This window comes from Roseomonas haemaphysalidis (genome assembly GCF_017355405.1).
Taxonomy (GTDB): Bacteria; Pseudomonadota; Alphaproteobacteria; order Acetobacterales; family Acetobacteraceae; genus Pseudoroseomonas; species Pseudoroseomonas haemaphysalidis.
Genome location: NZ_CP061177.1, coordinates 2,517,086 through 2,742,273 on the forward strand (window position 1 = coordinate 2,517,086; position 225,188 = coordinate 2,742,273).

General features: G+C 69.3%; 212 protein-coding genes, 8 tRNA genes, 1 pseudogene and 1 riboswitch (2 of these 222 running past the window's edge). Of the genes and pseudogenes, 125 read left to right on the plus strand and 96 right to left on the minus strand.

Annotation, left to right across the window (positions count from 1 at the left end; translation table 11 throughout):
* Positions 1-489, minus strand: partial view of a tyrosine--tRNA ligase gene (gene tyrS / locus IAI59_RS11610; RefSeq protein ID WP_207417215.1) — the start only. 738 nt of this gene lie to the left of the window's left edge; only the first 489 of its 1,227 coding nucleotides appear in the window; it begins with the start codon at positions 487-489; its stop codon lies off the left edge, out of view.
* 72 nt (positions 490-561) lie between these two features.
* On the opposite strand from tyrS, the gene IAI59_RS11615 reads away from it, so the two are divergent.
* The gene (locus IAI59_RS11615) at positions 562-1,668 is read left to right on the plus strand and encodes an anhydro-N-acetylmuramic acid kinase (RefSeq protein ID WP_207417429.1); all 1,107 of its coding nucleotides are present in this window, start codon (positions 562-564) and stop codon (positions 1,666-1,668) included.
* 74 nt (positions 1,669-1,742) lie between these two features.
* Here the strand turns inward: IAI59_RS11615 and IAI59_RS11620 are convergent, their stop codons facing one another.
* A complete protein-coding gene (locus IAI59_RS11620; protein WP_207417428.1) occupies positions 1,743-2,411 on the minus strand; it encodes an alpha/beta hydrolase in 669 nt (222 codons plus the stop codon).
* 360 nt (positions 2,412-2,771) lie between these two features.
* On the opposite strand from IAI59_RS11620, the gene IAI59_RS11625 reads away from it, so the two are divergent.
* The 7 genes from IAI59_RS11625 (at position 2,772) to IAI59_RS11655 (ending at position 7,842) form a co-directional block, all read left to right on the plus strand.
* On the plus strand, positions 2,772-3,275 hold the full coding sequence (locus tag IAI59_RS11625; RefSeq protein ID WP_207417213.1) for an Rrf2 family transcriptional regulator: 504 nt from the start codon (positions 2,772-2,774) through the stop codon (positions 3,273-3,275).
* Positions 3,272-4,360: a cysteine desulfurase family protein gene (locus IAI59_RS11630; protein ID WP_207417212.1), complete on the plus strand. Its 1,089-nt coding sequence runs from the start codon at positions 3,272-3,274 to the stop codon at positions 4,358-4,360. Before IAI59_RS11625 ends, IAI59_RS11630 begins: the two co-directional genes overlap by 4 nt.
* A 30-nt stretch (positions 4,361-4,390) precedes the next feature.
* Positions 4,391-5,584 carry a cysteine desulfurase family protein gene (locus tag IAI59_RS11635; protein ID WP_408887612.1) on the plus strand — a complete coding sequence of 398 codons (1,194 nt, stop codon included), beginning with the start codon at positions 4,391-4,393 and terminating at the stop codon, positions 5,582-5,584.
* A gap of 10 nt (positions 5,585-5,594) precedes the next feature.
* The gene (locus tag IAI59_RS11640) at positions 5,595-5,918 is read left to right on the plus strand and encodes a ferredoxin family 2Fe-2S iron-sulfur cluster binding protein (RefSeq protein WP_207417210.1); all 324 of its coding nucleotides are present in this window, start codon (positions 5,595-5,597) and stop codon (positions 5,916-5,918) included.
* 2 nt (positions 5,919-5,920) lie between these two features.
* Positions 5,921-6,616, plus strand: a complete 696-nt coding sequence (locus IAI59_RS11645) for a TenA family protein (RefSeq protein WP_207417209.1) — start codon at positions 5,921-5,923, stop codon at positions 6,614-6,616.
* Entirely contained in the window at positions 6,613-7,719 is a 1,107-nt protein-coding gene (gene mnmA / locus IAI59_RS11650) for a tRNA 2-thiouridine(34) synthase MnmA (RefSeq protein ID WP_207417208.1), read from the plus strand. The genes IAI59_RS11645 and mnmA overlap by 4 nt, the downstream gene beginning before the upstream one ends.
* A gap of 46 nt (positions 7,720-7,765) precedes the next feature.
* Positions 7,766-7,842 (plus strand) — tRNA-Met (locus tag IAI59_RS11655).
* A gap of 17 nt (positions 7,843-7,859) precedes the next feature.
* Here the strand turns inward: IAI59_RS11655 and IAI59_RS11660 are convergent.
* From IAI59_RS11660 to def, 4 genes are read right to left on the minus strand one after another with little or no spacing between them, the layout of a single operon-like run.
* Complete coding sequence (locus tag IAI59_RS11660) at positions 7,860-8,411, minus strand: NUDIX hydrolase (RefSeq protein ID WP_207417207.1); 552 nt, start codon at positions 8,409-8,411, stop codon at positions 7,860-7,862.
* Positions 8,412-8,450: 39 nt separating this feature from the next.
* The gene (gene truA, locus IAI59_RS11665; protein ID WP_207417206.1) at positions 8,451-9,212 is read right to left on the minus strand and encodes a tRNA pseudouridine(38-40) synthase TruA; all 762 of its coding nucleotides are present in this window, start codon (positions 9,210-9,212) and stop codon (positions 8,451-8,453) included.
* Positions 9,213-10,124, minus strand: coding sequence for a methionyl-tRNA formyltransferase (fmt, locus tag IAI59_RS11670; RefSeq protein ID WP_207417427.1), 912 nt, complete (start codon positions 10,122-10,124; stop codon positions 9,213-9,215).
* A 5-nt stretch (positions 10,125-10,129) separates the two neighbouring features.
* Positions 10,130-10,657: a peptide deformylase gene (def, locus tag IAI59_RS11675; RefSeq protein WP_207417204.1), complete on the minus strand. Its 528-nt coding sequence runs from the start codon at positions 10,655-10,657 to the stop codon at positions 10,130-10,132.
* Positions 10,658-10,806: 149 nt separating this feature from the next.
* Here def and IAI59_RS11680 point away from each other — a divergent pair, with 149 nt between their 5' ends.
* Together IAI59_RS11680 and IAI59_RS11685 are read left to right on the plus strand one after the other, a co-directional pair.
* Positions 10,807-11,277 (plus strand): Hsp20 family protein, encoded by a 471-nt coding sequence (locus tag IAI59_RS11680; protein WP_207417201.1) that lies wholly within the window; start codon positions 10,807-10,809, stop codon positions 11,275-11,277.
* A gap of 139 nt (positions 11,278-11,416) precedes the next feature.
* Positions 11,417-11,662 (plus strand): DUF1150 family protein, encoded by a 246-nt coding sequence (locus IAI59_RS11685; protein WP_237180691.1) that lies wholly within the window; start codon positions 11,417-11,419, stop codon positions 11,660-11,662.
* A 59-nt stretch (positions 11,663-11,721) separates the two neighbouring features.
* Here IAI59_RS11685 and IAI59_RS11690 read toward each other — a convergent pair.
* Positions 11,722-11,883 (minus strand): annotated as a pseudogene (locus tag IAI59_RS11690) (hypothetical protein); the annotation flags it as partial.
* 36 nt (positions 11,884-11,919) lie between these two features.
* Complete coding sequence (locus IAI59_RS11695) at positions 11,920-12,723, minus strand: trypsin-like peptidase domain-containing protein (RefSeq protein ID WP_207417198.1); 804 nt, start codon at positions 12,721-12,723, stop codon at positions 11,920-11,922.
* A gap of 251 nt (positions 12,724-12,974) precedes the next feature.
* On the opposite strand from IAI59_RS11695, the gene IAI59_RS11700 reads away from it, so the two are divergent.
* The 6 genes from IAI59_RS11700 to IAI59_RS11725 all read left to right on the plus strand — a co-directional run bounded on the left by IAI59_RS11700 (position 12,975) and on the right by IAI59_RS11725 (position 16,763).
* Positions 12,975-13,049 (plus strand) — tRNA-Thr (locus IAI59_RS11700).
* Between the two features lie 59 nt (positions 13,050-13,108).
* Entirely contained in the window at positions 13,109-14,077 is a 969-nt protein-coding gene (locus tag IAI59_RS11705; RefSeq protein WP_207417197.1) for a polysaccharide pyruvyl transferase family protein, read from the plus strand.
* 160 nt (positions 14,078-14,237) lie between these two features.
* Positions 14,238-14,603, plus strand: a complete 366-nt coding sequence (locus tag IAI59_RS11710) for a Tat pathway signal protein (RefSeq protein ID WP_237181115.1) — start codon at positions 14,238-14,240, stop codon at positions 14,601-14,603.
* Positions 14,604-14,616: 13 nt separating this feature from the next.
* Positions 14,617-15,345, plus strand: a complete 729-nt coding sequence (locus tag IAI59_RS11715; protein ID WP_207417195.1) for a MotA/TolQ/ExbB proton channel family protein — start codon at positions 14,617-14,619, stop codon at positions 15,343-15,345.
* 6 nt (positions 15,346-15,351) lie between these two features.
* Entirely contained in the window at positions 15,352-15,810 is a 459-nt protein-coding gene (locus IAI59_RS11720) for an ExbD/TolR family protein (RefSeq protein WP_207417194.1), read from the plus strand.
* 2 nt (positions 15,811-15,812) lie between these two features.
* Positions 15,813-16,763, plus strand: a complete 951-nt coding sequence (locus tag IAI59_RS11725) for an energy transducer TonB (protein WP_207417193.1) — start codon at positions 15,813-15,815, stop codon at positions 16,761-16,763.
* A gap of 37 nt (positions 16,764-16,800) precedes the next feature.
* Here IAI59_RS11725 and uvrA read toward each other — a convergent pair whose 3' ends face one another.
* Positions 16,801-19,710: an excinuclease ABC subunit UvrA gene (uvrA, locus tag IAI59_RS11730; protein WP_207417191.1), complete on the minus strand. Its 2,910-nt coding sequence runs from the start codon at positions 19,708-19,710 to the stop codon at positions 16,801-16,803.
* A 236-nt stretch (positions 19,711-19,946) separates the two neighbouring features.
* On the opposite strand from uvrA, the gene ssb reads away from it, so the two are divergent.
* The 11 genes from ssb to msrP all read left to right on the plus strand — a co-directional run bounded on the left by ssb (position 19,947) and on the right by msrP (position 33,704).
* Positions 19,947-20,465, plus strand: coding sequence for a single-stranded DNA-binding protein (gene ssb / locus IAI59_RS11735; RefSeq protein ID WP_207417189.1), 519 nt, complete (start codon positions 19,947-19,949; stop codon positions 20,463-20,465).
* Between the two features lie 91 nt (positions 20,466-20,556).
* Positions 20,557-23,058: a phosphoenolpyruvate--protein phosphotransferase gene (ptsP, locus tag IAI59_RS11740; RefSeq protein WP_207417187.1), complete on the plus strand. Its 2,502-nt coding sequence runs from the start codon at positions 20,557-20,559 to the stop codon at positions 23,056-23,058.
* Complete coding sequence (locus tag IAI59_RS11745; RefSeq protein ID WP_207417184.1) at positions 23,048-24,004, plus strand: 1-phosphofructokinase family hexose kinase; 957 nt, start codon at positions 23,048-23,050, stop codon at positions 24,002-24,004. Before ptsP ends, IAI59_RS11745 begins: the two co-directional genes overlap by 11 nt.
* Before the next feature lie 39 nt (positions 24,005-24,043).
* On the plus strand, positions 24,044-25,792 hold the full coding sequence (locus tag IAI59_RS11750; protein WP_207417183.1) for a fructose-specific PTS transporter subunit EIIC: 1,749 nt from the start codon (positions 24,044-24,046) through the stop codon (positions 25,790-25,792).
* 153 nt (positions 25,793-25,945) lie between these two features.
* Positions 25,946-28,642: a DNA gyrase subunit A gene (gyrA, locus tag IAI59_RS11755; RefSeq protein WP_207417425.1), complete on the plus strand. Its 2,697-nt coding sequence runs from the start codon at positions 25,946-25,948 to the stop codon at positions 28,640-28,642.
* The gene (gene coaD, locus IAI59_RS11760) at positions 28,635-29,165 is read left to right on the plus strand and encodes a pantetheine-phosphate adenylyltransferase (RefSeq protein WP_207417182.1); all 531 of its coding nucleotides are present in this window, start codon (positions 28,635-28,637) and stop codon (positions 29,163-29,165) included. The genes gyrA and coaD overlap by 8 nt, the downstream gene beginning before the upstream one ends.
* A gap of 55 nt (positions 29,166-29,220) precedes the next feature.
* Positions 29,221-29,745, plus strand: coding sequence for a peptidylprolyl isomerase (locus tag IAI59_RS11765; protein WP_419556592.1), 525 nt, complete (start codon positions 29,221-29,223; stop codon positions 29,743-29,745).
* 53 nt (positions 29,746-29,798) lie between these two features.
* Positions 29,799-29,871 (plus strand) — tRNA-Lys (locus IAI59_RS11770).
* 295 nt (positions 29,872-30,166) lie between these two features.
* The gene (locus tag IAI59_RS11775) at positions 30,167-31,252 is read left to right on the plus strand and encodes a glycosyltransferase (protein WP_207417180.1); all 1,086 of its coding nucleotides are present in this window, start codon (positions 30,167-30,169) and stop codon (positions 31,250-31,252) included.
* On the plus strand, positions 31,249-32,691 hold the full coding sequence (locus tag IAI59_RS11780; protein ID WP_237181116.1) for a glycosyltransferase family 39 protein: 1,443 nt from the start codon (positions 31,249-31,251) through the stop codon (positions 32,689-32,691). The genes IAI59_RS11775 and IAI59_RS11780 overlap by 4 nt, the downstream gene beginning before the upstream one ends.
* Positions 32,692-32,759: 68 nt before the next feature.
* Positions 32,760-33,704: a protein-methionine-sulfoxide reductase catalytic subunit MsrP gene (gene msrP / locus IAI59_RS11785; RefSeq protein WP_207417178.1), complete on the plus strand. Its 945-nt coding sequence runs from the start codon at positions 32,760-32,762 to the stop codon at positions 33,702-33,704.
* On the opposite strand, the gene IAI59_RS11790 is transcribed toward msrP, so the two are convergent.
* From IAI59_RS11790 to IAI59_RS11815, 6 genes are all read right to left on the minus strand, one after another.
* The gene (locus tag IAI59_RS11790) at positions 33,695-34,147 is read right to left on the minus strand and encodes an NUDIX hydrolase (protein WP_207417177.1); all 453 of its coding nucleotides are present in this window, start codon (positions 34,145-34,147) and stop codon (positions 33,695-33,697) included. The genes msrP and IAI59_RS11790 overlap by 10 nt on opposite strands.
* The gene (locus IAI59_RS11795) at positions 34,144-35,151 is read right to left on the minus strand and encodes a DUF4340 domain-containing protein (protein ID WP_207417176.1); all 1,008 of its coding nucleotides are present in this window, start codon (positions 35,149-35,151) and stop codon (positions 34,144-34,146) included. The genes IAI59_RS11790 and IAI59_RS11795 overlap by 4 nt, the downstream gene beginning before the upstream one ends.
* A 13-nt stretch (positions 35,152-35,164) precedes the next feature.
* Complete coding sequence (locus tag IAI59_RS11800) at positions 35,165-37,117, minus strand: GldG family protein (RefSeq protein WP_207417175.1); 1,953 nt, start codon at positions 37,115-37,117, stop codon at positions 35,165-35,167.
* Positions 37,118-37,119: 2 nt separating this feature from the next.
* Positions 37,120-37,851, minus strand: coding sequence for an ABC transporter permease subunit (locus IAI59_RS11805; RefSeq protein WP_207417174.1), 732 nt, complete (start codon positions 37,849-37,851; stop codon positions 37,120-37,122).
* A complete protein-coding gene (locus IAI59_RS11810; protein WP_207417173.1) occupies positions 37,851-38,579 on the minus strand; it encodes an ABC transporter ATP-binding protein in 729 nt (242 codons plus the stop codon). Before IAI59_RS11810 ends, IAI59_RS11805 begins: the two co-directional genes overlap by 1 nt.
* 79 nt (positions 38,580-38,658) lie before the next feature.
* The gene (locus IAI59_RS11815) at positions 38,659-40,737 is read right to left on the minus strand and encodes an ATP-dependent DNA helicase RecG (RefSeq protein ID WP_207417172.1); all 2,079 of its coding nucleotides are present in this window, start codon (positions 40,735-40,737) and stop codon (positions 38,659-38,661) included.
* Between the two features lie 34 nt (positions 40,738-40,771).
* On the opposite strand from IAI59_RS11815, the gene IAI59_RS11820 reads away from it, so the two are divergent.
* Both IAI59_RS11820 and mfd read left to right on the plus strand, forming a co-directional pair.
* Positions 40,772-41,086, plus strand: coding sequence for a succinate dehydrogenase assembly factor 2 (locus tag IAI59_RS11820; protein ID WP_237180688.1), 315 nt, complete (start codon positions 40,772-40,774; stop codon positions 41,084-41,086).
* Positions 41,083-44,553 carry a transcription-repair coupling factor gene (mfd, locus tag IAI59_RS11825; protein ID WP_207417170.1) on the plus strand — a complete coding sequence of 1,157 codons (3,471 nt, stop codon included), beginning with the start codon at positions 41,083-41,085 and terminating at the stop codon, positions 44,551-44,553. Before IAI59_RS11820 ends, mfd begins: the two co-directional genes overlap by 4 nt.
* Here the strand turns inward: mfd and IAI59_RS11830 are convergent.
* Entirely contained in the window at positions 44,550-45,239 is a 690-nt protein-coding gene (locus IAI59_RS11830; protein WP_237181117.1) for a DsbA family oxidoreductase, read from the minus strand. The genes mfd and IAI59_RS11830 overlap by 4 nt on opposite strands.
* 137 nt (positions 45,240-45,376) lie before the next feature.
* Between IAI59_RS11830 and IAI59_RS11835 the strand changes: the two genes are divergently transcribed.
* On the plus strand, positions 45,377-45,994 hold the full coding sequence (locus IAI59_RS11835; RefSeq protein WP_207417168.1) for a metal-dependent hydrolase: 618 nt from the start codon (positions 45,377-45,379) through the stop codon (positions 45,992-45,994).
* A 6-nt stretch (positions 45,995-46,000) separates the two neighbouring features.
* Here IAI59_RS11835 and IAI59_RS11840 read toward each other — a convergent pair.
* A tRNA-Ser gene (locus tag IAI59_RS11840) sits at positions 46,001-46,090 on the minus strand.
* Positions 46,091-46,188: 98 nt separating this feature from the next.
* On the opposite strand from IAI59_RS11840, the gene IAI59_RS11845 reads away from it, so the two are divergent.
* The 10 genes from IAI59_RS11845 (at position 46,189) to mazG (ending at position 56,008) form a co-directional block, all read left to right on the plus strand.
* On the plus strand, positions 46,189-47,238 hold the full coding sequence (locus tag IAI59_RS11845) for a lipid A deacylase LpxR family protein (protein ID WP_207417166.1): 1,050 nt from the start codon (positions 46,189-46,191) through the stop codon (positions 47,236-47,238).
* Between the two features lie 67 nt (positions 47,239-47,305).
* Positions 47,306-48,277 carry a lytic murein transglycosylase gene (locus IAI59_RS11850; protein ID WP_207417164.1) on the plus strand — a complete coding sequence of 324 codons (972 nt, stop codon included), beginning with the start codon at positions 47,306-47,308 and terminating at the stop codon, positions 48,275-48,277.
* The gene (locus tag IAI59_RS11855; protein ID WP_207417162.1) at positions 48,274-49,179 is read left to right on the plus strand and encodes a septal ring lytic transglycosylase RlpA family protein; all 906 of its coding nucleotides are present in this window, start codon (positions 48,274-48,276) and stop codon (positions 49,177-49,179) included. The genes IAI59_RS11850 and IAI59_RS11855 overlap by 4 nt, the downstream gene beginning before the upstream one ends.
* A gap of 20 nt (positions 49,180-49,199) precedes the next feature.
* A complete protein-coding gene (locus tag IAI59_RS11860) occupies positions 49,200-50,411 on the plus strand; it encodes a D-alanyl-D-alanine carboxypeptidase family protein (protein WP_207417161.1) in 1,212 nt (403 codons plus the stop codon).
* A gap of 4 nt (positions 50,412-50,415) precedes the next feature.
* Positions 50,416-51,042, plus strand: a complete 627-nt coding sequence (gene tmk, locus IAI59_RS11865) for a dTMP kinase (protein WP_207417160.1) — start codon at positions 50,416-50,418, stop codon at positions 51,040-51,042.
* On the plus strand, positions 51,039-52,046 hold the full coding sequence (locus IAI59_RS11870; protein WP_207417159.1) for a DNA polymerase III subunit delta': 1,008 nt from the start codon (positions 51,039-51,041) through the stop codon (positions 52,044-52,046). Before tmk ends, IAI59_RS11870 begins: the two co-directional genes overlap by 4 nt.
* Before the next feature lie 13 nt (positions 52,047-52,059).
* Positions 52,060-53,598, plus strand: coding sequence for a methionine--tRNA ligase (gene metG / locus IAI59_RS11875; protein WP_207417422.1), 1,539 nt, complete (start codon positions 52,060-52,062; stop codon positions 53,596-53,598).
* The gene (locus tag IAI59_RS11880) at positions 53,598-54,371 is read left to right on the plus strand and encodes a TatD family hydrolase (protein WP_207417158.1); all 774 of its coding nucleotides are present in this window, start codon (positions 53,598-53,600) and stop codon (positions 54,369-54,371) included. Before metG ends, IAI59_RS11880 begins: the two co-directional genes overlap by 1 nt.
* A 55-nt stretch (positions 54,372-54,426) precedes the next feature.
* Complete coding sequence (locus IAI59_RS11885) at positions 54,427-55,173, plus strand: MBL fold metallo-hydrolase (RefSeq protein WP_207417157.1); 747 nt, start codon at positions 54,427-54,429, stop codon at positions 55,171-55,173.
* 43 nt (positions 55,174-55,216) lie between these two features.
* Positions 55,217-56,008: a nucleoside triphosphate pyrophosphohydrolase gene (mazG, locus tag IAI59_RS11890; protein ID WP_207417156.1), complete on the plus strand. Its 792-nt coding sequence runs from the start codon at positions 55,217-55,219 to the stop codon at positions 56,006-56,008.
* 14 nt (positions 56,009-56,022) lie between these two features.
* Here mazG and IAI59_RS11895 read toward each other — a convergent pair whose 3' ends face one another.
* From IAI59_RS11895 to dusB, 10 genes are all read right to left on the minus strand, one after another.
* The gene (locus tag IAI59_RS11895) at positions 56,023-56,850 is read right to left on the minus strand and encodes an inositol monophosphatase family protein (protein WP_207417154.1); all 828 of its coding nucleotides are present in this window, start codon (positions 56,848-56,850) and stop codon (positions 56,023-56,025) included.
* A gap of 13 nt (positions 56,851-56,863) precedes the next feature.
* Positions 56,864-58,222 (minus strand): GTPase HflX, encoded by a 1,359-nt coding sequence (gene hflX / locus IAI59_RS11900; protein WP_408887611.1) that lies wholly within the window; start codon positions 58,220-58,222, stop codon positions 56,864-56,866.
* Complete coding sequence (hfq, locus tag IAI59_RS11905; RefSeq protein WP_207417153.1) at positions 58,191-58,532, minus strand: RNA chaperone Hfq; 342 nt, start codon at positions 58,530-58,532, stop codon at positions 58,191-58,193. The genes hflX and hfq overlap by 32 nt, the downstream gene beginning before the upstream one ends.
* Before the next feature lie 120 nt (positions 58,533-58,652).
* Complete coding sequence (locus IAI59_RS11910) at positions 58,653-59,318, minus strand: HAD family hydrolase (protein ID WP_207417152.1); 666 nt, start codon at positions 59,316-59,318, stop codon at positions 58,653-58,655.
* On the minus strand, positions 59,318-60,190 hold the full coding sequence (locus IAI59_RS11915; RefSeq protein WP_207417151.1) for a D-amino-acid transaminase: 873 nt from the start codon (positions 60,188-60,190) through the stop codon (positions 59,318-59,320). The genes IAI59_RS11910 and IAI59_RS11915 overlap by 1 nt, the downstream gene beginning before the upstream one ends.
* Before the next feature lie 81 nt (positions 60,191-60,271).
* Positions 60,272-61,672, minus strand: coding sequence for a nitrogen assimilation response regulator NtrX (ntrX, locus tag IAI59_RS11920; RefSeq protein WP_207417150.1), 1,401 nt, complete (start codon positions 61,670-61,672; stop codon positions 60,272-60,274).
* A complete protein-coding gene (locus IAI59_RS11925; RefSeq protein WP_207417149.1) occupies positions 61,662-63,938 on the minus strand; it encodes a sensor histidine kinase NtrY-like in 2,277 nt (758 codons plus the stop codon). The genes ntrX and IAI59_RS11925 overlap by 11 nt, the downstream gene beginning before the upstream one ends.
* Before the next feature lie 10 nt (positions 63,939-63,948).
* The gene (gene ntrC, locus IAI59_RS11930) at positions 63,949-65,388 is read right to left on the minus strand and encodes a nitrogen regulation protein NR(I) (protein ID WP_207417147.1); all 1,440 of its coding nucleotides are present in this window, start codon (positions 65,386-65,388) and stop codon (positions 63,949-63,951) included.
* Positions 65,385-66,524 carry a two-component system sensor histidine kinase NtrB gene (locus tag IAI59_RS11935; RefSeq protein ID WP_207417146.1) on the minus strand — a complete coding sequence of 380 codons (1,140 nt, stop codon included), beginning with the start codon at positions 66,522-66,524 and terminating at the stop codon, positions 65,385-65,387. Before IAI59_RS11935 ends, ntrC begins: the two co-directional genes overlap by 4 nt.
* Complete coding sequence (dusB, locus tag IAI59_RS11940; RefSeq protein ID WP_237180706.1) at positions 66,521-67,579, minus strand: tRNA dihydrouridine synthase DusB; 1,059 nt, start codon at positions 67,577-67,579, stop codon at positions 66,521-66,523. The genes IAI59_RS11935 and dusB overlap by 4 nt, the downstream gene beginning before the upstream one ends.
* Positions 67,580-67,738: 159 nt before the next feature.
* Between dusB and IAI59_RS11945 the strand changes: the two genes are divergently transcribed.
* A complete protein-coding gene (locus IAI59_RS11945; RefSeq protein ID WP_207417144.1) occupies positions 67,739-68,884 on the plus strand; it encodes a bifunctional 2-C-methyl-D-erythritol 4-phosphate cytidylyltransferase/2-C-methyl-D-erythritol 2,4-cyclodiphosphate synthase in 1,146 nt (381 codons plus the stop codon).
* On the opposite strand, the gene IAI59_RS11950 is transcribed toward IAI59_RS11945, so the two are convergent.
* Both IAI59_RS11950 and trpS read right to left on the minus strand, forming a co-directional pair.
* Positions 68,870-70,633, minus strand: a complete 1,764-nt coding sequence (locus tag IAI59_RS11950) for a sensor domain-containing phosphodiesterase (RefSeq protein ID WP_207417143.1) — start codon at positions 70,631-70,633, stop codon at positions 68,870-68,872. The genes IAI59_RS11945 and IAI59_RS11950 overlap by 15 nt on opposite strands.
* Before the next feature lie 126 nt (positions 70,634-70,759).
* Positions 70,760-71,761, minus strand: coding sequence for a tryptophan--tRNA ligase (trpS, locus tag IAI59_RS11955; protein WP_207417142.1), 1,002 nt, complete (start codon positions 71,759-71,761; stop codon positions 70,760-70,762).
* 249 nt (positions 71,762-72,010) lie between these two features.
* Between trpS and IAI59_RS11960 the strand changes: the two genes are divergently transcribed.
* The 3 genes from IAI59_RS11960 to ilvD (IAI59_RS11970) all read left to right on the plus strand — a co-directional run bounded on the left by IAI59_RS11960 (position 72,011) and on the right by ilvD (IAI59_RS11970) (position 76,807).
* On the plus strand, positions 72,011-74,155 hold the full coding sequence (locus IAI59_RS11960; protein ID WP_237181118.1) for a VTT domain-containing protein: 2,145 nt from the start codon (positions 72,011-72,013) through the stop codon (positions 74,153-74,155).
* A gap of 11 nt (positions 74,156-74,166) precedes the next feature.
* Positions 74,167-74,850 (plus strand): endonuclease/exonuclease/phosphatase family protein, encoded by a 684-nt coding sequence (locus tag IAI59_RS11965; protein ID WP_237180687.1) that lies wholly within the window; start codon positions 74,167-74,169, stop codon positions 74,848-74,850.
* A 103-nt stretch (positions 74,851-74,953) separates the two neighbouring features.
* Entirely contained in the window at positions 74,954-76,807 is a 1,854-nt protein-coding gene (ilvD, locus tag IAI59_RS11970) for a dihydroxy-acid dehydratase (protein WP_207417137.1), read from the plus strand.
* Positions 76,808-76,862: 55 nt separating this feature from the next.
* Here ilvD (IAI59_RS11970) and IAI59_RS11975 read toward each other — a convergent pair.
* From IAI59_RS11975 to IAI59_RS12035, 13 genes are all read right to left on the minus strand, one after another.
* Positions 76,863-76,939 (minus strand) — tRNA-Arg (locus IAI59_RS11975).
* 21 nt (positions 76,940-76,960) lie between these two features.
* Positions 76,961-77,287, minus strand: a complete 327-nt coding sequence (locus tag IAI59_RS11980; RefSeq protein ID WP_207417135.1) for an NADH dehydrogenase ubiquinone Fe-S protein 4 — start codon at positions 77,285-77,287, stop codon at positions 76,961-76,963.
* Between the two features lie 22 nt (positions 77,288-77,309).
* A tRNA-Pro gene (locus IAI59_RS11985) sits at positions 77,310-77,386 on the minus strand.
* A gap of 49 nt (positions 77,387-77,435) precedes the next feature.
* A complete protein-coding gene (gene serS, locus IAI59_RS11990) occupies positions 77,436-78,704 on the minus strand; it encodes a serine--tRNA ligase (RefSeq protein ID WP_207417133.1) in 1,269 nt (422 codons plus the stop codon).
* Positions 78,705-78,710: 6 nt separating this feature from the next.
* Positions 78,711-79,463 carry a twin-arginine translocase subunit TatC gene (gene tatC / locus IAI59_RS11995; RefSeq protein WP_207417420.1) on the minus strand — a complete coding sequence of 251 codons (753 nt, stop codon included), beginning with the start codon at positions 79,461-79,463 and terminating at the stop codon, positions 78,711-78,713.
* A 53-nt stretch (positions 79,464-79,516) separates the two neighbouring features.
* Positions 79,517-80,071, minus strand: coding sequence for a Sec-independent protein translocase protein TatB (tatB, locus tag IAI59_RS12000; protein WP_207417130.1), 555 nt, complete (start codon positions 80,069-80,071; stop codon positions 79,517-79,519).
* Between the two features lie 155 nt (positions 80,072-80,226).
* Complete coding sequence (scpB, locus tag IAI59_RS12005) at positions 80,227-80,811, minus strand: SMC-Scp complex subunit ScpB (RefSeq protein ID WP_237180686.1); 585 nt, start codon at positions 80,809-80,811, stop codon at positions 80,227-80,229.
* Positions 80,801-81,556 carry a segregation and condensation protein A gene (locus IAI59_RS12010; RefSeq protein ID WP_207417129.1) on the minus strand — a complete coding sequence of 252 codons (756 nt, stop codon included), beginning with the start codon at positions 81,554-81,556 and terminating at the stop codon, positions 80,801-80,803. Before IAI59_RS12010 ends, scpB begins: the two co-directional genes overlap by 11 nt.
* A complete protein-coding gene (locus IAI59_RS12015) occupies positions 81,553-82,254 on the minus strand; it encodes a site-2 protease family protein (RefSeq protein WP_207417128.1) in 702 nt (233 codons plus the stop codon). The genes IAI59_RS12010 and IAI59_RS12015 overlap by 4 nt, the downstream gene beginning before the upstream one ends.
* 10 nt (positions 82,255-82,264) lie before the next feature.
* Positions 82,265-83,278, minus strand: coding sequence for a beta-N-acetylhexosaminidase (gene nagZ / locus IAI59_RS12020; RefSeq protein ID WP_237181119.1), 1,014 nt, complete (start codon positions 83,276-83,278; stop codon positions 82,265-82,267).
* Entirely contained in the window at positions 83,271-83,981 is a 711-nt protein-coding gene (locus IAI59_RS23040) for an SPOR domain-containing protein (RefSeq protein WP_237180685.1), read from the minus strand. The genes nagZ and IAI59_RS23040 overlap by 8 nt, the downstream gene beginning before the upstream one ends.
* Before the next feature lie 62 nt (positions 83,982-84,043).
* Entirely contained in the window at positions 84,044-85,822 is a 1,779-nt protein-coding gene (gene argS / locus IAI59_RS12030; RefSeq protein WP_207417127.1) for an arginine--tRNA ligase, read from the minus strand.
* 12 nt (positions 85,823-85,834) lie between these two features.
* Positions 85,835-86,986, minus strand: a complete 1,152-nt coding sequence (locus IAI59_RS12035; RefSeq protein WP_207417126.1) for a deoxyguanosinetriphosphate triphosphohydrolase — start codon at positions 86,984-86,986, stop codon at positions 85,835-85,837.
* 122 nt (positions 86,987-87,108) lie between these two features.
* Between IAI59_RS12035 and IAI59_RS12040 the strand changes: the two genes are divergently transcribed.
* On the plus strand, positions 87,109-87,459 hold the full coding sequence (locus IAI59_RS12040) for a HesB/IscA family protein (RefSeq protein WP_207417125.1): 351 nt from the start codon (positions 87,109-87,111) through the stop codon (positions 87,457-87,459).
* Positions 87,460-87,465: 6 nt separating this feature from the next.
* On the plus strand, positions 87,466-88,233 hold the full coding sequence (gene xth, locus IAI59_RS12045) for an exodeoxyribonuclease III (protein ID WP_207417124.1): 768 nt from the start codon (positions 87,466-87,468) through the stop codon (positions 88,231-88,233).
* Positions 88,234-88,242: 9 nt separating this feature from the next.
* On the opposite strand, the gene IAI59_RS12050 is transcribed toward xth, so the two are convergent.
* From IAI59_RS12050 to IAI59_RS12085, 9 genes are all read right to left on the minus strand, one after another.
* A complete protein-coding gene (locus IAI59_RS12050; protein WP_207417122.1) occupies positions 88,243-88,404 on the minus strand; it encodes a hypothetical protein in 162 nt (53 codons plus the stop codon).
* A 116-nt stretch (positions 88,405-88,520) separates the two neighbouring features.
* Entirely contained in the window at positions 88,521-88,877 is a 357-nt protein-coding gene (locus IAI59_RS23460; protein ID WP_419556594.1) for a hypothetical protein, read from the minus strand.
* 87 nt (positions 88,878-88,964) lie between these two features.
* Positions 88,965-90,689 carry a dihydroxy-acid dehydratase gene (gene ilvD / locus IAI59_RS12060; protein WP_207417117.1) on the minus strand — a complete coding sequence of 575 codons (1,725 nt, stop codon included), beginning with the start codon at positions 90,687-90,689 and terminating at the stop codon, positions 88,965-88,967.
* A gap of 69 nt (positions 90,690-90,758) precedes the next feature.
* Entirely contained in the window at positions 90,759-92,084 is a 1,326-nt protein-coding gene (locus IAI59_RS12065) for an MFS family transporter (protein WP_207417114.1), read from the minus strand.
* 70 nt (positions 92,085-92,154) lie between these two features.
* Complete coding sequence (locus IAI59_RS12070) at positions 92,155-94,848, minus strand: valine--tRNA ligase (protein ID WP_207417113.1); 2,694 nt, start codon at positions 94,846-94,848, stop codon at positions 92,155-92,157.
* A 59-nt stretch (positions 94,849-94,907) separates the two neighbouring features.
* A complete protein-coding gene (locus IAI59_RS12075; RefSeq protein WP_207417110.1) occupies positions 94,908-95,306 on the minus strand; it encodes a DUF2497 domain-containing protein in 399 nt (132 codons plus the stop codon).
* A gap of 1 nt (position 95,307) precedes the next feature.
* Complete coding sequence (locus tag IAI59_RS23045) at positions 95,308-95,967, minus strand: TolC family protein (protein WP_237181120.1); 660 nt, start codon at positions 95,965-95,967, stop codon at positions 95,308-95,310.
* Positions 95,933-96,688 carry a TolC family protein gene (locus IAI59_RS23050; protein WP_237181121.1) on the minus strand — a complete coding sequence of 252 codons (756 nt, stop codon included), beginning with the start codon at positions 96,686-96,688 and terminating at the stop codon, positions 95,933-95,935. Before IAI59_RS23050 ends, IAI59_RS23045 begins: the two co-directional genes overlap by 35 nt.
* Before the next feature lie 104 nt (positions 96,689-96,792).
* Positions 96,793-97,452 (minus strand): protein-L-isoaspartate O-methyltransferase family protein, encoded by a 660-nt coding sequence (locus IAI59_RS12085; protein ID WP_207419961.1) that lies wholly within the window; start codon positions 97,450-97,452, stop codon positions 96,793-96,795.
* Between the two features lie 147 nt (positions 97,453-97,599).
* On the opposite strand from IAI59_RS12085, the gene IAI59_RS12090 reads away from it, so the two are divergent.
* A tRNA-Cys gene (locus tag IAI59_RS12090) sits at positions 97,600-97,673 on the plus strand.
* 89 nt (positions 97,674-97,762) lie between these two features.
* Positions 97,763-97,838, plus strand: a tRNA-Asn gene (locus IAI59_RS12095).
* Between the two features lie 58 nt (positions 97,839-97,896).
* Here the strand turns inward: IAI59_RS12095 and IAI59_RS12100 are convergent.
* A complete protein-coding gene (locus IAI59_RS12100; RefSeq protein WP_207419960.1) occupies positions 97,897-99,036 on the minus strand; it encodes an alpha-D-ribose 1-methylphosphonate 5-triphosphate diphosphatase in 1,140 nt (379 codons plus the stop codon).
* Positions 99,033-99,782, minus strand: coding sequence for a phosphonate metabolism transcriptional regulator PhnF (phnF, locus tag IAI59_RS12105; RefSeq protein ID WP_207419959.1), 750 nt, complete (start codon positions 99,780-99,782; stop codon positions 99,033-99,035). The genes IAI59_RS12100 and phnF overlap by 4 nt, the downstream gene beginning before the upstream one ends.
* A 104-nt stretch (positions 99,783-99,886) precedes the next feature.
* Between phnF and phnG the strand changes: the two genes are divergently transcribed.
* The 8 genes from phnG to IAI59_RS12145 are packed head-to-tail and all read left to right on the plus strand — an operon-like array spanning position 99,887 to position 106,107.
* Positions 99,887-100,333 carry a phosphonate C-P lyase system protein PhnG gene (phnG, locus tag IAI59_RS12110; protein WP_408887636.1) on the plus strand — a complete coding sequence of 149 codons (447 nt, stop codon included), beginning with the start codon at positions 99,887-99,889 and terminating at the stop codon, positions 100,331-100,333.
* Positions 100,330-100,896, plus strand: a complete 567-nt coding sequence (phnH, locus tag IAI59_RS12115; RefSeq protein WP_207419958.1) for a phosphonate C-P lyase system protein PhnH — start codon at positions 100,330-100,332, stop codon at positions 100,894-100,896. The genes phnG and phnH overlap by 4 nt, the downstream gene beginning before the upstream one ends.
* A 2-nt stretch (positions 100,897-100,898) precedes the next feature.
* The gene (locus tag IAI59_RS12120; protein WP_207419957.1) at positions 100,899-101,981 is read left to right on the plus strand and encodes a carbon-phosphorus lyase complex subunit; all 1,083 of its coding nucleotides are present in this window, start codon (positions 100,899-100,901) and stop codon (positions 101,979-101,981) included.
* Positions 101,978-102,835 (plus strand): alpha-D-ribose 1-methylphosphonate 5-phosphate C-P-lyase PhnJ, encoded by an 858-nt coding sequence (locus tag IAI59_RS12125; protein WP_207419956.1) that lies wholly within the window; start codon positions 101,978-101,980, stop codon positions 102,833-102,835. Before IAI59_RS12120 ends, IAI59_RS12125 begins: the two co-directional genes overlap by 4 nt.
* Complete coding sequence (gene phnK, locus IAI59_RS12130; protein ID WP_207419955.1) at positions 102,832-103,605, plus strand: phosphonate C-P lyase system protein PhnK; 774 nt, start codon at positions 102,832-102,834, stop codon at positions 103,603-103,605. Before IAI59_RS12125 ends, phnK begins: the two co-directional genes overlap by 4 nt.
* On the plus strand, positions 103,602-104,300 hold the full coding sequence (gene phnL / locus IAI59_RS12135; protein WP_207419954.1) for a phosphonate C-P lyase system protein PhnL: 699 nt from the start codon (positions 103,602-103,604) through the stop codon (positions 104,298-104,300). The genes phnK and phnL overlap by 4 nt, the downstream gene beginning before the upstream one ends.
* Complete coding sequence (locus IAI59_RS12140; protein WP_207419953.1) at positions 104,297-105,433, plus strand: alpha-D-ribose 1-methylphosphonate 5-triphosphate diphosphatase; 1,137 nt, start codon at positions 104,297-104,299, stop codon at positions 105,431-105,433. The genes phnL and IAI59_RS12140 overlap by 4 nt, the downstream gene beginning before the upstream one ends.
* A 2-nt stretch (positions 105,434-105,435) precedes the next feature.
* On the plus strand, positions 105,436-106,107 hold the full coding sequence (locus IAI59_RS12145) for a DUF1045 domain-containing protein (RefSeq protein WP_207419965.1): 672 nt from the start codon (positions 105,436-105,438) through the stop codon (positions 106,105-106,107).
* A 10-nt stretch (positions 106,108-106,117) separates the two neighbouring features.
* Here IAI59_RS12145 and phnN read toward each other — a convergent pair whose 3' ends face one another.
* The gene (gene phnN / locus IAI59_RS12150) at positions 106,118-106,675 is read right to left on the minus strand and encodes a phosphonate metabolism protein/1,5-bisphosphokinase (PRPP-forming) PhnN (protein ID WP_207419952.1); all 558 of its coding nucleotides are present in this window, start codon (positions 106,673-106,675) and stop codon (positions 106,118-106,120) included.
* A 97-nt stretch (positions 106,676-106,772) separates the two neighbouring features.
* On the opposite strand from phnN, the gene IAI59_RS12155 reads away from it, so the two are divergent.
* Entirely contained in the window at positions 106,773-108,557 is a 1,785-nt protein-coding gene (locus IAI59_RS12155) for a gamma-glutamyltransferase family protein (RefSeq protein WP_207419951.1), read from the plus strand.
* Here IAI59_RS12155 and IAI59_RS12160 read toward each other — a convergent pair.
* Entirely contained in the window at positions 108,554-109,627 is a 1,074-nt protein-coding gene (locus IAI59_RS12160) for an AI-2E family transporter (protein WP_207419950.1), read from the minus strand. The two genes, IAI59_RS12155 and IAI59_RS12160, sit on opposite strands and share 4 nt — an antisense overlap.
* A 130-nt stretch (positions 109,628-109,757) precedes the next feature.
* Here IAI59_RS12160 and otnI point away from each other — a divergent pair, with 130 nt between their 5' ends.
* The 3 genes from otnI to IAI59_RS12175 all read left to right on the plus strand — a co-directional run bounded on the left by otnI (position 109,758) and on the right by IAI59_RS12175 (position 112,475).
* On the plus strand, positions 109,758-110,537 hold the full coding sequence (gene otnI, locus IAI59_RS12165; protein WP_207419949.1) for a 2-oxo-tetronate isomerase: 780 nt from the start codon (positions 109,758-109,760) through the stop codon (positions 110,535-110,537).
* Between the two features lie 23 nt (positions 110,538-110,560).
* Positions 110,561-111,445, plus strand: coding sequence for a 2-hydroxy-3-oxopropionate reductase (locus IAI59_RS12170; RefSeq protein WP_207419948.1), 885 nt, complete (start codon positions 110,561-110,563; stop codon positions 111,443-111,445).
* A gap of 157 nt (positions 111,446-111,602) precedes the next feature.
* Positions 111,603-112,475, plus strand: a complete 873-nt coding sequence (locus tag IAI59_RS12175) for a helix-turn-helix domain-containing protein (RefSeq protein WP_207419947.1) — start codon at positions 111,603-111,605, stop codon at positions 112,473-112,475.
* On the opposite strand, the gene IAI59_RS12180 is transcribed toward IAI59_RS12175, so the two are convergent.
* The 13 genes from IAI59_RS12180 to IAI59_RS12240 all read right to left on the minus strand — a co-directional run bounded on the left by IAI59_RS12180 (position 112,472) and on the right by IAI59_RS12240 (position 127,329).
* The gene (locus IAI59_RS12180; protein WP_207419946.1) at positions 112,472-115,141 is read right to left on the minus strand and encodes a bifunctional acetate--CoA ligase family protein/GNAT family N-acetyltransferase; all 2,670 of its coding nucleotides are present in this window, start codon (positions 115,139-115,141) and stop codon (positions 112,472-112,474) included. The two genes, IAI59_RS12175 and IAI59_RS12180, sit on opposite strands and share 4 nt — an antisense overlap.
* A 48-nt stretch (positions 115,142-115,189) precedes the next feature.
* Entirely contained in the window at positions 115,190-116,170 is a 981-nt protein-coding gene (locus IAI59_RS12185) for an ATP-grasp domain-containing protein (RefSeq protein ID WP_207419945.1), read from the minus strand.
* Between the two features lie 83 nt (positions 116,171-116,253).
* Positions 116,254-116,778 (minus strand): cysteine dioxygenase family protein, encoded by a 525-nt coding sequence (locus IAI59_RS12190; protein ID WP_237181073.1) that lies wholly within the window; start codon positions 116,776-116,778, stop codon positions 116,254-116,256.
* A gap of 4 nt (positions 116,779-116,782) precedes the next feature.
* On the minus strand, positions 116,783-117,562 hold the full coding sequence (locus IAI59_RS12195; RefSeq protein ID WP_237181072.1) for a GntR family transcriptional regulator: 780 nt from the start codon (positions 117,560-117,562) through the stop codon (positions 116,783-116,785).
* 22 nt (positions 117,563-117,584) lie between these two features.
* Positions 117,585-118,409, minus strand: a complete 825-nt coding sequence (locus tag IAI59_RS12200; RefSeq protein WP_237181122.1) for a cold-shock protein — start codon at positions 118,407-118,409, stop codon at positions 117,585-117,587.
* Positions 118,410-118,547: 138 nt separating this feature from the next.
* Complete coding sequence (locus IAI59_RS12205) at positions 118,548-119,342, minus strand: FAD binding domain-containing protein (protein ID WP_207419943.1); 795 nt, start codon at positions 119,340-119,342, stop codon at positions 118,548-118,550.
* A gap of 12 nt (positions 119,343-119,354) precedes the next feature.
* On the minus strand, positions 119,355-119,858 hold the full coding sequence (locus tag IAI59_RS12210) for a (2Fe-2S)-binding protein (RefSeq protein ID WP_207419942.1): 504 nt from the start codon (positions 119,856-119,858) through the stop codon (positions 119,355-119,357).
* Between the two features lie 215 nt (positions 119,859-120,073).
* Positions 120,074-121,126: an ABC transporter ATP-binding protein gene (locus IAI59_RS12215; protein ID WP_207419941.1), complete on the minus strand. Its 1,053-nt coding sequence runs from the start codon at positions 121,124-121,126 to the stop codon at positions 120,074-120,076.
* Positions 121,123-122,112 (minus strand): ABC transporter ATP-binding protein, encoded by a 990-nt coding sequence (locus IAI59_RS12220; protein WP_207419940.1) that lies wholly within the window; start codon positions 122,110-122,112, stop codon positions 121,123-121,125. Before IAI59_RS12220 ends, IAI59_RS12215 begins: the two co-directional genes overlap by 4 nt.
* Positions 122,113-122,116: 4 nt before the next feature.
* Positions 122,117-123,046 carry an ABC transporter permease gene (locus IAI59_RS12225; protein WP_408887635.1) on the minus strand — a complete coding sequence of 310 codons (930 nt, stop codon included), beginning with the start codon at positions 123,044-123,046 and terminating at the stop codon, positions 122,117-122,119.
* A complete protein-coding gene (locus IAI59_RS12230) occupies positions 123,043-123,984 on the minus strand; it encodes an ABC transporter permease (protein WP_207419939.1) in 942 nt (313 codons plus the stop codon). Before IAI59_RS12230 ends, IAI59_RS12225 begins: the two co-directional genes overlap by 4 nt.
* A gap of 10 nt (positions 123,985-123,994) precedes the next feature.
* A complete protein-coding gene (locus tag IAI59_RS12235; protein ID WP_207419938.1) occupies positions 123,995-125,596 on the minus strand; it encodes an ABC transporter substrate-binding protein in 1,602 nt (533 codons plus the stop codon).
* A 140-nt stretch (positions 125,597-125,736) separates the two neighbouring features.
* Positions 125,737-127,329 (minus strand): ABC transporter substrate-binding protein, encoded by a 1,593-nt coding sequence (locus tag IAI59_RS12240; protein ID WP_207419937.1) that lies wholly within the window; start codon positions 127,327-127,329, stop codon positions 125,737-125,739.
* Between the two features lie 125 nt (positions 127,330-127,454).
* Between IAI59_RS12240 and IAI59_RS12245 the strand changes: the two genes are divergently transcribed.
* From IAI59_RS12245 to IAI59_RS12260, 4 genes are all read left to right on the plus strand, one after another.
* Positions 127,455-127,892: a GtrA family protein gene (locus IAI59_RS12245; RefSeq protein WP_207419936.1), complete on the plus strand. Its 438-nt coding sequence runs from the start codon at positions 127,455-127,457 to the stop codon at positions 127,890-127,892.
* A gap of 211 nt (positions 127,893-128,103) precedes the next feature.
* Complete coding sequence (locus tag IAI59_RS12250) at positions 128,104-129,891, plus strand: type I secretion system permease/ATPase (protein WP_207443803.1); 1,788 nt, start codon at positions 128,104-128,106, stop codon at positions 129,889-129,891.
* A complete protein-coding gene (locus tag IAI59_RS12255; protein ID WP_207443805.1) occupies positions 129,888-131,252 on the plus strand; it encodes an HlyD family type I secretion periplasmic adaptor subunit in 1,365 nt (454 codons plus the stop codon). Before IAI59_RS12250 ends, IAI59_RS12255 begins: the two co-directional genes overlap by 4 nt.
* 14 nt (positions 131,253-131,266) lie before the next feature.
* The gene (locus IAI59_RS12260) at positions 131,267-131,554 is read left to right on the plus strand and encodes a hypothetical protein (RefSeq protein WP_207418429.1); all 288 of its coding nucleotides are present in this window, start codon (positions 131,267-131,269) and stop codon (positions 131,552-131,554) included.
* 26 nt (positions 131,555-131,580) lie between these two features.
* On the opposite strand, the gene IAI59_RS12265 is transcribed toward IAI59_RS12260, so the two are convergent.
* On the minus strand, positions 131,581-132,390 hold the full coding sequence (locus IAI59_RS12265; protein ID WP_237180841.1) for a glycerophosphodiester phosphodiesterase: 810 nt from the start codon (positions 132,388-132,390) through the stop codon (positions 131,581-131,583).
* A 116-nt stretch (positions 132,391-132,506) separates the two neighbouring features.
* Between IAI59_RS12265 and IAI59_RS12270 the strand changes: the two genes are divergently transcribed.
* The gene (locus IAI59_RS12270; protein WP_237180840.1) at positions 132,507-133,526 is read left to right on the plus strand and encodes a TRAP transporter substrate-binding protein; all 1,020 of its coding nucleotides are present in this window, start codon (positions 132,507-132,509) and stop codon (positions 133,524-133,526) included.
* 1 nt (position 133,527) lies between these two features.
* A complete protein-coding gene (locus tag IAI59_RS12275; RefSeq protein ID WP_207418425.1) occupies positions 133,528-136,437 on the plus strand; it encodes an ATP-binding protein in 2,910 nt (969 codons plus the stop codon).
* 15 nt (positions 136,438-136,452) lie between these two features.
* On the opposite strand, the gene IAI59_RS12280 is transcribed toward IAI59_RS12275, so the two are convergent.
* Both IAI59_RS12280 and IAI59_RS12285 read right to left on the minus strand, forming a co-directional pair.
* Complete coding sequence (locus tag IAI59_RS12280) at positions 136,453-137,379, minus strand: nucleoside hydrolase (RefSeq protein WP_207418424.1); 927 nt, start codon at positions 137,377-137,379, stop codon at positions 136,453-136,455.
* Positions 137,376-138,638: an amidohydrolase gene (locus IAI59_RS12285; protein ID WP_336512478.1), complete on the minus strand. Its 1,263-nt coding sequence runs from the start codon at positions 138,636-138,638 to the stop codon at positions 137,376-137,378. The genes IAI59_RS12280 and IAI59_RS12285 overlap by 4 nt, the downstream gene beginning before the upstream one ends.
* A gap of 34 nt (positions 138,639-138,672) precedes the next feature.
* Here IAI59_RS12285 and IAI59_RS12290 point away from each other — a divergent pair, with 34 nt between their 5' ends.
* Positions 138,673-140,259, plus strand: coding sequence for an ABC transporter substrate-binding protein (locus IAI59_RS12290; RefSeq protein ID WP_207418423.1), 1,587 nt, complete (start codon positions 138,673-138,675; stop codon positions 140,257-140,259).
* 76 nt (positions 140,260-140,335) lie between these two features.
* On the plus strand, positions 140,336-141,109 hold the full coding sequence (locus IAI59_RS12295; RefSeq protein ID WP_207418422.1) for a FadR/GntR family transcriptional regulator: 774 nt from the start codon (positions 140,336-140,338) through the stop codon (positions 141,107-141,109).
* Here the strand turns inward: IAI59_RS12295 and IAI59_RS12300 are convergent.
* Both IAI59_RS12300 and IAI59_RS12305 read right to left on the minus strand, forming a co-directional pair.
* Positions 141,103-142,458 carry a M20/M25/M40 family metallo-hydrolase gene (locus tag IAI59_RS12300; protein WP_207418420.1) on the minus strand — a complete coding sequence of 452 codons (1,356 nt, stop codon included), beginning with the start codon at positions 142,456-142,458 and terminating at the stop codon, positions 141,103-141,105. The two genes, IAI59_RS12295 and IAI59_RS12300, sit on opposite strands and share 7 nt — an antisense overlap.
* A 50-nt stretch (positions 142,459-142,508) precedes the next feature.
* Complete coding sequence (locus tag IAI59_RS12305; RefSeq protein WP_207418419.1) at positions 142,509-144,149, minus strand: DEAD/DEAH box helicase; 1,641 nt, start codon at positions 144,147-144,149, stop codon at positions 142,509-142,511.
* 434 nt (positions 144,150-144,583) lie between these two features.
* On the opposite strand from IAI59_RS12305, the gene IAI59_RS12310 reads away from it, so the two are divergent.
* From IAI59_RS12310 to IAI59_RS12325, 4 genes are read left to right on the plus strand one after another with little or no spacing between them, the layout of a single operon-like run.
* On the plus strand, positions 144,584-145,663 hold the full coding sequence (locus tag IAI59_RS12310; RefSeq protein WP_207418418.1) for a methionine ABC transporter ATP-binding protein: 1,080 nt from the start codon (positions 144,584-144,586) through the stop codon (positions 145,661-145,663).
* 1 nt (position 145,664) lies between these two features.
* Positions 145,665-146,330 (plus strand): methionine ABC transporter permease, encoded by a 666-nt coding sequence (locus tag IAI59_RS12315; protein WP_207418416.1) that lies wholly within the window; start codon positions 145,665-145,667, stop codon positions 146,328-146,330.
* A gap of 28 nt (positions 146,331-146,358) precedes the next feature.
* Complete coding sequence (locus IAI59_RS12320) at positions 146,359-147,171, plus strand: MetQ/NlpA family ABC transporter substrate-binding protein (RefSeq protein ID WP_207418414.1); 813 nt, start codon at positions 146,359-146,361, stop codon at positions 147,169-147,171.
* A gap of 12 nt (positions 147,172-147,183) precedes the next feature.
* Positions 147,184-147,999, plus strand: a complete 816-nt coding sequence (locus IAI59_RS12325; RefSeq protein ID WP_207418412.1) for a MetQ/NlpA family ABC transporter substrate-binding protein — start codon at positions 147,184-147,186, stop codon at positions 147,997-147,999.
* Here the strand turns inward: IAI59_RS12325 and IAI59_RS12330 are convergent, their stop codons facing one another.
* Positions 148,000-149,253, minus strand: a complete 1,254-nt coding sequence (locus IAI59_RS12330) for a D-amino acid dehydrogenase (RefSeq protein WP_207418410.1) — start codon at positions 149,251-149,253, stop codon at positions 148,000-148,002.
* A 131-nt stretch (positions 149,254-149,384) separates the two neighbouring features.
* On the opposite strand from IAI59_RS12330, the gene IAI59_RS12335 reads away from it, so the two are divergent.
* A complete protein-coding gene (locus tag IAI59_RS12335) occupies positions 149,385-149,873 on the plus strand; it encodes an Lrp/AsnC family transcriptional regulator (RefSeq protein WP_207418408.1) in 489 nt (162 codons plus the stop codon).
* Positions 149,874-149,930: 57 nt separating this feature from the next.
* On the plus strand, positions 149,931-150,290 hold the full coding sequence (locus IAI59_RS12340; RefSeq protein WP_207418406.1) for a DUF805 domain-containing protein: 360 nt from the start codon (positions 149,931-149,933) through the stop codon (positions 150,288-150,290).
* On the opposite strand, the gene IAI59_RS12345 is transcribed toward IAI59_RS12340, so the two are convergent.
* Positions 150,287-151,126, minus strand: coding sequence for a phytoene/squalene synthase family protein (locus IAI59_RS12345; protein ID WP_207418404.1), 840 nt, complete (start codon positions 151,124-151,126; stop codon positions 150,287-150,289). The genes IAI59_RS12340 and IAI59_RS12345 overlap by 4 nt on opposite strands.
* A gap of 147 nt (positions 151,127-151,273) precedes the next feature.
* On the opposite strand from IAI59_RS12345, the gene IAI59_RS12350 reads away from it, so the two are divergent.
* Positions 151,274-151,912 (plus strand): superoxide dismutase, encoded by a 639-nt coding sequence (locus tag IAI59_RS12350; protein ID WP_207418402.1) that lies wholly within the window; start codon positions 151,274-151,276, stop codon positions 151,910-151,912.
* A 72-nt stretch (positions 151,913-151,984) separates the two neighbouring features.
* On the opposite strand, the gene yajC is transcribed toward IAI59_RS12350, so the two are convergent.
* Positions 151,985-152,323: a preprotein translocase subunit YajC gene (gene yajC, locus IAI59_RS12355; RefSeq protein ID WP_207418401.1), complete on the minus strand. Its 339-nt coding sequence runs from the start codon at positions 152,321-152,323 to the stop codon at positions 151,985-151,987.
* Positions 152,324-152,429: 106 nt separating this feature from the next.
* Here yajC and IAI59_RS12360 point away from each other — a divergent pair, with 106 nt between their 5' ends.
* Both IAI59_RS12360 and IAI59_RS12365 read left to right on the plus strand, forming a co-directional pair.
* The gene (locus tag IAI59_RS12360) at positions 152,430-153,317 is read left to right on the plus strand and encodes an ATP-binding protein (RefSeq protein WP_207418397.1); all 888 of its coding nucleotides are present in this window, start codon (positions 152,430-152,432) and stop codon (positions 153,315-153,317) included.
* The gene (locus IAI59_RS12365) at positions 153,314-154,324 is read left to right on the plus strand and encodes an MBL fold metallo-hydrolase (RefSeq protein ID WP_207418396.1); all 1,011 of its coding nucleotides are present in this window, start codon (positions 153,314-153,316) and stop codon (positions 154,322-154,324) included. The genes IAI59_RS12360 and IAI59_RS12365 overlap by 4 nt, the downstream gene beginning before the upstream one ends.
* Here IAI59_RS12365 and IAI59_RS12370 read toward each other — a convergent pair.
* A complete protein-coding gene (locus tag IAI59_RS12370; RefSeq protein WP_207418395.1) occupies positions 154,321-154,794 on the minus strand; it encodes a DUF192 domain-containing protein in 474 nt (157 codons plus the stop codon). The genes IAI59_RS12365 and IAI59_RS12370 overlap by 4 nt on opposite strands.
* Before the next feature lie 8 nt (positions 154,795-154,802).
* A complete protein-coding gene (locus IAI59_RS12375) occupies positions 154,803-156,002 on the minus strand; it encodes an acetoin utilization protein AcuC (RefSeq protein ID WP_207418394.1) in 1,200 nt (399 codons plus the stop codon).
* A gap of 24 nt (positions 156,003-156,026) precedes the next feature.
* A riboswitch (TPP riboswitch) is annotated at positions 156,027-156,136 on the plus strand.
* Between IAI59_RS12375 and IAI59_RS12380 the strand changes: the two genes are divergently transcribed.
* From IAI59_RS12380 to IAI59_RS12390, 3 genes are all read left to right on the plus strand, one after another.
* Positions 156,132-156,875 (plus strand): ABC transporter ATP-binding protein, encoded by a 744-nt coding sequence (locus IAI59_RS12380; RefSeq protein WP_207418393.1) that lies wholly within the window; start codon positions 156,132-156,134, stop codon positions 156,873-156,875. (Overlaps the previous riboswitch by 5 nt.)
* Positions 156,872-157,624 carry an ABC transporter permease gene (locus IAI59_RS12385; protein WP_207418390.1) on the plus strand — a complete coding sequence of 251 codons (753 nt, stop codon included), beginning with the start codon at positions 156,872-156,874 and terminating at the stop codon, positions 157,622-157,624. The genes IAI59_RS12380 and IAI59_RS12385 overlap by 4 nt, the downstream gene beginning before the upstream one ends.
* Complete coding sequence (locus IAI59_RS12390) at positions 157,621-158,601, plus strand: ABC transporter substrate-binding protein (RefSeq protein ID WP_207418389.1); 981 nt, start codon at positions 157,621-157,623, stop codon at positions 158,599-158,601. The genes IAI59_RS12385 and IAI59_RS12390 overlap by 4 nt, the downstream gene beginning before the upstream one ends.
* A 4-nt stretch (positions 158,602-158,605) precedes the next feature.
* On the opposite strand, the gene prpB is transcribed toward IAI59_RS12390, so the two are convergent.
* A complete protein-coding gene (gene prpB / locus IAI59_RS12395) occupies positions 158,606-159,529 on the minus strand; it encodes a methylisocitrate lyase (protein WP_207418387.1) in 924 nt (307 codons plus the stop codon).
* A 163-nt stretch (positions 159,530-159,692) separates the two neighbouring features.
* Between prpB and IAI59_RS12400 the strand changes: the two genes are divergently transcribed.
* The 10 genes from IAI59_RS12400 (at position 159,693) to acpS (ending at position 168,954) form a co-directional block, all read left to right on the plus strand.
* Complete coding sequence (locus IAI59_RS12400) at positions 159,693-160,520, plus strand: SRPBCC family protein (protein WP_207418386.1); 828 nt, start codon at positions 159,693-159,695, stop codon at positions 160,518-160,520.
* The gene (locus tag IAI59_RS12405; RefSeq protein ID WP_207418384.1) at positions 160,520-161,434 is read left to right on the plus strand and encodes an AAA family ATPase; all 915 of its coding nucleotides are present in this window, start codon (positions 160,520-160,522) and stop codon (positions 161,432-161,434) included. The genes IAI59_RS12400 and IAI59_RS12405 overlap by 1 nt, the downstream gene beginning before the upstream one ends.
* A gap of 2 nt (positions 161,435-161,436) precedes the next feature.
* The gene (locus IAI59_RS12410) at positions 161,437-162,606 is read left to right on the plus strand and encodes a vWA domain-containing protein (protein ID WP_207418383.1); all 1,170 of its coding nucleotides are present in this window, start codon (positions 161,437-161,439) and stop codon (positions 162,604-162,606) included.
* Positions 162,603-162,938 (plus strand): XdhC family protein, encoded by a 336-nt coding sequence (locus IAI59_RS12415; protein WP_207418382.1) that lies wholly within the window; start codon positions 162,603-162,605, stop codon positions 162,936-162,938. The genes IAI59_RS12410 and IAI59_RS12415 overlap by 4 nt, the downstream gene beginning before the upstream one ends.
* 50 nt (positions 162,939-162,988) lie before the next feature.
* A complete protein-coding gene (locus IAI59_RS12420; RefSeq protein WP_419556472.1) occupies positions 162,989-163,633 on the plus strand; it encodes an XdhC family protein in 645 nt (214 codons plus the stop codon).
* Positions 163,630-165,276 (plus strand): NTP transferase domain-containing protein, encoded by a 1,647-nt coding sequence (locus tag IAI59_RS12425; RefSeq protein ID WP_207418379.1) that lies wholly within the window; start codon positions 163,630-163,632, stop codon positions 165,274-165,276. The genes IAI59_RS12420 and IAI59_RS12425 overlap by 4 nt, the downstream gene beginning before the upstream one ends.
* Complete coding sequence (folK, locus tag IAI59_RS12430; RefSeq protein ID WP_207418377.1) at positions 165,273-165,764, plus strand: 2-amino-4-hydroxy-6-hydroxymethyldihydropteridine diphosphokinase; 492 nt, start codon at positions 165,273-165,275, stop codon at positions 165,762-165,764. Before IAI59_RS12425 ends, folK begins: the two co-directional genes overlap by 4 nt.
* Before the next feature lie 69 nt (positions 165,765-165,833).
* On the plus strand, positions 165,834-166,226 hold the full coding sequence (rpoZ, locus tag IAI59_RS12435) for a DNA-directed RNA polymerase subunit omega (protein WP_207418375.1): 393 nt from the start codon (positions 165,834-165,836) through the stop codon (positions 166,224-166,226).
* Positions 166,153-168,528, plus strand: a complete 2,376-nt coding sequence (locus IAI59_RS12440; RefSeq protein WP_237180839.1) for a RelA/SpoT family protein — start codon at positions 166,153-166,155, stop codon at positions 168,526-168,528. The genes rpoZ and IAI59_RS12440 overlap by 74 nt, the downstream gene beginning before the upstream one ends.
* Positions 168,529-168,543: 15 nt before the next feature.
* Positions 168,544-168,954 carry a holo-ACP synthase gene (acpS, locus tag IAI59_RS12445; RefSeq protein ID WP_207418373.1) on the plus strand — a complete coding sequence of 137 codons (411 nt, stop codon included), beginning with the start codon at positions 168,544-168,546 and terminating at the stop codon, positions 168,952-168,954.
* Here the strand turns inward: acpS and IAI59_RS12450 are convergent.
* Positions 168,943-169,332, minus strand: a complete 390-nt coding sequence (locus IAI59_RS12450) for a YraN family protein (protein WP_237180838.1) — start codon at positions 169,330-169,332, stop codon at positions 168,943-168,945. The two genes, acpS and IAI59_RS12450, sit on opposite strands and share 12 nt — an antisense overlap.
* 10 nt (positions 169,333-169,342) lie before the next feature.
* Between IAI59_RS12450 and IAI59_RS12455 the strand changes: the two genes are divergently transcribed.
* Together IAI59_RS12455 and IAI59_RS12460 are read left to right on the plus strand one after the other, a co-directional pair.
* Positions 169,343-171,796: a penicillin acylase family protein gene (locus IAI59_RS12455; RefSeq protein WP_237180837.1), complete on the plus strand. Its 2,454-nt coding sequence runs from the start codon at positions 169,343-169,345 to the stop codon at positions 171,794-171,796.
* A gap of 66 nt (positions 171,797-171,862) precedes the next feature.
* Positions 171,863-172,609, plus strand: coding sequence for an arginyltransferase (locus tag IAI59_RS12460; RefSeq protein ID WP_207418372.1), 747 nt, complete (start codon positions 171,863-171,865; stop codon positions 172,607-172,609).
* Here the strand turns inward: IAI59_RS12460 and epmA are convergent.
* Positions 172,594-173,655, minus strand: a complete 1,062-nt coding sequence (gene epmA / locus IAI59_RS12465; RefSeq protein ID WP_207418370.1) for an EF-P lysine aminoacylase EpmA — start codon at positions 173,653-173,655, stop codon at positions 172,594-172,596. The two genes, IAI59_RS12460 and epmA, sit on opposite strands and share 16 nt — an antisense overlap.
* A gap of 38 nt (positions 173,656-173,693) precedes the next feature.
* On the opposite strand from epmA, the gene IAI59_RS12470 reads away from it, so the two are divergent.
* The 7 genes from IAI59_RS12470 to IAI59_RS12500 all read left to right on the plus strand — a co-directional run bounded on the left by IAI59_RS12470 (position 173,694) and on the right by IAI59_RS12500 (position 179,545).
* Entirely contained in the window at positions 173,694-174,752 is a 1,059-nt protein-coding gene (locus IAI59_RS12470) for a lysine-2,3-aminomutase-like protein (protein WP_207418368.1), read from the plus strand.
* A 66-nt stretch (positions 174,753-174,818) separates the two neighbouring features.
* Positions 174,819-175,835, plus strand: coding sequence for an LLM class flavin-dependent oxidoreductase (locus tag IAI59_RS12475; protein WP_237180836.1), 1,017 nt, complete (start codon positions 174,819-174,821; stop codon positions 175,833-175,835).
* Positions 175,836-175,925: 90 nt separating this feature from the next.
* A complete protein-coding gene (lepB, locus tag IAI59_RS12480; RefSeq protein WP_207418364.1) occupies positions 175,926-176,681 on the plus strand; it encodes a signal peptidase I in 756 nt (251 codons plus the stop codon).
* Positions 176,678-177,343 (plus strand): ribonuclease III, encoded by a 666-nt coding sequence (gene rnc, locus IAI59_RS12485; RefSeq protein WP_207418363.1) that lies wholly within the window; start codon positions 176,678-176,680, stop codon positions 177,341-177,343. The genes lepB and rnc overlap by 4 nt, the downstream gene beginning before the upstream one ends.
* A 9-nt stretch (positions 177,344-177,352) precedes the next feature.
* Entirely contained in the window at positions 177,353-178,291 is a 939-nt protein-coding gene (gene era / locus IAI59_RS12490) for a GTPase Era (protein WP_207418362.1), read from the plus strand.
* Positions 178,292-178,301: 10 nt separating this feature from the next.
* Positions 178,302-179,033 (plus strand): DNA repair protein RecO, encoded by a 732-nt coding sequence (gene recO / locus IAI59_RS12495; RefSeq protein ID WP_207418361.1) that lies wholly within the window; start codon positions 178,302-178,304, stop codon positions 179,031-179,033.
* Positions 179,030-179,545 carry a mismatch-specific DNA-glycosylase gene (locus IAI59_RS12500; RefSeq protein WP_237181123.1) on the plus strand — a complete coding sequence of 172 codons (516 nt, stop codon included), beginning with the start codon at positions 179,030-179,032 and terminating at the stop codon, positions 179,543-179,545. Before recO ends, IAI59_RS12500 begins: the two co-directional genes overlap by 4 nt.
* Here IAI59_RS12500 and IAI59_RS12505 read toward each other — a convergent pair.
* Positions 179,542-179,997, minus strand: coding sequence for a DUF3597 domain-containing protein (locus IAI59_RS12505; RefSeq protein ID WP_207418358.1), 456 nt, complete (start codon positions 179,995-179,997; stop codon positions 179,542-179,544). The genes IAI59_RS12500 and IAI59_RS12505 overlap by 4 nt on opposite strands.
* 185 nt (positions 179,998-180,182) lie before the next feature.
* Between IAI59_RS12505 and parC the strand changes: the two genes are divergently transcribed.
* Entirely contained in the window at positions 180,183-182,417 is a 2,235-nt protein-coding gene (gene parC, locus IAI59_RS12510) for a DNA topoisomerase IV subunit A (RefSeq protein WP_207418356.1), read from the plus strand.
* 4 nt (positions 182,418-182,421) lie between these two features.
* Here parC and IAI59_RS12515 read toward each other — a convergent pair whose 3' ends face one another.
* The 3 genes from IAI59_RS12515 to IAI59_RS12525 form a co-directional block, all read right to left on the minus strand.
* Positions 182,422-183,666 (minus strand): MFS transporter, encoded by a 1,245-nt coding sequence (locus IAI59_RS12515; protein WP_207418354.1) that lies wholly within the window; start codon positions 183,664-183,666, stop codon positions 182,422-182,424.
* 75 nt (positions 183,667-183,741) lie between these two features.
* Entirely contained in the window at positions 183,742-184,260 is a 519-nt protein-coding gene (locus tag IAI59_RS12520) for a glutathione peroxidase (protein ID WP_207418352.1), read from the minus strand.
* Positions 184,253-184,909, minus strand: coding sequence for a sulfite oxidase-like oxidoreductase (locus tag IAI59_RS12525; RefSeq protein WP_207418348.1), 657 nt, complete (start codon positions 184,907-184,909; stop codon positions 184,253-184,255). The genes IAI59_RS12520 and IAI59_RS12525 overlap by 8 nt, the downstream gene beginning before the upstream one ends.
* 85 nt (positions 184,910-184,994) lie before the next feature.
* Between IAI59_RS12525 and ggt the strand changes: the two genes are divergently transcribed.
* Complete coding sequence (gene ggt, locus IAI59_RS12530; RefSeq protein ID WP_207418347.1) at positions 184,995-186,707, plus strand: gamma-glutamyltransferase; 1,713 nt, start codon at positions 184,995-184,997, stop codon at positions 186,705-186,707.
* Positions 186,708-186,722: 15 nt separating this feature from the next.
* Here ggt and IAI59_RS12535 read toward each other — a convergent pair whose 3' ends face one another.
* The gene (locus IAI59_RS12535; protein ID WP_207418342.1) at positions 186,723-188,417 is read right to left on the minus strand and encodes a thiamine pyrophosphate-dependent enzyme; all 1,695 of its coding nucleotides are present in this window, start codon (positions 188,415-188,417) and stop codon (positions 186,723-186,725) included.
* A gap of 120 nt (positions 188,418-188,537) precedes the next feature.
* Here IAI59_RS12535 and IAI59_RS12540 point away from each other — a divergent pair, with 120 nt between their 5' ends.
* Both IAI59_RS12540 and IAI59_RS12545 read left to right on the plus strand, forming a co-directional pair.
* Positions 188,538-188,792 carry an Lrp/AsnC ligand binding domain-containing protein gene (locus tag IAI59_RS12540; RefSeq protein WP_207418340.1) on the plus strand — a complete coding sequence of 85 codons (255 nt, stop codon included), beginning with the start codon at positions 188,538-188,540 and terminating at the stop codon, positions 188,790-188,792.
* Positions 188,793-188,893: 101 nt separating this feature from the next.
* Positions 188,894-189,163, plus strand: coding sequence for a hypothetical protein (locus IAI59_RS12545; protein ID WP_207418338.1), 270 nt, complete (start codon positions 188,894-188,896; stop codon positions 189,161-189,163).
* Between the two features lie 3 nt (positions 189,164-189,166).
* Here IAI59_RS12545 and IAI59_RS12550 read toward each other — a convergent pair whose 3' ends face one another.
* Positions 189,167-190,894, minus strand: coding sequence for an ABC transporter ATP-binding protein (locus IAI59_RS12550; protein WP_207418336.1), 1,728 nt, complete (start codon positions 190,892-190,894; stop codon positions 189,167-189,169).
* A 156-nt stretch (positions 190,895-191,050) separates the two neighbouring features.
* On the opposite strand from IAI59_RS12550, the gene IAI59_RS12555 reads away from it, so the two are divergent.
* From IAI59_RS12555 to IAI59_RS12575, 5 genes are all read left to right on the plus strand, one after another.
* Complete coding sequence (locus tag IAI59_RS12555) at positions 191,051-192,262, plus strand: NADP-dependent isocitrate dehydrogenase (RefSeq protein ID WP_207418334.1); 1,212 nt, start codon at positions 191,051-191,053, stop codon at positions 192,260-192,262.
* A gap of 171 nt (positions 192,263-192,433) precedes the next feature.
* Positions 192,434-193,402, plus strand: coding sequence for a Bug family tripartite tricarboxylate transporter substrate binding protein (locus IAI59_RS12560; RefSeq protein ID WP_207418331.1), 969 nt, complete (start codon positions 192,434-192,436; stop codon positions 193,400-193,402).
* Positions 193,403-193,441: 39 nt separating this feature from the next.
* Positions 193,442-194,137 (plus strand): DUF599 domain-containing protein, encoded by a 696-nt coding sequence (locus tag IAI59_RS12565; protein ID WP_207418330.1) that lies wholly within the window; start codon positions 193,442-193,444, stop codon positions 194,135-194,137.
* A gap of 130 nt (positions 194,138-194,267) precedes the next feature.
* A complete protein-coding gene (locus tag IAI59_RS12570; protein WP_207418329.1) occupies positions 194,268-195,284 on the plus strand; it encodes an ABC transporter substrate-binding protein in 1,017 nt (338 codons plus the stop codon).
* A 64-nt stretch (positions 195,285-195,348) separates the two neighbouring features.
* A complete protein-coding gene (locus IAI59_RS12575) occupies positions 195,349-195,891 on the plus strand; it encodes a hypothetical protein (RefSeq protein WP_207418328.1) in 543 nt (180 codons plus the stop codon).
* Between the two features lie 28 nt (positions 195,892-195,919).
* Here IAI59_RS12575 and IAI59_RS12580 read toward each other — a convergent pair whose 3' ends face one another.
* A complete protein-coding gene (locus IAI59_RS12580) occupies positions 195,920-197,398 on the minus strand; it encodes a helicase HerA domain-containing protein (protein WP_207418327.1) in 1,479 nt (492 codons plus the stop codon).
* Positions 197,399-197,488: 90 nt separating this feature from the next.
* Between IAI59_RS12580 and IAI59_RS12585 the strand changes: the two genes are divergently transcribed.
* Complete coding sequence (locus IAI59_RS12585) at positions 197,489-198,967, plus strand: amidohydrolase family protein (RefSeq protein WP_237180835.1); 1,479 nt, start codon at positions 197,489-197,491, stop codon at positions 198,965-198,967.
* A gap of 89 nt (positions 198,968-199,056) precedes the next feature.
* On the opposite strand, the gene fusA is transcribed toward IAI59_RS12585, so the two are convergent.
* Positions 199,057-201,189 (minus strand): elongation factor G, encoded by a 2,133-nt coding sequence (gene fusA / locus IAI59_RS12590; protein WP_237180834.1) that lies wholly within the window; start codon positions 201,187-201,189, stop codon positions 199,057-199,059.
* Positions 201,190-201,538: 349 nt separating this feature from the next.
* Between fusA and IAI59_RS12595 the strand changes: the two genes are divergently transcribed.
* Together IAI59_RS12595 and IAI59_RS12600 are read left to right on the plus strand one after the other, a co-directional pair.
* Positions 201,539-202,849 carry a DUF1800 domain-containing protein gene (locus IAI59_RS12595; protein ID WP_207418323.1) on the plus strand — a complete coding sequence of 437 codons (1,311 nt, stop codon included), beginning with the start codon at positions 201,539-201,541 and terminating at the stop codon, positions 202,847-202,849.
* Entirely contained in the window at positions 202,846-204,063 is a 1,218-nt protein-coding gene (locus tag IAI59_RS12600) for a DUF1501 domain-containing protein (protein ID WP_207418322.1), read from the plus strand. Before IAI59_RS12595 ends, IAI59_RS12600 begins: the two co-directional genes overlap by 4 nt.
* Before the next feature lie 12 nt (positions 204,064-204,075).
* On the opposite strand, the gene dksA is transcribed toward IAI59_RS12600, so the two are convergent.
* The 6 genes from dksA to msrA form a co-directional block, all read right to left on the minus strand.
* A complete protein-coding gene (dksA, locus tag IAI59_RS12605) occupies positions 204,076-204,489 on the minus strand; it encodes an RNA polymerase-binding protein DksA (protein WP_207418451.1) in 414 nt (137 codons plus the stop codon).
* Between the two features lie 205 nt (positions 204,490-204,694).
* On the minus strand, positions 204,695-205,663 hold the full coding sequence (locus IAI59_RS12610; protein WP_207418321.1) for a beta-ketoacyl-ACP synthase III: 969 nt from the start codon (positions 205,661-205,663) through the stop codon (positions 204,695-204,697).
* Between the two features lie 56 nt (positions 205,664-205,719).
* Entirely contained in the window at positions 205,720-206,748 is a 1,029-nt protein-coding gene (gene plsX / locus IAI59_RS12615) for a phosphate acyltransferase PlsX (RefSeq protein WP_272874659.1), read from the minus strand.
* Positions 206,749-206,854: 106 nt separating this feature from the next.
* The gene (gene rpmF / locus IAI59_RS12620) at positions 206,855-207,058 is read right to left on the minus strand and encodes a 50S ribosomal protein L32 (protein ID WP_207418318.1); all 204 of its coding nucleotides are present in this window, start codon (positions 207,056-207,058) and stop codon (positions 206,855-206,857) included.
* Positions 207,059-207,167: 109 nt separating this feature from the next.
* On the minus strand, positions 207,168-207,905 hold the full coding sequence (locus IAI59_RS12625; protein ID WP_207418317.1) for a GntR family transcriptional regulator: 738 nt from the start codon (positions 207,903-207,905) through the stop codon (positions 207,168-207,170).
* Positions 207,906-208,197: 292 nt separating this feature from the next.
* A complete protein-coding gene (msrA, locus tag IAI59_RS12630; RefSeq protein WP_207418316.1) occupies positions 208,198-208,755 on the minus strand; it encodes a peptide-methionine (S)-S-oxide reductase MsrA in 558 nt (185 codons plus the stop codon).
* 75 nt (positions 208,756-208,830) lie between these two features.
* Here msrA and IAI59_RS12635 point away from each other — a divergent pair, with 75 nt between their 5' ends.
* Positions 208,831-209,937: a serine hydrolase domain-containing protein gene (locus IAI59_RS12635; protein ID WP_237180832.1), complete on the plus strand. Its 1,107-nt coding sequence runs from the start codon at positions 208,831-208,833 to the stop codon at positions 209,935-209,937.
* 23 nt (positions 209,938-209,960) lie between these two features.
* A complete protein-coding gene (locus tag IAI59_RS12640) occupies positions 209,961-210,971 on the plus strand; it encodes a dipeptidase (protein WP_207418315.1) in 1,011 nt (336 codons plus the stop codon).
* Here IAI59_RS12640 and IAI59_RS12645 read toward each other — a convergent pair.
* The gene (locus IAI59_RS12645) at positions 210,968-212,347 is read right to left on the minus strand and encodes a formimidoylglutamate deiminase (RefSeq protein WP_207418313.1); all 1,380 of its coding nucleotides are present in this window, start codon (positions 212,345-212,347) and stop codon (positions 210,968-210,970) included. The genes IAI59_RS12640 and IAI59_RS12645 overlap by 4 nt on opposite strands.
* 76 nt (positions 212,348-212,423) lie before the next feature.
* Here IAI59_RS12645 and hutC point away from each other — a divergent pair, with 76 nt between their 5' ends.
* The 12 genes from hutC to IAI59_RS12705 form a co-directional block, all read left to right on the plus strand.
* Entirely contained in the window at positions 212,424-213,137 is a 714-nt protein-coding gene (gene hutC, locus IAI59_RS12650; RefSeq protein ID WP_207418311.1) for a histidine utilization repressor, read from the plus strand.
* A 13-nt stretch (positions 213,138-213,150) separates the two neighbouring features.
* Complete coding sequence (gene hutU / locus IAI59_RS12655; protein WP_207418309.1) at positions 213,151-214,827, plus strand: urocanate hydratase; 1,677 nt, start codon at positions 213,151-213,153, stop codon at positions 214,825-214,827.
* A complete protein-coding gene (gene hutH, locus IAI59_RS12660; RefSeq protein WP_207418307.1) occupies positions 214,824-216,332 on the plus strand; it encodes a histidine ammonia-lyase in 1,509 nt (502 codons plus the stop codon). Before hutU ends, hutH begins: the two co-directional genes overlap by 4 nt.
* On the plus strand, positions 216,325-217,524 hold the full coding sequence (gene hutI, locus IAI59_RS12665) for an imidazolonepropionase (RefSeq protein WP_207418306.1): 1,200 nt from the start codon (positions 216,325-216,327) through the stop codon (positions 217,522-217,524). The genes hutH and hutI overlap by 8 nt, the downstream gene beginning before the upstream one ends.
* 257 nt (positions 217,525-217,781) lie before the next feature.
* Complete coding sequence (pdhA, locus tag IAI59_RS12670; RefSeq protein WP_207418305.1) at positions 217,782-218,825, plus strand: pyruvate dehydrogenase (acetyl-transferring) E1 component subunit alpha; 1,044 nt, start codon at positions 217,782-217,784, stop codon at positions 218,823-218,825.
* A 1-nt stretch (position 218,826) separates the two neighbouring features.
* On the plus strand, positions 218,827-220,239 hold the full coding sequence (locus IAI59_RS12675; protein ID WP_207418304.1) for a pyruvate dehydrogenase complex E1 component subunit beta: 1,413 nt from the start codon (positions 218,827-218,829) through the stop codon (positions 220,237-220,239).
* A 14-nt stretch (positions 220,240-220,253) separates the two neighbouring features.
* Complete coding sequence (locus IAI59_RS12680; protein WP_207418303.1) at positions 220,254-221,540, plus strand: pyruvate dehydrogenase complex dihydrolipoamide acetyltransferase; 1,287 nt, start codon at positions 220,254-220,256, stop codon at positions 221,538-221,540.
* The gene (locus tag IAI59_RS12685) at positions 221,537-222,025 is read left to right on the plus strand and encodes a GNAT family N-acetyltransferase (protein ID WP_207418301.1); all 489 of its coding nucleotides are present in this window, start codon (positions 221,537-221,539) and stop codon (positions 222,023-222,025) included. Before IAI59_RS12680 ends, IAI59_RS12685 begins: the two co-directional genes overlap by 4 nt.
* A 16-nt stretch (positions 222,026-222,041) precedes the next feature.
* Positions 222,042-223,436 (plus strand): dihydrolipoyl dehydrogenase, encoded by a 1,395-nt coding sequence (gene lpdA, locus IAI59_RS12690; RefSeq protein ID WP_207418300.1) that lies wholly within the window; start codon positions 222,042-222,044, stop codon positions 223,434-223,436.
* 89 nt (positions 223,437-223,525) lie between these two features.
* Complete coding sequence (gene lipA, locus IAI59_RS12695; RefSeq protein WP_207418299.1) at positions 223,526-224,539, plus strand: lipoyl synthase; 1,014 nt, start codon at positions 223,526-223,528, stop codon at positions 224,537-224,539.
* Entirely contained in the window at positions 224,539-225,006 is a 468-nt protein-coding gene (locus IAI59_RS12700; protein ID WP_207418298.1) for a type II toxin-antitoxin system RatA family toxin, read from the plus strand. Before lipA ends, IAI59_RS12700 begins: the two co-directional genes overlap by 1 nt.
* Before the next feature lie 52 nt (positions 225,007-225,058).
* A protein-coding gene (locus IAI59_RS12705; RefSeq protein WP_207418297.1) for a hypothetical protein crosses the window boundary here: on the plus strand, positions 225,059-225,188 show its 5' portion. 86 nt of this gene lie beyond the right edge of the window; 130 of the gene's 216 nt are visible here — the first part of the coding sequence; its start codon is at positions 225,059-225,061; its stop codon lies off the right edge, out of view.

Here is a 225,188-nt window from a genome sequence, read left to right on the forward strand (position 1 = left end):
CTGCTCGCGCTCCAGGCGGATGCGCACGCTGTCCAGCGTCAGCATGCGGTTGACGCTGAAGTGGCGGCCGACATCACGCAGGAACGGGATGTATTCCAGCCGATCCAGCCATGCGGCGTTGTCCAGCATCACCGCGTCGGTCGCGCCGTCGCCGAACTTCAGGAAGGGCGTGAAGACCTTGCGGATGCCGGCCTTGTTTTCCTCGATCCGCTCGTCGGTCAGCAGCGGGCGCGCGTCATCACGGAAGGACGGGTCGCCGATGCGCGTGGTGCCACCGCCCATCAGCACGACCGGCTTGTGCCCGGTCTTCTGCATCCAGCGCAGCAGCATGATCTGCATCAGGCTGCCGACATGCAGGCTGTCCGCCGTGCAATCGAAGCCGATATAGCCGGGAAGGGGACCCTGCTTCAGCCGGGCGGTGAGGGCCGCCTCATCCGTCACCTGGTGAATGAAACCGCGCTGGCGCACGGTCTGCAGGAAGTCGTCCATAACCGGTCTGACCCATTCTTTACCCCCGGGGCCCTTCCGCCGGGGCTGCGGCCCTAGCACAGTGTAGCCATGCTGCGAACCATCGGCCTGATGAGTGGCACCTCGCTGGATGGCGTGGATGCCGCATGGGTGGAAACGGACGGAACGCGGATCGCGCGTTTCGGTCCGAGTCTCACCCTGCCTTATGACCCCGCGCTGCGGCGCGACCTGCGGAAGCTGCTGGACCTGGCCGGCAACATTCCGGGAGATGATCCCTTTCTGCTCGACTGCGAGCAGCGACTGACCGAACGCCATGCCGAGGCCGTGGAGGAACTGGGCCTGGAAGCCGACCTGATCGGCTTCCATGGCCAGACCATCCTGCACCGGCCCCGCGCCGGGCAGCCCGGCGCCGGCCGCACGTGGCAGATCGGCGATGCCGCGGCCCTGGCCCGGCGCGCCCGCATCCCTGTGGCCCATGATTTCCGCAGCGCGGATGTCGCCGCCGGTGGCCAGGGCGCGCCTCTGGTGCCGGTGTTCCACGCGGCCCTCGCCGCCACTCTGCCGAAGCCGCTGGCGATCCTGAACCTTGGTGGTGTTGGCAATGTCACTTGGCTGGGCGAGGACGGCGCGCTGGTGGCCTTCGACACCGGGCCGGCCAACGGACCACTGGATGACTGGGCCCGCCGCTCGACCGGCGAGGATTATGACCGGGACGGCCGTCTGGCCCTCGCCGGCCTTCCGGACGGCGCGGTGCTGGGCCAGTTGCTGGCGCATCCGTACTTGGCAGCGCCCCCGCCGAAATCGCTGGACCGCCTGGATTTCGACCGGGCCCTGCGCGACGCGGGGGCGGGCGAGCTGCCACCGGCCGACGGTGCCGCGACGCTCGCAACCTTCTGTGCTTGCGCTGTGGCTGCCGCCGCCCGGCATTTTCCTGCACCACCCTTGCAATGGCTGGTCGCGGGCGGCGGGCGCCGCAATCCGGCGCTGATGCGCGCGCTGGCCGGGGCCCTGCCGGAGCCGGTCCACCCGGTCGAGGTCGTGGGGTGGGATGGCGACGCGCTGGAAGCGCAGGCTTTTGGGGTCCTGGCGGCACGGGTGTGGCGGGGCTTGCCGCTGACGTTCCCGGGCACCACCGGCGCCCCGGGGCCCACGGTGGGCGGCCAGTTGACCGGCGTCAGCGGGCCGCTGGTCCCCGCCTGAATGAAAAGGGCCTGAACGAAAAAGGCCGGATGGCGTGATGCCTCCGGCCCCTTCAACCCAACGGGTGTCGTCGGTCAGTCGGCAGCCATCGCCATGCGGGTGCGGTTGAGCATCAGCTTCACATGCTCTTCCGTCGCATCGGCCACCTTCTCCGTTTGCGGCGGCGTGAAGACGTGCCCGGCGCTTTCCATCACGCGGTAGTCGATCTTGATTCCGCGCTGCGTGTTCAGCTTGTCCACCAGCTTGCGCACCGACGGTTCGGGGACGAGCTCGTCCTCCTGCCCGTGCAGGATCAGGCCAGAGCAGGGGCAGGGCGCGAGAAAGCCGAAGTCATAGTGGCTGGCGGGCGCGGAGATGGACACGAAGCCGCCCATCTCGGGCCGCCGCATCAGCAGCTGCATGCCCACATAGGCACCAAAGGAGTAGCCGGCCACCCACAGCATTGAGGCATTGGGGTTGACCGCCTGGATGAAGTCGAGCGCAGAAGCCGCGTCCGAGATTTCACCGATACCACCGTCGTAACGGCCCTGACTGCGCCCGACGCCACGGAAGTTGAAGCGCAGCACGGAAAAGCCCATGTCCTGGAATCGGCCGTACAAGGCATGCACGACCCGGTTGTTCATGGTGCCGCCGTGCAGCGGGTGCGGATGAAGCACCAGGGCCACGGGCGCGTTGGGCTGCTTGGAATGGTGGTAACGACCCTCTAACCGGCCATCCGGCCCGGCGAACATCACTTCAGGCATCGTTCCCTTGCATCCACTCGGTGGGCGCGGCAGCGCCCGTTTGGGAGGCCATGCCGGCGCATGCCACAGCAGCGGCACTCGCCGGGTTCATTGTCATGCCCAGGATCCCCCGTCGCACGCGGCATGCCCGGAAGCACCGTCGATATGCGCAGGGCGGGGGCGGCGGCCAGAAGAAGCCGTTTGTCCGCAGCCCGGGACAGGAAACACGACACTGAAGTCCGGAGCAGGCTTCCTCCTCCCCGGAACCATGCCAATATAGGCAAGGCGCCGCCGGATTCATAACAGATTTACAACACGGGCCTTGGTTTTGCGGGCAGCGGCTCCCGCGTATCACCTTTGGCTTCGGAAAGAGCATCGGCCATGCGGTTGTCTACACGCGGGCGATACGCCGTCATGGCGCTGGTCGAACTGGCGGCCCGCACCGGTTCAGGCGATGAACGCGATACCAGCCATGCGTTGAGCGAGGGGCTGCCCGATTGCGCGCCGGTCAGCCTGGTTGAGATCGCGGCGGCGCAGGAGTTGTCCGTGGCCTATCTGGAACAGATCTTTGGCCGGCTACGCCGGGCCGGGCTGATCGCCTCGGCACGGGGCGCGGGCGGCGGGTACCGGCTGGCGCGGCGCCCCTGCGACATCCCGATCGGCGAGATCATCGATGCGGTGGACGAGCCGATCTGCGCCACCCGCTGCGCCAGCGCCGCCGCCGGGTGCATGGGCGGCGGGCGTTGCCGCACCCACGACCTTTGGGACGAGTTGGGCGAGCAGATCCGGCTGTTCCTGCTGCACACGTCGTTGGCCGACGTGCTGGCTGGCGAGGTGCGCGGGCGTGCACGTCCACCGGCCCAGCCGCAGGAGGCCCTGCGGTGAGGACGCTGTACCTGGACGCCAACGCGTCCGAACCCCTGCGGCCCGAGGCACGGGCCGCCGTCGTCGCGGCGCTCGACGTCGTCGGCAATCCCTCCTCGGTGCATGGCGAGGGCCGGGCGGCGCGCCGCATTCTGGAGCACGCCCGGGCGCAGGTCGCCGGCCGCTTCGGGTGCCGGCCCCGCGACGTGGTGTTCACCGCCGGGGCGACGGAGGCGAATGCCCTGGCCATCCACGGCCTTTCGGCGGGACGGCGCATTCTGGCCGGGGCCACCGAGCACCCCGCCGTGCTGCGCGCCGCCCCCGGCGTGCTCACCGTGCCGGTGCTGCAGGACGGCCGGATCGATCTGGCGGCGCTGGAGGCCCTTCTCGCCGATGGGCCGCCGGCGCTGGTCTGCGTCATGGCGGCCAACAACGAGACCGGCGTCCTGCACCCGCTGGAAGACGTGATGCTGCTGTGCCAGCGCCATGGCGCCCTGCTGCACATCGATGCGGTGCAGGTGGCGGGCCGGATGCCCTTGTCGCTGGCGGCCAGCGGCGCGGATTCCATGGCGCTGTCCGCGCACAAGATGGGGGGACCCAAGGGCGCCGGGGCGCTGCTGCTGCGCCCCGGCCTCGACCTCGTCACGCTGCTGCCGGGTGGCGGGCAGGAGCGCGGCCGCCGCGGCGGCACCGAGGCGCTGCCTGCCATCGCCGGCTTCGGGGCCGCGGCCGAGGCCGCTGATCCGGCCGCCGCCGCCCGTCTGCTCCGGCTGCGCGACGGGATCGAGGCCGGCGCGGGCGTGCCCGTGCCGGGGCAGATGGCGCCCCGTCTGCCCAACACCGCGTGCCTGCTGCTGCCGGGCATGCCGGCGGAAACCCAGGTCATCGCGCTGGATATCGCGGGCCTGCGGGTTTCGGCCGGGTCCGCCTGCTCGTCTGGCAAGGTGGCGGCCAGCCATGTGCTGCTGGCCATGGGCCTGTCGCCGGCGGAAGCGGGCTCGGCCATCCGGGTTTCGCTGCCCTGGAACGCCCCGGACGATGCGGTGGAGCAGTTCCTGGCCGGCTATGCCGCCATGCGCCAGCGGATGGCCCGACGCGCTGCCTGAGGCTTTGAATGCGGCGCCGGCGCCGCCAATATGCGGTGCATGCGCAGCCGCCCGGTCTACCTCGACAATCATGCCACCACGCCGGTCGACCCACGGGTGCTGGCGGCCATGCGGCCCTGGTGGGAAGAGAACTTCGCCAATCCGCACAGCATCGAGCACGTGCTCGGCCGCGATGCCGAGGCGGCTGTGGAGCAGGCGCGCGCGGAGGTGGCGGCGCTGATCGGTGCCGAGGCGCGGGAACTCGTCTTCACCTCCGGTGCGACGGAAGCCAACAACCTGGCCATCAAGGGCGCCGCGCGCTTTGCCGCCGCCCAGGGCGACCCGCGCCGCCGCATCGTGACGCTGGAAACCGAGCATAGCTGCGTGCTGGCCAGCGTGCGGGACCTGGCGCAGGAGGGCTTCGAGCCGTTGGTGCTGCCGGTCGGCCCCGACGGGCGCGCTGTGCCGGAAGCCCTTCGGGAAGCCCTGCGGGTGCCGACCCTGCTGGTATCCATCATGGCCGTGAACAACGAGATCGGTGTGGTGCAGGACCTGCACGCCCTGGCGAGGATCGTGAAAGACGCGGGGGCATTGTTCCATGTGGACGCGGCCCAGGGCGCCGGCCGCATCCCGCTCAGCATGGCCAGCCTCGCCGCCGACCTTCTGTCGCTGTCCGGGCACAAGATCTACGGGCCCAAGGGGGTTGGGGCACTGTATGTGAGGCGCAGGCCCCGGGTGCGGCTCGCCCCGCTGTTTTCCGGTGGGGGGCAGGAGCGAGGCCTCCGGTCCGGTACGCTGCCCGCGCCCTTGCTGGTGGGCTTTGGTGTGGCCGCACGGATCGCCCGTCAGGAACTGGTGCAGGACGCTGCCCGCATGGAAGCGCTGCGCGACCGTTTCTGGGCGGCGTTGCGGGCGGAGGTGCCCGGCATTGTGCTGAATGGCAGCATGGACCACCGGGCCGCGGGCAATCTCAACATCGCCTTTCCCGGCGGGGTGACGGCCCAGGCGGTGATGGCGGGCTGCGCCGATGATGTCTGCGTTTCCACCGGCTCGGCCTGTTCATCTGCTGATATCGAGCCCTCCGGGGTGCTGCGCGCCATTGGCGTGCCGGCGGCGCTGGCACGGTCTAGCTTGCGGATCGGCATCGGACGCTTTACCTCGCCGGCCGACGTGGACCTTGCCGCCGCGGCCCTGGGCCGTGCCTGGCGTCAGGCCCTTTCCGAAACACGAGACGCGGCGGAGTAGAAAGACGGCGATGCCGAAGATGACCTTCATCGAACGTGATGGCACCCGGCGCGAGGTCGAGGCCCCGCTTGGCCTGTCCGTGCTGGAAATCGCGCACCGCCACGGCGTGGACATCGAGGGAGCCTGCGAGGGCAGCCTCGCCTGCTCCACCTGCCACGTGATCGTGGACTCCTCCTGGTTTCCCAAGCTGACCGGGCCGACCGAGGACGAGGAGGACATGCTCGACCTCGCCTTCGACCTGCAGGAAACCTCGCGCCTCGGTTGCCAGCTGATCATGACCGATGCGCTGGACGGGCTGGTCGTGAAGCTGCCGGCCGGCAGCCGGCACGCCTGAGCATGACGGGCTTCCGCTCGCCCTACGGCGCGCCCGGGGGGCTGACCCGGAAGCTTCACGAGGCCTGCGCCGCGCGGTGGGATGCCTATTGCTGGCATCCCTTCGTCCAGGGGCTGGCGGACGGCACCCTGCCGCTGCCCGCCTTCCAGCGCTACCTGGTGCAGGACTGGCTGTTCCTGATCCAGTTCGCCCGCGCCAAGGCGCTGGCCACCTTCAAGGCGGAAAGCCTGCCGGCGCTGCGCAGCAAGGCATCCTCGCTGAATGCGCTGCTGTCCGAGATGCAGATGCATCTGGGCTACTGCGCCGAATGGGGACTGTCGGAAGCGGACGTCCTCGCGGAAACCGAAGCGGCCGAGACGGTGGCCTATACCCGCTGGGTGCTGGACCGGGGCATGGCGGGCGATATCCTGGACCTCGAGGTCGCCTTGGCACCCTGCACCATCGGCTATGGTGAGATCGCGCTGCGCATCAATGCCGCGCCCGGCCGGCGGCGTGACGGCAATCCCTACGAGACCTGGATCGAGACCTATTCGTCGCCGGGCTATCAGGCGCTCGCCAGCGGTGCCGCGGACCGGCTGGACGCGCTGGGCGCCAGCCATGGTGGTGACGCGCGCTTCGCCAGCCTGTCCGCCACCTTTGGCGAGGCCGCCCGGCTGGAAGCCGCCTTCTGGCAGATGGGGTTGAACGCCGCGTCATGAGAATCCTGGTCGCCATGTCGGGCGGCGTAGACTCCTCCGTCGTCGCCGGATTGCTCAAGGAAGCGGGGCACGAGGTCATCGGCGCCACGCTGCAGCTCTACGACCACGGCGAGGCGGTGCAGAAGAAGGGCGCCTGCTGCGCCGGCCAGGACATCCACGACGCCCGCAACGTCGCCGACCGGCTGGACATCCCCCACTACGTCCTGGATCGCGAAAGCCGCTTCCGCAAGGCGGTGATCGAGGACTTCGCGGACGCCTATGCCCGTGGCGAAACGCCGGTTCCCTGCATCCGCTGCAACCAGACCGTGAAGTTCACCGATCTGGTGGACCTGGCCAAAGACCTGGGCGCCGAGGCCCTGGCGACTGGCCATTACGTCCGGCGCGTCGATGGCCCCGATGGCCCCGAGCTGCGGCAGGCAGTGGACCCGGCGCGGGACCAGTCCTACTTCCTGTTCGCCACCACGCCGGAGCAGCTGGCCTTCAGCCAGTTTCCGCTGGGTGGCTTTGCGTCCAAGGCAGAGGTGCGGGCGGAAGCCGCGCGGCTTGGCCTCGACGTCGCCGCGAAGGCGGACAGCCAGGACATCTGCTTCGTGCCGCGCGGCAACTACCACGAGGTCGTCGCCGGCATCCGTCCGGAGGCGGCTGAGCCGGGCAGCATCGAGCACGTGGATGGCCGCGTGCTGGGCACGCACCAGGGCATCGCACGCTTCACCGTGGGGCAGGGGCGCGGGCTGGGGCAGGCGTCGCGCGATGGCGATGAGCCTCTCTACGTCGCCGCCCTGGATGCGCCGCGCCGCCGCATCGTGGTCGGACCCCGCGCGGCGCTGGCGGTGGCGGAGGTGATGGTGGGCGAGGTGAACTGGCTGATCGCTCCACCCGGCGCGCCATTGGACTGCCAGGTGAAGCTGCGGGCGCGGGAAACGCCCCAGCCGGCGACGGTGACCTGGGACGCACCTTCCGCCACCCTGCGCGTGGCGTTGCGGGAGCCGGCGATCGCCGCACCGGGCCAGGGCTGCGTGTTGTATGCGGGTGACCGGGTGCTGGGTGGCGGCTTTATCCGCAGCGCGGCCAGGGCGGTTGACAGCAGCGGCAAGGCGGCCTAATTCGCCGCCCACCCGAGACGCCGCGGCGGCCGGGCAACGATGGTTTGGCGGTGTAGCTCAGCTGGTTAGAGCACGGCACTCATAATGCCGGGGTCGGCGGTTCAAGTCCGCCCGCCGCTACCATTCCTCCCTTTCCCAGGTCAGATCGCACTGCCTTCCAGCGGCGTCGTTCCGCGCGCATCCTCCGGCGGATTGGTGGCAGGCGCGCTCAATGGCTGGCCGCGCGTCGCATGCCAATGGCGCAGCGCCCAGCGCACGGAGGGAAAGGCCAGTTCGTCCCAGGGAATGTCCGTCCAGGCGAAGGGGCGCACCTCCAGGCTTTCCGGTCCGGCACCCCAGCCGGGCTCGGCCAGGCGGGCACGGAACAGCACCTGCACCTGGCCGATCCGGGCGATGGAATACAAGGCCAGCACGCCATCCAGCGCGATCCGCACGCGGGCTTCCTCCCAGGCTTCGCGTCGGGCCGCTTCCTCCACCGTTTCGCCGAGTTCCATGTAGCCGGCAGGCAGGGTCCAGAAGCCCGAGCGCGGCTCGATGGCCCTGCGGCACAGCAGCACGCCGCCCTCGGCCTCGACCACGGCGCCGGCGATGATCTTCGGGTTTTCATAGGCGATGAAACCGCATCGGGTGCAGGTCAGCCGTTCATGCTCGTCGCCATCGGGCTGGATGCGCTGGAAGCTTTGCTCGTCCATGCCGGAAGCCTGCGGCCACCCGCCGCCGCCGGCAAGCCCTCAGCACCAGTCCAGCGGGTCCGGGTACTCGGCGCGAAGAAAGGTGAGGCCGTCCGGCGGCGCGGTTTGTCCCGCCTTGGTGCGGTCGCGGCCATCCAGCACGGCGCGGGGCCAGGACACCGGCCGGCGCCCCAGGCCTACCTCGGCCAGCGTGCCGACCAGGTTGCGGACCTGATGATGCAGAAAGCTGCGCGCGGCGGTCCAGACCACCACCAGCTCCCCGTCCCGCACGACATCCAGCGTGTCCAGCGTGCGCAGGGCATCCTTGGCTTGGCAGGACGCGGCGCGAAAGGCCGAGAAGTCGTGACGACCCAGGAGGCGCTGCGCCGCCTCGTGCATCGCCGCCGCGTCCAGCGGTTGCGGCACATGCCACACGCGGCCGATCTCCAGCGCCGGGCGGGGCCGGCGATTGAGGATACGATAGCGATAGGCTCGCCCACGGGCGGAAAACCGTGCCGACCAGTCCTCCGGTGCACGGGCGACGCTCAGCACGGACACCGGGTGCGGCCGGCTGCGGGTGTTCAGCGCCTCGCGCAGCCGTTCCGGGGGGAGGTCCAGCGACAGATCCACCTGCACCACCTGGCCTTCGGCATGCACGCCCGCATCCGTGCGGCCGGACGCCACCGTTTGCGGGGTGACGCCGCCGTTCAGGGGAGCGGCCGCCTCTTCCAGCACCTGCTGCACGGACAGGCCGTTGACCTGTCGTTGCCAGCCGACAAAGGGGGCGCCGTCATAGGCCACCAGCAGCGCGTAGCGCGGCATTCAGCCCAGCACGGCGCCAGGGGGCAGCATGTAGCCGCGCAAGAATTCCCCGGCCGGCAGGGCGCCGCGCCCGGCCCGCTGCAGCCGTTCCAACCTCAGCACGCTTTCGCCGCAGGCGATGCGCGGCACGCTGTCCAGCACCGTTCCCGGCGCGGCGGCGGCGGTGGCGGGCTCGCTGCCGGCGGCCAGAAGGCGCAGCGTGTCCTCGCCATGCCGGAAAAAGGTGCCGGGCCAGGGGTTCAGCGCCCGCACCCGGCGCGCCAGGGCATCGGCAGGCTGCGTCCAGTCCAGCCGCCCGTCTTCCTTGCCGAGCTTGGGGGCATAGGTCACGCCGTCCTCCGGCTGCGGCACCGGCGCCGGCTGTTCCTCCAGCGCGCGCAGCGCCAGCGGGCCGCCCAGGGCTGCCAGGGCATCGTGCAGCTCGGGCGTGGTGGTCCGATCCGTCAGCGGTACGGCGGCGCGCAGCAGCATGGGGCCGGTATCCAGGCCCGCATCCATGCGCATGATGGTGATGCCGCTTTCGCTGTCCCCCGCCAGGATCGCCGCCTGGATCGGGCCGGCACCGCGCCAGCGCGGCAGCAGCGAGGCATGGATGTTGATGCAGCCGCGCCGGGGTGCCTCCAGCATCGCCGGAGGCAGGATCAGCCCGTAGGCGGCGACGATCGCGGCATCCAGGTCCAGCGCGGCGAAGGCGGCGTGCTCCGTGGCGTCCTTGCGGACGCGGGCCGGGGTGCGGACCGGCAGGCCCAGTTCCAGCGCCGCGCGGTGCACGGGGCAGGGGGTTTCCTTCTGTCCCCGCCCGGCCGGCCTGGGCGGCTGGCAATACACCATGACGATCTCATGGCCCGCCGCGTGCAGCGCCCGCAGCGCGGGTACGGAGAACTCCGGGCTGCCCATGAAGGCCAGGCGCAGCGGGGTCATTCCCGCTCCTGCGCCTTCAGCTCCTTGGCCAGCTTGCGCAGCAGCATGTTGCGCTTCAACGCGGAGATGTGGTCGACGAACAGCACGCCGTCCAGGTGGTCCAGCTCGTGCTGGATGCAGGTGGCCAGCAGGTCGTCGGCCTCCATCTCCTGCCTGCTGCCATCCAGCGCCAGCCAGCGCAGCTTGATGCGCGCGGGGCGCGTCACGTCGGCGTACTGGTTGGGCAAGGACAGGCAGCCCTCTTCCCGGGTCGCCTGCTCGCTGCTTTCGGCGACGATCTCGGGGTTGATCAGCACCAGGGGGTCGCGCTTGTCATCCTTCTGGATGTCGACCACCGCCATGCGCAGCATCACGCCGACCTGCGGCGCGGCCAGCCCGATGCCGGGCGCCTTGTACATGGTCGCCAGCATGCGGGGCGCGAGCTCGCGCACGGTGTCGAGGTCGGCGTCGCCCACGGCGCGCGTCTTGGAACGCAGGCGCTTGTCGGGGACCAGCAGGATGGGCAGCAGGGATTCGTCGGGCATGGAAGCGGTGCTGTAGCCGCCCGGCGCCCCGCGCTGCAACACCGTCCTCCCCTTGCAATGACACGTCGCGCGAACAAGATTTGCTGCTGCGGCGGGGTGCTTCGGGCCCCGCCTTCGTCTCGCTCTCGCATGAGGAGGCCTTGCCCGCCATGTCTCGCTCTTCGCTGTTCGGCTCGCCCTTGTTTCTCGGCTTCGACCATCTGGAACAGATGCTCGACCGCGTTGCGAAGAATTCCGATGGCTATCCGCCCTACAACATCGAGCAGACCGGCGAGAACCGCCTGCGGATCACGCTGGCTGTGGCAGGCTTCAGCATGGACGACCTGCAGCTCACGCAGGAAGACAACCAGCTCGTGGTCCGTGGCAAGCAGAAGGAGGACGGCGAGGGCCGCATCTTTCTGCACCGTGGCATCGCCGCCCGGCAGTTTCAGAGAGCCTTCGTGCTGGCGGAAGGCATCGACGTCGAGGGCGCGTGGCTGGACAACGGCCTGCTGCACATCGACCTCAAGCGCCCCCAGCCGGAAGTCCGGGTCAAGGCCATCCGCATCGGCATGCGGGGCCAGCAGGGCGGGCGGCCCCTCGTGCACAGCACGGCGGCCGATGACGTTTCCGGCACCTGACCGGGGGCCGGCCTTCTGCAAACCTTTTGGTTCTGCGGCGTTGGCTCCTGGTAGCGACGCCTGACAGAGCTTCACCGCGATGCGGCCTTTGGCCGGTCGCACGCCGCGCCCTTCCGGGGCGGCAACAGGAGTCACCGAGATGATCAACAAGGACCAGCCCACCCGCGAGTTCGACGCCGCCGACGCCCTGCGCCAGCTGGCACCCGCCGATTGGGCCCGCTTCGGTGCCGAACAGATGGCTTATATCCGCCCGGTGGTGGTGGATGGCGCGCATATCGTGGCGATCCATTCGGCCGACGGCACGCAGATCGGTGCCGCGCCCGATACCTCGCTCGCCGCGGCGGCCATTCTGCAGCATGAGATGGTGCCGCTGCTCGTTCACTGAGCCACCGGGACGGCTTGAAGAAAGGCCCCGGCCAGATATGGCCGGGGCCTTTTGCTTGTTCAGCTTTCGCGTGGCATGTCGCCGAGCGTCACCTGCATGTCCAGCACCGCCTTGTTGCGCTGCACGGCCAGCTTCAGGTCCGGGCCGGGCGCATGTTCCGCCACGCGGCGGGCCAGGGTGCGTCCGTCTGGCACGCTGCCACCATCGGCCTCAGTGACTAGGTCCCCGTGCCGCCGGGCTTTACCGCTGCACCGCCATCACCCGGGCGCCGGTTTGGCCGGACTGGTCGTCGGCCCCAGTTCCACGCCCATCCAGCCCCGCTGCACGCTGCCATGCTCCTTCAACTCCGCCACCACCTTGGAAGCAAGGTCGGACGGAATGGCGAAGCCGATCCCCACCGAGCCACCGGAAGGCGAGACGATCGCGGTGTTGACGCCGATCACGCGGCCATCTGTGCCGAACAGCGGGCCGCCGGAATTACCAGGATGGATGGCGGCGTCCGCTTGCAGGAAGTCGTCATAGGGCCCGGCGCCCAGGTCGCGACCCCGCGCGGAAACGATACCGGCGGTAACATTGGCCCCCAGTCCGAAGGGATTGCCGACAGCGAGGACCACATCACCCATGTGCGGCGGGGTGCCGGAACTCTTGAAGGCCACGATGGGCAGGGGGTGGGACGCCTCCACCTTGAACAAGGCCAGATCGGTGCGCTGGTCGGCGCCCACCAGCCTGGCGGGCAGTTCGGTGCCGTCCGGAAGTGTCACCTTCAGCTGCAACGCGCGCCCGGCGACATGGAAGTTGATGACCACGTAGCCGGCGGGGTCGATGACGAAGCCCGATCCCTCGCCCATGCGGCGGGGCTGGCTGCCGCTGCTGTCACCGTCCCGGCCGGGGGCAAGCCGTTCCAGCGGCGTGTCGCGCAGGGACTTGGGCATGCCGGTGTCGGCTTCGACGGTGCTGATGCGCAGCACGGTGGGGCTGACTTGGTCCACCAGATTGGCGAGGCCTGCCTGATTCCCGGCGGCCACGGCACGGGCAAGCGCCTGGGCGTGCGGCGCGAGCATCGTCGCACCGCCGTGCCGGCCAGCAATGCGCCGGCGAGCGACGGTGGGAAGGGCGGTTCGGGCGCTTCATGCAATCCTCTCGCAGCGATGCGGGCGTGATCCGCGCCGCATGGCTGGGCCTGGACAGCGCGCTTGATCCGTATCCATCACGAATCACGGGCGGGAAACATGGCGCTGTTACAATTCCCCCGGCGGGAAGCGCGCAAGGTGGTTGCCCTCCGGCTCGGGGGCAGCTAGATAGCGCGCCGCCAGCCGACGTAGCTCAGCGGTAGAGCAACTGATTCGTAATCAGTAGGTCCCCGGTTCAATCCCGGGCGTCGGCACCATCCTCCTTTCGATCACCGCGCCCGTTCTGGCAGCCGGCTCCGCGCAGATGGAAGCCCGCATGCGACTCAACTGGATGCGCGGTACCCAGGTCGGCCACATGGGGGTCGGCAACATGGGCGACCTGTTCGCGCCCATCCTGCTGGCGGCATTCACCGGCCAGCCTGTCCGTTACACATCGAGCAAGTCCTGGCACCGGCGCCTCATCACCATTGGCACGATCGGCCAGAAGCAGCGATTCGGCCAGGTGGATATCTGGGGCGCCGGCTTCGGCAGCCCGGAACAATCGGCCTTCCATGTCCAGACCGGCTTTCGCCATCCGCCGCTGACCCGCTTCGTGCCGCATGCCCTGCGCGGCCCGTTCTCGGCTGCGTTGCTAAGGCGGGCCGGGTACGTGGTCCCGCAAGTCTATGGCGACCCGGCCTGGCTGCTGCCGCGCCTTTGGCCCGGCGAGGCGGTCCAGAAGCGTTGGGACCTCGGCGTCATCGTGCACCTCAGCGAAACGGACCGGATGGACCCCGCCGCGGGCGCCAGCGCCGAATTCCAGCGCTACGCGGTGCCGCAGGACCTGCGCGGCCACGTCCGGGTGTTCAGCACGCTGGTGGAACAGGATGTCGGGCAGGTGAGGGCGCGGGTGGAGGACATTCTCGCCTGCCGCCGCGTGCTGACCACCAGCCTGCACGCCCTGGCGGTGGCGGAAGCCTATGGCGTTCCCTGCGCGGCCTTTGACTTCCATGCCGGCACGTCCGGCCGCGTCGCGGTGGATGATGACGGTGTGCCGGTGGATCATCGCATGCGCGACTTCTACGCCGGAAGCGGCGCGAGGGACGTGCTGGTGTATCGGACCGAACGCCACCTGCCGACCGACTGGCAGGTCGCCATGGCCTTCATCGACCGCCACTGGGCACCGTTGCGCTACGACCCGTCGCCGCTGCTGGAGGCCTTTCCCGCACGGTTGCAGACGCTGAGCGAAAGGCCGGATGCGGCGGTTATGGCGCGACTGGCGACACTCGCCGCGCTGCGCGACTGACGCACGCTCAGGGCTGACATCGCATAATATTGCGAGTCATTCTCATTGCACATAATTCGCAGTAGCGGCATAAGCCGTCGCATCGCCGCCAACAGCCCCGGGAATTTCGATGCGCCGCCTGCTGTCTGCTTTGTTTGTGCTCGGTGCATCACTGCCCGCCATGGCCCAGGATGCCCCGCCGATCGGCATCGAGCTGAACCGGCTGGAAGCCCAGGGCGCCAACTGTCGGGTGTGGATGGTGGCCCGCAACCCGGCCGCCGACGCGGTGGACCCCTTGCGGCTGGACCTGATCCTGTTCGGCAAGGATGGCATCATCGTCCGCCGGCTGGCGCTGGACATCGGTCCGCTGCCGGCCCGCAAAACCCAGGCACGCATCTTCGACCTCGCGGGCCAGAACTGCGATGGCCTGGGATCGATCCTGCTGAATGACGTGCTGGCCTGCGGGCCGACGGCCGAGACCAAGGCGGCCTGCCTGCCGCGCCTGGCGCTGACGTCCCGCGCCGACGGCGTCTCGTTCGACCAGTAACCGGAGATCGCTGATGAACCCGACCGAGACAGTCACCGCCCTGGAGCCCGCGCTGCACGCCGGCCCGGATCTTTCCATGCTGGGGCTGTTCCTGCAGGCCGACTGGGTGGTGAAGGGGGTGATGATCGCCCTCGCGCTAGCATCGGTGATCTGTTGGGCGATCGTGATCGAGAAGGCGGTGCTGTTCGCGCGGCTGTCCGGGCAGGTGCGGCAGTTGCAGGCCGCCGCGTCGCCGGGCGCCGCAACGGCCGCCGGCAGCATGCCGCAGGGAGAAACGCTGGCGGCCCGCGCGCTGCGCGCCGGCACCAAGGAATGGCGCGAAGGCCGCGACCCGGATGAAAGCCGTGCGGAATTCCGCTACCGGATCGAGCATGCCATGCGCGGCGCCATGGCCTCGGTGTTTCGCCGGGCCGAGCCTGGCCTGCCGTTCCTGGCCACCACCGGCGCGGTGGGCCCCTTCGTGGGCCTGTTCGGCACGGTCTGGGGCATCATGAACAGCTTTGCCGGCATCGCCCGCAGCAACGACACCAGCCTTGCCGTGGTCGCCCCTGGCATTGCCGAGGCGTTGTTCGCCACGGCCATCGGCCTGGTGGCCGCCATTCCGGCCGTGATCGCCTATAACCGCCTGACCGTGCGGCTGAACCGGCTACGCCAGGAAGGCAACAGCGCCGCGGCCGAGCTGGCGGCGGGCTTGTCGCGCCGGGCGCCGCCGCAGGCGCGGACCCACGCGGCGGCCGAGTAACGCGGCATGGCATTCTCCGGCCCCAGCCTCGGCGGCAGCCACGACGACGACGACGGCCCGATGCCGATGGCCGACATGAACGTGACGCCGCTGGTCGACGTCATGCTCGTGTTGCTGATCATCTTCATGGTCGCGGCGCCCATGATGATGGTGGGCGTGCCCGTGGAACTCCCCAAGACCGCGGCCCCCCGCGCCGCCGCGCCGCGGCCACCGGTGGTGCTCACCGTTTCGGCCGATGGCCGCGTCTTCATTGCCAAGGACGAGATTCCGGCCGCCGAGCTGGCAGCCCGCCTGGTGGAACTGCACAAGGCAGACCCGGAAGCACCGGTTTATGTGCGCGGCGACCGCACCGCCCCTTACGGCGACGTGCTGCGCGTGATGGGGCGGGTGACCCAGGCCGGCATCACCCGGGTATCACTGATCGCCGAGGTCGAGCCCGGCACCGCCGCCGTCCAGGCGCGCTGACGGTGTCCGCGACCACCTTGGCCGACGAACCGCGCGGCGGGCCGTCGGCCTACCGCATCCTGGGCTGGACCGCCTCGGCGGTGCTGCACGGCGGGGCGCTGGCCTTCCTGCTGTATGGCGTGCCGGCGCACGAGGCCCCGCCCGCGCCGGACGTCATCCCGCTGGAGATGCTGGCCGAGCCGGCCGCGCCCGCGGCCGAGGAAACGCCATCGGAGCCGGTCATGGAGCCGGTGCAGGCCGTGGCGCCGGAAGCCACCAGCGCTTCCGCCATGCCACCCCCGCCCGTCACCACGGCGACCACCGAGCCGGTAGCCGAGCCGCCGCCGCCAGAGACCGTCACGGCCACCACGCCGCCGGATGTGGCACCCGCGCCACCGGCGGAAACGCTGCGCGCCGTGGAACCGGAACCGCAGCAGGCCGTCGAGCCGGATACAGTGCCGCTGGAAGCTGTAGACATCCCGCCGCCGCCGCCCGCGCCACCCCCGCCGCCGGTGCAGGCCCGCGCGCCGTCCCCGCCGCCGCCACGTCCCACACCCCGCCGCGAAGCGCCACCGGTCGCCACGCCGCCCGTCGCGGCGCCTCCGAGCGAGGCGCCGCCGGCGCAAACCACAGCCGCACCAGCCGCCTCGGCTCCTGCGGCTACACCACGGCGAGTGCCTGCAGCCCCTCCCGCTGCTTACTCGCAACGTATCTTCGGCGCTTTGGTGAGGGCTCAGCGATACCCCACCCGGGCGCGCTTGGCACGTATTGAGGGCACTCCATACGTCACCTTCAGCTTCAGGCGCGATGGAACTGTGGTGGGTGCCCGTCTCGAACGGAGCAGTGGCAATGCTGACCTTGACAAGGAGGTCGTCGATCTCGTGCTGAGGGCTTCTCCCCTCCCACGCCCGCCAGATGATTATCCTGGCGAGGTCATTTCCATGACCGCGCCGGTCAACTTCACCATACGATAGGAAAGGGCGCTTCCGAACTGGAAGCGCCCCATCAATTTCAGCCCGCCTTGCGCACCCGCTTCGGAGCCGGCTTCGCGTCACGCACCGGCAGCAGCGGTGCGAGGAACCGGCCGGTGTGGCTGCCCGCCACTTTGGCAACCTCCTCCGGCGTACCTTCCGCCACGATCCGCCCTCCGCCATCGCCGCCCTCCGGACCAAGGTCGAGGATCCAGTCGGCGGTCTTGATAACCTCCAGGTTGTGCTCGATCACCACCACGGTGTTGCCGGTCGCCACCAGCTGGTGCAGCACTTCCAGCAGCTTCTTCACGTCCTCGAAGTGCAGGCCGGTGGTCGGCTCATCAAGGATGTAGAGGGTGCGGCCCGTGGCCCGTCGCGACAACTCCTTGGAAAGCTTGATGCGCTGCGCCTCGCCGCCCGAAAGCGTGGTCGCCTGCTGGCCAAGGTGGATGTAGCCGAGGCCCACCTCCGTCAGCACCCGCAGCTTCTCGCGGATCGCCGGAACGGCGGAAAAGAATTCCAGCCCTTCCTCCACCGTCATCTCCAGCACGTCGGAAATGGACTTGCCGCGGAACTTCACTTCCAGCGTTTCGCGGTTGTATCGCTTGCCCTTGCAGGTGTCGCAGGTGACGTAGACGTCGGGCAGGAAGTGCATCTCGATCTTCAGCACGCCATCGCCCTGGCAGGCCTCGCACCGCCCGCCCTTGACGTTGAATGAGAAGCGGCCGGCCTTGTAGCCCCGCGCGCGGCTGTCCGGCAGCTCGGCGAACCAGTCGCGGATCGGGGCGAACAGGCCCGTATAGGTGGCGGGGTTGGAACGCGGGGTGCGGCCGATCGGCGACTGGTCGATGTCGATGATCTTGTCGAGGTGCTCCAGCCCCTCGATCCGCTCATGCGCGGACGGCACGGTGCCGGCGCCCATCAAGCGCCGGGCGGCCGCCTTGTACAGCGTCTCGATCACGAAGGTGGACTTGCCGCCGCCGGATACGCCGGTCACGCAGGTGAAGGTGCCGAGCGGGATGGAAGCCGTCAGGTCGTGCAGGTTGTTGCCGGTAGCGCCCACCACCCGCAGCATCCGCTTCTTGTCGAACGCCCGCCGTTCCTCCGGCACCACGATGCTGCGGCGGCCGGACAGATAGGCGCCGGTCACGCTGTCGGGGTTCTTTTCCACCTCGGCCGGCGTGCCCTGGGCGATCACGCGGCCGCCACCCGCGCCGGCCGCCGGGCCGATGTCGATCAGGTGGTCGGCGGTGCGGATGGCGTCCTCGTCGTGCTCCACCACCAGCACGGTGTTGCCGAGGTCCCGCAGGCGCCGCAGCGTGCCGAGCAGCCGCTCGTTGTCGCGCTGGTGCAGGCCGATGGAGGGCTCGTCCAGCACATACAGCACGCCGGTCAGGCCGGAGCCGATCTGCGATGCCAGCCGGATGCGCTGGCTTTCGCCGCCCGACAGCGTGGCCGAGCCGCGCGCCAGGGTCAGGTAGTCCAGCCCGACATCGAGCAGAAAGCGCAGCCGGTCGATGATCTCCTTCAGGATGCGCCGGGCGATCTCTGCCCGCTGCGGCGAAAGCTGCTTTTCCACGCCTTCGAACCAGGGCAGGGCCTTGCGGATCGACAGGTCGCTGGCCTGGGCGATGTTCAGGTCGGCGCAGCGGACAGACAGCGCTTCCGGCTTCAGCCTGGCACCGCGGCAGACATGGCAGGGCTGCTCCGCCTGGTACCGGGACAGGTCCTCGCGCACCCAGGGGTTGTCACTCTCGCGCAGCCGGCGGGCGAGGTTCGGCAAGACGCCCTCGAAGGCCTTCTTGACGTCGTATTTGCGCAGCCCGTCCTTGTAGCTGAGCGTCACCACCTCGTTGCCGGTGCCGTTCATCAGCGCGTCCTGCACGGCGGAAGGCAGGTCCCGCCAGGGCGTGCTCATCTTCACCTTGAAATGGCGCGCCAAGCTTTCCAGCGTCTGGTCGTAATAGGCCGCGCCGTTGCCCGCCCAGGGGGCGATGGCACCATCCGCCAGGCTGCGCGCGTCGTCGGGCACCGCCAGGTGCGGGTCAAAGAAGTTCTCGGTGCCCAGGCCATCGCACACCGGGCAGGCGCCCTGGGGGGAATTGAAGGAAAACAGCCGGGGCTCGATTTCCTCCAGCGTGAAGCCGGACACGGGGCAGGCGTAGCGGCTGCTGAACACCGTCCGCTCGCCACCATCCGCCGGGTCCGCGTAGGCGATGCCATCGGCCAGCCCGAGCGCGCTTTCAAAAGAGTCGGCCAGCCGCTGCGCCAGCCCCTCGGCACCGACCACGACGCGGTCCACCACCACCTCGATGTCGTGCTTCTTGCGCTTGTCGAGGGCAGGAGCCTCCTCGATCCGCATGATGGTGCCGTTGATCTTGACCCGCTCGAAGCCACGGCGCTGGTATTCGGCCAGTTCCTTCTTGAACTCGCCCTTCTTGCCGCGCACGGCTGGTGCCAGCAGCAACAGGCGGGTGCCTTCCGGCATGGCCAGGACGCGGTCCACCATCTGGCTGACCGTCTGCGCCTCGATCGGCAGGCCGGTGGCCGGCGAATAGGGAATGCCCGCGCGCGCCCACAGCAGGCGCATGTAGTCATGGATCTCGGTGACGGTGCCGACCGTGGAGCGCGGGTTGTGGCTGGTGGTCTTCTGCTCAATCGAAATGGCTGGTGACAGCCCCTCGATGGAGTCCACGTCGGGCTTCTGCATCAGCTGCAGGAACTGCCGGGCATAGGCCGACAGGCTTTCTACGTAGCGGCGCTGCCCTTCGGCGTAGATGGTATCAAAGGCTAGGGACGACTTTCCGGAGCCGGACAGGCCGGTGATCACCGTCAGCGTGCCCTTGGGAATGTCGATATCGACGTTCTTCAGGTTGTGCTGCCGGGCGCCGCGCACGCGGATCTCCCCGCTTTGGGAGGTGGAGGCGGGGATCGGCTTCAGCTTCGTCAAGTTCGGGCTCCTGCGCGCTTGTGTTCGCGCTGTGTTCTCTTATGTCACCGATGGCAAGTGGCGTGAAGTGGTGTGCCGCAACGGACAGGCAAGGGCTGGTCGCCCCGCAGGCTGAACGCTAGTTTGCCGCGCGTGCGCCATGTCGCACCGATTTATTTTGCTGCGGGAGCACCGCCCCGCAGTCTGGGCATCGAGGCCGTCCGCAGGGCGGCGGCAAGACCGAAGGGCAGGGCAGCATGGCCGGCAGCGTGAACAAGGTTATCCTGATCGGCAACCTGGGGAAGGATCCGGAGTCCCGGAATTTTCAGAACGGCGGCAAGGTGGTCAACCTCCGCCTGGCCACCACGGACACCTACAAGGACCGCGAAGGCAACCGCCAGGAAAAGACCGAATGGCACTCGGTCGCCATCTTCAACGAGAAGCTGGGCGAGATCGCCGAGAAGTATCTTCGCAAGGGCAGCAAGGTCTACATCGAGGGCAAGCTGGAAACCCGCAAGTGGCAGGACCAGGCCGGCCAGGACCGCTATTCCACCGAGGTGACGCTGCGCAACTTCGGTGGTGAGCTGACCCTGCTCGATGGCCGTGGTGGCGGCGAGGAGGGCGGCGGCGGCGGCTCGGGTGGTGGCTACGGCGGCGGTGGCCGTGGCGGGACCTCGGGCGGTGACCGCGCGCCGGCCCGGCAGCCCCAGCGCAGCAGCGGCTGGGACGCGCCCAAGGGCGGTGGCAGCGACCTGGATGACGACATCCCGTTCTGACCCGCCGCGCCGCCCTGATTTGCTGATATAAAGGGCCCGCCCCGGCATGCCGGGGCGGGCCTCGTTTTGAATGACAGGAAGCTCTGCCGCCGTGATCCTTTCCCCCGACCGCATCCGCCTTGGCGCCAGCCCGACGGACAAGGAGGCCGCCATCCGGCAGGCCGCGCAGCTCTTGGTGGATACCGGCTCCATCCAACCCGCCTATGCTGACAGCATGCTGCGGCGGGAAGGGGAGGCGGATACCTTTCTGGGCAATGGCATTGCCATCCCGCACGGCCAGCGTGGCGACCGCGGGATGATCGGGCAAACCGGCATCGCGGTGCTGCAGGTGCCGGCGGGCGTGCGCTGGAACGGCGACGACGTCGCGACCCTGGTGGTGGCCATCGCGGCCCAGGGCGACGAGCACATCGCCGTGCTGCGCCGCCTGACCGAGGTGCTGGGAGAGGAATCGCTGGCCCGCCAGCTCGCCACCACCCGTGACCCGCAGGATATCCTGCGCGCACTGGACCCCGACGCGCCGCTGCCGCAAGGCGCACCGGCCGCCGCCGCCATGCCCGCCGCCGGCGGCCTGTCCGCCGAGGTCGAGGCCCCGGCCGCCGCGGGCATGCATGCTCGCCCGGCCCGCGCCGTGGTGACGCTGGCCAAGAGCTTTCAATCCGCCATCACGCTGTCGCATGGCGGCAAGGTCGCGGATGCGCGCAGCATGATCGCGCTGCTACAGCTTGGCGCCGGGCCGGCTGCCAGGCTCACGCTTTCCGCCAGCGGGCCGGACGCCGCCGCCGCGCTGGAGGCGATGCAGGCCGCCTTCACCGACCAGCTTGGCGACAACGATGCCGACCCCGACGCGCCGGCGGAGGCGCCGCCGCCGCCGGCCCGCGCCGACCTGCCGATGATGCCGGGCACCGTGGCGGGCTTGCCGGCCAGTCCAGGCGTGGCGGTGGGCGTGCTGTTCCGCTTTCGCTCGGAAACCGCCGGCTTCGCGGAAACCGCTGCCGACCCGGCGGCCGAGCGCGGCGCCCTGCGCGCCGCCCTGGATGCGACGCGTGCCGAGCTGCGGGACGTCGCGGCCGAGATGACGGCGCGCATCGGCGCCAAGCACGCCGAGATCTTCGCCGCCCACGCCGAATTCCTTGATGACCCGGAGCTGGTGACGGAAGCGGAGGCGGCCATCGCGCGCGGGGCTTCCGCCCCCGCCGCCTGGCAAGGCGCCGCCGAGCGCCGCGCCGCCGCCCTGGCCGGCGTGGGCGATGCGCTGCTGGCCGCCCGGGCGATCGACCTCAAGGACGTGGCGCGGCGGGTGCTGCGCCAGCTTGTGGGTCCGGGGGCCGAGGCCGCCGCGCTGCCTGACCGCGCCATCGTCGTGGCCGAGGACCTGACGCCGTCGGAAACGGCGAATCTGGACCCCGCCAAGGTGGTGGGCATGGTGACCTCGGCCGGGGGACCGACGGCGCATACTGCCATCCTGGCCCGCGCCATGGGGATTCCGGCCGTGGTGGCGGCCGGCTCCGGCGTGCTGGAACTGCCCGATGGAACGCCAGCCGTGCTGGATGGCGACCGTGGCCACCTGCACCCGCACCCCGACGACATGGCGCTGGCTGCCGCCGAGGCCGCCATGGCCCGCGGCAAGGACCGCGCTGAGGCCGCGCGCGAAGCCGCCTTCCGCCCCGCCGTGACGCGGGACGGGCACCGGGTGGAAGTGGCCGCCAATGTCCGCCAGCCGGAGGAAGCGCTGGCCGCCGTGGCCGCGGGCGCCGAGGGCACCGGGCTGGTGCGCAGCGAATTCCTGTTCCACGACCGCGCCGATCCGCCTTCCGAGGATGAGCAGTTCGACCTGTACCGCCGCCTTGCCGAGGGGTTTGGCGGCCTGCCGGTGGTGTTGCGCACCCTGGATGCCGGCGGCGACAAGCCGTTGCGCTTTGTGCAGCACCCGGTGGAGGCCAACCCCTTTCTGGGCCTTCGCGGGCTGCGGCTGTCGCTGGCCGAGCCGGCGTTGTTCCGCACGCAGGTCCGCGCCGCCCTGCGGGCCGCCCGGCATGGCGACATCAAGCTGATGCTGCCCATGGTGGACGGGCTGGCCGATTTGCGTGCCGCCCGCGACATCATCGAGCGGGAGCGGGCGGCGCTGGAGGCCCCGGCCATCGAGGTCGGCATCATGGTGGAGGTGCCGTCCGCCGCCGTGATGGCCGACCAGCTGGCCGAGGAGGCCGATTTCTTTTCCATCGGCACCAATGACCTGACGCAGTACACCCTGGCCGTGGACCGGCTGCACCCTACCATGGGCGCGCGGTCCGACGCGCTGGACCCGGGCGTGCTGCGGCTGATCGACATGACCGTGCGGGCCGCGCATGCTCGCGGCCGCTGGGTCGGCGTGTGCGGTAACATGGCGGCCGATGCCATGGCGGCACCCATCCTGCTGGGCCTGGGCGTGGACGAGCTGTCCGTGTCCATCCCCAACGTCGCGGCCCTCAAGGCCCAGATCCGCGCCCTGAGCCGCGCCAAGGCCCGGAAGGTGGCGGCGCTGGCGTTGAACTGCGGCACGGCCGCCGAGGTGCGCGCCCTGCCAGGACTGCTGGAGCTGGCCGATGTCGCCTGAAGCCCATCCGCGCATCGCCACCGTCACGCTGAGCCCGGCGCTGGACCTCACCGTCCGGCTGCCATCGCTGCGCGTGGGCGAGGTCAATCGCGCCGGTCCGGCGGAGCTGCGACCCGCCGGCAAGGGTGTGAACGTGTCCGTCATGCTGGCGGTGCTGGGGGAGGCATCGCTGGCGTCGGGATTGCTGGGCGAGGGCGACCTCGCGGCTTTCGGGGCGTTTCTGCGCCCCTTCGGCATCACTCCGGATTTCGTATCCATTCCCGGGCGCTGCCGCATCAACGTCAAGCTGGTGGAAACCGGCGCCGGCCAGGTGACCGACATCAACCCCTCCGGCCCCGAGGCTTCCGCCGCCTCGCTGGAAGCCTTGGGCGACCGCCTCGCGCAGCATGCACCGAAGATCGCGGTGCTGGCGGGCAGCCTGCCGCCCGGGCTGCCGCCGGGTGCCTGGGCCGAGCTGATGGCCATGCTGGCGGCCGCAGGCACGCAGGTGCTGCTGGACAGCAGCGGCCCCGCCTTCGATGCCGCCCTGGCCGCCGGGCCGGCGCTGGTCAAGCCGAACCGTGCCGAGCTGGCGGCACTGCTGGGCCGCCCGCTGCCGGACCGCGATGCGCTGGTGGCCGCGGGCCAGGAATTGCGGGACCGGGGTATCGCACGCGTTGTCGTGTCCGATGGCGGGGAGGGGGCGTTGTTCGTGCTGCCCGGTGCCACGCTCTGGGCCACGCCGCCGAAGGTGGCCCTGACCACCACCGTGGGCGCGGGCGACGCCATGGTCGCGGGCCTCGCCGCTGCCATCGCGCGTGGCCTGGACGCGGAGGCGACGGCGCGCCTGGCCACCGGCTGCGCCGCCGCGGCCGTGTCCCGCGACGTCGGCGCACCGGGCGGCGGCGTGCCTTTGCTGGCGGAAATCGAGCGCTTGTCCGCCCAAAGCCGGATCGAACGCCTGTGACCCCTTTCAACTTCATGACTTCCGCGACGGATCACGCCGATGCTGTCTGACATTCCGGCCGGGGCCCAGCGGGTCCTCGGCGTCATCCGCCACCCGCACAGCGCGCCGCATGCCGCCATGGCTGCGGAGGCCTTGCGCGACGCCGCGCGGCGGGAAGGCTTTTCCCTGGTCCTCGACACGGGCGAGGGGATGCCCCCCGCCGGCCCGGCCGATGCCGTGCTCCTGGTGGGCGACGCGGAGGCGCCCGGCCCCGCCGGCGCCCCCGTCACGCGGGTGTCGGTGATCGAGGCCATTCGCAAGCCGGGCCCGGCGCTGCGCCGGGCCCTGTCGCTGCCCGAGGTCGATGCGCCGGCCGCCGCGGCGCCGGCAGCGGCCCCTGCCGTCGCCGCCCCGGCGCCGGTCGCCGCTGCCAGGAAGCTGGTTGGCATCACGGCCTGCCCCACCGGCATCGCCCATACCTTCATGGCGGCGGCGGCGCTGGAAAAAGGCGCGGCCAAGCTCGGCCATGCGATCCGGGTGGAAACCCAGGGCTCGGTCGGCGCCAAGAACACCCTGACGGCCGAGGAGATCGCCGAGGCCGATGCCGTGGTGATCGCGGCCGACACGGGCGTGGACACCGCGCGCTTTGCCGGCAAGCGCATCGTCACGGCTGGCACTGGCGACGCGCTCAAAGACGCGCCGGGCCTGATCAACCGCGCCCTGGCCGCCGAGCCGATGGCCGCCGCGGCCGCGACGGGCACGCCGGCCCCCGGCAAGGCCACCCAGGCGCCGGGCGTGTACAAGCACCTGATGACCGGCGTGTCCTACATGATCCCGCTGGTGACGGCGGGCGGGCTGTGCATCGCGCTGTCCTTTGCCTTTGGCATCAACGCCGCCAACGAGCCGGGCTCGCTGGCCGCCGCGCTGATGCAGATCGGCGGCAAGTCGGCGCTGGCGCTGATGGTGCCGGTGCTGGCCGCCTTTATCGCCTTCTCCATCGCGGACCGGCCGGGGCTGGCGCCGGGCTTCGTGGGCGGCGCGCTGGCCAACGGCGTGGGCGCGGGCTTTCTGGGTGGCATCGTGGCGGGCTTTCTGGCCGGATACGTCGCGCGCTTTCTGCGCGACCGGCTGCCGTTCCCGGACAGCCTGGAAGGGCTGAAGCCGGTGCTGGTGATCCCGCTGCTGGCCTCGCTGGTGACCGGGTTGCTGATGATCTACGTGCTGGGCACGCCCATCGCCGCCGCCTTGGCCTGGCTGACGCAGTTTTTGCAAAGCATGGGCACCTCCAACGCCGTGCTGCTCGGGCTGCTGCTCGGCGGCATGATGGCGGTGGACATGGGCGGGCCGGTCAACAAGGCGGCCTATGCCTTTGGCGTGGGTCTGTTGGGGTCGGAAACCTTTGCCCCCATGGCGGCCATCATGGCGGCGGGCATGACGCCGCCGCTGGGCATCGCCCTGGCCACGCTGATCGCCCGCCAGCGCTTCAACCAGGAGGAGCGCGACGCCGGCAAGGCTGCCGCCGTGCTGGGCCTCGCCTTCATCAGCGAGGGCGCGATCCCCTTCGCGGCCAAGGACCCGGTGCGGGTGATCCCGTCGCTGATCGCGGGTTCCGCCGTGGCGGGGGGGCTGTCCATGCTGCTGGGCTGCACGCTGCGGGCACCGCATGGCGGCATCTTCGTGGTGGGCATCCCGGGCGCGGTGGGCAACCCGCTGGGCTATCTGGTTGCCATCGTGGCCGGCACGGTGGTGACGGCGCTGTGCATCGCGGTGCTGAAGCGCCATTCGCCCGTGGCGCCCGTGCAGGGCTGATTTGTCGCGGGGCGCCTGCCAGAGTATAAGGTAGGCCGATTCCGGTGGGGTCCTGGGGCAGCCGCTCCCGGGCGCCGCCATGCTGCATAGGAAGACCGCGTGAGCGATAGTGGCCCGGTTCTGCCGGAAGACAGTGATCCCTCGCCCGACGGCATGATGCCGATCGCGATCGAGGAGGAGATGCGCAGCTCCTACCTCGCCTACGCGATGAGCGTGATCGTGTCCCGCGCGCTGCCCGATGCGCGGGACGGGCTGAAGCCGGTGCACCGCCGCATCCTGTTCTCCATGAACGAGAACGGCTTCACCAGCGACAAGCCCTACAAGAAGTCCGCCCGCGTGGTCGGCGACGTGATGGGTAAGTACCACCCGCACGGCGACAGCGCGATCTACGACGCCATGGTCCGCATGGCGCAGACCTTCTCGCTGCGCGTGCCGCTGATCGACGGCCAGGGCAACTTCGGCTCCATGGACGGCGATCCGGCGGCGGCCATGCGCTACACCGAGGCGCGGCTCGCCAAGGCCGCCACGGCGCTGCTGGAAGGCATCGACGAAGACACCATCGACTTCCAGCCCAACTACGACGAAAGCGCGGACGAGCCGCGCGTGCTGCCGGCCGCCTTTCCCAACCTGCTGGTGAACGGCGCCAACGGCATCGCCGTCGGCATGGCGACCAACATCCCGCCGCACAACCCGACGGAGGTGATCGACGCCACGCTGGCGCTGATCGCCGAGCCGGATACCTCGCTGGACGATCTGATGAAGATCATCCCGGGACCGGACTTCCCCACCGGCGCGCTGATCATCGGCCGCAGCGGCATCCGTTCCGCCTTTGAAACCGGGCGCGGCTCCATTGTGCTGCGCGCGCGGTCGGAGGTGGAGGAGATGCGCGGCGGCCGCAGCTGCATCGCGATCTCCGAGATCCCGTATCAGGTCAACAAGTCCACGCTGATCGAACGCATCGCCGACTTGGTGCGCACCAAGCAGCTGGAGGGCATCAGCGACCTGCGCGACGAGAGTGACCGCTCCGGCCTGCGCATCGTCATCGAGCTGAAGAAGGACGCGACGGCCGAGGTGGTGCTGAACCACCTGTACCGTTACACGCAGCTGCAGACCTCCGTCGCCGTCAACATGCTGGCGCTGGACGAGGGCAGGCCCGTCCAGATGGGGCTGATCTATGCCCTGAAGGCCTTTATCCGGTTCCGCGAGGAGGTGATCCTCCGCCGCTCGCGCTTCCGGCTGGGCAAGGCGCGGGACCGTGGCCACCTGCTGATCGGCCTGTCCATCGCGGTGGCCAACATCGACGAGGTGATCCGGCTGATCCGCGAAAGCGCGGATGCCGCCATCGCCCGCGCCGCGCTGATGGCGCGGGACTGGCCGGCCGCCCATGTGGCACCGCTGCTGGCCCTGGTGGACGATGCCGGCAACATCGTGGTCAACGACACGGTGAAGCTGACCGAGGCCCAGGCGCGCGGCATCCTGGAGCTGCGCCTGCAACGCCTGACCGGGCTGGAGCAGGAAAAGATCACCGCCGAGCTGGACGAGGTCGCGGGCCGCATTCAGGAGCTGCTGGAGATCCTGTCCTCCCACCCGCGCCGCATGGAGCTGATGGGGGCGGAGCTGCTGGCGGTGCGGGCGCAGATCGCCTCGTCGCGCCTGTCGGAGATCGTGGACGGCATCGCCGACCAGGACGACGAGAGCCTGATCGAGCCGGGCCTGATGGTCGTGACCCTGACGCGGGACGGTTACGTCAAGCGCACGCCGCTGGACGTGTTCCGCGCGCAGAACCGCGGCGGGCGCGGGCGCAGCGCGGCCGGCACGCGGCAGGACGACGTGGTGGTGCGGAGCTTCAACGCCCATACCCACCAGTGGGTGCTGTTCTTCACCAGCCGCGGCATCGCCTTCCGCGAGAAGGTGTGGAAGCTGCCGGAGGCCGGACCCACCGCGCGCGGGCGGTCGCTGCGCCAGCTGCTGCAGCTGCAGGACAAGGAAGGCGTCACCGCCGTGCTGCCGCTGCCGCAGGACGAGGCGATGTGGGAGAACCTGCACCTCGTTTTCGCGACAGCGCAGGGCAACGTGCGGCGCAACCGGCTGTCTGACTTCAAGAACGTCCGCTCCTCCGGCCTGATCGCCATGAAGCTGGACGAGGGCGACAGCCTGATCGGCGTGTCCACCTGCCGGGAAGGCGACGACGTGATGCTGGCCACGCGCCAGGGCCGCGCCATCCGCTTCACCGCCGATGTGGAAACGCTGCGGGTCTTCGCCGGGCGTGATTCGACCGGCGTGCGCGGCATCCGCCTGGCGGAAAAGAAGGGCGACGAGGTGATTGCCCTGTCCGTGCTGCGGCACATCGAGGCTTCGCCGGAGGAGCGTGCGGCCTACCTCAAGCTCGCCGCCCAGAAGCGCCGCAGTGGCGAGGACGGCGCCGAGGTCGAGGCCGAGGACGACACGGAAGCCACCGCCGACATCGCCCTGCCGCCCGAGAAGGCGGCGGAGATGGAGGAGGCCGAGGAGATCCTGCTGACCGTCACGGATGGCGGTTTCGGCAAGCGGAGCTCCGCCTTTGAGTACCGGGTGTCCGGCCGGGGCGGGCAGGGCATCGCCAATATCACGTTGTCCGGCCGTACGGGGCGCGAGGTGGTCACCACCTTCCCCGTGCGCGAAGGCGACGACGTGATGCTGGTGACAGACAATGGGCGGCTGATCCGCATGCCGGTGGACCAGGTGCGCATCACCGGCCGCAGCTCCATGGGCGTGACCCTGCTGCGTCTGAACGAAGGCGAGAAGGTCACTTCCTGCTTCACCGTCGTGGAGGAGCAGGGCGTGGACGAGGCGGATGCCGCCGATGCCTGAGGCCACCCGCCGGTTGCGATCCGGCGTCTACCCCGGCACCTTCGACCCGGTGACCAATGGCCACCTGGACATCATCCACCGCGCCGCGCGCATCCTGGACCGCCTGGTCATTGGCGTGGCCAAGAACATCGGCAAGAGCCCGCTGTTTCCGCTGGAAGAGCGGGTGGAGCTGGTGCAGGCGGAGGCGGAGGCCATCGCCGCCCAGACCGGAACGATCATCGAGGTCGTGCCGTTCGAAAGCCTGCTGGTGTCCTTCGCGCGCGAGGTGGATGCCGAGGTGATCGTGCGCGGCCTGCGCGCGGTGACGGATTTCGACTACGAGTTCCAGATGGCCGGCATGAACCGCCGCCTGGACCCGGAGGTCGAATTGCTCTTCCTGATGGCCAGCGAAGGCAACCACTTCATCTCCTCGCGTTTCGTCAAGGAGATCGCGCGGCTGGGGGGGGATATCTCCACCTTCGTGCCGCGTCTCACGTTGCAGCGCACGCTGGACCGCGTGCGGCAACACCCAGGGGATCAATAAGCGCATGCAGCGACGCACCCTTCTCGCCAGCACCATCGCCGCCACGGGGATTATCATGTCCGACACCAACGACGCTGCCGCCCAGGCTCCGGCCGACAAGGAAAACACCCTCTACTTCGACCTGAAGGACGGTCGCGTCACCATCCAGCTGCTGCCCGACCTGGCGCCGAAGCATGTGGAGCGCATCAAGACCCTGGTGCGCCAGGGCTTCTACGACGGCACGCCCTTCCACCGCGTGATCGAGGGCTTCATGGCCCAGGGTGGCGACCCGACCGGCACCGGCACCGGCGGCAGCCAGCTGCCCGACCTGGTGGCCGAGTTCAGCCCGCCGGCCAAGGCCCGCTACATCCGCGGCACCTGCGGCATGGCGCGCACGCAGAGCCCGAACACGGCCAACAGCCAGTTCTTCATCATGTTCGCCCCGGCGCCGAGCCTGGACGGCCAGTACACTATCTGGGGCCGCGTCACCTCCGGCATGGACGTGGTGGACAAGATCAAGCGCGGCCAGGGTGGCAGCGGCACGGTGCCCGCGCCGGCCGACAAGCTGATCAAGGCGCAGCTCGCGTCTGACGCCGGCTGACCCTTGACAGGAGGCCGGGGGCGGGGTTTGTGCCGCGCCCGGTCTCCGACCATGTGCCCGTAGCTCAGCCGGTAGAGCACGTGACTTTTAATCATGGGGTCCAGGGTTCGAGTCCCTGCGGGCACATTTCCCGGCTTCTGCGACAATCTGTCCACTGAGGCTCCGCGGCGCGGCCGGCTATCCTGATGCCCGCACAGGCAGGAGACGATCATGGACAGCACCTTTCGGCCTATCGTCCAGGGCTATGGCCCGTGACACGCCCCGCCTGGCAGCGCCTGATGCTGGTCGTCAGCCTCGTGCTCGTCGCAGTTGCCACCGTCGGCAGCGTGGTGGCGATGATCCGGGTCGTGCTGTTCAACGGCTGAGCCGAGCCCTGCGGCGACTGGCGGCGCCGGGCCAGGACGGCTAAGCACGCCGCGACATGCCTCCCGTCCTGACCGTCGTCATTCCCTGCTACAACGAAGCCGAGAACGTCGCCCCGATGGTGGCGCGGCTCGACGTGGCGCTGGCCGGCACGGACTGGGAAGCGATCTTCGTCGACGACGACAGCCCCGACGGCACCGCCGGCATCGCGCGGGCCATCGCGGCGCGGGACGCACGCATCCGTTGCATCCGTCGCATCGGCCGGCGCGGACTTGCCTCGGCCTGCATCGAGGGCATCATGGCGTCCTCCGCCCCATACGTGGCGGTGATCGACGGCGACCTGCAGCACGATGAGACCATCCTGCCGCAGATGCTTCGTGCGTTGCAGGCTGGCGAGGCGGACGTTTCCATCGGCAGCCGCCACGTGGATGGTGGGGAAGCGGCGGAAGGCTTCTCGCCGCTGCGCCAGCGGATCAGCGAAGGCGGCACGGCATTGGCCCGGACGCGGCTGCCCGTGCGGGTGGAAGACCCGATGAGCGGCTACTTCATGCTGCCCCGCCCGGTGTTCGAGGAACTGGCACCGCGGCTGACCGGGCGCGGCTTCAAGATCCTGCTGGATATCCTGCTGTCCGCCGGGCGAAAGCTGCGGGTCGCCGAAATCCCTTATGTCTTCCGCCCCCGCAATGCCGGCGAGTCCAAGCTGGACACCACGGTGCTGCTGGAGTTCCTCGCCCTGCTGCTGGACAAGAGCGTTGGCGGCATCCTGCCCCTGCGCTTCCTGTCCTTTGCGTTGGTGGGCGGGATAGGCCTGCTCGTGCATCTGGCGACGCTGGGCATCGCCATCCGGTTCATGCCGTTCGTCGCCGCGCAATGGACCGCCACTTTCGTGGCGATGACCGCGAACTTCTGGCTCAACAACCGCATCACCTACCGGGACGTGAAGCTGCGCGGCCCGGCCTTGTGGCGCGGCCTGGTGCTCTTCTACGTGGTGTGTGGCCTGGGGGCCGTTGCCAACGTCGGTGTTGCCAACCTGCTGCTGCGCGACGGCATGGCCGCCTGGCGCTGGGCCGGGGCGGCCGGGGCGCTGCTGACGGGCGTTTGGAACTATGCGGTTTCCGCCACCCTGGTGTGGCGCCGGCGGTGAGAAACCCCTGGCTGCTGGCATTGCTGGCACTGACCGCCCTGCGGCTGCTCGGCGCCGCCCTGCTGCCGGTATCACCCGACGAGGCCTACTACTGGGTGTGGGGCAGGGCGCTGGCGCCCAGCTACTACGACCACCCCCCGATGGTGGCGCTGTGGACCGCCACCGGCACCGCGCTGCTGGGTGACAATGCGCTTGGCTTGCGGCTGCTGGCGCCGGTCGGCGTCGCCATCGGCTCGGTGCTGCTCGCCCGCGCGGGGGAGGACCTGTTTCCCGGCCGAAGGGTCGGGGAATGGGGGGCGGCGTTGCTGAACGCCACCTTGCTGTTCGCCGCCGGGTCGGTGCTGATCACGCCGGACACGCCCTTGCTGGTGTTCTGGTGCGCTGCGCTGTGGGCCGCCGCGCGGCTGCACCGCACCCAGGATGGCCGCTGGTGGCTGGCCTTCGGTGTGTTTGCCGGACTGGCGCTGCTGTCCAAGTACACGGCGTTGCTGCTGGGCGGCGGGGTGGTGCTGTGGTTGCTGGCGGAGCCGCGGGTGCGGCCCTGGCTGCTGCGGTGGCAGCTTTGGGCCGGGGGCGTGCTCGCGATCGCGCTGTTCCTGCCGGTGGTGTGGTGGAACAGCCAGCATGAATGGGTCAGCTTCGCCAAGCAGGGTGGCAGGGCGGGCACGGTCGGAACCGGCTCCTCGCTCCGCTACCTGGGGGAATTGCTGGGGGGTCAGATCGCGCTGGCGACGCCGGTGGTGTTCGTGCTCTGCGTGGCCGGCACGGCGATGGCCTGCCGTGCGTGGTGGCGCGACCGTCTGCCCGCCGCCGGGCTGCTGGTGACGTTGACTGTCCCCGCCGCCGCGCTGTTCCTGTGGCAGGCGCTTGGCAGCCGCGTGCAGGGCAACTGGCCGGCGATCCTCTACCCCACGGCCTGCTTGGCGGCGGCGGCTTTCCTGGGGCCGCGCTGGCGCGGGTGGAAGCTGGCCGGCATGGGAATCGGACTGGCCGTGATGTTCGCGGCGCTGCTGCAGGCGAGCTTCGCGCCCTTGCCCTTGCCGCGCCGTTCGGACCCGACGCTGGCGCGCCTGGGTGGCTGGCCGGCCTTCGCGGCGGAGGTCGAGGCCGCGCGCCAGCAGCGGGGCGCCATCTTTGTGGCGACCGAGGAATACGGGCTGGCGGCCGAGCTGGCGCTGCACCTGCCGCCTGGCACCCCTGTCGTGGCCCTGGGCGACCGGTGGGACCTGTTCGACCTGCCGCCCCCCCCCCAGGGCCAGGCCGGCCTGCTGGTGCGCAGCGAACGGCGCGGCGACGGCCCGCCGCTTTGGCCCGGTGCCACCCCGGACGGCGGCGCGGTGCGCCAGCGCAAGGGCATCGAGGCGGAACGCTACCGGCTGTATGCGGTGCGCGTCGCCCCCGGCGACCCGCCGCTCGCGCTCTTGCCGGCACGCCGCTGAGCGGCTGCATCTGGTGGAAGGCGCCGCCGGTATTACATGCGGAGAGTCCTGCGCAAGGAGATAGGGTGATGCCGATTCATATCCGCCGTGGCTGGGAGCTGCCGGACTCCGCCGCCACCCCTGAGCATCTGGTCATCGGCCGCCGCAAGGCGGCCCTGGGGCTGGGCTCCATCCTGGCTGCCGGCGCCCTGGCACGCCCGGCCCTGGCGCAGAATGCGGCCGGCATGGCGGCGATGCGCAATCCGCGCTTCGATGCCGGGCGGGCCCTGACGCCCGAGAAGGACGCGACGACCTACAACAACTACTATGAGTTCGGCACCAGCAAGAGCGTGTCGTCCATGGCGCAGCGGCTGCCGCAGCAGCCCTGGACCGTGAAGCTGGACGGCATGGTGGAAAGCCCGCAGGAACTGGGCCTGGATGACCTGCTGAAGAAGGTGAGCCTGGAGGAGCGGGTGTTGCGGCACCGCTGCGTCGAGGCCTGGGCGATGACGGTGCCCTGGACCGGCTTCCCGATGTCGGCGCTGGTGAAGCTGGCGTCGCCGTTGTCCAGCGCGAAATACGTGGTGTTCGAGACGGCGGCCGACCGGTCCACCATGCCCGGGCTGCGGCAGAGCTGGTATCCGTGGCCCTACAAGGAGGGGTGCACCATCGCTGAGGCGGGCAACGAGCTCTGCTTCATGGCGGTGGGCCTGTACGGCAAGCCGGTGCCGGCGCAGAACGGCGGGCCGATCCGCGTGTTGTTTCCGTGGAAGTACGGCTTCAAGTCCGGCAAGGCGATCACCCGCATCACCTTCACCGACCAGCGGCCCGTGAGCTTCTGGGAGAAGCTGCAGGCATCGGAATACGGCTTCTGGGCCAACGTAAATCCGCAGGTGCCGCATCCGCGCTGGAGCCAGGCCAGCGAGCGGCTGCTGGGCAGCGACGAGCGGGTGCCGACCAAGCTGTTCAATGGCTACGCCGACTTCGTGGCGAGCATGTACACCGACGTGAAGGGCGAGAACCTCTACCTTTGAACCGGTGCGGCGGCGTCCAGCCGCCGCCGCCCTTCCGCGATCACGCGCAACGCCTCGTCCCACAAGCCGAGCGCCGGCAGGTCTTCCGGCCGGAACCAGCGGGCGTCCGTGACGTCGTCGCCCGCCACCGGTTCGCCGGACAGCCATTCTGCCGCGAAGTCCACGATCGTGTAGTGAAAGCGGGCGCGGCCATCCGGTTCGCGGTCCAGCGCGTCGACCACGGCGGCCAGCACCAGTGGGCCTGCCTCGATGCCGGCTTCCTCGCGCAGTTCCCGCCGCGCCGTCGCCTCGACCGTTTCGCCCAGTGCCTGGGCGCCGCCGGGGACCGACCATTCCCCCATGCGGGGCGGCTTGCCCCGCCGGACCAACAGCACGGCGTCTCCCTTGAAGACCACCACGCCAATGCCGATCCACGGCCGGTCGGGATATTCGCGGCTGCTCACGGAGCGGGCGGCTTCAGCAGGTCGGATATCTGCGGCAACAGCGCCTTCGCCTTGTAGGCGCTGACCTGATACGCCCAGCCACGCCAGCGCGCGTTCAGCCGGGCAGCTTCGTCATCCCCCGCGGCGGCCATGCGCAACCAGGTGGTCGGGCCATCCTGGGTACCGGACACCGTGATGGAAAGATTGTCGGTCAGCGTGAAGCGGGTCTCGCCCACAGGCTGGCCGGACAGGCCGGCGTCCTTGCGAACTTCGGTGAAGGTCAGGAATTCGAAGGTGCGGGCGATTTCGTCGGTAGCGGCCTCCTCGATCGCAGGCGGGGCCTCGGGGATGGTCACCGCCAGGCGGCCATCCGGTCCTTCCGTCCGGGTCAGGACCAGTGGAGGCGCGCCGAGCCGGGTCGCGTCCACCTTCAGGATACGTTCCCGCGCGATGTTCGCGAGGTCCCGGTCGATCCAGAGCTGCGGGTCCGCATCCAGCGGAAGCCGGCCTTCGGCCAGCCATGCCTGATTCTCGGCCGGGCGGCGGACGTACACGGTTTCCGGGGCATTGCCCTGCGTCCGCATCCGGCGGCGCCCGACCACGAGCTCGGCGATCGGCACCCCGGCCTGGTCCATCACCCGCAGCAGCGTGGCGGTGCTGCCGGGGGCGTTGGGGTCCTCCAGGCCCAGCCGGTCCAGCTGCGCGGCATCGCTGGTGCGGCGTTCGGACAGGCGCAGTTCCGTCAGGCCGACCAGCAGCTCGCGCACCTTCTCCCCATGCGCGGGGTAGTCCTGTCGGTCCGGCAGCACCCAGGTTTCCCTGTCCCGCTTCACCAGCGCGACCGACTGCGCGCCCTGTCGCAGTTCGATGCGGGCAGCACCCGCCAGCCGGGCCGCGAGATTCTGGAACATCAGCGGCGCGTCGCCGGCATCGGGCGCGGCAGGCGTGCCAGGCCCCAGCAGCACGGCCCCCGCGGCGGCGGCGACGGCGACGCCGCCAAGGACGATCAGGGAACGTCGATTCATTCTGTGGCTCCCTTCACGCCCGCGCCACGCTGCGGCGGCGCAGCCGCAAAACCGCCAGGGCCATGGCGAACAGCGTCAGCAATGCCGGAACCAGCGCGATGTTCACCACCCGCAGCGTGGTTTCCAGGCGCTCGATATCCTGCCGGAGTTCCAGCTGCACGCCGCGCAGCTGGCCGCGGGTGGCGACGATCTCCGCCCGCGCGCGGTCGATCTCGGCCCGCTGCTCCGGGGTGATGACGGTGTTCTGCGCCGTGTTGCGCTCGCCGGCCGGCGCGCTGCCCTGCCGCAGTTCGCGCAGCCGCCGCTCGGTGGCTTCCAGGCGGCGGGTCAGGTTCTGCTCCGTTTGGCGATAGCGGGCCTCGGCATTGCGCCGGATGTCCTCCACCATGCCGAAGGGCCGCAGGGATTCACCACGCGACCGCAGGCCGATCAGGGAGTCGCCGCCCGCCAGGGTATCCGCGAGGTTGGCAACCAGGGCGCCGTTGTCGCTGATGGGCGTGGCCACCTGCTGGCCAAAGAAATCCTGGACGCGAACCCAGAAGCGGTCTTCCAGCACGTCCGTATCGTTGGCCACGACCAGATTGGCCGGGCCATCGCTGCGGGCGCGGTGGGGCGGGAAGTCGGCGGGGCGGGGTGGCTGGCCCTCGGCCACCGGCGGCGGGCCGTCCGGGAAGGCGCTGTTCAGCACGCCGCGGGCGCGGGCCATCAGCACGTGCCGCTGACCGTCAGCCTTGAATCCGGCCAGGATCTGCGAGGGGTTGGGGTTCTGCCGCACGCTGGCGGCATCGATGAGCATGGACTGGTCGCTGCTGGACAGCAGCGGGGTCAGCTCGATCGCCGCCCCCTGGCGCTTCAACACCTCGCCGGCCGAGGCGAAGGTGACCTGCTGCAGGTCGGCGGTCGCGACATCGCCACGGTTCAGCGAATCGCCCGTGGCGTTGAACCAGGCGAGGTAGTCCACCGCCTGCACGCGGTCGGTCGGTGCGGCACGCACGCGCCAGGCGCCGCGCAGGTCCAGCACCACCTTGTTCGTCGGCGTCTCGATGCCCCAGGCATTGAGCAGGCGGTTGAGGTTGGAGGAGGTATCGGCCGGCGGCTGCCCGGTGGGGCCGGGGCGGCTGGCCTGCCCCTCGCTGTGCGGGTCGGTCATCACGAAGAGCTTGCCGCCGCGCATGACGAACTGGTCGACGGCATAGAGCGTCGCGTCCGACAGCCCCTGCGGCTGCGCCACCAGCAGCACCTGGATGTCCGGGTCGATCACCTGGGCATCCGGGGCGACGTCCTTGACCGTGAAGGACTGCCGCAACTGGTTGCTGATGGCGTAGGGCTGCCCGCCGCCGGGCAGGCGCATCATCATGGCGCGCGGGTCGCCGTTCAGCGGCAGGGCGGACAGGGTGCCCATCACCGGTCGCTTGGGGCTGGACAGCTCGTACACCAACCGGGTCAGGTCGTATTCCAGGAAGCGCTCGCGCTCCGGCTGGAAGAATGGCAGCACGCGCTCGTCATCCAGCAGGTTGGTGCCGGCCAGGCCGAAGTAGACCTGCTCGCCCGACTGATCCAGCGGCACGCCCTGGATGCCATAGGCCAGCGCCCGGTCCTCGGTCTCGGAGAAGGGTTCCGGGTCCAGGTATTCCAGCTTCAGCTTGCCCCCGGACACGGCGGCGTATTCCTGCAGCATTTCGCGCACGCGGTCGGCGTAGGCGCCGTAGACCGGCACCTGGCTGCCCAGGCTGCGGGTGTAGAACAGGCGCAGCGTCACCGGGTCCTTCAACCCGGCCAGCACCTGCCGGGTGCCATCCGACAGGGTGTAGAGACGCTGCTGCGTGAGGTCGAGCCGCGCGCGGGGCAGCAGCCGGTCCGCCAGGATGTTGACGGACACCGCCAGGACGGCGGCGGCCAGCAGGCCTCCGGCGGAGAACAGGACGCGGCGGGACCCGGGCCGGGCGGGGGGCAGTGTGTCGCTCATGCTCAGTCCGCCTTGCGGTGGTCGACGATCACGGTGTTGGCGAACAGCCAGAAGCCAATGAAGCTGGCAAAGAACACCAGGTCGGGCAGCGATACGATGCCGCGTGAAAAGCCGCCCAGCCGCTCGTTGATGGAAAGCCCGCGCGCCACCTCCACCATCACCGGCAGGCGGGTGGACAGAAAGGCGGTCACGACCGGGCTGCCCGCCGCGGTGAACAGGAAGCACACCGCGACCGTCAGCACGAAGGCGATCACCTGGTTCTTGGTCAGCGCCGAGATGGCCGCGCCCACCGCCAGGAATGCGCCGGCCACCAGCAGGCAGCCGGCATAACCGGCGGCGATCACGCCGTTGTCCGGACTGCCCAGGTAGTTGACCGTGACGACCAGGGGAAAGGTCAGCAGCAGCGCGATGGCGCAGAAGGCCCAGGCCGCCAGGAACTTGCCCAGCACCGCCTGCCACTGCGCCAGCGGCAGGGTCAGCAGCAGCTCGATGGTGCCGAGGCGCCGTTCCTCCGCCCACAGGCGCATGGTGATGGCCGGCACCAGAAACAGGAACAGCCAGGGCACGAAGCCGAAGAAAGGCGACAGGTCGGCGGTGCCGCGGGCAAAGAAGTTGCCCAGCGTGAAGGTCAGCGCGCCCGACATCACCAGAAAGATGACGATGAAGACGTAGGCGACGGGCGTGGCGAAGTATCCCGCCAGTTCGCGCCGCGCCACGGACAGGGTGGCGCCCATCAGGCGGGCTCCTTCGGCATGGTCAGGTCGCGGAACACGGCGTCCAGGGAAACGCCGCGGTAAGACAATTCGGCCGGCGTCGCATCCGCCAGCACCTGGCCGCGCGCGATGACGATGGCGCGGGTGCAGATGGCCGAAACCTCTTCCAGGATGTGGGTGGAGATGACGATCGCCTTTTGCGGCGCCATCTGCGCGATCAGCTTGCGGACCTCGTGCTTCTGGTTGGGGTCCAGGCCATCGGTCGGCTCGTCCAGCACCAGCACCGGCGGGTCGTGCAGCAAGGCCTGCGCCAGCCCGACGCGGCGCTTGAAGCCCTTGGACAGCGTTTCGATCGGCTGCAGCCGCACGCCCTGCAGCGTGGTCAGGCCCATGGCATGGTCCACCCTGTCCCGCAGCTCCGCGCCGCGAAAGCCGCGCAGCCGGGCGGCGAAGGCCAGAAAGCCCGCCACCGTCATCTCGGGGTAGGTGGGCGCGCCTTCCGGCAGGTACCCGAGGTGGCGCTTGGCGGCCACGGGGCTGTCCACCACATCCTCGCCGCAGATGCGCGCGGTGCCGCTGGTTGGTGTGACGAAGCCGGCCAGCATCTTCATGGTGGTCGACTTGCCGGCGCCGTTGGGTCCGAGAAAGCCCAGCACCTCGCCCTTCGCCACGTTGAAGGACACGTCGTCCACGGCGGTGAAGGCGCCGAAGCGTTTGCTGAGGCGTTGGATCTCGATCAGGTCGGGCAAGCGGCGAAACCCCTGCAGTGTCCGCCGGGTTTAAACCTGGAAGGGGGGTTTGCAACCCCCAGCCCCGTATCGAAGCGTCTCAGCCCGCCGCCAGGGGTGCCAGGGACAGGTCGTGCCCGAACAGGGACAACAGCAGCCGTGCGGCCCGCCCGCGCTCGGTAATCAGGCCCGGGTCCTTTTGCAACAGCAGCTCGGCATCCTTGTGCGCCATGCGGATCATGCCGCCATGGCGCTGCGGGTCCACCAGGCGGCGGCCGATCTGCCCGGCCTGGCGGGTGCCCAGCGCGTCGCCGCCGCCGCGGAACTCCAGGTCCGCGTCGGCGATCACGAAGCCGTCCTCGGTGTCCTTCAGCACGGCGAGCCGGCGCTGCTCGGACTCGTTCAACTCGGCCGAGGGCAGCAGCAGGCAAAAGGACTGCGCCGTGCCACGCCCCACCCGCCCGCGCAGCTGGTGCAGGGCCGCAAGGCCGAAACGCTCGGCCTGCTCGATGATCATGATGGTCGCTTCCGGCACGTCCACGCCGACCTCCACCACCGTGGTGGCAACCAACAGCTGGGCGCGGCCCGCGGCGAAGTCCTGCAACGCGGCCTCCCGCACGTCCAGCTTCTGGGCGCCGTGGGCGAGGCGGACGATGTCGCCGAACTCGGCGGCCAGGGCGGCGAAGGTGGTTTCTGCCGCCACGTTGTCGTGCCGCTCGCCTTCCTCCACGGCGCGCACCACCCAATAGGCGCGGTGGCCTTCGCGGAAGGCGGCGCGGAGGCGGGCGGTCAGCTCCTCCCGCCGGTCACGGCTGATGATGCGGGTGACGATGCTTTGCCGCCCGGCCGGGCGGCCGCTCAGCCGGCTGGTGGACATCTCACCCCACTGGGTCAGCAGCAGCGTGCGGGGAATGGGCGTCGCCGTCATCACCAGAACGTCGGTGGTCCCCTTTTCCGTCAGCGCCAGGCGCTGTGCCACGCCGAAGCGGTGCTGCTCGTCCACCACCACAAGGCCAAGGTCGTGGAACGCGACCCCTTCCTCGATCAGCGCATGGGTGCCGACCACCAGGGGGATGCTGCTATCCGCCAGCCCGGCCAACACGCGCTTGCGCTCCTTGCCCTTCACCGAGCCCGCCAGCAGCACGCATTCCACGCCCGCCGCGCCCGCCAGCTTCTGGAACGTGCGCAGGTGCTGGCGGGCCAGCAGCTCGGTGGGGGCCATCAGCGCGGCCTGCGCGCCGCCTTCCACCGCCCGCAGCATGGCCAGCAGCGCCACCAGGGTCTTGCCGGCCCCGACATCGCCCTGCAGCAGCCGCAGCATCCGGGTGTGGGACGCGAGGTCGGCGTCGATCTCGGACAAGGCACTGGTTTGCGCCTCGGTGGGGGGGAAGCCGAAGGCGGCCAGCGCCGCCTGGCGCAGCCGCCCGTCACCGCGCAGCGGGCGGCCCGGGCGGCGCATCACGGTGCGGCGGACAAGCCCGATGGCAAGCTGGCCAGCCAGGAGCTCGTCATAGGCAAGCCGGTCGCGGGGTGTGTCTTCCGGCAACTCCGCCGGTGCCTGCAACGCTCGCAGAGCGTCGTCGAAGCGCGGCCAGCGGCGGCGCTCGACCAACGGTCCGTTGTTCCATTCCGGGAGGTGGGGCAGGGCGGCCAGCGCCGCGGTCATGGCCTTGAACACGTCTTTCTGCCCGAGGCCGCGCACCAGGGGCCAGACCGGCTGGATCGGCGGGATCTCGTCGGGCGGCGCAACATAGTCCGGCGCGTCCATCTGCCAGCGGTCGCGGAACAGGCGCATCCTGCCGGAAACGCGCCGCGCCGCGCCGGGCGGAAACAGCCGTTCCAGGGAGGCGCCGAGCCATTTCTGCCGGCCGAAGTAGATCAGGTCCACGGCGCCGTCCCGCGAGTCGCAGTGCACCACCCAGGGCTGCGACGGGCCACGCGGCCCTGCCACGCGCTGCGGGTGGAGGGTCAGGGTGGCGATCTCGCCCTCACGTGGCGTGCCGGACCGGCGGTCCTGGTACCGTTCGGGCACCTGGAACAGCAGGTCGAGCAGCCGCGTGCCGCCCACCGCCTGGGCCAGGCGCTTGGCCTTTTCCTCGGGCAGCGGCAGGGTGGACAGTGGCGCGAAAAGCCCCAAGTTCCGATCTTGTTCCGCCTCTTGGGCTGACACGATTCCCATCGCCCTCTATATGCCAGCCCTGAGAGGCCCCGACATGTCCGATCACGACAACCCACCCCCCGATCTTTCGCCGCGCCGCCGGCGGTTGATGTTCCGTGCCTGGCACCGGGGCACCAAGGAAACCGACCTGATGGTCGGCGGCTTCGTGCAGCGGCACATCGCCGTCTTCACGGAGGAGGAGCTGGATGAGCTGGAAGGGGTGCTGGAATTGCTGGACGTTGACCTCGCCGACTGGCTGTCCGGCCGCCGCCCCATTCCGGCCGAGGTGATGACCCCGATGCTGGAGCGCATGGCGCGGGAATGTTCCCAGCTCGGCGCCGGCGTGCCCAAGGATGCCCGCCGCGGATGAGTGTTCTGACCGTCTATGGTGCGCCGGAAGGCTTCGATGCGCTGCTGCTGGCCCGCCGCCGGGTCGAGGTGCAGGGGCACGTTCTGCATGTCTGCCGGGACGATGCCCGCATGGCCCGCATGCAGGACGGCCTCGACTTCTTCGCGCCGAATGCCGAGGTGCTGCGCTTTCCCGCCTGGGACAGCCTGCCCTACGACCGCGTGTCCCCGAACGGCGAGATCGTGGCCGAGCGGGTGGCCACGCTGGCCAAGCTGCTGGAGCCGGGGAGCCGCCCGCGCATCGTGCTGACCACGGTGAACGCGCTGGTGCAGCGCGTGCCGCCGGCTGAAGTGTTCCAGGGCGCCACGCTGCACCTGAAGAAGGGCGGCCGGGTCGGGCCGGAAAAGCTGGCGAACTTCCTGGAAGCCAGCAGCTACGGCCGCACCGCGACCGTGATGGAGCCTGGCGAGTATTCCATCCGCGGCGGCATCGTCGATCTCTACCCGGCGGGCGAGCCGGAGCCGGTGCGGCTGGATCTGTTCGGCGACGAGATCGAGAGCCTGCGGCGCTTCTCGCCGGAAACCCAGCGCAGCGGCGCCGAGATCAAGGAGCTTTGGCTCCGCCCCGTTGGGGAGGTCTTCCTGGACGAGGACTCGATCAGCCGCTTCCGCACCGGCTATCGCGACCTGTTCGGCCCGGCCTCGGGCGACGATCCGCTCTACGTTTCCATCTCCGCCGGCCGCCGGCATCCCGGCATGGAGCATTGGGCGGGGCTGTTCCACGAGCAGATGGCGACGCTGTTGGACTACATGCCGGGCGCCTCCGTCAGCATGGACCACCAGGCCGAGGATGCGCTGGAAGCGCGCCTGGAGATGATCGACGACCACTACCAGGCCCGCAAGGGACTCGGGCGTGACGGGGAGGTGCCTTACCGCCCCGTGCCGACCAGTCGCCTGTACCTGGACCGGCGCGGCTGGGACGCCATGCTGTCCGGCGGCACGCTGCTGCGCTTCAATCCCTTCCACAAGGCCGAGGGTGCCGAGGGCATCAATGCCGGAGGCCACCCCGGGCGCCTGTATGCCGAGGTGCGCACCGCGGGGAACAACGTTTTCGCAGCCTACCGCGAGCAGGCGGAGGCGCAAAGCAAGCTGGGCCAGCGCCCCGTGGTGGCGGCCTGGACCAAGGGATCGCGCGAGCGGCTGGGTAACCTGCTGCGTGAGAACAAGATTCCGGCGCAGACGGTGGATGACTGGAACGCCGCCCGCAAGCTGCCGCCCGGCGTGGTGGCGCTGGCGGTCTACGGCGTCGAGCGCGGCTTCATCGGCCCGGCGGCCGAGGGCACGCGGGACACCATGGCCATCGCCCTGACGGGCGAGCAGGACCTGCTGGGCGAGCGCATCGCCCGCCCGCCGCGCCGCCGCAAGCGCGCCGACCAGTTCATCGCGGATGCCACCGAGATCGCCGAGGGCGACTTGGTGGTGCACCAGGACCACGGCATCGGCCGCTACGACGGGCTGTCGGCCATCGAGGTTTCCGGCGCGCCGCATGACTGCCTGCGGCTGATCTACGACGGTGGCGACAAGCTGTTCCTGCCGGTGGAGAACATCGAGCTGCTGTCCCGCTTCGGCAGCGACAGCGCGGGCGTGGCGCTGGACAAGCTCGGCGGGGCCTCCTGGCAGAACCGCAAGGCCAAGGCCAAGCAGAAGATCGCCGACATGGCGGGGCAGCTGATCCGCGTGGCCGCCGAGCGCAAGATGAAGGAAGCGCCGCTCGCCACGCCGCCGGAAGGCGCCTGGGATGAGTTCTGCACCCGCTTCCCCTTTGCCGAAACGGATGACCAGCTCCGTGCCATCGGCGACGTGCTGGAGGATCTTGCCTCAGGCCGCCCGATGGACCGGCTGATCTGTGGCGACGTAGGCTTCGGCAAGACCGAGGTGGCGCTGCGCGCTGCCTTCGTGGTGGCCATGACGGGCGTGCAGGTCGCCGTGGTGGTGCCGACCACGCTGCTGTCCCGCCAGCATTTCCGCACCTTCTCCGCCCGCTTCGCGGGGCTGCCCATCAAGGTGGCGCAATTGTCGCGCATGGTGACGGCCAAGGAGGCCTTGGCCGTCAAGGCCGGGCTGGCGGACGGTTCCATCAACATCGTGGTCGGCACCCACGCGCTGCTGGCCAAGGGCATCGAGTTCGCCGACCTCGGCATGGTGATCGTGGACGAGGAGCAGCATTTCGGCGTGTCGCACAAGGAGCGGCTGAAGTCGCTCAAGGCCGATGTGCACGTGCTGACGCTGACCGCCACGCCCATCCCGCGCACGCTGCAGCTGGCGCTGACCGGCGTGCGGGAGATGAGCGTGATCGCCACCCCGCCGGTGGACCGCCTCGCCGTCCGCACCTTCATCATGCCTTTCGATGCCGTGGTCGCGCGCGAGGCGATCCAGCGCGAGCGGTTCCGCGGCGGGCAGATCTTCTGTGTCGTTCCCCGGCTGGAGGACCTGCCGAAGATGGCGACCCGGCTGGCCGAGATTGTGCCCGAGGCCCGCACCGTGCAGGCCCACGGCCGGCTTTCCCCCACAGAACTCGAGCGGGTGATGACCGAGTTCGGCGACGGCAAGTACGACATCCTGCTGGCCACCAACATCGTGGAATCCGGCCTGGACATGCCGGCGGTGAACACGCTGATCATCTACCGCGCCGACATGTTCGGGCTGGCGCAACTCTACCAGCTGCGCGGCCGCGTCGGGCGCGGCAAGCAGCGCGGCTATGCCTATCTGACCTGGCCCGCCAGCAACCGACTGTCGGTTGCCGCCGAGAAGCGGCTGGCGGTGATGCAGACGCTGGACAACCTGGGCGCCGGCTTCACCCTGGCCAGCCACGACCTGGATATCCGCGGCGCAGGCAATCTGCTGGGCGACGAGCAATCCGGCCATGTGCGGGAAGTTGGCATCGAGCTCTACCAGCAGATGCTGGAAGAGGCGGTGGCGAACCTGAAGGCCGGGCAGGGCAAGCGCGGCGATGCCGACGACCGGGAATGGACGCCGCAGATCAACCTCGGCCTGCCCGTGCTGATCCCGGAAACCTATGTTTCCGACCTGCCGGTGCGCCTAGGCCTTTACCGCCGCATCGGCAGCTTGGCGGGCGATGCGGAGGTGGAGGCGATGGCGGCCGAGATGACCGACCGCTTCGGCCCGTTGCCGGCCGAGGTGGAGAACCTGTTGCAGGTGGTTTCCATCAAGCACTTCTGCCGCCAGGCGGGGGTGGAGAAGCTGGATGCCGGGCCCAAGGGCATTGTGCTGGCCTTCCGTCGCAACAACTTCTCCAACCCGGCAGGGCTGGTGAACTGGGTGACGGCGCAAAAGGGGCTGGTGAAGCTGCGGCCCGACCACAAGCTGGCCATGGTGCGCGAGATGGACCTGCCGGTGCGGGTGCGCACGGCGAAGGACATGCTGGCTTCCCTGTCCAAGGTGGCGCAGCAGGTACGGAAGGCGGCCTAGTCTTCGGCGCTTTCCGCCAGCGCCACGTCCATCAGCCGCTCCAGCACCTCGGGCTCCTGGGCGCCGGCGATGGCGTGGCCGCCGCCCTGGGCCCCGTGCTTGCCGGACATGACGAAGCAGGGCACGCCGTTGATGCCCAGCCGGTGGGCGCGCAGGTTCTCGGCATGCACCGCCTCGGCTTCCACCCCGCTGGCCAGGAAGCGCCATGCGGCTTCCCGTTCGAAGCCGGCGAGCACGGCCAGGCGCGTCAGGACCGAAGGGTCGGCGATGTCGTGCCCTTCGCTGAAATAGGCGGTGAAGATCAGGTCCACCAGCGTGTCCGCGCTGCCCTGCTGCGCGGCGAAGCGGACCAGCCGATGCGCATCCACCGAAGGCGGCACCCGGCGCTGCAGGTCGAAGCGGAACGTGATGCCTTCGGCCAGTCCCAGTTCCGTCAGGGTGCCGTGCAGGCGGCGGGCCCGTTCCTCGCCGCCGAACTTCCGCATCATGTAGTCGTGGCGCTGCATGCCGCTGCCGCCGATATCGGGGTTTAGCAGAAACGGGCGCCAGCGCAGTTCGGCCCTGATGTCGGACCGTCGGGCCAGCGCCCGCCGCAGGCGGCGGATGCCGAGAAAGCACCAGGGGCAGACGAGGTCGAACACCACTTCGATGTCGAGCTGTCCGGCGGGGGGCGAGATCAGGTTCACGGTTCACATCATAGATCGGATCGGTTTTCAGGCCATAGCAGAGGCATTTCCTTCATGATCCGTGAGGAATCAGTCTTGTACGCTTGAGTCCTGACTCCTAGTTTGAGCGACGACAACCAAGGTTTTGGCCGCACAGCATGATGGCGGGTTCGCATATCGCCCTGGGTGCGGCCGCATGGTTCGTCGTGGCCCCGCGCTTCGGCATGCCGGTGCTGGAGCCCGTGTCGCTCGGCCTCGCCGTGTTCGGCGCACTGTTGCCTGATATTGACCATCCCAAGTCCTGGATCGGCAAGCGCGTGTGGCCGGTATCGGCCGTATTCGCCCGCGCCTTCGGGCACCGCGGGCTTTCCCATTCGCTGCTGGCCATTGCCGCCTGCCTGGCGCTGTTGCTCAGCCCACTGCTGCCTGTGCGTTTCAGCGCGCCCCTCGTGGTGGGCTATCTGTCGCATCTGGCAGCGGACCTGCTCACCCCGGCGGGGCTTCGCCTGGCGTGGCCCCTGAAGGGGACCTGGGCGCTGCCGCTGTGCCGGACCGGCTCGCCCTTTGAGCCGCTGGTCGTGGCACTGATGCTGTCCTGGGCCTGGGGCAACACGACCGAGCGGTTCGACCTGCGGGCAGGACTGCGGGAAAGCGGAATCTGCCGCCTGTTGGGCAACGAGTTGCCTTCGCTCTGCGCACTTCCGCCGGCGGCGGCCGAGGCGCGGCGCCGCGTGGCCTCGCTGGGCGTGCAGGCGGGGGCGGAGCACGCCCCCTGAAGCCTTTGGCGGATGGGGTGGGATTCGAACCCACGGTAGGCTTGCACCTACGGCGGTTTTCAAGACCGCTGCCTTAAACCACTCGGCCACCCATCCAGGTACTGACTTTGTGCCATGGCGATTGCATAACCTGCCCGGCACGGCGCGCCGCGCTTTCTCCGTCCCTACCGCGACGCTCCGAAGAAGGAAAGTCCATGCGTCAGACACCCCCGCTGCTGCTGTCCTTGATGTTGACGGCGGGCATGGCCACCGGGGCAGTGGCCCAAGGCCTCGCGCCGGCCACCACGGCGGCCCCGCCGGTGATCGCGCCCGATCAGGCCCCGCCGCCCGATCCCTATGGCACGCTGACCTTCGCGACGGAGAATGACGTCTTCGGCGGCGGCACGGACCGCTATTATACCAACGGCCTGTTGCTGTCCTACCGCTCGCCCTCGGCCGACCTGCCGCGGCCACTGGCCTGGCTGAACGACCAGCTGGAATGGGTGCTGGGGCCCGGCACGTTGCGCTGGGGCGCGGCGGTCGGCCAGAACATCTACACTCCGCAGGATACCTACCGCAGCAATCCCGACCCGCGTGACCGGCCTTATGCCGGCTACCTGTATGGCTCCGTCAGCCTGAGCCGGATCACCGAGCTGACGTCCCGCACGGTGGAGCTTCAGCTCGGCGTCGTTGGGCCGGCGGCGCTGGGCGAGCAGGTGCAGAACAACTACCACCGCCTGCTCAACATCCGCCGGGTCGACGGGTGGGACTACCAGTTGAAGGACGAAGCGGCCGTGACCGCGATCTACGAGCAGAAGTGGCGGGTGCCGATGGGCACCGTCGCCGGCTTGCAGACCGAGGTGGTGCCGTCGGTTTCCGCATCCATCGGCAACGTGCAGACCTATGCCGCGGCCGGCGGCACCGTTCGCATCGGCCACGGGTTGGATTCAGATTTCGGCCCGCCGCGCATCCGCCCCGGCCTGTCCGGCTCGGGCTGGGTGCAGCCGCGCGAAAATTTCGAATGGTATGTCTTCGCGGGGTTGGAAGGCCGGGCCGTGGGGCGGGACATCTTTCTGGACGGCAACACCTTTCGCGACAGCCGAAGCGTCGACAAGCGCATCTTCGTGGGCGATTTCCAGACCGGCGTGGCCGCGGTGTATCGCGGCGTGCGCGTCGCTTTGACGCAGGTCTGGCGGTCGGAGGAATTCTACGGCCAGTCCGGGCGGCAGAAGTTCGGCTCGCTCAGCGTGTCCTTTCGCTTCTGACCGGATCGTCGGCGGTGCCGCATAGCCCCCGTTGTCGCCGGCCCGCCGGGCGTGGCATGGCTGCGGCATGCTGAACCGCCGCCTGCTTTTCCGAGTCGGAGCCGCCGCCCTGGTGGCGGGTGGCCCGGCGAACGCCGCGACGGCCAGCTTTCCCGAGTTCCTGGCCGATGTCGGCGCCGAGGCACGGCAAGGCGGCGTTTCGGCCGCCACCCTGCAGCGTGCCTTTGCCGGCATCCGCGCCAACGAGCGCGTGTTGCAGCTGGACCGCCGCCAAGCCGAGTTCACGCTGAGCTGGGAGCAGTACCGGGACGGCCGGATCAACCAGCAGCGCATCGACGGCGGACGCAAGGCCTTCGCGCAGAACCAGCCGATGCTGGACGCCATCGCCAGCCGCTATCCGGTCAACCCGCGCGTGGTCGTGGCGGTCTGGGGCCTGGAAACCAGCTACGGCGGCTTCACGGGCACCTTCAACACCATCGAAGCCCTGGCGACCCTGGCCTGGGACGGCCGGCGCGCCGCCTTCTTCCGGGCGGAGCTGCTGGCGGCGCTGCGCATCCTGGAGCAGGGCGATGTCACGCCCGACCGCATGCGGGGCAGCCACGCCGGCGCCATGGGGCACCCGCAATTCATGCCGACCAGCTTCGAGCGGCTGGCGGTGGATTTCGATGGCGACGGCCGGCGCGACATATGGGACAGCCGGGCCGACGCTCTGGCTTCCATCGCGAACTACCTGGCGCGCAACGGCTGGCAGGGCGATGAGCGTTGGGGGCGGGAAGTGCTGCTGCCCCCTGGCTTCGACCCCACCCTGGCCGGGCGCGACAACCGCCGGCCGCTTGCCGAATGGCTGAAGCTCGGCGTCACCGCAGCCGATGGATCGGACCTGTCATCGGGCGGCGCGATGGAGGCGGCGATCCTGCTGCCGGCCGGTGCCGGCGGGCAGGCCTTCGCCGTGTACCGCAACTTCGATGTCATCCGCCGCTACAACCCGTCCGACTTCTATGCCCTGGTGGTCGGCCTGCTTTCGGATCGCGTTGCATGACCCCTGCCAGCCGCTGTCTTGTGTTGCTGCTGCCTTTGCTGGCCGCCTGCACCCCCGCCAAGCCACCGGCCCCGGTGGAGCCGCCCCGCTACGTGGTGGGCGAGCCCTACCAGATGGGCGGCACCTGGTCCTACCCGCGGGAGGACTTCGCGCTGCGGGAAACCGGATTGGCCACCGTGGTCGCCGATGCCCGCGCCGGGCGCCTGACCGCCGATGGCGAGGTGTACGATCCCGATTGGCTGACCGCCGCGCACCGCACCCTCCAGCTTCCGGCCATCCTGGTTGTCACGAACCTGGAAAACGGGCTGGAACTGCGTGTGCGTGTCAATGACCGCGGCCCCGCCCAGGCGGGGCGGCTGCTGGCCCTGTCCCGCCGTGCGGCCGAGCTGCTGCGGGTGCAGCCCGGTGGTACCCAGGTGGCCATCTCCGTGGATGGCGATGCCTCGCGCGCCCTGGCCGCCGGGTTGCCGCAGCCCGACGCCATGCGGATCGCCATCGCCACCGCGCCGCGCGAAACGCTGCAATCGGAAAGCCTCGCGCCGCCGCCGGGATCGCGCGCCGCCGACCGCGTGCGGCAGGCGCCCGCGGCCCGCAGCTTCGTGGCACCTCTGGCCGAAGCCACCGCCGCCTCCGCCACCCCGCAGCGACTGCCCGAGGCGGTGGACCAGGGAATGGCCCGGCCGGGGCAGCTCTACGTGCAGGGAAGCACCTTCACGGCGCGCGAGGCGGCGCAGCGCCAGGCGGCCCGGATGTCGGGCGCGCGGGTCGAGGCCTTCGGCCCCGGGCGGCGGCCGGAGTATCGCGTGCGCCTCGGACCCTTCGCATCGGTGTCGCAGGCCGATCAGGGGCTTGAGATCGCCCGCCGGTCGGGCGTATCGGAAGCACGCATTCTGGTTGACTGAGTTGAGGGGGGAGTTCCGCCATGCCGCTACGCCGTGAATTACTCGGTGGCACCGCCGCCGCGCTGGCGACCGCCACGCTGGCGGGACCGGCGATGGCGCAGCGCGCGCCGGGCCGCGGCCGGGCCGCCGCTCCCGCCGCGCCGGCCAGCAGCCCGGCCAGCACGCCGCTGGGCCCGGTGGATACCCAGGCCCGGCAGGCGATCATCGTGGATGCCGACACCGGTGCCACCCTGCTGGAAAAAAGCGCGGACGAACGGATGCATCCGTCGTCCATGTCCAAGCTGATGACGATGTACGTGGTCTTCGACCTGCTGAAGCAGGGCCGGTTGAAGATGGACCAGACCTTTCCCGTCAGCGAGCGCGCGTGGCGGATGCAAGGCTCCAAGATGTTCGTGGAGCTCGGTTCGCAGATCAGCATCAACGACCTGGCGCATGGCGTGATCGTGCAATCCGGCAACGATGCCTGCATCGTGCTGGCCGAGGGCATCAGCGGCAGCGAGCAGCAGTTCGCCGAGTTGCTGAACGAGTACGGCAAGCGGATCGGCCTCAAGGACAGCACCTTCCGCAACGCGACCGGCTGGCCCGACCCCGAGCACCTGATGACCTGCCGCGACCTGTCCACCCTGGCGCGCCGGCTGATCAACGACTTCCCGGAATACTTCAACCTGTACAGCGTGCGCTCCTTCCAGTGGCACGGCATCAGCCAGGAAAACCGCAATCCGCTGCTCGGCCGCGTCGCCGGCGCCGACGGGCTGAAGACCGGCCATACCGATGAGGCCGGCTACGGCCTGACCGGCACCGTCAAGCGCGGCGACCGCCGGCTGATTCTGGTGGCCAACGGCATGACCTCCATGCGCATGCGCGGCGAGGAAACCGAGCGGCTGATCGAATGGGGCTTCCGCGAGTTCGAGAACGCCGTGCTGTTCAAGGCTTCGGATACCGTCGAGGCGGCACCGGTCTATCTGGGCGATCGCGCCACGGTGCCGCTGGTCGGCGGCCGCGACCTGGTGCTGACCCTGCCGCGGCAGTGGCGCCGCAACCTGACGGTGAAGCTGCGCTACGACGGCCCCGTGCCGGCGCCGATCGCCAAGGGGCAGGAGATCGGTCAACTGGACATTTCCGGCCAGGGCGTGCCGCCGATGGTGTTGCCGCTTTATGCCGGCGTGGACGTCGCCAAGCTGGGCGTGCTGTCGCGCATCCCGGCGGTGATCGGGCGGTGGGTGTCTGGCTGATCCGGTGCCGGCCCGCTTTATCACGCTGGAAGGCGGGGAGGGTGCTGGCAAGACCACCCTCTCGCTGCGCCTCGCCACCGCTCTTGCCGCCGCGGGCGTGCCGGTGCTGCGCACCCGCGAGCCCGGTGGTGCTCCCGGTGCCGAGGCCCTGCGCGCCCTGATGCTGCACGGCGGCGTGGCCTGGGACCCGGTGGCCGAGGCCATGCTGATGTTCGCGGCGCGGCGCGAGCACGTGGCCAAGACCATCCGGCCGGCGCTGGATGCCGGCATCTGGGTCGTGTGCGACCGCTTCGCTGATTCGACGCTCGCCTACCAGTGCCACGGGCATGGGTTGGACCGCACCGTGTGGCAGCGGCTGGCGGAGGTCGCGTTGGACGGCTTTGCCCCTGACCTGACCTTGGTGCTGGACCTGCCGCCCGATGCGGGCATGGCCCGCGCATTGTCCCGCGGGGCGCCGGACCGGTTCGAACGGATGGGGGCGGCGTTCCATGCCCGGGTGCATGCCGCGTTCCTCGCCATCGCCGAGGCCGAGCCGGAGCGCTGTGCCGTGCTGGACGCGGCCCAGCCGCCGGACGCGGTATTCGCCGCCGCTGCCTCGGCCGTGGCTGCCCGCCTGGGGATCGCGCTGTGAGCCTTCCCCCCGAACCGCGCGCCAACCCGGACCTGTTCGGTCACCAGGATGCCGCGCGCATGCTGGCGGAGGCCGCCGGGGCAGGGCGCCTGCACCATGCGTGGCTGCTGACCGGGCCACGCGGCGTCGGCAAGGCGACCCTGGCTTACCGCTTCGCCCGCTGGCTGCTGGCCGGCAGCCCGCCGGGCGAGGAGCCGTTGTTCGTCCCCCCTGGGGATCCGGCCTTTCGCCGCGTGGCGGCGGGGGCGCATGCGGACCTCAGGGCCCTGGTGCCAAATGCCGGCGACAAGGGCGTGAAGATGATGATCCGGGTCGACGAGGTGCGCACGGTGCCGCGCTTCCTCAGCCTGACGGCCGCCGAGGGCGGCTGGCGCATCATCCTGGTCGAGCAGGTCGAGGCCATGAACCCGGAAGCGCAGAACGCGCTTCTGAAGACATTGGAAGAACCGCCGCCCCGGGCGCTGCTGCTGCTGACCACCAGCGCCCCGGACCGCCTTCTGCCGACCATCCGCAGCCGTTGCCGTCGGATCGACCTGTTTCCCCTGTCCGACGCCGCCATGACCGGCGTGCTGGGCCACTGGCTCCCCGACATGGCGGAGGCGGATCGGCAGGGGCTGGCTCGCATCGCCGGTGGCGCCCCCGGCCGGGCCCTGGAACTCGCGGAAGGCGAGGGGCTGGCCATGCAGGCCGAGGTGGACGGCTTTCTCCGCACCCTGCCACGCCCCGACCCGCGAGGGCTGCACCAACTGGCCGACCGCCTGGCCGGCAAGCGCGACGGCAGTGCGTTGATTACCTTTATCGAGCTGCTGCGCGCCTCTTTGGCGCTGGCGGTGCGCGAGGCGGCGCGGGGCGGTGCCGTCGCGCCCTATCTGGCAGCGCGGCCGCTTGCCGAGTGGGCGTCGCTGTGGGACACCCTCGGCCGGCTGGCCGATGAGACCGAGACCTTGAACCTGGACCGCAAGCAGGCGGTCCTGAGTGGTTTGTCTCGCCTGGCCTCGCGCTGAGGACCTGATGAGCATGACGACCGAGCGGCGCTTCTACCTGACGACGCCCATCTATTACGTGAATGACAAGCCGCATATCGGCCACGCATACACCTCGCTGGCCGCTGATGTCCTGGCGCGCTGGAAGCGGATGTCGGGCGAGGCGGTGCACTTCCTGACCGGTACGGATGAGCACGGCCAGAAGGTCGAGAAAGCCGCCGAGGCGCGCGGGATGGATCCGCAGGCTTTCACTGATCAGGTCAGCCAGGCATTCCGCGACCTCGCGGAGCGGATGAACTTTTCCAACGACGATTTCATCCGCACCACGGAAGAGCGTCACAAGACAGCTTGCGCCGCCCTGTGGAAGCGGTTGGAGGAGCGCGGCCAGATTTATCTGGGGCATTACGAAGGCTGGTACGCGGTGCGCGACGAGGCCTTCTATGGACCCGACGAGATCACCGAGAAGGATGGCCAGAAGTTCGCCCCGACCGGCGCGCCGGTGGAGTGGGTGAGGGAGCCCTCCTACTTCTTCCGCCTGTCCGCATGGCAGGACTGGCTGCTGCAATACTACGAGGATCATCCCGACTTCATCGGCCCGCAGAGCCGGCGCAATGAGGTGATGAACTTCGTCAAATCTGGCCTGACCGACCTGTCCATTTCCCGCACGTCCTTCAAGTGGGGCGTGAAGGTGCCGGGCGACGAGGCCCATGTGATGTACGTCTGGCTCGACGCCCTGACGAACTACATCACGGCGCTTGGCTATCCCGATGAAGACACGGAGCTTTGGCGTTTCTGGCCGGCCAACGTGCACTTCGTGGGCAAGGATATCGTCCGGTTCCACGCCATCTATTGGCCGGCGTTCCTTCATGCCGCCGGTTTGCCGGTGCCGCATCGGGTGTTCGCGCATGGCTGGTGGACCAACGAAGGCCAGAAGATCTCCAAGTCGCTCGGCAACGTCATCGATCCGTTGCAGTTGATCGACGCCTACGGTCTTGATCCCGTACGCTTCTTTCTGATGCGCGAAGTTCCCTTCGGTAACGATGGAGATTTCAGCCGCAAGTCATTGATGCAGCGTTTGAACAGCGAGCTGGCCAATGATCTTGGCAATCTGGCGCAGCGGACACTTTCGCTGATCCAGCGCAATTGCGAGGCCATGTTACCGGCAGCCGCCGACATCTCCGGGGCGGATGCGGTGCTGATGACGCCGTTGGAAACCCTCGTCGCCACGGTGAATGACCAACTGGATCGCCAGGAATACCATCTGGCGCTGGAGGAGGTCTGGAAGAACATCCGGGCCGCCAATCTCTACATCACGCAGCAGCAGCCCTGGGCCCTGAAGAAAACCGATCTCCCCCGCATGAACGTTGTCCTGCGGCATCTCCACACGGCGCTCCGTGCCTACGCGACGGTGCTGCTTCCCTTCATGCCACAGACGATGAACAGCCTGCTGGACCAGCTCGCGGTGCCCGGCGATGCCCGGCTCCTGGCTTCTCTTGGAAGCCCAGTCGAGGCAGGCACGGTGCTGCCGGCTCCAACGCCTTTGTTCCAGAAAATTCAGGACGATGCTGCCTGATGTTGGTCGATAGCCACTGTCACCTGGATTATTTCTCGGATGCCGAGATCACCGACGTGCTGGACCGGGCCAAGGCGGCCGGGGTCGGGGAGATGGTTTCGATCGGCGTGCGGATGTCTCAGGCCGAAACTGTTGTATCGTTGACGGAACGATTTCCTCAGGTTTGGGGAACCGTGGGCGTGCATCCTCAAAACGTGGGCGAGGGGCCTCTGGCCGAGGTCGATGCCATCGTCGCCGCCACGCAACACGGGCGGATCATAGGCATCGGCGAAAGCGGGCTGGACTACTTCTACGACAAGGCTCCGCCCGCCATGCAGCAGGAAAGCTTCCGCCGGCATGTTCGCGCGGCACAGCTGACGTCCTTGCCCCTGGTGATCCATGCCCGGGATGCGGATGACGACATCGCCAACATCCTCCGACAGGAAACGGCTGACGGTGGAGCATTTCCGTTTCTGCTGCATTGCTTCAGTTCTGGCCGGCAACTGGCTGAAACTACGGTTGAGCTCGGGGGCTACCTATCGTTCTCCGGTATTCTGACCTTTCCGAAATCGACGGAGCTGCGTGACATCGCCCGGGACATGCCGGAGGACCGGCTGCTCGTGGAAACGGATGCGCCCTATCTGGCGCCGGTGCCATTCCGCGGCAAGCGCAACGAACCGTCCTACGTTGCTCACACGGCCCGAACGCTGGCCGAGGTGCGTGGCATGACGCCGGAAGCCCTGGCTAAATTGACGACAGAGAATTTCAGGCGCTTGTTCAAGAAGGCAGCTTAAGGCTTTGTCCTTGAATGTTAAAATTCTGGGCTGTGGTGGTTCGGCTGGGGTCCCGATGCTTGGGGGGCTGGATGGCAGTGGTGACTGGGGCATCTGCGATCCGGCGGATGCTCGCAACCGCAGGACCCGATCGTCCATCCTGATCGAAGGCGAGGATGGTCAGCGACTGCTGGTGGATGCCGGCCCTGATCTGAGAGCACAGCTCCTGGCAGCACAGATTCGTCAGGTCGATGCCTTGCTGATCACCCATGGTCATGCCGACCACATCATGGGACTGGATGAGATCCGGCCGCTGAACCGTGTGCTGGGCAAGGCGATCCCGACCTTCGCGACGGAGCAGACCCTGGGTGAGCTCCGGACGCGCTTCGACTACATCTTTCGCGACCCGACGCCGCCGGCATTCTATCGGCCTGCCGCCACACCGATGCCTGTAGAGCCAGGACAGCAGCGGGACATCGCCGGGCTGGACGTGCGGCTGTTCCGGCAGGACCACAAGGTGATGGACACGCTGGGACTGCGGATCGGCAGGTTTGCTTATTCCACGGACGTGGTGGCCATGCCGGACGAAAGCTTGGCCTTGCTGACAGGGCTGCACACCTGGGTCGTCGGTTGCTTTCAGCGCCGCCCACATCCGGTTCACGCGAACATCGACCAGGTCCTGCAATGGGTGGGGCAGCTCAAGCCGCAGCGCACGATTCTGACTCACATGGGCAATGACATGGACTGGGACTGGCTGCAGCGAAACTTGCCGCCGGGCATCGAGGCCGCGCATGACGGCCAGACGATTACTGTCCCAGACTAAGCATATTTTACATAATAAATATTATACGGCACAAGGCGAGACCATGTCTGACCTGTCTTCCGCTGCCCTTCTCCGGTTGCTGGGCATCATGGCGCGGCTCCGGGCCCCGGATGGCTGTGGCTGGGACCAGATACAAACTTTCGCGTCCATCGCACCCTATACGATCGAGGAAGGCTACGAGGTCGCGGATGCCATTCGCTCCGACAACCTGCCGGCTCTTCAGGATGAACTGGGCGACCTGTTGTTCCAGGTCGTGTACCACGCGCAGATGGCGCAGGAGGCCGGCGCCTTCGACTTCGCTGCCGTGGCGAATACGATTGCGGAGAAAATGATCCGGCGGCATCCGCACGTGTTCGGCGATGCCGCCGCGCGCGACGCGGCGGCACAGACCGCGGCGTGGGAGGTTCAGAAGCAGGCGGAGCGCAAGGCTCGTCAGGAAACCGGCACCCTCGCCGGCATCCCGACCGCCCTGCCCGCCCTGACGCGCGCCGAGAAGCTGGCGAAGCGCGCCGCCCGCGTCGGCTTCGACTGGCCACACGTCGACGCGGTTTTCGACAAGCTGGCCGAGGAAACCGCCGAGCTGAAGGCCGAGCTGGCCGCAGCCGACAAAGCCCGCCTTCAGGACGAATTCGGCGACATGCTGTTCGTGATGGTCAACCTGGCCCGCAAGCTTGACATCGACCCCGAGGAAAGCCTGCGCGGCGCCAACGCGAAGTTCGAGCGCCGTTTCAACGCTGTCGAGACGACGTTGGCAAAGCAAGGCCTGTCACCTGCTGACGCCGGCCTCGAAGCCATGGAGGCGGCCTGGCAGCACGTGAAGCGCCAGGAAAGCTAGGGCGCCGTTTGCTTTCAGGGGTCCAGCAACGCCGCCTTGATGGCGGTCCAGCTGTCTCTGTCGGGTGCGGCGATCAGCCCCCCGGCGGTGTGCCCGGGTTGATAGGCGCTGCCATCGAAGCGTGCGCTGTACCCACCCGCTTCCTGATGCAGCAGCCAGCCGGGCAGATGGTCCCAGGGCATCAGCTTATTGTAGATCACGAAATGCGCGCCGCCCGAGGCAACCAGCCGGTATTCATGCGCCGCGCACCGGAACTGCACGCCGGATGCCAGACGCGGCAACCGCGATGTCACCTGGCTCCGCAACGGCTCCTTCATCCAGGTCCAGGACACGGCGCCGGTCATCTGCTCCACCGGAACGGCGCCGGCGACGCGAAGGTCGGTGCGGCCGAATTCGGGATGCTCGATCCAGGCACCCTCGCCCCGGATCGCGATGGCGGTATCGCCACCCAGCGGGTCATGGATCCAGGCCGCCACGACCTCGCCACGCACCACCGCCGCAGCCATGCAGCCAAACAACGGCACGCCGGCCGCGAAGTTTGCCGTGCCGTCCACCGGGTCCACCACGAAGGCCAGCTCGGCGCCGGCGAGGCGGTCGAGCAGCGCGGGGTCCGCGGCGGTGGCTTCCTCGCCAACGACCACGCAGCCGGGAAACCGGGCTTGCAGGTCGCGGGTGATCTGCCGCTCCGCCGCTTCATCCGCATCGGTCACCAGGTCGGTCGGACCCGACTTGGTGCGGATGGCACCGGCGGCAAGGCGGCGGAAGCGTGGCAGGATCTCCGCCTGCGTGGCGTCGCGCAGAAGGGTCGCGACATCGGTCGCCATCCGGTGGTCGAAGCGCATGGGGGGGAACCTTTCAGCCTTGCTCGAAACGCGCCTGGTCGGCCGGGGCCAGCCGGACGGTCATGCGGATGATGTCGTCGCCATCCTCGCGGGACAGCACCTCGCCGTGCTGATACAGCCAGGCGATCCGTGCCCCGTCGGCCGGCGGCAGCGCGTATTCGACCGTTACCATCCTGGATGCCAGCCGCGCATCCAGCGCGGACCGCAGGGTATCGAGCCCCTCGCCCGTCAGGGCGGAGACGGCGATCGCCGAGCCGTCGGTCCCCGGCACGTCCGCGGCGCCGCCCAGTAGGTCGGCCTTGTTGAGCACCTCGATGGTGCGGCCTGCCCAATCGGGGTCGAGTGTCGGGTCGTCGCCGGAGGCCAGTTCCTCCAGAACCCCGAGCACGTCGGCCCGCTGGGACGACGTGTCCGGGTGCGCCACGTCCCGCACATGCAGGATGATGTCGGCCGCGGCCACCTCCTCCAGCGTCGCGCGGAAGGCCTCGATCAACTGGGTCGGGAGGTCGCTGATGAAGCCTACGGTATCGGACAGGATCACCGTCCGGCCGTTCGGCAGCTTGATCGCCCGCATGGTGGGGTCGAGCGTCGCGAAGAGCTGGTCCTGGGCATAGACCCCGGCGCCGGTCAGCGCGTTGAACAGCGTCGATTTACCGGCATTGGTATAGCCCACCAGCGCCACCACGGGGAACGGCACGCGGGTGCGCGCCGCCCGGTGCAGGCCGCGCGTGCGCCGCACCTGCTCCAGCTCCTTCTTGAGCTTGACGATCCGCTCGTCGATCAGCCGGCGGTCGATCTCGATCTGGCTTTCGCCAGGGCCGCCCAGAAAGCCGAAGCCGCCGCGCTGCCGCTCCAGGTGGGTCCAGGACCGCACCAGGCGGGTGCGCTGGTAGGACAGGTGCGCCAGTTCAACTTGCAGCGAACCTTCGCGCGTACGGGCACGCTCGCCGAAGATCTCCAGGATCAGGCCGGTGCGGTCGATGACCTTGCAGCCCCAGGCGCGTTCCAGGTTGCGCTGCTGCACGGGGCTGAGCGCCGCGTCCACCACGACCACGCCGATCTGGTGTTCCTCGATGGCCTGGTGCGCCATCTCCACCTGGCCTTCGCCAAGCAGTGTCGACGGGCGGCGCGTGCGCAGCGGAAAGGCCGCGCTGTGCACGATGGTCAGGCCGATGGAGGCGGCCAGCCCCACGGCCTCGGCCAGCCGCGCTTCGGCGGCGCGGCTGACGCTGCGTTGATCGGGAAAGGCCAGGACGCTGGCGTCGGCCCCGGCCAGCCGGACGGGGCGCTCATGCGGCAAGAGCACGGCGGCAAGCAGGGGCTTGCCGCGCGTGACGTTGTCAGTCGGAGGAGCCGACAGGGTTGACCTCACGTTGCAGTGTCATGGTGCCCTCGCGCGTCACCGTGGCGGTGCCGGTCTGGGCGGGGGTGGCGGCTGCGCCGCCGGCGGCGGCGGCATCGAACAGCATGATCGGCGCGCCCGGCATCACGGTGCTGATGGCGTGCTTGTAGACCAGCTGCGTATGCCCGTCCCGGCGCAGCAGGACGGAAAAGTTGTCGAACCAGGTGATGATACCCTGGAGCTTAACGCCATTGACCAGGAAGATGGTCACGGGCGTCTTGCTTTTGCGAACATGGTTCAGGAACACGTCCTGCACGTTCTGGGACTTCTCGGCGGCCATGAGGCTCGGTCCTTCTTCTTCTTGACGGGCCGCGTTCGTTGTCCTGAAGCCTCGGTCAGCCCGGGCCAGGATGCGCGGCATCGCCCCGGTTGCGATATGCATCCCGGTTCGCGCGCAAGATCATGCGAAGTGGGGCTGCTTGGCAAGCCCGAGCAGCCGCTCCGCGAGAGCATGGCCGTCCGCGAATGCCGCATCCGGCGCCACTGCCTGCACGCCGCCGTCATGGGCTGCATCGCCCAGCAGCACAGCGCTGCACCCGGCCGCCCGCGCGGCGCGCATGTCCACGCCCGTGTCGCCGATGAACCAGACCTCCGGGCCGGGCTGCACGCCCATGCGCGACAGGGCCAGCAGCACGGGCGCGGCCGCCGGCTTGTCCGCCTCGGCATCGCCGGCGCCGATCACGGCGGCGAAATGCCGCTCCCAGCCCAGGTGGGCGGCCTCCGCCCGCAGGATCGGCCCCTGCTTGTTGGAGACCACGCCCTGCGGCCAGCGGTCGGCGGCGGCCAATGCGGCCTCGACCCCCGGCAAGGGCGTGATCAGCTCCAGGTGCCGGGCGCGCACCTCGGCGTAGAAGATGTCCCTCGCCTTCTCCCATTTAGCGCCGAACAGCGGCGGGAAGGCTTCGCGCAGCGCCAGCCGGGCCCTGGCGCGCACCTCCTCCACGCTCCATTCGGGCATGTCGAAGGCACGCAGGGCTGCGTTCATGCCGGCCTGGACGCCGGCCCAGGCATCGACCAGCGTGTTGTCCCAGTCCCATAGGATGGCGCGGGGCGGCGGCAGCGTCATCACGCCGCGTTCCGGGCGCCGCCCTTCACGTGGCGGGCGAAGATCTCGAACAACCGGGTCGTCACCGGGCCAGGCTTGCCGTCGCCCACATCCGCGTCGTCGATCTTCAGGATCGGCTTCACGAAGGAGGTCGCGGAGGTGATGAAGGCTTCCCGCGCCTGCTTCAGCTCCTCCAGGGTGAAGGCCCGCTCGTCAAAGGCGATGCCCTGCTCCGCCAGCTCTGCCATCAGCGCGCCGCGGGTGCAGCCGGGCAGGATGGCCTGCGACAGGGCGCGGGTGCGGATGGCGCCCTCGGCATCGACGATCCAGAAGGTGGTCGCCGCGCCCTCGGTCACGGTGCCGGTGGCTTCCTCGTACAGGATGGCCTCGATGGCCCCCTGCTCGCGCGCTGCCTGGCGGGCCAGGACGTTGGGCAGGAGGTTGATGCTCTTGATGTCCCGGTGCGCCCAGCGCAGGTCCGGCAGCGTGATGGCGTTGCCGCCCCAGTTGGCGATGCTGGCCGGGTAGGGCTTGATGCGCTTGACGGTGATGACCAGGGCGGGCGGTACCGGTTCGGCCGGGAACGGGTGGTCACGGTGCGCGACGCCGCGCGTGACCTGCATGTAGAGCAGGCCCTCGGTCACGCGGTTGCGGCGCGCAACCTCCTTGAGCACGAAGGACAGGGCCGCGCGGGTCAGCGGCATCGGCAACTGGATGGCCTTGAGCGAGCGTTCCAGCCGGTTGAGGTGGAGGTCCTCGTCCACGAAGCGGTTGTCGTAGAGGTGCACCACCTCGTAGATGCCGTCGCCGAACTGGTAGCCCCGGTCCTCGATGTTCACGCTGGCCTCGTTCTGCGGAACGTAGCGGCCATTCACATAGGCGATGCGGGACATAGGCGGGGCGATCCTCGGCGTTCGGGAGCCCCCACATTCGCGCCAAGGCGGCGGCAAGGCAATGCCGCCGCCCTGTGGAATCTAGACCGTGGCGCTGCGATCCTCGGCTTGCACGCCCAGGAACTTCAGCTTGCGGTGCAGCGCGCTGCGTTCCATGCCGACGAAGTTGGCGGTGCGGCTGATGTTGCCGCCGAAGCGCAGCAGCTGGGCTTCCAGGTACTGCTTCTCGAACAGTTCGCGCGCGTCGCGCAGCGGCAGCGTCATGATCTCGCTGGACCGGTCCAGCTTCAGCGCGGCCGGTGCCGCCGAGCCGACCTCGGGCGGCAGCATCTCCGGGCGGATCGCCTCCCCCGGTCCGCCCGGCGCCATGATCAGCAGCCAGTCCACCAAATTGCGCAGCTGACGCACGTTGCCGGGCCAGTCATAGGCCTGCATGGCGGCCAGAACGTCCTCGGACAACTCGCGCGCCGGCACGCCGGAGGTTTCGGCGGAACGGCCCATGAAGTGCCGTGCCAGCACGGGCACGTCCTCCCGCCGCTCGCGCAGCGCCGGCACGCGGAGCGGCACCACCGCCAGGCGGTAGAACAAATCCTCGCGGAAGCGCCCGGCGGCGATCTCCGCTGTCAGGTCGCGGTTGGTGGTGGCGATCACCCGCACGTCCACCTTGACCCGGGTGGCGCCGCCCACCCGCTCGAACCCCTGCTCCTGCAGGGCGCGGACGATCTTGCCCTGGGTTTCCAGCGGCATGTCCGCCACCTCGTCCAGCAGCAGCGTGCCGCCATGGGCGCGTTCCAGCACGCCGGCGCGGCGGCCGCCATTGCCGGCATCGGCCCCGGCCTCGACGCCGAACAGCTCCTCCTCGAAGCGAGCGGGGTTGAGGGTGGCGCAGTTCAGCGCCACGAAGGGCTCGCCGGCGCGGCGGGACCGGGCATGGATCATCCGCGCCGCGACCTCCTTGCCGGCACCGGCTGGGCCGGAGATCAGCACGCGGGAGCCGGTGGGCGCCACGCGCTCGATGGCGTTGCGCAGCTGGCCGACGCCGGAGGACGCACCCAGCAGCTCGGTTTCCGCCCCGGCACGCAGCCGAAGCTCGCTGACCTCCCGCTTCAGCCGGGCCGCTTCCAGCGCCCGCTCCACGATCAGGATCAGCCGGTCCGACTTGAAGGGCTTCTCGATGAAGTCGTAGGCGCCCTGCTGGATGGCCTGCACCGCGGTCTCGATGGTGCCGTGGCCCGAGATCATGACGATCGGGACCTGCGGCTCCTCCCGCTGCATCGCTTCGAGGATGCCGAGGCCGTCCAGCCGCGAGTTTTGCAACCAGATGTCCAGGATCACCAGGCTCGGGCGGCGGGCCCGGAAAGCGGCCAGCGCGGTGTCCGAGTTCTGTGCGCCCCGGGTCTCGTAGCCTTCATCCGACAGGATGCCCTCGATCAGCGCGCGGATATCCGGCTCGTCGTCGACGATCAGGACCTCATGCGCCATGCTGCTGCACCTCCGTCATCTTGTTCCCGGCCATCGCCGCCTGCTGCTCGCCTTCCAGCGGGAAGACCAGCGCCGCGCGCGTGCCGGCCTTGCCGTCCTGGCGGTCCGTCAACAGCAGCCGTCCGCCGTGGTCCTCCATGATCTTCTTGACGATGGCAAGACCAAGCCCGGTCCCTTTCGGCTTGTGGGTCACATAAGGCTCCGTCAGCCGCTCCCGCTCCTCCCCATCCGGCAGGCCGTTGCCGTCGTCCTCGACCGCCATGGTCAGCCAGCCCTCGGAGGGTTCGACGCTGATGCGGATGTGCCCGATATCGGCGGGCTCGCCTGCCGCCATCAGGGCCTGGCGACGCACCATCACCGCATCGGCGGCGTTCGCCAATAGGTTGGTCATGGCCTGCCCCAGCAACCGGCGGTCGCAGCGGATGCGCGGTGGGGAGGCGGGGATATCGGTGGAAAAAACAATATCGTGATGCGCATTCTGCTGCAGCACCAATGCTTCCCGCGCCATCTGTCCCGGGTCCTCGGGGCGGATCACCGGCTGCGGCATGCGCGCGAAGGCGGAGAACTCGTCCACCATCCGGCCGATATCCTCCACCTGCCGCACGATGGTGTCGGTGCAGGCCTTGAAGGTGTCGGGGTCGGACTGGATCTCCTTCAGGTACTTGCGCTTCAGCCGCTCGGCGGAGAGCTGGATGGGCGTCAGCGGGTTCTTGATCTCATGCGCAATGCGGCGGGCGACGTCGGACCACGCGGCCTTGCGCTGCGCCGACAGCAGCTCGGTGATGTCGTCGAAGGTCAGCACGAAGCCGACCACCTGCCCGCGCTGGGTTTCCGCGCCGATCTGCGCCAGCACGGTGCGGCGGTCGGAAGGCGGGCCGATGCGGATCTCGGCGGTGCGGCTGCGCTCCGGGGCGCTCATGGCAGCCTCCAGCAGCGGGGCGAACTCCGGCACCACCTCGTCCAGCCGGACACCCAGGTCGGCATCCAGGTCGCGGGCCAGCAGCTCGCTGGCGCTGCGGTTGGGCAGGTTGATGCGGCCTTCCCCATCGAGGCCGACCACGCCGGCAGAGACGCCCGACAGCACGGTTTCCGTGAAGCGCCGCCGCTCGTCGATCTGGCGATAGGCCTCCATCAACTCGCTGCGCTGGGCCGCCAGCTGGTTGGTCATGCGGTTGAAGGCGCGGGACAGGGTGCCGACCTCGTCATCCGCCTCACCTTCCGACACCCGTACCGTGAGGTCGCCGCCGCGCACCCGGTCCGCCGCCACGATCAGCCGCGACAGCGGCCGGGCGATCTGGTTGGCGATGACGAGGCCGATGGAGACGGCGGCCAGCAGCACCATCAGCGCCGCGATGGCGAAGATCATCGCGAAGGTGATCTGCAACCAGGACCGGTTGCGGTCCAGCTGGTCGTATTGTTGAAAAGCCAGCTCCGTGCGCTGCATGTGGTCGATCACGCTGGGGTCCACCGGGCGGCCGATCAGCAGCATCAGCCCCGGCTGGATGTCCAGCGCCACCAGGGCACGCACCCTGCCCTCCTCGGATTCTCCCGGCAGCACCGCCACATCGCCGCTGCGCACCTGCTCCATGGCCCAGGCCGGCAGCGGGTCCAGCACCGTGGTGGTGGTCAGCCCGGCATGCGCCACGACCTGATTGAGCACCGGTTCGAACACCACCGAGTCGGTCAGCCCGCGCAGAGAGGTATGCGTCGCCAGCAGCCGGGCGAAGGCATACTGGTTGGTGTCCAGAAGCTGCCCGTTGCGGTTCAGGTCCGCCGCCATGGCCAGCGCGTCGGCGCGGATGGTGTTGCGGTGCTCGTCCAGATAGGCGCGGGAGGCGACGAGGCTGGCTTCCAGCGTCGAGCGCACCTGATCGCTGAACCAGGCCTGAATGCCCAGGTTGAAGAACACCGCGGCAAAGACCGCCACCAGCAGCGCGGGCGTGACGGCGGTGACGCTGAACAGCAGCACCAGACGCACGTGCAGCCGCGACCCGGCCGAGCCACGCCGCCGCTCCGCCCAAACCCGCACCAGCCGCGCGATGATGGAGCCGAGCAGCAGCAGCAGGAAAAAGGCGTTGACCAGCACCATGGCCACCACCTGCCCGGGCTTGGTGGGCCCGAAGGGGCTGCCGCCGGACAACAGGGTGAAGGTGCCCACCGCCAGCAGCAGCGCCACGGCCGCCAGCACCAGCGTGACGACCCGCCCCAGCAGCCATTCGGCCAGCCTGCGGCGCCGGGGCGCCTGGCCGGCCGTGGTTCCGCTCATCGCCCCACCCTCATGACAGCCCGCGCACCACCGGCAGGTCCAGCTCCCGGATCTTCTTGCGCAGCGTGTTGCGGTTCAGCCCGAGCATGGCGGCCGCCTTGATCTGGTTGCCACGCGTGGCGGCCAGGGCCAGCCGCAGCAGCGGCCGCTCCACCTCGGCCAGGACGCGCTCATACAGGTCGCGCACCGGTAGGCCGTCCTTCTGCGCCGCCACAAAGGTGGTCAGGTGCCGTTCCACCGCCTGTTCCAGCGTTTCGGGCGCGCGCAGCTCCATCTCGACCATCGGCTCGGCTTCCGCCAGCTCGTTGGCCACCGCGTCGGCACCGATCACCTCCTGCGGATACAGGGCGGCGAGGCGCCGCATCAGGTTTTCCAACTCGCGCACGTTGCCGGGCCAGCCATGGCGGCGCAGACGCTCGATCGCCTCCTGGTCCAGTTGCTTGCCCGGCAGGCCGGACGCCTTGGCGCGGTCCAGGAAGTGGCGGGCCAGCAGCGGAATGTCTTCGGCCCGCTCGCGCACCGGCGGCAGGCGGATGGGCACGACGTTGAGGCGGTAGAACAGGTCCTCGCGGAACAGGCCCTGGCGGATCGCCTGCCGCAGGTCGCGGTGGGTGGCGGCGACGATGCGGACATTGGCCTTGATCGGGCTGCGGCCGCCCACCGTGGTGAACTCGCCTTCCTGCAGCACGCGCAGCAGGCGGGTCTGGGCCTCGGGCGGCATGTCGCCGATCTCGTCCAGGAACAGCGTGCCGCCGGCCGCCTGCTCGAACCGCCCGACGCCGCGGGCCAGCGCCCCCGTGAAGGCGCCGCGCTCATGGCCGAACAGCTCGCTTTCGATCAACTCGCGCGGGATGGCGGCCATGTTGATGGCGACAAAGGGGCCGGTGCGGCGCCGACCGTAGTCGTGCAGTGCGCGGGCCACCAGCTCCTTGCCGGTGCCGCTCTCGCCCGTGATCATCACGGTCAGGTCCGTGGTCGTGAGGCGCGCGACGGTGCGGTAGATCTCCTGCATCGCCGGGCTGCGGCCGACCAGCGGCAGGCGCTCGCCCTCATGCTCCTCCGAAGGCGGCTGGGCGGCGGCGGGGGCCACCAGCGCACGGGCCACGACGGCCAGCAGCTCCTTCAGGTCGAAGGGCTTGGGCAGGTACTCGAAGGCGCCGCGCTGCGCCGCCTTGACCGCCGTCATGAAGGTGGATTGCGCCGACATCACCACCACGCGCAGCTCGGGCCGGACGCGCTTGATGCGGGGCACGAGGTCCAGCCCGTTCTCGTCCGGCATCACCACGTCGGTGATCACCAGGTCGCCGCTGCCTTCCTCCACCCAGCGCCACAGCGTGGCGGCGGAGGACGTGGCCCGCACGGTATAGCCCGCGCGCCCCAGCGCCTGGGACAGCACGGTGCGGATGGCCCGGTCGTCATCGGCGATCAGGATGGTTCGGCTGTCGGTCATGCGGGTTTGGTCTCGGTCGGGGCGGGCTGGTTGGCGGGCGGCATGGGCAGGGACAGGCGGAAAATCGTGCGCCCCGGGCGGCTGTCGCACTCGATCAGCGCCCCCTGGTCGGCCACCAGCTTGGCGACCATGGCGAGGCCGAGCCCCTGCCCGCCCCGCTTGGTGGTCACGAAGGGCTCCCACAGGTTGGAGCGCACCTCCTCCTCGATGCCCGGGCCGTTGTCGCGGACGCTGACCTGCAACGGCAGGTGCACCCGCTCCCGCGACCCGGGCACGGCAATGCGGACGCCGTGGTGGTAGGCGGTGGAAAGCTGGATCTCGCCGCCCTGGGGGTCCACCGCCTCGGCGGCGTTCTTCACCAGGTTCAGCAGGATCTGCACCAGAAAGTCGCGGTTGCCCCAGACCGGCGGCAGCGAGGGATCGTAGTCCTCCACGATGCGCAGGTGGCTGGCGAAGCCACGGCTGGCGATGCGCCGCACATGGTCCAGCACCTCATGGATGTTCACCACGCTGCATTCGACCGGCTGCTCCGAGAACATTTCCATCCGCTCCACCAGGGTGCGGATGCGGTCCGCCTCATCCTGGATCAGCACGCAAAGCTCACGGTCGTCCTCGTTGGCGTTCTGCTCCAGCAGCTGCGCTGCGCCGCGAATGCCGGACAGCGGGTTCTTCACCTCATGCGCCAGCATGGCAGCCATGGCGGAGGCACCGCGGGCGGCACCCCGGAAGTTCAGCTGCCGGTCCAGCTTCTGCGCCTTGCTGCCATCCTGCAGCGTCAGCACCACCGCCCCCGGCATTTCCGGCAGCGGCGCGCCATGGGCGGCGACGCCGGTGCGGTGCAGGCGGGGGCTGTCCAGCGTCAGATCATGGTCAGACACCGGCGCGTCCTGGCTACGAACCTGATCCACCATCGCGAGAAGGCGCGAATCCGGGGGTACCAGATCGGCCAGCGAGATCTGGCTGAGCGAGCCGAAGGACAGTTGAAAGAACTGCTCGGCCGCCGGGTTGGCGGAACGGAAGCGGTTGTCGCCATCCAGCACCACCACGGGCACCGGCAGGGCGGACACGATCGCCACGCTGTCCGGCACGGCGCCCTCGGACGCCGGGCGGGCGGTCCGGCGCGTGAAGATGTTCATGCGGCGATGGCGTCCTCATCCCGGCCGGCAGCGGAAAAGGCGTCCCGCACCACCGCCACGCCCTGGTCGATCAGCGGGCGGTAGAAGGCGTCCAGCACCGCCTCCGTCGCCTGCGGTGTTTCCGCGTGGTTGACGCGGACCCGGAACTCGGCCGAACCGGGCAGGCCCTTGGAATACCAGGCCAGGTGCTTGCGGGCGAGCCGCATGCCCGTGATGTCGCCGTGGTGCTCCAGCATGTAGCGCCAGTGGCGCAGCAGGATCTCGTAATGCGCCGCCAGCTCGGGTTCCGGGGTCAGCGTGCCGGTGGTCAGGTAGTCCGCCACCTGCGCCAGCAGCCAGGGGCGGCCGTAGCAACCGCGCCCGATCATCACGCCATCCGCGCCGGATTGCCGCAGTGCCTCGGCAGCGTGTTCCGGTGCCAGGATGTCGCCGTTCACGATGACTGGGATGCCTACCGCCGCCTTGACGGTGGCCACGAACCGCCAGTCCGCCGTGCCGGTGTAGAGCATCTGCCGGGTGCGTCCGTGCACGGTCACCAGCTTGATGCCGCACTCCTCGGCGATCCTCGACAGGCGGGGGGCGTTCAGGTTGCTGTGGTCCCAGCCCATGCGCATCTTCAGCGTCACCGGCACCTCGACCGCCTTGACCACGGCCTCCAGGATGCGCGCGGCGCCGATCTCGTCGCGCATCAGGGCGCTGCCCGCCTGCTGGCCGATCGCCACCTTCTTGACCGGGCACCCGAAGTTGATGTCCACGATGGCCGCGCCCTGCCCGACCGCCAGCTTGGCCGCCTCAGCCATCACGGCCGGGTCGCAGCCGGCCAGCTGCACGCTGGCGGGGCCGCCGAAGCCGTCCACCTCCGCCATCTTCAGGGTGGTGCGGTTTTCACGCACCATTGCCTGGCTGGCGATCATCTCGCTTACCACCATGGGTGCCTGCAGCTCGCGGCACAGGCGGCGGAACGGCAGGTCGGTGACACCCGACATCGGGGCCAGGATCACCGGTGCCTCGACGGTCAGCGGACCAACAAGGATCGGGCGCAGGCGCGGGACCATGCCGGTCTCGGCCGCGGTTGGCTGGGCGGCGGGTGCGTTCACGGTGGCGATGCTCATGATTTGGGCAATCTAGGCCGCAACCCGCGCCGCGTCCATCGCGATCAGCCTGTTCTCAGGGCGCTCTGGTCAGCCTGTCGGCGGCCGGATAGGTTCCGCGCCATGCGTGTGATCGCCCTTCTTATGGCTGCCGGAAGCGGAACCCGCTTCGGCGCGGCCAGCCCCAAGCAATACCTGCCCCTCCTGGGCCGCCCGGTGCTGCGCCACGCGGCGGAGGCACTGCTCGCCGACGGCCTCGTGGAAGCCATCCTGCCCGTGGTGCCCGCAGGGCAGGAAGCGCAGGTCGGGGCGATGCTCGACGGCTTGCCCTGTTTGCCACCGGTCGCGGGGGGCGACAGCCGGCAACAGAGCGTGCAGGCCGGCCTGCGGGCCCTGGCAGCGGCGGCACCCGATGCCGTTCTGGTGCACGACGCCGCCCGCCCCATTCTGCCCGCCGGCACGGTCACCGCGCTGGTGGAGGCGCTGAAGACCCACCCCGGCGCCATTCCGGCGCAACCGGTGACGGACACGTTGAAAGCCGGGTCGGGCGGCGTGATCGACCGGACCGTTCCCCGGGCCGGGCTGTTTCGCGCCCAAACGCCGCAGGCGTTCCGCTTCGCCGCGCTGCTGCAGGCGCATCGCGATGCGACATCCGAGGCGACCGACGATGCCTCGCTTCTGGAGGCCGCCGGATTGCCAGTCGCCCTGCTCCCCGGATCGGAAAGCAACATCAAAGTGACCTACCCCGAGGACTTGGTGCGCGCCGAGGCCGCCCTGCTCCCGCGCCTGCTGCCCGCCATGGGCACGGGGTTCGACGTGCACCGGCTGGTGGAAGGCCGGCCCCTGGTCCTGTGCGGCATCACGGTGCCGCATCCGTTGGGGCTGGACGGGCATTCGGACGCCGACGTCGGACTGCACGCCTTGTGCGATGCCATCTACGGTGCCCTGGCCGAGGGCGACATCGGCCGTCACTTCCCGCCCAGCGAGGCCGAATGGAAGGACGCCGACAGCGCCCGCTTTCTGCGCCATGCGACCGGCCGGGTAGCGGCGCGGGGCGGCATCATCACCCATGCCGATGTCACGCTGATCTGCGAGCGCCCCAAGATCGGGCCGCATGCCGACGCGATGCGGGTGCGGCTGTCCGAACTGATGGGCATCCCCCTCACCCGCGTGTCGGTGAAGGCCACCACGACGGAGCGGCTCGGTTTCACCGGGCGTGGCGAGGGCATCGCCGCCCAGGCGGCGGCTACACTGTTACTGCCCGCCTGACCGGGCGCGCAGCCAGTCGCGCAAAGCCGGCTCCGGCATCGGGCGGGCGATCAGATAGCCCTGTGCCTCGTCGCCGCCATGCTCTGCCAGGAAGTCCAGCGCGCCCTGGTCCTCCACGCCCTCCGCGACCACGCGGTGGCCGAGGTCGTGAGCCAGTTGGATCATGGTGGCGACCAGGCGCTGGTCGCGGGAACTGCCGGACAGGTCGCGGATAAAGGACTGGTCGAGCTTGATGATGTTGGCCGGCAGCGTTTGCACATAGGAAAAGGTGCTGTAGCCGGTGCCGAAGTCGTCGATCGCGATGTCCACGCCCAGGTCTCGCAAGTGGCGCAGCTGACGCAGGGCGGCCTCGCCGTTGCGCATCAGGGCGCTTTCGGTGAATTCCAGTTCCAATGCCTGTGGCTCCAACTGCCGCTCCGCCAGCGCTTCCAGCAGGAACTCCGTGAAATCGGGTTCAGCCAGGTTCAGCGCCGACACATTCACGGACAGTCGTATGGCGAACCCGTCGCGCCGCAGCGCCGCCAGGTGGGCCGCGGCGCGGCGGATGACCCAGCGCGTCACGGGCTGCGTCAGCGCCGTCTGCTCGACCAGGGGAATGAACTCGCCGGGGGACACGGCGGCGAGCTGCGGGTGGTTCCAGCGCAACAGGGCCTCGGCGCCGTGGCACTGTCCGCTGGCAATCTCGACGCGGGGCTGAAACACCAGACTTAGCTGGTCCTCTACGGCCAGCGCCGGCGACAGGTCCGACAAGAGGCGCAGCCGCCGCTGGCTGCGGGCCGCGCTGTCGGGGTCGTAAAGCCCGGTCCGGGTGCCGGAGCCACGGGCTTCCGCCGCTGCGCTGCCAGCGGCGGTCAGCACCTCCTCGGCGCCGCAGGACGTCTTGAAACAGACGACGCCGAAGGTGGGCGTCGCCGTCACCGGCACGGTGCCCATGGCCAGGGGCGCGGCAAAGGCTGCTTCCAGCGCCGCGACCGCAGCCTGCCAGCCGCCGGGGCGGCCGGCCTGCAGCAGGGCCAGGAACGTGCATCCGCCGGTGTGGTAGATGTTGCTTCTGCCACCCAGGCACCGGACCAGGACTTCCGCGCCGTGCCGGGTCATCGCCTCTACATAGGCCGGGCCGAGGGCGGCGATCGCCTCGCCAAGCTGGCTGGAATGCGACAGGTCCACCATCAGTGCCACGCCGTCCGCCGCCGGGCGGGCGGTGAACTCGTCGATGAACTGCAAACGGTTCGGCAAACCGCTGAGCGGGTCGATGCGCCCGAAGGCATGCTCCAGCTCCACCTGCGCCATGACCATGGCGGCGAGGTCGGTCAGCGACTGCATCTCGGCGGTGGTGATCTGCCGCGGCTCGGTGCCGAGCACGCACATGGCGCCGAGGCCCAGCCCGTCGCTCGTCAACAACGGCGCGCCGGCGTAGAAGCGGATGCCCGCCTGCACCAGCGGACTGCCGGCGAAGCGGGCGTCCTGTTGCAGATCCGGCACCACCAGCATCGCCCTGGTCGCGCTCACCACCGCGCATGGCGCCTGGTGCCGCGGGAGCTCGCGATGCGTGACGCCCACCGCGGACTTGAACCACTGGCGGTCGCTGTCGGTCAGCGACACGGCGGCCACCGGCGCGTTCAGCATGTGGCTGGCGAGCCGGGTCACGCGGTCGTAGCTCTCGCTGGGGGAGGTCTCCAGCATGTTCAGCGCCAGCAGGGCATCCAGCCTGCGGCGCTCGTCCGCCGGAGCGGGCCAGAAATGCGACATGACAGTCCTTGGACAGGAAGCGGGCTGGCCGGGCGGCATGCTCCTCGCCCGGCCTAGGCCGCAGATTGCCTGCCCAAGGATGAACACTTCATGTGTTGTCAGGCCGGTTTGGGGCCTGACGGGTGATCAGCCGCGCGGCAGAAAGCCCACCAGCTCCTCGGCCCGGGTCACGATCGGCTCGGCAATGGCGGCGGCGCGGTCGGACCCCTTGCGAAGCTCGGCATCCACCGCGCCCGGATCGGCCAGCAGCCGCGTCATTTCTGCCTGGATAGGGCTGAGATGCGACACCAGGGCCTCGGTCAGCACCTCCTTGAAGGCACCGAAGCCCTTGCCGGCATGGTCCCGCAGCACGTCCGCCGGGGTGGTGCCGGTCATCGCGGCCAGGATGCCGACGAGGTTGCGGGCCTCCGGGCGCGCGTCCAGCCCCGCCATCTCGGACGGCAGGGGTTCCGGGTCCGTCTTGGCGCGGCGGATCTTCAGGGCGATGGTATCCGCGTCGTCGGTCAGGTTGATGCGCGACTGGTCGGAGGGATCGGACTTCGACATCTTCTTGGTGCCGTCCCGCAGCGACATGACGCGGGCGGCGACCCCCTGGATCATCGGCTCGATCGTCGGAAAGAAGTCCACGCCATAGTCGTGGTTGAACTTCTGCGCGATGTCGTTGGCCAGTTCCAGGTGCTGCTTCTGGTCCTCGCCCACCGGCACGCGGGTGGCGTGGTAGGCATGGATATCGGCGGCCATCAGGTTCGGATAAACGTAGAGCCCCGCCCCGGCGTTCTCGCGGTCCTTGCCCGCCTTGTCCTTGAACTGCGTCATCCGGTTCAGCCAGCCGATGCGGGCCACGCAGTTGAAGATCCAGGCCAGACGGGCATGGGCATGCACGTGGCTTTGCACGAACAGGGTGCACTTGTCCGGCGTCACGCCACAGGCGATCAGCGCCGCCGCCATTTCCCGTGTCTGGCTGGCCAGGGTCCTGGGGTCGAAAGGCTGGGTGATGGCATGCAGGTCGACCACGCAATAGATGCAGTCGTGGTCCTGCATCATCGGCACCCAGTTGCGGATGGCGCCCAGGTAGTTGCCGAGGGTTGGAATGCCCGAAGGCTGAATCCCGGAAAACACGCGCTGCATCGCCAGCTACCTTTCGCACCAAAAGCCCCGGGGCGCCGCCCGGCGGTCTGGCGGTGATCCCGCGCAGGCCTGCCGACGTCAAGCGGAGCAGCCTGGGCCAAACGTTTTTTGCGGCACTGCACGGTGACTTTTCATGCCTTCCGGCGTTCGACACTGGCCATGCAACCTTCCCCGTCCCCGATCCTGTCGCGGCAGCCGGACGACCGCCGGTCAGTCCCGGCGTCCGCCACGGCGCCGAGCCCACCCACCATGCTGCAGCCTGGTCGGAACGTGTGGCGCGTGGCGCGGGCGGCGCGGGCCAGCGTCCTGGTGGACGCCGCCAACTACTACGGCGCGCTGCGCGAGGCGCTGTTGAAGGCGGAGGACAGCATCCTCATCGCCGGCTGGGATATCGACAGCCGCGCCCCCCTGGTCGGTCCCTCGGGCGAGCCGACGGATGGATTGCCGGCGACGCTGGGTGCCTTTCTGACAGCGCTGGTGCACCGCCGGCCGCAACTGCGGGTCAAGCTGCTGTTGTGGGACTATTCGGTGCTTTACGCGCTGGAGCGCGAGTTGCTGCCGGCGCTGATGCTGCACTGGAACACCCCGGCGCAGATCGAGCTGTGCCTGGACGACGAGGTTCCCTTGGGTGCCTCGCATCACCAGAAGATCGTCGTGGTGGATGACCGGCTGGCATTTTCCGGCGGGCTGGACCTGACCATCCGCCGGTGGGACACGTCCCACCACGCGATCAACGACCCCCATCGCATGGACCCGGGCGACCAGCCCTATGCGCCGTTCCACGACGTGCAGATGCTGGTCGACGGCGAAGCGGCCGGGGCTCTGGCCGACCTGTTCCGCGGGCGCTGGGCCCGCTCGGCCTGCGAGGACCTGCCGCCCCGGGCCGAGGTCGGGGCCGATGCCCCCGACCTCTGGCCCCGCGCCCTGGTGCCGGACCTGCGGGATGTCGCGGTCGGCATTGCCCGCACCCAGGCCGACTACGACGGCGAGCCCGCTGTCCGCGAGGTGGAAACACTGTTCGAGGACATGATCGACGGCGCCGAGCGCTGCATCTATGCCGAGAACCAGTTCTACACGAACCTCGGCCTTGCTGCCCGTCTGGGCAAGCGGATGCAGGAGCGCCCGGACCTTCAGGTGGTCCTGCTGGGGCCGCGCACGCACCACACCTGGCTGGAACACCGCACCATGCTGGCGGGACGCATCCGCTTCATGATGCTGTTGCGCCAGATGGGCGTGGCCGACCGGATCCGCATGCTCTACCCACAGATCGGGGACAAGCGTGGTCCGCATGCCGACGTGATGGTGCACGCCAAGGTCACCATCGTCGATGACCGGATCATGCGCATCGGTTCCGCCAACCTGTGCAACCGGTCCATGGCGATCGACACGGAATGCGACCTCGTGGTCGAGGGAACGGACGAGCGGACCCGCGCCGGCATCCGCATGGTGCGCGACAGGTTCCTGGCCGAGCATATTGGCGTGAAGCCCGAGCGTGTGGCGGCGATCACGCAAAGCGGCACCCTGTTCCAGGCCCTGGACCAATTGAGCAGCCGGCAGCGCCGCCTGCTGCCTATCCAGGATGGCGAGCTGGCCGAAGGAGAAGGCGTGCCGCAGATCGAGGCCGTGGCGGACCCCCGCCGCCCGATTGGCCCGGAAACCATGCTGGCGGACTTCGATGCCGACGAGGCCCCTGAGGGCAGCGGCGGCATGGCGCTCTGGCTGCGCATCGGGCTGGTGGTGGCGCCCATGGTGATCCTGGGCGTGGCGTGGCGCTATACGCCGCTGTCCGACTTCATGAACCCGAACACCTTCACCAGTTCGCTGCAGGCGGGCGGGGCGTGGGGGCCGGTGCTCGCGCTTGGGCTGTTCATGTTGCTGGGCCTGATCGCCTTTCCCGTGAACGTGCTGATCGTCGCCACGGCCGCGGCCTTCGGCCTGTGGCCGGGCCTCATGTATGCGGCGGTGGGCGCCATGGTCAGCGCGGTCCTGACCTATCTGGTCGGGCGCCGGATGGGCCCCGGGGTACTGCGCAAGATCATCGGACCACGCATCAACAAGGTGAGCCGGAGCATCGCCAAGAACGGCATCCTGGCCGTGACGCTGGTGCGCCTGATGCCGATCGCGCCCTTTACCCTGGTCAACCTGGTGGCCGGGGCCATCCGCATTCCCTTGCTAGACTACACCGTGGGCACGGCGCTGGGCCTCGCGCCGGGGCTGTTGTTGATGACGGCGCTGGGCGACCGGCTGCTGCGCATCCTGACCGATCCGTCCCTCAAGGACATCTTCGGCTTCGTGGTGGTCCTGCTGTGCTGGGGGCTGCTGTCCTTCGGGTTGCAGAGCCTCATCAAGCGGTGGCGGCGCCGCAGCGAACGCAAGCGAGACGCCGCCGCGTGATCCTGCGGATCATGACCTGGAACATCCATGGCGGCATCGGGCCTGACGGCGTGCTGGACATGGACCGGACCCTCGCGCTGATCCGGCGCCACAAGCCGGACATTCTGGCCGTTCAGGAAGTGGAAAGCCGCGGCCGCGGGCTGGACCATTGCGGCTTCTCCCTGCTGCGCGACCATATCCCTGGCCATTCTCGCCCGGCCGAGACCATCCAGGCGCATGACGGCGCCTACGGACACATGCTGCTGAGCCGGTGGCCGATCGAGCACAGCGAGCTGCACGACCTGTCGCACCCCGGCCGCGAACCGCGCATCGCCATCGAGGCGCGAATCGCGACGCCGGCCGGCGAGCTGCGGGTCGTATCCGCCCACCTGGGCCTGCGTCACCGTGAGCGGCAGCAGCAGGCGGCCAAGCTCGCGGCCCTGGTCCGCCGCGGGTCCGGACCGATGGTGGCAATGGGCGACTTCAACGAATGGAGCTGGCGTGGCCCCGTGTGGCGGGCGCTGGGGCGGCAGATGCCCGGGCACACCCGGCTGCGGACCTTTCCGGCCCGCTTTCCGGCCTTGAAGCTCGATCGCATCTTCTGCCGTCCGGCGTCGCTGCTCGGGCGCAACTGGTCGGATCGGGACGGCCGCCATGCCTCGGACCACCTGCCCATCGTGGCCGAGCTGCACATGCCCGTCAGGTCTGCCCCCTGATGCGCAGGCTGGCCCGCCCGGCCCCAAGGGAGTAAACGCCCCGGCAACCGGCTTGGCCGCCCTGTCCCGGCCAGCCCCGACCGGCAGCGGAGGAACCAGTTCAATGCCCGTATATCGTTCGCGCACCACCACGCATGGCCGCAACATGGCGGGCGCCCGTGGCCTTTGGCGGGCCACCGGCATGAAGGACGGTGACTTCGGCAAGCCGATCATCGCCATCGCCAATTCCTTCACCCAGTTCGTGCCCGGCCATGTGCACCTCAAGGACCTCGGCCAGCTGGTGGCGCGGGAGATCGAGGCGGCCGGGGGCGTGGCCAAGGAATTCAACACCATCGCGGTGGATGATGGCATCGCCATGGGCCATGGCGGCATGCTCTACAGCCTGCCCTCGCGCGAGCTGATCGCCGACAGCGTCGAATACATGGTGAACGCGCATTGCGCGGACGCGCTGGTGTGCATCTCGAACTGCGACAAGATCACCCCGGGCATGCTGATGGCGGCGATGCGCCTGAACATTCCGGTGGTGTTCGTGTCCGGCGGCCCGATGGAGGCCGGCAAGGTGGTTCACCGTGGCGTGAAGCGCGCCATCGACCTCGTGGACGCCATGGTCGCCGCCGCAGACAGCACCGTGACCGACGAGGAGGTGGCGGTGATCGAACGCTCCGCCTGCCCGACCTGCGGAAGTTGCTCGGGCATGTTCACTGCCAATTCCATGAACTGCCTGGCCGAGGCGCTGGGCCTCGCCCTGCCGGGCAACGGAACGGTCGTCGCCACCCATTCCGACCGCAAGGGGCTGTTCCTGGAGGCCGGGCGCCTGATCGTGGACCTCGCCAAGCGGTACTACGAGCAGGATGATGTTTCCGCCCTGCCCCGCTCCATCGCCAACTTCGCGGCGTTCGAGAACGCGATGACGCTGGATATCTCCATGGGTGGCTCCACCAACACGGTGCTGCACCTGCTGGCGGCGGCGCATGAGGCGGGCGTGGACTTCACTATGCGCGACATCGACCGCCTGTCCCGCCGCGTGCCTGTGCTGTGCAAGGTGGCCCCCGCCGTGCCGGATGTGCATGTGGAGGACGTGCACCGCGCCGGCGGCATCATGGGCATTCTCGGCGAGCTCGACCGCGCCGGGCTGATCCATCGCGATGTCCCCACGGTCCACGCCACCACCATGGGCGATGCGCTGGACCGGTGGGACCTGAAGCGCACCGAAAGCCGCACCGCGCACGACTTCTTCTGCGCCGCCCCCGGCGGCATCCCGACCACCGAGGCGTTCAGCCAGTCCGCCCGCTGGGAAGAGCCGGACCTGGACCGGGAGAAGGGCGTGATCCGCCGGCTGGAGCATGCCTTTTCCACCGATGGCGGCCTGGCGGTGCTGTATGGCAACCTGGCCGAGGACGGCTGCATCGTGAAGACCGCCGGCGTGGATGCCAGCATCCTGACGTTCCATGGCACCGCGCGCATCTTCGAAAGCCAGGATGACGCGGTCAGCGGCATCCTGGGCGGCAAGGTTTCGCCGGGCGACGTGGTGCTGATCCGCTACGAGGGTCCCAAGGGCGGCCCCGGCATGCAGGAGATGCTGTATCCGACCAGCTACCTGAAGTCGAAGGGCCTGGGCAAGGCCTGCGCCCTGGTCACGGACGGTCGTTTCTCGGGTGGTTCCTCGGGCCTGTCGATCGGGCACGTCTCGCCGGAAGCCGCTGAAGGCGGCTTGATCGGGCTGGTCGAGGACGGTGACAGCATCGAGATCGACATTCCCAACCGCAGCATCCGCCTGGCGGTGCCGGACGAAGTGCTGGCCGAGCGCCGGCAGGGCATGGAGCAACGGGGCGAGCAGGCCTGGCAGCCGGTCGACCGTGAGCGTGCCGTGTCCACCGCGCTGCGCGCCTATGCCGCCCTGACCACCAGCGCCGCCCGCGGCGCCGTGCGCGACCTGGACCAGCGCCGCCGCCGCTGATCGAAAACGACAACGCCGGACGCTTGGGGGCGTCCGGCGTTTGGAAGCGGCAAGCTGGCGCGCCCTGAGGGACTTGAACCCCCAACCAACCGGGTAGAAGCCGGTTGCTCTATCCAGTTGAGCTAAGGACGCAGAACCGGGCGGTGGTGGACCTTAGTGGGTCCAGTTCTCCGCGCGGCCATAGCGGAAATTATCGGCATAGACCTTGGGCTTGATCTCGGCCTTCTGCGGCGGCACCGCCTCGACCTCGTAGGCGATGCCGTTGGCACGGGCATAAGCCTCGGCAGCCTCGCGGGTGGAAAAGCTCAGCCGCACCTGCGCGCGCGTATCGCCCGAGCCGAACCAGCCGGTCAGCGGGTCCAGCTTGCGGCTTTCGGACGGCGCGAACTCCAGCAGCCAGCCTTCCGTCTTGGCGCGCCCGGATTGCATGGCGGAACGCGGCGGGGAATGGATGCGGGCAATGGCGGCGTCGCGGCTCATGCGGGGCGTTCCGTTGTTGCGGTGGTCGGGGCGAGAGGATTCGAACCTCCGGCCCTTTGGTCCCAAACCAAATGCGCTACCAGGCTGCGCCACGCCCCGACTGCGGCGCAAACTATGTCCGATCGGGGCGGCGCGCAACCGTGCAGCGTCAGCCGATGTGGCTCAGCCCCCCCATCCAGGGCGCCAGCACGGCCGGCACGGCGATCCGGCCGTCCTCCTGCTGGTGGGTTTCCAGCACCGCGATCAACGCGCGGCCCACAGCGACGCCGGAGCCGTTGAGCGTGTGCACGAAGGCCGTCCCCTTGGCGTCCCTGGGCCGGAAGCGCGCCGCCATGCGGCGGGCCTGGAAATCGAGGGTATTGGAGCAGGACGAAATCTCCCGCCATGCGCCCTGCCCCGGCAGCCAGACCTCAAGGTCATAGGTCTTGGTTGCGGAAAAGCCGGTATCGCCGGCGCACAGCACGACCCGGCGCCACACCAAGCCGAGTTCCGTCAGAACCCGCTCGGCGCACTGGGTCATGCGCTCGTGCTCCGCGTCGGAATGCTCGGGTGCGGTGACAGCCACCATTTCGACCTTGGTGAACTGGTGCTGCCGCAACATGCCGCGGGTGTCACGCCCCGCGCTGCCGGCTTCGGACCGGAAGCATGGCGACAGCGCGGCGAAGCGCAATGGCAGCGCATCCTCGGCCAGGATCTCGCCCGCCACGAGGTTGGTCAGCGGCACCTCGGCGGTCGGGATCAGCCAGCGGCCGTCCTCGGTGCGGAACAGGTCTTCCTTGAACTTCGGCAGCTGGCCGGTGCCGTACATGGTGGCGTCGTTCACCAGCAGCGGCACGGCCGTCTCGCTGAAGCCGTGCTCGTCCACGTGCAGCGTCAACATGTACTGGCCCAGCGCGCGCTCCAGCCGGGCCAACTGGCCCCTCAGCACCGTGAAGCGGGCGCCTGCCAGCTTGGAGGCGCCGGCGAAGTCCATCAGCCCCAGGGCCTCGCCGATCTCGAAATGCTGCTTCGGCGTGAACGGCATGTTGGGCGGGTTGCCGTGCTGGTGCAGCACGACGTTGTCGGCCTCGTCCCGCCCGTCGGGCACATCGTCGGCCAGGGCATTGGGCAGGGTTTCCAGCAAGGCGCCCTGCGCCTCGTCGGCCGCCTTCGCCTCGGCTTCCAAGGCCTCCATGCGGCCGCGCAGCGCGGTGGCCTCCGCCTCCAGCGCGGCTGTGTCGGCACCCTGGCGCTTGCCGATGCCGATCTCCTTGGACAGCTGGTTGCGCCGCGCCTGAAGCTCCTGCAGCGCGGTCTGCGAGGAACGGCGGATGCTGTCCTGTTCCAGGATGGCGGCGGCCACCGGCGGCAGCGCGCGGCGCGCCATGGCGGCGTCAAACGCCGCCGGATCGGCGCGGACGGTGCGGATGTCGTGCATGGCAGATCAGCTCTTGTCTTCGTCGGTCCGCACCGGGCTGACCCAGCCGGCGGCAAGAATGGAAATCTCGTAGAGAAGGATCAGCGGCACGGCGAGGCCGATCTGGCTGATGATGTCGGGCGGCGTGATCACGGCGGCGATCACGAACATGCCGACGATCGCGTAGCGGCGCCCCTTCTTCAGCCCGGCAGCGGACACGATGCCCACCTTGGCCATCAGCGTCAGCGCGATCGGCATCTGGAAGGCAGCGCCGAAGGCCAGGATCATGTGCATGACCAAGCTGAGGTATTCGCTGACTTTGGCTTCCAGCTGCACCGGAAGCTGGCCCGCGCCTGGCGGCGTCTCAAAGGAGATGAAGAACTTCCAGGCCAGCGGAAAAATGAAGTAGTAGGCCAGCGCCGCGCCCAGCAGGAACAGGATCGGCGAGGCGATCATGAACGGCAGCATGGCCCGCTTCTCGCTGCGGTACAGGCCGGGCGCGATGAAGAGCCAGAGCTGCGTGGCCCACACGGGGAAGCTGACGAAGACCGCGCCGAAGAACGCCACCTTCAGGTAGGTGAAGAAGGCCTCGTAGAGCGCGGTGAAGATCATCCGCCGCTCGCCGCCACTCTGCTGGTGCAGCACGTCGGCCAGCGGACGGGCCAGGAAGCCGTAGATCTGCGTCGAGAAGTAATAGCAGACCGCGAAGGCGATCAGGAAAGCACCGAGCGACCATAGCAGGCGTGTGCGCAATTCGAGCAGATGCTCGATCAGCGGCATCGGCTTGTCGTCGATCTGGTCTTCTTCTTCTACCCGGGGCACGGACTTAATACTCAGACTGTCGGAGTTGCGGGCGGGGTGGCGGGCTTTTCCGGCGTGCCAGCGTGGTCGGCCGGCGGCGGGGGCGCCGCTGGTGCCGGCGGATGGTCGCGTGTGGCATCGGCGGTGAAGGCCGCGACCGTCGGCGGAATAAATGCCGGTGCATCGGCGGGAGCGTCAGCGGCGGGCACCGTGGGTGGCGGCGCCAGCGTGTCGGCCGGCGGCGGCGCCTCGGTCACCACCTGCCCGCCTTCCGGCGTCGGCTTCCAGGTGTCCTTCAGCGGATTGTCGTTGAAGGTCTTCTGGATGCTGCCGTCGCTGTCCACCGCGCGGGAGATGGTGCCCTTCAGGTCGAAGTTTCGGATGTCCTGGATCTGCTGCCGGACATCCTCCAGCTTCGCTTCCTTGACCAGCTCATCGGCATGGGTCTGGAACTCGGCGGCCATGCCGCGCAGCTTCTTGACGCCCTTGGCGACGTTGCGGATGGCATCCGGCAAGTCCTTGGGGCCGATCACCACCACCGCGACGACGGCGATCAGGGCCAGCTCGGACCAGGCAAAGTCGAACATGTGCTTCCCACTCTCCCCGGAACCGGGGGCCGCTTCCGTTAGCAGGAACGGGCGGCAGCGCCAATCCGGCCGCTGCCGCCCCGCCCCCGTTCCTCATCCTATCTAGAGCGGATCAGCCGCGCCCGCATGGGGGGGGCGGCCGATTCCTGGTGCCGTCAGTGGCCGAGGCCGCTCAGGCTCGGTTCCGCCCCACCGGCCAACAGCTCGTCCCGCCTGGGCAGGTCGGTCAGCGCGCGCAGGCCGAACTGCTCCAGGAAGCGCGGCGTGCTGCCCCACAGCACCGGGCGCCCGGGCACCTCCTTGCGGCCGCGCGGGGCGATCAGGCCATGCTCCAGCAGCGTTTCCAGCGTGCTTTGCGCCAAGCTGGCCCCGCGGATCTCCTCGATTTCCGAGCGGGTGACCGGCTGGTGGTAGGCGATGATGGCAAGCGCCTCCATCGCCGCGCGGGGCAGCTTGCGCGGCACCTCCACCACCTTGGTCAACACCGGGGCCAGGTCCGGCGCGGTGCGAAACGCATAGCCACCGCCGATCTCGGCCAGTTCGACCCCCCGCCCGGCATAGCGGGCAGTCAGGAGGGTCAGCACCGCCTCGGCCCGCAGGCCGTCGGGCAGAAAGGATTGCAGGCGCTCGAGCGGCACCGGGCGCTCGGACGCGAACAGCAGCGCCTCCGCCAGCCGCAGGGCGTGCTCGATCGGCGCCATCCCGGGCTCCGCTTCCGGCATGTCCTGTTCAGGCGGCATCCAGGCAGCCCTCCGTCGCGGCGTTGCGGCGGAGCAGGATCGGCCCGAACGCGGCTTCCTGCCGCAACTCGATGCCGCCGCCCCGGGCCATCTCCAGCCCGGCGACCAGCGTGCTCGCCATGGCCGCGCGGCGTTCCACGGGGTCGAGGAGCTGCTCCGGCACGAAGGCCAGCAGCTCTCCCCAATCCGGCAGCCCGCCGACCAGGCGCGCCAGCCGTTCCAGCGCATCCTGCACGGTCCAGAGCTTGCGGGGCTTGGGCCGGTACGGGCGCTTGGCGGCCGAACGGCGCAGCGCGTCAACATAGCCACGCAGCAGCGCAGGCAACTCAGTTGACAGGCCACTGCGGTCGGACAGCGTGAAGCTTTCCGGTTGGCCGCAAGGAAACACGTCCTGCCCCAGCTGCGGGTGGCGGCCCAGCCACACCACGGCGGCCCGCATGCGCTCCAGCTCCACCAGCCGCTCGGCAAGCTGGGTGGCCAGGGCTTCGGCGTCCTCCTCCTGGCCAAGATCCTCCGGCAGCAGCAGGCGGGACTTCAGCCAGGCGAGCCATGCCGCCATCACCAGCCAGTCGGCCGCGAGCTCCAGCCGCACGCGCCGGGCACCCTCGATCACCGCCAGGTACTGGTCGACCAGGGCAACGATGGAAAGCTTGCCGACATCCACCTTCTGCGCCCGCGCGAGGTCGAGCAAAAGGTCCAATGGCCCCTCGAACCCATCCAGGCTCAGATGCAGCGCCTCCGTCATACCGGGTGCCCCGCCAGCTGCAGCACCAGCCGGAAGGCGGGCCCGGTGACGATGCCGGACAACCAGCCGATGACGTCGTATTGCGGGCCGAGGCGCGGCAGGATCAGGATCATCGCCATCACCACCAGCAGCCCGAAGCGCTCCACCCTCGCCAGCGCCCGGGACAGCGAGCGCGGCAACAGCCCGACCATGATGCGCCCGCCGTCCAGTGGCGGGATCGGCAGGAGGTTGAACAGCGCCAGCAGCAGGTTGGCCATGATCGAGAGCCGCACGAAATCGACCCCGAGCGCCACGACCTGCATCGGCACGGAGCCCGCCAAGGCCAGGACCACATGCGCCAGCAGCGCCGACAGCCAGGCCAGAAAGAAGTTCATCGCCGGCCCGGCGGCGGCCACCAGCACCATGCCGAAGCGAGGATTGCGAAGCTGCCAGGGATCGACCGGGATGGGCTTGGCCCAACCGAACATCGCCACCACGCGGCCGATCGTCAGCAACTGCGTGATCAGCAGGATGCCGGGCAGGATGACGGTGCCGACCCTGTCCACATGCCGGATCGGGTTGAGGCTCAGCCGCCCGGCGCGCTGGGCGGTGTCATCGCCCAAGGCCAGCGCGGCATAGCCGTGCGCGGCCTCATGCAGGGTGATGGCGATCACCGTGGCCAGAATGGCCACAAGGAGTTCCGGCAGCCAGTCGGTCACGCGGTGCGGCTCATGCGATGTTGCGCAACAGCGTATCACGGCGCTGCGCCAGCGCGATGGGGTCCGGACGCACCCCCCGGCTGGCGGCATCCCGCGCGGCGCGCGCGTCGGCGATGCGGCGTCGGGCACGTTCGGTCAACGGCCCGGCCGCCGAAAGCGCGGCGGCCGTGTCGTCCAGCTTTCCCGAGCATTGCAGCGCCACGTCGCAGCCGGCCGCCAGCGCCGCCGTCACCAGCTCCCCGGGCGACCCGGACAGGGCCTTCATGTCCAGGTCGTCAGACAGCAGCAGTCCGTCGAAGCCGATCTCGCCGCGAATGACATCGGCGATGACGATGGGGGACAGGGTGGCCGGGCGCCGGTCATCCAGCGCGGTGTAGAGCAGGTGCGCCGTCATGCCCCAGGCCCCCCGCCCCGCGAGGGCTGCGAAGGGGGCGATGTCGGCCGCGAGCTCGGCGCGCGGCTCTGTGACGCGCGGCAGTTCCAAGTGGCTGTCGGCGGTGGCGCGTCCGTGGCCGGGCATGTGCTTGAGCACGGGAATGCCGCCGCCCGATTGCACGCCGCGCAGCCAGCCCTCAGCCAGGCGCACCACCTCGGCCGGGTCGGCGGAAAAGCCGCGGTCGCCCACGATCTGGTGCGCGCCGGGCAGCCGCAGGTCCAGCACCGGGCCGCAGATCACGTCCATGCCCACCGCGACGCATTCCATCGACAGCAGCGTCGCGTTGGCTTCCGCGGCGGCGGGGTCGCAGCCTTCGAATACGCCGGGGGCCGGGAACGCGGGCCAGTGCGGCGGCCGCAACCGGGCGACCCGGCCGCCTTCCTGGTCCACCAGGATGGGCGCTTCTTCTCCAAGTTCCTCGCGCACAGCGGCGGTTAGAGTCGCCAGCTGGGCCGGATCCTGGATGTTGCGTGCGAACAGGATCACGCCCAGCGGACGCTGCCCGCGCAGCAGCGCCGCCTCCTCCGCCAGCAGTTCCGGCCCGGATAGTCCGACGATGACGGCCCGCGCCGCCCGCACTTCAGCCACCGATCACGGCGCAGGCGCCACCCTTGGCGCGGATGGCGGAACAGAATTCCCGGGCCGTGTCACCCGTGAAGCCACCGGTGCGCAGGCGCCACATCGTCGGTTGGTCCTGCCGTTCGAAGCGGATGACCTGGGGCGTGCGGCCCTGCAGCAGCTCCGGGGCCCGGCGCGACAGCCGCTCCCACTCCCCACGGGCGCCGGCTTCGGAGTCCAGGGCGCCGAGCTGCACCACGGCCGTGCCGGCCGCCGGGCGGGCCGGAGCGGCGGGGGCGGCGGCAGCGGCGGGGGCCGGCGCCGCCGGTGCGGCAGGAACGGGGGGCGCGGCGTCCGGGGCCATCGCCGCAGGTGGCGTGGCGGCGGCAGGCGGGGTGGTTGGCGCAGGCTGCGCCGGCGCTTCCGCCACCCGCGGCGCGGCGGCCGGCGGCGGGGCGGTCGCGGCACGCAGCGCGTCGAGGTTCGGCGCCTCGGCGGCGGGTGCCAAGCGGCCGGCGGCGTCGAACGAGCCGCCCCCTGAACGCCGCTCGAAAATGATCTCGTCCTGGTTTGCCACCCGCAGCCCGCCGCGGTCGTCCGGGCGCACCTTCACCGGTCGCGAATCGGCTTCCACCACCGGCACCGGCCGGTTGGCCGTCATGCGGGTGATGCCCCAGCCGAGCAGCGCGCCGACGCCGACGATGGCGGCAAGGCCACCGGCCACCATGACCATGCGCGCGGACGAGCCCTCACCCGCCGCGCCGCGAACCCGATAAGACGGAACAGGAGCTTCCCTCACCGCATCTCCTCAACGGGCGTCACGCCCATGACAGCAAGGCCGGAGCGGATGACGGTCGCAGTCGCGGCCACCAGCGCCAACCGCGCCCGCGTTGCTTCCGGCTGCTCGGCCTGAATGAAACGCAGTGTCGCATCCTCGCGCCCACGGTTCCACAGAATATGAAAGTCGCTGGCCAAGTCACCGAGATAAAAGGCAATCCGGTGTGGCTCCCGCGCCGCAGCAGCGGCTTCCACAACACGCGGCCAGGCCACCAGGCGGCGCAGCAGCGCCTGCTCGGCGGAATCCGTCAAAGCGTCCAGCGGCGCCTCGGCCAGAGCATCGGCCGCCGGGTCGCCGGCCTGCCGCAGCACCGAGCGGCAGCGGGCATGCGCGTACTGCACGTAGAACACCGGGTTCTCGCGCGACTGCTCGACCACCTTGGTCAGGTCGAATTCCATCTGCGCGTCGGATTTGCGGGTCAACATGGTGAAGCGCACCGCATCGCGCCCCACTTCGTCGATCAGATCGCGCAGCGTGATATAGCTGCCGGCGCGCTTGGACATGCGGACCGGCTCGCCGTCCTTCAGCACCTTCACGATCTGGCACAGCACCACGTCCAGCGGCACGGCGCCATCCGACAGCGCCTTGGTCGCGGCCTTCATGCGGGACACGTAGCCGCCGTGGTCGGCGCCCCAGACCTGCACCAACTGGCGCATGCCACGGGCGATCTTGTCGGCGTGGTTGCCGATGTCGTTGGCGAAGTATGTGTTGGAGCCATCGCTTTTGCGCAGCGGGCGGTCCACGTCGTCGCCGAATTTCGTGGAAGCGAACAGCGTCTGCGGGCGCGGCTCCCAGTCGTCCGGCAGCTTGCCCTTGGGCGGCTCCAGCACGCCCTCGTACACCAGCCCCTTGGCCGAAAGCTCGGCGATGGCGCGGTCCGCCACCCCGTCCTGGACCAGCTTGAGCTCGCTGATGAAGATGTCGTGCTCCACGCCCAGCGCCGCGAGATCCTCGCGGATCTCGGCCATCATCATGCGCACGGCGACACGCTGCACGGTGGCCAGGGTGTCTTCCGTGAAGGCCGGGCGCGCACCGGGGGCCAGGGCATCGCCGTGCTCGGCCTGCAGCGCGGCACCGACGGGGATCAGGTACTCGCCGCGATACTGCAGCCCGCCGGGCACCTGCGCGGAGTATTCCTCCTCCGTCAGCGTGGTGCCAAGCGCCTGCAGGTAGCGCCAGTAGGCGGCGTAGGCGAGCGCGCGGACCTGCGCGCCGGCATCGTTGACGTAGTATTCCTTGGTGACCGCGTAGCCTGCCTTGGACAGCAGGTTCGCCAGGGCGTCGCCCACCACGGCGCCACGGCAATGGCCCACATGCATCGGCCCGGTGGGATTGGCGGACACGTATTCCACGTTCACCGGAATGGCGGCACCCACCGCCGAGGTCCCGTAGGCTTCGCCGGCCCGCAGCAGCAGCGGCACCTGGGCGTGGATAAAGGACTCGCGCAGCCGCATGTTCACGAAGCCAGGGCCGGCGGGCGCCGCCTCCGCCACCATCGGCAACTTGGCCAGCGCCGCGGCCAGGTCGGCCGCCACCTTCTGCGGCGCCAGCCGGGCGGGCTTGGCCACCACCAGCGCCGCGTTGGTCGCCATGTCGCCATGGCTGGCATCGCGCGGCGGCTCAACCAGGACGCGGGCCAGCGCATCGTCGGGCAAGTCGGGCAGCAGGCGGCGCAGGCAGGCGACGACCTCGGCGCGCAGGGTGGCGAAGATATCGGTCGCGGGAGCGTGTGCCATGGAAGTCCGTATTCAGCCGGGAAGATGGGGGTCGGTCAGGCGCCGGTGTTCTTCCAGCGCGAAGCGGTCGGTCATGCCAGCGATGTAGTCGCAGACGGCGGCGGCGCATTGCGCGCTGCCCGTCGCACCGGCGCGCTCACGCCAGGGCGGCGGCAACATGTCTGGACCGCCGTGCAGCAGGCTGAACAGCACCTGCACCACGCGCTTGGATTTCTGTGTGGTGCGATTGACGCGCCAGTGGCGGTACATGCGACCGAACAGGAAGTCGCGGACGGTCTGGTTGGCGGCCATCATGCGTTCGCTGAAGAACACCACGGGGCGGCCGGCAGCGCGAATGTCGTCCACCGTGCGCGGCGCCAATGCGGCCAGCCGGCGTTCGGATTCCTGCACCACGTCCTGCACCATGGCGTTGATGACGCGGCGGATCGCCTCGCTGACCAGCCGGCCATCGACGACTCCCGGATGCGCGTCCCGTGCCGCCGCCACGGCGGTGCCGACCAGGGGCAGCTCGGCCGCCTCGTCCAGCGTGAAGAGCCCGGCGCGCAGGCCGTCATCGAGGTCGTGGTTGTTGTAGGCGATATCGTCCGCCAGGGCCGCCGCCTGCGCCTCGGCCGAGGCATGGCTGGCGAGCTCCAGCGGATGCCGGGCGTCGTATTCGACGAAATAGGGCGTCGGGCGGCGGATCGGGCCGTTATGCTTGGCCAGGCCTTCCAGCGTTTCCCAGGTCAGGTTCAGGCCGTCGAAGCTGGCATAGCGGTTTTCCAGCAGCGTCACGGCCTTCAGGCTCTGCGCGTTGTGGTCGAAGCCGCCATAGGGGCGCATCACGCCGTTCAGCGCCTCCTCCCCCGCGTGGCCGAACGGAGGGTGGCCCAGGTCGTGGGCCAGGGCCAGCGCTTCCGCCAGATCCTCGTCCAGCCGCAGCCGCCGGGCGAGGGAACGGGCGATCTGCGCCACCTCGATGCTGTGGGTCAGCCGGGTACGGAAGGCATCGCCCTCGTGGTAGATGAAGACCTGGGTCTTGTATTGCAGGCGGCGGAAGGCCTTGCTGTGGATGATCCGGTCACGGTCCCGCTGAAACGGCGAGCGCGCGTCGCCACCCGGCTCCGGGTACAGTCGGCCCCGCGACGTCTCCGGCCGCACGGCATAGGGTGCAAGACCATCCATGGCGCGCGGCTTACCAGCCGCCCCGGCAGCCCGCAACGGCCAGGGCCGCGGCGCGGGGGGCGGAATGGTTGGAATTGCCGTCCCCCCCGCCCTATATCCGCAGCCAGAGGAGTTTGCTGGACATGCCCGACGGCACGATGACTGCCCCCGCCTTTCACGTCACGCCCCGCGCCTTCGCGCAGGTGGCAGAGATCGCGGCCCGCGAGGGCAAACCGGGTGCCGGTCTGCGCGTGGCGGTCTTGGCCGGCGGCTGCTCCGGCTTCCAGTATTCCTTCAATCTGGAGGATACCGCGGCCGAGGACGATCTGGTGCTGGACGGCCCCGCCCCCGTGTTCGTCGACCCCGTGAGCTTGGACCTGCTGGCGGGCGCGCAGCTGGATTGGACCGACGAGCTGATCGGCGCGCATTTCGCCATCAAGAACCCGCAGGCGGTTTCGGCCTGTGGCTGCGGCACCTCCTTCTCGATCGGCTGAGCGGCCTTGCGTCTTTCCACGCTGAACGTCAACTCGATCCGCAAGCGCGCGCCGCTGGTGCGGGAATTCCTGGATCGCGCGCAGCCGGACCTGCTGTTCCTGCAGGAGCTGAAGTGCAAGACCGAGGAGTTTCCCGGCGATGCCTTCGCCGACAGCGGATACCGCTGGCACGCCGTGGGGCAGCATGGCGGCCGCAACGGCGTCGCCGTGCTGTCCAAGCTGCCGTTCGAGGTTGTCGCCGAGGTGCTGCCGGGCGAGGACGAGGATACCCACGCCCGCTATGTCGAGGTGGCGGCCGGTGGTGCGCGGCTGGCCGGCATCTACCTGCCCAACGGCAACTCCGGCGGCGCCGAGGGGTATGCCTACAAGCTGCGCTGGATGCAGCGCCTGCGCACCCTTGCCGCAGAGCGGCTGGAAGACACCACCCCCTACGCCATCCTCGGTGACTTCAACGTCTGCCCGACGGCACTGGACCTGGAGCCGGGCGCCCTGCCGCCGACTGATGCGCTGGTGCGGCCGGAAAGCCGCTCGGCCTTTCGCGCGCTCATGCATCTTGGCCTGACAGACGCCGTCCGGGCCCTGCACCCCGAGGAGCGCCTGTACACCTACTGGGACTACGGCGCCGCGTTCAACGCCAACCGGGGCCTGCGGATCGACCATGTCCTCCTGTCGGCGAGCTTGGCCGAGCGCCTGGACAAGGTTGAGATCGACATGTCCCTGCGGTCGCAGGAACAGCCTTCAGACCATACCGCCGTCACGGTCACGCTCCGCTAAGCGCGGCCGTCACCGCCAGTAGCGGTGGCCATAATAGGGTGGCGGCGGGGGTGGCGGCGCGTAGTAGCCATAGCGCGCCGGCGGGCCGTAATAGCTCGCGGGGTAGACCACGCAGCCCGCGACGCCGAAGCCGACGGCCGCCAGGGCCAGAATTCTGATCACGCCACGCATGATGCTTCTCCTGCCCCGACGCCTGCCGCCGCCTTCACGGACGGTGGCAAGGCACGGGGCTTGATGCTGCGGCTTGGTTCACGCCGGCGGGCCATCCCGCCGGCGGCGACCATGCCCTAACGCCAACCCGGCTCGATCCACACCCAACGGCCGCGGCGGTCCACCCAGCGGCCAGGTTGCCACGCGCCGCGCCGGCGCCGCTCCACCCAGCCACCGGCATTCCAGGCGTAGCCGTTGCCGGTCCAGCTCCAGGCACCGGGGCGCCAGACATAGGCGCGTCCAGGCTGCCGGCCCCGGGGCCCATCCGGGCGCGGTGGCGGAGGTGGCGGGGGCCTGCCAGGGCCATGGCGTGGCGGCGGGGCATAAGGCTGGGCTTCCGCGACGGTCGCCAGCGACGCAGTGCCCGCCAGCGCCATGACGGCACCCCTGACCAGGCTACGACGATCAAGCATCCTTCCCTCCTGTTCCGGCATATCGGCGCCGACAAACAGGATGATCCCGCCCCAGCGTGGCGAAGCTGGGGCGGAATCGTGATCATTCACGCCGTGATGATTGCGAAGCTAAATATCCGCGTAACAATGCGTCTCGGCCGCGCCACCCGGATGCGTCACCGCACCAAGATGAGCGGGACCGACGAGCTGCGCATACTTCCAAAGAGCTCCGGCATTGTAGTCGGTTCCGCGCGGTTTCCATTCCGCGCGGCGCCGGGCCATTTCCTCGTCCGACAGGTCGACGTCGATGGTGCCTTTCTCGGCGTCGATCACGATGCGGTCGCCGTTGCGCAGCAGCGCGATCGGACCGCCGACCGCTGCTTCCGGCCCCACATGACCGATGCAGAAGCCGCGCGTGGCGCCGGAGAACCGGCCGTCGGTGATCAGCGCCACGGACTCGCCCATCCCCTGCCCGTAGATGGCGGCGGTGGTGGACAGCATCTCCCGCATGCCGGGGCCGCCCTTTGGTCCCTCGTAGCGGATGACGATCACATCGCCCGCCTTGTAGGCGCGCTGGTCCACGGCGGCGAAGGCATCCTCCTCGCAGTCGAAGCACAGCGCCGTGCCCTCGAAGCGCTGGTTGTGCAGCCCCGCGACTTTCACGATGGCGCCGTCCGGCGCGACGTTGCCCTTCATGCCGACCACGCCGCCGGTCGTGGTGATGGCGCGCGACACCGGGTAGATGACGTCCTGGTCCGTCGGGAAAACCACGTCCTTGTGGTTCTCCGCCAGGGTCTTGCCGGTCACGGTCAGACAATCGCCATGCAGCAGCCCCGCATCCAGCAGCGCCTTGATGATGACCGGGATACCACCGACGTTGTGCACGTCGAGCGCCACGTACTTCCCGCCCGGCTTCAGGTCAGCGATGTAGGGCGTGCGGCGCATGATGGCGACGACGTCGTCCATGGTGAAGCGGATGCCGGCCTCGTGCGCCATGGCGGGCAGGTGGAGCCCGGCGTTGGTCGAGCCGCCGGTCGCGCCGACGACGATGGCGGCGTTCTCCAGCGCCTTCAGCGTCACGATGTCCCGCGGGCGGATGTTCTTCTTCAACAGCTCCATCACCGCCTTGCCGGACTCCACGGCCCAGCGGTCGCGATCCTCATACGGTGCCGGCGCACCGGCGGAGCCGGGCAGCGCCAGGCCGATGGCCTCCGACACCGTCGCCATGGTGTTGGCCGTGAACTGGCCACCGCAGGCACCGGCCGAGGGGCAGGCCACGCATTCCAGCGCGTGCAGGTCCTCGTCCGACATGTTGCCGGCGGCGTGCTGGCCCACGGCCTCGAACACGTCCACCACCGTTACGTCGCGGCCTTTGAAGGTGCCGGGCAGGATGGAGCCGCCATACATGAAGACGCTGGGCACGTTCAGCCGCAGCATGGCCATCATCATGCCCGGCAACGACTTGTCGCAGCCCGCCAGCGTCACCATCGCGTCGTAGGAGTGGCCGCGCATGGTCAGCTCCACCGTGTCTGCGATGGCATCGCGCGAGGCGAGCGAGGACTTCATGCCCTGGTGGCCCATCGCCAAGCCATCCGTCACCGTGATGGTGGTGAACTCGCGCGGCGTCCCCTGCCCTGCCTTGACCCCCTGCTTGACGCTCTGGGCCTGCCGGTTGAGGGCGATGTTGCAGGGCGCGGCCTCGTTCCAGCAGGTGGCGACGCCTACCAGCGGGCGGGCAATCTCCTCCTCCGTCATGCCCATGGCGTAGTAGTAGGAGCGGTGCGGGGCACGTTCCGGGCCGACGCTGACATGCCGGCTCGGCAAACGTGACTTGTCCCAAATGTGCTCGGCCATGGGTCCATCCCTTTCAACTGTTGCGCGCCGTTCCTGGTATCGCGCAACAGTGTTGCCTCGGCAACAGACCTAATCGTTCCGGGCGGGGGCGTCGGGATGGCCGAGGTGGCCATGCAGCCGCGTGTCCTTCATGGACAGCGTGGCGACCAGCGATATCAGCGCAAAGGCGGCGACGTACCAGAAGAAGGCATTCTCCGCGCCGGCGCTCTTGAGCCAGAGCGCGACATATTCCGCCGAGCCGCCGAACAGCGAGTTGGCGATGGCGTACCCCAACCCGACGCCCAGGGCGCGGATCTGCGGTGGAAACAGCTCCGCTTTCACCACGCCGCTGATCGAGGTGTAGAAGCTGACGATCAGCAGCGCCGACAGGATCAGCACGAAGGCGCCGCCGGAGGTGGTCACCCCGCCCAGGGTGCGCAGCAGCGGCACCGTCATCACCGCGGTGCCGACCGAGAAGACGATCAAACAGGCACGGCGCCCGATGCGGTCCGACAAGGCACCCAGAGCGGGCTGCAGGCACATGTAGCAGAACAGCACGGCGGCCATGGTCACGCTGGCGCGTTCGACGCTGAAGCCCGCGGTGTTGACCAGGAACTTCTGCATGTAGGTGGTGTAGGTATAGAAGGCCAAGCTGCCGCCCGCCGTCAGTCCGATGGTCTGCAGCAACGGCTTGGGGTGCCGCAGGAGCAGCGCGATGGTCCCCGCCCCCTCTGCCGAGCGCTCCCCGGCGGTGGAGGTTTCATGCAGGGCCCGGCGCAGGAACAACGCGATCACCGCCGTGCCCGCGCCAATGAAGAAGGGGATGCGCCAGGCCCAGGCCCGGATCTCCTCGGCCGAATAAACGGCCTGGAGGACCACCACCACGAGCAACGCCAGCAACTGCCCGCCGATCAGGGTGACGTACTGGAACGACGAGAAGAAGCCGCGGTGCTTGGCCAGCGCCACCTCGCTCATATAGGTCGCGCTGGTGCCGTACTCGCCGCCCACCGACAGCCCCTGGATCAACCGCGCGGTCAGCAGCAGCAGCGGCGCCGCCACGCCGATCTGCTCATAGGTCGGCAGCACCGCGATCATCAGCGAGCCGAAGCACATCATCAGCACGGAGATGACCATGGAGGTCTTGCGGCCGCTGCGGTCGGCGATGCGGCCGAACAGCCAGCCGCCGATCGGGCGCATCAGAAAGCCGACGGCGAAGATGGCCGCCGTGTTCAGCAACTGCGCGGTGCTGTCCCCGCGCGGAAAAAAGGCGGGCGCGAAATACAACGCCGTCGCGGCGTAAACGTAGAAGTCATACCATTCGACAAGATTGCCGGACGAACCGCCGACGATCGCCATCACCCGCTTGCGCGTGTCGTGCGGGTCCACCTGCTCCGGTGCCATTGCCATCGTCGTCATCCCTTCAGTGATGCGACGTTCTTTCACGCGCGCCCGGTCAGCGCGCGTGAACAATCGGCAACCCGCGCCGCTACCCGCCGATGCGCGACAGCGCGGCCTGCAGGCGGGCGACCTCGGCTTCCGCCGTCGCCAGCCGCTCGCGGTTTTCCTCCACCACTTCCGGCTTGGCACGGGACACGAAGTCCTGGTTCCCCAGCTTCGCCGCCGTCTTCTCGGCGTCCGTCCGCAGCTTGGCGATCTCCTTGCCCAGCCGCGTCCGCTCGGCGCCGAGGTCGATGACGTCGGCCAGCGGCAGCAGCACCGTGGCTTCGTCCACCACCACCTGGGCGCCCTGCGGCGGCTCGCCTTCCAGCGCCCGTACTTCCGTAGCGCGGCCCAGGCGACGGATGGCCTCGATCCAGCGATCCGCCCGCGCCAGCGTTTCCGGTTTGGCGCCGGACAGCAGCAGCGGCACCAGCACGGAGGGCGGCACGTTCATCTCGCTGCGCACCGCGCGCACCTCGGAAACCAGCCGGACCACCCAGTCCAGCTCGGCCTTGGCCTCGTCGGCCCCCGGCACCGCCACGGCGGCAGGCCAGGACTCGCCGATCAGGCTGAACTCCGGGCCGTAGCCGAAGCGGTCCCAAAGCTCCTCGGTCAGATACGGCATGACCGGGTGCAGCAGGCGCAGGATGGTGCCCAGTACGTGCTGCGCCACGCCCTTCACCTCGTCCTTCTCGGCACCATCCGGCCCGTTCAGCGCCGGCTTGGCGAATTCCAGGAACCAGTCGCAGAAACCGTTCCACACGAAGCGGTAGCAGGCCGAGGCGTAGTCATCCATGCGGTAGGCTTCGAGCGCCGCCGTCGCCTCCGCGATGGCGCCGTTGGCGGTGCCGAGGATCCAGCGCGCCAGCGGCGTCTGCACTGCGGCCGGGTCGAAGGACGCATCGGGCGCGATGCCGTTCATCTCGCAGAAGCGCGCCGCGTTCCACAGCTTGGTGCCGAAGGAGCGGAAGTCCTCCACCCGCTTGCGGCCCAGCTTCACGTCGCGCCCCGGGGTGGCCAGGGAGGCGATGGTGAAGCGCAGCGCGTCCGTGCCGAAGCTCTCGATTAGTTCCAGCGGGTCGATGACGTTGCCCTTGGACTTCGACATCTTCTGGCCCTTCTCGTCGCGGACGAGGCCATGGATGTAGACGGTCTTGAAGGGCACATCGCCCATGAAGTGATGGCCCATCATCATCATCCGGGCGACCCAGAAGAAGATGATGTCCCAGCCCGTCACCAGCACGTCACCGGGATAATACTTGTTCAGCTCCGGCGTCTTGTTCGGCCAGCCGAGCGTGCTGAACGGCCAGAGCGCCGAGCTGAACCAGGTGTCCAGCACATCCTCGTCGCGTGTCAGCGTCACATCGGCGCCGAGCTTGGCGCGGGCCTCGGCATAGGCCTCCTCCTCCGTGCGGGCCACGAAGATGCTGCCGTCCGGCGCGTACCAGGCGGGGATCTGGTGCCCCCACCAAAGCTGGCGGCTGACGCACCAGGGCTGGATGTCGCGCATCCAGGAGAAGAAGGTGTTCTCGAAGTGCTTGGGCACGAACTGCGTGCGGCCGCTTTCCACCGCCTCGATCGCCGGCTTGGCCAGGGTCGCGGCGTCGCAATACCACTGCATGGTCAGGCGCGGCTCGATCGGCACGCCGGAACGATCGCCATGCGGCACGGCGTTGCTGTGAGCCTCGATGGTCTCGATCAGCTCCAGCCGCTCCAGCTCCGCGATGATCGCCTTGCGGGCCGCGAAGCGGTCCTGGCCAGCGAGGCCGCGCACGAAATCCGGGTCTGCGATGCCGTCCACGGCGCGCAGGTCGCCCTCGATCTCCGCCAGCCAGACCGCGCCCTCGGCATCCAGGATCGACGGCATCGCCAAGCCATGGCGCTTGCCGACGGCGAAGTCGTTGAAGTCGTGCGCCGGCGTGATCTTCACCGCGCCCGAGCCCTTCTCCGGGTCGGAATACTCGTCAGCCACCACCGGAATGCGGCGGCCGGTAAGCGGCAGGATCAGATGCTTGCCGACCAAAGCGCGAAAGCGTTCGTCATCCGGGTGCACCGCCACGGCGGTGTCGGCCAGCATGGTTTCCGGCCGCGTGGTGGCGACCACCAGGAACTGCCCCGACTCGCCTTCCACCGGGTAGCGCAGGTGCCAGATGCTGCCCTTCATCTCCTTGTTCTCGACCTCGAGGTCGGAGATGGCGGTCTGGAACTTCGGGTCCCAGTTCACCAGCCGCCGGTCGCGGTAGATCAGCCCCTGCTGGTGCAGGGTCACGAAGACCTCCCGCACCGCCTCAGACAGGCCGGCATCCATTGTGAAGCGCTCGCGCGGCCAATCCAGGCTGGCGCCCAGGCGGCGGAGCTGGCGGGTGATGGTGCCGCCCGACTGGCCCTTCCACTCCCACACATGCTCCAGGAACTTCTCGCGGCCGATGCTGCGGCGGTCGACGCCCTGCCCGGCCAGCAGCCGCTCCACCACCATCTGGGTGGCGATGCCGGCGTGGTCGGTGCCCGGCTGCCACAGCGCGTCCCGCCCCTGCATGCGGCGCCAGCGGACCAGGGTGTCCTGGATCGTGAAGGTCAGCGCGTGGCCGATATGCAGGCTGCCCGTGACGTTGGGCGGCGGGATCATGATGGTGAAGGGGTCGGCCGGGCTGTCCGGCTTGGCGCCGAAGGCTCCGGAGGCCTCCCACCCCTCATAGATGCGTTGTTCGAAGCTGGCGGGGGCGAGGGTCTTGTCGAGCATGGCAGGACGCTTGATGGCGCCGGCCCGCAACGTCAAGGCCTGACCGCGAGTCCCGGTGTTCAGTCCGGCTGGCGGTCCAGCATCTTGCCGATCTCGGCCTTCACCATGCGCTCCACCATGCCCGGAAGGTGCTGGTCCAGCCACGCCTGCAGCAGCGGGCGCATTTCCTCGCGCACCACGTCCTCGATCGTGGTGCCGCCGCCGCGCGAAACCGGCGCGGTGCGGTCCGCCGCGACGGCCTGGGCCTGCGGCCCCGGGGCCACCGGAATGGCGGGGGGCGCCGGGGTCGGGTCCTGCACCGGCGTGGCAGGCGCCGGCGCGGCGGGGGGCGAAACCAGCATGGCTTCGGTCAGGTCCAGCGGATCGTCCGGCTCCGCTTTCTCATCCTCGTTCAGGATGTCGCGGATGGAGGCCAGGATCTCCGCCATGGACGGATCGGGGTTCTTGGGATCGGCCATCTTAACGCACCATGCCAGCGCTGTCGGCCTGCGAGAGGTCGCTGGTGCCGAACCATTTGTTGCGGACGGCGCGGTAGTAGGCCTCCATGTCGTAGAGGGGCACGGGCAGGGCGAGGTCCTTGGCGGTCAGCCGCCCCACGGCGCCGGCCAGCGCGTAGCTGTTGGTCACCACGTTGGCCAGCGCCTGCACCAGCGTCACCCGCGCGTTCAGCAGCTCCTGCTCCGCGTTCAGCACGTCCAGCGTCGTCCGGCTGCCCACCACCGCCTCGCGCTGCACCCCGTCCAGCGCAATCTCCGCCGCCCGGATCTGCGATCGCACGCTGTCCACCTGCGCCCGCGCCGCCACCAGCGTTTCCCACGCCTGCGTCGCCTGCTGCATCGCCGCCCGCCGCTGGTCGTCCACCACCTGCCGCAGCCGCTGCGCGTCCTGCCGCGCCTGCCGCACCGCCGCGTATTCCGCGCCACCCTGGTACAGCGGCACCGACAGCGTCGCCGTGATCTGCTCGCCCGTCGCCCGCGTGTGCGGCGACTGCGTGTTGTCCGATCGGTAGGTCTGCGCCTGCAGCGACACCTGCGGCAGCAAGGTCGCGAACTGCACGTCGATCTGCTCGCGCCCCGCCGCCTCGTCAAACAGCGTCGCCACCACCGCCGGCGCGTTCACCGACGCCAGCTCCGCCGCCTCGCGCGCGCTGCGCACCGGGGCTGCCAGCGGCTGCGGCGCCACCAGCCGCTCCGGCGCCACCCCCACCAGCCCGCGCAAACGTCGCCCGGCTGGTTTGCAGCGTGCCTTCCGCATTGGCCCGCGTCGCCCGCGCGCCCGCCAGCCGGCTTTCCGCCTGCGCCACGTCGGTGCGCGTGATCTCGCCCACCCGGAAGCGTTCGTTGGTGGCATCCAGCTGCCGCTGCAGCACCTGCACGTTGTTGACGTTCAGCCGCAGCGTTTCCTGGTCGCGGATCACCGCCACATAGGCCTGCACCGTGTCCGACAGCACCTGCTGCTCGGTGGCCAGCAGCCGCGCCCGCTGCGCCAGCACCTGGTTCTCCGCCCGCCGCGTGCCAGCCACCGTGCGGCCGCCATTGTACAGCGGCTGCGTCACCGTCGCCGTGCCGCTGCCAATCTGGCGGTCCGTGTCGCCGTAGATGCCCCGCGACCGCGCCGTGCCCTGGTTGTACCCCGCGCTGCCCGACAGCGTCACGCTCGGCCGCCACCCCGCCAGCGCCTGCGGCACGTTCTCGTCCACCACCCGCAGCTGCGCCCGCGACGTTTGCAGCGTCGGGTTGTTGGCATACGCCGCCGACAACGCATCCTGCAGCGTCTGACCCCGCGCCACACCACCCAGCATCATCACCAGCATCACCGACGCCGAGACACTCTTCATCATCGACATCTCAAGCTCCCCTGCCGCTGTCTCGCGCACCCGCCGGGCGGCGGCAGATTAGCCGACCGCCTGGCATCAGGCCAGCATCCTCGCCGCCAAGGCCAAGCTCAGAACACGAAACCGGGTTCGGCAGAAAATCCAGGCAGCGGCGCGGTGCCGCAATCAAACATCTCGGCCACGGAGAAGGTGCCGCCAGAGCGCGTGCCGAGCACGGCGGCCCCGCTGCGGCCCGGTCGCCGGCGCACGGCCACCAGGCGCCCGCCTTCCGCCAGCCGGTCGGCCACCGCTTCGGGGATAGCCGGAACCTGGCCCTCGATCATCACCACGTCGAACGGCCCGCTCGGGGCGCCGCCGACCGGCATGGCCTCGATGAACTGCACGGAGCCGGGGCTGACCACGCCTGCGGAAGCCAGGGCGCCACGGGCCAGCGCCGCCAGGGCCGGGTCCTGCTCCACCGCGGTCACGATGGCCCCCATGCGGGCCAGCAGCGCCGCGCCGTAGCCGCTGCCGGCACCGAGCACCAGGGCGGTTTCGCCCATGCGCAGCTGCGTCATCTGCACCAGGCGGGCGATCATCATCGGTTGCAGCAGCACGCGTCCCTGGCCGAGCGGCACGTCCTCGTCGGCATGCGCGCGGGCGACGCTGTTGGCCGGCACGAACAGATGGCGCGGCAGGTCCAGCATGGCGTTGATCACGCGCGGATCGGTCACCTTGTTGGGCAGCACCTGCCCGTCCACCATCCACTTGCGCGCATCGGCGAAGTTCATCGGCCGCTCATCCTCGTACACAGCGCAGATCGTCCCCGCGCAAGGCGGCGGTTATACGCGGGTGCAGCACGGCGGCCAAGCGGGAGGCACGAACCGCGCCTCTGCCTCTTGACCGTGCGGCGCTGGCACCCGATACACCCGACCGGCGGCCTGATGGCAGAATGGTGATGCAACGGACTGCAAATCCGTGAATGTGGGTTCGATTCCCGCTCAGGCCTCCAGCTTTTGACTATGGCGTTATCGCGAAACGATTGAAAAAGGGGCCTTGCGAGCCTCCGGATGCTTCGCTATATCGCCGCCCACACGCTGATCCCTGATAGCTCAGCTGGTAGAGCGCGCGACTGTTAATCGCTAGGTCGTTGGTTCGAGTCCAACTCGGGGAGCCACTCAGTAAAGCCCTCGGATGCCGCAAGCATCCGGGGGCTTTTCTTTTGCCGGTAGCAGTTAAACCAGGCGCCCGGCGGCGTGGGGAGCGATCCAGGCCAACGTGCCGGCGCAGAACGTGGCCACCGGGGCCCGCCGGGCGGCGTCCACCACCACCACATCCCCACGCATGCCCACATCAAGGCTGCCGCGGTCGCGCAGCCCGGTCGCCTGCGCCGGGTTGCGGCTGATCAGGTCCCAGGCGGCGGGCAAGGCCATGGTGCCCCGGTCGGCCATCACGAACGCCGCCTCCATCAGGGCCGGCCACACGTAGTCGGAAGCCAGCACCGTCACCAAGCCGCGTTCGGCGAGCGGCGCGGCGCTGGCCCAGCCCAGGTGGCTGCCGCCGCGCACGACGTTCGGCGCCCCCATCACCACCGCCTCGCCTTCCGCGCGGGCCACGCCGGCCACCTCCTCGGCCATGGGGAATTCACAGATCGCGGCGCCCAGGGCCCGGTAGGCTTGCCGGTCGGCCGGGGTCGCGTCGTCATGGCTCGCCATCGCGATGCCGGCGGTGCGGGCGGCGGCGGCCAGCTGCCGGCGGCCTTCCGGCACCTGGCCACGGCGTGCCATCGCGGCATCGGCCAGCGCGCGGAAGCGATCAATATCGATGCCGGCGCGCGCCGCATACTTCGCGGCCTGGGTGTCGTCAGACAGCTTGCGGGCAATACCCGGCGTGTGGTCGTTGAAGGCCAGCAGATGCACGCGGCCGGCCGCGATATCGGCTACAGCCTCGTCCAACGCATCGAGATTGTCCGCCTCGAACCGCAGGTGCACGCGGAGGTCCGCGGCCAGGTGCGGGCGCGCCTCGGCCAGCCCCGCCAGCAGGCGCCGCCACGCCGGCAGCGAGCGGAGGCCCGGCTCCCAGGACAGGGTGACGCCCAGAAACGCGGTGGTGATGCCGGCCGCCAGGATCTGCGCCTCTGAGTCCCGGATGGCCAGTGTGGTGGGAAGGTCCACGCCCGGGCGCGGCTGCAACTGGCGCTCATGGGCATCGCCGTGGATGTCGATGATGCCGGGCAACACCAGCAGGCCGGTGGCATCGAACCGCGAGCCCTGCGCGCCGGCGGCGGCGACATGCCCGCTGGCCAGATGCAGCGCATCGTTCCGCAACGCGCCTTCGCGCAGCACGCGGCCACCGTCGATCGTCCAGTCAGTCACGTCGTTTCTCCGCTTTCAATCAGGATCTGCACGCGGCCGGCGGCGTAGCAGGACAAGGTGAAGTCGATGGGCCTGCCGTCCGGGTCGCTGTTCAGGGCTTCCGCCACCATCACCGGGCGGGCCCTCGCCTGCTGCAGGATCTCCGCTTCCTGCGCCGTCGGCAGGCGTGCGGTCAGGCGGGTGGACACGCGGCGGTAGTCGGCCACCCCGCAGGCCGCCAGCCCCTGGGTGATCGAGCCGTGGCCCGCCAGCTCGGCCGGCAGGTTGGCGAAGCGCGGCAGCACGAAGTGGTGGAGGCCCAGCACCACAGGGCGGTCATCCGCCAACCCAAGCCGGTCCACGCGCAGCACCGGCTTGCCCGGGCGGATACGCAGGGCCTCGGCCACCGCGGCCTCGGCGGGCACCTCGGCGATCTGCAGGATGCGGCCAGCGGGCTCCCGGTTCTGGGCGCGGATCAGCTCCGAGAAGCGCGTGCGCGGCCCCACCGGGTAATCGACCACATCCTCGGCCACGAAGGAGCCGCGGCCCTGCTCGATGCGGATCAGGCCCCGCTGGCTCAGTGCTTCCAGCGCGCGGCGCACCGTGTGGCGATTCACCCCGTGTTGCGCCGACAACTCGGCCTCGCTCGGCAGGCGGCCGCCGGGCGGGTGCGTGCCGGCCGTGATCCCCTGCTCCAGCGCCTGGGCGATCTGCCGCCACAGCGCGATGCCCTCGCCCCGTGCCAAGCGGTCGGCGGGCGGTGTCATGAAAGCTTCAACCCGTTCGCTCCCGGCGGCTGCCACATTCGGCTTGACGATAGCCCGGCGGATATCTACTCGTCTAGACATCTCAACGGGCCAAGGAAATGATCGTGTCTCCCGACATCGAAGCCCGCCGCCGCTGGATGGGCCTGCTGGCCCGCGCCGGCCACGACGCCATCGAGGCGCAGCTATCCGCCGCGCCGCCCCTGCCCCCGCATGCCCGCCTGCGCGGGCCGGAAACCGGGCTGGTGATGCTGCGCGGCCGCGCCGGCGGCGATGGCGCGGCGTTCAACCTGTCTGAAATGACCGTCACCCGCTGCGCCGTCTCGCTCGCCGATGGCGCGGTCGGGCATGCCTATGTCGCGGGCCGCGACCAACGGCAGGCGGAGCTGGCCGCCGTGCTGGACGCCGCCTTGCAGGACCCCGCCCGCCGCCCCGCCCTGATGGCGGCGGTGATCGAGCCGCTGGCGGCCGCCGAGGCGGAGGCGCGCGCCGCGCAGTCCCGCAAGGCCGCCGCCACTCGCGTGCAATTCTTCACTATGGCGACCATGCGATGATCACGCCCGCTTTTGCCGACCCCGTGCGCGACTCGCAGCACTGCTTCCGCGCTGTGCTGGAGGCGATGAGCCGGCCGGGACGCGTTCAGCGCCTGCCGCAGGGCCTTGTCCCCCCGCCGGGTCTGGATGCCGCGACGGCCGCCGTGCTGCTGACGCTGTCGGACGCGGAAACCCCCCTGTGGCACGACGCGGGCGATGCCGCAGATGCCTGGCTGCGGTTTCATTGCGGCAGCCCGTCCTCCAACTTGGCCGACGCCGCCTTCGTGCTGGCCACCACGGCCATGCCGGCGCTGGCCGGAATGAATGCCGGCAGCGACGAGGAGCCGGAAAGCGGCACCACGCTGATCCTTCAGGTCGCGTCCCTGGAGGGCGGTGCGGGCTGGCGCCTGTCCGGGCCCGGTATTGAGCGGCATCACCACCTGTCGGTCGGCGGGCTGCCAGCGAATTTCATCGGGGACTGGCAGGCCCAGCGTGGATTGTTTCCGCGCGGCGTGGATGTGCTGCTGTGCGCGGGCCAAGACCTGGCCGCCCTGCCCCGCACGACCATGATCGAGGAGGGCTGAGCATGGCCTATGTCGCCGTCAAAGGGGGCGAGCGTGCCATCGGCAATGCCCATGCGTGGCTGGCGGAAACCCGCCGGGGCGATGCGGCGGTGCCGGAGCTGACGGTCGAGCAGATCGAGCAGCAGATGGGGCTGGCGGTGGACCGCGTGATGGCCGAGGGATCGTGCCACGACCGCGGCCTCGCCGCGCTGGCCATTAAGCAGTCCAAGGGCGACCTGATCGAGGCCGCCTTTCTGCTGCGGGCCTATCGCACCACCCTGCCCCGCTTCGGCTATGCCGCGCCACTGGACACCGGCGCCATGCGCCTGCGCCGCCGCGTTTCGGCCACCTACAAGGACCTGCCGGGCGGGCAGGTGCTGGGCCCGACCTTCGACTACACGCACCGGCTGCTGGACTTCTCCCTGGCTGCCGCCGGCCTGCCGCCCGAGCCGGCGCCGGAAGCCGAGGCGCCGCTGGCCGATGCGCCCTTCGTCACGGAGCTGCTGGCCCGCGAGGGCCTGATGCGACGCGACGTTCCCTCGGACGCCGAGCCCGCGGACCTGACGCGCCAGCCCCTGGCCTTTCCCACCAGCCGCGCCACGCGGTTGCAAAACTTGGCGCGGGGTGATGAAGGCTTTCTGCTCGGCCTCGGCTATTCCACGCAGCGGGGCTACGGCAACAGCCACCCCTTCGTGGGCGAGATCCGCCAAGGCAGCGTGACCGTGTGCCTGACCCCGCCGGAACTGGGCTTCGAGATCGAGATCGGCGAGATCGAGGTCACGGAATGCCAGATGGTGAACCAGTTCCACGGCAGCCGCACCGAGCCGCCGCAGTTCACCCGCGGCTACGGTCTGGTGCTGGGCCATGGCGAGCGCCGCGCCATGTCCATGGCGCTGGTGGACCGCGCCCTGATGGCAGGCGAGCTGGGCGAGGACCGCACGGCCCCCGCGCAGGACGAGGAATTCGTGCTGCTGCACAGCGACAATGTCGAGGCGACCGGCTTCGTGGAACACCTGAAGCTGCCGCACTACGTCGATTTCCAGAGCGAGCTGGAGGTGGTGCGCCGCATGCGCGCTTCCGTCGAGCCGGAGCAGGCCGAGCCATGAACCGCGATGCCGCCTACAACTTTGCCTACCTGGACGAGAACACCAAGCGGATGATCCGCCGCGCGCTGCTGAAGGCGGTGGCCATCCCCGGCCATCAGGTGCCCTTCGGCGCGCGGGAAATGCCGCTGCCCTATGGCTGGGGCACCGGCGGCATCCAGGTCACCGCCGCCGTGCTGGGCGAGGCCGACGTGCTGAAGGTGATCGACCAGGGCGCGGACGATACCACCAACGCCGTCTCCATCCGTCGCTTCTTCAACCGCGTCGCCGGGGTCGAGACGACCACGCACACGGACGAGGCGACGGTCATCCAGACCCGGCACCGCATTCCCGAGGCCGTGCTGACCGAGAAGCAGATCCTGGTCTACCAAGTTCCGATGCCCGAGCCGCTGTTCCGCCTGGAGCCGCGCCTGGCCGAGACGAAGCGCATGCACGCCCTGGCCGATTACGGCTTGATGCATGTGAAGCTGTACGAGGACATCGCCAAGCACGGGCACATCGCCACGTCCTACAGCTACCCGGTGATGGTGGACGAGCGCTACCTGATGTCGCCTTCGCCCATCCCGGCCTTCGACAACCCGAAGATGCACCGCATGGCCGCCCTGCAGCTGTTCGGCGCCGGGCGCGAGAAGCGCATCTACGCCGTGCCGCCCTACACGGAGGTCCGGAGCCTGGACTTCGACGACCATCCCTTCCGCCCGCATCGGGCCGATGCCGCATGCGAGCTGTGCCGTTCCCGCAGCAGCTACCTCGACGAGGTGGTGACCGACGATCGCGGCGGCCGCATGTTTGTCTGCTCCGATACCGATTACTGCGAAACCCGGCAGGCCGAGAACGCCAAGGGAGAAGCGGCATGAGCGCGCCCCTGCTGGAGGCCGCCGGCCTCCGTCTGTCGTTCGGCGCCGTCAAGGCACTGGACGACGTGGCGCTGGACATCCACCCCGGCGAGGTGGTCGCCATCGTCGGCGAATCCGGCTCCGGCAAGTCCACGCTGCTGCGCGTGCTGGCCGGGCAGATGCGCCCCGACGCCGGGCAGGTCACCTACCGTGCGCCGGACGGCACCGCCCATCCCGTGCACGACATGGGCGAGGCCGCGCTGCGCCGCCTGATGCGGACCGACTGGGGCTTCGTGCACCAGCATGCCCGCGATGGCTTGCGTATGGGCGTTTCCGCCGGCGGCAATGTGGGCGAGCGGCTGATGGCCGTGGGCGCGCGCCATTACGGCAACATCCGCGACGAGGCGGCGGAATGGCTGCAGCGCGTGGAGATCGACCCCGCGCGCATCGACCACCTGCCCCGCACCTTTTCCGGCGGCATGCAGCAGCGGCTGCAGATCGCGCGCACCTTGGTGACGCGCCCGCGCTTGGTGTTCATGGATGAGCCGACCGGCGGCCTTGACGTATCTGTCCAGGCGCGGCTGCTGGACCTGATCCGCGCGCTGGTGGCCGACCTCGGCATCGCCGTGCTCCTGGTGACGCACGACATCGCCGCCGCCCGCCTGCTGGCCCATCGCATCCTGGTGATGCGCCATGGCCAGGTGGTGGAGCATGGGCTGACCGACCGGGTGCTGGACGACCCGCAGCATCCCTATACGCAACTCCTCGTCGCATCGGTGCTGGCGGCATGACCCAGGCTCTCTGGACCACCGACCTCGGCAAAAGCTTTCGTCTGCATCTGCAGGGCGGGGTCCGCATTCCCGTCTTGGAGCACGTGGACTTCGCCGTCGCGCCGGGTGAATGCGTGGCGCTCGCCGGCCCCTCGGGCGCTGGCAAATCCACCCTGATGCGGTGCCTTTACGGCAACTACGGCGCCGAGCACGGCCGCATCCACCTGCGCCATGACGGCCGCGCGGTGGAATTGACCGCCGCCGACGCCCGGGAAATGCGCGAGATCCGCCGCAGCACGCTCGGCTACGTGTCGCAGTTCCTGCGCGTCATTCCACGCATCGGCGCCCTGGACATCGTGGCCGAGCCGCTGATCGCCCGTGGCGCCGCGCCGGACGCCGCCCGCGCCCGGGCGGAGGAGCTGCTGCTGCGCCTCAACCTGCCGGCCCGGCTGCACCACCTGCCGCCCGCGACCTTTTCGGGCGGCGAGCAGCAGCGGGTGAACCTTGCCCGTGGCTTCGCCCCCGGCTACCCCGTGCTGCTGCTGGACGAGCCGACCGCGAGCCTGGATGCCGCCAACCGCGAGGTGGTGATCGGGCTGATCGGCGAGGCCAAGGCCGCCGGCACCGCCATCATCGGCATCTTCCACGACGCGGAAGTCCGCGACCGGGTAGCCGACCGCCTTTTCGAAGTTTTGCCGATCCAGGACGCCGCATGACCGCCGAGACCATCCTTTCCAACGCCCTTCTCGTCCTGCCGGACAGCGTCCAGCCCGGCACGCTGGTGCTGCGCGGCGGCATGATCGCGGAGATCCAGCCCGGGCGCAGCAGCGTGCCCGGCGCCATCGACCTGGATGGCGACCACCTGATCCCCGGCGTGATCGACGTGCACACGGACAACCTGGAGCGCCAGGTGCAGCCCCGCGCCTCCGCCCGCTGGCCGTCCCGCTCCGCCTTTCTGTCGCACGATTCGCAAACGGCGGCAGCGGGCGTGACCACGGTGCTGGACGCGCTGTGCCTGGGTGACCTGGGCTTCGACGCCGAGCGGACGGAAACCTTCCTGAATGGTGTCCGGGATCTCGACGCGCTGTCCGCCACGGGGCTGCTGAAAAGCGAGCACTTCCTGCACCTGCGCTGCGAGCTGCCGGCCGCCGACCTCATGCCGCTGCTGGAAACCGCTGCCGACCACCCGGCGGTGCGCATGGTCAGCCTGATGGACCATTCCCCCGGCGTCGGCCAGTACGCGGATATCGAGCGCTACCGCGCCATGCGGGCCCGCGCCATGCCGCTGGCCGAGGTGGAAAAGCGCATCGACAAGCTGCTGTCGCAGCGCGAGCGGCTGCGCGGCCCGCAGCGCCGCGCCTTGCTGGAGCGCATCGCTTATCGCGACCTGCCGCTCGCGAGCCACGACGATTGGCGTGAGGACGAGATTGCCGAGAACGCCGCCGACGGCATCATGATCTCGGAGTTCCCGGTTTCCATGCTGGCGGCGGAAGCGGCGCGCCGGCACGGCATGCAGGTGATCGCCGGCGCGCCCAACCTGGTGCGCGGCGGCAGCCATTCGGGCAACGTGGCGGCTGTGGATCTGGTTCGCGCCGGGCTGGTCGATGTCTTCGCCTCCGACTACGTGCCGCCCGCGATGATCGAGGCCGTGTGGCGTGCGGCGGCGGAAACCGAAATCTCTTTGCCCGCCGCCGTCGCCACCATCACCGACGCCCCGGCGCGGATGCTGAAGATGGCCGATCGCGGCCGCATCGAGACCGGGCTGCGCGCCGACCTCGTGCGTGTGCGGCCGCTCGGCACCATGCCGGTGGTTCGCAGCGTGTGGCGTGCCGGGGAGCGCGTCGCGTGAGCATGCGACTCGCGCTGTATTTCGCGCCCGAGGTATCGGACCCGCTGCATGCGGCAGCGTCCCGCTGGCTGGGGCGCGATGCCGAGACGGGGGCCACCATTCCACAGGCCCCCGTGCCGGGCGTGGACATCGCGGCCATCACGGCGGAAGCGGCGAACTACGGCTTCCACGCCACGTTGAAGCCGCCCTTCCGCCTGTCCGGCTCCTACGCCGCCGCGCGCGCCGCGGCGGCGGATCTGGCCGGGCGCACCGCGCCCTTCGCGATGCCGCCGCTGCGGGTCACCGACCTGCGCGGCTTTCTGGCGTTGACGGAAAGCGAGCCCTGCCCCGCCTTGCAGGCCTTCGCCGACAACTGCGTCACGGCGCTGGAGCCGCACCGCGCCGCGCCGACGGAAGCCGAGATCGCCCGCCGCAACCCGGACCGCATGACGCCGCGCCAGCGCGAGCATCTGGCGGCCTGGGGCTACCCTTATGTCTTCGACGAATGGTTCTTCCACATGACCTTGTCACGCAAACTGGACGAGGTGGAGAAGGCCCGCGTGCTGCCGGCGGTGCAGAATGCGGTGGGTGCTGCCGCGGCGATGCCGCGGGTGGTGCGGGAGCTGTGCTTGTTCACCCAGGCGGCGCCGGGGGCGCCTTTCCTGATCGCCGAGCGCCTGCCGCTCGGCGGCTGACGGGCGCTCCCTAGCCCGGCAGGCTTCGCAGTGCCGCCAGAAGACGCGCGGCGCCCTCCTCGGGCGTCGTGTCGTTGGGCACCTCCACCACGTCCACGCCGGGCGGCAGCGCCACGGAGCGGGCCAGGCGCGCCGCGATGTCCTCGGCGCTTTCCCGCCCACGGCCGGCCAGCCGCGCAGCCAGGATGGCGGCGGGCGCGGTGATGCTGATGACCTTCAACGGGAAGTGCTCGTGCGCCTCCGCCAGCACGCCGCGCGACAGGTTGGCGATCACCGTCCGCCCGGCGTCCAGCTCCGACCGGATCGTGGCCGGTATGCCGTAGTGCAGGCCATGCGCGAACCAGTGCATCGCGAAGCTCCCCGCGTCACGGGCCTGCAGGAACTCCGCTTCCGTCATCGGCACATGGTCTTCCGCGCCACCCTGCCCGGCCGGCTCCGCCGGGCGCGTGATCGCGCGGCGCACGAACACGAAGCGCGCATCGTCGCGCAGCGCGTGTCGTACGCCCGCCAGCAAGGTGTCCTTGCCGGCGCCCGAAGGCCCCACCACCGTCACCAGCCAGCCCGACATCACGTCCCTCCGATTGACCCCGTGCTTTTCCGCGCGCAGAGGACAGGACGCAAGCAGCAGGGCGCGCAAAAAGGCCGCCCCACGTGGGAGCCATGAGATGTTCACAACCCGCCCCGAGATCGCCGGCACCTTCGGCGTGGTCGGCAGCACCCACTGGATCGCCAGCCAGGTGGCGATGGCGGTACTGGAGCGCGGCGGCAATGCCTTCGACGCCGCCGCCGCCGCAGGCTTCACGCTGCAGGTGGCCGAGCCGCACCTGAACGGGCCGCTGGGCGACTGCCCCATCATCATCCACGACGCGAAAGCCGGCACGCAGCACGTGATCTGCGGCCAGGGCGTGGCGCCCGCCGGCCTGACGGTCGGCAAGGTGAAGGATGAGCTGGGGCTCGACCTGATCCCCGGCACGGGGCTGCTGGCCGCCATGGTGCCCGGCGCTTTCGATGCCTGGGCGACCATGCTGCGTGACTGGGGCACCTGGGCGCTGGCCGACGTGCTGGAATTCGCCATCGGCTATGCCGAGCGCGGCATCCACTACGTGCCGCGCATCTGCGCCACCATCCAGACCGTGAAGCCACTGTTCGAGAACGAATGGAAGACCTCCGCCGCCCTGTGGCTGCGCGACGGCGGCCCCAGGCCCGGCGCGCTGTGGTCGAACCCGGCGCTGGGCGCCACCTATGCGCGCGTGCTGCGAGAGGCCGCCGCCGCCGGGGGTGACCGCGTGGCGCAGATCGATGCCGCCCGCCGCACCTGGTACGAGGGCTTCGTGGCCGAGGCGATCGACCGCTTCTGCCGGGACAACGAGGTGCTGGACGCATCCGGCCGCCGGCACAGGGGCGTGCTGACGGGCGACGACATGGCCCGCTGGCGGGCGCCTGTGGAAAAGCCGCTGTCCTTCGATTATCGCGGCACCACCATCCTGAAGTGCGGCCCCTGGAGCCAGGGCCCGGCGATGCTGCAGACCATGGCGGTGCTGGCCGGCTTTGATGTCGGCGCCATGGACACGATGGGCGAGGAGTTCGTCCACCACGTGATCGAGGCGATGAAGCTCGGTTTCGCCGACCGCGAGGCCTTCTACGGCGACCCCGACTTCGTGGACGTGCCGATGGATGTGCTGCTGTCCGAGCCATACAACGCCGAGCGGCGCAAGCTGATCGGCCGCGAGGCCTCCCTGGAGCTGCGCCCCGGCACGGTACCCGGCCGCGCGACCCCCTGGGTGGACCACGATGCCGAGCGGCGACTGTCCATGCTGGGCGCCGCCGGCGCCGGCGAGCCGACCGTGTCGCGTCTCGGCGTTTCGGGCGCCGACACCTGCCATGTCGATGTCATTGACCGCTGGGGCAACATGGTGTCCGCCACGCCATCGGGTGGCTGGCTGCAATCCTCGCCCGCCATTCCCGAGCTCGGCTTCGCGCTCGGCACCCGTGGCCAGATGTTCTGGCTGGACGAGTCGCTGCCCAACGGCCTGAAGCCCGGCAAGCGCCCGCGCACCACGCTGTCCCCCGGCATGGCGCTGCGCGATGGCAAGCCCTGGATGGCCTTCGGCACCCCCGGCGGCGAGCAGCAGGACCAGTGGCAGCCTATCATGCTGTGCCGCATGCTGGACCACGGGCTGAACATCCAGCAGGCGATCGACGCCCCCGCCTTCCACAGCGAGCACTGGCCGTCCTCCTTCTGGCCGCGCATGGCCCGGCCGGGCAAGGCGGTGCTGGAAGGCCGGCTGGGGCAGGATGTGCTCGACGCCCTGCTGGCGCGCGGCCACAAGGCGGAGCTGGGCGGCGACTGGTCGGAAGGCCGGCTTTCCGCCGCCCGGCAGGAGCCGGACGGGCAGTTCTTCGCCGGCGCCAACCCGCGCGGGATGCAGGGCTACGCGGTGGGTCGCTAGTAGCCGGCTTCCTCGTCCTCGGCCCAGTCGCGCAGCAGGGTGAAGCCCACCGCCAGCAGCACGGGGCCGAGAAACAGGCCGAGAAAGCCGAAGGCGAAGACGCCACCCAGCGCGCCCAGGATGGTCAGCAGCAGCGGCAGGTCCGCGCCGCGGCTGATCAGCCAGGGGCGGATGACGTTGTCCACGCTGCTGATGATGACGGCGCCATACACCAGCAGCACCACGCCCCAGACGGTCTGCCCGGTGGCGAAGAGGTAGATCGCCGCCGGCAGCCAGACCACTGCCGCGCCAACGGGCAGCACCGACATGGCGCCCGCCAGCACGCCGAACAGCACGGGGTGCGGCACGCCGGTCACCCACAGCCCCACCGCCGTCAGCGCACCCTGCGCCACGGCGGTACCGAGCAGCCCGTACACCACGCCGATGGTCACCGCCGCCGTCAGCTGCACTAGACGCTTGGCCTGCGGCCCGGCGATGCGCTGCGCCAGCCCTTCCATGACCCGTGCCATGGCCGGGCCATCCCGATAGAAGAAGAACGCGAGCAGGATGGCGACCACGAACTCCACCAAGCCGGACAACACCGCCAGCAGCAGCCCCAGCACGTTCTGCGCGATCATGCCGGCATAGGGCCGCAGCATGTTGGTCAGCGGCGAGATATCCAGTTGCAGCGACGCCCAGCGGTCCTGGAGAAAGGCGCCGATCATGGGGATGGCGCCGAGCTTGTCGCCCAGCCCTGGCAGGCCCTCGCCAAAGAAGCTTTCCACGGCGCGGCGCAGGCCATCCACGTCCTCCGCCTTCATCGGCGTGGCCAGCAGGATCGGCAGGCCGACCAGCAGCATCTCCGCCGCCACCATCACCAGGGCCGCGATGGTCGGGGAAAGCCCCAGCTTTTCGCGCAGCATCCGGCACAGCGGCCAGGTGCAGTACGACAGGATGGCGGCCCACAGCAGCGCCGAGATGAAGGGCCGCAGGATCAGCAGGCAGCCGACCAGCAGGGCGGCCAGGGCAACGAAGCCGAGCAGCCGGGCGGGCCGCAGGGAATGGTCGCCGGAGGAAGGAGGATGGCTCATGCGCGCAGATTGCCCGAGCAGCCACGCCTCCGCCAGCGCGGCGCCGGGGTTGCTCTTCCAGGCTGGCGTTCTAGCCTAGCCGGCAATGGCGGCCCGCGGGCCAGGTGCCGCCGAACCAAGGGAGAGCCGAATGCCGCGCTTCGCCGCGAACCTGTCCATGATGTTCCAGGAGATGCCGTTCCTGGATCGCTTCGCCGCCGCGCGGGCGGCCGGCTTCACCGCCGTCGAGTTCCTGTTCCCCTATGACTTCCCGGCCGCCGAGATCGCCAAGCGCCTGCAGGACAACGGGCTGCAACAGGTGTTGTTCAACGCGCCGCCCGGCGACTGGGCACAGGGCGAGCGCGGCACCGCCTGCCTGCCCGGCCGCCAGGAGGAATTCCGCGACAGCATCAAGAAGGCGCTGGACTACGCCGCCGCCCTGTCCTGCCCCCGGCTGCACGTGATGGCGGGGCTGGCGCCCGCCGGCGTGGCGCGGGACACGCTGACGGGCACCTATGTCGCCAACCTCGCCTGGGCGGCGGAACAGGCGGCCCCGGCCGGCGTGAAGCCGGTGATCGAGCCGATCAACCACCGGGATATCCCGGGGCTGTTCCTGAACACCATGGACCAGGGTGCCGCGATCATCGCCGCGGTGGGACCGGACAGGCTGGGCCTGCAGTTCGACCTCTACCACTGCCAGGTGACGGAGGGTGACATCGTCAAGCGTGTGGAAAAGCACCTGCCGATCATCGCCCACATGCAGGTCGCCGACGTGCCGGGCCGCAACGAGCCGGGCACCGGCGAGGTCAACTGGCCTTTCGTGTTCAGCCGCATCGACGCGCTGGGGTTCCGCGGCTGGATCGGCTGCGAATACCGCCCGGCGGGCGAAACGGTGGCCGGACTTGGCTGGTTCGCGCCCTACCGCGCCTGAATGCAAGACAAGGAAAGTACAAGATGAAGATCGGATTCATCGGCCTGGGCATCATGGGCCGCCCGATGGCACTGCACCTGCGCGCGGCCGGGCACGACCTCCTGGTGCCGGAGCGCGCCAGCCTGACGGCCGAGCTGCGCGAAGCCGCGACCACCCTGCCCGACCCCGCCGCCGTCGCCGGGGCGGCGGAGGTGGTGATCCTGATGCTGCCTGACACGCCGGACGTCGAGGCCGTGCTGTTCGGACCGCGCGGGGTGGCGGAGGGGATCGGCAGCGGCAAGCTGGTGATCGACATGTCCTCGATCAGCCCTGTGGCCACCAAGGACTTCGCGGAACGGATCAACGCCCGGGGAGCGGACTACCTGGATGCGCCCGTTTCGGGCGGCGAGGTCGGTGCCAAGCAGGCGACCCTGACCATCATGGTCGGCGGCAGCCAGGCTGCCTTCGACCGGGCACAGCCTTTGTTTGCGACCATGGGCAAGAACGTGACGCTGGTGGGCGAAAACAACGGCGCCGGCCAGACCTGCAAGGTGGCCAACCAGATCATCGTCGCCCTGACGATCGAGGCGGTGGGCGAAGCGCTCGTCTTCGCCGCCAAGGCGGGTGCCGACCCCGCGAAGGTGCGGCAGGCACTGATGGGCGGGCTAGCGACCTCGCGCATCCTGGAACTGCACGGCGACCGGATGATCAAGCGCACCTTCGATCCCGGCTTCCGTATCGCGTTGCATCAGAAGGACCTGAACCTCGCCTTGCAGACCGGGCGCGAGCTGGGGGTCGCTTTGCCGAACACGGCCATGGCCCAACAGTTATTCTCGGCCTGCGTCGCCGCCGGCGGTGGCGGCTGGGACCATTCCGGCATGGTGAAGGCATTGGAAACCTTGTCGGCGCAGAAGGTCTCGCCGGACTGAGTCGCAAAATACGTAGAGCTTGGCTAATTTACATCGGCGTGGATTTCACAGTTGCCAATCCGAGACGCCGGGCGCATTTTCCTGGCTCAGGACCGCCGCGCGAGACACGTCTCCCGTGGCGGTCCGATTGAGTTGTCTGTGATCCACAAGGGGTGTCATGCGCTTCGCCGATATCGGCCAGCAGTTGCGGGCCTACCGCCTGGAATCCGGCATGCGGGCCGAGGAGATCGCGGCGAGGCTCGGCGTCTCCCGTGCCGCGCTGTACCGGTACGAGAAGGGCGAGGTCATCAAGCTGGACACGATCCGGCGCCTGGCCGAGTTATTGAAGATCTCGCCGCTGTCGTTGCTCGGCATCGGGGTCGAGTATTTTTCCCGCCCCCTGGCATTTCAGGAGCGTCTGCGGCAGGTCGAGGAACAGGCCGATCAGGTGCTCCAGGTGGGTGGCGCCATCTGCTACCAAGCGACCACGGAAGCCTTCGACGGCGCACTGGCCGAAGCCTGGGCTGAAGCAGCGGACCAGGCCCCGGAGCGCATCGCGGCCCGGGCGGCGGCTGATCAGGCGATGGGGCTGCTGGTGGCCCGCAAGAAGCTGCACCAGTCCCGCCGCGCCAACATCATCGCCATGCTGTCGGAGTCGGCACTGCGTCGCATGCTGGTCGATGGCGTGGCCGCCGGCGGCAGCCTGTCCGACCGCACCCGTACGCGCTGCCGCCTGGCGGCCCGGGCGGAAGCGGAAAGCATCGCCGCGCAGATGGAAAGCGTGCCGATCGGATTGCAACTCGGCCTGCTGGCATCCGAGCCGGCGGGCAACTTCCTGGTGCTGCGCGGCCGTGACCGCGCGCATGTCTGCCTCAGCCCTTTCGCGCCGGAGATGACTCCGGGGGCCGGCATCGGCGTCGGGAGTATCACGGCTGCGGATGAAGCGGTGGCCGCGCACCAGCGCGTTGCCGAGGCCGCCTGGCGGGATGCGTTGAAGGGAAGCGCGGCCGCCAGCCGCGTGCGCGACCTGATCCGCGAAACCACGCGCTAGGGCGATGCCACGGGCGGGCGAAGGTTGATGTGTGCTTCCATCACCTCGTCATCCTCGGCCGAGCGCTTCACGGAAAAGCCCAGCGAGCGCACGAAGCCCAGCATCGGCTGATTATCCGCCAGAACCTGGCCGACGACGGTGCGGATGCCCTGTGCTTCTCCCCAATGCAGCAGGCGGCGGATCATGTGGCTGGCTAACTTCTGGCCTTTCCAGCCCGGCAGCGTGACCACCGCGAATTCGCCGCTGTCGCGCCCCGGGTCGCGGATCAGCCGCGCGGTGGCGGCCAGCCGGTCCGGCTGCCCCGGGCGCTGCTCCACGGCCACCAGCGCCATTTCCCGGTCGTAGTCGATCTGCGTCATCCGCACGACCTGCTCGGGCGGTAGGGCCCGGATCTGTGAGAAGAAGCGCCAGCGGACATCCTCGGGCGTGAGCTGCGTGAAAGCCTCCGCCAGGGCCGTGGCGTCTTCCGGACGGATGGGCCGGACCATCAGGCTGCGGCCATCGCGTGCCGTCCAGCCTTGAGAAAGCTCTGCTGGATAGGGCGGGATCGCCAGCACGCCCGCCGCCCCCGCCGGGCGCAACGTGAGGGAGGCGTCCAGTGCCACGACCTCCGCGCCCCGTGCCAGGAGGGGGTTCACGATGAGGTCGGCGATCTCCGGGAAATCGACCGCGATCTGCGACAAGCGCACCAGGCTATCCGCCAGGGCATCCAGGTCCACCTTCGCCAGATCCCGGAACCCAGCCAGCAGCCGCGCGCCCCGGGTGCGGCGGATCATCGCCAAAGCCAGCGTGCGGTTGAGCGGCGGCAGGTCGAAGGCGATGTCGTCTTCGAAGTCCGACGTGGTGCCGCCGCGGCTGAAGCTGATCCATGGTCCGAACATGCTGTCGTCACCAAGCCGCAAGCGCAGCTCATGCCCGCGCGGCATGCCGCCGCCCGCCATGCGCTGCACCAGCAGGCCGTGCAGCCGGATGTCGGGGTGGTGCCTGGCAGCCCGGTCCAGCATGGCCTGCGCCGCAAGCCGCACGGCCCCGGCATCCCCGAGATTCAGCGACACGCCGCCGATATCGGTTTTGCGCGGCAAGTCGGGGCTGGCGAGCTTGACGGCGACGGGGAAGCCGAGCCGGCTGGCGACCTCGGCCGCCTCCGCGGCATCGGCCGCAGCCTCGCCCGCGATCACCGGCTGACCGTAGGCGGCCAGCACGGCGAGCGCTTCCTGCTCGGTCAGGGCATGGCGCCCGCTTTGGCGCACAGCGTCGATGATGCCGCGCACGGCCGTGCGGTCGGGGACCAGCCGCAGCACATCCTGCGGCGGAAGTTCCGCCGCGGCGGCGCGGTTGCGGCGATCCATGGCGAGGTGCAGCGCGCCACGCACCGCCGCCTCCGGCGCGTTGAAGACGGCGATGCCGGCACGGCCCAGCATCTGCCGCCCCGCCTCGGCAGTGGCATGGCCGAGCCAGCCGACCAGCACCGGCGCCCCACGCGTGGCCCGGGCCGCCGCCACGATGGCGTTGGCGGCCACCATGCTGTCGGCGCCGGCCGCGGGCGCATGGATCGCCACCACCGCATCGACCTCCGGCATGGTGGCGAGGATCGCCGCCGCCTCCGCCAGGCGGTGGCTCTGGCCGGGTGGCAGGATCAACGGATTGGATGTGCTGGCCGGCGGCAACAGAACCGCCAGGGCCTGGGCAGCCGCCGTCCCCCAGGCGGCCAGGCGGCCACCGCCGGCCACCACGGCATCGGCCGCCAGCTGAGCCGGCCCCTGCCCGTTGCTGACGATCGCGATCCGGTCCCCCGCCATGGCATCCGGCCCGGTGCGGCGGGCCGGGCGCACGCGGGCCAGCGTTTCCACGGCGGACAGCATATCCTCGAAGCCCGTCGCGCGCAGCACGCCGGCGCGCCGCAACGCCGCCTCCATCACCGCATCGGCGGTCCCGGACGCATCCGACTGGCGGCCGCCCGGCCGCAACGCCACCACGGGGCGCGTCCGCGCCGTGGCCCGCAGGGCCGAGACGAACATCCGGCGGTTCTTGATGCGGCGGATATCCAGCAGCACCGCGCCGGCCTGGGCATCGCGCGCCAGCCAGTCCAGGGCCAGCGCGAAGCCGATGCCCTGGTTGGTGCCAATGCCGATGATGTGGCTGAAGCCGAGGTCCTCGCCTGTCGCCCAATCCAGCACTGCCCTGGCCATCGCCGCCGACTGGCACAGCAAGGCCAGCTTGCCCGCCTTGGGCGGCAGATGCGCGAGGCTGGCGTTCAAACCCACCGTCGGCAGGCACAAGCCGAAGCTATGGGCCCCGAAGACACGGATGCCGGTCGCCTCGCACAGGGCGACAAGGTCGGGCGCGGCCACCGGCACGACGACGGCAAAGCACCCCTTGGCCGCCAGCGCCGCCATTGCCTGGCCCTGTGCCTCCGGCGGCAAGCACAACACGGCCAGGTCGGGCGACACCGGGAGATCTTCGATGGCACCAAAACATTCGAAGCCATCTGCTGCCACGCCGACGGCGAACAACCGCCCCTGGAACCCCCCGGCGGCCAGATTGCCGAGGATGATGGCGGTTTCCGGCAGCGCCGCATCGCCCACCAGCACCACGGCGCCGGGGCGAAACAGCGCTTCCGGCCGAAAGCCGGTTTGAGCACGGGCAAGCGGGATGGGCAGGTTCATGGATATCCACCATGCGCGCGCCCTGCCCGGCCCTGCAACCGCCCCTGGTCAGGCCGCCAAGCGACGCCCCCCGGCCAATTCCGCGCCCAGGAAGCGCGCCAGGGCGCCGGGGCCAGACCGGGGCGTACCGGCAACGCCAGCGGCTTCCTCTGCACCGGCATTGTAATTGGTGTTCGTGTTGACGTCGTAGACCAGGGTGCGGCCCGCGTCGTCCTGAATGAACTCGATGCCCGCAACGTCAATGCCCGCCTGGGACAGAAACGCTTCCAGCTTCGCACGCAGGCCAGCATCGATTCCATCGGGCAGGATGCGGAACCGCGGGGCCTCGGCCACAACGGTTTCACCGACAGGGCAGGCCGCATCGCCCACGGCGCAGACCTCGGCGGGGCACAGCTCGAAACCCGCAGTCGTGTCGACTTCAACGGCATACACGAAGCGTCCGCCGACGAACTCGGCGCGGGTGATGACGGGGCGCGGCGCGCGCACATATTCCTGCAACAGCCAGATGCCGTCGACCGGCGCCTCGTCCTGCGGCAGACTGTCCAACTGCCGGGCCAATGCGTCGACGTCCGCGAACAGGCGTACGCCAAGGCCCTTGCCACCACGGTTCGGCTTCAGGATGACAGGCTGCCCGGCAAAGTACCGATGCGCCGCAGCAAGCAGGGCCGCACGGTCATCCTGAACCATCACGGTGCGGGGAACGGTCAGTCCGGCTGCCTCCAGCGCCGCATACTGCCGGACCTTGCTGATTTCCAGGTCCAGCGCCGCCGGGCCATTCACAACGCGGCGCCCGTGGCGCGACAGCCAAGCAAGAACAGCCGCGGTCAGCTCGGCGGCATAGCGATGGCCGCGCGTATGCGACGACGCGCTCATGCGGTTGTAGAACACGCCTTCCGGCGGCACGGAGGACAGATCGAAGGTACCGCTCGACAGGTCCAGCTCCTGCCAGGGCACACCGGCGGCATCGAACGCATCGGCCAGTGGCGGCAGCCAAAGCGGATTCTCATGGATGACGTGAACGACGGACATTGGTTCCACCTCGAAATTCTGTGTTTTAACGGTCAATCAGAAGATTGGTTGTTAAATCACAAAATTCCTAGGGGCAATCGCAGCTAGTACAGCAGATTCACGTCCGATCCGAACCGATCAAAATCCGCTCCATATGCGTGAATTGAGATGGCATTCGCCATGCTGAGGTTGGACAGGCGGTGGATCAGGTCGGGGTCAGCGGGCCCGGAGCTGGTGTCGCCGGAGCGGCGAAGAAGCGCGGCCGTTTGCACGGGCTGTGCGGCTTGGTCGGGCAAGGCGTAGAAGCCTTCCGTCAGGCTTCCGGTATGGACGCCTAGCGCGCACCACGTGCGATGCGCATGGACCGGACTCATCTGCCCCGGGCGCCACACCAGCGCCACGACGGCATAGCCTTGTTCCCGATCGGCATGTAGCAGGTGGCGGATATAGCCGTTCGGGCAGCTTTCGCAGGATGCCGCACTCAGCAGGTCAGGTTGCCGCAGGTGAGGCGCCATGGCGGCGGCGATACGCGCCGGACGATCCGAACCATCGGTGCCGATCACCGCCCGATGAATATCGGACAGCATGCGGGACAGGGTGAGGGAATGGCAGGAAGAGAATGCGTTCATCGGTTCAAACCGCCGTCCGGGAGTCGGGTGCCGTCAATGCCGTCAGGACCATGGTGCGGGATGCCGCGACCTGCTCGCACATGATCGCCGCCGCCTGGTCCGCATGGCCCAGGGCCAGGGCTTCAATCAGGGCATGGTGCTCATGCGCCATCTCGCCCGTCCGGTCGCGACGCCGCAGGCCCAGGGCCAGCATGCGCGTGCTTTCGTCTAGCAACCGGTCGATCTGCCGGGCCAGCCGGGCGTTGCCGGACAGGTCGGCCAGGGCGACGTGGAACGCCTTGTTGGCGTCGAGAAAGGCGTGGGTGCTCTCCTCGTCGCCCGGCTGGTAGCCGCAGGCGCAGATGGCATCCAACCTGCGCAACAGCGCGGCATCGATCTTGCCAGCGGCCAGACGCGCTGCCTCCGCTTCCAACAACAGCCGCAGCCCGAAGACCTCATGGATGTCGCGAATGGTGACCAGGGAGACGATCCATCCGCGGCGCGGCACGGCTTGTACCAGGCCTTCGTCGGCCAGACGCGCGAGCGCGGCGCGGATCGGCGCCTTGCCGAGCGAGAGATGTTGCGACAGCGCCGCCTCGCTGAGGGTCTGCCCGGGGCGAAGCCGGGTTGTCAGGATCTCTCGGCGCAAAGCCGATACGGCTTGCTCGGTCAGGGAGGCGGGTGGCTCGATCGGAAGAAGCAGCGACATTCCGGTGAACTCCGACTGACATGTCAGGACCATCATGACGCGGCGTGGAGCAGCCGACAACAAAAAAGCCCCGGTGCATCGCTGCACCGGGGCCATCGCCGCAACACCGTGGTGCTGCTTAGTCCTTCATGATCACGGCCTGCCGGCCACGCTGCCCGTCCTTGACCTCCAGCGCGACCTTCTCGCCCTGCTGGACTTCCTGCTTGCCCGCGCGCTGCAGGACGGAGGAATGCAGGAACACGTCCTGGCCCCCATCATCCGGCGTCACGAAGCCGAAGCCACGCACCTGGTCGAACCACTTGACCGTGCCGTTGACCGCATAGGTCGGGCCGCCTTCGTCGCGGCCGAAGTCACGGCGCGGCGGACGGTCACCGAAGCCACCGCGCGGAGCACCGAACCCACCGCCGCCGCCGCCGCCAAAGCGATCGCCGCCGCCGAAGCGGTCACCACCACCGAAGTCACGACGCGGCGGGCGGTCGCCAAAGCCGCCGCTGGGCGCACCGAAACCACCACCGCCGAAATCACGACGCGGGGGGCGGTCGCCAAAGCCCCCGCTGGGCGCGCCGAAGCCACCGCCGCCGCCGCCAAAATCACGGCGGGGGGGACGATCGCCGAAGTCGCGGCGCGGCGGACGGTCGTTGTAGCCACCGCCCGGGGGCGCGAAGTCGCGGCGTGGGGGACGGTCACCGCCCCCGGGGCCGAGCTTGCGCTCATGGATGCGGGTGACAAGGCGGCGGCCCTGCCGGTCGGAGCCGATTTCGCAAACCAGCTTGTCACCGGTCTCAGGGGGCTCGATCCCGGCCTCGGTCAGTGCCGAAGCGTGGAAGAACACGTCCTGGCCATCAGGGCCCAACACGAAGCCGAAGCCCTTGCGGCCATTGTACCACTTCACCTCGGCCTCAATCGGCCCGGTGCCACCCTGCGAATCGTTGTCCGGCAACACTGCGTCTCGTATCCGTAAAAAGCACACGGCCCGACGGGATGCAGGACCGGTATCGTCATCCTCGCATCACGTCGGGCCGATTGCTAGCCGAATCGGCAAGATTCCCCGCCGATGAACTCGTTTTTAAGCCGTTCCGGCTTACCCGGCATCCGCCAAAGCGCGCTTGGCCATGACGCTGACAAGGTTGGCACGATAGGCCGCGCTGCCGTGGATGTCGCTGTTCAAATCATCCGGCGACTGCTTCACGCCGGACAGGGATTCAGCCGACCAGCTGGATGCCAGGGCGGCTTCCATCTCCGTCTGCCGGAAGGCGCAGGAGCCGGCGCCGTTGACGCCCACCTTCACGCCGCCCGCACCCTTGGCAATGAACACCCCGGCCATGGAATAGCGGCTCGCGGGGTTGCGCAGCTTCGCGTAGCCGGCCTTTTCCGGGATGGGAAAGGAAACGGCGACCAACAGCTCGCCCGGCTCCAGCGCCGTGGTGAACATGCCGAGAAAGAACTCGTCGGCAGGGATGCGGCGGCTGCTGGTGACCATGGTCGCCCCCAGGGCCAGTGCCGCGGCCGGATAGTCCGCCGCCGGGTCATTGTTGGCGATGCTGCCGCCCAGGGTGCCGCGGTTGCGAACCTGGGTATCGCCCACCGTGGAGGCCATGCGCGCCAGGGCCGGGATCGCGGCCTTCAGGGTCGGGTCCGTGGCGACCTCGTAGTGCTTCGTCATGGCGCCGACGACGATGGCATCCCCTTCCCGCCGGATGCCCCGCAGCTCCGCGATACCACCCAGGTCCACCAGCGAGGTCGGGCGGTTCAGCCGGTGCTTCAACGCCGGCAGCAGCGTCATGCCGCCGGAGATCGGCTTGGCATCCGGATCAGCCGACAGGATCTTCACCGCATCGGCCACGGTGGTCGGGGTGTGGTATTCGAAATCGTACATCTGCCGCGCTCCTCAGCCGATCGCCGGCGCCAGCTCGGCGCGCTTGCCGTGCATCACGTCCGCCGCCGCCGCAATCGCCTTGACGATGTTGTGGTAGCCGGTGCAACGGCAGATGTTGCCGTCCAGGCCTTCGCGGATGTCGTGCTCGGTCAGCCCCTGCGGGTTCTTCTTCACCAGGTCGATGGCGCTCATCACCATGCCCGGGGTGCAGAAGCCGCACTGCAGTGCATGATACTCGCGAAATGCTTCCTGCATCGGATGCAGCGTGCCGTCGGCGGCAGCCAGCCCCTCGATGGTCGTGATCTGCGCGTTCTGGGCCTGCACGGCCAGGATGGTACAGGCCTTGACGCTGTCCTCACCGATATGCACGACGCAGGCGCCGCACTGGCTGGTGTCGCAGCCCACATGGGTGCCGGTCAGGCGCAGTTGCTCGCGCAGCACCTCGACCAGCAGGGTCCGCGCCTCCACCTCCACGGTGTGGGACGTGCCATTCACCGTCATCGTGACTTGCGGCATGCCGCTTCTCCCCATGCGTCGAAGCCGCCGCGAAAAGCGGTGGCCGTTGCTGAAACCTCAACCCGCACCGGCCCCGCCGTCAAGCCACCGCACAACAAAGCATGCGGTCGTCAAAGTAATTGCGAACGCTTCGCATTATCGAATACTTGGCGGGCATGAACGCAAATCGGGCGGAGGCTGCCGCCCCCGCCCGACCGTTGCACCACGCCGCCGCTTCAGGCCGCGGCGGCCATGCCCCGGCGCAGCGGATTCTGTTCCGCCGGCAGGTCATGGAGGTGGCAGGCGGCCCACTGACCGGGCTCCGTCTGCTGCAACCGGGGCTCGTCCGTCTTGCAACGGTCGAACACATAGGGGCAGCGGGTGTGGAAGCGGCAACCGGACGGCGGCTTGATCGGGCTGGGCACGTCGCCTTTCAGAATGACGCGCTGGCGCGCCATTCCCGGCTCCGGCACCGGCACGGCCGACAGCAGCGCCTCTGTGTAAGGGTGCTTCGGCGCGGCGAAGAGGCTGCGCTTGGGTGCGATCTCGACGATCTTGCCCAGGTACATCACCGCCACGCGGTGGGTCATGTGCTCCACGATCGCCAGGTCATGGCTGATGAACAGCAGCGCCAGGCCCAGCTCCTTCTGCAGATCCTGCAGCAGGTTCACGATCTGCGCCTTGACCGACACGTCGAGCGCGGAAACCGCCTCGTCGCAGATGATCAGCTCCGGCTCGCCCGCCAGGGCACGCGCGATGCAGATGCGCTGGCGCTGGCCACCGGAAAACTCGTGAGGAAAGCGGCCCAGCGCATCGCGCGGCAGGCGCACCGTGTCCATCAGCTTGTGCAGGCGGGCATCCAGCTCAGCGCTGTTCTTGGCGAGGCCGTAGTTGCGGATCGGCTCAGCCAGGAGGTCGCGGACCCGCATGCGCGGGTTCAGGCTGCTGAACGGATCCTGGAACACCACGCCGATACGTCGGCGCACCGGCCGCAGCTTGCTTTCCGACAGGTCGTCGATGCGCTGGCCGTCCAGCACCACCTGACCGGAGGTCGGGTGATACAGGCGCAGCAGCGTCTTCCCGACCGTGGATTTGCCGCAACCGGACTCGCCCACCAGTGACAACGTTTCCCCTTTGTCGACATGGAAGGAAACGCCGTCCACGGCGTAGACATTGCCTGTGGTGCCGCCAAAGAAGCCGGCCTTGATGGGAAAGTGCTTCTTCAGGTCATCGACCTGCAGCAGCGGGCGGGCGGCGCGGGCGAGCGGGTCTCTGATGCTCGTGCTCATGCGGCGACGGCCTCCTTCAGGGCGTAGTGGCAGGCGGCGATATGACGGGGCGCCTTTTCCTCCAGCGCGGGCGCCACCTCGCGGCACAGCTCCGTCACCTGCGGGCAACGGCCGGCGAAGACACAGCCCTGGATCTTCTGCTTCATGCTCGGCACCAGGCCGGGGATCTCCGCCAGGCGGGACGACTGCCCGCTGAGAGAGGAGCCCAGCTTCGGCACCGCCCCCAGCAGGCCCTTGGTGTAGGGATGCTTGGGGTTGTTGAACAACTCGCTGACCGGCGCTTCCTCGACCTTGCGGCCGGCATACATCACGATCACCCGCTCCGCGACCTCGGCCACCACGCCGAGGTCGTGGGTGATCAGAACGATGGCGGCGCCCACGCGGTGCTTCAGGTCGCGCATCAGGTCCAGGATCTGGGCCTGGATGGTGACGTCCAGCGCCGTGGTCGGCTCGTCGGCGATCAGCAGCTTAGGGTTGCAGGCCAGCGCGATGGCGATCATTACGCGCTGCCGCATGCCGCCGGACAACTGATGCGGGTATTCCTTCACCCGCCGTTCCGGCGCCGGAATGCCGACCAAGCGCAGCATTTCCACCGCGCGCGCCTCGGCGTCCTTCTTGTTGAGGCCCTGGTGCAGCTGCACCGCCTCGCCGATCTGCTTGCCGACGCTGAGCACCGGGTTCAGCGAGGTCATCGGCTCCTGGAAGATCATGCTGATCTCGTTGCCGCGGATCTTCCGCATCTCGGCGTCCGGCAGCTTCAGCAGGTCTCGGCCCTGAAAGCGGATCTCGCCCGCGATCTTGCCCGGCGGCTCCGGGATCAGCCGCAGGATGGACATGGAGGTGACGGACTTGCCACAGCCGGACTCGCCGACGATGGCGACCGTCTCGCCCGCCTCCACCGAGAAGCTGAGCCCATCCACCGCGCGGTTGACACCATCGCCCGTGGCGAAGTGGGTTTGCAGATTTTCGACTTCGAGCAGTGCCATGAAATTACACCCGCTTCGCGAGGCGCGGGTCGAGCGAATCCCGCAGGCCGTCGCCCAGCAGGTTCACCGCCAGCACGGTGATGGAAAGGAACAGCGCGGGGAAGAACACGATGTAGGGCTTGACCTGCCAGAGCGCCCTGCCCTCCGCCATGATATTGCCCCAGGACGGGATGATCGGCGGCGTGCCGGCCCCGATAAAGGACAGGATGGCCTCGGCGATCATGGCGCTGGCGCAGATGTAGGTGGCCTGCACGGTCATGGGCGCCAGGGTGTTGGGCAGGATGTGGCGCCAGATGATCACCGGCGTGCGGGTGCCCGAGGCGATGGCGGCTTCCACATAGGGCTGTTCGCGCAGCGACAGCACGACACCACGCACCAGCCGCGACACGCGCGGGATCTCGGCCACCGTGATGGCCAGGATGACGTTGCCGACGGAGCCGCGGGTCAGTGCCATCAGCGCGATGGCCAGCAGGATCGACGGGATGGACATCAGCCCGTCCATGATCCGCATGATGATGCTGTCCGCCCAGCGCACAAAGCCGGACACCAGCCCGATGGCCAGCCCGATCACCGAGGAGGCGATGGCCACGCCGAAGCCCACCATCAGCGACACGCGGGTGCCGTACAGCACGCGGGAATACACGTCCCGGCCCAGCATGTCGGTGCCGAACCACCAGCGGGCCCCGGGGTCGCGCGTGCGCATGGCCGGCGCCAGGGCGGTGGGGTCCTTGGTCCACAGGTAAGGGGCGAAGATGGCGATGGCCAGCATCAGCAGCAGCAGGAAGCCGCCGATGGCAATGGTCGGGTGGCGCATCAGGTAGCCGACAAAACCCTTGCGGGCCCGCCGGTTGGGCAGGATGTCCGGCATCGGCTTGGCGGCGGTGGGCATGCCGCCCGGCGGCAGGACGCCGGGCGGAAGGGTGCTGGTGCTCAATACCGGATCCTCGGGTCGAACAGGGTGTAGCTCAGGTCGATCAGCAGGTTGACCAGCACGTAGATGAAGCTGAACAGCAGGATCACGCCCTGGATGACCGGATAGTCGCGCCGCAGGATGGCGTCCACCGTCAGGCGGCCGAGGCCAGGAATGGCGAACACGCTTTCCGTCACCACCGCGCCGCCGATCAGCAGCGCGACGCCGATGCCGATGACGGTGACGATCGGCACCGCCGCGTTCTTCAGCGCGTGCAGGAATAGGATGGTGCGCTGGCCGGCGCCCTTGGCGCGGGCGGTGCGGATGTAGTCCTGCTGCAGGATTTCCAGCATGGTCGCGCGGGTGATGCGGGCAATCAGCGCGATGTACACGCCGCCCAGGGCCACCGCCGGAAGGATCAGGTTCTGCAGCCAGGGCCAGAGGCCGTTGGCGATGGGCGTGTAGCCCTGCACCGGCAGCCAGTCGAGTTCCAGCGCGAAGACATAGGCCAGCAGGTAGCCCACCACGAAGACCGGCACGGAAAAGCCGAGCACCGCGAAGCCCATGACAAAGCGGTCGATCCACGAACCCGCCTTCCAGGCGGCGATCACGCCCATCGGCACGGCAATGCCGATCGCCAGGATCAGCGTCACGACCATGAGCGACAGGGTCGGCTCGATCCGCTGCGCGATCATGCGGGTGACCGGCAGGTTGGTGAAGATCGACAGTCCCAGGTCACCCTGCATGATGCGCCAGGCCCATTCGGTGAAGCGCACCAGGAAGGGCCGGTCCAGCCCAAGGCTGGCACGGATGCGTTCCACGTCGGCGGGCGTGGCCTGGTCGCCGGCGATCACGGCGGCCGGGTCGCCCGGCGCGAGGTAGAGCAGGCTGAATACGAAGAGAGCGACGATCGCCATGACGGGGATCGTCGCGAGGATACGTCGGATGATGTAGGCGAACATGATGATCCGATCAGGTTTTGGAAACGCCCCAGAAGAACGGCGCGGGCGCTTTCACGACTCCGGCGATGTTCTTACGCCAAGCCTGGTAGGACAAGAAGAATCCCGTTGGCGCGTAGAGCCCGAAATCGGCCGCGGCGGCGTTCATCTTGCTCACCGCAGCCTGTTCCGCGGGAAGTCCCGAGGCGGCGAACCATTCGTTTCGCGCGTTTTCCACCGCGTCACTTTTTGGCCATCCGAACCAAGCATTGTCGCCGTTGGCACGCAAGCCTGTATAGGACGCGGGACTGACGCAATCGGCACCGGCGTGCCAGGTGTGGAAGATGTGCCAGCCACCCTGGCTCGGCGGTGTCTTCAGCGCGCGGCGGGAGCCGACGGTGCCCCAGTCGGTCGCCACGAAGTCCACGTTCATGCCAAGGCGCTTCAGCAGATCGGCGCTGACATCCCCGAAGGCCTTGGTGATCGGCTGGTCCTGCGCCACCACCAGGGTGATCGGCCTGCCATCATAGCCGGCCTCGGCGAGCAGTTTCCTGGCGCCGTCGATGTCCCGACGGCCCTTGAGGATGCCGCCACCCTCCTCGGTGTAGAGCGGCGTGCGGGGGGTGAAGAAGCCGCCCATCTCCTGCCACAGGGTCTGGTCGTCGCCCATCAGGGCGCGCATGTAGTCTTCCTGGCTGAGCGCCATCAGCACCGCGCGGCGGGCGCGCACGTCGTTGAACGGGGCGTGCAGGTGGTTCATGCGGAACACGCCGACATTGCCGAGCGGATCGGCGATGTCGACGGCGATGTTGCGGTTGCGGCGGAGCACCGGCACGAGGTCGGAGATCGGGTTTTCCCACCAGTCCACCTCGCCGTTCTGCAAGGCGGCCGAGGCTGTGGCGGGGTCCGGCATCACGGCCCATTCCACCCGGTCCACCAGCACCCGCTTGGCGCCGGCCATCCAGCTCGGCTTTTCGTCGCGCGAAACATAGCCGTCGAATTTTGCAAAAACGGCGCGGGCGCCCGGCACCCATTCGTCCCGCACGAAACGGAAGGGGCCGGAGCCGACGTATTCCGTGATCTGCGCGAAGGGATCGGTCCTGGCGATGCGCTCCGGCATCACGAAGGAACATGGCGAGTTGGTTTTGCCCAGCGCCAGCAGCATCTTCGGGTAGGGAGATTTCAGCGACCAGCGGAAGCTGCTGTCATCCAGGGCCACGAGCTCGTTCTGGATGGCCAGGATCATCTGGCCCATCGGGTCGCGCACCGCCCAGCGCTTCAGGCTGGCCACGGCATCCCGCGCCCGCACCGGCTCGCCATCGTGGAAGCGCAGGTTCGGGCGCAGCTTGAAGGTCCAAACCAGGCCGTCAGCCGAAACCTCCTCGGACTCCACCATCTGGCGCTGCGGCACCATGGCCTCGTCCAGGCCATAAAGCATGTCCCACACCAGGAGGGCGGCGTTGCGCACGACGTACTGCGTGCCCCAGATCGGGTCGAAGTTCGCCAGGTTCGCCTGCGGCACAAAGCGCAGGGTGCGTGCCGCGGCTCCCTGCGACAGGGCCGGCGCCGCCACGCCGCCGAGCGCCGTGGCGGCACTTCCGGCCAACGTAGCCTTCAGGAACGACCTTCTTTCCATCGCTGCGTCATCCTCGCTCGGGGCGGCGTCGCGGATCGCGGGCCTGCGGTGCCCAAGCACGAGCCGTGCCAGTCACCGCATCCATCCCCGCGCCACGCGCGCCCCCGGGCGGCTGCCCAAGAAAACAGCAGTTCGGAACGTCAGCCTCGCCGGACGTTCCAGAACAACGGCAGGCCCTTCAGCACGTTGGTCAGGTCGCGCCGGTAGGCGGTGGCCTGGAAGTATTGTCCGACCGGCAGGTAGGGCACGTCGCGGAATGCCTGGAGCTGGATCTCCCGGCCGATCGCCTTCTGCGCGGCGGCGTCGCTCGCCTCGAACCATTCGTTGCGCAGTTCTTCCAGCTTCGGCGCCGTCGGCCAGCCAAACCAGGCGGCCTGGCCGTGGCCGCGCAGGGCCTGCTGCACGCCGGGGTTGAACATGTCGAGCCCGGCCCAGAAGGTGAAGAACATGCTCCACCCGCCCTTCTCCACCGGCTCCTTGCTGGCGCGGCGCTGCACCACGCTGCCCCAGTCGGTGGACACGAACTCGACGTTGACGCCGGACTTCACCAGCATGTCGCGGCCGACCTGCGCCAAGGCGTTCAGGGAGGGGAAGTCCGCCGCTGCCAGCAGGACCACCTTTTCACCCTTGTAGCCGGCGGCGGCGAGGTCACGCTTGACCTTGTCGTAATCACGCGGGCTGGTCAGCACCTCCATGCCGGCATCGCTCGCCAGGGGGGTGCCGGGCGGAAAGATGCCGACGCCGTCCCGCCACAGCGACTTGTCGGTGCCGATCACCGCGGTCATGAAGTCTTCCTGGTTGACCGCGCCGAGCAGGGCCCGGCGGATCGCAGGATTGTCGAAAGGCGGGTTCAGGTGGTTGAACCGGGCCATGCCGCAAAGCCCGGTCGGGTCTTGGTTCTCGATGACGATGTCGCGCGAACGCCGCAGCACCGGCTGCAGATCGCCGGTCGGCTGTTCCCACCAGTCCATCTCACCGCTTTGCAGCGCACCGGCGGCGGTGGCCGCGTCGGGGATGGTGCTCCACTCGACGCGGTCGAAATGCACCACCTTCGGGCCCGCAGTCCAGCTCGGCGTGCCGTCCGGCCGCGGCACGTAGCCGGCGAACTTCTCGTATACCACCTTGCTGCCCGGCACCCGCTCGTCCGCCTTGAAGCGGAACGGGCCAGAGCCGACCACCTCGCGGATCGCCGTGCCGGGGTCGGTGCGTGCCAGGCGTTCCGGCATGATGAAGCAGACGGGCGTGGATGGCTTGGCCAACGCCTCGAACAGCAGCGGAAACGGCTTCTTCAGCCGGAACACGAAGGTCCGGTCATCGGTGGCCGACAGGTCGTCCAGGCTCGCGAACAGCACCTGCCCCAGCGCGTCGCGGGCCGCCCAGCGGCGGATCGACGCCACGGCATCGGCGGCACGCACCGGCTCGCCGTCATGGAAGGTCATGCCGCTGCGCAGCACCATGGTGATGCGCTTGCCGTCATCCTCGACCGTGTGGCCCTGCACCATCTGGGGCTGGGCGCGGAAGTTCTCGTCCATGCCGTACAGCGTGTCCCACACCAGATAGGCGTGGTTGCGGCTGATGTAGGCCGTGGTGATGATCGGGTCGATCACCGCGAGGTCCGACTGGGCGATGAAGCGCAGCGTCCGGGCATTGCCACGCTGCGCGATGGCGAAGCGCGGCAGGGAGGAGGCAACCGCGACGCCGGCGGCGCCGCTGAACAACTGGCGTCTCAACATTCGGTCGGTTTCTCCCGCAGGGACTGGATGGGGTGGCGAGGGAAGCCGAGCCCCGGTGCACGCGCAAGGGGGGAATCGCGGCCCCCGGCTTGGCAGCGCCGCCGGCTGCGCCTATGGGCCGCCCCATGTTGCCGCATCGCCTGCTGTCCCGCCTGCCACCGGCTCACGCCAAGCTGCTGGCGGAACTGCTGCGCTTCGGCGTGGTCGGCACCCTGGGCTTCGTGGTCGACACCGCCACCTTATATCTGGCGCTGGCGCTGGGGGCCGGATTGTACGGCGGCCGGGTGTTGTCCTACCTCGCGGCGGCTTCGGCCAATTGGGTGCTGAACCGCGCCTGGACCTTTCGGAGCGCTGATCGCAGCCGGCCGGGGCGGCAATGGCTGATGTTCCTGGCGGTGAACCTGCTGGGGTTCGTCTGCAATTACGGCACCTACGCCGTGCTCGTCGCAGGCTGGCCGATGGCCGCGGCGCACCCTGTTATCGCGATCGCCGCCGGCTCGATTGCCGGACTGGCTGGGAATTTCCTGCTGAGCAGGCGCTTTGTCTTTAAGACATCACAGTGATGCTTGGCCATGCTGGGTCATATATTAATGATGCTTCACGCAATCCTCTATTATGACCTGTATGGCAGAGCTTCGGCTTGATAACGATATTGATCCGGTGTTTGTGATAATTGCCCTATGAGAACTGCCTCGTTTTGCGCGATACTGTAGCTTCCTTGCACGGGATGAAAATTGTGCCCCTGTATGCCCCTCGCCAGCTGTGCGAAACCCCATGTCATTCCTGAACCGCCAGCCTGGCCCGGAAGTGTCGGCCGATAATCCGCTGAGCCGGGCGATCGGCGCCTGCCGCCGGGAATTCACGGCTGTCGGGCTGTTCAGCGGCGTCGTGAACCTGCTGCAGCTCACCGTCTCCATCTACATGATGCAGGTGTTCGACCGGGTGCTCGCCACCCGCAGCCTCGATACGCTGCTGTTCCTGACGCTGATCGCGCTGGGGGCCATCCTGCTGCTGGCGGTGCTGGAAGCCGTGCGCAGCCAGGTGATGCAGCGCATCGCCAGCTGGGTCGAGGCCCGCGTTGCGCCGGAAGGGTTCGAGCGGGCGCTGGAAGCCCAGCTGCGCGGCCGGCCTTACCGGATGGAGGCCCTGCGGGACTTGGCGGTGTACCGGTCCTGGGTCAGCTCGCCGGGCGCCCTGGCGGTCTACGATGTCCCCTGGGTGCCCATCTACCTGGCCGCCATCTTCCTGCTGCACCCGGTGATGGGCATGATCGCCCTGGCGGGCGCGGTGCTGTTGTTCGGCCTGACGCTGCTGAACGAGTATTCGACCTCCGCCCTGCTGCGGCAGGCCAACACGGCGGCGCAGGCGGCGCAGCGGCGGGCCGATGCCATTGCCCGCAATGCCGAGGTCATCGACAGCATGGGCATGGCCGGGGCGGTGATGCAGCGCTGGCAGACCGGCGTCGACCAGATCGCCGGCCCCCAGCAGAAGGCGGCGAACCGGGCGGCGATCCTGCTGTCCTCCACCAAGTTCTTTCGCCTCGCGGTGCAGCTGGCGGTGCTGGGCGTAGGCGCTTACCTGGTGCTGCAGCAGGAAATCACCTCGGGGGCCTCGATCGCCGGCTCCATCATCATGGGCCGCGCCCTGGCCCCGGTGGAGCAGCTGATCGGCGGCTGGAAGGGCCTGGTGCAAAGCCGCCAGGCGCTGAAGCGGCTGAAGGCATTCCTGTCCATGCCGCGCATCCGCCCGCCCGGGCTGGCGATGCCCGCACCGCTCGGCCACGTCAGCGTCGAGCGCGTCACCTACGGCATTCCCGGCCAGACCACGGCCATCATCAAGGGCGTGACCTTCTCGCTGGAACCGGGCGAGAGCCTCGCCATCATCGGCCCCTCGGCGGCCGGCAAGACCACGCTGATCCGCATGCTGATCGGCACCCTGCCCGCCTCCACCGGCCATGTGCGGCTCGATGGCGCCGACGTCTTCACCTGGAAGCGCGAGGATTTCGGCCGCCACATCGGCTACCTGCCGCAGGACGTGGAGCTGTTCGACGGCACGGTGTTCCAGAACATCGCCCGCATGGCGGAGGCCGAGCCCGACGACGTCTTCGCCGCCGCCATGCTGGCCGGCTGCCACGACATGATCCTGCGCCTGCCGCAGGGCTACGACACCGAGATCGGCGAAGGCGGGCAGCATCTGTCCGGCGGCCAGCGGCAGCTGGTCGGGCTGGCGCGCGCCATGTTCGGCGCCCCCAAGCTGGTCGTGCTGGACGAGCCGAATTCCAACCTCGACGGCGACGCCGAGGCCGCCCTGCAGCGCGCCGTGGACACGCTGAAGAGCCAGGGTGCCACGGTGGTCCTGGTGTCGCACCGCCCGGCGCTGGTGCAGGGCGTCGACAAGGTTCTTCTGTTGCGTGACGGGGCGGCCGAGATGTTCGGGCCGCGGGCCGAGGTGCTGCGCCGGCTGATGCCGCCGCCGCGCCCGGCCTCCGCCACCACGGCGGCCACGGCGCCGTCCACCCAACTCACCCCGGCAGGGCGCCTGGCGCCTGGAGGCGCGGCATGAGCGTAACCACTTCTCCCTCCGGCGCCCTGACGGACCGCCGCAACCTGCCGCCGCTGGTGGCGGCACCGGTGCTGCCGAAGCGGCCCCGCACCTCGGGCCCGATGATGCTGGGGATCGGCTCCATCGTGCTGTTCATGGGTGGCTTCGCCGCCTGGTCCACCCTGGCGCCGCTGGCCGAGGCCGCCATCGCCCCCGGCCAGATCCGCAGCGAAGGCAGCCGCCGCACCATCCAGCATCTCGAAGGCGGCATCGTCCGTGAGATCCTGGCGCGCGATGGCGACCAGGTGAAGGCCGGCCAGGTGCTGATGCGCCTCGACGAGGTGCAGTCCGACAGCAGCCTGGAAACATTGCGTGGCCAGCGCTGGGCTTTGCTGGCGCAGTTCGCCCGCCTGCAGGCGGAGCACGAGGGGGCCGGCGACATCGCCTTTCCGGCGGAGCTGCTGGGCACCACGGACGCCCGTGGCTTGGAAGCGATGACCGGCCAGCGCACTTTGTTCGCGGCCCGGCAGGCCAGCCTGAACAGCCAGATCCAGGTGCTGGAAGCCCGCGCGGCGCAGCAGGAGGCGACCGCCTCCTCCGCGCAGGCGCAGATCGGCAGCCAGCGGCGGCAGCTCGAGCTGATCCGTCGCGAGGAGCAGGACGTCAAGACGCTGGTGGCCCAGGGCCTGGAGCGCATGCCCCGCCTGCTGGGGCTGCAACGGCAGGCCGCCGCCTTTGAAGGCAACCTGCAGGATCTGCTGGGCCAGACCGAGAAGGCCGCCGCCGGCGCGCGGGAAGCGCGCAGCCAGATGATCCAGACCCGCGACCAGCGCCGTGCCGAGATCTCGACTGAGGCACGCGACGTGCGGTCCCGGTTGAACGATGCGGATGAGAAGCTGCGGGCCGCCCAGGATGTCGCCACCCGCCGCGAGATCGTGGCGCCGGAAGACGGCACCGTCATGAACAGCAAGTTCTTCAACCTCGGCGCCGTGGTTCGCGCGGGCGAGCCGGTGATGGAGCTTGTGCCGTCGCATGACCGCCTGGTGGCGGAGGTACAGTTGTCGCCGAGCGACATCGACGTGGTCTACCCCGGGCTGCAGGCCGAGGTGCGGCTGCCGGCCTTCAAGCAGCGGCTGGTGCCGTTCCTGCATGGCCACGTGACCTATGTGGCGAGCGACGTGTCCATGGACGACCGCACGCGCGCCAGCCATTACCGCGTGCAGATCACCGTGGACCAGGACCAGCTGGCCCGGCTGGAAAACGTGGAGCTGCGGGCTGGCATGCCCGTGGAGGCCCAGATCCAGACCGGAAGCCGCAGCTTCCTGCGCTACATGATCCAGCCGGTGCTGGACAGCTTCCACCGCGCCTTCCGCGAACAATAGGACCCGCAACCCGCATGGTCGACCAACCCACTATCTTCGCGGACGGCATCCTGGAAGCGAGCGTCAACTTTGGCGTCGCCCGGATCACCCTGGCGCAGACCCGGGCGGACGGTTCGCCGGTCGCCTGCGGGCAACTGGTGGTGCCGGTGGTCCAGCTTCCCGCGCTGGCCAATGGCATGCTGTCGCTGTTGAAGCAGATCGAGGCCAAGGTGAAGCAGGCGCAGGAACAGCCTGCCCCGGCGGCACCGCCGGGTGACTCGGCGGAGGCGATGCCGGGTGCCTTCCGCTTTTCCGGCGGCTGACCAGAACGCTGTGTTGCCGGCAGGACTCAGCCCTGCCGGAGACGCAGCGCCAGGACAGGATCGTCCGTCGCGACCAGATCCAGCCCGAGTTCCAGCGCCTTGCCGAGGCGAGCAGCGTCATTGGCACCCCAGGCACCGACGGTCAGCCCCGCCCGGCGCAAGTCCTGGCAGAGGGCGGCGTCGATCGCGCCGATCTCGGTTTCAACGGCCCGCACACCGTGCGCGCGTGCGGTCGTGATCACGCCGTCCGCCCCCATGCTGCGGAGCGACGCAGCATCAAACAGCCACACCACCTCACCCAACCCTCCGGCCTGGATTGCGGCCGCCGCGATGGCGACGTCGAAGGCGATGATGGAGGTCTGCGGGCGAATCGCCGCGTCATCGATGACGTCCAGGCTGCGCCGCAGCAGGTCCAGCTGGCCCGCGCCTTTGATCTCCACCTGCAGCATCGCCGTTTCGCCGCGGAGCAGCGCCGCGACGTCCTTCAGGCGTGGGACGGTGGCGTGCTCATGTCCCCGCAATGGGGTTGCAACGAGCGATGCGGCGCTTTGCAGAGCCACCGGACCGGTGGCCAGGGTGGTGCGGTCCAGCGTGCTGTCATGGATCACCACCGGCACGCCGTCCGAAGACAGGTGAACGTCGCATTCCAGCGCATCGACGCCGATCCGCAGGCTGTTGCGAAAGGCCTCGACGCTGTTCTCGGGCCACAGCAGGGCGCCGCCCCGGTGGCTGACGATGCGGGTCCGATGTTGCGAAGCTGGGCCACGGGCGCCAGCCTTGTCAGCGCTCGCGTCAGTGCCGTTGCGCCCGCAGGCAATGGTTGGTTCCGTGCTCAAGATATCGTAATCTCCGGTCGCTAAAACGTTATGCCACTTGTGGCAGAGGGGATGAGGCGATGTTGGCCTGCTGTCTGGCGCCTATGCGTTCCTGGACCAGGTGGCTGCAGGCGTTCATGCTGCTGGCCTGCCTGACGCCCCGTCCCGGACAGGCTGACGAGCCGCTTCGCCTCAAGGTCATCGGCGGCCTGGCCGACGTATCCCAGTTTGTGCGCTACGAGGAACCCTTCTGGCGCCGCCGCCTGTCGGAGCTCACCAATGGCAAGGTGGTGGGCGAGATCGCGGCCTTTGACCGCGCCGGCTTCCGGGCCGAGGAGATGCTGCAGCTCATGCGGCTCGGCGTCGTGCCGTTCGGCACCGCGCTGCTGGCCATCGTGTCGTCCGAGGAGCCGGAATTCAACGCCGTCGACCTCCCTGCCCTCAATCCTGATTTCGCCAGCCTGCGCCAGACGGTGCGCCTGTATCGCCCGCATCTGCGGCGCATTCTGCAGGAACGGTATGGCATCGAGCTGCTGGCCGTCTACACCTACCCCGCCCAGGTCACGTGGTGCAGCCGCCCCTTCACCGGCTTGGCGGATCTCGCCGGCCGGCGGATCCGGACCTCTTCGGTCGGCCAGGTAGAGATGTTCGAGGCCCTGGGCGCGACACCGGTGGTGATCCCTTTTGCAGGCGTCGTCCAGGCTATCAAAAACGGTGTGGTGGAATGCGCGGTCACGGGTGCCCTGTCCGGCAATGCCGTTGGATTGCAGGACGTCACGACGCACATCCACTCCATGGCCCTGACGTGGGGCGTGTCCGTCTTCGGCGCGAACCAGGAGGCCTGGAACGCTTTGCCGCCGGATCTGCGAGACACCATCCAGCGTGGCCTGGTTGAACTGGAAGACAACATCTGGGAAGGCGCCGCGCGCGAAACCGGCGAAGGGATCGATTGCAACACCGGCCGGGCCGGCTGCATCACGGGGCGCAAGGGCAACATGACCTTGGTGCCGGTCACCCCGGCCGACGATGCGCGGCGCCGCAGCCTGCTGACGCAGACGGTGCTGCCACGCTGGGTGGACCGTTGCGGCACGGACTGTGCTGATGCCTGGAACCGTTACCTGGGTCCGGTCTTGGGCATTCCAGCGTATGCGAATTGAAATGGCGCATGCGCGACGGCTGCGCCTGGCTGTTATCATCGGGGTCGTCGCCCTGGTGCTGGCGCAATGGGTCACCGCCGCGCTGCTGGTCGGCAGGGCGCGTGAGGCAGCATTGGCGTCATCGTCCGACACGGTCCAGCGCATCGCCCGGGCGGTCGAAGCATCCCTGAACCGCAACTTCGTTTCAGTGGATGCCATGCTCGCCGGCTTGCCGGCGATCCTCGCACCGCTGGCCGCGAATGGCCCCCCGGATCAAGCGCTGATCAACCGCGTGTTGCGTGAGCTGAACAATCAGAACTTCACCTTTCGCGATGTGCTGCTGGTGCAGGCGGACGGCACGCCGCTGGCCACCGGGCTGGCCGTGTCACGCCGTCGTCCCCTGCCCACCTCGCTGATCTCGACCTTTTTCGAAAGCGGGCCGCGGGCCGGTGCGGTGCTGATCGGCGGGCCGTTCCGCAACCCAGCGACGGGCGAATGGGCCTTGTTCCTGGCGCGCCGGGTGTCGCTGCCGCATGTGGGTCCGCTGATGGCGGTGGCCGAGGTCCCCATTCCCGTCATCAGCACCCTGCTGGCGGTGAGCGGCGAGGGCGCGGGCCTGCGCATCCGGCTGGAGCGTGACGATGGCACGCTCATGGCAAGCCTGCCGCATGATGAAACGCTGATTGGCCACAAGCTCAGCCCCCCCGCCGCCGAACGCCTGCTGCTGCCGGATGCCGGCAGGGTGATCCAGACGACCAGCCGTTTCGACCAATCGGCGGTGTTGTCGGCCGTGCGTCCGACGCTGTATCCCGCACTGACGATCGCGGTGAGCATGCAGCTCGACGTCGCCCTGGCAGGATGGGATCGCGAGCGGACGCGCGCCTATATGATCTCCGCCGGCTTCGCGGTGCTGGTGCTGGTCATCGCCGCAACCTTGATCGTCGCGCTGCGGCAGCGCGAACGGGTGGAAGCGGAGCGCAGCCGCTGGCGTGCCACTCTGGAGAACGCCATCGATTCCATGACGGATGGCTTCGTGATGTGGGACGCCAATGACCGACTGGTGGCCTGCAACAGCCGCTACAAGGACTTCTACCGGGTCAGCGCGTCCTTCATCACCCCCGGCGCACATTTCGACGACATCATGCGGGAAGGCTTCAAGCTCGGGCAGTACCCGCAGGCGGACGCCGACGTGGAAGCCTTTCTGGAAGAGATGCGGCTTTGGCACCGCGGCGAAAACCGCCCCATGGAGCGTTTGCTGCCGGATGGCCGCTGGGTGCTGGTGACCGAGCGGGCAACGCCGGATGGCGGCACCGTCGGCATCCGCACTGACATCACAGAGATCAAGCGTACCATCGACGACCTCGCCGCCGCGCGTGACGCGGCGGCGGCGGCGGGCGAGGCCAAAAGCCAGTTTCTGGCCCGCATGAGCCATGAGCTGCGCACCCCGTTGAACAGCATCCTTGGCTTCGCGCAGGTGCTGCTGAACGACCCGCGCGTCATTGCCGACCAGCGGGAGCAGTTGCAGACGCTGCATGATGCCGCGCGGCACTTGCTCGATCTCGTGAACGGCCTGCTGGATCTTTCCAAGATCGCTGCCGGGCGATTGGAGATGCGATCCGCGCCGACGGAACTGCGCCCGTTGCTGGAGCGCTGCGCAACGCTGATGGGCCCCGAGGTGAAGCGCAAGTCACAGCACTTCGAGATGGACGTCAGCAGCGACACGCCGACGACGGTGATGGTCGATGCCATGCGGCTCCGGCAGCTGTTGCTGAACCTCTTGTCCAACGCGGTGAAATTCACGCCACCTGGCGGGCAGATCTGGCTGCGGGTCAGGCCCCTGGAAGGCCGTGGCGTGCGGCTGGAAGTCCAGGACAGCGGGCCGGGCGTGCCGGCGGAGCAACAGCACCTGCTGTTCCGCGATTTCGTGCAGCTCGCGGCGCCCACGCTCAGCACCAACGAGCCTGGCACCGGTACCGGCCTCGGGCTGGCCATCGCGTCGCAGCTGGCCTCTCTGATGGGGGGCCGCATCGGATGCGACAGCCCGCCGGCCGGCGGTGCGTTGTTCTGGGTGGAATTGCCCCTGCCGGCGGCCGAGCTGCCCTGGCCCCCAGGCCGGCCATCGGCTGCCGAAGCCGGCACCCCCAGCCCAGGTCCGGCCGTGCGCGAGGCGCCGCTGCGCGTGCTGGTGGCCGATGACGTGGCGGCCAACCGGCTCGTCGCCCGTGCCATGCTCACCAGCGCGAATCACCATGTCACGCTGGTGGAAGACGGTGCTGCGGCCCTTGCCGCCGTGCAGGCCGAGACCTTCGATCTGGTGCTGATGGACCTGCAGATGCCGGTGATGGATGGGCTGGAAGCAACACGGCACATCCGCGCCCTGCCGCCCCCGCAGAACCTGCTGCCGATCGTCGCCGTCACCGCGTCCGTTCTGCCGGAGCAGATCGAGGCCTGCCGGCAGGCCGGCATGGATGCGCATCTCTCGAAGCCGATCGATCGTGAAAGCCTGCTGCGGCTGGTCGCCGGCTACCGCCGCAAGGCGGCGGCCATGCACGAAGCCACGGCGGGCCGCCCGCCGTTGCTTGACGTCGCGGTCTTCGAGGCCATGACCAACGACCTGGGCGCCGCCGCCCCCGCCGTGCTGGCCGAGTTCATGGTGGAGCTACGGCGCGGCCTGGAAACGCTCGGGCCTTGCACGGCGCAGACCGATGCCGCCTTTCTTCGCTCCGCCGTACATCGCCTGACAGGCGTTTCACGGACGCTGGGCGGCGCGCGCCTGGTGTGGGCGCTGGAACAACTGGCCCAGCAGATCGGCCAGCCCGAGGTGGAAGACCGGATCGCCGAGGCGCTGGTGGTGCTGGAGGATACCCTTCAGGTGGTGCTGACCCAGCCGCATGCCCCCGCCGTGGCGGAGGTGGCGCCGCAGGATCGCTAGGCCCGCCCCGCCCCCTCAGGGCATCAAAGCCACCCGCTCCGCCAGCAGGGCAAAGAAGCCATCCGCACTGATCGTTTCCAGCAGCGTGGCATTCGCCGGCGCTCCGCTGCGCCCCCAGCGGTCGATATGTGTCCGTCCACGCCCCGGTCCATGGCCGCATTCCACCTGCACCGCGACGGGCCGGGTGGTGAACAGATCGGGGCGGATCATCCAGGCGACCGCGCAGGGGTCGTGCAGCGGATGCCCCCGGTGCTCCATCCGCCGCGACGGCGGAACGGCATGCAGGATTTGCCGGCAGGCATCCCAGCACCTGCCACCGGAAATCCGGTCCATGGCCGCAAGCCGGTCCGGCGTCACCAGGGCCTGGGCCGTCAGGTCCAGGGTGGCCAAGGTGACTGGCCGGCCGGTGGCCATCAGGATCGCCAGGGCCTCCGGGTCCATGGCCGCGTTGAACTCGGCCCCGGGGGTCCAGTTCCCTTCGCCCAGCGCGCCCGTCATCAGCACGATCTCGGCCACCCGGTCAGCCAGCTGCGGCTCGGTGGCAAGTGCCAGGGCCAAGTTGGTGGCGGCGGCAATGCCGAGCAGCGTCACCGATCGCGGCGGGGCCGCACGCAGGCTGGCGCGGATGGCGTCGGCGGCGATGCCGGGCGTGGCGGCCGGGCCCTGCGGCAATGGCACCCCCGCCAGCCCATCCGAACCGTGCACCTTGACCTCGGCCTGGAAGGCACCGAGCAACGGCCGTTCGGCACCGGCAACCACGGGGATGTCGCTTTGGGCGAGGCCCAGGATGGCGCGGGCATTGGCCAGGGTGCGGTCCAGCCCGGCATTGCCGCCGGCGACGGTCACCAGGACGATCTCCAACTCTGGCGACGCCAGCGCCAGCCACAGGGCGACCGCATCATCCGTGCCGGGGTCGCAGTCGACGATGACGCGGCGGGTCATGCCGCGAGCTCCGCTTCGACGATGCTGGCCAGGAAGGCGGCACCCGCCGCCAGCGCCGCGTCGTTGAAATCGAAATGGGGGTTGTGGTGGAACCCTTCCGGGTGCGCCGGCTCGCCGGTGCCGAGCCAGGCATAGGCTCCCGGGCGCGCTTCCAGCATTGCCGAGAAGTCCTCGCCCGCCGTGATGGCCGGAAAATCATCCCGGGCCCCGGCGGCGCCCACGGTCGCGCAAGCGGCCCGGTGCATGATCGCCGCCTGGGCCGCGTGGTTCACCGTGGGCGATAGCCTGCGGGTGTAGCGATAATCCGCGGCGACGGAATGGGTGCTTGCCATCCCGGCGGCGATGCCGCCGATGCGTGCTTCCAGGAGGTCGCGGGTGTCGGCGGTCAACGCACGCGCGGTGCCGCGAAGCAGCACCTCCGCCGGGATGACATTCGGCGCATCGGGGTCGCCGGCCGCGATGTGCCCGACGCTCACCACGCCGACGCCCATCGGGTCCAGCTCCCGGGCCACGATGGCCTGCAACGCGGCAACGAACTGCGCCGCCGCCAGCATCGCGTCGGTGCCGAGATGTGGCTTGGCCCCGTGCGTGCCCCGCCCGCGGAATATGACCTGCCAAGTATCCGAGGACGCCAGCACCGGCCCCTTGGGTACGGCGATGGTGCCAAGTGGCAGACCGGGGAGGTTGTGCAGGGCATAGACGGCATCGGCCGGGAAGCGCTGGAACAAGCCTTCGGCCACCATGCGCTGCCCGCCGCCACGGGATTCCTCGGCGGGCTGGAAAACGAAATGGGCGGTGCCGGAAAAGATACCTCGGCGCGCGGCCAGCCATTTGGCGGCGCCCAGCAGCATGGCGGTATGGCCGTCGTGCCCGCAGGCATGCATGCGGCCCGGGACCGTGCTCGCATAGGGAACTCCGGTCTTCTCCTGCATGGCCAGCGCGTCCATGTCCGCCCGCAGGGCAACGGCGCGGTTGCCGGGTGCGCCGCGCAAGGTGCCCACCACGCCAGTCCCCGCCAGGCCCTCCGCGACCTCGATCCCCGCTTCGCGGAGCTCGGCCGCGACAAGCGCGGCGGTGCGGTTTTCCTCGAAGCCCAGTTCGGGATGGGCATGCAGGTCGCGGCGCCACGCGGTCATTGCGGGAACAAGCGGCTCAAGCGCCTCGGGTGTCGGCATCGGACGTCCTGGACAGGTCTGGCCCGCAGCGTCTTGCGTTGCGGCGGGTCGGTCAGCATGGCAGTTTGCGCGCTCGCGGACCACCCGCCCCCCATCCCGCCCGGAGACTGCCGTTCCGATGTCCCGCCTGCGTCCTGGCCTGTTCGCGGCTGCCCTCGCCGCTTCCCCCCTTCTCGCCACGGCGCCCCAGCCGGCCCAGGCACAGGACCTGCTGCGCATCGGCATGGAGGCGGGCCCGACCAGCCTGGATCCGCACTACGCCAGCATCATCACCAACATCGCCTTCAGCCGGCACGTCTTCCAGCCGCTGATGGAGCAGGATGCGCGGCAGGTGCTGAAGCCGGCCATCGCCACGTCCTGGCGCGCTGTCGACGACCTCACCTGGGAGATCAAGCTGGACCCGGCGGCGCGATTCCACGACGGGGCGCCGGTGACGGCGGAGGACGTGGCCTTCACCCTGAGCCGTGCCGGAGACGTGCCGAACTCCCCCTCGTCCTTCCGCGTCTACACGCGGCCGATCCGGTCGGTGGAGGCGATCGACCCTGGGACGCTGCGCATCCACACCAGCGCCCCCACGCCGCTGCTGCCGAACTACCTGTCCTTGATCATGATCGTGTCGCGCAAGCACGGCGAGAACGCTACGACCAACGACTACAACTCCGGCAAGGCGATGATTGGCACCGGTCCTTACCGGCATGTGTCGTGGCAGCCGGGAAGCCCGGTGGTGATGGAGCGCAATGACAGCTTCCATGGCCCCGCCCCGGTCTATGCACGGGTCGAGTTCCGGCCGCTGGCCAATTCCGGTGCCCGCGTCGCCGCATTGAACGCGGGCGACGTGGACCTGATCGAGATCGTGCCCCCCGACCAGTTCGCCAAGTTCCGCGCCGACCCGCGCTTCACGGTCTCGGAAAGCCCGTCCAACCGCCTGCTGTTCCTGACCCTGGACAGCGACCGGGAATCCACGCCGCATATCCGGGGCCGTGATGGCTCGGCCATCCCCAATCCGTTGCGCGATGCCCGCGTCCGCAAGGCGCTTTCCATGGCGATCAACCGCGAGGCCTTGACCAGCCGCGTGCTGCAGGGCCAGGGCAAGCCTGCCGGCGACCTTGGCCCCGCCGGGTATTTCGGCACGTCGCCGGACCTGACGCCGGAACCGTTCAACCTGGATGGCGCGCGCCGCCTGCTGGCCGAAGCCGGCTACCCGAATGGCTTCTCGGTGCAGGTGAACGGTCCGAACGACCGCTTCGTCAATGACGAGCAGATCGTGCAGGCCATTGCGCAGATGTGGACGCGCGCCGGGCTGCAGACCACGGTGGAAACCCGCCCGCGCGGGGTGTGGCTGTCCGAGGCGGCGCAGCTGAAGTATTCGGTGAACTTCGCCGGCTTCTCCCCTAACCCCGAGGTGCTGGGCATGCTGGAAACGCAAATCCACACCTGGGACACCAAGCTCGGCCTCGGCACCGCCAACCGTGGCCGCTTCAGCAATGCGGAGATCGACGCGATCATCCAGCAGGCACGCCAGACCATGGACAATGGCGAGCGGGAGCGACTGACACAGCAGGCGACGCGCATGGCCTTGCGCGACCAGACGGCGCTCATCCCGCTGTATTTCGCCGTCAACACCTGGGCCATGAAGAAGGGCCTGACCTACGAGGCGCGCACCGACGAGATGACGCTGGCCACCAGCGTGTCCCGCTCGCCCTGACCCTGCCCCGCCGGGCGCACAGGCGCCGGCGGCCCGCCACAGCACAGGCGCGGCAGCGCGACGGAAGGGTGAGCCGATGGTTCGACGCGTGGGGCCGGACATGGTCCAGGGGATCGAGCTGGCACCGCTTTCGCCGCCCAGCAATCTGACGGCCGAGCTGGTGCGCCGACTGGCCGCCGAGATCCGTGCCGGTCGGCTCAGTCCGGGCGACCGGCTGCCCACCGAGCAGGCGCTGATGCGACAGGCCGGGGTTTCCCGTACCGTGGTTCGGGAGGCGGTGTCCGCACTGCGGGCCGAGGGGATGGTCACGACGCGCCAGGGCGTTGGCGCCTTTGTGGCCGACCCCGCCGCCCGGGGGCAGGTGCGGATCGACCCGGGTGAGATGCGGTCTGTGGCCGATGTTGTTCAGGTGATCGAGCTGCGCATCGCGATCGAGAGCGAGGCCGCGGGGCTGGCTGCGGAACGCCGCGACCCGTCAGGCATGGCGGCGATCCAGGCCGCCGCACAAGCTTTCGCGCTGGCGGTGGAAAGTGGCGATGGCGCCGTGCTGCAGGATCTCGCATTCCATCGGGCCATCTTCGCCGCGACGGGCAACGACTTCTTTCCGCGCTTCCTGGAATTCCTGGGGCCTCTGCTGATACCGCGCCAGACCATCGGCCAGCACCTTGAGGAAGGCGCTGCGCGTCTTGCTTATCTGCGCCGGGTCCAGGACGAACATGCGCGCATCACTGCCGCCATAACGGCCGGTCACGCCGCGGCGGCACGCCTTGCGATGCGGCGGCATCTGGCCGCCAGTCGTGACCGCTATGCCAAGCTGGCCCGGCACCTTGCGGCGCGGGACCATCAGTAGGTCGGCAGTTCGCTCACGTCGGAAAGGTAGGCGAGCACGGAGCGGGCCAGGGCCTCGACATCCTCGACCGTGGTGAATTCATCGGCGGCATCGATGTTGCTGCCTTGCCGGCGCAAGCCACCCAGCAGGATTTCCTGCACACCCGCCTGCTGCACGAAACCCATGGGCGACGCCATGGCCCCCGACCAGCACCGGAAGCCTGTCGCGGGAAAGCCGAACCCCCAGCTCAATGACTTCTGCCACCGGCCACCATTCGGCCCCTGATCCGCCCCGGCCACCGGCGGCGACTGAGCGACGATGCGGACGCCGACCCCAATTCCCGGCCAACCGGCAAGGCTTTCCTGCACCGCCTGCCGTAGCTCAGCAACAATCCGTGGCACGTCCTGCACCGAGCGAAAGGCGTGGCAAACCAGGATCTGCTCGCTATCCGCACGTGATCCACCGGCTTCGCCCGCCCGCACCGGCGTGATGCAAAGCTCCTCGGCCGTGCAGTCCCCATCGCAGCATTCGCTGCATACAGGTTCCTGACCGGCGGCCCCAATGGCAGCGCGGAAGTCGGCCAATCGTAGCGTCACCATCCTGGCAGCCTCATCAAGGCGATGGGTCGAGGCGCCTTCGGCGTTCAGGGTGATCGACAAGTGGAGGATGCCGGGGCTCGCCGTCCAGATGCGGGGTGCTGCGGTGCCGTTCAGGTAGATCACATGGTCGCCCATGATCCCTTCGGCGGCCAGATGGCGCAGACCGGCGTGTTCGCCGACGCGCGGCTCAGCACAGAAGACCAGCAATGGGTCGCAGCCAAGGTCGAGGCCCACGGCATCGGCCGCGCACAAGGCCGCCCAGACCGCCGCCATCGCGCCCTTCGCGTCGGTGGTTCCACGCCCGTAAAGGCGGCTGCCATGACGACTCAGCGCGAAGGGCGGTCGTGTCCAACCATCGCCCGGCGGCAGCGTGTCGGTATGGAAATAGATGGTGCAAACGCGCCGGCCCGTGCGTCGCATTGCCGTCATCGCCAGTTGCGGATCACCGTCGGATGGCACGGCCAGTCGTTGGAAGCACAGGCCAAGCGGGGCGAACATGTCGTGCAGAACGTCGGCAAGCTCGTTGCCCGCTCCGCGGCCATCGCCCGTATCAAGGGCAACCAGTTGGGCGAGCTTGTCGATCCATCCCGTCGCGCCCAGCAATGGCGACGCCAGCGACAACCGTTCTAGATTTCCGGACTGCGCAGTCACCGGACCGAAGGCCGCCTGGCCTTCCTGGATCGCCCAAACTGTTTCCCTCGACCACACGGCAATCGGATGTCCTGGTTCGGCACCACCTGGTAGCGGCACCTGTTCCAGCTGTAACAACATCCGACGCCCGGACCGAGTCCAGTGTCAGTCCGAGCACGGGCTTTTGAAGGTCAGCGCCGGGCGCGATGGTCCTGACGCGCATCGGTCTCGCCAGCCGGCACCGGCTCCACGCGAATATGCGGTTCGGTCGGATCGGGACGACGGGCCGCGGCGGCGAAGCGCGTCGCCACATGCGGCGCCACCTCGAAATGGGTTTCCCGGCCGAGAATGCGGATACGCCCGATTTCGCCGCGCGCCACCTTCCCGCGGCGGCACAGGAACGGCAGGATCCACTTCGGATCGGCCTTGCCGTCACGCCCGACATTCATGCGGAACCATGCGCCCTCGCCACCTTCCCGCTCCCGCGGGGCACGGGTGGGGCGGCGGTCGTCCTGCACGGCGGACAGTTCCTCCGGCGCCGGCAGCGGTGCGCGGAGCAGGCGGATCAGCGCGGCAGCCACCGCCTCCGGGCCGGCAGCGGCCAGCAGCGCCTGGCCAGCTTCCAGCTCGTCGGCCGCGGGCTCCTCGGCGGCCAGCGTCTTCGCTTGCTCACCCAGCCGGACCGTATCCCGCTCCCGGATCAGCTCGGCCGAGGGTGCCTCGCCCCAGCTGGCCTGCAGCTTGGCCGCCATCAGCAGCCGCTCGGCGAAACGCCGGCGGCTTGGCGGCACCACCAGCACGCTCACGCCCTTGCGCCCGGCACGGCCCGTGCGGCCGCTGCGATGCAGCAGCGTCTCGGGCTCCTTGGGCAGCTCGGCATGGATCACCAAGCCGAGGTCCGGCAGGTCGATGCCGCGCGCCGCGACATCCGTGGCAACGCAGACCTGCGCCTTGCCATCCCGTAGGCCCTGCAACGCACGGCTGCGCTCGGCCTGGGTCAGCTCACCGGAGATCGACACCGCGGCGAAGCCACGCTCGGCCAGATTGCCATGCAGCCGGGCCACGGCGGCGCGCGTAGAGCAGAACACGATGGCGCGGGGCGAATCCGACGCACGCAGCAGGTTCACCACCGCGCGCTCCACGTCATGCGGGGCGATGATGGCGACGCGGTACTCGATGTCGCCGTGCTGGCCGCCTTCCTTGCCGGCCTCGATGCGCAGGGCATCGCGCTGGTAGCTTTCCGCGAGATGGGCGATGGCCTTGGGCACGGTGGCAGAGAACATCAGGGTCCGCCGCCCTTCCGGCGCGGCGTCCAGGATGGCTTCCAGCTCCTCGCGGAAACCGAGGTCCAGCATCTCGTCCGCCTCGTCCAGCACCACGGCGCGCAGCGCATCCGGCTGCAGGTTGCCGCGGTCCAGGTGGTCGCGCAGGCGGCCCGGGGTCCCCACGACGATGTGCGCGCCCTGCGACAGGGCGCGGCGCTCGGCGATCGGGTCCATGCCGCCCACGCAGCTGACAACGCGGCCACCGGCCGGCGCGTACAACCAGGCCAGCTCGTTCTTCACCTGCAACGCCAGTTCCCGCGTCGGCGCCACTACCAGGGCGAGCGGGTTGCGGGCGGGCGGCAGGTGGTCCTCGCTGCCCATCAGGTCCGGCGCCACGGCGAGGCCGAAGGCAACGGTCTTGCCGGAGCCGGTCTGCGCCGACACCAGCAGGTCACGGCCCCGCGTCCCGTCCTCCAGCACGGCGGCCTGCACGGAGGTCGGCTCGGCATAGCCGCGCTCGTGGAGGGCGCGCAGCAGCACGGGGGGCAAGGAGGCAGGAAAGGGCATAGGTCGGCAAAAATCCGGCGGATGATCGGTGCAGGGACGGCGATGGGCCATGGCAGGCGTGGTGCTGGCTGCACTGCAACGCCCGGCGATGACGCGCCTCATACCCCGCCCCGCCCCGGATTGCATCTTTGGCGTTGGGTTGGGTGGGGAGACATGCGATGCACGCATGGGTTGGCGGTGTTCAAGCCCGCTTGCGGGCGGGCCCACAGAGCGGCATTGTAGATCCTGGAAATGCACGTCATTTCCCGCGGAATTTGACGCATGCAGCTTGCCCCGCGACACCAACCGCTAAAGCGCCAGGACGCCAGCCCGAAATGATGCGACCCTTCTGTCGGAACTAGGCCCCGCCCGGACCTCCGCCTGAACACAGGCCGAGCGCCCCCGCACCGTCCGTTTTCCGCCGAGCCTGCTCGGCCTGCTTCTCCGGAATAGCCATGCCCGCTTCATCGCCCGGGGTGTCCCCCGTGCCGTCGCCCGTCATCCGCCTGCGCGGGCTGACGCGGCATTTCCGCAACCGACAGGGCAGTGTCACCAAGGCGCTGGATGGCGTTTCGCTGGATGTCGCCGCCGGCGAGATCTTCGGCATCGTCGGCCGCTCGGGTGCCGGCAAATCGACCCTGATCCGCTGCGTGAACCTGCTGGAGCGTCCCGCCGAGGGCGAGGTGCTGGTGTTCGGCGAAAACCTGCTGACGCTGGATGACGCGGCGTTGCGCCAGCGCCGGCGTGGCATCGGCATGGTGTTCCAGCACTTCAACCTGCTGTCGTCGCGCACCGTCGCCGGCAACGTGGCGTTTCCGCTGGAAGTCGCGGGCATGCCGAGGGCGGAGCGGGATGCGCGCGTGGCGGAGGTGCTGGCGCTGGTCGGGCTGGCGCAAAAGGCCGAGGCTTATCCGGCGCAGTTGTCCGGCGGCCAGAAGCAGCGCGTCGGCATCGCCCGCGCCCTGGCCCCCCGCCCACGCATCCTGCTGTGCGACGAGGCGACCAGCGCGCTGGACCCGGAAACCACCCATGACATCCTGGGGCTGATCCGCAGCCTGCGGGACAAGCTGGACCTGACGGTGCTGCTGATCACCCACGAGATGGCGGTGGTGAAGGAGATCTGCGACCGCGTCGCCGTCATGGAAGCGGGGCAGGTGCTGGAACAGGGCCGGGTGTTCGATGTCTTCACCCGCCCGGCACACCCGACCACCCGCAGCTTCGTCGCCGGCACCATCGGCCATTCCGTGCCCCCCGGCACCGTGGCGCGCCTGCCGCCGCCGCGCCCCGGCGAGGAACGACGGCTGCTGCAGGTGCTGTTCGCCGGCCCTAACAGCACGCGCGCGGTGATCAGCGAGGCTTCGCGCCGCTTCGGCATCGACCTCGACATCATTTCCGGCCGCATCGACGAAATCGCTGGCGAGCCCTTCGGCCTGATGGCCCTCGCCGCCTATGGCGCGGCGCCACGGCTCGACGAGGCTGTCGCGTGGTTCGAGGAACTCGGCCTAGCCGTGACGCCGCTGGCGGAGGTGCGTTGAGATGATCCCCTGGCTCACCCCTTCCCTGCAGGACTTGTTCCTGGAAGCCGCCTGGGAAACGCTGATCATGGTCGGCGGCGCGGCGCTCATCGCCGTGGTCGTCGGCCTGCCGCTGGCCTTGCTGCTGCATGCCACGGCGCGCGGCGGGCTGGCGCAGAACGGCCTGGTGAACCGGCCGGTCGGGCTGCTGATCAACGCCGTGCGTTCCACCCCGTTCATCATCCTGATGGTCGCCATCGTGCCGTTCACCCGCATGGTGGCGGGCACCTCCATCGGCACCACGGCGGCCATCGTGTCGCTGGCACTGGCGGCCACCGCCTTCACCGCACGCCTGTTCGAAAGCGCCTTCAGCGAAGTGGACCGCGGCGTGGTGGAGGCGGCGCGCGCCATGGGCGCCACCCGGCTGCAGATCCTGTGGAAGGTGCTGGTGCCGGAGGCGCTGCCGGGCCTGATCGCGGCCGTGACCGTCACGCTGGTCAGCTTGGTCGGCTTTTCCGCCATGGCCGGTGCCGTGGGCGGCGGCGGGCTGGGGGATCTCGGCATCCGCTTCGGCTACCAGCGCTTCATGCCGGAAGTCATGGCGAGCGTGGTGCTGGTGCTGATCCTGTTCGTGCAGGGGCTGCAATCCCTGGGCGACTGGCTGGTGCGGCGCGTGCGGCGCCGCTGAACGACGCAAAAACAAAGGAACACGCCGGATGAGCTTCAATCGCCGCGCCCTGCTGGGTGCCAGCCTTGCCCTGCCCTTCGCGCCCCGCGCCTTTGCGCAGGGCGCCGATCCCGGCACCGCCGCCCGCCCGCTGAAGGTTGGCGCGACCGCCGGCCCGCACAGCCAGGTGCTGGAAAAGGTGCAGGAGATCGCTGCCCGTGACGGGCTGGTGATCCGCATCGTGCCCTTCACCGATTACATCACCCCGAACGCCGCGCTGGCGGCGGGCGACCTGGATGCCAACAGCTTCCAGCACCAGCCGTTTCTCGACCAGGCCGTGAAGGACCGCAACCTGCCGCTGGTGGCGGTGGCCAAGACCCTGGTCTTCCCGATGGGCATCTATTCGCGCAAGCACAAGCGCATCGCCGATGTGCCGAACGGCGGCCGCATCGCCATTCCGAACGACCCGACCAATGGCGGCCGCGCCCTGGTGCTGCTGGCTGCCGCCGGCGCCTTCAAGCTGCGCGACGGGGCCGACTTCCGCGCCACGGTGGCGGACGTGACCGAGAACCCCCGCCGCCTGCGCATCGTCGAGCTGGAAGCGGCTCAGATCCCCCGCGCGCTGGACGAGGTGGAGGCCGCGGCCATCAACACCAATTTCGCCATTCCCGCCGGGCTGAACCCGGTGCGCGACGCCATCTCCATTGAAAGCGCCGACAGCCCCTACGCCAACCTTGTGGTGGTGCGGCGCGACAATGCAGACGCGCCGTGGGCCCGCAAGCTGGTGGCGGCTTACCAGAACGACGAGATCAAGACCTTCGTGCGCGACACCTTCCAGGGTTCGGTCGTACCCGCTTTCTGAGGAGCCAGGACCATGTTGACCCGACGTTCCCTTGTTTTCGCCGGCGGCGCGGCCCTGCTGCTGCCCCGGACCCTGCGCGCCCAGGGCGCGACGGACATCGGCACCACCGCGCGCCCGCTGCGCGTCGGCGTCACCGCCGGCGTGCACGGCCAGGTGCTGGAGGTGGTGCGCGACGTGCTGGCACGCGACAACTTCGTGGTCAGGATCACGGAGTTCGCCGATTTCATCCAGCCCAACGTGGCGCTGCAGGCGGGCGAGATCGACGCCAACACCTATCAGCACCAGCCGTTCCTGGACGCGCAGAAGCAGCAGCGCGGCTATGACTTCGTGCCGGTCGGCAAGACGGTGCTGACCGTCATGGGCGTGTTCAGCCGCAAGGTGAAGGCATTGTCGGACCTGCCCGCCGGGGCCCGCGTCGCCATCCCGAACGACCCGACCAACGGTGGCCGTGCCCTGTTGCTGCTGGCCAAGGCCGGCGTGTTCAAGCTGCGCGACGGCGCCGACTTCCGCGCCTCCGTGGCCGACATCACGGAAAACCCGAAGCGCATCCGCATCGTGGAGCTGGAAGCCGCTTCCATCGCCCGCAGCCTGGATGACGTCGATGCCGCCGCCATCACCGGCAACTACGCCGTGCCGGCAGGGCTGAACCCCATCCGGGACGGGCTGGCGGTGGAGGGTGCCGACAGCGTCTACACCGTGCTGGTGGTGACCCGCCGGGGCGACGAGGCGAAGCCCTGGGCCGTGAAGCTGGCCCGCGCCTATGCCGACCCGGCGGTCAAGGACTTCGTGGAGAAGACCTTCGGCGGGTCCGTCATCGTCGGTGCCTGATCAGGCGTAGCGGGACATCGCCAGGTCGGCATGCTCGATGTTGGGCCGCTGGCCGCCGACCAGATCGGCGGCCAGCTTGCCGCTGCCGCAGGACATGGTCCAGCCCAGCGTGCCATGGCCGGTGTTCAGGAACAGGCGGCTGAACTTCGTGGGGCCGATGATCGGCGTGCCGTCGGGGGTCATCGGCCGCAGGCCAGTCCAGAACTTCGCTTCCTCGTAGCGCCCGGCATCGGGGTACAGGTCGCGCACGGAATGCAGCAGGGTCTGCTTGCGTTCCTCGTGCAAGGACAGGTCGTAGCCCGCGATCTCGGCGGTGCCGCCCACGCGAATGCGGTCGCCCAGCCGGGTGATGGCGATCTTGAAGGTCTCGTCCATCACGGTTGACACCGGCGCGGCCATCGGGTCGGCGATTGGTACGGTGATGGAATATCCCTTCACCGGATAGACCGGGATCTTCAAACCGAGCGGAGCCAGCAGCTTCGGCGAATAGCTGCCCAGCGCCAGCAGGTAGCGGTCCGCCGTCAGGGTGCCGGCGCCGGTGACGACGCCGGAAATGTCGCCACCCTCGACCAGGATGCGCTCGATGGCCGTGCCGTAGCGGAACACCACCCCCTTCTCGACGCAAAGGGCCGCCAGGCGTTGCGTGAAGATCTGCGCGTCGCCCGTTTCGTCCTCGGGCAGCCGCAGGCCACCGACGAACTTGTCCCGCACCCGCTCCAGCGCGGGCTCGGCCCCGACGCAGCCGGCGGGGTCCAGCACCTGGAAGGGCACGCCGTATTTCCGCAACACCCGCAGGTCATCGCCGATATGGTCCAGCTGCTGCTGGGTACGGAACAACTGCAAGGTGCCCCGCTCGCGCTGGTCGTATTCGATGCCCGTCTCGTTGCGCAGGTCGGCCAGGGCGTTGCGGCTGTAGTCGGCCACCCGCACCATGCGGGACTTGTTGGTTTGATAGGCGGCCTCGGTGCAGTTGCGCAGCATCTGCAGCAGCCACGACCATTGGCGCGGGTCGAGGCGCGGCCGCACCACCAGCGGGCTGTGCCGCATGGTCATCCACTTCAGCGCCTTCTGCGGGATGCCAGGCCCGGCCCAGGGCGAGGAATAGCCGAACGACACCTGGCCGGCATTGGCGAAGCTGGTTTCCAGCCCCGCCGCCGGCTGGCGGTCCACCACCGTCACCTCATGCCCCGCCCGGGCGAGGTACCAGGCGGAAGTAACGCCGACCACGCCGGCGCCGAGAACGAGAACCTTCATCGCAGCCATGCTCCGCCACGCGCCGAACCTGGGCGCGAAAGCATGAGCGTAGTCGGGAAATCACGGCAGGTGGTTGCGATCAGCGGCAGACCATGCGATTTGCGCCGCTCAACCTCGAATTTTCTGCGGTTATGTCGAAGATTCTTCAACCATCCACCCTCGACCCGACCGACCGCCGCATGCTCCGGTTGTTGCGGGCGGATGGGCGGATCAGCAATGCCGACCTTGCCGCCGCCATCGGGTTGTCGCCCTCGGCCTGCCTCCGGCGGCGCCTGCTGCTGGAGGCGGCGGGGGTCATCCGGGGCTACACCGCCATCATCGAGGAGCAGGCCACCCAGGCCCGCACCGTGGTCATCGTGCAGATCACCCTGGAACGTCAGACGGAAGACGCCTTCAACCGCTTCGAGGCCGCCGTCCGGCAATGCCCGGAAGTCTGCGAATGCTATCTGATGACCGGAGCATCCGACTACCAGTTGCGGGTCGAGGCGCGGGACGCGGCGGATTACGAGCGAATCCACAAGGAGCAATTGTCGCGCATGCCCGGCGTGTCACGCATCCAGTCGGCCTTCGCCATCCGCACCGTGGTGCGCAGCACCCCCGCCCCGGGCACGGAGGACTAGCGGCGCGTCCCGGCTGCCGCCTATCCTGACGACCGCAACCAGGCCAGGATCTGCCGCATGTCGGGCTGGTTCCACGTCTCCGGGCGGATCTCCCGCCGGCAGTTCTGGCAGGAATACGTTTGGCCCCTGGCGGCGCTGTTCATCCTGGGCGCGATGCTGGACGAGATGCTGTTCACCGCCGGCATGGCGATGCCCGACCCGGACGGCGGGCTGGTCACCAGCTTGGCCGCCATCATCGGGGTGATCGGCATGGTCGCCGCCTTCGTCAAGCGGCTGCATGACCTCGGCCTGCCGGGCGGCTGGGTGGTGCTGATCTTCGGCTTGCCGGCCATCGGGCCGTTGTTGGCCCTTCTGCTGCTCGGCGGGCTGCCCGGTGCGCCAGGGAGCAACCGCTTCGGACCACGCCCCCCCGGCTAGACTCCCCGCCAGCCGCCCCACATCACGGCCAGCCGGTCCGCCACCCCGCGCGGCGGGGGCGGTGCCGCCGGGCTCCAGCCCCTGGCCAGCACGCGGCGCAGGTCCCGCTCCGCCAGGCGGCCGGGCAGCACCGCGGCCACGGCTTGGCGCGGCAGGCCGGACAGGTCGCGCCGTGCCTGCCGCAGCCGGGTCAGCGCGTCCTGCGCCAGCACCTGCGCCACTGCCGTGACCCCGGATGCGGAGGGGTCGCGCACCACGTCTTCCGGCGTCAACCCGTGCTGCCCGAGCAGGTCCGCCGGCAGCAGCGTGCGGCCCTGCGCGGCGGCGGGGCCAATGCCTCGCAGCATCCGTGCCATGCCCGAACACGCGCCCACCGCCTGCAGCGCCGGCACTAGGTTCGCCGGCGCGCCCAGCACCTGCCCGGCCGCCACGGCATGCCCGCCGCCGGTGCCGCGCAGAAAGGCCCAGAGCGCATCGGCACTGGGCATTTCCTCCTCCACCTCGGCTTCCCGCGCGTCGATCATCGGAAGCAGCGCATCGGCATTCAGCCGGCCCTCCCGGATGGCGCTGCACAAGGGGGCCGCGACCTCATGCTGGCGGGGCGGCGCGTCGCCGGCGGCTTCCTCCACCACGTCGCGCCACCATTGCAGGCGGATCAGCCCGGTCATGACGGTGCTGGTGACCGCCCTGGCCCAAGCCAGCTCATGGTCGAAGGCTGAAAGCAGAAACAGGGTTTCCCGCTGTGCGGGCGGCGCGAACAGGGCGCAAAGAAAGCGGTCCGGGTCATTGCGCCGCAAGCTGGCGGCGAGTTCGGAAAGCGGCGCGGGATCGGGCATGCGGGCGTTATGAACCGCCCGGGGCCGGAGGCAAACCCGGCCGCTTGCTTGACGTGCCGTGGGGGCACGCCTAGCTGTCACGGCGGTTACGAAACATCAGCCACGGCATCCGCCGCGGCCCGGACCATCGCACGGGAGTATCGCCACATGGCCTTCAGCCTGCCTCCGCTTCCCTATGACGCCTCCGCCCTCGCCGCTTCCGGCATGTGCCAGGAGACGCTGGAACTGCACCATGGCAAGCATCACCAGGCCTATGTCACCGCGCTGAACGGCCTGGTGGAAAGCAAGGGCCTCGCCGGCAAGACGCTGGAGCAGATTGTCGCCGAGGCCGGCAAGGCCGGCGCCGACGGCCTGCCGGTGCTGAACCAGGCCGGTCAGCACTGGAACCACACGCTGTTCTGGCAGGTGATGAAGCCGAATGGCGGCGGCGACAGCCTGCCCGGCAAGATCGGCGCCAAGATCAACGAAGATTTCGGCGGCCTCGCGCAGTTCAAGGAAGCCTTCAAGCAGGCGGGCGTCACTCAGTTCGGCTCCGGCTGGGCCTGGCTGATCATGGACCCGAGCGGCAAGCTGAAGGTCACCAAGACCCCCAACGGCTCCAACCCGATCGCGACCGGCGAGGGCACCCCGCTGCTCGGCGCCGACGTGTGGGAGCACGCCTACTACCTCGACTTCCGCAATGTCCGCCCCGGCTACCTCGACAACTTCCTGGCCAAGCTGGTCAACTGGGAGAAGGTCGAGGAGATCATGAACGCCGGTGGGCTGAAGTCCGGCCAGTCGGCCTGATCGCCTTTCGTCCATGAAAAAGGGCCGGAGGAAATCCTCCGGCCCTTTTTTTGTGTCCGCTGTCCGCCGGGTTCAGCCGGCCTTGGCGTCGTTCGCAGCCGTCGGGCGGATGACGCTGCCGATGGTGTTGCGCACCACGTTCAGCCGCGTGTTCGGCGCCACCTCGATCTCGATCTCCTCGGAGCCTTCCTTCACCTTGGTGACGGTTCCGAGAATGCCGCCGCCGGTGATGATGCGGTCGCCACGCTTCAGCGAGGTCAGCATCACGCGGTGTTCCTTGGCACGCTTCTGCTGCGGGCGGATCAGCAGAAAATAAAACACCACGAAGATCAGGATGAGCGGGGCGAACTGCAGGACCATGGCACTGGCGCCGGCAGCGGCGTCCTGAGCATAGGCGGGAGAGATGAACATCTTGGGGGGCTTCCGTCTTGCCGTGTGACGGGCGCGAACCTAGCCTGCCGGCCTGTCCAGTCAACCATGCCAGCCCAGTCCAAGCCTGGACGCCGGAGCGCAGCGTTTGTCCGAAGCGTCGTCCCACCCCTTGTTGCCCACCCTCGCCCGCATCGCCCAGGCCCTGGAACGGCTGGCCCCGCCGCCGGCTGGCAGGCCCGACCTGACGGTCGCCGACGCCTTCGTGTGGCACCCCGCCTCAGGCCAGGGCGCCCCTGCCCGGCTGCAGCCGGTGCGGCAGGTGGCGGCGGTGGAGATCGGACTGCTGCAGGGCGTGGACCAGCAGAAGCGGCTGTTGACGGAGAACACGGTCCGCTTCGCCCGCGGGCTGCCGGCCAACAACGCCATGCTCTGGGGCGCACGGGGCATGGGCAAGTCCTCGCTGGTCAAGGCGGCGCACGCGGCCGCCAATGCCGGGCTGCGGGGCGGCCTCGTCCTGGTCGAGATCCAGCGCGAGGATATCCGCACCCTGCCCGAGCTGTTGAACCTGCTGCGCGACAGCCCCCGGCGCTTCCTGGTCTTCTGCGACGACCTGTCCTTCGAGCGGGAGGACCAGGACTACAAGGCGTTGAAATCGGTGCTCGATGGCGGCATCGAAGGGCGCCCCGCCAACGTGCTGTTCTACGCCACCAGCAACCGCCGCCACCTGATGGCGCGCGACATGATCGAGAACGAGCGCAGCACCGCCATCAACCCGGGCGAGGCGGTGGAGGAGAAGGTCTCGCTCAGCGATCGCTTCGGGCTGTGGATCGGCTTCCACAACGCCGACCAGTCCACCTTCTTCGCCATGGTCGAGGGTTACGCGGCATCTCTCGGCCTGGATGTCCCGCCGGAGGAACTGCGACGGCAGGCGGTGGAGTGGTCGGTGACGCGTGGCGGACGGTCGGGCCGCGTGGCCTGGCAGTTCATCATGGATCTCGCCGGGCGGCGGGGCGTGGCCCTGCCCGCCCGATGACCGACGCCCCGGTGCCACGCCAGCCGGCCCGCCCGCGGCCCAGGGGGGCGCAGCGGCGCGATGGTCGGTTCCTCAATCCCGATGGCAGCCGCGCCGGGCCGAGCGGCGCGGAACTGCGGCGATTGTTCGCCGAGCGGAACCAGGGCACGCCCTGGCCCAGGCAGGTGCAGGACCCGCCCTTCCCGCCGCCGGCCTTGCCGCCGGAAGGACATGTGGCGATTACCTTTGTCGGCCATGCCACCTTCCTGATCCGGTTCCATGGCGGCCCGACCCTGCTGACCGATCCGATCTGGAGCGATCGGTGCAGCCCCTTCTCCTTTGCCGGCCCGAAGCGGGTCCGGGCACCGGGGCTGGACCTGGACGCGCTGCCGCCGGTCGATGCGATTTTGCTCAGCCACAACCACTATGACCACTGCGACATCCCTACCCTGCGGCGCCTGCAAGCGCGCGGCACGACCCGGATCGTGACCGGACTGGGCAACGCGAAGCTGCTGGCCAAGCACGGGCTGCGGGACGTGCTGGAACTGGACTGGTGGCAGGACGCCGCCCTGCCGGGCGGGGCGGTGGCGACCTTCCTGCCGGCGCGGCACGTCGGCGCCCGCAGCTTGTTCGACCGCGGGCGGACGCTGTGGGGCGGCTTCGCCATCCGGGCCGGCGGCGGGCGGCTGCATTTCACCGGGGATTCGGCCTGGGGCGCGCATTTCGAGGAGATCGGCCACTTCGCCGGTCCGTTCGACGTGTCGTTGATCCCGATCGGCGCCTATGAGCCGCGCTGGTTCATGCAGCAGGTCCACATGAACCCGGAGGAAGCCGTGCGCGCCTTTCAGGCCCTGCGCACCCGGCAGGCCCTGGCCATGCACTTCGGCACCTTCAAGCTGACCCAGGAAGCGATCGATGCCCCCGCGCACGCTCCGGGCGTGGCGCTCGCCGCCGCCGGCATCCCGGCGGAGGACTTCGCCCTGCCGGGCTTCGGCCAGACGTTCGTGGTGCCCCTGACGTTTGGCTAGGGGGCGTTGCCGAAGATGCGCTGCCGCACCTGGTCGCCTGGGTGCAGGCCCAGCCGCTCGGCGGTTCCGGCGGCGAGCTCCAGCGTGGCACGGACAGGGCCGCGGCTTTCCACGGTGGCGAGGCTCAGCGGCACCGTGCGCTCGGCGATGCGGCGGATGCGGCCATCGGCGTTGATGAACACCATGTCCAGCGATGTGATGGTATTGCGCATCCACATGGCGCTGTCGCGCGGCGCGCCCCAGTCGAACAGCATGCCGCCGTCCGGCTTCACCTCCGGGCGGAACATCAGTCCCACCGTTTGCTGGTCGGCGGTCAGGGCCATCTCGACTTCGAAGTCGTGGTGCGTCCCGTCACGGGTGACGATCACCAGCTTCTCGGTCGGCAGGGCCGGCTGTGGCCCCGTCTGGGCCCGGGCAGCGGTGATCATGGGGAGGAGCGCTGGCAGGGCCAGCAGGAGGCGGCGGCGCATGCGCATGCTTATGCCACGGCCCCGCCCGCCACGGGCAGCCCTTCCAGCGTCGCCGCCGCCAGATGGCGGATTTCTAATCGAACTGGTCCCTCGCGCGGGGCATCCCGCAGGGTAGTGAACCAGTGTTCCGGCGGGTTGCGGCCTGCCGCGCGGCCGTACACCAGGCCCCGCAGCACCGACTCCGTCGCGAAGGGCAGCCGCACCGGTGGCTCCCGCCCGTTCAGCACCCCCCAAATGCCGGCCCAGCACCGCCCCACGGACCAGGGATTGTAACCACCGCCCCCCAGCACCAACAGCCGCGGTGCCAAAGGCATCACCGCCCGCACCACGGCCCAATAAGCGTTGTTGGAGAGCGACAGCTTGGCGAGCGGGTCTTCTTCCAGCGAATCCGCACCGCATTGCAGCATGATCGCCTGGGGCCGCAGATGCTGGGCCACCGGTAGTATGGCGTGACGGAGCAGCCAGTCCATCTCGCTGTCGTTGAGCCCCTGCGGCACCGGGATGTTGCGGGCATGGCCGCCGGCGCGGTCCGCCAAAGCGCCCGTGAAGGGCCAGCGCCCGGCCTCGTGCACCGACAGCGTGAAGACGCGCGGGTCATCGGCGAAGGCATCCTGCACCCCGTCGCCGTGATGCGCGTCGATGTCGATGTAGAGGATGTTCGTTAGCCCCTGGTCCAACCAGGCCAAAAGTCCCAGCACGGCGTCGTTCAGATAGCAGAACCCGCTGGCCCGGTCCGCCCGCCCGTGGTGGGTACCGCCGCCGGGCACATGCACGATGCCTCGCTCCGCGAGCAGCCGCGCCGCCAGGATCACGCCGCCGCAGCCCGTGGCGGGTCGGCGGAACACTTCGCGGAACACCGGGTTGCCATGCGCCCCGATGTGGTGCCGCTCCCGGACCTCGGGCGGCACGGCCTGCGCCGCCTCGGCCGCCTGCAACGCCGCCACGTAGTCCGGCGTGTGGAAGCGCCGCAACTGCGCCGGCGTCGCCATGGGGCTGTCGATAAAGCGGGCCGGGTCCAGCCAGCCGAGCGTGCGGATCAGGTCCACCGCCGTGGATACACGCGGGATCGCCAGCGGGTGCTTCGGTCCATAGGAGGAGCCGCGATAGATCTCGGACGCGATCAGCAGCGGACCGGCATCGGTGGTCGACAGGTGGTCCACGGGGCGGTCGTCCTTGCTGCTGGGGGCCAAGCCGTTGGGAACTTGCATCCAACGCGCGGCCGTGCCTAGAAGCCGGCATCCGGGGGGAGCCTTTGTTGAGGCTGAGAGGCAGGGATAGGCCCTGCGACCCCTTGAACCTGATCCGGGTCATGCCGGCGAAGGGATCGGAGGTTTCGCATGGCGGCCATTGTCGCGCCCGGCCTGGGCGTGTCCCTTCCCGTGATCCGCCTTGGCGGCCGCGCCATCCTGGATGCCTGCGAGCTGCATTTCGCCGCTGGCCAGGTCACGGCGCTGCTCGGCGCATCCGGCGTCGGCAAGTCCACCTTGCTGCGGCTGCTGGCCGGCCTGATCCCCTTGCCGCCCGAAGCGCGCCTGCTGCCGGATGACGGCCGCCCCCTTGCCGGCCGCATCGCCTGGATGGGGCAACAGGACCTCCTGATGCCGTGGCTGGACCTGCGCGCCAACGTCATGCTCGGCGCCCGGCTGCGGGGCGAGCGCCCGGACCGCGCCCGCGCCGACCGGCTGATCGCGGCGGTGGGGCTGGCGGGGCGGGACACCGCCCGCCCGGCGGAACTTTCCGGCGGCATGCGCCAGCGCGCCGCCCTGGCCCGCACGCTGATGGACGACCGCCCCTTCGTGCTGATGGACGAGCCGTTCAGCGCCGTGGACGCCCCCACCCGGCACCGGCTGCAGGGATTGGCGGCCGAACTGCTGGCCGGCCGCACCGTGCTGCTGGTGACGCATGACCCGCTGGAAGCGCTGCGCATGGCCCACCGCATCCTGGTCCTGCGCCCGGGGCCAGGGGGCGCCGTGGCGGAGGAGCTGCCCCTGCCCCCCACGCCGCCGTTGCGCGCCGCGGCCGACCCCGCCGTGCTGGCCGCCCAGGCCAAGCTGCTGGAACGCCTGTCGGAGGCGGCATGAGGGCCATCATCGCTGCCATCGGCCTGCTGCTGGCGTGGGAAGGCTTCGTGCGCTGGACGGCGGTGCCGCCTTTCCTGTTGCCCTCCCCGCTGCGGGTCTGGAACGTGTTGTGGACGCGGTGGGACCTGCTGGTCGGCCATGCCGGCACCACGGCCACCGAGATCCTGCTGGGCCTTTTGTTCGGCAGCCTGCTGGGCATGGCCACCGCACTGCTGCTGACCGCCTGGCGCGAGGGGCGGCGCTGGCTGCTGCCGCTGCTGATCGCCAGCCAGGCCATCCCGGTCTTCGCCATCGCGCCGTTGCTGACCCTGTGGCTGGGCTTCGGCATGGCCAGCAAGATCGCCATGGCCACCATCATCATCTTCTTTCCCGTGGCCACCGCCTTCTACGACGGGCTACGGCGGACGGAGCCGGGGTGGCTGGATCTCGCCGCCACCATGGGCGCCAGCCGCGCCGCTGTGCTGTGGCGGGTGCGGGTGCCGGCGGCACTGCCGGGCCTCGCGTCCGGCCTGCGGGTGGCCGCCGCCGTGGCGCCGATCGGCGCGGTGGTGGGGGAATGGGTCGGGGCCTCCTCGGGCCTCGGCTACGCGATGCTGCAGGCCAACGGCCGCAGCCAGACTGACGTGATGTTCGCCGCCCTCGCCATTCTGGCCACCATGGCCATGGCGCTGTGGTTCGTGACCGACCTCCTGCTGCGCAGGGCCCTGCCCTGGCAGCCTGATGCCCTTCTCGATGGAGCAGACCGATGAGCCTGATCACCCGCCGGGCGCTGCCCGGGCTGGCCGCCCTCGCCCTGCCGGCCTCCGCCGCCATGGCGCAGACCACCCCGGCGGCGCCCTCGCCCGCCAAGCTGACGCTGATGTTGGACTGGTTCGTCAACCCGGACCACGCGCCCATCGTGGTGGCGCAGGAGGGCGGCCACTTCGCCCGGGCCGGGCTGGAGGTGCGCATCATCGCCCCCGCCGACCCCAACGACCCGCCCCGGCTGGTGGCCGCCAAGCAGGCGGATCTCGGCGTCTACTACCAGAAGAGCCTGCACCTGGCGGTGGACCAGGGCCTGCCGCTGGCCCGTGTCGGCACCCTGGTCGCCACGCCGCTGTCCACGCTGACGGTGTTGCGGGACGGCGCCGTGAAAACGCTGGCAGACCTGAAGGGCAGGAAGATCGGCTTCAGCACCGCGGGGTTCGAGGAGGTGGCGATCGACACCATTCTCGGCACCGTCGGGCTGTCGTCGAAGGACGTGACGCTGGTGAACGTCAACTTCGGCCTGTCATCCGCCCTCATGTCCGGGCAGGTGGATGCCATCCTGGGCGGCTTCCGCAATTTCGAGCTGCACCAGCTCGACATCGAGGGCCGCCCCGGCCGCGCCTTCTACCCCGAGCAGCACGGCATGCCGATCTATGACGAGCTGATCTACGTGGCGCACAAGGACCGCGTGCGCGACCCCGTGCTCCGCCGCTTCATGGACGCCCTGGAAAGCGCCACCACCTTTCTGCTCAACAACCGCGAGGAAAGCTGGAAAATGTTCATCTCCGGCCCGCGCCGCGAGCTGGACAACGAGCTGAACCGCCGTGCCTTCGCGGATACGGCGGATCGCTTCTCGCTCAGCCCGGCGGCGCTGGACCGCAACCGGTATGAGCGATTCGCGAAGTTCCTGCAGGGCCGCAAGATGATCGGCAGCGTGCCACCGGTGGAAAGCTATGCGGTGGAGCTGCCGCCGGCCTGAGGTGTCAGCCGCGCTGCGGCATCGCCTCTGGCACCACCGTCGCCACCAGCGTGGCGTCCAGCGACTCGTAGGCGTGGTAGTCGATGGTCTGGTACAGCTCGGCCCGCGTCTGCATGCGGTCCACCATGTTGTGCGTGCCGCCGTCCTGACGGATGGCGGCATACAGCTGCTCCATCGACTTCGCCGCGACGCGCAGGTGGCTGACCGGCCAGATCACCATGGAATACCCCATCGCCTCGAATTCCTCGGCGGTGAAGAAAGGCGTGCGGCCGAACTCAGTCATGTTGGCCAGCAGCTTCACGCCCGGCATGCGCCGGGCGAATTCCTGGAACATCTCGCGCGTGGTCAGCGCCTCGGGGAAGATCGCGTCGGCGCCGGCCTCCAGGTACAGCTTGGCGCGGGCCACGGCGCCATCCATGCCTTCGCTGGCAGCGGCATCCGTGCGCGCGATGAGATACAGGTGGCGGCGGGCCTTGCGAGCCGCCGCCACCTTGGCCGCCATGTCCCGTGCATCGGCCAGCTTCTTGTCGTTCAGGTGGCCGCACTTCTTGGGCAGCAGCTGATCTTCCAGGTGTACCGCGCCGGCGCCGGCCTCCTCAAAGGCGCGGACCATGTGCATGACGTTGAGCGCCTCGCCATAGCCGGTGTCGCCATCCACCAGCACCGGCAAGCCGGCGGCGCGGGACACCTGGCGGATGTGCCAGGCGACGTCATCCACCGTGATCATGCCGAGGTCGGGGATGCCCATGGTCGCTGTCATGGCGGCGCCGGACATGTAGAGCGCCTCGAACCCCGCCTTCTTCGCCAGGAGCGCGGCGATGCCGAGATGCGCCCCTGGCATGCGCAGGATCTGCGGGCGCTCCAGCAGCGTGCGGAACCGCTGGCCGGCGGGGGCGTCGGGCAGGTCATCGGCGATGAGGTAGGGCATCGTTTTTCCTTGAGGGACGTTTCGCCCACACCTAACACCCGGCCCGGCCCTCGGCCATGGCCGCGGGGGCGGGCTTTGCGGGCGGGCCATCCGGCCTTAGCTTGATCCTGACCGACACGACGCGAACCGCCGCAGGCGGACCGAACCTCTGGGAGTAGCTGCCATGGAAATGTCCGGCGAACGGCGCATCGAGGCGCCCCGCGCAACCGTATGGCAGGGCCTGAACGACCCCGAGGTGCTGCGCGCTTCGATCCCGGGGTGCGAGACGGTGGAACGGACGGGCGACGATTCCTTTCAGGCCCGCGTAGCCGTGAAGCTGGGCCCGATGGCCGCCAAGTTCGCGGGCAAGATGCAGCTCACCAACATCAACCCGCCCGAGTCCTACACCATCGGCGGCGAAGGCAACGGCGGTGCCATGGGCTTCGCGAAGGGGGGCGCCGACGTGGCGCTACGCGAGCTCGGCCCCACGACGACGCTGCTGACCTACAACGTCAAGGCGCAGGTGGGTGGCAAGATGGCGCAGCTGGGTGCGCGGCTGATCGACAGCACCGCCAAGCAGATGGCCGACCAATTCTTCGACCGCTTCGCCGCCTATGTCTCCACCCCGGCCGAGCCGGCGGCGGCACCGGCTTCCCAGGACGCCCCCGCCACGCCCCGCCCGTCGCACGAGGCTGTGCTGCCCGAGGGCACGGTGCCGACCCCTGCCCCCGGCACGGAGATCGGTGACTCGTCGCCGCTGGAGCGCCTGGGCTCGGCGACCATCATCGGCGCCGGCCTGTCCGAGCATGCGGGCGACAAGCCGCCCGGCATGGAAGGCGGCCAGCAGCCCGTGTCGCCGCGCGGCTACGCCCCGCCCCGCCCGGCGAGCCAGCCCGCCGCGCTGTCGGTCCTGTCGCTGGTGCCCACCGAGATCTTCGGCCTGCCTTTGACCTTCTGGGGCGGCACGCTGATCTGGCTGGTGCTGCTGGTCGTGCTGTTCCTGCGCGGGTGATGCGGATGACCCCGCCCGCCTCGGTGGAAGCCACGGAGCAGTTGCTCGCGGCCGGCGGCTACGTCGCCGACCGGGCGTTGGCGACGACAGTGCACCTCGCCTTGGCGATGGGGCGCCCGCTTTTTCTGGAAGGCGAACCGGGCACCGGCAAGACGGAGATCGCCAAGGTCCTGGCCGCGGGCCTCGGCCGGCGCCTGGTACGGCTGCAATGCTATGACGGCATGGACCTGTCGGCCGCAGCCTATGAATGGAACCATGCCCGGCAGCTGATGGCCATCCGGCTGGCGGAGGCGAGCGGGGAAGCCGATCGGGCCAGTCTGGAGGCCGGCATCTACGACCGGCGCTTTCTGCAGGAACGGCCGCTGCTGTCGGCGCTGACCGGCACCCCGGCGGTGCTGCTGATCGACGAACTGGACCGGGCGGACGAACCGTTCGAGGCATTTCTGCTGGAGATCCTGGCCGACTTCCAGCTCTCCATCCCGGAAATCGGCACCATCCGGGCGGAAACGCCCCCCATCGTCGTGCTGACCAGCAACCGAACGCGCGAGGTGCACGATGCGATCCGCCGCCGTTGTTTGTACCATTGGGTCGACTACCCCGACGCTGCCCGGGAACGCGCGATCCTGGACCGCCGGGCCCCCGGCCTGCCGGCCAAGCTGTCGGCACAGGTCGTGGACTTCGTGCAGCGCGTGCGGGACGGCGATTTTTTCAAGTACCCCGGGGTGGCGGAGACCATCGACTGGGCCACGGCGCTGGGGGCCCTCGATGCCACCGAACTGGAGCCTCTCCTGGTCGACGATACCCTGGGGGCGTTGCTGAAGTACCAGGACGACATCGCCAAGCTGCGCGGCGCCGAGGCCGCCAGGCTGCTGGAAGCCGTCAAGGCCCCGCCGGCCGTGACCGTTCCGTTCTGATTATGCCCGGCGGCGGCGCCCTCGCCGGCAACCTGCTTGGCTTCGGCCGGATGCTCCGCCGGGCCGGCCTGCCGCTGGGGCCGGCCGAGCTGCTGGCGGGTGGCGAGGCGCTGACCCGGGTGGACATCGGCGACCACCGCCAAGCCAAGGCAGCCCTGCGCGCGACACTGGTGCATCGGCGCGAGCACTTCGAGATCTTCGATCAGGCTTTCGACCTGTTCTGGCGGGCACCCGACCCGTCAGCACGCGGCGCCACGGAAGCTGGCGAACAGCTCGACCGTGCACCCGCCGCCGCCCGCCGCGTATCGGAAGCGCTGGGCAGCAGCGCCACGGCCGCACCGCCGCCACCCGGCGAAGCCAGGCTTGACGCCGTCCTGACCGTCAGCGGCGGCGAACAACTGCGGCGAATGGACTTCGACGCGATGACGGCCGCCGAGATCGATGCCGCGAAGCAGGAGATCCGCCGCCTGGTGCTGCCGTTGGACGCGCGCCCGACCCGCCGCTTCCGACCCGATGCCAACGGCCGCCGCGCCGACCTGCGCGCTACGCTGCGTGCCAGCCTCCGCCAGGGTGGAGAAGTGCTGGATATCCGCCACAGCAAGCGGGTGACGCGTCCGCCACCCCTGGTGGTGATCTGCGACGTGTCGGGAAGCATGTCGCGTTACGCGCAGATTCTACTGCATTTTGTTCATGCGGTGACCAATGACCGGGACCGTGTGGCGAGCTTCCTGTTTGGCACGCGGCTCACCAACATCACCCGGCAGCTGCATCACCGCGACGCGGAAGTGGCCTTCGAGATGGTGGGCCAGGTGGTACCCGACTGGTCCGGCGGCACCCGCATCGGCGAGGCGCTGGACCGCTTTAATCATGACTGGTCGCGCCGCGTGCTCGGCCAGGGCGCCGTCGTGCTGCTGATCACCGATGGGTTGGAGCGTGGCGGGGCCGAGGAACTGGCCCGCCTGGCAGCCGCCACGGACCGGCTGCGGCAATCCTGCCGGCGGCTGATCTGGCTCAACCCGCTCTTGCGCTACGCCGGCTTCCAACCGAAATCCCAGGGCGTGCGGACGATGCTTCCCTTGGTTCATGAGCATCGCCCCGTCCACAACATCGATAGCCTGCGGTCGCTGGTGGAAACGCTGTCGGCGCCGCATGCCCGCGGGAGAATGCCATGAGCGCCCATGCCGCGACCAACCAGGAGGATATCCTGGCAACCGCCGCCGACTGGCTGGCGGAGGGTGAGACGGTGGCCATCGCCACGGTTGTCGAGACCTGGGGCAGCTCACCTCGCCCGGCCGGCTCGCAGCTGGCGGTGACGGCGTCCGGTCGCATGGCCGGCAGCGTGTCGGGGGGCTGCATCGAGGGGGCGGTGGCCGATGTCGCGCGCCAGACGATGGACAGCGGTGCCCCCCAGCTCCTGGACTTCGGCATCAGCGACGAGCGCGCCTGGGAAGTTGGGCTGGCCTGCGGCGGCAAGCTCAAGGTGTTCGTGGAGAAGCTGGCGTGAAAGCGGCTTTTCTGGCGCGGCTGCGCGAAGCCCGTCTGGCCGCGCGGCCGGTGGCCGTCCTGACCGAGCTCAGCACGGGTCATCAGTTCCTATATCCGGATGACAATGCGCCGGAACCTCTTGTTCATGCAGCAAAGTCGGCGCTGGATTTGGACAAGGCAAGCAGCCTGACCGTCGCAGGGGCGGATTGGTTTGTTCACCCTTACAATCCGCCGCTGCGGCTAATCGTGGTGGGCGCCGTGCACGTGGCGCAGGCGCTGGTGCCGATGGCGGCTGGCTGCGGCTTCGCTGTCACGGTCGTGGACCCGCGCGGGGCTTTTGCCACCACGGAGCGGTTCGGCACCGACGTGGTGTTGCGTGACGAATGGCCCGATGACGCCCTGCAGGCCTTGGCGCCGGATACCCGCACCGCCGTGGTGACGCTGACGCATGACCCCAAGCTGGATGATCCGGCGCTGGAAGTCGCGTTGCGCAGCCCCGCTTTCTATGTCGGTGCCCTGGGCAGCCGGAAGACCCACGCCAAGCGGCTCGACCGTCTGCGCGAGGCCGGGCTTGACGAGGCAGCGCTGGCCCGCATCGCCGCGCCTGTCGGGCTCAATATCGGCGCGGTCACAGCGCCGGAGATCGCGCTGTCCGTGCTGGCGCAGATCGTCGCCCGGCGTCGCGGGGCCGCCCTGGGCGGGCCAACCGCATGATCTTCGGCCCGACCCCCCTGGCGGAAGCCGAGGGCGCCATTCTGGCCCATACCGTCCGCCTGCCGGGACGCGTCATCAAGAAGGGCACGGTGCTGGACGCCGGCGCGGTCGCGGCTCTGCGGGAAAGTGGCCGCCCAGACGTTGTCGCCGCCCGCCTGCAAGATGGCGATGTCACGGAAAACGACGCCGCCCACCGGGTTGGCGAAGCCTTGATGGGCCCGAGCTTGGCCCGCACCCGCGCCGCGACGGGGCGGGTGAACCTGCAATCCACCGTCACCGGCCTGCTGGTTGTCGACGCGGCTCGGGTCCACGCGTTGAACGCGCTGGACGAGAGCCTGACGTTGGCGACCCTGCCGGATTACACGCCGGTTTCCCCCCGTGAAATGCTGGCCACCGTCAAGGTCATTCCCTTTGCCATGGCCGGCAGCGTACTGGCCGAGGCCGAGGCATTGATGCGGCAAGGCCCGATGCTGGCGGTGCATCCCTTCCGCCCCCTGAAGGTCGGCTTGGTGCTGACCGAGCTGCCGGGCCTGAAGGAAAGCATCATGGAAGGCGCCGTGGAGGCGACGGAGGAGCGCGTGGCCGGGTTGACCGGCACGCTGCTGCCGCCGCGCCGCTGCGCCCACGAGGCCGGGGCGATCGCCGATGCCTTGCGGCAACTCCTGTCCGATGGGGCGGAGATGCTGCTTGTCGCCGGGGCATCCGCGGTGGTGGACCGGCGCGATGCCGGACCCGCGGCCATTGTACAGGTCGGCGGAAGGATCGAGCATTTCGGCATGCCGGTGGACCCGGGCAACCTGATCTGCCTGGGGGCGGTGGGCGATGTGCCCGCCATGGTGCTGCCCGGCTGCGCCCGCAGTCCAAAGTTGAACGGTTTCGACTGGGTGCTGCAACGCCTCTTCGCCGGCCTACCCGTGGCCGGCCGCGACGTGATGCGCATGGGCGTCGGCGGCTTGCTGAAGGAAATCGAGTCGCGCCCGCTGCCCCGTGCGCAGGCGGGCCGTGGCGCGGCGCCGATCGCCACGCCGCGCCGGCCCCGGCAGGTTGCGGCGCTGGTGCTGGCGGCGGGCCGGTCCAGCCGCATGGGCGAGGTCAACAAGCTGCTGGTGCAGGACCGTTCCGGGCGGCCGATGGTGTCGCGCGTGGTCGACAACGTTCTGGCTTCCGGCGCCCGCCCGGTGATCGTGGTCACGGGCCATGACGCCGCCGCGGTGCATGCAGCGCTGCAAGGCCGCCCCGTCACCATGGTGCATGCTGAGCATCATGCGGAGGGGCTTGCGGCCTCCCTGCGCTGCGGGCTCGCGGCGTTGCCGGCGGGTGCCGAGGGCGTCGCCGTCTGCCTGGGCGACATGCCTCTGGTCACCGGCGGGGCGATTGATCGGTTGATCGCCGCCTTTGACCCCGAGGAAGGGCGCGCCATCGTCGCCCCCACCTTTGATGGCCAGCCGGGTAACCCGGTGCTGTGGTCCCGCGAATACCTGCCGCAGATGATGGCGTTGACTGGCGATGCCGGCGCGCGCGCGCTGCTGCGCCAGCATGCCGAACGGGTGGCGGAGGTGGAGATGCCGGACGGCGCGGTGCTGCGCGACTTCGACACGCCGGAGGCCCTGGCGGGCGAGCCGGACTACGCGCACCGGGCATGATCCTGATCGCGCTGGGCGCCAATCTGCCAGGCCTGGACGGCAGCGAGCCGCGCGCGACCTGCGAGGCCGCGGCGCAGGCCCTGCGGCGCATCCCCGGACTGATGGTTTCCGCCCTGTCGCGCTGGTGGCTGACCGCGCCGGTGCCGCCCACCCCAGGGGCGCCATGGTACGTCAACGGTGTCGCCCGCTGCGAGGGGGACATGCCGCCCCCGGTACTGCTGTCCGCATTGCAGGCCATCGAGGATGCCGCCGGCCGGGTCCGCGCCTACCCCAATGCCCCGCGGACACTGGACCTCGACATCGTCGCGATGGGCGACACGGTCCGCGCGGGGCCGGACCCCATCCTGCCGCATCCGCGCGCGCATCTGCGGCGATTCGTGTTGCAGCCTTTACAGGAGGTGGCACCGGGCTGGCGGCATCCCTCGCTGGGGCGCAGCGTCGAGGAACTGCTGCGCGGCCTGCCGGAAGAAGCGATGCGGCCGCTCTGAGCTTGTGTTTCGCGGCTCCGATGGCTATCTGCAAGGTTCCGCTAAGATGAATGAGTTGGAGGCCGCACCATGGCCCGCGTAACCGTCGAAGACTGCATCCTGAAGGTTCCGAACCGCTTTGAGCTGGTTTTGCTGGCCGCCCAGCGCGCCCGCAACATCAGCCGCGGCGAGGAACTGACGATCGACCGCGACAACGACAAGAACCCGGTCGTGGCGCTGCGCGAGATCGCCGACGACACCGTGGAACTGCCGGGCCTGGAGCAGGACCTCATCAAGTCCCTGCTGCGCGCCCCGGAGCCGGAGCCGGTGGAGGAAGAGGTGATCGACCTGATCGCCACGGACGAGAACATCTTCGGCGTCATGGACGTGAACGAGGAGCCGCTGCCGGATGCCGGCGCGGACGACCTGTCCGGCGACGACATCGAAGCCGCGATCGCCGCCGAACTCGGCGGCCGCCGCTGACCGGGCGGGGGCGACATTGAAACCGGGCGCCGGGCCGAGTTTTGACCCGGCGCCGCGCGCGCCTGACGGTTTGACCGCGCCTGTCGCCCCCCCCCATGCCGAAACGCCGGGCACCGAACTTGCCCGGCGCGTTGCCGCCTACGACCCCCGCGCCGATGTTGCCCTGCTGGAAGCCGCCTACGACCTGGCAGCCACGGCCCATGCCAGCCAGGCGCGCGAGAACGGCGACCCCTACATCACGCATCCGCTGGCCGTGGCCGGCATCCTGGCCGGCTACCGGCTGGACACGGCGACCATCGCGACCGCGTTGCTGCACGACGTGGTCGAGGATACCGGCGTTTCCCTTGCCGAGATCGAGAAGCGTTTCGGCAGCGACATCGCCAAGCTGGTGGACGGCGTCACCAAGCTGACGCGGCTGGAACTGCAGTCCGAGCGCACCAAGCAGGCCGAGAACTTCCGCAAGCTGGTGCTGGCGATGAGCGAGGACATCCGCGTCCTCTTGGTCAAGCTCGCCGACCGGACGCACAACATGCGGACGCTGCATTTCGTGCCGAAGCCCGAAAAGCGGGCGCGCGTGGCGCGGGAAACCATGGAGATCTACGCGCCGCTCGCTCAGCGCATCGGCATGGATGCGGTGAAGACCGAGCTGCAATCCCTCTCCTTCCGCGAATTGCAGCCGGATGCCTACCAGACCATCACCGCCCGCCTCGCCTTTCTGCGCGGCCAGGGCGCCGACCTGATCGACGACATCGCCGCCGACGTGCGGGCCAAGATGGCCGAGGCCGGCGTACCCCTGCTGGAGGTCAACGGGCGCGAAAAGTCGCCCTATTCCATCTGGCTGAAGATGCATGAGAAGAAGGTGGAATTCGAGCAGCTCTCGGACATCATGGCCTTCCGCATCACGACGACGGACCGCACCAACTGCTATGCGGCGCTGGGCGCCATCCATTCGGCCTACCGCGTCGTTCCGGGGCGGTTCAAGGACTACATCAGCACGCCCAAGCCCAATGGCTACCAGAGCCTGCACACCGGCGTTTCCGTGCCGGAGCGGCGCAACGCCAAGATCGAGGTGCAGATCCGCACGCCGGAAATGCACGAGGTCGCCGAATACGGCGTGGCCGCGCACTGGATGTACAAGCAGGGCCGGGCACCGGACGGCACCACCCCGCCGGCCCAGAAGCGGCGCTATCCTTGGGTCAAGGAACTGCTGGAACTCCTTGAAACGGCGTCCGAGCCGCAGGAGTTCCTGGAACACACCAAGCTGGCCCTGCACCAGGACCAGGTGTTCTGCTTCACGCCCAAGGGGGACCTGATCGCCCTGCCCCGCGGCGCCACGCCGATCGACTTCGCCTACCAGGTGCACAGCCAGGTGGGCGACACCTGCGTTGGCGCCAAGATCAACGGCCGCATTGTCCCGCTCCGCCACCAGCTGGAAAACGGCGACCAGATCGAGATCATCACGGCGCGCGGCGGCACGCCCAACCCGGCCTGGGAACGCTTCGTCGTCACCGGCAAGGCCAAGGCGCGGATCAAACGCTTCGCCCTGGCCCGCCAGCGGTCGGAGTTCCAGGAACAGGGCCGCAGCGCCATCGCCAAGGCCTTCCGCCAGGAAGGTCTGGATTTCAGCGAGAAGATGGTCGAGCCGGCCATCAAGGCGTTCAAGCAGCCGAGCTTCGAGGATCTGTGCGTCGCCGTCGGCAACGGCAACCTGTCGCCGCGCGAGGTGCTGCACGCGGCGGTGCCGGAGCTGAAGGGTCCGCCCCGGCCGCATGAGAACCTTCCCCTTACCCGGGCGCGCGGCAAGCCAGGCTCGACGGTCATGCGCACCGGCAACGAGCGGCGGCGTGACAGCGCTTCCGGCATCGTCGGACTGGTGCCGGGCATGGCAGTGCAGTTCGCCGGTTGCTGCCACCCGGTGCCAGGGGACCGCATCCTGGGGATCGTCACCACCGGCAAGGGCGTGACGATCCATAAGAACGACTGCCACAGCCTTGAATCCTTTGCTTCCACGCCGGAACGCTTCATCGACGTGGATTGGGACTACGAGGTGGGCTCGGGCAACGGCCACCTCGCCCGGCTGCAGGTGGTGACCAGCAACGAGGGCGCGGCCATCGCCGCCATGACGGTGGCCATCGCCAAGCAGCAGGGCAAGCTGCACAACCTGCGCTTCACCCACCGCGCCGCCGATTTCGCGGAGCTCATGGTGGACCTGGAGGTCACGGACCTGCGGCACCTGTCGCAAGTCGTGGCGGCGCTGCGCACCTGCCCCGGCATTGCCCAGGTGGACCGCGCCAAGGGCTGAGGCTATGCCCGGGGCATGATCATCGGCCTCGGCAACGACATCTGCGACATCCGGCGTATCGAGCGCGCCCTTGCCCGCCACGGCGACCGCTTTATCGAGCGCGTGTTCACGCCGCTGGAGCGCCGCAAGGCGGAAAGCCGCACGGAAAAGCTGCGCGCCGGCACCTATGCCAAGCGCTTCGCGGCCAAGGAGGCCGCGGCCAAGGCGCTCGGCACCGGCTTCCGGCAGGGCGTGTTCTGGCGCGACCTGGGCGTGGTGAACCTGTCTTCGGGCCAGCCCTCCCTGCGGCTGACCGGCGGCGCCGCCAAGCGGCTGGATGCCATCACCCCCGTGGGCTTCGGCGCGCAGATCAGCCTGACGATGACGGACGAATACCCTTATGCCCAGGCCATCGTCATCATCGCGGCAGTGAAGCTAGTCGCCTAGGCGGAAGGCATCCGCGATCCGTCGCATGCCGCCCTGCGCGTCGGTCAGCATCACGTCGAAGCGGATGCCATGCTCGCCATGGCCGGGGTGGGAAGCGAGCCAGATCTCGGCGGCCGCCATCAGCCGGTGCCGCTGCCGTGCCCCAAGGGCGTAAGCCGCGTCCACCAGCGTCGCGCGGGCCTTCACCTCGATAAAGGCCAGCACGCCCTGCCGCTCGGCCACCAGGTCGATCTCCCCCGCGGCGGTGCGGGCCCTGTGATCCAGCACCCGCCACCCTTCCTCCACCAGGCGCTCGGCCACGCGCAGTTCGGCGCTGCGGCCGCGGGCCTCCGCCGCGGCGCGCAGCAGGGGATCGGGGGGTGCGGCCATGTTCGCCATGGTCGGTTGCATGGCCGCGCGATGCAAGCATCTGGTCGGCGCCGCCCGGGCATCCTACACGGACGGCATGCAAAGCCGTCCGGGCCGCCTCAGGCGCTTCTTTCTGCGGGGCGTCATCGCCGTCCTGATCCTCGCGCTGCTGACGGTGGTTGCCGTCGGCGGGCTGCTGTGGGGCACGCTGCCGCCGCAATCGGGCCGCTTCGCCCTGGCGGGATTGTCCGTGCCGGTGGACATCGTGCAGGACGAATACGGCATCCCCCGCATCAGTGCCGCCAACGAGCTGGATGCGGCCGAGGCGCTCGGGTGGCTGCATGCCCGGGACCGCATGTTCCAGCTGGAAGCGCTGCGGCGCGGCGCTTCGGGGCGTTTGTCGGAGCTGACCGGCCCGGCCGCGCTGCGGCTGGACCGGTTCAGCCGCACGCTCGGCTTGGCGCAAAGCGCACGGGCGGATTACGGCGCCCTGCCGGCCGATACCCGTGCCATGCTGGATGCCTATGCCCGTGGGGTGAATGGCTGGCTGCAGACGCGCGGCCGGCTGGCGGCACCGGAATTCATCGCCCTCGGCGCCCCGGAACCCTGGGAGCCATGGCAAAGCCTCTTGTGGGCCAAGGTCATGGGCCTTTGGTTGTCCGGCAACTGGCGCCTGGAACTGGAACGTGCCCGGCTGGCTGGCATCCTGACGCCGGAACGGCTCGCGGAACTCTGGCCGGCGGATGAAAGCCCCGGGCGGCCTGACCTAGCCGGGCTGCCGGATGCCGCCCATCTGGCGCGGCTGGCGGCCGCCGTGCCAACATTCCCGGTCGATGCCCCGCTGCCGAGCACGGCATCCAACGCCTGGGCCGTGGCGGCGGAACGCTCCACCACCGGGCAGCCCCTGCTGGCGTCGGACCCCCATCTTGGCTTCCAGGCACCGATCCTGTGGTACCTCGCCCGCATCGAGATCGCGGCGATGCCGGGCCAGCCGGCGCGGATGCTGGCGGGCGCCACCTCGCCTGGCGTCCCCTTCGTGGTGATCGGCCGCAACGACCGGGTAGCCTGGGGCTTCACCACGACCCATTCCGACACCCAGGACGTGTTCATCGAGCGGCTGGCAGGCCCCGACGCGTACCAGACCCCCGATGGTCCCCGTCCCTTCACATCCCGCCAGGAACGCATCGGCATCCGGGGGCAGGACGCTGAAGTGCTGACGGTGCGCGAAACCCGCCACGGGCCGGTCGTGAGCGACCTCGACGCAACGCCCCCGGGCGACACCGTGCTGGCGGTCCAGATGGCCAACCTCGCTCCTGGCGACACGGCCGCGGCGGGCCTGCACGCCCTGAACCGCGCCACCTCGCTGGGCAGCGCGCGCGCCGCTGCGGCGCTGATCACCGCGCCCGCGCAGAACCTGATGGTGGCGGCGCGGGACGGCGGCATCGGCATGTTTCTCACCGGGCGCACCCCGGTGCGCCGTGCCGGCGACGGTACCCTCCCCGCGCCGGGCTGGGACGGCAGCCATGACTGGACCGGCTGGATTCCGTTCGACGCCATGCCGCATGTGGAGAACCCGCCGGGTGGTGTGCTGGCCAATGCCAACAACCGCGTGCAGCGGGCCGGCGCCGAGCCCTATCTGGGCCGTGACTGGTTTGGCGACTGGCGCTTCCGTCGCATTCTCGACCTGCTCGGCCAGCGGCGGCATCACGCGCCGGATGACCTGGCCGCCATGCAGCGCGATACGGTCAGCTTGTTCGCGCGGGACATGCTGCCGGTGCTGCGCGCCATTCCCCGCCCGCCCGGCGCCGCCGGGGCCGCGCGCGACCTGCTGCTGGGCTGGGACGGGGACATGCTTGCCTCCGCCCCGCAGCCGCTGATCTTCAATGCCTGGTGGCGGGTGGCGGCCGACATGGCGCTGGCGATGGGCGGTGTGCCCGAGGGAGCCTGGCGGGCAACGCCGGAATTCCTGCGCTTCGTGCTGGCCCGCGATGGGGCGGGTGCCCACTGGTGCCGCCCTGCCGACGAAGCCGGGCCCGCCCCGCAAGCCTGCGACGCCCTGGTGGCCCGCGCGCTGGAGCAAGCGGTGGCGACCCTGTCCGAGCAGTTCGGACCGGATATCGCGGCATGGCGGTGGGGAACCGCGCATGTGGCGCGCTTCGAGCACCCCCTGCTGCGCCTGATCCCGTTGCTGCGGGACTGGACGCGGATCGGCGGCCCAACCGGCGGTGACGATCAGACGATCAGCCGTGGTGGCATGGGCGGCGGCGATTTCGCGCATGTGCAGGGTGCCGGACTGCGCGCGGTATTCGACCTGGCCACACCGGACGGGGTGGCGGCCATCATCGGCACCGGGCAATCCGGCCATCCACTGTCCACCCACTGGGCCGACCAGAACCCCATCTGGGGTGGCCAGGCCCCGGACGGCGCCTTGCTGCTTCCGCTGGCGCCAGTTCCCGCCCAGAGCGGCGGGCTGCTGCGCCTGGAGCCTGGATAAGCCCGCAAAAGTCCTATCCTGGGCATTGCGCCGGCCCTGCGGTGCGGGGAAAGTGGCGGGGCAACCATGCTCCACCGCACCACGCGCCGTCCGCAGTTCTTCTACACCACCGCGCCGATGCCCTGCCCTTACCTGGCAGGCCGGACGGAACGGAAGATCGTGACCGAGCTGACCGGCGCGGATTCAGAGGTGCTGCATGACCGCCTGTCGCGCGCGGGGTTCCGCCGCAGCCACAACATCGCCTATTCGCCCGTGTGCTCGGGATGCCGGGCCTGCATTCCCATTCGCATCGTCGCGGCCGGCTTCCAGCCGGACCGCACGCAGCGGCGGGTGGAGCGGGCGAATGCCGACCTGACGATGCAGGAAGCCGGCGCCCGAGCGACGGCCGAGCAATTTAACCTGTTCCAGCGCTACCAGCAGGCCCGCCACAACGACGGCGACATGGCGTCGATGGGCTTCTACGACTACCGGGCCATGATCGAGGACACGCCGATCACCACCCATGTGGTGGAGTTCCGCGATGCCGAAGGGCGCCTGGTCGCCGCGTGCCTGACGGACCAGCTGAGCGATGGCCTGTCCGCCGTTTATTCCTTTTACGACCCAGAGCTTGAGCGCCGTTCGCTTGGCACCTTCGCCGTGATCTGGCTGGTGCGGCGCGCCCAGCAGCTGGGCCTGCCTTACGCCTACCTGGGCTACTGGGTGCCGCAAAGCCGCAAGATGGCCTACAAGGCGCGGTTCCAGCCCAGCGAGATCCTGATGGGCGGCCAATGGCGGCCGATGCTGGCGACCGACGCGGGTCAGTCCCTCGAATAAGGCCAGCGGCCGAGCCACAACGTGTCCTCGATGCTATCGGTGCCGGCGGCGAGCATCGCCAGCCGGTCGAAGCCCATGGCGATGCCGGCGGTGGCCGGCATGCCGTGGCGCAGGGCGTCCAGGAAGTCCTCGTCCACCGGCCAGCCCTCGCCATACAGCCGCTCGCGTTCCCGGACATCATGGGCGAAGCGCTCTGCCTGCTCAGCGGCATCGGTCAGTTCGTCGAAGGCATTGGCCAGCTCCAGCCCGGCCACGAACAATTCGAAGCGCAGCGCCACGCGGGGGTCGGCCGGATCACGCCGCGCCAGCGCCGCCTGGGGCGCGGGCCAGTGCGTCAGGAACGTCGGCCGCGCCTGGCCCAGCCGCGGCTCGATCCTTTCAAGCAACAGGCGGAAGAACAGGTCCTCCCAACCTTCCTCGCCCCGCGGCGGAAGGCCCGCCCGCATGGCCGCCTCGCGCAGCGCCGCCGCATCGCCCGCCCCGGCTGCATCGACCGTGGCGAGGATGTCGATGCCGTCGCAGTGACGGGCAAAAGCTTCGGCCACGGTCAGGCGCTCGAACGGTCCCGACAGATCGGTGGCTGTGGCGCCGTGGCGGACCCTGGCGGGCAGCACCGCCTTCAGGAAGGCTTCGGTTTCCCGCATCAGCGAGCACAGATCGGCGCCGGGCCGGTACCATTCCAGCATGGTGAACTCTGGCCCGTGCCGCGACGAGACCTCGCCGTTGCGCCACACCCGGGCAAGTTCAAAGACCGGCCCAGCGCCGCCGGCCAGCAGGCGCTTGATGGCCAGCTCGGGGGAGGTCCGCAGCCACAGCGGCTGGTCAGCCCCGCCCAGCAGTGGCCGGAACGCGGTACGGAAGGCCGCGAGGTGCACTTCCATTCCGGGCGCCGGGACCAGGGCCGGTGTTTCGATCTCCGTGTACCCGCGAAGGTTGAAAAAAGAGCGGGTGGCGGCCAGCAGACGGGCCCTGGCCCGCAATGCCGGGAGGCGGGCGGCAAGGCGGCTTGGGTGCCATTCGGGCAGTGAATCCAGGGCATCGGGCATTGCGGCGTCGGGTCTTCCAGGCGTAAGGCCGCGCGACCATGCCCGACGCCCCACAGCTTTTGAAGCCGCGCACGCTGCGCGACCCCGCCGCCCTGGTCCAGGCCGGACTCGTTTCGCCAGAAGCGCAGGCAGGGTTGGAGAGGGTGGCCGAGCATTACGCCATGGCGATCACTCCCACGGTGCAGGCCCTGATCGACCGGAGCAACCCGCGCGACCCTATTGCCCTGCAGTATGTGCCAAACGCGGCAGAGCTGGTCACCTTGCCGAGCGAGCGCAGTGACCCGACCAGCGATGCACCCTTCACGCCGGTCAAAGGCGTCGTGCACCGATACCCGGACCGTGCTCTGCTCAAGCCGCTGCTCGCCTGCCCCGTATATTGCCGCTTCTGCTTCCGCCGGGAGGTGGTGGGACCGGATGGCGGGCTGCTGACGGAAGCGGAACTGGATGCAGCGTTGGACTGGTTCGCCGCGACGCCGACGGTTCGCGAAGCCATCCTCACCGGTGGCGATCCGTTGATGCTCTCGTCCCGTCGTTTGCGGCACATGATCGAACGCCTGTCTGCGGTGCCGCACCTCGATATCATCCGCCTGCATTCGCGCGTTCCAGTCGCCGCACCCGAACGCATCAATGACGATATTATAGCTGCATTATCAACGCATAAAGCAGTTTTCCTCTGCGTCCACGCCAACCATGGGCGGGAGTTCACGGCCGAGGCGGCTCAGGCATTGCGACGGCTGCGGTTGGGCGGAGTGACCTTGCTGGGCCAAAGCGTGCTGCTGCGTGGCGTGAACGATACCGCTGAAGCCCTTGAAAACCTGTTTCGCACGATGCTCACACATCAGGTGAAGCCGTATTATCTGCACCAGCTCGACCGCGCGCCCGGCACGGCCCGGTTCGAGGTGCCCATTGCGGAAGGGCGCCGGCTGCTCCGGCAGTTGCGCGGGCGGCTGACCGGGCTCGCATGGCCGACCTATGTGCTGGATCTCCCGGACGGATCGGGCAAGGCGCCGCTGGGACCCGACTTCGCCCGGCAACAGGATGATGCCTGGCTGGTCGAGGGACCTCTGGACGGGACGACGCATCGCCACGGCGATTGAAGTCCGAAACCAAGGCGGCCTTCCCGCAGGCCACGCATCGGCTAACCTGGGGTCATGGCACTTTCCTTGTCGATCCTGGATCAATCCACCGTCGTGTCCGGGCGAGACCCGGCCGACGCCATCCGGGAAACGCTGGAGCTGGCACGGCTGGCGGACCAGCTGGGCTACGCGCGTTACTGGCTTGCCGAGCACCACAGCAGCGCCAGCCACGCGGGCACGGCCCCCGAAGTGTTGATGGCCGCCATCGCGGCGACCACGCGGCGCATCCGCCTTGGCTCGGCTGGGGTGATGCTGCCGCATTACGCGGCGCTCAAGGTCGCGGAGCAGTTCCGTGTGCTGGAAGCCATCGCGCCGGGCCGCATCGACCTTGGCGTCGGTCGCGCGCCCGGCAGCGACGGGCGGACTGCCTTTGCGTTGAACCCGGCGGCCTATCAGCAGACGGGCGACGAGTTCCCCCGGCAGGTGCAGGATCTGATCGGCTGGCTCGGCGAAGGGCTGCCCGTGGACCACCCGTTCCGGAGCGTCGAGGCACAGCCGGCGGGCCCGACGGCGCCGCAGGTCTGGATGCTGGGCAGTTCCGACTACGGCGCGCGGCTCGCCGCCATCCTGGGGCTGCCATACTGCTTCGCGGCCTTTATCACCGATGGGCGTGGCACCGCCGGGGCGCTGGCCCTGTACCGCCAGCACTTCCGCGTGCTGCCGGGCCGCCTGGCGGCGCCGCAGGCAGCGATCGCAGTCTTCGCCCTGTGCGCCGACACGGAAGCGGAAGCCCACCGGCTGTACCGCTCCCGCGAGGTCTGGAAGCTGTCCCGCGACCGCGGGATTTATGCACCGCTGCCCAGCGTGGCCGAGGCGGAAGCCTATCCGCTGTCGGATGCCGAGCGGACCCGGCTGGACCAGGCCCGGCCCCGCGCCATGGTGGGCACGCCGGAGCAGCTCCGCGACAGGCTGCTGGCCTTGGCCGGCGAGGTCGGCGCCCAGGAAATCGCGCTGCTGTGCCCGATGCACGATGCCGCCGCGCGCCGTCGCTCGATCACCCTCCTGGCGGAGGCCTTCGGCTTGGCCCATGCGCCGGTTTCTTGACATTTCGCTCCGCAGCGCGCTCTACCCCGCACATCGTGGTCGCAGCGGCTGTCGCGGCAGACCGAAGCGGGGCCTGGCGCTATCCCTGACATGACGACGAAAAAGAAAGCCGGCGGCTGGGGCGAAAGCCTGAAGACCGTCATCTATGCCGGGCTGATCGCCATCGGTATCCGCACGGTGGCGTTCGAACCGTTCAACATCCCCTCCGGCAGCATGATCCCGACCTTGCTGGTGGGTGACTACCTGTTCGTGTCGAAATACGCCTACGGCTATTCCAAGCACTCGATGCCCTTCAGCCCGGACCTGTTCCAGGGGCGCATCTTCGGCTCGCTGCCGGCGCGCGGCGATGTCGCGGTGTTCAAGTACCCGCGCGACAACAGCACGGACTACATCAAGCGCATCATCGGCCTGCCGGGCGACCGCATCCAGGTGCGCGCCGGCCGGCTGTACGTGAACCAGCAGGAAGTGCCGCGGGAATCGCTCGGCCTCTACACGGTCGAGGGCGACGGCCCGCGCATCACGGTGCGACGCTACCGCGAGGCCCTGCCCGCCTCGCCCGGCGCCGCGCCGCGGCAGCACGAGATCCTGGAAGCGACCGACGACGGCCCCTACGACAACACCACCGAGTTCCTGGTGCCCGCGAACCACGTCTTCGCCATGGGCGACAATCGGGACAACAGCCTGGACAGCCGCGCCATGAACGCGGTGGGCTTCGTGCCCGTCGAAAACCTGGTCGGCCGCGCGGAGATGATCTTCTTTTCCGTCGATGGTTCCTCCGCCTGGTGGGAAGTCTGGTCCTGGCCCTTCGCCATCCGGTGGAACCGCCTGTTCTCGGCGGTCCGGTGAAGCCGGGGTTTGAACTCCGGCTGGGCTACACGTTCCGCGACCCGGCCCTGTTGTCCCAGGCGCTGACCCACCGATCGGCCGCCGATCCGCGCCGGGACATGCTGGATTCCAATGAGCGGTTGGAATTTCTTGGCGACCGCGTGCTGGCCCTGGCCATGGCGGAATGGCTGTCCGAGCGCTTTCCCAACGAGCGCGAAGGCGCGCTCGGCAAGCGGCTGTCCGTGCTGGTGGCGGCGGAAACCCTGGCCAAGGTCGGGGACGCCATCGGGCTGCCGGCCGTGCTCCGCATTCCTCCGGCCGAGGGCCGCACCGGCCTGCGCGGCCGCGCGACCGTGATCGCGGATGCGACCGAGGCGCTGATCGGCGCGATGTACCTGGATGGCGGGCTTGCACCGGCCCAGGCCTTCGTGCGCCGCGAATGGGTGGCGCATATCGCCGCCGACCCCACCCCGCCGATGTCGGCCAAGAGCCGGCTTCAGGAATACACCCTGGGCCGGGCCGAGGGGTTGCCGGAATACCGCCTGGTCTCGACCACGGGGCCGTCCCATATGCCGGTTTTCGTGGTATCGGTGCTGGCCGCCGGCCGCGCCGCGGAAGGCCATGGCGACTCCAAGCGCGCGGCGGAACAGGCCGCGGCGGAAGCTTGGCTGGCAGCATTGTGAATTGAGGCTATGACCGACACCCCCGAGGCCTCCCCCCCGTCGCCCACCGAGGCCCCCCGGACCCGCTGCGGCATCATCGCCGTGGTCGGCGCGCCGAACGCCGGCAAGTCGACGCTGGTCAACCGGCTGACCGGCAGCAAGGTCTCCATTGTTTCGCCTAAGCCGCAGACCACGCGGTTCCGCATCCGCGCCGTGGTGATGCACAACGAGGCGCAGTTGGTGCTGGCCGACACGCCGGGCATCTTTTCGCCCCGCCGCCGGCTGGATCGCGCCATGGTCGCCGCGGCCTGGGAAAGCACCCAGGATGCCGACCTGGCCTTGCTGGTCGTCGATGCCCGTGCCGGGCTGACGGAAGCGCTGCAGTCCATCCTGTCTGTCCTGAAGCGCTCGCGCGCCCCGGTCTGGCTGGTGCTCAACAAGACCGACCTGATCGACACCAAGCGGCTGCTGCCGCTGACCGCCGCGCTGAACGAGCAGATCCAGTTCGCGGAAACCATGATGGTCAGCGCGGAAACCGGCGACGGCCTGCAGCGCATGTTGGACATGATGGCGGCCCATGTTCCCTTCGGGCCCTACCTGTTCCCCGAGGACGACCTGTCCGACTTGCCGGACCGCATGCTGGCGGCGGAGATCGTGCGCGAGCAGATCCTGCGCCAAACGCATGAGGAGGTGCCGCACCACGCCACGGTGGAAACCGAGCAGTGGGAAGAACGGCGCGATGGCTCCGTGCGCATCGACTGCACCATCTACGTGGGCCGCGCATCCCAGAAGGCGATCCTGATCGGTGATGGCGGCAGCAAGGTGAAGGACATCGGCCGGCGCGCCCGGGCGGAGTTGGAAACGCTGCTGGACCGCCGCGTGCACTTGTTCCTCAACGTCAAGGAACGGCAGGGCTGGGACGAGGAGCGTGCCCGCATCCGCGCCATCGGCCTGGAAGACATCGGCTGACGCCAGGCCGATGGAGTGGGACGCCCCCGCCATCGTGCTGGAGGCCCGGCCCTACGGCGAAGGCGGCGCCATCATCTCGGTATTGACCGAGGAGCACGGGCGCTTCGCCGGACTTGCGAAAGGTGGTTCGTCCCGCGCCCAGGCGGGGCTGTGGCAGCCGGGCAATCTAGTGGAAGTGCACTGGGTGGGCCGGCTGGCCGAACAACTGGGGCACCTCACCGGCGAGATGGTGCACCCGACCGCCGCGCTGGCGATGGACGACCCGCTGGGCCTCGCCCTGCTGAATTCCGCCTGCGCTCTCGCCGCCGACACCCTGCCCGAGCGTGAACCCCATCCGCGCGTCTTCGCGGCGCTGTTGCCGCTGCTGGCCCATCTGCACACGGGCGGCATCGGCCTGGTGGATGAATACGTGCGGTGGGAGATGACCCTGTTGGAGGCACTGGGCTATGGGCTGGATTTGTCCCGGTGCGCCGCCACGGGCTCGACAGAGGCGCTGAACTGGGTGTCGCCCAGGACGGGACGCGCGGTGAGCGACCCCGCCGCGGCGCCCTTCGCCGGGCGCCTGCTGCCCCTGCCCGCCTTCCTGCACGGCGCCCAGGCCGAGCGCGATCCGGAGGCTTGGCTGCAGGGATTGCGACTGACCGGTCACTTCCTGGCGCGCGATGCCTTCGGGGCGCGGAACCGCCCGGTGCCGCCGGCGCGGGAACGGCTGGAACATCGGGTCGCGGATCTGCTGTCGTGACAGATCCTGTGCTTCCGGACGTCTTGCCTGCAGGGCTGCGGCTGGTGTTCTGCGGCAGCGCGCCGGGGGCGGTTTCGGCTGCTCGCGGCGCCTACTACGCCCATCCCGGCAACCGCTTCTGGCCCATCCTGGCCGAAGCCGGCTTCACGCCATCTCGCTGGACACCCCGGGATTTCCCACGCCTGCCAATACTCGGGATCGGGCTGACGGATTTGGCGAAGCATGCGTCGGGCAATGATGCTGACCTGCCCGTCGACGCCTATGACGTCCCCGGCCTGTGCCAGCGCATCCGGGCCGCAGCGCCAGTCATGCTGGCCTTCACCGCCAAGGCGCCGGCCTCGGCTGTCCTGGGGCGCAAGACCGCAGCCATTGGCTACGGCCGGGTGGAGGGGCCACCGGATATGCCACCCATCTGGGTCCTCCCCTCCACTTCCGGTTCCGGTGTCCGGCACTGGGACCCACGCCCCTGGCTCGCGCTGGGTGCGTGGTTCCGCAGTGGGGGGCCTGCTTAGTCGCGCAGGTCGGCCGGCACCTTGCCGCCGTTCTCGGCCAGCTTCTTCATCACCTGCTTGTGCAGCCAGATGTTCATGCTGGCGGAATCATTGGTATCGCCGGTGTAGTGCAGCTCCTGCGCCAGCTCCTTGCGGGCCTGCAGGCTGCTGTCCAGGTCCAGCAGCTTCATCAGGTCGACGATGGACTGCTTCCAGTTCAGGGACTGGCCGTTCTTGGATGCCATTTCGGTCAGCACGGCGTCGACGTCCACCGTCGGCTGGGCGCCGCCCATCGTTGTCGCCGCGGTGGGGTTCTCGCCGGTCGGCACCGAGGGGGTAGCGCCGGACGGCACGCCAGGGGTGGCGGGCGCGGGCGCCGCGGTCGTGTCGGTCGAGGCCGGGGCGGCGGTGTCCTGCGCCGCCGCGGGCTTCTGACCGAAGATCTTGGACATGATGGAGCCGAAAATGCTCATGGCGATGGTCCTTCTGCTGCCGACGTCAAAAGCCGGTCGCCTTGGGAACGCCTTGTAACGCCATCCGGCTGCATGGCCGCTTCATGTTTACGTTTCGTTCTTGTCCTCTGGCCTTCGACGCCCCGATGCGCTAGCCCCCGTTGCAGCACGACCACCACCATGCCCGACTGGCCAGGGAGCCCACCATGCCCGACGACCTGACGTTGCTGCCGCAGGACGGCGAGCTGCCCACCAACTTCTCGGCGGCGTTGTCCGAGCGGTATCTGGCCTATGCGATGTCCACCATCACGGCGCGCTCGCTGCCGGATGTGCGGGACGGGCTGAAGCCGGTGCACCGCCGCTTGCTCTGGGCCATGCACCAGCTGCGGCTGGACCCGTCAGGCGGCTTCAAGAAATGCGCCCGCATCGTCGGCGACGTGATGGGTAAGTACCATCCGCACGGAGATGCCTCGATCTACGAGGCCATGGTGCGGCTCGCCCAGGAATTCGCCGCCCGCTACACGCTGGTGGAAGGCCAGGGCAACTTCGGCAACATCGACGGCGATAACGCGGCCGCCATGCGCTACACCGAGGCCCGGCTGACCGCCGTGGCCCAGGCGCTGCTGGAAGGCATCGAGGACAACGCGGTCGATTTCCGCGCCACCTACGATGGCGAGGAGCAGGAGCCGATCGTCCTGCCGGCGGCCTTCCCCAACCTGCTGGCCAACGGTGCCAACGGCATCGCGGTGGGCATGGCCACCAGCATCCCGCCGCACAATGCGGGCGAGCTCTGCGCCGCCGCGCTGGAGCTGATCCGCAACCCGGCCGCCGATATCGACGCCCTGCTTCGCCACGTCCCCGGCCCCGACTTCCCCACCGGCGGCATCCTGATCGAGCCGCCGGAAGCGGTACGGGAGGCTTATGCCACCGGCCGCGGCGGCTTCCGCCTGCGGGCGCGGTGGGAGCGGGAAGCGCTGAAGAACGGCACCTGGCAGGTGGTGGTCACGGAAATCCCGTACCAGGTACAGAAGTCCCGGCTGATCGAGCAGATCGCGCAGCTGCTGGAAGAAAAGAAGCTCCCCCTGCTAGCCGACGTGCGGGACGAAAGCACGGACGTGGTGCGCATCGTGCTGGAGCCGAAGACCCGCACGATTGAGCCCGCCATGCTGATGGAAACGCTGTTCCGCGCCACCCAGCTCGAGAACCGCATTTCGCTGAACATGAATGTGCTGGATGCCGAGCGCACGCCGCGCGTCATGGGCCTTGGCCCCGTGCTGCGGGCCTGGCTCGACCACCGGCACGTGGTGCTGGTGCGCCGCAGCCAGCACCGCCTGGACGCCATCGCGCGCCGGCTGGAGATCCTGGACGGCTACCTGATCGTCTACCTCAACCTCGACGAGGTGATCCGCATCGTGCGGGAGGAGGATCATCCGAAGCCGGCGCTGATCGCCGCCTTCGAGCTGACCGACACCCAGGCAGAAGCCATCCTCAACATGCGGCTGCGGGCGCTCCGCAAGCTGGAGGAGATGGAGATCCGCCGCGAGCACAAGAAGCTTTCCACAGAGCAGAAGGCGCTGCAGGGCCTGCTGGGCAGCGAAACCAAGCGCTGGAACCGCATCGCCGAGGAGATCGAGGCGACCCGCGCGAAGTTCGGCGAGGACACCGAGGTCGGCCGCCGCCGCACGACGCTGGACGCCGCCCCCGCTGCCGTGGTGATCGACGAGCGCGCCTTTGTGGAGCGCGAGCCCATCACCGTGATCCTGTCCGAGAAGGGCTGGATCCGCGCGCTGAAGGGCCACGTGCCACCGGAAAACGAGCAGAAGTTCAAGGAAGGCGACCGGCTGCGCTTCATGCTGCACGCCCAGACCACCGACCGCCTGTGCCTGTTCGCCACCAATGGCAAGTGCTTCACCATCAAGGCCGACACCCTGCCGCGCGGCCGTGGCGACGGCCAGCCGGTGCGGCTGATGGTGGATCTGACCAACGAGGATGATGTCGTCACGCTGTTTGTCTGGAAGGACGGCGTGAAGCACCTCCTGGCCTCCACCGACGGACGCGGCTTCATCATCAAGAGCGAGGACCTGGTGGCCGAGAAGCGCACCGGCAAGCAGGTGCTGGTGATCGAGCCGGGTGGCGAGGCGGCCTGCTGTATTCCTGCGGCGGGCGACAGCGTCGCGGTGATCGGCGAGAACCGCAAGCTGCTGGTCTTCCCGCTGGAGCAGTTGCCGGAAATGACGCGCGGCCGCGGCGTCGCCCTGCAGGGCTACAAGGACGGCGGTCTGGCCGACGTCAAGGTCTTCACCGCCAGCGCCGGCCTGACCTGGAAAATCGGCGAGCGGGTGCGGCTGGAAACTGATCTGACCACCTGGCGCGGCAACCGGGCCGGTGCCGGCCGCCAGCCGCCCAACGGCTTCCCGAAAAGCAACCGCTTCGGGGACTGACGGCTCAGGCCACGTCCTCGTCCAGCCGCTGCAGGTGGCGCAGCGGTGGGAACAGGCGCATCCACAGCCCGGCCACCAGGATGGTGCCGACGCCGCCCAGAACCACCGCGGCGACCGGCCCCATCACTGCGGCGAGCGAGCCGCTGCGGAACTCGCCAAGCTGGTTGGAGGTGCCGATGAACAGCAGGTTCACCGCCGCCACCCGGCCCCGCATGTTGTCCGGCGTGCGCAGCTGCACCAGGGTGGAGCGCACCACGACGCTGACCACGTCCGCCGCCCCCAGCACCACCAGCGCGCCAGCCGACAGCGGCAGCCAGGTGGACAGCCCGAAGACGATGGTAGCCGCGCCGAACACCGCGACGGCGGCGAACATCAGAAGCCCGGCATGCCGCTTGATCGGCCGGCGGGCCAGCCAGGCGGATACCGTCAGGGCGCCCACCGCCGGGGCACCGCGCAGGATGCCCAGCCCCCAGGGCCCGGCGTGCAGGATGTCGTGGGCGTAGAGCGGCAGCATCGCCGTGGCGCCGCCCAGCAGCACGGCGAACAGGTCCAGTGAGATGGCGCCCATGATCTCCGGCCGCGACCGGATGAACACCAGCCCGCCGAACACCGTGGCCAGAGATACCTTTTCCCGGGGCCGGGCCGGCTGACGCTGCCGGACCAGCAGCAGCGACACGGCCGCGCCAGCGAAGATCGCCGCCACCACCGTGTACACGAAGCCGGCTCCCACGCCGTACAGCAGGCCGCCCACGGAAGGTCCGATGATGGTGACCGTCTGGAAGAGCGAGGAGGACAAGGCCGCGGCGCGGGAAAACAGCGCGGGGGGCACCAGCCCGGGCAGCAGCGCTTGCAGGCTTGGCCCCTCGAAAGCCCGCACGGCACCCAGGAAGGCGACCAACGCGTAGATCAGGCCCGGTGTCACCACGTGGCGAAACGAAGCGAAGGCGAAGACCAAGGCGCCCAGGCCGGCCAGAATCTGACAGATGGCGGCGATGCGCCGCCGGTCGAAGCGGTCCACCACATGGCCGGATAGGAAGGCCAGCACCACCATCGGCAGGAACTGCGCCAGACCGACAAGGCCAAGTGCCAGGGGGCTGCGCGTCAGCTCGTAGATCTGCCAGCCAACGGCCACGGTCTGCATCTGGTAGGCCAGCCCGGACAGGCTGCGGCTGCCGATAAAGGACGCCACGCCGGGGTGGCGGATCAGGGATGCCTCCGGAGTTGCGGAGGCATCGGAAGGCTGCGGCATCGTGGAAGGTTTCCGGAAGCGTCCGGAAAGCTATGGCACCGGCGCCGGAACCCTGCGCGTTACGAAACGGTCACCTCAGGCCAGCGCGGCCTCGATGGCGCGCACCAGCGCCGCCGACTGGGGCTCCACGCCACTAGGGTAGGTCTGGCGCAGGCCGCCATCCCGGCCAACGAGATATTTGAAGAAGTTCCAGCTCGGCGCCCCGGCCCAGGCGAAGAACGGGTGCGCCTGCGGACCCTTCACATGGCTGATGGCGGCCATCGGGAAGTCGACGCCGAATTCGGCATCGCAAAAGGCTTTGACGGCCTCATTGTCCGCCGCTTCCTGGTTGAAGTCGTTGGACGGGACGCCGACCAGCAGCAGGCCGCGCGCGGCATAGGTTTCGTGCAGCTTCTGCAAGGCCGCGAACTGCGGCGCGAAGCCGCAGAAGCTGGCGGTATTGACCACCAGCAGCGGCTTGCCACGATGCGCGGACAGATCGATCTCCCCGCCTTCGATCGCCGGAAAGCGAAAGTCGAAGCCGCGAGCCGCCGGGGCGGCGGCGGCCAGCAACGGCAGTCCGGCCAGCAGCCGCCGGCGGGTGGGTTCAGCCATAGCGTTCCTCCATCCAGGGGTCGCCCCGGTCGTGGTAGCCGCGGACTTCCCAGAAGCCCGGCTGATTATGGTTCAGGAAGGTGATGCGGCGCACCCACTTCGTGCTTTTCCAGAGATACAGGTGCGGCACCACCACGCGCAGCGGCCCGCCATGCTGCCGGCTCAGCGGCTCGCCTTCCCAGGAATGCGCCAACAGGTTTTCCGGCCGGGCGAAATCTTCCAGCGTCAGGTTGGTGGTGTAGCCGTCATGGGCCTCGAAACTCACGAACTTCGCTCCTGGCTTCAGGCGGACCAGATCCAGCAGCGCGCCGACCGGCACGCCACTCCAGCGGTTGTCGTAGCGCGACCATTGGGTGACGCAATGAATGTCGTTGACGCGTTGTTCCTGCGGCATTTCCTGGAGCCAGGCCCAGTCCATGGTCACCGGGTTCTCGACCAGCCCGTCCACCACCAGGCGGAAGGTGCCCGTGCTGACGTCCGGCTGGATGCCGAGGTCGAGCACCGGGAAATCCCGCACCAGCCGCTGGCCGGGGGGCAGGCGCTGGTCGTGCCCAGCGGTTTCGCCGGTCAGCAGGCGCCCGTCCCGCGCCCAGGCCTGCTTGGTATCCACCAGCTTGCGCTTCACGCCTTCGGGAAGGTCGTCGGCCATCGCAATGCTCCTGTTTCGACGGCATAGGTGACACGCGGCGGCACCGATGCAAGCCCGCCCGCCTTGGACCCAGAGGAACCCATCCATGCGTCATAGCATCCTGGCCCTGGCGCTGCTGTGCGGCGCTGTCCCCGCCCTCGCCCAGCCGGCCCCCGCGCAACCCCGGGCACCGGTCCAGGCCGCGCGGCAGATGGTGGCGGCGGCGCACCCGCTGGCGGCGGAGGCCGGACTGGCGATGCTGCGCGAGGGCGGCACCGCGGTGGATGCGGCCATCGCCGTCCAGGCGGTGTTGACCCTGGTGGAGCCGCAATCGTCGGGCATTGGTGGCGGTGCGCTACTGATGCACTGGAACGCGAGCCGCCGCAGGGTTTCCGCCTGGGACGGGCGGGAAACCGCGCCGGCGGCGGCGACCCCTGCCCTGTTCCTGAAGCCGGACGGCACGCCGCTCGGCTTCTACGAGGCCGTGCTGTCCGGTCGCAGCGTCGGCGTGCCGGGCGTGATGCCGATGCTGGCGGCGGCCCATGCCGTCGAGGGCCGGCTCGCCTGGGCCACGCTCTTCGCGCCGGCGATCCGCTTGGCCGAGCAGGGCTTTCCGGTTTCTCCCCGGCTGGCCGCGCAGATCGCGGCGGAGGCCGACCGCTTGAAGCGCAACCCGGCGGCGGCGGCCTATTTCTTTGCGCCCGACGGCACGCCGTGGCCAGCCGGCCATCTTCTGAAGAACCCGGCCCTGGCGGCGACCTTCCGGGCTTTGGCGGAGCGCGGCGCGGCCGCGTTGCAGGCCGGCCCGATCGCGGCGGACATCGTGTCCGGCGTCGCGGGGCATGGCGGCCAGGGCAACGGCATGACGGCGGCGGACCTCGCCGCCTATGCCCCCAAGCAGCGGGAAGCGCTGTGCGGCCCCTACCGCACCTTCATCATCTGCGGCTTTCCGCCGCCCAGCTCGGGTGGCGTGGCCGTGGCGCAGATCCTGGGCCTGCTGGAGCATTTCCCCTTGTCGCGGCTCGACCCCCGCGGGGTGGACGCGGCCCAGCTGGTCGCGGAAGCCAGCCGCCTCGCCTTCGCGGACCGGGCGATGTTCCTGGCGGACAGTGACTTCATCCCCGTTCCCGTGTCGGGCCTGCTGGACCAGACCTATCTGACCGGCCGGGCGCAACTGGTGGACCCCGACCGCGCGATCGCCACGCCGCGCGCCGGCAACCCCAACTGGCGCGAAACCGCCATGGCGCCGCAACCGGCGCAGCCGGAATACGGCACCAGCCACCTGTCGATCATCGACGCCGCCGGCAACGCGGTCTCGATGACCACCACGGTGGAAGACGCCTTCGGCGCGCGGCTGATGGTGGGTGGCTTCTTTTTGAACAACGAGCTGACCGACTTCTCCTTCCGCCCGGAGGTGGGTGGGCGCCCGGTGGCCAACCGGGTGCAGGGCGGCAAGCGGCCGCGTTCCTCCATGGCGCCGACACTGGTGTTCCAGCGGGACGGCACGCTGTTCGCGGCCGTCGGCTCGCCGGGCGGGGCACGCATCATCGGCTACGTCGCGCGCGCGCTGACAGGGCTGCTGGACTGGCGGCTGGACCCGCAGGCCGCCGTATCGCTGCCGCATGTCGGCACCGTGGGCAACGCGGTGGAGCTGGAAGCCGGCACCCCGATGGCAGCCCTGGCACCCGCACTGCAGGAACGGAGCCAGATCACGGATGCGCGCGAGATGAACTCCGGCCTGCAGGCCATCATCGTCACGCCTGGCGGGCTGCTCGGCGGCGCCGACCCGCGGCGGGAAGGCGTGGCGGTCGGCGACTGACCGCCACGCTGGGCCTCAGGCCTTGGTCGCCTGCGCCCGCAGCTGCGCGATGGTGGCGCGGTTGGTCACCTGCTCGGGGTTCATCCGCACCTCGATCACGGCCGGCTTGCCGCTGGCCACGGCGCGCTGGAACGCCGGCACCAGCTCGCCGTCCCGCTGCACCAGCTCGCCATGGCCGCCGAAGCTTTCGATGAACTTGCTGAAGTCAGGGTTGGTGAGCTTTGTGCCGGATACGCGGCCGGGGTAGGCGCGCTCCTGATACATGCGGATGGTGCCGTACATGCCGTTGTTGAACACCATCACCACCGGGGCGACGCCAGCCTGAAATGCGGTGGCGATCTCCTGCCCCGTCATCAGAAAGCCGCCGTCGCCAACCAGAGCGATGCAGCAGCGGTCGGGAAAGGTGATCTTGGCGCCGATGGCGGAAGGCACCGCGTAGCCCATGGCGCCGTTGGTCGGGCCCAGAAACTCCTGCCGCTCCGCCACGTGCAGAAAGCGGTTGGGCCAGGTCGCGAAGTTGCCGGCATCGCAGGTGAAGATCGTGTCGTCAGGCAGCACCTTCTCCAGAGCCTGCAGCTCGCGCGCCAGATTCAGCGGCCCCTCGTAGTCCGGCGCCTCGGCCTGCTTCAGGCGCGCGGCGTGCAGGTCCTGGGTCCAGACGGCCCAGCGGGCGGGCGCCTGGGGGGCCGGCAGCGCCTCCAGCGCCTCGGCAAAGGCATTCATCTCGGCGGTGATGCCGAGCGCGGGCCGGTACACGCGGCCGATTTCCGCCTGGTCCGGATAGACATGCACGATGGGCGTGGCGCCCGCCATGTCGAACAGCGTGTAGCCCTGGCTCACCGGCTCGCCGATGCGGGTGCCCAGGGCCAGGATCAGGTCTGCCTGTTTGGCCCGCGCCACCAGCCCGGCATCGGCGCCGACCCCAAGGTCGCCGGCGTAATTCGGCAGGCGGCAGTCGAACAGGCTTTGCCGGCGAAAGGCCACGGCCACCGGCAGGTTCCGCGCCACGCAGAACCGCTGCACCCGCCGGCGCGTTTGCTCGGACCAGCGAGAGCCGCCGAGCACCACGAGCGGCCGCTCCGCATGGTCCAGCATGTCCAGCATCTGCTGCATGGCGGCCGGCGAAGGATGGGCGGCCATGATGTTGGCGGGGCCGATGTCAGGTACCGCCACGCGCCGCTTCTGCATTTCCTCGCTGATCGCCACCACCACCGGCCCCGGGCGGCCGCTGGTGGCCACGTCAAAGGCATGGGCCATCAGTTCGGGGATGCGGGCGGCGTCGTCGATCTGCGTCACCCACTTGGCGACGGAGCCGAACATGCGGCGGTAGTCGACTTCCTGGAAGCTTTCCCGGTCCGTTTCCTCGAACGGGATCTGCCCGACGATCAGCACCAGCGGCGTGCTGTCCTGCATGGCGATGTGCACGCCGATGGCGGCATGGCAGGCGCCCGGGCCGCGCGTCACCAGTGCCACGCCGGGGCGCCCGGTCAGCTTGCCATGGGCCTCGGCCATGTTCACGGCGCCGGCCTCGAAGCGGCAGGTCACCAGCTCGATGCGGTCGCTGTTGACGTAAAGGCCGTCCAGGACATCCAGATAGGATTCGCCCGGCACGCAGAAGGCATGGGTGACGCCCTGCGCCACCAGCGCATCCGCCAGGATCTGGCCGCCCGTCCGCTCTTTCAACTGGCTGCCCGCTTTCATGCCGTCCATGCGATGTTTCCTTGTCCCAGGGCGGGGAAGCTATCGCAGCCCCGTGCGGCAGGCCACCCCGGCCTTCCCCCGTGCCGGGGGCTGTGGCAACAGCGGCGGAGCCAGACAGGAGACGCGGCGATGCGGGCGATATTCGTGATGGTGAAGTGCGAGATGGGACAGGCCTACCGCGTGGCGCGGGAAATGGCCGATGGCATCGAGGAACTGTCCGAGATGCATTCCGTGTCCGGGCAATACGACCTGCTGGGCAAGTTCTACCTTGCCGCGGACCAGGACATCGGCCTGTTCGTGGTGGAAAAGGTCCAGACGGTGCCGGGGGTCAAGGACACCTATACCATCCAGACCTTCAACGCCTTTTCTGCCGGCCAAGGTTAAGGCGCCGCAATCGGCCGAACCAGCCGCGAAGATGCCTTGTTTGCGTCTAACCGTTGCCTTGCCGGATTGTCATGTTCCTCCCATCAGGAGGAACAGCCGTCATGTTCAACCGCCGCCTCTTTCCCGCCCTCGCCGTCGCCGGCAGCCTGTTGGTCGCCGGTTGCCAGAACCCCGACGGATCGACGGACTGGGGCAGCAGCCTTGCGCTCGGTGCCGGCGCCGGCCTCGCCACGGCCCTGCTGGTGGGCGCCGCCAGCGACAACGGCCCGCGTTACCACCGCGGCCCGCCACGCGGATACTATGACAACGGCTACCGCGGTGGCCGGGGCTACGGCGGCGGCTACGGTTATGGCCGCCGGGGCGGCTGGTAGCGCCTAGGACGGCGAGGCCATGGTCTGCTGGGCATCGTGCAGCCGGCGGTAGGTGCCGCCGGCGGCGACCAAATCCTGGTGCCGCCCCTGCTCCGCGATGCCGGTGGTATCCACCACGACGATGCGGTCGGCGTCCCGGATGGTCGCCAGGCGGTGGGCGATGATCAGCGTGGTGCGGCCGACCGAGAGTTCCGCCAGCGACTGCTGGATCGCCCGCTCGGTTTCCGTGTCCAGGGCACTGGTGGCCTCGTCCAGGATCAGGATCGGGGGATTCTTCAGGAAGATGCGCGCGATGGCGAGCCGCTGCTTCTGCCCCCCCGACAGCTTCACCCCCCGCTCGCCCACCAACGTGTCCAGCCCCGCCGGCAGGCCGGCGATCACCGTGTCCAGCTTGGCGCGCCGGGCCGCTTCCCGGATCTCCGCCTCGCTGGCGCCGAGCCGCCCGTAGGCGATGTTGTCCCGCAGCGACCCCGCGAATAGGAACACATCCTGCTGCACGATGCCGATCTGCCCCCGCAGGGAAGCGAGCGTCATCGCGCGGATATCGGTGCCATCGATGGTGATGCGCCCCGCTTCCACCTCGTAGAAGCGTGGCAGCAGAGAGCAGATGGTGGTCTTGCCGGCCCCGGACGGACCCACGAAGGCCACCGTTTCCCCGGCCCCGATAACCAGGGAAACGTCCCGCAGCACCGGCTGGCCCGGACCGTAGCCGAAGCTCACATGCTCGAAGCGGATGTCGCCCCGCAACCCCTGCACCTCCACGGCGCCGGGCGCATCGGCGATATCGGGCTCCGTGTCCAGCAACTCGGTATAGCGGCGGAAACCGGCGATGCCCTTGGGGTAGGTTTCCAGCACGGCGCTGATCTTCTCGACCGGGCGAAAAAACACACCGACCAGCAAAAGAAAGCCCACGAAGCCCCCGGCCGAAAGCTGGTCCTGCAGCACGAAGTAGCTGCCGGCGATCATGACGATCATCTGCGTCAGCCGCATGCCCAGGTAGCTGATGGAATTGCTGGCGGCCATGATCCGGTAGGCATCCAGCTTGGTGGCGCGGTAGCGGGCGTTGTCCTCGGCGAACAGGCGGCGTTCGTGGTCCTCGTTGGCGAAGGCCTGGACCACCCGCATGCCGCCCACGTTCTCCTCGATCCGGACGTTGAAGGCACCGACGCGGCCATAGATGGCCTGCCAGGTTGCCGTCATGCGGCTGCCGTAGTGGGTGGACAGCCAGGCCGTGGCCGGCACGATCGCCGCCGTCATCAGCGCCAGTGGCGGATGCACCGCGAACATCAGCGCAAAGGCGCCGACAAAGGTCATGACCGCGATGAACAGGTCCTCCGGGCCGTGGTGGGCCACCTCTCCCACCTCCTCCAGATCCTTGGTCACGCGGGCGACGAGGTGGCCGGTCTTCTGGTTGTCGTAGAACCTGAACGACAGCTTCTGCAGGTGGTCGAACGCCTTGCGGCGCATTTCCGTCTCGATGTTGATGCCCAGCGCGTGGCCCCAATAGGTCACCACCGTCATCAGCCCGGTGTTCAGCAGATAGATCAGCAGCAAGCTAGCGGAGGCCAGCAGGATCAGGCTCCAGTCCTGGCCCGGTAGCAGGTAATCGATGAACCCGCGCACGGCCAGCGGAAAGCCCAGCTCCAGCAGGCCGGACAGCACGGCGCAGCCGAAGTCGAGCAGGAACAGTCCCCGGTGCGGCCGGTAATAGGCGAGGAAGCGCTTGAGCATGGGCGCTGATTACGCCCGATCGAGGCCGACGGGAACCATCCGTCGCCACCCCCCGCCCTTGCCGCGCCCGGCCCCGGATGCGATGGTCCGCGCCAACCAACCACCGGCCCCGAGATGCCGGCGGGGTTGCGCGTTTATGTCCAAACGAGGATCAGCATGGCCAAGATCAAGGTAAAGACCCCCGTCGTCGAGCTCGACGGCGATGAGATGACCCGCATCATCTGGGGGTTCATCAAGGACAAGCTGATCGTCCCCTACCTCGACGTCGACCTGAAGTACTACGACCTCGGCGTCGAGTACCGTGACCAGACCGACGACCAGGTGACGGTGGATGCCGCCAACGCCATCAAGCAGTACGGCGTGGGCGTGAAGTGCGCGACCATCACCCCCGACGAGGCGCGGGTGAAGGAGTTCGGCCTGAAGAAGATGTGGCGCTCGCCCAACGGGACGATCCGCAACATCCTGGACGGCACCATTTTCCGCGAGCCGATCATCTGCCAGAACGTGCCCCGCCTGGTGCCGCACTGGTCCAAGCCCATCGTCGTCGGCCGCCACGCCTATGGCGACATCTACCGCGCGGTCGAGATGAAGGTGCCCGGCCCCGGCACGGTGAAGATGACCTACGTGGCCGAGAACGGTGAGACGCAGGAAATCGGCGAGTTCGACTTCAAGGGCCCGGGCGCTGCCATGATGCAGCACAACCTGAACAAGTCGATCGAGGGCTTTGCCCGCGCCTCCTTCAACTATGGCCTGGCGCGCAACTACTCGGTGTACTTCAGCCACAAGAACACGATCCTGAAGGCCTATGACGGCAACTTCAAGGACATCTTCCGCACCATCTTCGACGCCGAGTTCAAGGCGGAGTTCGACAAGCGCGGCCTCACCTACGAGGACCGGCTGATCGACGACATGGTGGCCTCCGCGCTGAAGTGGGAAGGCGGCTACATCTGGGCCTGCAAGAACTACGATGGCGACGTGCAGTCCGACATCGTGGCGCAGGGCTTCGGTTCGCTCGGCCTGATGACCTCCGTGCTGCTGTCCCCGGACGGCAACACCGTGGAGTCCGAGGCCGCGCACGGCACGGTGACGCGCCACTATCGCGAGCACCAGAAGGGCCGCGAAACCTCCACCAACCCGATCGCCTCGATCTTCGCCTGGACCCGGGGCCTGGCTTATCGCGGCAAGTTCGACGGCACGCAGGACGTGGTGGACTTCGCCAACGCGCTGGAGCAGGTCTGCGTCGAGACGGTGGAAAGCGGCCACATGACCAAGGATCTGGCCGTGCTGATCGGCAAGGACCAGCCCTGGCTGAACACCCAGAACTTCCTGGCCAAGCTGGACGAGAACCTGAAGAAGAAGATGGGCTGAACCGTCCGGCTCCGGCGGTCTGACACGGGCGGGGTGCTTCGGCACCCCGCCTTTTTCGTGCCCGGGCGGTGGCGTGCATGCGCTTGCATGTGCCCGGCGCGCTGCTACGCTTCCTGCAACAAACAGCCGTGCCGCGCAGGCAACGGCCAAGGGAAGAAGGAAGCCTCCGGGATGCTGTCCACCCGCCGCTGCATGATGCTGGCCGCGCTCGGCCTGCCAGCCCTGGCGCGCCGCGCCTCGGCCCAGGCCTGGCCGACCCGCACCGTCCACGTCACTGTCCCATACTCACCCGGCGGCGGTACCGACGTCTTTGCCCGGTTGCTGGGCGAAGGGCTGCGGACCACGGTGGGCCAGAACCTGGTGATCGAGAACCGCGTGGGCGGCAACGGCGTCATCGGCTCCCAGCAGATCTCGCGGGCGGAGCCGGACGGCTATGCGCTGGCGGTGGTGACCAACACGCACACCATGAACAAATACGCCATGCAGTCCGTGCCGTTCGACGGCATCGCCGATTTCACGCCGATCAGCCTTCTGTCCTCGTTTCCCATGGTGATCGCCGCATCGGCCAACGCGCCGTTCAAGGACGTGCGGGAGTTGATCGCCTACGCCAAGGCCAACCCGGGCAAAGTCAGCTTCGGCAGTTCCGAGGCCTCAACTTCCTACGGAGGCAACGAGTTCGCGCGCCTGGCCGGTGTCACCTTCGAGGAGATCGCCTACCGGGGCGGCGCACCGTTGATGAACGACATCGTCGCCGGCAACCTGCCGCTGGGCTGGACCAGCATCCTGTCCGCCAGCTCCTACCTGAAAAACGACCGCGTGCGCATCCTGGCGGTCACCTCCGCCGAGCGCTCCGCCCTGGCACCGGCGATCCCTACGGTGCCGGAAGCGGGGCTCGCCGGATACCAGTATGCCGGCTGGTACGGCATGCTCGGGCCCGCCGGCATGAAGCCGGAGGTGGCAGAGATGATCCATGCCGCGAACCTGAAGGCCATCACGGTGCCCCAGGTGCGGTCGCGTTTCATCGACCTCGGCGCGGACCTGCAGATGCTCGGGCCGCGGGACTTCCACGGCTACCTGCAGCAGGAGGATCGCCGCTGGGCGGATGCCGCTAAGGCCGGGTTGATCAAGCCGCTGCAGTAGCCGCTGCCGCCGCGGCATGGCGCATGCTAGGCAGCGGCGATGGACCTGCCGCTGACGACCCTGGATTACCTCGCCCTCGCCGTGTTCGTGCTGTGCTGGGCCGGGTACGCCATGGTGGTGGACCGCGTGCCGGGCATTCGTGCCCGCAGCGTCATCACCGCCATGGACCAGCACCGGCGCCGCTGGATGCGCATGGTGCTGGTCCGCGAAAACCGCATCGCCGACATCAGCGTCATCGGCAATCTGATGACGAGCACCAGCTTCCTGGCCAACACAAGCATCTTCATCCTGGGCGGCCTGGTGGCCCTGCTGGGGGCGCCCGACATCGGCCGTCGGGTGTTCGGCGCCGTACCCTTCGCCGATGTGCCTGAAGGGGCGGCCGCGTGGGAGATCAGGCTGTTCCTGCTGATCTTCATCTTTGTCCGGGCCTTTTTCGAGCTGACCTGGGCGCTGCGGCAGTTCAACTATTGCAGCATCTGCATTGGCGGGCTGGGCCGTGGCACCGAGTGGACGCCGCAGGCCGATGTGGCAGCCGAGGTCGCCAACCGGGGGGCACGGCATTTCAACACCGGGCTGCGGGCCTATTACTTCGGACTGGCGGCCCTGGCGTGGATCGTCCATCCGGTGGCGCTGATGCTGGCCAGCCTGCTTGTGCTGTCCGAGCTGCACCGGCGCGAATTCCGGTCCGTCGTGCGCGATGCGCTGCTCATCCGGCCGCCTGCGGATTGCCCCTGAACACGGCAAGGGCAGCATCTGCCCACGGAGGCAGCAGACCGCATCTGGCAGGGTGATTTCGCTGTTCCCGCACTGCTTGACCATCCCCTCCCCGCCCCGTCCTCTTGCGCGGAAACGGAGGCCTCAAGCCATGCAACGTCGTCACCTGATGCTCGCCGCCGGCGCGGCGCTGTCCCTTCCCGCCATCCGCCCCGCGGCGGCGCAGGCGGCACCGGTCCGGTTCGCCCTGGACTGGGCCCTGCAGGGCAACCACGCCATGTGGGTGCTGGCGGACGACAAGGGCATCTTCCGGGACAACGGCCTTTCGGTGAAGATCGATCGGGGCTTCGGCTCGGGCGACACGGCGGTCAAGGTGGCGGCCGGTGCCTACGACCTCGGCTTCACCGACATCAGCACCGCCGTGAAGTTGAATGCCGAGAACCCGGACAAGCGGCTGGTTTCCATCTATCAGGTGTTCGACCGCACGGCGGCGGCGCTGATCACGCTGAAGGGCCGTGGCATCGCCGGGCCACGGGACGTGGCCGGCAGGAAGCTGGGCTCGCCCGAGGGCGAAGGCAGCCGGATGATGTTTCCCGCCTTCGCCAAGGCCGCCGGAATCGACGCCGCCAAGGTGAACTGGACCAGCATGGCGGCCAACCTGCGCGACACCATGCTCGCGCAGGGCCAGGTGGACGCGGTGACCGGCTTCCTGTTCACCACCTACTTCAACCTCGTCGGCATCGGCATCCCCGAGGACAACATCCTGGCCTGGCCCTATGCGGAGAACGGGCTGGACCTCTATGGCTCGGCCGTCGTGGCGCGTGCCGACTGGCTGGAAAAGAACCCGCAGGTCGCCGCGGCCTTTGTGAAATCCTCGATCCTCGGCCTGCGGGCGCTGCTGGCCGACATCCCCGGTGGCATGGCGGCGATCCAGAAGCGCGAGGCGCTGTTCGACACGGCGCTGGAAGCCCGCCGCTTCGCCATGACGCGCGACCGGTCGATCCTGACACCCAATGTCCGGCAGCACGGCATCGGCTACCTCGACATGGCGCGGGCCGAAACCCTGATCCGGGTCAATGCAGAGGCCTATCGGGTCGCCAACCCACCGAGCGCCGCGAGCATGTTTACCGACAAATTCCTGCCGCCCGCGTCTGAGCGGCAGGTCTGACAGCCAGGGCTTCCGCAACCAAGCCGGCCACCGGGGCGTCACCTTCCAGGACCAGGAGGCGCCCATGACGCGGATCATCATTACCCTTGCGGCTGCTTTGCTGGCCGGCGCGGCGCAGGCCGCGCCGGTGCGGGAAGCGGCCACCGGCCTGATTGTCGATCCGCCCGCTGGCTATGCCGTGCAGGCACAGGCGCCCGACCAGCAGCATGCCGCGCGATTGTCGGTCAAGCGACCGACCGACACGGATGGCGGCTGCCAGATCGGCTTTTCAGCCACGGCCGCGAATGCCCGCTTCACCCAGCCGCAGATCAACGCAATCACCGGCGGCAGCGCGTGGCAGGATGCCGCCAAGGCGGCCCTTGCCCCCGTCTACGACATCACCGAAACCCGCGTCGTGGATTTCGGCAACACGCGCGGCCTGGAATTGCAGGCCGATTTCAAGCAGCGCCGCGAGCTACCACCGCGCGCGCAGCAGGTCCGTTCCTACTTCGCCATCATGGAAACGCCGCGCGGCCGGACCACCGTGGTGTGCGTGGCTGACCGTTCGGACTTCACTGCTCGGTTGTCTGACTTCACCGCCATCGCCCACGGCACCACGCCACCCTGAGCCAGGCAACCGAACGGCAGCTTCGCTTTCATGGGGCGTTCGGGTCGCCAGGCGCCGTTTCCCAACCCAACCCGACCAGCGCCGCGATGCGCCGCCCCGCGGCATCGGGGCGGCACACGATGGCCCCCTGCTCCTCCATGTACGACAAGAGCCGCCGGGCCCGTCCGACGGAGCGTGTGCCATAGGCCTGGGCGATCACCGCGTCCGACGGGCAAGGTGCCCGCTCCAACGCCGTGCGGGCGAGTAGCAGGAACACGCCCTGCACATCCTCCGGCAAGGTGGCGGCCCGCTCCTCCACCTTCGCCCACTCGTCGCTTTCCGCCGCGGCGGCACTGATGCCGGCGCGGGCCACCGCCAGCAGCCGGCGGAAGGCCGGGATCTCGGGAGGCTTGCCCGGCACGGCATGGATGCGCAGCCGGACCAGGAAGTCCTGGTACAGCACGGAGACGCTGCGGAAGGCCGCCTCCGGTTCCGCCAGGATCTGGCGCAAGATGCCATCCAGCTGTGCCTTGCGGGCGATGACATCTTCCGGGCTGGGTGGCGCCTCGGCACGCGGGGGTGCCGCGGCAGGGCGGGCCTGGGCCAGCTGCGCCAGGATATCCGGCGGCGGGGCGGCGGGGCGCCTTGGCGGCGGGCGCACCGGGTCCGGCTGCGCGGCCGCGCTCATCACCAATTCCCGCGCATCCTCGGGCGCCGTCTGCGGCAGCGGGATCAGCGAGGGATTGGTGCCGCGCGATTCGGTTTCCACCACGCCGATGCGGATCGGCAGCGGGCGGCGTGACAATGCGGGGCCGAGCGCCACGAAGCTGCCGCGCGGCAGGTCACGGAACATCTCTGCCTGCCGCCGCTCCATGCCCAAGAGGTCGGCGGCCCGCGCCATGTCGATATCCAGGAAGGTGCGGCCCATCAGGAAGTTGGAGGCCTCGGCGGCGACGTTCTTGGCCAGCTTGGCCAGCCGCTGCGTCGCGATGATGCCCGCCAGGCCGCGCTTGCGCCCGCGCGACATCAGGTTCGCCATGGCCCCCAGCGAGGCCCGCCGCGCCTCGTCCGATACCTCGCCGGCGGCGGCGGGCGCGAAGAGCTGCGCCTCGTCCACCACCACCAGCATGGGCGCCCAGTGATCCCGGTCGGCATCGAACAATCCGCCTAGAAATGCTGCGGCGTGGCGCATCTGCCCGTCGGCATCCAGCCCTTCCAGGTTCAGCACCACGGACACCCGGTGGGTCCGCACGCGATCGGCGGCGCGTTGCAGCGCTGCCTCGCTATGCTCGGCCGCGTCGATCACCAGGTGGCCGAAGCGGTCCGCCAGGGTCACGAAGTCCCCTTCCGGATCGATCACCGCCTGCTGCACCCAGGGCGCGGACTGCTCCAGCAGCCGGCGTAGTAGATGCGACTTGCCGGAACCGGAATTGCCCTGCACCAGCAGGCGGGTGGCCAGCAGTTCCTCCAGGTCGAGGCTGGCCGGCTGCCCGGTGGTGGTGGTGCCCATCTCGATGCCGACTGTCATCCCGCTCTCCGCTGCGAGGCAGGGGTATAGACCCGCCCCGCCGGGCTTGCCATTCGCGCCAGGGGTCTGGACGATGGCCGGATGAACCGAATGATGATCACCGGCGTGCGGGTCCTGACACCCGACGCGACCGAAGCCCCCTTCGCCTCCCTGCTGGTGGAGGACGGGCGCATCGCAGCCGTGCTGCCGCCCGATGCCGCCATCGCGGATGCCGCCCTCCATGATGCGAGCGGCCGCCTGGTCATTCCGGGGCTGGTCAACGCGCATACGCATGGCCACGGCGGCCTGGCCAAGGGGTCGGGCGACAAGTGGGACCTGGCGCTGTTGCTGGCCCACGCACCCTGGGTCAGCGGCGGCCGTGGGCTGGACGACAAGCGCCTGTCCACCACGCTGGCGGCGGTCGAGATGCTGAAGAAGGGCTGCACCGCGGCCTTCGACCTCGCGGCGGAATTTCCCGCCCCCACGCCCGATGGTCTGGACGCCATGGCGGAAGCTTACGGCGCCGTCGGCCTGCGTGCCGTGCTGGCCCCCATGGTCGGCGACCGGACCTTCTTCCAGGCCACGCCAGGGCTGCTGGACGCATTGCCGGACCAGCACCGCGAGCGCGCCGGCGGCCTGCGCATGCCGCCGGCGGAAGACATCCTCCAGGCCATAGGGTCCGCGGCCCGAAACTGGCGCCATGGCGCCGCCGGCGTGCAGCTGGGTGTCGCCCCCACCATCCCGCTGCACTGCTCAGATGCCTTCATGCAGGGCTGCCAGCGGCTAGCTGAGGAATTCGGCCTGCGCATGCAGACCCACGTCTCCGAGGCCCGCTACCAGGCAGCGGGGGGCGAGGTGCAGTACGGGTCCACCCTGCTGGCCCAGATGGACCGGCTGGGACTGGTGACCGAGCGCTTCAGCGTGGCGCACGGCGTGTGGCTGACGCCGGAGGATCTGGCGCTGATGGCGCAGCGTGGCGCAGGGCTGGCGCACAACCCGGGTGCGAACATGCGCCTGGCATCCGGCATCGCACCCGCCCGGGCGGCCATCGCGGCCGGCGTCACGGTCGGCATCGGCACAGACGGCTCCTCGTCGTCCGACAACCAGAACATGTTTGAATCGATGCGCCTCGCCGCCTTCGCGTCGCGGCTGTGGGAAGGTGCGGAGGAAGCTGACTGGCTCGGCACCGCCGAGACGGTCCGACTGGCCACGGCAGGTTCGGCGGCTCTGCTCGGCCTTGATGCCGGCAGCATCGCGCCCGGCAAGCTGGCGGACCTCGTGTTTCTGGACCTCGACCACGTGAACTGGCTGCCGCTGAACAACGCCGCCAACCAGTTGGTCTGGACCGAGGACGGCAGCGCCGTGCGCGATGTCATGATCGGTGGCGACTGGAAGCTGCGGGACGGCAAGGTGTTGGGCGTGGACGAAGCCAAGCTGGCCCGGGATGCCCGCGCCGCCGGGACCAGGCTGGCGGAAGCCAATGCCGCGACGCGCGAATGGTGCGAGGCCGTCGCCCCCTTCGTCGCCTGCCACTGCCGCGCTCTGGCCGGCCGCTTCACCCGCGTGCAGCGGTTGCTGCGCGCCGACTGAGCAGCACGCAACGCGAAACGGCGCCGGCGGTCATCCCGCCGGCGCCGTTCCCTGGGCGGCCCCGCCAGGGCGGGGCCACCGTCACGCCCTTAGGCGCTCTTCTTGGTGATCTCTTCGGCGACGTTGCGCGGCACCGGGTCGTAGTGGTGGAAGGACATCGAGAAGGACGCACGGCCCTTGGTCATGCCACGCAGGTTGGAGATGTAGCCGAACATCTCCTTCAGCGGCACGTGGGCGCGCACGATGACCGAGGTGCCGGCCATGTCCTGCGACTGGATCACACCGCGGCGACGGTTGAGATCGCCCACCACGTCACCGACGTGGTCCTGCGGCGTGGTCACTTCCACGTCCATGATCGGCTCCAGGATCACCGGGCCGGCCTTCTTCATGCCTTCGCGGAAGCAGGCCTTGCCGGCGATCTCGAACGCCAGGGCGCTGGAGTCGACGTCATGGTACTTGCCGTCCACCAGGGAGAACTTGAAGTCCACCGTGGGGAAGCCGGCCAGCACGCCCGTCTCGGCCTGCACCTTGATGCCCTTGTCGACGGCCGGGATGTATTCCTTCGGCACCGAGCCACCGACGACGGCGTTGACGAACTCGATGCCCTCGTTCCGCTCCTTGGGCTCGAACATGATCTTCACCTCGGCGTACTGGCCCGAGCCACCCGACTGCTTCTTGTGGGTGTAGGTCTCGGTGTGCGCCTTGGTGATCGTCTCGCGGTAGGCCACCTGCGGCGCGCCGATGTTGGCGTCCACGCCGTACTCGCGGCGCAGGCGGTCGACGATGATCTCGAGGTGCAGCTCGCCCATGCCGGACAGGATGGTCTGGCCGGTTTCCTGGTCGGTGCGCAGGCGCAGCGAGGGGTCCTCGCCGGCCAGCTTCTGCAGGCCGAGCGTCATCTTCTCGACGCCGTCCTTGGTCTTCGGCTCGACCGAGATGTCGATGACCGGCACCGGGAAGGCCATGCGCTCCAGCACCACCGGGTCGGCGGCGTCGGCCAGGGTGTCACCCGTGCCGGTGTCCTTCATGCCCACGATGGCGACGATGTCGCCGGCGTAGATTTCCTTCACTTCCTCACGCTTGTCGGCGTGCATCTGGAACATGCGGCCGATGCGCTCCTTGTGACCCTTCGTGGTGTTCATGAAGGTGTCGCCCGAGCGGATGATGCCGGCATAGACGCGGACGAAGGTCAGGTTGCCGTACTTGTCGTTGATGATCTTGAAGGCCAGCGCGGCGAAGGGCGCGTCCTCGCGGGCGGGGATGATGCGGGCGGGGTTCGCCGGATCTTCCTCGACACCCTCTTCCAGGGCGACCTTGATGCCCGGGACGTCGGTCGGCGCCGGCAGGTAGTCGATCACGCCGTCCAGCAGCGGCTGCACGCCCTTGTTCTTGAAGGCCGAGCCGCAGAACACGGGGCGGAAGGTGCCGTCGATCGTGCCGCGCTTGATGCAGCGCTTCAGCGTCTCGACCGAGACGTCACCCTTCTCGAAGTATTCCTCCATCGCCTCGTTGTCCACCGACACGGCGGTGTCCAGCAGGGTCTGGCGGTACTCGGCCGCCTTCTCCTTCAGGTCGTCGGGGATCTCTTCCTCGTGGTACTTCGCGCCCAGCTCGTCGCCCTGCCAGATCAGCGCCTTCATCTCGACCAGGTCGACGACGCCCTTCAGGGTGTCCTCGATGCCGATCGGCAGCTGCAGCGCCACCCAGTTGATGCCCAGCTTCTCGGTCAGCGTGTCCGCGGCGCGGTAGAAGTCGGCGCCCGTGCGGTCCAGCTTGTTGATGAAGATGATGCGGGGAACGTTGTAGCGGTCGGCCAGGCGCCAGTTGGTTTCGGACTGCGGCTGCACGCCGGCCACGCCCTCGATGATGAACACGGCGCCGTCGAGCACGCGCAGCGAGCGGTTCACCTCGATGTTGAAGTCGATGTGGCCCGGGGTGTCGATGACGTTGATCCGGTGGTCCTTCCACTCGGCCGTCACGGCGGCGGAGGTGATCGTGATGCCACGCTCACGCTCCTGCTCCATGTAGTCCGTCGTGGTGTTGCCCTCGTGGACCTCACCGATCTTGTGGGACTTGCCGGTGTAGTAAAGGATCCGCTCGGTGGTCGTGGTCTTGCCGGCGTCGATGTGCGCGGTGATGCCGATATTGCGGATGCGGTCGAGGGGGGTGCGCGCCACGGGGGGCCTCCATACGCGTCGCGGCGCCAGCCGCGCTTGAATCATGATTTGGGCGGGCGGCGGATCGTCTTTCCGCCGGCCTGCCCCGAGCTTCGCTAGCCTGGTCGCCGCGACCGGAGCATCCGACCGCCCTGGGGCGGGGATACGGGCCAGGCTTGAACGTTGCCTGACGCCGCCGATGCCGGAACAATCGCCGCGGCCCGTTGGCTCCGGAAACCCGTGAAGCGAGTCCGCCGCAAGCCGGCCGTTGCGGGCGGCAGATGCACCGGATTGCCTTTCAATGCAAGCAATAACCCAGCGCGGACCCCGCTTGCAGGGCAGCCGGACCGTGCATGGACGCAAGGTTGCGGTTTCTTTCCACCCGCTGGCCGCCGCTATGGCGCATACTCGGCGGATGGACCAGCGCAGCCTGATCGCCGCCATCCGCTTCGGCCTGGGCCCCCGGCCGGACCAGCCCCTGCCGGGCGACGTCCCCGCCTGGCTGAAGGCGCAGATCCGCTCCCCGGAAACCGACCTCGCCCTGCCGGAGGGCTGGGAGCGCCCGCCCACGGTGGCCGACGGGCTCGACCTCCGGCGGCAGGACGAGCTGGCCCCGGTGGAGGCGGGCAAACCATCCCGGCAAGTGGTGCTGAACGGCGCCGAGGCGCAGGCCCTGATCCGCAATGCCGTCACGACCCAGACCCCCTTCCGGGAGCGGCTGGTGTTGTTTTGGGCCAACCACCTGACGGTCAGCACGCGCGAGGGTGCCGTGCGGGCTTTGGTCGGCGACTTCGTCCGCAGCGCGATCCGCCCGCATGTGGGCGGACGGTTCGAGGACATGCTGGTTGGCTCGACCCATCATCCCGCGATGCTGTTCTACCTCAACCAGAACGCCTCGGTCGGGCCCGGCAGCCGGATCGGCCTTCGGCAAGGGCGGGGCCTGAACGAGAATCTCGCGCGCGAGGTGATGGAGCTGCATTCGCTTTCGCCCGCCGCCGGCTACAGCCAGGAGGACGTGACCGAATTCGCCCGCCTGCTGACCGGATTGACGGTGGAGCGGCTTCGCGAGCCACTGGGCAGCCGGTTCCAGCCCGACGCGCACGAACCGGGCCCCAGGACCATCCTGGGCCAGCGGTTCGAGGAAGGCCCCGGGCAGGTGGACACGGCCCTCCGGTGGCTGGCCAACCACGAGGCGACGCACCGGCACCTGGCCGTGAAGCTGGCCCGGCATTTCGTGGCGGACGATCCAGGCCCTGGCACCGTCGAATATCTGTTCGGCGTCCTGCGGGATACGCGCGGCGACCTCGGTGCCGTGGCGGAAGCCCTGGTGGATCTGCCGGAAGCCTGGCAGGCGCCGCTGAGCAAGCTGCGCAGCCCACAGGATTTCATGATCGCCAGCTATCGGCTGCTGAACGGCGGCGCGGATGCCGCGCAGGTGGTGGCGGGCGGGATGCGGAGCCTCGGCCAGGATATCTGGTCGGCCCCCGCCCCCATCGGCTGGCCCGACACGGCGGAAGGGTGGGTCAGCGCCGAAGGCATGATCCAGCGCATGGAAGTCGCCTACAATGTCGCTGGCCGGCACAGTCGGCTGGACCCCAACGACCTGCTGGACGCCGCCCTGGGCCCGCTGGCCCGTCATGAAACGGTGCAGGCGGTGCGTCGTGCCGGTTCCACCCGGGACGGCCTGACCCTGCTGCTTGCCAGCCCGGAGTTCCAACGCCGATGAACGCCAACACGCACCTGCCCCGGATCGGCCGCCGGGGCCTGTTGCTGGGCCTGTCCGCCGTCGCCTTCGCGGGGCAGGCCCGGCTGGCCGTGGCCGCCGGCACCATGGCCACGCCGCGGCCCGACGCCCGGCTGGTGGTCGTGCTGCTGCGCGGCGCCATGGATGGGCTGGCGGTGGTGCAGCCCTACGGTGACCCGGATTTCCGCGCGCTCCGCGGGCCTTTGGCCCTGCCCGATCCCGGGCAGGAAGGCGGCCTGTTGGACCTGGGTGGGTTCTTTGGCCTGCATCCGGCGCTCAGCCGGCTGCACGGCCTGTTCCGTAGCGATCAGGCTTTGATGCTGCAGGCCGTGGCGGGTCCCTATCGGAGCCGCAGCCACTTCGATGCCCAGGACATGCTGGAAAGCGGTGCCGAATTCAGGCTCAGCTCCGGCTGGTTGAACCGGGCGCTGCAGGCCATGCCAGCCCGTCCGGACAATGGCGCCGCACGCCTCGGGCTGGCGGTGGGGCTGGACATGCCCTTGCTGCTGCGGGGGCAGGCGCCTGTCGGCATGTATGCGGCGCCACGGGGCGCCCGTCCCGATCCCGACCTCTACGCCCGCTTCCATGACCTGACCCATGACGACCCGCTGATCGGCCCCGCCGTGCAGGAAGGACTACGGGCGCGTGGCTTCGCCTCGGACCGGCTGGACGATGGCATGCGCAAGGCGGGCGGCGGGTTTCCCGCCCTGTGCGGCATTGCCGGCAAGCTGCTGGCGGACCCTGATGGCCCCAGGGTGGCCGCGCTGGATATCGGCGGCTGGGACACCCACCAGGCGCAGGCCGGCCGGCTGGCCGTGCCGCTGCAGCGGCTGGACGAAGGCCTGGGCGCATTGAAGGCGCAGCTGGGAACGGCCTGGGATCAGACGGCCGTGCTGATCGTCACGGAGTTCGGCCGCACTGTCCGGATCAACGGCAGCATGGGCACCGATCACGGGACCGGCGGCGCCGCCTTTCTGGTTGGCGGCGCGGTGGCCGGGGGCAAGGTGATGACCGACTGGCCCGGCCTCGGCACCGGCAAGCTGTTCGAGAACCGGGACCTGCAGCCGACGGCGGACCTGCGCGAGGTCGCCAAGGGAGTGCTGCGGGACCACCTGGGCCTGCCCCCGCATGCCCTGGAAGCGGCCTTCCCAGGCAGCCTGGGCGTGCCGCCCCGAGGCGGGCTGCTAACGGCCTGAACGGACGCCAGGCTAGTCGTCGCGGTGCACACGCTCCATGCGTTCGTGGCGTTCCTGCGCTTCGATCGACATGGTCGCGATGGGGCGGGCTTCCAGGCGGCGCAGGCCGATCGGCTCGCCCGATTCCTCGCAAAAGCCGTAGCTGCCGTTGGCGATCCGCTCCAGGGCCTGGTCGATCTTGGAGATCAGCTTGCGCGCACGGTCGCGGGTGCGAAGCTCCAGCGCCCGGTCGGTCTCGACGCTGGCACGGTCGGTCAGGTCTGCTTCGGCAATGCCACCCTTGCTCAGGCTGGCCAGCGTATCCCCCGCTTCCCGCAGCAGGTCCTGCCGCCAGCGCAGCAGCTTCTGGCGGAAATACGCCTGCTGCAGGGGGTTCATGAACTCCTCGGTTTCCGAGGGCCGGTAGTCAGGCGGCAACGTGATCAGCATCGAACTTGATCCCCAGACCATGGGAAGAGCCGCCTGGTCGGCGAGCCCCATCCATGGGCGGGCGGAACATAACGTCGGGTCGTGGGCAACGCAAACGGGAGTTATTCCGTAATCACGGCGTCTTCGGACCAGTAAAAACCGCCGGTGCGCAATGTGATTGCAAACTGGTTACCAGAACAGCATGACCGGGGTGGATCGGCGGTCAAAAGCGCGCCAGCGCCGCACCCCAGGTGAGGCCGCCGCCGATGGCTTCCATCAGCACCAGCTCGCCAGGCTGGATGCGGCCGTCGCGCGTCGCCTCCGCCAAAGCCAGGGGGATGGAAGCGGCCGAGGTGTTGGCGTGACGATCCACCGTCATGACCACCCGCTCCGCCGGCAGGTTCAGCTTGCGGCCCATGGCGTCGATGATGCGGCGGTTGGCCTGGTGCGGCACCAGCCACGACACTTCCGACTTGTCCAATCCGTTGGCCGCCAACGCCTCATCCACCACGGCGGCGAGCTTGGTCACCGCATGACGGAACACCTCGCGCCCCGTCATCCGCACAACCTGGGCGGCCGGATCGACGCTGAGCAGGTCACCCTGGGTGCCATCGGCATGCAAATGGCAGGACAGGATGCCCCGGCCCTCGGATGCCGGCACGGCGCGCAGCACCACCGCCCCCGCGCCGTCGCCGAACAGCACGCAGGTGCCGCGGTCGGTCCAGTCCAGGATGCGGGTGAAGACCTCGGCCCCGATGACCAGGGCACAGCGCGCCTGCCCCGTGCGGATCATCGCATCGGCGACGGACAAAGCGTAGACGAAGCCGGTGCAGGCGGCGGAGATGTCAAAGGCGAAGCCGCGGGTCACCCCAAGCTTGGCCTGCACCCGCGCGGCCGTGGACGGAAAGGCCGAATCCGGCGTGGCCGTCGCGACGATGATCGCATCGATTTCGGCGGCATCCACGCCGGCGCGGGTCAGGGCCTCGCGGGCCGCCTCGGCCCCCAGGTCGCTCGCCAGCTGGTTTGGCGCGGCGATATGCCGGTGGCGGATGCCCGTGCGCTCGACGATCCACTCGTCCGAAGTGTCGAGATTGAAGCGGGCCGCCAGGGCCGCGTTGTCCAGCCGCTCTTCCGGCAGGTAGCCGCCGGTGCCGATGATGGCCGCGCGAAGGTCCGGTCCGGAGGGAGGCATCGATCAGTGTCCGTGCTACAGCATCAGCGGGGGAACGTCCGGGCGACGTCCCGGGGTCACTCTGCGGTCAGGCTGGCCGCGTCGCGCTTGCGGGACGGCATGGCGGCCAGCCCTTCCCGGATGCGGTCATTGACCCGATGGGTCACCATGTCCATGGCGACATCCATGGCATGCGCGAAGCCCAGGGCGTCCGTGCCGCCATGGCTCTTCACCACCAGCCCGTTCAGGCCGATCAGCACCGCACCGTTGTAGCGCCGCGGGTCCATCCATTCGCGCAGCCGGTCCAGCGCGGGCTTGGCCAGCAGGTATCCCAGCTTGGCCGCCAGGGAGGAAGTGAAGACCTGCTTCAACAGGCCGCCCACCAGCTTCAAGGCGCCCTCACCCGTCTTCAACGCGACATTGCCGGTGAAGCCGTCCGTCACGACAACATCCACGGTGCCGGAGGTGATGTCGTGGCCCTCGATGAAGCCATGGAAGTTGGCAGCCAGAGGCGAGGTACGCAGCATGTCGGCCGCGAGGCGGACCCGCTCGTCGCCCTTCAGCTCCTCGCTGCCCACGTTCATCAGGCCGATGGTGGGGTTGGGCAGGCCCAGCACGGCGCGGGCGAAGGCATCGCCCATCACCGCGAACTCGACGAGGTTGCGGGCGTCGCAAACGATATTGGCGCCAAGATCCAGCAGCACGACGTCGCCACGCGCCGAAGGGCCGACAGCCGCCAGGGCGGGCCGGTCAATCTCGGGCAGGGTCTTCACCACGATCTTGCCGAGTGCCATCAGGGCACCCGTGTTGCCGGCCGACACCACGCCGGCTGCCTCGCCGGCCGCCACGGCATCGATGGCCACGCGCATGGAGGACGTCCGCATCCGCAGCGCGGCGGTCGGCTTCATGTCGCCGGACACGACATCCGGCGCATGGCGGATGGTGCAGGCCTTGCTGGCGCGCTTGTGCTTGGCCAGCAACGGCGCGAGCCGGGCTTCGTCGCCCACCAGCAGGAACCGCGCCTCAGGATGCCGCTCGGCAGCCAGCTCCATTCCGTCGAGGACGGATTCAGGAGCATGATCCCCGCCCATGGCATCGATCGCCAGGTGGAAGGAACCGGCAGCGGGCCTCGTGACCTCGCTCCCAGGCTTCGCAGCCCGGGAGTTCTCGGTTTGGGACAAGGGAAAAGGTTCCGCTACCGGGTCCGGGCGATCAGACGCGGACCGCGGCCTTCAGGGCCTTGCCGGCCGGCACGACTTCACGGCCGTCATAGTGACCGCAGGACGCGCAGATGTGGTGCGGCCGCTTCAGCTCGCCGCAGTTCGGGCACTCATGGTGTGCCTGGGCAGACAGGGCCTGATGGCTCTGGCGCATGCCACGGCGGGACGGCGAGACTTTTCTCTTGGGAACGGCCATGGCGTGGGGCCTCTCTCTCTGGTCGTGCTGTAGTCGTCAGCGGTCAATAAGGAAGGCGGCGCATTACCACCGCCCCCCCGGAGGTGCAAGCATTGCTGCGGGATTCGCCCTAATCCAGCCGGACGGCGTAACGGTATCGCTCCGTATCGATCAGCGAGATGCGGTGTTCCACCACGCGCCTTGCGATATCGAAGGCAACCCGCTGGACCATCAGCAGCGGCTTGCCGGGTGGCAGGCCCAGCACTTGCGACTCCTCCGGCCCGGCTGCCTGGGCCGACAGATCTTCTTCCGCGTGCTCGATGGTCACGCCATGCGCGCGCTGCAGATGCACGTAGAGTTCGGTGGACAATTCGCCCTGCGGCAGGTGGAAGCCCGGCAGGCGCTCCGCCACCAGGGTGCAGCGCTCGAAGATGCTGGCCACGCCATCCACCGTCCGCAACCGCCGCAGCCGGTAGATTGGCGTCCCTTCCGGCAGCTTCAGCCCGGCGGCCTCGGCCGCATCCGCCTCGCCCGGCGTGCAGGACAGCACCACGATGCGGGACACCACGGCCGTGCCGTCCAGGTCTCGCAGCCGAAAAAAATGGAAGCGCGCGGTGTCGCCGGTATGGCGCAGCACCGTGGTCCCCCGCCCCTGCCGGCGCTCGATCAGGTTGCGCCGCTCCAGTTCCGTCAGCGCCTTGCGCACCGTACCCTGCGAAACGCCAAGCTCCGCCGCCAGGTCGGGTTCGGACGGGATGGAATGGCCGGGCGGCCAGGCGCCGCTGGCGATCCGGTCGATCAACACGGTTTCGACCTGCTGATAAAGCGGACGGGCATCGAGCCGCGCGGATGCGGTGGGACTGATCATGGTCATCCAGATTGGCAGGCTTCCGACGGACATGCGCGATTCGCAGCGGTCGGACAGTGTTTTCCCCATCCCCGGAGGCCAATCAAGTGCGGTGGGAATTAGACTTGTGTCTTATACAAGACCTCGTTATAGAGCGGGCTCTCGGGACTGCTCCGCAAGCCGAGTTTGGGGAGGAAGATCCCGAAACGGGACACGTGTCGACGGCGCCGGGCTCCATAGCCCAGGCGCCGTCCGCGTTTCAGGGCCCCGGAGGTCGGCGACGGGGCAAATTAATGCCCGTCCCCGACAGTCTTCAGGCTGCCTGCGACTTCAGCCTGCTGGCAAAGCTCTTGCGGAACTTCGCCACCTTGGGCGCGACCACCGCGCGGCAGTAGCCGGACCACGGGTTGCGGGTGAAATAGTCCTGGTGCTCAGGCTCGGCATCCCAGAACCGGCCCGCCGGCTCCACCGTTGTCACGATCGGGCCCGACCAGAGCTGCGCCGCGTTCAACTCGGCGATCACCGCCCGCGCGGTTTCCGCCTGCCGGTCATCCAGCGTCAGAATGGTGCTGCGGTACTGCGGGCCGACATCGGCGCCCTGGCGGTCCTTGGTGGTCGGATCATGCAACGTGAAGAAGATCTTCAGCACATCGGCATAGCTCAGGGTTGCCGGATCGAAGACCACCTTGACCACCTCGGCATGCCCGGTCTGCTTGCCACAGACCTGTTCATAGGTGGGGTGATCGACATGGCCGCCGGCATAGCCGGACACCACCTCCGTTACGCCTTGCAGGTCGCGGAACGCCGCATCGATGCACCAGAAGCAGCCGCCACCCAGAATGGCGGTCTCGGAACGGGGCGTATCGGACATCAGGACCCTCTCCTTCGGTCGTGGTTCATGCTTGCAGAGAAGATGGTGTCACTGTCCCCGGCCTGCATCCCCCCCTTGCCCGGCCGCCACGGCGGCGGCACCGTGACAGGCATGAACGTCGTTTCCCCCGCGGCCGCCGCCGGTTTCGAACCTGCTGCCCTGGCCGATGCAGTGGCCTTTGCCCAGGCCCATGACTCTCCCTTTCCGCGTGACATCCGGGCCCATCTGGATGCCGGATACTTCGAGGCACCACCGGACAACGCGGTGCTCGGCACCGTGGTGCCGCGTGGTGCTCCGAACGGCCTGCTGATGCGCGGCGGCGGCCTTGCCGTCCGCTGGGGCGACACGCGGCAGGCGGACATGACCTTCAGCGTCGCCAAGAGCTATCTGGCCCTGCTGGCCGGGATCGCGCTCGGAGACGGGCTGATCGCCGACCTCGACGACACAGTATCCAGCAGCGTCGACGACCCAGCCTTCGCCGGGCCGCGCAACGGCGCCATCACCTGGACCATGCTGCTGAACCAGACCAGCGAATGGGAAGGCACGCTGTTCGGCAAGGCCGACCGTATCGACCGGGGGCGCGACCTGCAGCGCGAGGGCAAGGGCCAGAAGGGCATCGACCGCCCGCTTCAGGCACCCGGCAGCTATTGGGAATACAACGACGTCCGCGTCAACGCGCTGGCCCTGGCCCTCCTGCACCGTTTCCGCCGCCCGCTGCCGGAGGTCTTCGCGGAGCGCCTGATGCGGCCGATGGGCGCCAGCGTCGACTGGCGGTGGGAAGGCTATTCGACCAGTTTCGTTGAGATCGACGGGCAGCGCATGCCGTCCGTGTCCGGCGGCGGCCACTGGGGTGGCGGCGTGGTGACGCATGCCGAGGACCAGGCGCTGATCGGCCAGTTGATGCTCCAGGACGGTCTGTGGGACGGAAAGCGCCTGCTGCCCGCCGGCTGGGTCCGGCGTTGCACCACGCCCTCCGCCCTGCATGGCGACTACGGCCTGTTGTGGTGGCTGAACGCGGGCGGCCGGTATCCCGGCGCCAGCCGCGAAAGCTATTTTGCCCAGGGCGCCGGCGGCAACGTCATCTGGATCGATCCGGCGCATGACGTGGTGGGGGTGTTCCGGTGGCTGGACCCCGCCGCCCTGCCGGAAGCGCTCGCCCGCTTCACCGCCGCCCTCCGCTGACACTGCCTGCCTGGATCAATCCGATGACCGAAGCCGAACTTCACGCCGCCACCCTCAGCATCGACACGCATGTGGACATTCCCTGGCCCGAGCCGCCGGACCCCCGCACCATGACCCGCCGCTGCGTGGACTACCCGAAGATGGAGGCCGGCGGCCTGAATGCCGTGGTGTTCGCCGCCTACCTCCCCCAGGGGCCCTTGACGCCCGAAGCCCACGCCGCGGCCGCCACCCGGGCGGAAGCCATGCTTCGCTCGATCCGCGACACCGCGGCAGGCCCCGGCCGGCGCATCGCCAGCCGGGCGGACGAGGTGGAAGCCGCCTTCCAGGCCGGCGAGACGGCCGTGTTGCTGGCTGTGGAAAACGGCTACGGCCTGGGCGACAGCATCGAGGCGCTGACCCTGTGGCGGGAGCTTGGAATCTGCTACCTGACCCTCACGCACAACGGCCACAACCTGCTGTCGGACTCCGCCATCGCGCTGCCAGCGCTGGGCGATGCGCCGTCCCGGCATGGCGGCCTGTCCGCGTTGGGCCGGGCGGCGGTGGCGCGGATGAATGACCTGGGCATCCTGGTCGACGTGTCGCACGTGGCCAAGACCGGCATGATGCAGGCGGTCGCCCTGTCCCGCACCCCGGTGGTGGCCACGCATACCTGTTGCCGCGCCCTGCGCGACCACCCCCGCAACCTCGACGACGAGCAACTGGATGCCTTGAAGGCATCGGGCGGCCTGGCGCAGATCACCGCCGTGCCGGCCTTTCTGCGCAATGCGGATGGCGACGGGCGGTATCGCGCCAGCGTGACGGATATCGTGGACCACGTGGACTACGCGGTGCGGCGGATCGGCCTGGACCATGTGGGCCTGTCGTCCGACTTCGATGGCGGGGGCGGCGTGGACGGCTGGCGCAACGCGGCCGAAACCGGCAACCTGACGGCCGAGCTGGCGCGTCGCGGCTACGATGCCTCGCAGATCGGCCAGTTGTGGTCCGGCAACTTCCTGCGCCTCATGCGACAGGCCGAGGCGGCGGCGGCCGCCTAATCCGCCAGACGCCGCATCGCAGCGGCGAATTGCCGGGCGATGGCCGACCGCGCGACGTGCCGGCCATCGCGCACCACCTCCCGGCCGCCGACCACGACGCGGCGGACCGGGTTGCCCTGCCCGCTGAACACCCAGGCGTCCAGCAGCGTGTCCCCGGCCAGGCCGGTCAGGGCCGGATGCCCGTCATCGAGTTCCACCAGGTCGCAGCGACAACCGGGCGCGATGGCGCCGATGCGCCGCCCGCTGACCTGCGCGCCGCCCGACAGCGCCGCATCCAGCAGGTTGCGGCCAGGGTGAGGCCGGTTGCCGTCGGTCACCACCGACCGCGTGTGCCGGGCCAGCCTTTGGCTGGTTTCCAGCTGCCGCATCTCGTCGCGCGGCGAGGTTCCGACATGGCTGTCGGTGCCAAAGCCGAAACGGCCGCCGGCCTTCGCCCAGGCCGGGTAGTTGAAGATGCCGTCGCCGAGTGATGCCTCCGTGCTTGGGCACAGGCCGGCCACGCTGCCGGTGCGGGCCAGCGCAGCGGCCTCCGCGTCGGTCATGTGGGTGGCATGGATCAAGCACCAGCGGGCATCCAGCGGCATGTTGTCCAGCAGCCATTGCACCGGGCGCGCACCGGTCGTGGCCTCGCATTCCGCCACCTCCCGCGGCTGCTCCGCGGCATGGATATGGATCGGACCGTCGAAGCGCGAAACCTCGGCGAGCATGCCGGGTGTCACCGCGCGCAGCGAATGCGGCGCCAGCCCGAGGCCGAAGGCCGGGTCGCCGGCCATCGCGCCGCGCACATCCTCGACGATGCGCCAGAAGCCATCGAGGTCATTGAGAAAGCGCTTCTGGCCCGGCGAAGGGTCTTTTCCGAAGATACCGCCGTGCCGGTACAGGCTGGGCAACATGGTGAGGCCAATGCCGGCCTGCCGCGCCGCTTCCAGGTGACGCAGCGCCATCTCGGCCGGCGCGTCATAGGGCGTGCCGTCCGGCTGATGGTGCAGGTAGTGGAATTCGGCGACGCTGGTGAAGCCCCATTCCAGGCATTCCACGTAAAGCTGCGCGGCAACAGCCTGCGCGTCCTCCGGCGTCAGCTTTCGCACGAAGCGGTACATGGTCTGGCGCCATGTCCAGAAGGAGTCCTCGCCACCTTCGGCATCCCGTGCCTCGGACGGCGAGCGCCGTTCACCGAGCCCGGCCATGGCACGCTGGAATGCGTGGGAATGCAGGTTCGGCACGCCGGGAATCACCACACCGCTCAGTCGCTCGGCGCCGTCCGGGTTCTGGCCCGGCACGGCGGACAGGATCATGCCCGAGGGATCGCACGCGATGGCGACATCGGCGGCCCAGCCCCCCGGCAACAGGGCGGAAGCGGCGTGGTATCGCGGCATGGAATCGCTCTCCCCGGCGTAGCACTGGCATCATTTCAGGTTGACTGAGGTTGTCAATACAACCAGCATGGAGGGCATGTCGCTGCTGACCGACCCGACCGCGCCGCGCTACCAGCAGATCAAGGACTTCATCCTTGAACGCATGCGCAGCGGCGAATGGTCGGCCGAGCACCGTGTTCCTTCGGAAAACGAGCTGGTGAAGCTGACCGGCCATTCCCGCGTCACCGTCGGCCGCGCCCTGCGCGAGCTGGCGGATGCGGGGCTGTTGAAGCGGGTGCAGGGCGTCGGCACGTTCGTGGCCGGCGGCCCGCCGCAATCGGCGCTGCTGGAACTGCGCGATATCGCGGAGGACATCGCCGGGCGCGGCCATGTGCATACCGCCATTGTACAGGCCCTGGATTCCAGGACGGCGGACGAGGCCCTGGCGCTCGCCTTTGGCGTCGCCCCGGGCAGCCTGCTGTTCCACAGCCGCTTGGTGCATTGCGAGGATGGCGTGCCCGTGCAGCTGGAAGACCGCCTGGTGAACCCGCTGATCGCCCCCGCCTACCTGCGGCAGGATTTCCGCCGCACCACGCCCTATGCCCACCTGATGGCCGCCGCGCCGGCCGAACGGGTGGAGCATGTGGTGGAAGCGACCCGCGCCGACGCGGCCACCGCCGCCGCGCTGGACATCGACCCCACCGAGCCTTGCCTGCTGATCCACCGCCGGACCTGGTCGCGGCGCATGGTGGCCACGCGGGCCTGGCTGTTCCATCCCGGCAGCCGCTTTCGCCTCGGCGGCGCCTTCTGAAAGAGCCATGAGCATGCAGGATCGTTTCCGCAACGCCCCGGCCATCCGCGCCCCGCGTGGCAACAGCCTTTCCGCCCGCCAATGGACCACCGAGGCGGCGATGCGGATGCTGATGAACAACCTGGACGACGAGGTCGCCGAAAGCCCGGGCGAGCTGGTCGTTTATGGCGGCATCGGCCGCGCCGCGCGCGACTGGGACAGCTACGAGCGCATCATCGGCACCCTCAAGCGGCTGAGCGACACGCAGACGCTGCTGGTGCAGTCCGGCAAGCCGGTCGGCGTCTTCGAAACACATGGCGATGCGCCGCGCGTTTTGATCGCCAATTCCAACCTCGTGCCGCATTGGGCGACGTGGGAGCACTTCAACGCGCTCGATCGCGCCGGGCTGATGATGTACGGCCAGATGACCGCAGGGTCCTGGATCTACATCGGCACGCAGGGCATCGTGCAAGGCACGTTCGAGACCTTCGCCGAGGCCGGCCGCCAGCATTTCGGCGGAGACCTGTCGGGGCGCTGGATCCTGACGGCCGGGCTCGGCGGCATGGGCGGCGCGCAGCCGCTGGCCGGGGTCTTCGCCGGCGCCTGCGTGCTGGCCGTGGAATGTCAGCCCAGCCGCATCGAGAAGCGTCTGGAAACCGGCTACGTGGACCAGAAGGCGGACACGCTGGACGAGGCGCTGAGCATCATCCGCCGTGCCTGCGACGAAAAGCGCGCGGTCAGCGTCGCGCTGCTGGGCAACGCGGCGGAGGTCTTCCCCGAGCTGGTCCGGCGCGGCATCAAGCCCGACATCGTCACCGATCAAACCAGCGCGCACGATCCGTCCAACGGCTATCTTCCCGCCGGCTGGACGCTGGCCGAGTGGCAGGCCAAGCGGGAAGCGGACCCGGCCGGCGTCGCCTCCGCCGCCAAGCGCAGCATGGTCGCGCACGTGCAGGCCATGCTGGACTTCAAGGACATGGGCAGCGCCGTGCTCGACTACGGCAACAACATCCGCCAGATGGCCAAGGATGAAGGCCTGGCCAAAGCCTTCGACTTTCCCGGCTTCGTGCCGGCCTACATCCGCCCGCTGTTCTGCCGCGGCGTCGGGCCGTTCCGCTGGGTCGCGTTGTCCGGCGACCCGGAGGACATCCGCAAGACCGACGCCAAGGTCAAGGAACTGATCCCCGACGACACGCATCTCCACCGCTGGCTGGACATGGCGGACGCCCGCATTAAGTTCCAGGGACTGCCGGCGCGCATCTGCTGGGTGGGCCTGGGGCAGCGGCACCGCCTCGGCCTCGCGTTCAACGAGATGGTGGCGAAGGGCGAATTGTCCGCGCCGGTCGTGATCGGGCGGGACCACCTGGATTCCGGTTCCGTCGCCTCGCCGAACCGGGAAACCGAGGCGATGCGCGACGGGTCGGATGCGGTTTCGGACTGGCCGCTGCTGAACGCGCTGCTCAACACCGCCTCCGGTGCCACCTGGGTGTCGCTGCACCATGGCGGCGGTGTCGGCATGGGCTACTCGCAGCACGCCGGCATGGTGATCGTCGCCGATGGCACGGAGGATGCGGCACGGCGGCTGCGGCGGGTGCTGTGGAACGACCCGGCGACCGGCGTGATGCGCCACGCCGACGCAGGCTACGACATCGCCATCGACTGTGCCCGCGAACAGGGGCTGGACCTGCCGATGATCGGAGGTGGCCGGTGATCGTTTCCCCCGGCCACGCCACGCTGGACCAGCTGCGCGCCATCATGGACGGCGCGCCCCTGCAACTGCTGGACGGCTGGCGGGAGCCCGTGGCGGCCTCGGTTTCCGAACTGTCGGCGCGCATCCAGGGCGGCGAGGCGCTGTACGGCGTCAATACCGGCTTCGGCAAGCTGGCCAGCCAGCGGATCGGGACGGCCGATCTCGCCCGGCTGCAGTTCAACCTGTTGCGCAGCCACGCGGCCGGCATCGGGCCGCTGATGCCCGGCCCCGCCGTGCGGCTGATCCTGGCGCTCAAGGCGCTGTCCCTCGCACGCGGCGCCTCCGCCGTGCGGCCGGAGGTGATCGAGGCGCTTTTGGCGCTGCTCAATGCCGGTGCCCTGCCCGCGGTGCCCAGCAAGGGCTCCGTCGGTGCATCGGGCGACCTGGCACCGTTGGCGCACCTATCCCTGGTCCTGATCGGCGAGGGCGAGGCCATGCTTGGCGACCGTCTCGTGCCCGGGGCGGAAGCGATGCGCTGTGCCGGGCTGTCGCCCCTCGCCCTCGGGCCGAAGGAAGGCTTGGCGCTGTTGAACGGCACGCAGGTCTCCACCGCCCTGGCGCTGGTCGGGTTGTTCAAGGCACGCGGGCTCGCCGACACCGCTTTGGTGGCCGGCGCCATGAGCGTGGACGCGGCCCGCGGTTCCGACACGCCCTTCGACCCCCGCATCCACGCGCTGCGGGGGCAGCCGGGGCAGATCCGTGCCGCCGCCGCGTTGCGCGCCCTGCTGGCCGGCAGTCCCATCCGTGACAGCCACCGCACCGGCGATACGCGGGTGCAGGACCCTTATTGCCTGCGGTGCCAGCCGCAGGTGATGGGCGCCTGCGTGGACCAGCTGGACCATGCCGCCGCCGTGTTGCAGCGGGAAGCCAATGCGGTGACGGACAACCCCCTGGTCACCGCCGAGGGCGAGGTGCTGTCCGGCGGCAACTTCCATGCCGAGCCGGTGGCCTTCGCGGCCGACAACATCGCCCTCGCCATTGCCGAGATCGGCGCCCTGTCGGAACGCCGCATCGCGCTGCTGACGGACCCGGTGCTGTCCGGCCTGCCGGCTTTTCTGGTGCGCGAGGGCGGGCTTAACTCCGGCTTCATGATCGCCCAGGTCACGGCCGCGGCGCTCGCCAGCGAGAACAAGTCCCTGGCCCATCCCCGCAGCGTCGACAGCATGCCCACCAGCGCCAACCAGGAGGATCACGTCAGCATGGCCACTGGCGCCGCGCTGCGGCTGGGGGAGATGGCCGACAACACCGCCGGCATCCTGGCGGTGGAGCTGCTGGCGGCGGCGCAGGGCATCGGCTTTCACCGCCCCCTCACCTCCTCCACCCCGGTGGAGGCGGCGGTCGCGCTGGTGCGCGCCCACGCCGCCCCCTGGGACGAAGACCGGCACATGGCGCCCGACATCGCCGCGGTGAAGGCAGCCGTCGAGCGGGGCGCCTTCGGGCTGCCGCAGGAGGGTGCCGATGTTTGACCGGGTGTGGACCCACGCCAACCTGGCCACCATGGACGGCCCGGCCGAAGCGCCGCTGGGGGTGATCGAGGACGGCGCCATCGCCGCCCGGGACGGGCGCATTGCCTGGGTCGGCCGGCGGGCGGAGCTACCGGCCCCTGCGGCGGAGGTGGTCGACTGCGAGGGCGGCTGGCTGCTGCCGGGCCTGATCGATTGCCACACCCACCTGGTGTTCAGCGGCAACCGGGCGGCAGAGTTCGAGCAGCGGCTGGCCGGCGCCACCTACGAGCAGATCGCCCGCGCGGGCGGCGGCATCTTTTCCACCGTGCGCGCCACGCGCGACGCCGGCGAGGAGGCGCTGTTCGCCGCCGCCCGCCCCCGGCTGCAGGGCCTGATGGCGGAAGGCGTCACCACCGTGGAAATCAAGTCCGGCTACGGGCTGACGCTGGACAGCGAGCTAGCCATGCTGCGCGTTGCCCGCCGCCTGGGGGACGCGCTGCCGGTCGAGGTGGTGACCACCCTGCTCGCGGCGCATGCGGTGCCGCCGGACTTCCCCGGCGGGGCGGACGGCTTCGCCCGCCATGTGGCGGAGGACATCATTCCGGCCGCCGCCGGGCTGGCCGACGCGGTGGATGCCTTTTGCGAAAGCATCGCCTTCTCGCCAAACCAGACCGCCCTGGTGTTCGAGGCGGCGCGCAGGGCGGGGCTGCCGGTGAAGCTGCACGCCGACCAGTTGTCGGACCTCGGCGGCGCGGCCCTGGCGGCCCGGTTCGGCGCGCTGTCCGCCGACCACCTGGAGCATGCCTCCCCGGCCGGACTGCGGGCGATGGCCGAAGCCGGCAGCGTCGCGGTGCTGCTGCCCGGCGCCACCTTCATGCTGCGGGAAACCCGGCATCCCGACATCGCGGCGATGCGCGCCGCCGGACTGCGCATGGCCGTATCCACCGACCTAAACCCCGGCTCCTCGCCGGCGCGGTCGCTGCTGTTGATGCTGAACATGGCCTGCACCCTGTTCCGCCTGACGGTGCCGGAGGCCCTGCTGGGCGTCACGCGCCACGCGGTGGCGGCCCTGGGGCTGAGCGACCGCGGTGTTCTGCGCCCCGGGCTGCGCTGCGACCTGGCGGGGTTCCGCGTCGGCCGGCCGGCGGAGCTTTGCTACTGGCTGGGCGGCAATCCCTGCTTTCTCCGCGTGGTGGCGGGCGTTCCAAGTTAGTCTTGAACACGTCGCCCGAGCTCGTTTGTGGACGAATGAAAATGGTCCGCCGCGACTTGGAATCGCACTACGAACGCAATCAAGTATCTTATATAAGACTTACTTTCAGTGCGGCAGAAACCGGTTAATCTCTGTATTGCACCGCAGCATCAATAACTTAGGCACGGGCTGCCGCTTGCAGTTCCGTGTTCCGGCACGTATCTGCCTGCTTGCGGCGCCGCCAATCTCGCGTGGCCCCGGCAAGCAGGAGCAGCCGAATGGTTCAGGGCGCCGAAGCGGCCAACACCAAGCCTCAGGGTCAGGCCGAGGCGCCACCATCATCCGGACGCAACGACGGCATGACCCAGGAGCAGTTGCTCCAGGCTTACGAGGACATGCTGCTGATCCGCCGCTTCGAGGAAAAGGCGGGCCAGCTCTACGGCATGGGCCTGATCGGCGGGTTTTGCCACCTCTACATCGGCCAGGAAGCCGTGGTGGTGGGCATGCAGATGTGCCTGAAGCCGGGTGACCAGGTGATCACCTCCTACCGGGACCACGGCCACATGCTGGCCACCGGCATGGAATCGCGCGGCGTGATGGCCGAGCTGACCGGGCGTAGCGGTGGCTACTCCAAGGGCAAGGGCGGCTCCATGCACATGTTCTCCCGCGAGAAGGGCTTCTACGGCGGGCATGGCATCGTGGGCGCGCAGGTTTCCATCGGTGCCGGCCTGGCCTTCGCCAACATGTATCGCGACGACGGCAGCGTGTGCCTGACCTATTACGGCGACGGCGCCGCCAACCAGGGGCAGGTGTTCGAAAGCTACAACCTCGCCGCTCTGATGAAGCTGCCGGTGGTCTTCATCATCGAGAACAACAAGTACGGCATGGGCACCAGCGCCGAGCGCGCCTCGGCCTCCAAGAACCGGTCGCAGGACGGTGCGCCCTGGGGCATCCCGGGCGAGCAGGTGGACGGCATGGACGTGCAGGCCGTGAAGGCCGCGGGCGAACGGGCGGTGGCGCACTGCCGCGAGGGCAACGGGCCCTACATCCTTGAGATGAAGACCTATCGCTACCGCGGCCACTCCATGTCCGACCCGGCCAAGTACCGCACGCGCGAGGAAGTGCAGCAGATGCGCGAGCAGCACGACCCGATCGAGACCATCCGCAAGATCCTGCTGGAGAACGGCACGGAGGAGTCGAAGATCAAGACGGTGGACGACGGCATCAAGACCGTGGTCGCCGACGCCGCCGAGTTCGCGCAGACCTCGCCGGAGCCGGACGAGAAAGAGCTCTGGACCGATATCCTGGTGGAGGCCCGCTGAGATGGGTGCGACGATTCTGATGCCGGCCCTGTCCCCCACCATGACCGAGGGGAAGCTGTCGCGCTGGCTCAAGAAGGAAGGCGACGCCGTCGCCGCCGGTGACGTGATCGCCGAGATCGAGACCGACAAGGCGACCATGGAAGTGGAAGCCGTGGACGAGGGCCAGATCACCAAGATCCTGGTGCCCGAGGGCACAGAGAACGTGGCGGTGAATTCCGCCATCGCGGAGCTGGACGGCGGCGACGGCAAGGCCGCCGGCGGCCCGCAGCAGCCCGTGTCCAACGCCACCCAGGCGGGCGGCGAAACCGCCGAGGTCGCCAAGCAGGCCGAGGACAACGGCGCCGTCGCCGCGCGTGGCGCCGCCAAGGGCGAAGGCTCGGCCGCCGAAGCCAAGCCGCCGGCGCAGGAGCCGGAAAAGGACTGGGGTCCGACCAAGAGCATCACGGTGCGCGAGGCGCTGCGCGATGCCATGGCCGCCGAGATGCGCGCCGACGACAAGGTGTTCCTGCTGGGCGAGGAAGTCGCGCAGTACCAGGGCGCCTACAAGGTGTCGCAGGGCCTGCTGGACGAGTTCGGCCCGAAGCGCGTGGTGGACACCCCCATCACCGAGCACGGCTTCACCGGCATGGCGGTGGGCGCGGCGATGTCGGGCCTGCGCCCGATCGTCGAGTTCATGACCTTCAACTTCTCCATGCAGGCCATCGACCACATCATCAACAGCGCCGCCAAGACGCTGTACATGTCCGGTGGCCAGCTCGGCTGCCCCATCGTGTTCCGCGGCCCGAACGGCGCCGCCGCCCGCGTGGCCGCGCAGCACAGCCAGTGCTACGCCTCTTGGTACGCCCACGTGCCTGGCTTGCGGGTGCTGGCGCCGTGGTCGGCCGCCGACGCCAAGGGCCTGTTGCGCGCCGCGATCCGTGATCCGAACCCGGTGGTGTTCTTGGAAAACGAGATCCTCTACGGCCAGAGCTTCGAGTGCCCGACGGACGAGGACTTCATCCTGCCGATCGGCAAGGCGAAGATCGAGCGCCAGGGCAAGGACGTCACCATCGTCGCCTTCTCCATCGAGGTTGGGCTGGCGCTGAAGGCGGCCGAGAAGCTGGCCGAGGAAGGCATCGACGCCGAGGTCATCAACCTCCGCTCCATCCGCCCGCTGGACACCGAGACCATCGTCAACTCGGTCAAGAAGACCAACCGCCTGGTGACGGTCGAGGAAGGCTGGGCCTTCTCCGGCATCGGTGCCGAGGTGGCGATGCAGGTGATCGAGCACGCCTTCGACTACCTGGACGCGCCCCCGGCCCGCGTGGCCGGCCTGGACGTGCCGATGCCCTATGCGGCCAATCTGGAGAAGCTGGCGCTGCCGACGGTGGAGCACGTGATCTCCGCCGCCAAAAGCGTGACCTACAAGAAGTAAGAGGAAGCGGGACGATGGCCACCAACATCCTGATGCCCGCCCTTTCCCCGACGATGACGGAGGGGACCCTGGCGCGCTGGCTGAAGAACGAGGGCGACGCGGTCAAGGCCGGCGACGTGATCGCCGAGATCGAGACCGACAAAGCGACCATGGAGGTCGAGGCCGTGGATGAGGGCATCCTCGGCAAGATCCTGGTGCAGGGCGGCACGGAAGGCGTGGCGGTGAACGCGCCGATCGCCGTGCTGGTCGAGGACGGCGAGGCCGTGCCATCCGGCGAGGCGCCCAAGGCGGCACCGAAGCCGGAAGCCGCCGCGGCCGAGGCGCCGAAGGCTGCCCCGCCCGCGGCCTCCAAGCCAGCGGGCGATGCGCCCAAAGGCGACCGCGTCTTCGCCTCGCCCCTGGCGCGCCGCATCGCGCAGCAGGCGGGCATCGACCTGTCCGGCATCACCGGCTCAGGGCCCAACGGCCGCATCGTGAAGGCGGATGTCGAGGGTGCCTCGGCCGCGCCGAAGTCCGCGCCCAAGCAGGATTCCGCACCGGCCGCGCAGCCGCAGGCCGCCGCGCCGGCACCCGCGCCCAAGGCCCCCGCCCCCGCCATCACGGCGCCGCACACCGCCGTACCGAACAGCAGCATGCGCAAGGTGATCGCGCGCCGGCTGAGCGAAAGCAAAGCCACCGTCCCGCATTTCTACGTGACGATGGACATCCAGATCGATGCGCTGCTGAAGCTGCGCGCCGACCTGAACGCGCGTGCACCCAAGGAAGGCCCCGGCGCCTTCAAGCTTTCCGTCAACGACCTGGTCATCAAGGCGGTGGCGCGGGTGCTGCGGCAGTTCCCGAGCGTCAACGCTTCTTGGACCGATGACGCGATCCTTCAGTACCACGACGTCGACATCTCGGTGGCCGTGTCCATTCCCGACGGTCTGATTACGCCGATCATTCGGAAGGCCGACCAGAAGGGCCTTGCTGCGATCAGCGCCGAGATGAAGGACCTCGCGTCCCGCGCCAAGTCGGGCAAGCTGAAGCCTGAGGAGTTCCAGGGTGGCGGCTTCAGCATCTCCAACATGGGGATGTTCGGGGTGAAGGACTTCTCGGCCATCATCAACCCGCCGCAGGGCGGCATCCTGGCGGTGTCCGCCGGCGAGCAGCGCCCGGTGGTCAAGGATGGCGCGCTGGCCATCGCGACCGTCATGACCTGCACGCTCTCGGTTGACCACCGGGTGATCGACGGCGCGCTGGCCGCCGAGTTCATCGCCGCCTTCAAGAAGGTGGTCGAGGACCCGCTGAGCCTGATGCTGTGAGCGACCGCCCCGGCTTCTTTCTGCGTGACGCCCGGCCGCGCGATGCCGAGACGGTGCACCGGCTCGTCGTCGCATTGGCCGAGTACGAGAAGCTGGGGCATGAGGTGAAGGCCAGCGCGCAGGACTTCTACGGCGCACTGGCCGCCAAGCGGGTGCGCGGGCTCGTGGCCGAGGTGGACGGCGAGCCCGTCGGCTTATGCCTGTGGTACGAGACCTTCAGCACCTTCACCGGCCGGGCGGGCGTCTGGATCGAGGACGTGTTCGTCGAGCCGGCGCACCGCCGCCTCGGCATCGGCCGCGCCTTCTTCCAGGAAGTCGCGAAGCGTGCGGTAGCCGGGGGGCATGCCCGCGTGGAGTGGAGCGTGCTGGACTGGAATGCCCCCGCCCTTGCCTTCTACCGGGGCATCGGCGCGGTGGGGCAGGACGAATGGACCGATCAACGCCTGTCCGGCGAGGCGCTGCTCGCGCTGGCCGCCGAAGGCTGACGAGGACAAGAACGACATGGCCGAGCAGTTCGACCTGGTGGTGGTGGGTGGTGGCCCGGGCGGCTATGTGGCCGCCATCCGCGCTTCGCAGCTGAAGATGAAGGTGGCGCTGGTGGAGCGCGAGCACCTGGGCGGCATCTGCCTCAACTGGGGCTGCATCCCCACCAAGGCATTGCTGCGGGCCAGCGAGATCAACCACCTGCTGCACAGCCTGGACCAATACGGCTTCGCGGTCGACAACATCCGCTATGACTTCGCCAAGGTGGTGAAGCGCTCGCGCCAGGTGGCCGGGCAGCTGTCCTCCGGCGTCAAGGGCCTGTTGAAGAAGAACAAGGTCACGGTGTTCGACGGCCATGGCAAGCTGGCCGGCGCAGGCAAGCTTTCGGTCGCGAAGGACGGCAAGCCGGTGGCCGAGATCGAGGCCAAGCACATCATTCTGGCCACCGGCGCCCGCGCCCGCGTGATCCCGGGCATCGAGCCGGACGGCAAGCTGATCTGGTCCTACCGCGAGGCACTGGCCCCGGACACCATGCCCAAGAAGCTGATCGTCATCGGCTCCGGCGCCATCGGCTCCGAATTCGCGTCCTTCTTCTCGAACATGGGCTCCGAGGTCACGCTGATCGAGGCGATGGACCGCATCCTGCCGGTCGAGGACGCGGAGGTCTCGGCCTTCGTGCGCAAGGCCTTCGAGAAGCAGAAGATGAAGGTGCTGACCGGCGCCAAGGTGCAGGGCATCCGCAAGAACGGCGACAGCGTTTCCGCCATTGTGGAAGTGGACGGCAAGGTGCAGGAGATCGTGGCGGACCGGCTGATCTCCGCCGTCGGCATCGTCGGCAACGTCGAGAACCTGGGGCTTGAGGGCACCAAGGTGAAGGTGGAGCGGACGCATATCGAGACGGACGAATATGGCCGCACCGGCGAGCCGGGCGTTTATGCCATCGGCGACCTGACCGGCGCCCCCTGGCTGGCCCACAAGGCGAGCCACGAGGGCATCATCGTGGTTGAGGCCATTGCCGGCCAGCACCCGCACGCCATGGACGTGTCCAATATCCCGGGCTGCACCTATTGCCGCCCGCAGGTGGCTTCTGTCGGCCTGACCGAGGCCAAGGCCAAGGAGGCGGGGCACGACGTCAAGGTCGGCCGGTTCCCGTTCTTCGGCAACGGCAAGGCCATCGCCATGGGTGAGCCGGAAGGCTTCGTGAAGACAGTGTTCGACGCCAAGACAGGCGCCCTGCTCGGTGCCCACATGGTCGGCCCCGAGGTCACCGAGATGATCCAGGGCTACACCATCGCCCGCACGCTGGAAACCACGGAGGCGGAGCTGATGCACACCGTCTTCCCCCACCCTACGGTCTCGGAAGCCATGCATGAGTCGGTGCTTGATGCATTCGGGCGGGTGATCCACATCTAAGGTCAGTCACGGCCCGCCCCTTGGGGCGTGCCGCCTTGCAGACCGATGCAGCCGGGCGGCGATGCCCCGGCGGAGGACCAGGACTTTCCATGGCGACCCGCATCCTGATCGACCACCGGGCCGGCGGCGCGGTTTCCAATGCCGCCGAGCCCCCCAAGGCGCTGCGGCACCCGGAAAAGGCGCATCGGCCGGACAACCCGATCAAGCGCAAGCCTGACTGGATCCGCGTCAAGGCGCCGACGCACCCGATCTACCACGAGACGCGCAACCTGATGCGCGAGAACAAGCTCGTCACGGTGTGCGAGGAGGCGGCCTGCCCCAACATCGGGGAATGCTGGTCGCAGCGCCACGCCACCATGATGATCATGGGCGAGATCTGCACCCGCGCCTGTTCCTTCTGCAACATCACCACCGGCATGCCCAAGGCCCTGGATGCCGATGAGCCCCGCCGCGTGGCCGATGCCGTGGCCCAGCTCGGGCTGCGCCATGTAGTCATCACCAGCGTGGACCGCGACGACCTGAAGGATGGCGGCGCCCGTCACTTCGCGCAGGTCATCGCGGCTATCCGGCTGGCGGCGCCGGACACCACCATCGAGATCTTGACCCCCGACTTCCTGCGCAAAGAGGGGGCGCTCGAGGTCGTGGTCGCGGCCAAGCCGGACGTCTTCAACCATAATTTGGAGACGGTGCCGAAACTCTATCCGACGATTCGCCCCGGCGCGCGTTACTTCCACTCGCTGCGCCTGCTGGACCGCGTGAAGGAGCTGGACCCCACCATCTTCACCAAGTCCGGCGTCATGGTGGGTTTGGGCGAGGAACGGCTGGAGGTGTTGCAGGTAATGGACGACATGCGGAGCGCGGACATCGACTTCCTGACCATCGGGCAATACCTGCAGCCCACGGTGAAGCACGCCGCCGTGGACCGGTTCGTGGAGCCGGCGGAGTTCGAGGACTATGCCCGCATGGCCCGCAGCAAGGGGTTCCTGCTGGTGTCGGCCACGCCGCTGACCCGCTCCTCCTACCATGCGGACCGTGACTTCGCGGCACTGCGGGACGCACGCCTGGCCAAGCTTGGCGCCAACCCTCAGATCAGCGCGGCCTGATGCCTACTCATGCCGAGAAGCGCACGCTGCGCTACACGCCGGAGCAGATGTACGACTTGGTGGCGGATGTCCGCCGCTACCCGGAATTCCTGCCATGGTGCGTCGGGGCCCGCGTCATCAGCCAGACGGACACCGAGTTGCTTGCCGACCTGACCATCGGTTTCAAGCTGTTCCGAGAGACATTCCGGTCTCGCGTGCAGCTGGACCGTCCGCACGAGGTGAAGGTCCGGTACGAGAACGGCCCGTTCCGCTACCTGAACAATACCTGGAAGTTCCATCCGGTGGAGGGCGGCACCGAGGTGGACTTCTTTGTCGACTTCGAGTTCCGCAGCGCATTGCTTCAGGCCGTAATCGGCGTCGTCTTCAACGAGGCGGTGCGGCTCATGGTCCGCAGCTTCGAACGCCGGGCCATGGCGTTGTATGGGCGCAACGCCGTGCCGGCCGGTGTGAAGCCCGCCGCATCCTAGGCTTGCCTGATCGCCCGGGCCGGCGGACGATAAGCTGATGCGTCGATCTGCCATGCTTCTCGTCCTGCTGCTTGCCAGTCTCTACTGGCTCGAACCCTGGCTGCGCCGGAGTGCGGCCGCGGATGTCCCGGCCATATCGTGGCTGCCAGCCATCAGTCATGACACATGGAACATCGTGTTCA

Bases quoted from the DNA above. Each gene is read 5' to 3' on its own strand.
- IAI59_RS11620 (WP_207417428.1), bottom strand. From the start codon at position 2,411: ATGCCTGAAGTGATGTTCGCCGGGCCGGATGGCCGGTTAGAGGGTCGT.
- IAI59_RS11625 (WP_207417213.1), top strand. From the start codon at position 2,772: ATGCGGTTGTCTACACGCGGGCGATACGCCGTCATGGCGCTGGTCGAA.
- IAI59_RS11635 (WP_408887612.1), top strand. From the start codon at position 4,391: ATGCGGTGCATGCGCAGCCGCCCGGTCTACCTCGACAATCATGCCACC.
- IAI59_RS11640 (WP_207417210.1), top strand. From the start codon at position 5,595: ATGCCGAAGATGACCTTCATCGAACGTGATGGCACCCGGCGCGAGGTC.
- IAI59_RS11645 (WP_207417209.1), top strand. From the start codon at position 5,921: ATGACGGGCTTCCGCTCGCCCTACGGCGCGCCCGGGGGGCTGACCCGG.
- mnmA (WP_207417208.1), top strand. From the start codon at position 6,613: ATGAGAATCCTGGTCGCCATGTCGGGCGGCGTAGACTCCTCCGTCGTC.
- IAI59_RS11660 (WP_207417207.1), bottom strand. From the start codon at position 8,411: ATGGACGAGCAAAGCTTCCAGCGCATCCAGCCCGATGGCGACGAGCAT.
- truA (WP_207417206.1), bottom strand. From the start codon at position 9,212: ATGCCGCGCTACGCGCTGCTGGTGGCCTATGACGGCGCCCCCTTTGTC.
- def (WP_207417204.1), bottom strand. From the start codon at position 10,657: ATGCCCGACGAATCCCTGCTGCCCATCCTGCTGGTCCCCGACAAGCGC.
- IAI59_RS11680 (WP_207417201.1), top strand. From the start codon at position 10,807: ATGTCTCGCTCTTCGCTGTTCGGCTCGCCCTTGTTTCTCGGCTTCGAC.
- IAI59_RS11685 (WP_237180691.1), top strand. From the start codon at position 11,417: ATGATCAACAAGGACCAGCCCACCCGCGAGTTCGACGCCGCCGACGCC.
- IAI59_RS11695 (WP_207417198.1), bottom strand. From the start codon at position 12,723: ATGCTCGCGCCGCACGCCCAGGCGCTTGCCCGTGCCGTGGCCGCCGGG.
- IAI59_RS11705 (WP_207417197.1), top strand. From the start codon at position 13,109: ATGCGACTCAACTGGATGCGCGGTACCCAGGTCGGCCACATGGGGGTC.
- IAI59_RS11710 (WP_237181115.1), top strand. From the start codon at position 14,238: ATGGCCCAGGATGCCCCGCCGATCGGCATCGAGCTGAACCGGCTGGAA.
- IAI59_RS11715 (WP_207417195.1), top strand. From the start codon at position 14,617: ATGAACCCGACCGAGACAGTCACCGCCCTGGAGCCCGCGCTGCACGCC.
- IAI59_RS11720 (WP_207417194.1), top strand. From the start codon at position 15,352: ATGGCATTCTCCGGCCCCAGCCTCGGCGGCAGCCACGACGACGACGAC.
- ssb (WP_207417189.1), top strand. From the start codon at position 19,947: ATGGCCGGCAGCGTGAACAAGGTTATCCTGATCGGCAACCTGGGGAAG.
- IAI59_RS11745 (WP_207417184.1), top strand. From the start codon at position 23,048: ATGTCGCCTGAAGCCCATCCGCGCATCGCCACCGTCACGCTGAGCCCG.
- IAI59_RS11750 (WP_207417183.1), top strand. From the start codon at position 24,044: ATGCTGTCTGACATTCCGGCCGGGGCCCAGCGGGTCCTCGGCGTCATC.
- gyrA (WP_207417425.1), top strand. From the start codon at position 25,946: ATGATGCCGATCGCGATCGAGGAGGAGATGCGCAGCTCCTACCTCGCC.
- coaD (WP_207417182.1), top strand. From the start codon at position 28,635: ATGCCTGAGGCCACCCGCCGGTTGCGATCCGGCGTCTACCCCGGCACC.
- IAI59_RS11765 (WP_419556592.1), top strand. From the start codon at position 29,221: ATGTCCGACACCAACGACGCTGCCGCCCAGGCTCCGGCCGACAAGGAA.
- IAI59_RS11775 (WP_207417180.1), top strand. From the start codon at position 30,167: ATGCCTCCCGTCCTGACCGTCGTCATTCCCTGCTACAACGAAGCCGAG.
- msrP (WP_207417178.1), top strand. From the start codon at position 32,760: ATGCCGATTCATATCCGCCGTGGCTGGGAGCTGCCGGACTCCGCCGCC.
- IAI59_RS11795 (WP_207417176.1), bottom strand. From the start codon at position 35,151: ATGAATCGACGTTCCCTGATCGTCCTTGGCGGCGTCGCCGTCGCCGCC.
- IAI59_RS11800 (WP_207417175.1), bottom strand. From the start codon at position 37,117: ATGAGCGACACACTGCCCCCCGCCCGGCCCGGGTCCCGCCGCGTCCTG.
- IAI59_RS11805 (WP_207417174.1), bottom strand. From the start codon at position 37,851: ATGGGCGCCACCCTGTCCGTGGCGCGGCGCGAACTGGCGGGATACTTC.
- IAI59_RS11815 (WP_207417172.1), bottom strand. From the start codon at position 40,737: ATGGGAATCGTGTCAGCCCAAGAGGCGGAACAAGATCGGAACTTGGGG.
- IAI59_RS11820 (WP_237180688.1), top strand. From the start codon at position 40,772: ATGTCCGATCACGACAACCCACCCCCCGATCTTTCGCCGCGCCGCCGG.
- mfd (WP_207417170.1), top strand. From the start codon at position 41,083: ATGAGTGTTCTGACCGTCTATGGTGCGCCGGAAGGCTTCGATGCGCTG.
- IAI59_RS11835 (WP_207417168.1), top strand. From the start codon at position 45,377: ATGATGGCGGGTTCGCATATCGCCCTGGGTGCGGCCGCATGGTTCGTC.
- IAI59_RS11845 (WP_207417166.1), top strand. From the start codon at position 46,189: ATGCGTCAGACACCCCCGCTGCTGCTGTCCTTGATGTTGACGGCGGGC.
- IAI59_RS11850 (WP_207417164.1), top strand. From the start codon at position 47,306: ATGCTGAACCGCCGCCTGCTTTTCCGAGTCGGAGCCGCCGCCCTGGTG.
- IAI59_RS11855 (WP_207417162.1), top strand. From the start codon at position 48,274: ATGACCCCTGCCAGCCGCTGTCTTGTGTTGCTGCTGCCTTTGCTGGCC.
- IAI59_RS11860 (WP_207417161.1), top strand. From the start codon at position 49,200: ATGCCGCTACGCCGTGAATTACTCGGTGGCACCGCCGCCGCGCTGGCG.
- metG (WP_207417422.1), top strand. From the start codon at position 52,060: ATGACGACCGAGCGGCGCTTCTACCTGACGACGCCCATCTATTACGTG.
- IAI59_RS11880 (WP_207417158.1), top strand. From the start codon at position 53,598: ATGTTGGTCGATAGCCACTGTCACCTGGATTATTTCTCGGATGCCGAG.
- IAI59_RS11885 (WP_207417157.1), top strand. From the start codon at position 54,427: ATGCTTGGGGGGCTGGATGGCAGTGGTGACTGGGGCATCTGCGATCCG.
- mazG (WP_207417156.1), top strand. From the start codon at position 55,217: ATGTCTGACCTGTCTTCCGCTGCCCTTCTCCGGTTGCTGGGCATCATG.
- IAI59_RS11895 (WP_207417154.1), bottom strand. From the start codon at position 56,850: ATGCGCTTCGACCACCGGATGGCGACCGATGTCGCGACCCTTCTGCGC.
- hfq (WP_207417153.1), bottom strand. From the start codon at position 58,532: ATGGCCGCCGAGAAGTCCCAGAACGTGCAGGACGTGTTCCTGAACCAT.
- IAI59_RS11910 (WP_207417152.1), bottom strand. From the start codon at position 59,318: ATGACGCTGCCGCCGCCCCGCGCCATCCTATGGGACTGGGACAACACG.
- IAI59_RS11915 (WP_207417151.1), bottom strand. From the start codon at position 60,190: ATGTCCCGCATCGCCTATGTGAATGGCCGCTACGTTCCGCAGAACGAG.
- ntrX (WP_207417150.1), bottom strand. From the start codon at position 61,672: ATGGCGCATGAGGTCCTGATCGTCGACGACGAGCCGGATATCCGCGCG.
- IAI59_RS11925 (WP_207417149.1), bottom strand. From the start codon at position 63,938: ATGAGCGGAACCACGGCCGGCCAGGCGCCCCGGCGCCGCAGGCTGGCC.
- ntrC (WP_207417147.1), bottom strand. From the start codon at position 65,388: ATGACCGACAGCCGAACCATCCTGATCGCCGATGACGACCGGGCCATC.
- IAI59_RS11935 (WP_207417146.1), bottom strand. From the start codon at position 66,524: ATGAACATCTTCACGCGCCGGACCGCCCGCCCGGCGTCCGAGGGCGCC.
- dusB (WP_237180706.1), bottom strand. From the start codon at position 67,579: ATGGTCCCGCGCCTGCGCCCGATCCTTGTTGGTCCGCTGACCGTCGAG.
- IAI59_RS11945 (WP_207417144.1), top strand. From the start codon at position 67,739: ATGCGTGTGATCGCCCTTCTTATGGCTGCCGGAAGCGGAACCCGCTTC.
- IAI59_RS11950 (WP_207417143.1), bottom strand. From the start codon at position 70,633: ATGTCGCATTTCTGGCCCGCTCCGGCGGACGAGCGCCGCAGGCTGGAT.
- trpS (WP_207417142.1), bottom strand. From the start codon at position 71,761: ATGCAGCGCGTGTTTTCCGGGATTCAGCCTTCGGGCATTCCAACCCTC.
- IAI59_RS11960 (WP_237181118.1), top strand. From the start codon at position 72,011: ATGCTGCAGCCTGGTCGGAACGTGTGGCGCGTGGCGCGGGCGGCGCGG.
- IAI59_RS11965 (WP_237180687.1), top strand. From the start codon at position 74,167: ATGACCTGGAACATCCATGGCGGCATCGGGCCTGACGGCGTGCTGGAC.
- ilvD (WP_207417137.1), top strand. From the start codon at position 74,954: ATGCCCGTATATCGTTCGCGCACCACCACGCATGGCCGCAACATGGCG.
- IAI59_RS11980 (WP_207417135.1), bottom strand. From the start codon at position 77,287: ATGAGCCGCGACGCCGCCATTGCCCGCATCCATTCCCCGCCGCGTTCC.
- serS (WP_207417133.1), bottom strand. From the start codon at position 78,704: ATGCACGACATCCGCACCGTCCGCGCCGATCCGGCGGCGTTTGACGCC.
- tatC (WP_207417420.1), bottom strand. From the start codon at position 79,463: ATGCCGCTGATCGAGCATCTGCTCGAATTGCGCACACGCCTGCTATGG.
- tatB (WP_207417130.1), bottom strand. From the start codon at position 80,071: ATGTTCGACTTTGCCTGGTCCGAGCTGGCCCTGATCGCCGTCGTCGCG.
- scpB (WP_237180686.1), bottom strand. From the start codon at position 80,811: ATGCCGCCTGAACAGGACATGCCGGAAGCGGAGCCCGGGATGGCGCCG.
- IAI59_RS12010 (WP_207417129.1), bottom strand. From the start codon at position 81,556: ATGACGGAGGCGCTGCATCTGAGCCTGGATGGGTTCGAGGGGCCATTG.
- IAI59_RS23040 (WP_237180685.1), bottom strand. From the start codon at position 83,981: ATGGTCATGGTGGCCGGTGGCCTTGCCGCCATCGTCGGCGTCGGCGCG.
- argS (WP_207417127.1), bottom strand. From the start codon at position 85,822: ATGGCACACGCTCCCGCGACCGATATCTTCGCCACCCTGCGCGCCGAG.
- IAI59_RS12035 (WP_207417126.1), bottom strand. From the start codon at position 86,986: ATGGATGGTCTTGCACCCTATGCCGTGCGGCCGGAGACGTCGCGGGGC.
- IAI59_RS12040 (WP_207417125.1), top strand. From the start codon at position 87,109: ATGCCCGACGGCACGATGACTGCCCCCGCCTTTCACGTCACGCCCCGC.
- IAI59_RS12050 (WP_207417122.1), bottom strand. From the start codon at position 88,404: ATGCGTGGCGTGATCAGAATTCTGGCCCTGGCGGCCGTCGGCTTCGGC.
- IAI59_RS23460 (WP_419556594.1), bottom strand. From the start codon at position 88,877: ATGCCGGAACAGGAGGGAAGGATGCTTGATCGTCGTAGCCTGGTCAGG.
- ilvD (WP_207417117.1), bottom strand. From the start codon at position 90,689: ATGGCCGAGCACATTTGGGACAAGTCACGTTTGCCGAGCCGGCATGTC.
- IAI59_RS12065 (WP_207417114.1), bottom strand. From the start codon at position 92,084: ATGACGACGATGGCAATGGCACCGGAGCAGGTGGACCCGCACGACACG.
- IAI59_RS12070 (WP_207417113.1), bottom strand. From the start codon at position 94,848: ATGCTCGACAAGACCCTCGCCCCCGCCAGCTTCGAACAACGCATCTAT.
- IAI59_RS12075 (WP_207417110.1), bottom strand. From the start codon at position 95,306: ATGGCCGATCCCAAGAACCCCGATCCGTCCATGGCGGAGATCCTGGCC.
- IAI59_RS23050 (WP_237181121.1), bottom strand. From the start codon at position 96,688: ATGATGAAGAGTGTCTCGGCGTCGGTGATGCTGGTGATGATGCTGGGT.
- IAI59_RS12085 (WP_207419961.1), bottom strand. From the start codon at position 97,452: ATGAACTTCGCCGATGCGCGCAAGTGGATGGTGGACGGGCAGGTGCTG.
- phnF (WP_207419959.1), bottom strand. From the start codon at position 99,782: ATGACACCGCCCGCCGACCGCTTGGCACGGGGCGAGGGCATCGCGCTG.
- phnH (WP_207419958.1), top strand. From the start codon at position 100,330: ATGATCACGCCCGCTTTTGCCGACCCCGTGCGCGACTCGCAGCACTGC.
- IAI59_RS12120 (WP_207419957.1), top strand. From the start codon at position 100,899: ATGGCCTATGTCGCCGTCAAAGGGGGCGAGCGTGCCATCGGCAATGCC.
- IAI59_RS12125 (WP_207419956.1), top strand. From the start codon at position 101,978: ATGAACCGCGATGCCGCCTACAACTTTGCCTACCTGGACGAGAACACC.
- phnK (WP_207419955.1), top strand. From the start codon at position 102,832: ATGAGCGCGCCCCTGCTGGAGGCCGCCGGCCTCCGTCTGTCGTTCGGC.
- phnL (WP_207419954.1), top strand. From the start codon at position 103,602: ATGACCCAGGCTCTCTGGACCACCGACCTCGGCAAAAGCTTTCGTCTG.
- IAI59_RS12140 (WP_207419953.1), top strand. From the start codon at position 104,297: ATGACCGCCGAGACCATCCTTTCCAACGCCCTTCTCGTCCTGCCGGAC.
- IAI59_RS12145 (WP_207419965.1), top strand. From the start codon at position 105,436: ATGCGACTCGCGCTGTATTTCGCGCCCGAGGTATCGGACCCGCTGCAT.
- phnN (WP_207419952.1), bottom strand. From the start codon at position 106,675: ATGTCGGGCTGGCTGGTGACGGTGGTGGGGCCTTCGGGCGCCGGCAAG.
- IAI59_RS12155 (WP_207419951.1), top strand. From the start codon at position 106,773: ATGTTCACAACCCGCCCCGAGATCGCCGGCACCTTCGGCGTGGTCGGC.
- IAI59_RS12160 (WP_207419950.1), bottom strand. From the start codon at position 109,627: ATGAGCCATCCTCCTTCCTCCGGCGACCATTCCCTGCGGCCCGCCCGG.
- otnI (WP_207419949.1), top strand. From the start codon at position 109,758: ATGCCGCGCTTCGCCGCGAACCTGTCCATGATGTTCCAGGAGATGCCG.
- IAI59_RS12170 (WP_207419948.1), top strand. From the start codon at position 110,561: ATGAAGATCGGATTCATCGGCCTGGGCATCATGGGCCGCCCGATGGCA.
- IAI59_RS12175 (WP_207419947.1), top strand. From the start codon at position 111,603: ATGCGCTTCGCCGATATCGGCCAGCAGTTGCGGGCCTACCGCCTGGAA.
- IAI59_RS12180 (WP_207419946.1), bottom strand. From the start codon at position 115,141: ATGAACCTGCCCATCCCGCTTGCCCGTGCTCAAACCGGCTTTCGGCCG.
- IAI59_RS12185 (WP_207419945.1), bottom strand. From the start codon at position 116,170: ATGTCCGTCGTTCACGTCATCCATGAGAATCCGCTTTGGCTGCCGCCA.
- IAI59_RS12190 (WP_237181073.1), bottom strand. From the start codon at position 116,778: ATGAACGCATTCTCTTCCTGCCATTCCCTCACCCTGTCCCGCATGCTG.
- IAI59_RS12195 (WP_237181072.1), bottom strand. From the start codon at position 117,562: ATGGCCCCGGTGCAGCGATGCACCGGGGCTTTTTTGTTGTCGGCTGCT.
- IAI59_RS12205 (WP_207419943.1), bottom strand. From the start codon at position 119,342: ATGTACGATTTCGAATACCACACCCCGACCACCGTGGCCGATGCGGTG.
- IAI59_RS12210 (WP_207419942.1), bottom strand. From the start codon at position 119,858: ATGCCGCAAGTCACGATGACGGTGAATGGCACGTCCCACACCGTGGAG.
- IAI59_RS12215 (WP_207419941.1), bottom strand. From the start codon at position 121,126: ATGAGCACGAGCATCAGAGACCCGCTCGCCCGCGCCGCCCGCCCGCTG.
- IAI59_RS12220 (WP_207419940.1), bottom strand. From the start codon at position 122,112: ATGGCACTGCTCGAAGTCGAAAATCTGCAAACCCACTTCGCCACGGGC.
- IAI59_RS12230 (WP_207419939.1), bottom strand. From the start codon at position 123,984: ATGTTCGCCTACATCATCCGACGTATCCTCGCGACGATCCCCGTCATG.
- IAI59_RS12235 (WP_207419938.1), bottom strand. From the start codon at position 125,596: ATGGAAAGAAGGTCGTTCCTGAAGGCTACGTTGGCCGGAAGTGCCGCC.
- IAI59_RS12240 (WP_207419937.1), bottom strand. From the start codon at position 127,329: ATGTTGAGACGCCAGTTGTTCAGCGGCGCCGCCGGCGTCGCGGTTGCC.
- IAI59_RS12245 (WP_207419936.1), top strand. From the start codon at position 127,455: ATGTTGCCGCATCGCCTGCTGTCCCGCCTGCCACCGGCTCACGCCAAG.
- IAI59_RS12250 (WP_207443803.1), top strand. From the start codon at position 128,104: ATGTCATTCCTGAACCGCCAGCCTGGCCCGGAAGTGTCGGCCGATAAT.
- IAI59_RS12255 (WP_207443805.1), top strand. From the start codon at position 129,888: ATGAGCGTAACCACTTCTCCCTCCGGCGCCCTGACGGACCGCCGCAAC.
- IAI59_RS12260 (WP_207418429.1), top strand. From the start codon at position 131,267: ATGGTCGACCAACCCACTATCTTCGCGGACGGCATCCTGGAAGCGAGC.
- IAI59_RS12270 (WP_237180840.1), top strand. From the start codon at position 132,507: ATGCTGCTGGCCTGCCTGACGCCCCGTCCCGGACAGGCTGACGAGCCG.
- IAI59_RS12275 (WP_207418425.1), top strand. From the start codon at position 133,528: ATGGCGCATGCGCGACGGCTGCGCCTGGCTGTTATCATCGGGGTCGTC.
- IAI59_RS12280 (WP_207418424.1), bottom strand. From the start codon at position 137,379: ATGACCCGCCGCGTCATCGTCGACTGCGACCCCGGCACGGATGATGCG.
- IAI59_RS12290 (WP_207418423.1), top strand. From the start codon at position 138,673: ATGTCCCGCCTGCGTCCTGGCCTGTTCGCGGCTGCCCTCGCCGCTTCC.
- IAI59_RS12295 (WP_207418422.1), top strand. From the start codon at position 140,336: ATGGTTCGACGCGTGGGGCCGGACATGGTCCAGGGGATCGAGCTGGCA.
- IAI59_RS12300 (WP_207418420.1), bottom strand. From the start codon at position 142,458: ATGTTGTTACAGCTGGAACAGGTGCCGCTACCAGGTGGTGCCGAACCA.
- IAI59_RS12305 (WP_207418419.1), bottom strand. From the start codon at position 144,149: ATGCCCTTTCCTGCCTCCTTGCCCCCCGTGCTGCTGCGCGCCCTCCAC.
- IAI59_RS12310 (WP_207418418.1), top strand. From the start codon at position 144,584: ATGCCCGCTTCATCGCCCGGGGTGTCCCCCGTGCCGTCGCCCGTCATC.
- IAI59_RS12315 (WP_207418416.1), top strand. From the start codon at position 145,665: ATGATCCCCTGGCTCACCCCTTCCCTGCAGGACTTGTTCCTGGAAGCC.
- IAI59_RS12320 (WP_207418414.1), top strand. From the start codon at position 146,359: ATGAGCTTCAATCGCCGCGCCCTGCTGGGTGCCAGCCTTGCCCTGCCC.
- IAI59_RS12325 (WP_207418412.1), top strand. From the start codon at position 147,184: ATGTTGACCCGACGTTCCCTTGTTTTCGCCGGCGGCGCGGCCCTGCTG.
- IAI59_RS12330 (WP_207418410.1), bottom strand. From the start codon at position 149,253: ATGAAGGTTCTCGTTCTCGGCGCCGGCGTGGTCGGCGTTACTTCCGCC.
- IAI59_RS12335 (WP_207418408.1), top strand. From the start codon at position 149,385: ATGTCGAAGATTCTTCAACCATCCACCCTCGACCCGACCGACCGCCGC.
- IAI59_RS12340 (WP_207418406.1), top strand. From the start codon at position 149,931: ATGTCGGGCTGGTTCCACGTCTCCGGGCGGATCTCCCGCCGGCAGTTC.
- IAI59_RS12345 (WP_207418404.1), bottom strand. From the start codon at position 151,126: ATGCCCGATCCCGCGCCGCTTTCCGAACTCGCCGCCAGCTTGCGGCGC.
- IAI59_RS12350 (WP_207418402.1), top strand. From the start codon at position 151,274: ATGGCCTTCAGCCTGCCTCCGCTTCCCTATGACGCCTCCGCCCTCGCC.
- yajC (WP_207418401.1), bottom strand. From the start codon at position 152,323: ATGTTCATCTCTCCCGCCTATGCTCAGGACGCCGCTGCCGGCGCCAGT.
- IAI59_RS12365 (WP_207418396.1), top strand. From the start codon at position 153,314: ATGACCGACGCCCCGGTGCCACGCCAGCCGGCCCGCCCGCGGCCCAGG.
- IAI59_RS12370 (WP_207418395.1), bottom strand. From the start codon at position 154,794: ATGCGCCGCCGCCTCCTGCTGGCCCTGCCAGCGCTCCTCCCCATGATC.
- IAI59_RS12375 (WP_207418394.1), bottom strand. From the start codon at position 156,002: ATGCAAGTTCCCAACGGCTTGGCCCCCAGCAGCAAGGACGACCGCCCC.
- IAI59_RS12380 (WP_207418393.1), top strand. From the start codon at position 156,132: ATGGCGGCCATTGTCGCGCCCGGCCTGGGCGTGTCCCTTCCCGTGATC.
- IAI59_RS12385 (WP_207418390.1), top strand. From the start codon at position 156,872: ATGAGGGCCATCATCGCTGCCATCGGCCTGCTGCTGGCGTGGGAAGGC.
- IAI59_RS12390 (WP_207418389.1), top strand. From the start codon at position 157,621: ATGAGCCTGATCACCCGCCGGGCGCTGCCCGGGCTGGCCGCCCTCGCC.
- prpB (WP_207418387.1), bottom strand. From the start codon at position 159,529: ATGCCCTACCTCATCGCCGATGACCTGCCCGACGCCCCCGCCGGCCAG.
- IAI59_RS12400 (WP_207418386.1), top strand. From the start codon at position 159,693: ATGGAAATGTCCGGCGAACGGCGCATCGAGGCGCCCCGCGCAACCGTA.
- IAI59_RS12405 (WP_207418384.1), top strand. From the start codon at position 160,520: ATGCGGATGACCCCGCCCGCCTCGGTGGAAGCCACGGAGCAGTTGCTC.
- IAI59_RS12410 (WP_207418383.1), top strand. From the start codon at position 161,437: ATGCCCGGCGGCGGCGCCCTCGCCGGCAACCTGCTTGGCTTCGGCCGG.
- IAI59_RS12415 (WP_207418382.1), top strand. From the start codon at position 162,603: ATGAGCGCCCATGCCGCGACCAACCAGGAGGATATCCTGGCAACCGCC.
- IAI59_RS12425 (WP_207418379.1), top strand. From the start codon at position 163,630: ATGATCTTCGGCCCGACCCCCCTGGCGGAAGCCGAGGGCGCCATTCTG.
- folK (WP_207418377.1), top strand. From the start codon at position 165,273: ATGATCCTGATCGCGCTGGGCGCCAATCTGCCAGGCCTGGACGGCAGC.
- rpoZ (WP_207418375.1), top strand. From the start codon at position 165,834: ATGGCCCGCGTAACCGTCGAAGACTGCATCCTGAAGGTTCCGAACCGC.
- IAI59_RS12440 (WP_237180839.1), top strand. From the start codon at position 166,153: ATGCCGGCGCGGACGACCTGTCCGGCGACGACATCGAAGCCGCGATCG.
- acpS (WP_207418373.1), top strand. From the start codon at position 168,544: ATGATCATCGGCCTCGGCAACGACATCTGCGACATCCGGCGTATCGAG.
- IAI59_RS12450 (WP_237180838.1), bottom strand. From the start codon at position 169,332: ATGGCGAACATGGCCGCACCCCCCGATCCCCTGCTGCGCGCCGCGGCG.
- IAI59_RS12455 (WP_237180837.1), top strand. From the start codon at position 169,343: ATGGCCGCGCGATGCAAGCATCTGGTCGGCGCCGCCCGGGCATCCTAC.
- IAI59_RS12460 (WP_207418372.1), top strand. From the start codon at position 171,863: ATGCTCCACCGCACCACGCGCCGTCCGCAGTTCTTCTACACCACCGCG.
- epmA (WP_207418370.1), bottom strand. From the start codon at position 173,655: ATGCCCGATGCCCTGGATTCACTGCCCGAATGGCACCCAAGCCGCCTT.
- IAI59_RS12470 (WP_207418368.1), top strand. From the start codon at position 173,694: ATGCCCGACGCCCCACAGCTTTTGAAGCCGCGCACGCTGCGCGACCCC.
- lepB (WP_207418364.1), top strand. From the start codon at position 175,926: ATGACGACGAAAAAGAAAGCCGGCGGCTGGGGCGAAAGCCTGAAGACC.
- era (WP_207418362.1), top strand. From the start codon at position 177,353: ATGACCGACACCCCCGAGGCCTCCCCCCCGTCGCCCACCGAGGCCCCC.
- recO (WP_207418361.1), top strand. From the start codon at position 178,302: ATGGAGTGGGACGCCCCCGCCATCGTGCTGGAGGCCCGGCCCTACGGC.
- IAI59_RS12505 (WP_207418358.1), bottom strand. From the start codon at position 179,997: ATGAGCATTTTCGGCTCCATCATGTCCAAGATCTTCGGTCAGAAGCCC.
- parC (WP_207418356.1), top strand. From the start codon at position 180,183: ATGCCCGACGACCTGACGTTGCTGCCGCAGGACGGCGAGCTGCCCACC.
- IAI59_RS12515 (WP_207418354.1), bottom strand. From the start codon at position 183,666: ATGCCGCAGCCTTCCGATGCCTCCGCAACTCCGGAGGCATCCCTGATC.
- IAI59_RS12520 (WP_207418352.1), bottom strand. From the start codon at position 184,260: ATGGCTGAACCCACCCGCCGGCGGCTGCTGGCCGGACTGCCGTTGCTG.
- IAI59_RS12525 (WP_207418348.1), bottom strand. From the start codon at position 184,909: ATGGCCGACGACCTTCCCGAAGGCGTGAAGCGCAAGCTGGTGGATACC.
- ggt (WP_207418347.1), top strand. From the start codon at position 184,995: ATGCGTCATAGCATCCTGGCCCTGGCGCTGCTGTGCGGCGCTGTCCCC.
- IAI59_RS12535 (WP_207418342.1), bottom strand. From the start codon at position 188,417: ATGGACGGCATGAAAGCGGGCAGCCAGTTGAAAGAGCGGACGGGCGGC.
- IAI59_RS12540 (WP_207418340.1), top strand. From the start codon at position 188,538: ATGCGGGCGATATTCGTGATGGTGAAGTGCGAGATGGGACAGGCCTAC.
- IAI59_RS12545 (WP_207418338.1), top strand. From the start codon at position 188,894: ATGTTCAACCGCCGCCTCTTTCCCGCCCTCGCCGTCGCCGGCAGCCTG.
- IAI59_RS12550 (WP_207418336.1), bottom strand. From the start codon at position 190,894: ATGCTCAAGCGCTTCCTCGCCTATTACCGGCCGCACCGGGGACTGTTC.
- IAI59_RS12555 (WP_207418334.1), top strand. From the start codon at position 191,051: ATGGCCAAGATCAAGGTAAAGACCCCCGTCGTCGAGCTCGACGGCGAT.
- IAI59_RS12560 (WP_207418331.1), top strand. From the start codon at position 192,434: ATGCTGTCCACCCGCCGCTGCATGATGCTGGCCGCGCTCGGCCTGCCA.
- IAI59_RS12565 (WP_207418330.1), top strand. From the start codon at position 193,442: ATGGACCTGCCGCTGACGACCCTGGATTACCTCGCCCTCGCCGTGTTC.
- IAI59_RS12570 (WP_207418329.1), top strand. From the start codon at position 194,268: ATGCAACGTCGTCACCTGATGCTCGCCGCCGGCGCGGCGCTGTCCCTT.
- IAI59_RS12575 (WP_207418328.1), top strand. From the start codon at position 195,349: ATGACGCGGATCATCATTACCCTTGCGGCTGCTTTGCTGGCCGGCGCG.
- IAI59_RS12580 (WP_207418327.1), bottom strand. From the start codon at position 197,398: ATGACAGTCGGCATCGAGATGGGCACCACCACCACCGGGCAGCCGGCC.
- IAI59_RS12585 (WP_237180835.1), top strand. From the start codon at position 197,489: ATGATGATCACCGGCGTGCGGGTCCTGACACCCGACGCGACCGAAGCC.
- fusA (WP_237180834.1), bottom strand. From the start codon at position 201,189: ATGATTCAAGCGCGGCTGGCGCCGCGACGCGTATGGAGGCCCCCCGTG.
- IAI59_RS12595 (WP_207418323.1), top strand. From the start codon at position 201,539: ATGGACCAGCGCAGCCTGATCGCCGCCATCCGCTTCGGCCTGGGCCCC.
- IAI59_RS12600 (WP_207418322.1), top strand. From the start codon at position 202,846: ATGAACGCCAACACGCACCTGCCCCGGATCGGCCGCCGGGGCCTGTTG.
- IAI59_RS12610 (WP_207418321.1), bottom strand. From the start codon at position 205,663: ATGCCTCCCTCCGGACCGGACCTTCGCGCGGCCATCATCGGCACCGGC.
- rpmF (WP_207418318.1), bottom strand. From the start codon at position 207,058: ATGGCCGTTCCCAAGAGAAAAGTCTCGCCGTCCCGCCGTGGCATGCGC.
- IAI59_RS12625 (WP_207418317.1), bottom strand. From the start codon at position 207,905: ATGATCAGTCCCACCGCATCCGCGCGGCTCGATGCCCGTCCGCTTTAT.
- msrA (WP_207418316.1), bottom strand. From the start codon at position 208,755: ATGTCCGATACGCCCCGTTCCGAGACCGCCATTCTGGGTGGCGGCTGC.
- IAI59_RS12640 (WP_207418315.1), top strand. From the start codon at position 209,961: ATGACCGAAGCCGAACTTCACGCCGCCACCCTCAGCATCGACACGCAT.
- IAI59_RS12645 (WP_207418313.1), bottom strand. From the start codon at position 212,347: ATGCCGCGATACCACGCCGCTTCCGCCCTGTTGCCGGGGGGCTGGGCC.
- hutC (WP_207418311.1), top strand. From the start codon at position 212,424: ATGTCGCTGCTGACCGACCCGACCGCGCCGCGCTACCAGCAGATCAAG.
- hutU (WP_207418309.1), top strand. From the start codon at position 213,151: ATGCAGGATCGTTTCCGCAACGCCCCGGCCATCCGCGCCCCGCGTGGC.
- hutI (WP_207418306.1), top strand. From the start codon at position 216,325: ATGTTTGACCGGGTGTGGACCCACGCCAACCTGGCCACCATGGACGGC.
- pdhA (WP_207418305.1), top strand. From the start codon at position 217,782: ATGGTTCAGGGCGCCGAAGCGGCCAACACCAAGCCTCAGGGTCAGGCC.
- IAI59_RS12675 (WP_207418304.1), top strand. From the start codon at position 218,827: ATGGGTGCGACGATTCTGATGCCGGCCCTGTCCCCCACCATGACCGAG.
- IAI59_RS12680 (WP_207418303.1), top strand. From the start codon at position 220,254: ATGGCCACCAACATCCTGATGCCCGCCCTTTCCCCGACGATGACGGAG.
- lpdA (WP_207418300.1), top strand. From the start codon at position 222,042: ATGGCCGAGCAGTTCGACCTGGTGGTGGTGGGTGGTGGCCCGGGCGGC.
- lipA (WP_207418299.1), top strand. From the start codon at position 223,526: ATGGCGACCCGCATCCTGATCGACCACCGGGCCGGCGGCGCGGTTTCC.
- IAI59_RS12700 (WP_207418298.1), top strand. From the start codon at position 224,539: ATGCCTACTCATGCCGAGAAGCGCACGCTGCGCTACACGCCGGAGCAG.